The 191,522-nt window shown below is 64.4% G+C and carries 188 protein-coding genes, 3 tRNA genes, 2 pseudogenes and 3 riboswitches; of the genes and pseudogenes, 102 read left to right on the top strand and 91 right to left on the bottom strand.

The window, feature by feature from the left end:
* A partial coding sequence (locus tag QY049_RS00965) for a hypothetical protein (protein WP_301268618.1) occupies positions 1 to 2,457 on the top strand: 2,457 nt, incomplete at its 5' end.
* Positions 2,458 to 2,540: 83 nt separating this feature from the next.
* On the opposite strand, the gene QY049_RS00960 is transcribed toward QY049_RS00965, so the two are convergent.
* The 4 genes from QY049_RS00960 to QY049_RS00945 form a co-directional block, all read right to left on the bottom strand.
* Entirely contained in the window at positions 2,541 to 3,554 is a 1,014-nt protein-coding gene (locus tag QY049_RS00960) for a transglutaminase-like cysteine peptidase (RefSeq protein WP_301268617.1), read from the bottom strand.
* A 226-nt stretch (positions 3,555 to 3,780) separates the two neighbouring features.
* Positions 3,781 to 5,028: an HlyD family type I secretion periplasmic adaptor subunit gene (locus QY049_RS00955; protein WP_258766316.1), complete on the bottom strand. Its 1,248-nt coding sequence runs from the start codon at positions 5,026 to 5,028 to the stop codon at positions 3,781 to 3,783.
* On the bottom strand, positions 5,018 to 7,180 hold the full coding sequence (locus tag QY049_RS00950; protein ID WP_301268616.1) for a type I secretion system permease/ATPase: 2,163 nt from the start codon (positions 7,178 to 7,180) through the stop codon (positions 5,018 to 5,020). Before QY049_RS00950 ends, QY049_RS00955 begins: the two co-directional genes overlap by 11 nt.
* A gap of 335 nt (positions 7,181 to 7,515) precedes the next feature.
* Positions 7,516 to 9,219, bottom strand: coding sequence for a TolC family outer membrane protein (locus QY049_RS00945; RefSeq protein ID WP_194481896.1), 1,704 nt, complete (start codon positions 9,217 to 9,219; stop codon positions 7,516 to 7,518).
* Between the two features lie 694 nt (positions 9,220 to 9,913).
* Here QY049_RS00945 and QY049_RS00940 point away from each other — a divergent pair.
* A complete protein-coding gene (locus QY049_RS00940; RefSeq protein ID WP_194481897.1) occupies positions 9,914 to 10,090 on the top strand; it encodes a hypothetical protein in 177 nt (58 codons plus the stop codon).
* Between the two features lies 1 nt (position 10,091).
* On the opposite strand, the gene QY049_RS00935 is transcribed toward QY049_RS00940, so the two are convergent.
* The 3 genes from QY049_RS00935 to QY049_RS00925 form a co-directional block, all read right to left on the bottom strand.
* Positions 10,092 to 10,313: a hypothetical protein gene (locus tag QY049_RS00935; protein ID WP_246755801.1), complete on the bottom strand. Its 222-nt coding sequence runs from the start codon at positions 10,311 to 10,313 to the stop codon at positions 10,092 to 10,094.
* A 148-nt stretch (positions 10,314 to 10,461) separates the two neighbouring features.
* Positions 10,462 to 10,725, bottom strand: a complete 264-nt coding sequence (locus tag QY049_RS00930) for a hypothetical protein (RefSeq protein ID WP_194481899.1) — start codon at positions 10,723 to 10,725, stop codon at positions 10,462 to 10,464.
* A 29-nt stretch (positions 10,726 to 10,754) separates the two neighbouring features.
* On the bottom strand, positions 10,755 to 11,150 hold the full coding sequence (locus QY049_RS00925; protein ID WP_194481900.1) for a hypothetical protein: 396 nt from the start codon (positions 11,148 to 11,150) through the stop codon (positions 10,755 to 10,757).
* Between the two features lie 463 nt (positions 11,151 to 11,613).
* On the opposite strand from QY049_RS00925, the gene QY049_RS00920 reads away from it, so the two are divergent.
* Both QY049_RS00920 and QY049_RS00915 read left to right on the top strand, forming a co-directional pair.
* Complete coding sequence (locus QY049_RS00920; RefSeq protein ID WP_194481901.1) at positions 11,614 to 12,435, top strand: helix-turn-helix domain-containing protein; 822 nt, start codon at positions 11,614 to 11,616, stop codon at positions 12,433 to 12,435.
* Positions 12,436 to 12,513: 78 nt separating this feature from the next.
* A complete protein-coding gene (locus QY049_RS00915; protein ID WP_194481902.1) occupies positions 12,514 to 13,179 on the top strand; it encodes a DsbA family oxidoreductase in 666 nt (221 codons plus the stop codon).
* A 5-nt stretch (positions 13,180 to 13,184) separates the two neighbouring features.
* Here the strand turns inward: QY049_RS00915 and QY049_RS00910 are convergent, their stop codons facing one another.
* The 5 genes from QY049_RS00910 to QY049_RS00890 form a co-directional block, all read right to left on the bottom strand.
* Positions 13,185 to 14,348 carry a GNAT family N-acetyltransferase gene (locus QY049_RS00910; protein ID WP_194481903.1) on the bottom strand — a complete coding sequence of 388 codons (1,164 nt, stop codon included), beginning with the start codon at positions 14,346 to 14,348 and terminating at the stop codon, positions 13,185 to 13,187.
* 149 nt (positions 14,349 to 14,497) lie between these two features.
* Positions 14,498 to 15,937 (bottom strand): cytochrome c oxidase accessory protein CcoG, encoded by a 1,440-nt coding sequence (ccoG, locus tag QY049_RS00905; protein WP_301268615.1) that lies wholly within the window; start codon positions 15,935 to 15,937, stop codon positions 14,498 to 14,500.
* 38 nt (positions 15,938 to 15,975) lie between these two features.
* Positions 15,976 to 16,179 (bottom strand): DUF2892 domain-containing protein, encoded by a 204-nt coding sequence (locus QY049_RS00900; RefSeq protein ID WP_194481905.1) that lies wholly within the window; start codon positions 16,177 to 16,179, stop codon positions 15,976 to 15,978.
* 14 nt (positions 16,180 to 16,193) lie between these two features.
* Positions 16,194 to 16,637, bottom strand: coding sequence for a thioredoxin TrxC (gene trxC / locus QY049_RS00895; RefSeq protein ID WP_194481906.1), 444 nt, complete (start codon positions 16,635 to 16,637; stop codon positions 16,194 to 16,196).
* Positions 16,634 to 17,920: an NAD(P)/FAD-dependent oxidoreductase gene (locus QY049_RS00890; RefSeq protein WP_301268614.1), complete on the bottom strand. Its 1,287-nt coding sequence runs from the start codon at positions 17,918 to 17,920 to the stop codon at positions 16,634 to 16,636. The genes trxC and QY049_RS00890 overlap by 4 nt, the downstream gene beginning before the upstream one ends.
* A 116-nt stretch (positions 17,921 to 18,036) precedes the next feature.
* Here QY049_RS00890 and QY049_RS00885 point away from each other — a divergent pair, with 116 nt between their 5' ends.
* The 4 genes from QY049_RS00885 to QY049_RS00870 all read left to right on the top strand — a co-directional run bounded on the left by QY049_RS00885 (position 18,037) and on the right by QY049_RS00870 (position 23,053).
* Positions 18,037 to 18,336, top strand: coding sequence for a helix-turn-helix transcriptional regulator (locus QY049_RS00885; RefSeq protein ID WP_194481908.1), 300 nt, complete (start codon positions 18,037 to 18,039; stop codon positions 18,334 to 18,336).
* A gap of 169 nt (positions 18,337 to 18,505) precedes the next feature.
* On the top strand, positions 18,506 to 19,465 hold the full coding sequence (locus tag QY049_RS00880; RefSeq protein ID WP_194482678.1) for an efflux RND transporter periplasmic adaptor subunit: 960 nt from the start codon (positions 18,506 to 18,508) through the stop codon (positions 19,463 to 19,465).
* The gene (locus tag QY049_RS00875) at positions 19,462 to 22,686 is read left to right on the top strand and encodes an efflux RND transporter permease subunit (RefSeq protein ID WP_194481909.1); all 3,225 of its coding nucleotides are present in this window, start codon (positions 19,462 to 19,464) and stop codon (positions 22,684 to 22,686) included. The genes QY049_RS00880 and QY049_RS00875 overlap by 4 nt, the downstream gene beginning before the upstream one ends.
* A gap of 10 nt (positions 22,687 to 22,696) precedes the next feature.
* Entirely contained in the window at positions 22,697 to 23,053 is a 357-nt protein-coding gene (locus QY049_RS00870; RefSeq protein WP_194481910.1) for a carboxymuconolactone decarboxylase family protein, read from the top strand.
* A gap of 55 nt (positions 23,054 to 23,108) precedes the next feature.
* On the opposite strand, the gene QY049_RS00865 is transcribed toward QY049_RS00870, so the two are convergent.
* Both QY049_RS00865 and QY049_RS00860 read right to left on the bottom strand, forming a co-directional pair.
* On the bottom strand, positions 23,109 to 23,513 hold the full coding sequence (locus tag QY049_RS00865) for a hypothetical protein (protein WP_194481911.1): 405 nt from the start codon (positions 23,511 to 23,513) through the stop codon (positions 23,109 to 23,111).
* Positions 23,514 to 23,934: 421 nt separating this feature from the next.
* On the bottom strand, positions 23,935 to 24,177 hold the full coding sequence (locus QY049_RS00860; protein WP_194481912.1) for a PilZ domain-containing protein: 243 nt from the start codon (positions 24,175 to 24,177) through the stop codon (positions 23,935 to 23,937).
* A gap of 182 nt (positions 24,178 to 24,359) precedes the next feature.
* Between QY049_RS00860 and QY049_RS00855 the strand changes: the two genes are divergently transcribed.
* The gene (locus tag QY049_RS00855) at positions 24,360 to 24,653 is read left to right on the top strand and encodes an HdeA family protein (protein ID WP_194481913.1); all 294 of its coding nucleotides are present in this window, start codon (positions 24,360 to 24,362) and stop codon (positions 24,651 to 24,653) included.
* Positions 24,654 to 24,782: 129 nt separating this feature from the next.
* Here QY049_RS00855 and QY049_RS00850 read toward each other — a convergent pair whose 3' ends face one another.
* Complete coding sequence (locus tag QY049_RS00850; protein ID WP_194481914.1) at positions 24,783 to 25,247, bottom strand: PaaI family thioesterase; 465 nt, start codon at positions 25,245 to 25,247, stop codon at positions 24,783 to 24,785.
* Positions 25,248 to 25,595: 348 nt separating this feature from the next.
* Between QY049_RS00850 and QY049_RS00845 the strand changes: the two genes are divergently transcribed.
* Positions 25,596 to 25,892: a hypothetical protein gene (locus QY049_RS00845; RefSeq protein WP_194481915.1), complete on the top strand. Its 297-nt coding sequence runs from the start codon at positions 25,596 to 25,598 to the stop codon at positions 25,890 to 25,892.
* 98 nt (positions 25,893 to 25,990) lie between these two features.
* Entirely contained in the window at positions 25,991 to 26,245 is a 255-nt protein-coding gene (locus tag QY049_RS00840) for a hypothetical protein (RefSeq protein WP_194481916.1), read from the top strand.
* A gap of 23 nt (positions 26,246 to 26,268) precedes the next feature.
* On the opposite strand, the gene QY049_RS00835 is transcribed toward QY049_RS00840, so the two are convergent.
* Positions 26,269 to 26,457 (bottom strand): hypothetical protein, encoded by a 189-nt coding sequence (locus QY049_RS00835; RefSeq protein ID WP_194481917.1) that lies wholly within the window; start codon positions 26,455 to 26,457, stop codon positions 26,269 to 26,271.
* A 463-nt stretch (positions 26,458 to 26,920) separates the two neighbouring features.
* On the opposite strand from QY049_RS00835, the gene QY049_RS00830 reads away from it, so the two are divergent.
* On the top strand, positions 26,921 to 27,172 hold the full coding sequence (locus tag QY049_RS00830) for a hypothetical protein (protein ID WP_194481918.1): 252 nt from the start codon (positions 26,921 to 26,923) through the stop codon (positions 27,170 to 27,172).
* Between the two features lie 1,054 nt (positions 27,173 to 28,226).
* On the opposite strand, the gene QY049_RS00825 is transcribed toward QY049_RS00830, so the two are convergent.
* Positions 28,227 to 28,361, bottom strand: coding sequence for a hypothetical protein (locus QY049_RS00825; RefSeq protein WP_301268613.1), 135 nt, complete (start codon positions 28,359 to 28,361; stop codon positions 28,227 to 28,229).
* A gap of 560 nt (positions 28,362 to 28,921) precedes the next feature.
* Between QY049_RS00825 and QY049_RS00820 the strand changes: the two genes are divergently transcribed.
* The 3 genes from QY049_RS00820 to QY049_RS00810 all read left to right on the top strand — a co-directional run bounded on the left by QY049_RS00820 (position 28,922) and on the right by QY049_RS00810 (position 31,800).
* Positions 28,922 to 29,083, top strand: a complete 162-nt coding sequence (locus QY049_RS00820) for a hypothetical protein (RefSeq protein WP_194481920.1) — start codon at positions 28,922 to 28,924, stop codon at positions 29,081 to 29,083.
* A gap of 520 nt (positions 29,084 to 29,603) precedes the next feature.
* Entirely contained in the window at positions 29,604 to 30,692 is a 1,089-nt protein-coding gene (recA, locus tag QY049_RS00815) for a recombinase RecA (protein ID WP_194481921.1), read from the top strand.
* Positions 30,693 to 30,891: 199 nt separating this feature from the next.
* A complete protein-coding gene (locus QY049_RS00810; protein ID WP_246755803.1) occupies positions 30,892 to 31,800 on the top strand; it encodes a hypothetical protein in 909 nt (302 codons plus the stop codon).
* 128 nt (positions 31,801 to 31,928) lie between these two features.
* Here QY049_RS00810 and gcvP read toward each other — a convergent pair whose 3' ends face one another.
* The 3 genes from gcvP to gcvT form a co-directional block, all read right to left on the bottom strand.
* Positions 31,929 to 34,793, bottom strand: coding sequence for an aminomethyl-transferring glycine dehydrogenase (gcvP, locus tag QY049_RS00805; RefSeq protein WP_194482679.1), 2,865 nt, complete (start codon positions 34,791 to 34,793; stop codon positions 31,929 to 31,931).
* A 159-nt stretch (positions 34,794 to 34,952) separates the two neighbouring features.
* Positions 34,953 to 35,321, bottom strand: a complete 369-nt coding sequence (gcvH, locus tag QY049_RS00800; protein ID WP_194481922.1) for a glycine cleavage system protein GcvH — start codon at positions 35,319 to 35,321, stop codon at positions 34,953 to 34,955.
* Positions 35,322 to 35,330: 9 nt separating this feature from the next.
* A complete protein-coding gene (gcvT, locus tag QY049_RS00795; RefSeq protein ID WP_301268612.1) occupies positions 35,331 to 36,479 on the bottom strand; it encodes a glycine cleavage system aminomethyltransferase GcvT in 1,149 nt (382 codons plus the stop codon).
* 163 nt (positions 36,480 to 36,642) lie between these two features.
* Positions 36,643 to 36,731, bottom strand: a riboswitch (glycine riboswitch).
* 234 nt (positions 36,732 to 36,965) lie between these two features.
* Here gcvT and alaS point away from each other — a divergent pair.
* Both alaS and QY049_RS00785 read left to right on the top strand, forming a co-directional pair.
* On the top strand, positions 36,966 to 39,659 hold the full coding sequence (gene alaS, locus QY049_RS00790; RefSeq protein WP_301268611.1) for an alanine--tRNA ligase: 2,694 nt from the start codon (positions 36,966 to 36,968) through the stop codon (positions 39,657 to 39,659).
* Between the two features lie 6 nt (positions 39,660 to 39,665).
* Positions 39,666 to 40,892, top strand: a complete 1,227-nt coding sequence (locus QY049_RS00785) for a cyclic nucleotide-gated ion channel (protein WP_194481925.1) — start codon at positions 39,666 to 39,668, stop codon at positions 40,890 to 40,892.
* Between the two features lie 213 nt (positions 40,893 to 41,105).
* Here QY049_RS00785 and QY049_RS00780 read toward each other — a convergent pair whose 3' ends face one another.
* On the bottom strand, positions 41,106 to 42,320 hold the full coding sequence (locus tag QY049_RS00780; RefSeq protein WP_301268610.1) for an NADP-dependent isocitrate dehydrogenase: 1,215 nt from the start codon (positions 42,318 to 42,320) through the stop codon (positions 41,106 to 41,108).
* A gap of 340 nt (positions 42,321 to 42,660) precedes the next feature.
* Between QY049_RS00780 and QY049_RS00775 the strand changes: the two genes are divergently transcribed.
* On the top strand, positions 42,661 to 43,860 hold the full coding sequence (locus QY049_RS00775; protein ID WP_258766337.1) for a TrmJ/YjtD family RNA methyltransferase: 1,200 nt from the start codon (positions 42,661 to 42,663) through the stop codon (positions 43,858 to 43,860).
* 97 nt (positions 43,861 to 43,957) lie between these two features.
* Positions 43,958 to 44,440, top strand: coding sequence for a cyanase (cynS, locus tag QY049_RS00770; protein ID WP_301268609.1), 483 nt, complete (start codon positions 43,958 to 43,960; stop codon positions 44,438 to 44,440).
* Positions 44,441 to 44,510: 70 nt separating this feature from the next.
* On the opposite strand, the gene purB is transcribed toward cynS, so the two are convergent.
* Both purB and QY049_RS00760 read right to left on the bottom strand, forming a co-directional pair.
* Positions 44,511 to 45,941 carry an adenylosuccinate lyase gene (gene purB, locus QY049_RS00765; RefSeq protein WP_258766339.1) on the bottom strand — a complete coding sequence of 477 codons (1,431 nt, stop codon included), beginning with the start codon at positions 45,939 to 45,941 and terminating at the stop codon, positions 44,511 to 44,513.
* Between the two features lie 94 nt (positions 45,942 to 46,035).
* The gene (locus QY049_RS00760; RefSeq protein WP_194481929.1) at positions 46,036 to 46,359 is read right to left on the bottom strand and encodes a DUF1476 domain-containing protein; all 324 of its coding nucleotides are present in this window, start codon (positions 46,357 to 46,359) and stop codon (positions 46,036 to 46,038) included.
* Positions 46,360 to 46,679: 320 nt separating this feature from the next.
* Here QY049_RS00760 and purC point away from each other — a divergent pair, with 320 nt between their 5' ends.
* The 3 genes from purC to purQ are packed head-to-tail and all read left to right on the top strand — an operon-like array spanning position 46,680 to position 48,401.
* Positions 46,680 to 47,447: a phosphoribosylaminoimidazolesuccinocarboxamide synthase gene (gene purC, locus QY049_RS00755; RefSeq protein WP_172782948.1), complete on the top strand. Its 768-nt coding sequence runs from the start codon at positions 46,680 to 46,682 to the stop codon at positions 47,445 to 47,447.
* Between the two features lie 13 nt (positions 47,448 to 47,460).
* The gene (gene purS, locus QY049_RS00750; protein ID WP_301268607.1) at positions 47,461 to 47,700 is read left to right on the top strand and encodes a phosphoribosylformylglycinamidine synthase subunit PurS; all 240 of its coding nucleotides are present in this window, start codon (positions 47,461 to 47,463) and stop codon (positions 47,698 to 47,700) included.
* Positions 47,700 to 48,401, top strand: coding sequence for a phosphoribosylformylglycinamidine synthase subunit PurQ (gene purQ / locus QY049_RS00745; protein ID WP_194481930.1), 702 nt, complete (start codon positions 47,700 to 47,702; stop codon positions 48,399 to 48,401). Before purS ends, purQ begins: the two co-directional genes overlap by 1 nt.
* Here the strand turns inward: purQ and QY049_RS00740 are convergent.
* Both QY049_RS00740 and QY049_RS00735 read right to left on the bottom strand, forming a co-directional pair.
* Positions 48,373 to 49,359: a DMT family transporter gene (locus tag QY049_RS00740; RefSeq protein ID WP_301268606.1), complete on the bottom strand. Its 987-nt coding sequence runs from the start codon at positions 49,357 to 49,359 to the stop codon at positions 48,373 to 48,375. The two genes, purQ and QY049_RS00740, sit on opposite strands and share 29 nt — an antisense overlap.
* Before the next feature lie 75 nt (positions 49,360 to 49,434).
* Positions 49,435 to 49,914: a PaaI family thioesterase gene (locus QY049_RS00735; RefSeq protein ID WP_301268605.1), complete on the bottom strand. Its 480-nt coding sequence runs from the start codon at positions 49,912 to 49,914 to the stop codon at positions 49,435 to 49,437.
* Between the two features lie 185 nt (positions 49,915 to 50,099).
* Here QY049_RS00735 and purL point away from each other — a divergent pair, with 185 nt between their 5' ends.
* Complete coding sequence (purL, locus tag QY049_RS00730) at positions 50,100 to 52,310, top strand: phosphoribosylformylglycinamidine synthase subunit PurL (protein ID WP_301268604.1); 2,211 nt, start codon at positions 50,100 to 50,102, stop codon at positions 52,308 to 52,310.
* Between the two features lie 15 nt (positions 52,311 to 52,325).
* On the opposite strand, the gene QY049_RS00725 is transcribed toward purL, so the two are convergent.
* Complete coding sequence (locus tag QY049_RS00725) at positions 52,326 to 53,516, bottom strand: acyltransferase (RefSeq protein ID WP_301268603.1); 1,191 nt, start codon at positions 53,514 to 53,516, stop codon at positions 52,326 to 52,328.
* A gap of 189 nt (positions 53,517 to 53,705) precedes the next feature.
* Between QY049_RS00725 and QY049_RS00720 the strand changes: the two genes are divergently transcribed.
* The gene (locus QY049_RS00720) at positions 53,706 to 53,879 is read left to right on the top strand and encodes a DUF1328 domain-containing protein (protein ID WP_027525383.1); all 174 of its coding nucleotides are present in this window, start codon (positions 53,706 to 53,708) and stop codon (positions 53,877 to 53,879) included.
* Positions 53,880 to 53,893: 14 nt separating this feature from the next.
* On the opposite strand, the gene QY049_RS00715 is transcribed toward QY049_RS00720, so the two are convergent.
* Entirely contained in the window at positions 53,894 to 54,253 is a 360-nt protein-coding gene (locus QY049_RS00715) for a DUF427 domain-containing protein (RefSeq protein ID WP_194481935.1), read from the bottom strand.
* A gap of 194 nt (positions 54,254 to 54,447) precedes the next feature.
* Between QY049_RS00715 and QY049_RS00710 the strand changes: the two genes are divergently transcribed.
* Positions 54,448 to 54,684 (top strand): BolA family protein, encoded by a 237-nt coding sequence (locus QY049_RS00710; protein WP_092228036.1) that lies wholly within the window; start codon positions 54,448 to 54,450, stop codon positions 54,682 to 54,684.
* Between the two features lie 39 nt (positions 54,685 to 54,723).
* On the top strand, positions 54,724 to 55,917 hold the full coding sequence (locus QY049_RS00705) for a low temperature requirement protein A (protein ID WP_301268602.1): 1,194 nt from the start codon (positions 54,724 to 54,726) through the stop codon (positions 55,915 to 55,917).
* Positions 55,918 to 55,930: 13 nt separating this feature from the next.
* On the opposite strand, the gene egtD is transcribed toward QY049_RS00705, so the two are convergent.
* Together egtD and egtB are read right to left on the bottom strand one after the other, a co-directional pair.
* A complete protein-coding gene (egtD, locus tag QY049_RS00700; protein ID WP_301268601.1) occupies positions 55,931 to 56,902 on the bottom strand; it encodes an L-histidine N(alpha)-methyltransferase in 972 nt (323 codons plus the stop codon).
* Positions 56,903 to 56,962: 60 nt separating this feature from the next.
* Positions 56,963 to 58,261 carry an ergothioneine biosynthesis protein EgtB gene (gene egtB / locus QY049_RS00695; RefSeq protein WP_301268621.1) on the bottom strand — a complete coding sequence of 433 codons (1,299 nt, stop codon included), beginning with the start codon at positions 58,259 to 58,261 and terminating at the stop codon, positions 56,963 to 56,965.
* Between the two features lie 241 nt (positions 58,262 to 58,502).
* Here egtB and grxD point away from each other — a divergent pair, with 241 nt between their 5' ends.
* Genes grxD through QY049_RS00675 form a run of 4 tightly spaced genes read left to right on the top strand, consistent with a single transcriptional unit; the run spans position 58,503 to position 61,980 of the window.
* The gene (gene grxD, locus QY049_RS00690; RefSeq protein WP_128926634.1) at positions 58,503 to 58,829 is read left to right on the top strand and encodes a Grx4 family monothiol glutaredoxin; all 327 of its coding nucleotides are present in this window, start codon (positions 58,503 to 58,505) and stop codon (positions 58,827 to 58,829) included.
* 3 nt (positions 58,830 to 58,832) lie between these two features.
* A complete protein-coding gene (locus tag QY049_RS00685) occupies positions 58,833 to 59,384 on the top strand; it encodes an O-acetyl-ADP-ribose deacetylase (RefSeq protein WP_301268600.1) in 552 nt (183 codons plus the stop codon).
* 45 nt (positions 59,385 to 59,429) lie between these two features.
* Positions 59,430 to 60,716, top strand: coding sequence for a serine hydrolase (locus tag QY049_RS00680; protein ID WP_258766347.1), 1,287 nt, complete (start codon positions 59,430 to 59,432; stop codon positions 60,714 to 60,716).
* Position 60,717: 1 nt separating this feature from the next.
* Complete coding sequence (locus QY049_RS00675) at positions 60,718 to 61,980, top strand: serine hydrolase (RefSeq protein ID WP_301268599.1); 1,263 nt, start codon at positions 60,718 to 60,720, stop codon at positions 61,978 to 61,980.
* A gap of 20 nt (positions 61,981 to 62,000) precedes the next feature.
* Here QY049_RS00675 and QY049_RS00670 read toward each other — a convergent pair whose 3' ends face one another.
* The 5 genes from QY049_RS00670 to murI all read right to left on the bottom strand — a co-directional run bounded on the left by QY049_RS00670 (position 62,001) and on the right by murI (position 66,479).
* Entirely contained in the window at positions 62,001 to 63,068 is a 1,068-nt protein-coding gene (locus QY049_RS00670; protein ID WP_301268598.1) for a low specificity L-threonine aldolase, read from the bottom strand.
* A gap of 89 nt (positions 63,069 to 63,157) precedes the next feature.
* Positions 63,158 to 63,775, bottom strand: a complete 618-nt coding sequence (gene rpsD / locus QY049_RS00665) for a 30S ribosomal protein S4 (RefSeq protein ID WP_258766350.1) — start codon at positions 63,773 to 63,775, stop codon at positions 63,158 to 63,160.
* A gap of 199 nt (positions 63,776 to 63,974) precedes the next feature.
* Entirely contained in the window at positions 63,975 to 64,742 is a 768-nt protein-coding gene (locus QY049_RS00660; protein WP_301268597.1) for an acyltransferase, read from the bottom strand.
* 104 nt (positions 64,743 to 64,846) lie between these two features.
* On the bottom strand, positions 64,847 to 65,620 hold the full coding sequence (locus QY049_RS00655) for an HpcH/HpaI aldolase/citrate lyase family protein (RefSeq protein WP_301268596.1): 774 nt from the start codon (positions 65,618 to 65,620) through the stop codon (positions 64,847 to 64,849).
* Between the two features lie 61 nt (positions 65,621 to 65,681).
* Positions 65,682 to 66,479 carry a glutamate racemase gene (murI, locus tag QY049_RS00650; protein ID WP_301268595.1) on the bottom strand — a complete coding sequence of 266 codons (798 nt, stop codon included), beginning with the start codon at positions 66,477 to 66,479 and terminating at the stop codon, positions 65,682 to 65,684.
* 167 nt (positions 66,480 to 66,646) lie between these two features.
* Here murI and QY049_RS00645 point away from each other — a divergent pair, with 167 nt between their 5' ends.
* On the top strand, positions 66,647 to 67,198 hold the full coding sequence (locus tag QY049_RS00645; protein ID WP_301268594.1) for a cytochrome b: 552 nt from the start codon (positions 66,647 to 66,649) through the stop codon (positions 67,196 to 67,198).
* A gap of 89 nt (positions 67,199 to 67,287) precedes the next feature.
* On the top strand, positions 67,288 to 67,929 hold the full coding sequence (locus QY049_RS00640) for a glutathione S-transferase family protein (protein ID WP_301268593.1): 642 nt from the start codon (positions 67,288 to 67,290) through the stop codon (positions 67,927 to 67,929).
* Positions 67,930 to 67,936: 7 nt separating this feature from the next.
* Here the strand turns inward: QY049_RS00640 and QY049_RS00635 are convergent, their stop codons facing one another.
* Positions 67,937 to 68,743, bottom strand: coding sequence for a Crp/Fnr family transcriptional regulator (locus QY049_RS00635; RefSeq protein WP_194481948.1), 807 nt, complete (start codon positions 68,741 to 68,743; stop codon positions 67,937 to 67,939).
* Between the two features lie 257 nt (positions 68,744 to 69,000).
* Positions 69,001 to 70,107: a preprotein translocase subunit SecD gene (locus QY049_RS00630; protein WP_301268592.1), complete on the bottom strand. Its 1,107-nt coding sequence runs from the start codon at positions 70,105 to 70,107 to the stop codon at positions 69,001 to 69,003.
* Positions 70,108 to 70,354: 247 nt separating this feature from the next.
* Between QY049_RS00630 and QY049_RS00625 the strand changes: the two genes are divergently transcribed.
* Positions 70,355 to 72,262: an acyl-CoA synthetase gene (locus tag QY049_RS00625; protein WP_301268591.1), complete on the top strand. Its 1,908-nt coding sequence runs from the start codon at positions 70,355 to 70,357 to the stop codon at positions 72,260 to 72,262.
* 12 nt (positions 72,263 to 72,274) lie between these two features.
* Here QY049_RS00625 and QY049_RS00620 read toward each other — a convergent pair.
* Positions 72,275 to 73,214 (bottom strand): IS630 family transposase gene (locus QY049_RS00620; protein ID WP_194476605.1). Its coding sequence is split into 2 segments (ribosomal slippage): positions 72,275 to 72,869 and positions 72,868 to 73,214, totalling 942 coding nucleotides; the frame shifts between segments, so codons are not numbered across the junction.
* Positions 73,215 to 73,356: 142 nt separating this feature from the next.
* Positions 73,357 to 74,526: a M20 aminoacylase family protein gene (locus tag QY049_RS00615; RefSeq protein ID WP_301268590.1), complete on the bottom strand. Its 1,170-nt coding sequence runs from the start codon at positions 74,524 to 74,526 to the stop codon at positions 73,357 to 73,359.
* Positions 74,527 to 75,130: 604 nt separating this feature from the next.
* On the opposite strand from QY049_RS00615, the gene QY049_RS00610 reads away from it, so the two are divergent.
* Positions 75,131 to 75,715 (top strand): TetR family transcriptional regulator, encoded by a 585-nt coding sequence (locus QY049_RS00610; protein ID WP_194481952.1) that lies wholly within the window; start codon positions 75,131 to 75,133, stop codon positions 75,713 to 75,715.
* 61 nt (positions 75,716 to 75,776) lie between these two features.
* Here QY049_RS00610 and QY049_RS00605 read toward each other — a convergent pair whose 3' ends face one another.
* Positions 75,777 to 76,427, bottom strand: a complete 651-nt coding sequence (locus tag QY049_RS00605; RefSeq protein WP_194481953.1) for a response regulator transcription factor — start codon at positions 76,425 to 76,427, stop codon at positions 75,777 to 75,779.
* A gap of 7 nt (positions 76,428 to 76,434) precedes the next feature.
* On the bottom strand, positions 76,435 to 77,805 hold the full coding sequence (locus tag QY049_RS00600; protein WP_194481954.1) for a sensor histidine kinase: 1,371 nt from the start codon (positions 77,803 to 77,805) through the stop codon (positions 76,435 to 76,437).
* Between the two features lie 199 nt (positions 77,806 to 78,004).
* Here QY049_RS00600 and QY049_RS00595 point away from each other — a divergent pair, with 199 nt between their 5' ends.
* The 5 genes from QY049_RS00595 to QY049_RS00575 all read left to right on the top strand — a co-directional run bounded on the left by QY049_RS00595 (position 78,005) and on the right by QY049_RS00575 (position 82,363).
* Complete coding sequence (locus QY049_RS00595) at positions 78,005 to 78,790, top strand: MotA/TolQ/ExbB proton channel family protein (protein ID WP_194481955.1); 786 nt, start codon at positions 78,005 to 78,007, stop codon at positions 78,788 to 78,790.
* Positions 78,787 to 79,473 (top strand): hypothetical protein, encoded by a 687-nt coding sequence (locus QY049_RS00590; RefSeq protein WP_194481956.1) that lies wholly within the window; start codon positions 78,787 to 78,789, stop codon positions 79,471 to 79,473. The genes QY049_RS00595 and QY049_RS00590 overlap by 4 nt, the downstream gene beginning before the upstream one ends.
* Positions 79,466 to 80,071: a hypothetical protein gene (locus QY049_RS00585; protein WP_194481957.1), complete on the top strand. Its 606-nt coding sequence runs from the start codon at positions 79,466 to 79,468 to the stop codon at positions 80,069 to 80,071. Before QY049_RS00590 ends, QY049_RS00585 begins: the two co-directional genes overlap by 8 nt.
* Before the next feature lie 117 nt (positions 80,072 to 80,188).
* The gene (locus QY049_RS00580; protein ID WP_194481958.1) at positions 80,189 to 80,929 is read left to right on the top strand and encodes a metallophosphoesterase; all 741 of its coding nucleotides are present in this window, start codon (positions 80,189 to 80,191) and stop codon (positions 80,927 to 80,929) included.
* Positions 80,930 to 82,363, top strand: coding sequence for a bifunctional serine/threonine-protein kinase/universal stress protein (locus tag QY049_RS00575; RefSeq protein WP_301268589.1), 1,434 nt, complete (start codon positions 80,930 to 80,932; stop codon positions 82,361 to 82,363).
* A 6-nt stretch (positions 82,364 to 82,369) separates the two neighbouring features.
* Here QY049_RS00575 and QY049_RS00570 read toward each other — a convergent pair whose 3' ends face one another.
* From QY049_RS00570 to rpe, 4 genes are all read right to left on the bottom strand, one after another.
* Positions 82,370 to 82,561, bottom strand: coding sequence for a hypothetical protein (locus tag QY049_RS00570; protein WP_194481960.1), 192 nt, complete (start codon positions 82,559 to 82,561; stop codon positions 82,370 to 82,372).
* A gap of 24 nt (positions 82,562 to 82,585) precedes the next feature.
* Positions 82,586 to 82,765, bottom strand: a complete 180-nt coding sequence (locus QY049_RS00565; protein ID WP_194481961.1) for a hypothetical protein — start codon at positions 82,763 to 82,765, stop codon at positions 82,586 to 82,588.
* Between the two features lie 4 nt (positions 82,766 to 82,769).
* On the bottom strand, positions 82,770 to 82,910 hold the full coding sequence (locus QY049_RS00560) for a hypothetical protein (RefSeq protein ID WP_258766361.1): 141 nt from the start codon (positions 82,908 to 82,910) through the stop codon (positions 82,770 to 82,772).
* A gap of 159 nt (positions 82,911 to 83,069) precedes the next feature.
* A complete protein-coding gene (gene rpe / locus QY049_RS00555) occupies positions 83,070 to 83,771 on the bottom strand; it encodes a ribulose-phosphate 3-epimerase (protein ID WP_194481963.1) in 702 nt (233 codons plus the stop codon).
* Between the two features lie 253 nt (positions 83,772 to 84,024).
* On the opposite strand from rpe, the gene QY049_RS00550 reads away from it, so the two are divergent.
* Positions 84,025 to 84,834 carry an EF-hand domain-containing protein gene (locus tag QY049_RS00550; RefSeq protein WP_194481964.1) on the top strand — a complete coding sequence of 270 codons (810 nt, stop codon included), beginning with the start codon at positions 84,025 to 84,027 and terminating at the stop codon, positions 84,832 to 84,834.
* A gap of 14 nt (positions 84,835 to 84,848) precedes the next feature.
* Here the strand turns inward: QY049_RS00550 and QY049_RS00545 are convergent, their stop codons facing one another.
* Positions 84,849 to 85,844, bottom strand: coding sequence for a P1 family peptidase (locus tag QY049_RS00545; RefSeq protein ID WP_301268588.1), 996 nt, complete (start codon positions 85,842 to 85,844; stop codon positions 84,849 to 84,851).
* A gap of 55 nt (positions 85,845 to 85,899) precedes the next feature.
* The gene (locus QY049_RS00540; protein WP_194481966.1) at positions 85,900 to 88,704 is read right to left on the bottom strand and encodes a PAS domain S-box protein; all 2,805 of its coding nucleotides are present in this window, start codon (positions 88,702 to 88,704) and stop codon (positions 85,900 to 85,902) included.
* A 238-nt stretch (positions 88,705 to 88,942) separates the two neighbouring features.
* Between QY049_RS00540 and QY049_RS00535 the strand changes: the two genes are divergently transcribed.
* On the top strand, positions 88,943 to 89,329 hold the full coding sequence (locus QY049_RS00535; RefSeq protein ID WP_194482682.1) for a response regulator: 387 nt from the start codon (positions 88,943 to 88,945) through the stop codon (positions 89,327 to 89,329).
* Positions 89,330 to 89,408: 79 nt separating this feature from the next.
* Here the strand turns inward: QY049_RS00535 and QY049_RS00530 are convergent, their stop codons facing one another.
* From QY049_RS00530 to QY049_RS00510, 5 genes are all read right to left on the bottom strand, one after another.
* Positions 89,409 to 90,527 (bottom strand): branched-chain amino acid ABC transporter substrate-binding protein, encoded by a 1,119-nt coding sequence (locus tag QY049_RS00530; RefSeq protein ID WP_194481967.1) that lies wholly within the window; start codon positions 90,525 to 90,527, stop codon positions 89,409 to 89,411.
* A 150-nt stretch (positions 90,528 to 90,677) separates the two neighbouring features.
* Positions 90,678 to 91,421: an ABC transporter ATP-binding protein gene (locus QY049_RS00525; RefSeq protein ID WP_194481968.1), complete on the bottom strand. Its 744-nt coding sequence runs from the start codon at positions 91,419 to 91,421 to the stop codon at positions 90,678 to 90,680.
* The gene (locus QY049_RS00520; protein ID WP_194481969.1) at positions 91,418 to 92,248 is read right to left on the bottom strand and encodes an ABC transporter ATP-binding protein; all 831 of its coding nucleotides are present in this window, start codon (positions 92,246 to 92,248) and stop codon (positions 91,418 to 91,420) included. The genes QY049_RS00525 and QY049_RS00520 overlap by 4 nt, the downstream gene beginning before the upstream one ends.
* Positions 92,245 to 93,570, bottom strand: a complete 1,326-nt coding sequence (gene livM / locus QY049_RS00515) for a high-affinity branched-chain amino acid ABC transporter permease LivM (protein WP_194481970.1) — start codon at positions 93,568 to 93,570, stop codon at positions 92,245 to 92,247. The genes QY049_RS00520 and livM overlap by 4 nt, the downstream gene beginning before the upstream one ends.
* A gap of 12 nt (positions 93,571 to 93,582) precedes the next feature.
* Positions 93,583 to 94,500 (bottom strand): branched-chain amino acid ABC transporter permease LivH, encoded by a 918-nt coding sequence (locus QY049_RS00510; RefSeq protein ID WP_194481971.1) that lies wholly within the window; start codon positions 94,498 to 94,500, stop codon positions 93,583 to 93,585.
* Positions 94,501 to 94,790: 290 nt separating this feature from the next.
* Here QY049_RS00510 and QY049_RS00505 point away from each other — a divergent pair, with 290 nt between their 5' ends.
* Positions 94,791 to 94,982, top strand: coding sequence for a hypothetical protein (locus QY049_RS00505; protein WP_194481972.1), 192 nt, complete (start codon positions 94,791 to 94,793; stop codon positions 94,980 to 94,982).
* Between the two features lie 192 nt (positions 94,983 to 95,174).
* Positions 95,175 to 95,705: a hypothetical protein gene (locus QY049_RS00500; protein ID WP_194481973.1), complete on the top strand. Its 531-nt coding sequence runs from the start codon at positions 95,175 to 95,177 to the stop codon at positions 95,703 to 95,705.
* On the opposite strand, the gene QY049_RS00495 is transcribed toward QY049_RS00500, so the two are convergent.
* From QY049_RS00495 to QY049_RS00485, 3 genes are all read right to left on the bottom strand, one after another.
* Positions 95,667 to 96,059 (bottom strand): carboxymuconolactone decarboxylase family protein, encoded by a 393-nt coding sequence (locus QY049_RS00495; RefSeq protein ID WP_128950978.1) that lies wholly within the window; start codon positions 96,057 to 96,059, stop codon positions 95,667 to 95,669. The genes QY049_RS00500 and QY049_RS00495 overlap by 39 nt on opposite strands.
* A gap of 126 nt (positions 96,060 to 96,185) precedes the next feature.
* Positions 96,186 to 96,968: a 3-oxoadipate enol-lactonase gene (gene pcaD, locus QY049_RS00490; protein WP_194481974.1), complete on the bottom strand. Its 783-nt coding sequence runs from the start codon at positions 96,966 to 96,968 to the stop codon at positions 96,186 to 96,188.
* A 15-nt stretch (positions 96,969 to 96,983) separates the two neighbouring features.
* The gene (locus QY049_RS00485; RefSeq protein ID WP_194481975.1) at positions 96,984 to 98,339 is read right to left on the bottom strand and encodes a 3-carboxy-cis,cis-muconate cycloisomerase; all 1,356 of its coding nucleotides are present in this window, start codon (positions 98,337 to 98,339) and stop codon (positions 96,984 to 96,986) included.
* 184 nt (positions 98,340 to 98,523) lie between these two features.
* On the opposite strand from QY049_RS00485, the gene QY049_RS00480 reads away from it, so the two are divergent.
* From QY049_RS00480 to QY049_RS00440, 9 genes are all read left to right on the top strand, one after another.
* On the top strand, positions 98,524 to 98,970 hold the full coding sequence (locus tag QY049_RS00480; protein WP_194481976.1) for a carbon monoxide dehydrogenase subunit G: 447 nt from the start codon (positions 98,524 to 98,526) through the stop codon (positions 98,968 to 98,970).
* Positions 98,971 to 99,109: 139 nt separating this feature from the next.
* Positions 99,110 to 99,595, top strand: a complete 486-nt coding sequence (locus tag QY049_RS00475) for a (2Fe-2S)-binding protein (RefSeq protein WP_194481977.1) — start codon at positions 99,110 to 99,112, stop codon at positions 99,593 to 99,595.
* 30 nt (positions 99,596 to 99,625) lie between these two features.
* Positions 99,626 to 100,432, top strand: coding sequence for a xanthine dehydrogenase family protein subunit M (locus tag QY049_RS00470; RefSeq protein WP_194481978.1), 807 nt, complete (start codon positions 99,626 to 99,628; stop codon positions 100,430 to 100,432).
* Between the two features lie 64 nt (positions 100,433 to 100,496).
* Positions 100,497 to 101,405: a MoxR family ATPase gene (locus QY049_RS00465; RefSeq protein WP_188095444.1), complete on the top strand. Its 909-nt coding sequence runs from the start codon at positions 100,497 to 100,499 to the stop codon at positions 101,403 to 101,405.
* Positions 101,406 to 101,544: 139 nt separating this feature from the next.
* The gene (locus QY049_RS00460; RefSeq protein ID WP_194481979.1) at positions 101,545 to 102,747 is read left to right on the top strand and encodes a VWA domain-containing protein; all 1,203 of its coding nucleotides are present in this window, start codon (positions 101,545 to 101,547) and stop codon (positions 102,745 to 102,747) included.
* An 11-nt stretch (positions 102,748 to 102,758) separates the two neighbouring features.
* Positions 102,759 to 103,082, top strand: a complete 324-nt coding sequence (locus QY049_RS00455; RefSeq protein ID WP_008564652.1) for an XdhC family protein — start codon at positions 102,759 to 102,761, stop codon at positions 103,080 to 103,082.
* Between the two features lie 2 nt (positions 103,083 to 103,084).
* Entirely contained in the window at positions 103,085 to 103,786 is a 702-nt protein-coding gene (locus QY049_RS00450; protein WP_194481980.1) for an XdhC family protein, read from the top strand.
* Positions 103,783 to 105,387, top strand: a complete 1,605-nt coding sequence (locus tag QY049_RS00445) for an NTP transferase domain-containing protein (protein ID WP_194481981.1) — start codon at positions 103,783 to 103,785, stop codon at positions 105,385 to 105,387. The genes QY049_RS00450 and QY049_RS00445 overlap by 4 nt, the downstream gene beginning before the upstream one ends.
* Before the next feature lie 99 nt (positions 105,388 to 105,486).
* Positions 105,487 to 105,876, top strand: coding sequence for a DUF4189 domain-containing protein (locus tag QY049_RS00440; protein ID WP_194481982.1), 390 nt, complete (start codon positions 105,487 to 105,489; stop codon positions 105,874 to 105,876).
* Between the two features lie 7 nt (positions 105,877 to 105,883).
* Here QY049_RS00440 and QY049_RS00435 read toward each other — a convergent pair whose 3' ends face one another.
* Complete coding sequence (locus QY049_RS00435) at positions 105,884 to 107,707, bottom strand: CYTH and CHAD domain-containing protein (RefSeq protein ID WP_194481983.1); 1,824 nt, start codon at positions 107,705 to 107,707, stop codon at positions 105,884 to 105,886.
* A 198-nt stretch (positions 107,708 to 107,905) separates the two neighbouring features.
* Here QY049_RS00435 and QY049_RS00430 point away from each other — a divergent pair.
* Positions 107,906 to 108,312 (top strand): annotated as a pseudogene (locus QY049_RS00430) (DUF2000 family protein).
* Between the two features lie 66 nt (positions 108,313 to 108,378).
* On the opposite strand, the gene QY049_RS00425 reads toward QY049_RS00430, so the two are convergent.
* Genes QY049_RS00425 through QY049_RS00415 form a run of 3 tightly spaced genes read right to left on the bottom strand, consistent with a single transcriptional unit; the run spans position 108,379 to position 109,613 of the window.
* Positions 108,379 to 108,792, bottom strand: coding sequence for a GFA family protein (locus QY049_RS00425; RefSeq protein ID WP_194481985.1), 414 nt, complete (start codon positions 108,790 to 108,792; stop codon positions 108,379 to 108,381).
* Between the two features lie 12 nt (positions 108,793 to 108,804).
* Positions 108,805 to 109,281, bottom strand: a complete 477-nt coding sequence (locus tag QY049_RS00420) for an SRPBCC domain-containing protein (protein WP_194481986.1) — start codon at positions 109,279 to 109,281, stop codon at positions 108,805 to 108,807.
* On the bottom strand, positions 109,278 to 109,613 hold the full coding sequence (locus QY049_RS00415) for a helix-turn-helix transcriptional regulator (RefSeq protein WP_194481987.1): 336 nt from the start codon (positions 109,611 to 109,613) through the stop codon (positions 109,278 to 109,280). The genes QY049_RS00420 and QY049_RS00415 overlap by 4 nt, the downstream gene beginning before the upstream one ends.
* A gap of 105 nt (positions 109,614 to 109,718) precedes the next feature.
* Here QY049_RS00415 and QY049_RS00410 point away from each other — a divergent pair, with 105 nt between their 5' ends.
* From QY049_RS00410 to QY049_RS00370, 9 genes are all read left to right on the top strand, one after another.
* Positions 109,719 to 110,402, top strand: a complete 684-nt coding sequence (locus QY049_RS00410) for a TetR/AcrR family transcriptional regulator (RefSeq protein WP_194481988.1) — start codon at positions 109,719 to 109,721, stop codon at positions 110,400 to 110,402.
* Positions 110,399 to 111,202, top strand: a complete 804-nt coding sequence (locus QY049_RS00405) for an HlyD family secretion protein (RefSeq protein WP_194481989.1) — start codon at positions 110,399 to 110,401, stop codon at positions 111,200 to 111,202. The genes QY049_RS00410 and QY049_RS00405 overlap by 4 nt, the downstream gene beginning before the upstream one ends.
* On the top strand, positions 111,199 to 112,128 hold the full coding sequence (locus tag QY049_RS00400) for an ABC transporter ATP-binding protein (RefSeq protein WP_194481990.1): 930 nt from the start codon (positions 111,199 to 111,201) through the stop codon (positions 112,126 to 112,128). Before QY049_RS00405 ends, QY049_RS00400 begins: the two co-directional genes overlap by 4 nt.
* Positions 112,125 to 113,288, top strand: a complete 1,164-nt coding sequence (locus tag QY049_RS00395) for an ABC transporter permease (protein WP_194481991.1) — start codon at positions 112,125 to 112,127, stop codon at positions 113,286 to 113,288. The genes QY049_RS00400 and QY049_RS00395 overlap by 4 nt, the downstream gene beginning before the upstream one ends.
* 105 nt (positions 113,289 to 113,393) lie before the next feature.
* Positions 113,394 to 114,692 (top strand): adenylate/guanylate cyclase domain-containing protein, encoded by a 1,299-nt coding sequence (locus QY049_RS00390; RefSeq protein WP_301268620.1) that lies wholly within the window; start codon positions 113,394 to 113,396, stop codon positions 114,690 to 114,692.
* A 95-nt stretch (positions 114,693 to 114,787) separates the two neighbouring features.
* Entirely contained in the window at positions 114,788 to 115,519 is a 732-nt protein-coding gene (locus tag QY049_RS00385; RefSeq protein WP_301268587.1) for a GntR family transcriptional regulator, read from the top strand.
* Between the two features lie 49 nt (positions 115,520 to 115,568).
* Entirely contained in the window at positions 115,569 to 116,813 is a 1,245-nt protein-coding gene (locus QY049_RS00380) for an MFS transporter (protein ID WP_301268586.1), read from the top strand.
* Between the two features lie 22 nt (positions 116,814 to 116,835).
* Positions 116,836 to 117,729: an amidohydrolase gene (locus tag QY049_RS00375; protein ID WP_301268585.1), complete on the top strand. Its 894-nt coding sequence runs from the start codon at positions 116,836 to 116,838 to the stop codon at positions 117,727 to 117,729.
* Positions 117,730 to 117,849: 120 nt separating this feature from the next.
* Positions 117,850 to 118,764, top strand: coding sequence for a PhzF family phenazine biosynthesis protein (locus QY049_RS00370; RefSeq protein WP_301268584.1), 915 nt, complete (start codon positions 117,850 to 117,852; stop codon positions 118,762 to 118,764).
* A gap of 129 nt (positions 118,765 to 118,893) precedes the next feature.
* On the opposite strand, the gene QY049_RS00365 is transcribed toward QY049_RS00370, so the two are convergent.
* Together QY049_RS00365 and QY049_RS00360 are read right to left on the bottom strand one after the other, a co-directional pair.
* Positions 118,894 to 119,370: a DUF488 family protein gene (locus QY049_RS00365; RefSeq protein WP_301268583.1), complete on the bottom strand. Its 477-nt coding sequence runs from the start codon at positions 119,368 to 119,370 to the stop codon at positions 118,894 to 118,896.
* A 9-nt stretch (positions 119,371 to 119,379) separates the two neighbouring features.
* The gene (locus QY049_RS00360; protein ID WP_301268582.1) at positions 119,380 to 120,216 is read right to left on the bottom strand and encodes a DUF72 domain-containing protein; all 837 of its coding nucleotides are present in this window, start codon (positions 120,214 to 120,216) and stop codon (positions 119,380 to 119,382) included.
* A gap of 104 nt (positions 120,217 to 120,320) precedes the next feature.
* Between QY049_RS00360 and QY049_RS00355 the strand changes: the two genes are divergently transcribed.
* From QY049_RS00355 to QY049_RS00340, 4 genes are all read left to right on the top strand, one after another.
* Positions 120,321 to 120,701 carry a hypothetical protein gene (locus QY049_RS00355; RefSeq protein WP_301268581.1) on the top strand — a complete coding sequence of 127 codons (381 nt, stop codon included), beginning with the start codon at positions 120,321 to 120,323 and terminating at the stop codon, positions 120,699 to 120,701.
* An 88-nt stretch (positions 120,702 to 120,789) separates the two neighbouring features.
* Positions 120,790 to 120,996: a hypothetical protein gene (locus tag QY049_RS00350; RefSeq protein WP_258766390.1), complete on the top strand. Its 207-nt coding sequence runs from the start codon at positions 120,790 to 120,792 to the stop codon at positions 120,994 to 120,996.
* Positions 120,997 to 121,256: 260 nt separating this feature from the next.
* Complete coding sequence (locus QY049_RS00345) at positions 121,257 to 122,384, top strand: glycosyltransferase family 2 protein (RefSeq protein ID WP_194481999.1); 1,128 nt, start codon at positions 121,257 to 121,259, stop codon at positions 122,382 to 122,384.
* An 18-nt stretch (positions 122,385 to 122,402) separates the two neighbouring features.
* On the top strand, positions 122,403 to 123,908 hold the full coding sequence (locus QY049_RS00340; protein ID WP_301268580.1) for a glycosyltransferase family 39 protein: 1,506 nt from the start codon (positions 122,403 to 122,405) through the stop codon (positions 123,906 to 123,908).
* A gap of 90 nt (positions 123,909 to 123,998) precedes the next feature.
* On the opposite strand, the pseudogene QY049_RS00335 reads toward QY049_RS00340, so the two are convergent.
* Positions 123,999 to 125,225: pseudogene (locus tag QY049_RS00335) on the bottom strand (CHASE2 domain-containing protein); the annotation flags it as partial.
* Positions 125,226 to 125,901: 676 nt separating this feature from the next.
* On the opposite strand from QY049_RS00335, the gene QY049_RS00330 reads away from it, so the two are divergent.
* The gene (locus QY049_RS00330; RefSeq protein WP_301268579.1) at positions 125,902 to 126,990 is read left to right on the top strand and encodes a DUF2778 domain-containing protein; all 1,089 of its coding nucleotides are present in this window, start codon (positions 125,902 to 125,904) and stop codon (positions 126,988 to 126,990) included.
* 75 nt (positions 126,991 to 127,065) lie between these two features.
* On the opposite strand, the gene QY049_RS00325 is transcribed toward QY049_RS00330, so the two are convergent.
* The 3 genes from QY049_RS00325 to QY049_RS00315 form a co-directional block, all read right to left on the bottom strand.
* Positions 127,066 to 127,890, bottom strand: a complete 825-nt coding sequence (locus QY049_RS00325) for an SDR family NAD(P)-dependent oxidoreductase (RefSeq protein WP_301268578.1) — start codon at positions 127,888 to 127,890, stop codon at positions 127,066 to 127,068.
* A 72-nt stretch (positions 127,891 to 127,962) separates the two neighbouring features.
* Complete coding sequence (locus tag QY049_RS00320) at positions 127,963 to 128,601, bottom strand: glutathione S-transferase N-terminal domain-containing protein (protein WP_301268577.1); 639 nt, start codon at positions 128,599 to 128,601, stop codon at positions 127,963 to 127,965.
* Positions 128,602 to 128,613: 12 nt separating this feature from the next.
* A complete protein-coding gene (locus QY049_RS00315; RefSeq protein ID WP_301268576.1) occupies positions 128,614 to 129,207 on the bottom strand; it encodes a cysteine hydrolase family protein in 594 nt (197 codons plus the stop codon).
* A 129-nt stretch (positions 129,208 to 129,336) separates the two neighbouring features.
* On the opposite strand from QY049_RS00315, the gene QY049_RS00310 reads away from it, so the two are divergent.
* From QY049_RS00310 to lepB, 5 genes are all read left to right on the top strand, one after another.
* A complete protein-coding gene (locus QY049_RS00310) occupies positions 129,337 to 130,167 on the top strand; it encodes a LysR family transcriptional regulator (protein ID WP_301268575.1) in 831 nt (276 codons plus the stop codon).
* Positions 130,168 to 130,362: 195 nt separating this feature from the next.
* Positions 130,363 to 130,435, top strand: a tRNA-Phe gene (locus QY049_RS00305).
* Between the two features lie 4 nt (positions 130,436 to 130,439).
* Positions 130,440 to 130,507 (top strand) — tRNA-Gln (locus QY049_RS00300).
* 333 nt (positions 130,508 to 130,840) lie between these two features.
* The gene (locus QY049_RS00295) at positions 130,841 to 131,992 is read left to right on the top strand and encodes a slipin family protein (protein WP_301268574.1); all 1,152 of its coding nucleotides are present in this window, start codon (positions 130,841 to 130,843) and stop codon (positions 131,990 to 131,992) included.
* 164 nt (positions 131,993 to 132,156) lie between these two features.
* Positions 132,157 to 132,903: a signal peptidase I gene (lepB, locus tag QY049_RS00290; protein ID WP_301268573.1), complete on the top strand. Its 747-nt coding sequence runs from the start codon at positions 132,157 to 132,159 to the stop codon at positions 132,901 to 132,903.
* Positions 132,904 to 132,978: 75 nt separating this feature from the next.
* On the opposite strand, the gene groL is transcribed toward lepB, so the two are convergent.
* Together groL and groES are read right to left on the bottom strand one after the other, a co-directional pair.
* A complete protein-coding gene (groL, locus tag QY049_RS00285; protein ID WP_060736470.1) occupies positions 132,979 to 134,619 on the bottom strand; it encodes a chaperonin GroEL in 1,641 nt (546 codons plus the stop codon).
* Positions 134,620 to 134,664: 45 nt separating this feature from the next.
* Positions 134,665 to 134,979: a co-chaperone GroES gene (gene groES, locus QY049_RS00280; protein WP_128951016.1), complete on the bottom strand. Its 315-nt coding sequence runs from the start codon at positions 134,977 to 134,979 to the stop codon at positions 134,665 to 134,667.
* Positions 134,980 to 135,382: 403 nt separating this feature from the next.
* Here groES and QY049_RS00275 point away from each other — a divergent pair, with 403 nt between their 5' ends.
* Both QY049_RS00275 and QY049_RS00270 read left to right on the top strand, forming a co-directional pair.
* The gene (locus QY049_RS00275; RefSeq protein WP_194482008.1) at positions 135,383 to 135,670 is read left to right on the top strand and encodes an usg protein; all 288 of its coding nucleotides are present in this window, start codon (positions 135,383 to 135,385) and stop codon (positions 135,668 to 135,670) included.
* 136 nt (positions 135,671 to 135,806) lie between these two features.
* The gene (locus QY049_RS00270; protein WP_258766397.1) at positions 135,807 to 136,346 is read left to right on the top strand and encodes a cupin domain-containing protein; all 540 of its coding nucleotides are present in this window, start codon (positions 135,807 to 135,809) and stop codon (positions 136,344 to 136,346) included.
* 73 nt (positions 136,347 to 136,419) lie between these two features.
* Here QY049_RS00270 and QY049_RS00265 read toward each other — a convergent pair whose 3' ends face one another.
* Positions 136,420 to 137,670 carry a NupC/NupG family nucleoside CNT transporter gene (locus QY049_RS00265; protein WP_301268572.1) on the bottom strand — a complete coding sequence of 417 codons (1,251 nt, stop codon included), beginning with the start codon at positions 137,668 to 137,670 and terminating at the stop codon, positions 136,420 to 136,422.
* A 161-nt stretch (positions 137,671 to 137,831) separates the two neighbouring features.
* On the opposite strand from QY049_RS00265, the gene QY049_RS00260 reads away from it, so the two are divergent.
* The 7 genes from QY049_RS00260 (at position 137,832) to QY049_RS00230 (ending at position 146,072) form a co-directional block, all read left to right on the top strand.
* Positions 137,832 to 139,070: an MFS transporter gene (locus QY049_RS00260; RefSeq protein WP_258766399.1), complete on the top strand. Its 1,239-nt coding sequence runs from the start codon at positions 137,832 to 137,834 to the stop codon at positions 139,068 to 139,070.
* Between the two features lie 200 nt (positions 139,071 to 139,270).
* Positions 139,271 to 140,155 (top strand): AraC family transcriptional regulator, encoded by an 885-nt coding sequence (locus QY049_RS00255; protein WP_194482012.1) that lies wholly within the window; start codon positions 139,271 to 139,273, stop codon positions 140,153 to 140,155.
* A gap of 217 nt (positions 140,156 to 140,372) precedes the next feature.
* Complete coding sequence (locus QY049_RS00250; RefSeq protein ID WP_194482013.1) at positions 140,373 to 141,446, top strand: sugar ABC transporter substrate-binding protein; 1,074 nt, start codon at positions 140,373 to 140,375, stop codon at positions 141,444 to 141,446.
* A gap of 62 nt (positions 141,447 to 141,508) precedes the next feature.
* Entirely contained in the window at positions 141,509 to 142,333 is an 825-nt protein-coding gene (locus tag QY049_RS00245) for an ATP-binding cassette domain-containing protein (RefSeq protein WP_301268571.1), read from the top strand.
* The gene (locus tag QY049_RS00240) at positions 142,330 to 143,586 is read left to right on the top strand and encodes a sugar ABC transporter permease (protein WP_301268570.1); all 1,257 of its coding nucleotides are present in this window, start codon (positions 142,330 to 142,332) and stop codon (positions 143,584 to 143,586) included. The genes QY049_RS00245 and QY049_RS00240 overlap by 4 nt, the downstream gene beginning before the upstream one ends.
* 121 nt (positions 143,587 to 143,707) lie before the next feature.
* Complete coding sequence (locus QY049_RS00235; protein ID WP_194482016.1) at positions 143,708 to 144,436, top strand: SDR family oxidoreductase; 729 nt, start codon at positions 143,708 to 143,710, stop codon at positions 144,434 to 144,436.
* A 25-nt stretch (positions 144,437 to 144,461) separates the two neighbouring features.
* Positions 144,462 to 146,072, top strand: coding sequence for an FGGY-family carbohydrate kinase (locus QY049_RS00230; RefSeq protein ID WP_301268569.1), 1,611 nt, complete (start codon positions 144,462 to 144,464; stop codon positions 146,070 to 146,072).
* Between the two features lie 108 nt (positions 146,073 to 146,180).
* Here QY049_RS00230 and QY049_RS00225 read toward each other — a convergent pair whose 3' ends face one another.
* The 5 genes from QY049_RS00225 to QY049_RS00205 all read right to left on the bottom strand — a co-directional run bounded on the left by QY049_RS00225 (position 146,181) and on the right by QY049_RS00205 (position 151,086).
* Complete coding sequence (locus QY049_RS00225; protein WP_194482018.1) at positions 146,181 to 146,939, bottom strand: SDR family oxidoreductase; 759 nt, start codon at positions 146,937 to 146,939, stop codon at positions 146,181 to 146,183.
* A gap of 24 nt (positions 146,940 to 146,963) precedes the next feature.
* Positions 146,964 to 147,722 (bottom strand): proteasome-type protease, encoded by a 759-nt coding sequence (locus tag QY049_RS00220; RefSeq protein WP_194482019.1) that lies wholly within the window; start codon positions 147,720 to 147,722, stop codon positions 146,964 to 146,966.
* 87 nt (positions 147,723 to 147,809) lie between these two features.
* Positions 147,810 to 148,658 carry a transglutaminase family protein gene (locus QY049_RS00215; RefSeq protein ID WP_301268568.1) on the bottom strand — a complete coding sequence of 283 codons (849 nt, stop codon included), beginning with the start codon at positions 148,656 to 148,658 and terminating at the stop codon, positions 147,810 to 147,812.
* 60 nt (positions 148,659 to 148,718) lie between these two features.
* The gene (locus tag QY049_RS00210) at positions 148,719 to 149,663 is read right to left on the bottom strand and encodes an alpha-E domain-containing protein (protein ID WP_128951022.1); all 945 of its coding nucleotides are present in this window, start codon (positions 149,661 to 149,663) and stop codon (positions 148,719 to 148,721) included.
* A gap of 4 nt (positions 149,664 to 149,667) precedes the next feature.
* A complete protein-coding gene (locus QY049_RS00205) occupies positions 149,668 to 151,086 on the bottom strand; it encodes a circularly permuted type 2 ATP-grasp protein (protein WP_301268567.1) in 1,419 nt (472 codons plus the stop codon).
* Between the two features lie 280 nt (positions 151,087 to 151,366).
* Here QY049_RS00205 and QY049_RS00200 point away from each other — a divergent pair, with 280 nt between their 5' ends.
* The 3 genes from QY049_RS00200 to QY049_RS00190 are packed head-to-tail and all read left to right on the top strand — an operon-like array spanning position 151,367 to position 153,319.
* A complete protein-coding gene (locus QY049_RS00200) occupies positions 151,367 to 152,104 on the top strand; it encodes a molybdopterin-binding protein (protein ID WP_194482022.1) in 738 nt (245 codons plus the stop codon).
* 36 nt (positions 152,105 to 152,140) lie between these two features.
* Positions 152,141 to 152,668, top strand: coding sequence for a xanthine phosphoribosyltransferase (gpt, locus tag QY049_RS00195; RefSeq protein ID WP_194482023.1), 528 nt, complete (start codon positions 152,141 to 152,143; stop codon positions 152,666 to 152,668).
* A 39-nt stretch (positions 152,669 to 152,707) separates the two neighbouring features.
* The gene (locus tag QY049_RS00190) at positions 152,708 to 153,319 is read left to right on the top strand and encodes a hypothetical protein (protein ID WP_301268566.1); all 612 of its coding nucleotides are present in this window, start codon (positions 152,708 to 152,710) and stop codon (positions 153,317 to 153,319) included.
* Positions 153,320 to 153,341: 22 nt separating this feature from the next.
* On the opposite strand, the gene QY049_RS00185 is transcribed toward QY049_RS00190, so the two are convergent.
* The gene (locus QY049_RS00185; RefSeq protein ID WP_194482025.1) at positions 153,342 to 154,364 is read right to left on the bottom strand and encodes a methionine synthase; all 1,023 of its coding nucleotides are present in this window, start codon (positions 154,362 to 154,364) and stop codon (positions 153,342 to 153,344) included.
* Between the two features lie 109 nt (positions 154,365 to 154,473).
* Here QY049_RS00185 and QY049_RS00180 point away from each other — a divergent pair, with 109 nt between their 5' ends.
* The 3 genes from QY049_RS00180 (at position 154,474) to QY049_RS00170 (ending at position 156,905) form a co-directional block, all read left to right on the top strand.
* Complete coding sequence (locus tag QY049_RS00180; protein WP_301268565.1) at positions 154,474 to 155,175, top strand: glutathione S-transferase N-terminal domain-containing protein; 702 nt, start codon at positions 154,474 to 154,476, stop codon at positions 155,173 to 155,175.
* A 144-nt stretch (positions 155,176 to 155,319) separates the two neighbouring features.
* The gene (locus tag QY049_RS00175; RefSeq protein WP_258766411.1) at positions 155,320 to 155,928 is read left to right on the top strand and encodes a 2-hydroxychromene-2-carboxylate isomerase; all 609 of its coding nucleotides are present in this window, start codon (positions 155,320 to 155,322) and stop codon (positions 155,926 to 155,928) included.
* Positions 155,928 to 156,905 carry an NADPH:quinone oxidoreductase family protein gene (locus QY049_RS00170; protein ID WP_301268564.1) on the top strand — a complete coding sequence of 326 codons (978 nt, stop codon included), beginning with the start codon at positions 155,928 to 155,930 and terminating at the stop codon, positions 156,903 to 156,905. The genes QY049_RS00175 and QY049_RS00170 overlap by 1 nt, the downstream gene beginning before the upstream one ends.
* Before the next feature lie 97 nt (positions 156,906 to 157,002).
* On the opposite strand, the gene QY049_RS00165 is transcribed toward QY049_RS00170, so the two are convergent.
* From QY049_RS00165 to QY049_RS00125, 9 genes are all read right to left on the bottom strand, one after another.
* Positions 157,003 to 157,893 carry a crotonase/enoyl-CoA hydratase family protein gene (locus QY049_RS00165; protein WP_194482029.1) on the bottom strand — a complete coding sequence of 297 codons (891 nt, stop codon included), beginning with the start codon at positions 157,891 to 157,893 and terminating at the stop codon, positions 157,003 to 157,005.
* 160 nt (positions 157,894 to 158,053) lie between these two features.
* Positions 158,054 to 159,475: an amidase gene (locus QY049_RS00160; RefSeq protein ID WP_301268563.1), complete on the bottom strand. Its 1,422-nt coding sequence runs from the start codon at positions 159,473 to 159,475 to the stop codon at positions 158,054 to 158,056.
* Positions 159,476 to 159,477: 2 nt separating this feature from the next.
* Positions 159,478 to 160,641, bottom strand: coding sequence for a M20 aminoacylase family protein (locus tag QY049_RS00155; protein WP_301268562.1), 1,164 nt, complete (start codon positions 160,639 to 160,641; stop codon positions 159,478 to 159,480).
* A gap of 14 nt (positions 160,642 to 160,655) precedes the next feature.
* Positions 160,656 to 162,161, bottom strand: coding sequence for a M81 family metallopeptidase (locus tag QY049_RS00150; RefSeq protein ID WP_301268561.1), 1,506 nt, complete (start codon positions 162,159 to 162,161; stop codon positions 160,656 to 160,658).
* Positions 162,162 to 162,292: 131 nt separating this feature from the next.
* Complete coding sequence (locus QY049_RS00145) at positions 162,293 to 163,945, bottom strand: ABC transporter ATP-binding protein (protein ID WP_301268619.1); 1,653 nt, start codon at positions 163,943 to 163,945, stop codon at positions 162,293 to 162,295.
* A 14-nt stretch (positions 163,946 to 163,959) separates the two neighbouring features.
* Positions 163,960 to 164,847 (bottom strand): ABC transporter permease, encoded by an 888-nt coding sequence (locus QY049_RS00140; RefSeq protein WP_194482033.1) that lies wholly within the window; start codon positions 164,845 to 164,847, stop codon positions 163,960 to 163,962.
* Between the two features lie 19 nt (positions 164,848 to 164,866).
* A complete protein-coding gene (locus QY049_RS00135) occupies positions 164,867 to 165,808 on the bottom strand; it encodes an ABC transporter permease (protein WP_194482034.1) in 942 nt (313 codons plus the stop codon).
* Positions 165,809 to 165,988: 180 nt separating this feature from the next.
* The gene (locus QY049_RS00130) at positions 165,989 to 167,290 is read right to left on the bottom strand and encodes a D-amino acid dehydrogenase (RefSeq protein WP_301268560.1); all 1,302 of its coding nucleotides are present in this window, start codon (positions 167,288 to 167,290) and stop codon (positions 165,989 to 165,991) included.
* Positions 167,291 to 167,358: 68 nt separating this feature from the next.
* Positions 167,359 to 167,471: riboswitch (glycine riboswitch) on the bottom strand.
* 3 nt (positions 167,472 to 167,474) lie between these two features.
* Positions 167,475 to 167,578, bottom strand: a riboswitch (glycine riboswitch).
* Positions 167,579 to 167,741: 163 nt separating this feature from the next.
* Positions 167,742 to 168,872, bottom strand: coding sequence for a M20/M25/M40 family metallo-hydrolase (locus QY049_RS00125; RefSeq protein ID WP_301268559.1), 1,131 nt, complete (start codon positions 168,870 to 168,872; stop codon positions 167,742 to 167,744).
* A 267-nt stretch (positions 168,873 to 169,139) separates the two neighbouring features.
* Between QY049_RS00125 and QY049_RS00120 the strand changes: the two genes are divergently transcribed.
* Entirely contained in the window at positions 169,140 to 170,750 is a 1,611-nt protein-coding gene (locus tag QY049_RS00120) for an ABC transporter substrate-binding protein (protein WP_194482037.1), read from the top strand.
* A gap of 119 nt (positions 170,751 to 170,869) precedes the next feature.
* On the opposite strand, the gene QY049_RS00115 is transcribed toward QY049_RS00120, so the two are convergent.
* From QY049_RS00115 to QY049_RS00105, 3 genes are all read right to left on the bottom strand, one after another.
* Positions 170,870 to 171,010, bottom strand: a complete 141-nt coding sequence (locus QY049_RS00115; RefSeq protein ID WP_301268558.1) for a hypothetical protein — start codon at positions 171,008 to 171,010, stop codon at positions 170,870 to 170,872.
* Positions 171,011 to 171,064: 54 nt separating this feature from the next.
* Positions 171,065 to 172,315 carry a multidrug effflux MFS transporter gene (locus QY049_RS00110; RefSeq protein WP_258766420.1) on the bottom strand — a complete coding sequence of 417 codons (1,251 nt, stop codon included), beginning with the start codon at positions 172,313 to 172,315 and terminating at the stop codon, positions 171,065 to 171,067.
* A gap of 685 nt (positions 172,316 to 173,000) precedes the next feature.
* A tRNA-Leu gene (locus tag QY049_RS00105) sits at positions 173,001 to 173,089 on the bottom strand.
* A gap of 172 nt (positions 173,090 to 173,261) precedes the next feature.
* On the opposite strand from QY049_RS00105, the gene QY049_RS00100 reads away from it, so the two are divergent.
* Positions 173,262 to 173,672, top strand: a complete 411-nt coding sequence (locus QY049_RS00100) for a twin-arginine translocation pathway signal (RefSeq protein WP_301268557.1) — start codon at positions 173,262 to 173,264, stop codon at positions 173,670 to 173,672.
* On the opposite strand, the gene QY049_RS00095 is transcribed toward QY049_RS00100, so the two are convergent.
* On the bottom strand, positions 173,669 to 174,871 hold the full coding sequence (locus QY049_RS00095) for an FAD-dependent monooxygenase (RefSeq protein WP_301268556.1): 1,203 nt from the start codon (positions 174,869 to 174,871) through the stop codon (positions 173,669 to 173,671). The two genes, QY049_RS00100 and QY049_RS00095, sit on opposite strands and share 4 nt — an antisense overlap.
* Before the next feature lie 19 nt (positions 174,872 to 174,890).
* Complete coding sequence (locus QY049_RS00090) at positions 174,891 to 175,136, bottom strand: zinc-finger domain-containing protein (protein WP_007602543.1); 246 nt, start codon at positions 175,134 to 175,136, stop codon at positions 174,891 to 174,893.
* Positions 175,137 to 175,455: 319 nt separating this feature from the next.
* Here QY049_RS00090 and QY049_RS00085 point away from each other — a divergent pair, with 319 nt between their 5' ends.
* Positions 175,456 to 176,592, top strand: a complete 1,137-nt coding sequence (locus tag QY049_RS00085) for a hypothetical protein (protein WP_301268555.1) — start codon at positions 175,456 to 175,458, stop codon at positions 176,590 to 176,592.
* Positions 176,593 to 176,627: 35 nt separating this feature from the next.
* The gene (locus QY049_RS00080; protein WP_194482043.1) at positions 176,628 to 177,383 is read left to right on the top strand and encodes an alpha/beta fold hydrolase; all 756 of its coding nucleotides are present in this window, start codon (positions 176,628 to 176,630) and stop codon (positions 177,381 to 177,383) included.
* Here the strand turns inward: QY049_RS00080 and QY049_RS00075 are convergent.
* Positions 177,369 to 178,745 carry a hypothetical protein gene (locus QY049_RS00075; RefSeq protein ID WP_301268554.1) on the bottom strand — a complete coding sequence of 459 codons (1,377 nt, stop codon included), beginning with the start codon at positions 178,743 to 178,745 and terminating at the stop codon, positions 177,369 to 177,371. The two genes, QY049_RS00080 and QY049_RS00075, sit on opposite strands and share 15 nt — an antisense overlap.
* Positions 178,746 to 179,021: 276 nt before the next feature.
* On the opposite strand from QY049_RS00075, the gene cysE reads away from it, so the two are divergent.
* Both cysE and QY049_RS00065 read left to right on the top strand, forming a co-directional pair.
* Positions 179,022 to 179,846, top strand: a complete 825-nt coding sequence (gene cysE, locus QY049_RS00070) for a serine O-acetyltransferase (protein ID WP_092293945.1) — start codon at positions 179,022 to 179,024, stop codon at positions 179,844 to 179,846.
* A 123-nt stretch (positions 179,847 to 179,969) separates the two neighbouring features.
* The gene (locus QY049_RS00065; protein WP_007602550.1) at positions 179,970 to 180,188 is read left to right on the top strand and encodes a DUF3126 family protein; all 219 of its coding nucleotides are present in this window, start codon (positions 179,970 to 179,972) and stop codon (positions 180,186 to 180,188) included.
* Between the two features lie 102 nt (positions 180,189 to 180,290).
* Here QY049_RS00065 and QY049_RS00060 read toward each other — a convergent pair whose 3' ends face one another.
* Positions 180,291 to 181,199, bottom strand: coding sequence for a LysR family transcriptional regulator (locus QY049_RS00060; protein WP_194482045.1), 909 nt, complete (start codon positions 181,197 to 181,199; stop codon positions 180,291 to 180,293).
* A 192-nt stretch (positions 181,200 to 181,391) separates the two neighbouring features.
* On the opposite strand from QY049_RS00060, the gene QY049_RS00055 reads away from it, so the two are divergent.
* From QY049_RS00055 to QY049_RS00030, 6 genes are all read left to right on the top strand, one after another.
* Positions 181,392 to 182,420 carry a transporter substrate-binding domain-containing protein gene (locus QY049_RS00055; protein ID WP_301268553.1) on the top strand — a complete coding sequence of 343 codons (1,029 nt, stop codon included), beginning with the start codon at positions 181,392 to 181,394 and terminating at the stop codon, positions 182,418 to 182,420.
* A 53-nt stretch (positions 182,421 to 182,473) separates the two neighbouring features.
* Complete coding sequence (locus QY049_RS00050; RefSeq protein WP_301268552.1) at positions 182,474 to 183,667, top strand: ABC transporter permease subunit; 1,194 nt, start codon at positions 182,474 to 182,476, stop codon at positions 183,665 to 183,667.
* Positions 183,664 to 184,797 carry an amino acid ABC transporter permease gene (locus QY049_RS00045; protein ID WP_301268551.1) on the top strand — a complete coding sequence of 378 codons (1,134 nt, stop codon included), beginning with the start codon at positions 183,664 to 183,666 and terminating at the stop codon, positions 184,795 to 184,797. Before QY049_RS00050 ends, QY049_RS00045 begins: the two co-directional genes overlap by 4 nt.
* Positions 184,794 to 185,588: an amino acid ABC transporter ATP-binding protein gene (locus QY049_RS00040; RefSeq protein ID WP_301268550.1), complete on the top strand. Its 795-nt coding sequence runs from the start codon at positions 184,794 to 184,796 to the stop codon at positions 185,586 to 185,588. Before QY049_RS00045 ends, QY049_RS00040 begins: the two co-directional genes overlap by 4 nt.
* 64 nt (positions 185,589 to 185,652) lie before the next feature.
* The gene (gene glyA / locus QY049_RS00035; protein WP_301268549.1) at positions 185,653 to 186,951 is read left to right on the top strand and encodes a serine hydroxymethyltransferase; all 1,299 of its coding nucleotides are present in this window, start codon (positions 185,653 to 185,655) and stop codon (positions 186,949 to 186,951) included.
* 39 nt (positions 186,952 to 186,990) lie between these two features.
* Positions 186,991 to 188,154 carry an aminotransferase class V-fold PLP-dependent enzyme gene (locus tag QY049_RS00030; RefSeq protein ID WP_194482050.1) on the top strand — a complete coding sequence of 388 codons (1,164 nt, stop codon included), beginning with the start codon at positions 186,991 to 186,993 and terminating at the stop codon, positions 188,152 to 188,154.
* 106 nt (positions 188,155 to 188,260) lie between these two features.
* Here the strand turns inward: QY049_RS00030 and QY049_RS00025 are convergent, their stop codons facing one another.
* A complete protein-coding gene (locus QY049_RS00025) occupies positions 188,261 to 188,968 on the bottom strand; it encodes a hypothetical protein (protein WP_258766432.1) in 708 nt (235 codons plus the stop codon).
* 223 nt (positions 188,969 to 189,191) lie between these two features.
* On the opposite strand from QY049_RS00025, the gene QY049_RS00020 reads away from it, so the two are divergent.
* The 3 genes from QY049_RS00020 (at position 189,192) to QY049_RS00010 (ending at position 190,611) form a co-directional block, all read left to right on the top strand.
* Positions 189,192 to 189,521, top strand: coding sequence for a hypothetical protein (locus QY049_RS00020; RefSeq protein WP_194482052.1), 330 nt, complete (start codon positions 189,192 to 189,194; stop codon positions 189,519 to 189,521).
* 81 nt (positions 189,522 to 189,602) lie between these two features.
* On the top strand, positions 189,603 to 190,133 hold the full coding sequence (locus QY049_RS00015; protein WP_194482053.1) for a gamma carbonic anhydrase family protein: 531 nt from the start codon (positions 189,603 to 189,605) through the stop codon (positions 190,131 to 190,133).
* Between the two features lie 115 nt (positions 190,134 to 190,248).
* Positions 190,249 to 190,611 (top strand): hypothetical protein, encoded by a 363-nt coding sequence (locus QY049_RS00010; protein ID WP_258766433.1) that lies wholly within the window; start codon positions 190,249 to 190,251, stop codon positions 190,609 to 190,611.
* Positions 190,612 to 190,828: 217 nt separating this feature from the next.
* Here the strand turns inward: QY049_RS00010 and QY049_RS00005 are convergent, their stop codons facing one another.
* On the bottom strand, positions 190,829 to 191,320 hold the full coding sequence (locus QY049_RS00005) for a hypothetical protein (RefSeq protein WP_194482055.1): 492 nt from the start codon (positions 191,318 to 191,320) through the stop codon (positions 190,829 to 190,831).
* Between the last annotated feature and the right edge of the window lie 202 nt (positions 191,321 to 191,522).

The raw sequence follows: 191,522 nt of genomic DNA, 5'->3' as shown, positions 1-191,522 counted from the left end.
AACCTGGTGACGCTGACGGCGACGATCACGGACGCGGACGGCGACCATCAGGCGGCGACGATCGACCTCGGCAAGCAGCTGAGCATCCAGGACGACGGCCCGAGCCTGAAAGCTGGTACGGTGACGGGATCGGTCGATGAAGGAGGGCTTTTGATCGATGTCGTCGGAACGGTCGGAAACGATCCCGGTCAGCCGACGTCTGCATCAGGCGCTGCAGGCTCCCTGACTGCTCTGGTGAATTTCGGTGCCGATGGCGCCGGGCAGGGCGCGGACGGCACCTCAACGGCGGCCTTCCAGTTTGCTCTGTCCAACGGCGCGTCGCTGGCGGGACTTGGGATGTCGACCCACACGTCTTCGGGCACCGTTGTGGCGGTCAACTATGCGGCGATCTCCGGCAACGTGCTGACCGCATACGCTGGTGGCGCCAACGGTATCGCCGTGTTCACGCTCACGATCCATGCTGATGGTTCGTGGCAGTTCCAGGATCTTGCTCCGATCCAGCACACGCCGACCGGCGACAATATCGACACGTCGAACACCTTCGACCTGTCGGGACTTGTCAAGGCGGTCGACGCCGATGGCGATAGCGTCCCGCTTTCGAGCGACTTCAAGATCACAATCATCGACGACGTGCCACTGATCGGTGCGATCCAGAATGCGATCATGCCCAGCGTCAATGGCACCGATGCTCATGGCACCTGGCAGCCGTCCTTCGGGGCGGACGGGCCGAGCGCCACGGCGGCGATCGGCATCGCGATGGGAACAGCCCCGAGCGGCGAAACCTATGTGATTACCGATACGGGCACGCATAATCCTGCAAACGAGGAGGTCTTCTCGGTCAAGGTCACCAGCGGTTCGACGTCGTATACGTTCTACGAATACACCCACTACGACACGACCACGCATTCTGCCGAGATGTTTGCTTACGTTACCCAGGCGGATGCCCAGGCCGGACTTGGAAACAACGAGTTTTTCACGCTGACGATGGCGGCGAACGGCACGTATGATTTCCACCTCGTCTCGAACTCCTTGCAGACGTTCCTGCCATTCAACTTCACGACGCTGCCCCCAGGAAATTCAGACTACGCGACGATCACGAACGGTGTGTTCACAGGCCAAAGTGGCACGGACAGCATCGCGGGTCGCAGCATCCTGATCGATGGCTATTCCACCTCCAATACCGACCCGAACAGCGGCAACAAGGTCTTCATCAACAATGGTGGTGGTGGCGGTCTCGGCGTCAACAACGGCAACCTCGATACCAACGAGACCGTATTCTTCCAGTTCAACAATATCGCCGGAGACTCCGCTCGGGTCGGCGATCAGAGTTCGGTGACGATCGGCATCGGCAAGTCGAACGGCACGTTGGAAGCATTCCTGATTACCATCAGGGATGACAGCGGCACCATTCTTGGCCAAGAGCTTATTCAGCAGGCGGATGGAACGGCAATCGTGGTGGACGCCGCACACTGGGGCGTCGCCAACGGTGCTCTCGACAGCACCGGCAGCTTCTCCGCGTTCGGCCGGATCGACGTCGAAAACGTCGGTGGCGGAAGCTTGACCTTCAATGGTCATAGCTACAATTTCACCAGCAATTCCTACGACGACAAGCTTCTGGTGACATCGATCAGCGGCGCGGAGTCCGTTGGCAACACTACGTTGACCTTCGCGCCGACGATCACGGACTTCGATGGCGATACTGCCAGCGCATCGACCAATCTCGCGGTCTCGTTGGGTGGTACGACCAATGGTTCCGGCGGATACAATCTGACTGGCACCAATTCCGCCGCCGAAGATGTGGTTGCCAGCTCTCACGCCGACGTCCTTGCAGGAGGCACCGGTACCGGCGACACGGTTGACTACAGCAACTCGACGGCCGGTGTGAGCGTGAACTTGGCTACCAATGTCGTCAGCGGCGGCTACGCTGCCGGTGACACGATCAGTGGCTTCGAAAATGCAGTCGGCTCTTCCTTTGCCGACACACTCACTGCTGCCAGCACTGGAAGTGTCCTTGATGGCGGCGCGAACAGCACCGGCGGCACGGATGTGCTGAACGGCGGGGCGGGCGACGACATCCTGATTGCCAGCCGCGCCGGGACCGATACCCTAACCGGCAATGGCGGCAACGATACCTTCGTGCTTCAAGGCAATGGCGGTGCGAATGTCACGATCGCCGACTTCAATGCCGGTGATAGCATCGTCGTTGACGTGGCCGATCATTTCCTCACGATCAGCAATGCCTCGGCGATCAATGGCGCCACTCAATTCAATTCAGGCGCCGGAGCTCCGACGTCGGGTGGTGCGGCTTGGGCGGAGAGTACGGCGACCGATAAGTTCTACTTTGATGCGACGAACCATAACCTTTGGTTCTCGGCCAACGGAACGGGATCGGACCAGGTTCAACTGGCGCATCTCTCTACCGGCGTCCCTGCAGCCGCGAACGTACACGTCGCTTGATGACGAAGTGAGCTGATGAAGAAGCCCGCGCGAGCGTTGCTCGCGCGGGCTTTTGATTTCCCGATGCGCGATCGGGCCACCGTTCACAGAAGCAGTGGCAGCGAACCCAGCGCCCCACCGCCGCCCGCATCCACCGGCTCCGAACCTGCCCATTCCGATCCCGCGGCCGCGGGCGCGGCTTCTGCCGCGAGCGGCGTAGCCTTCGCATAGGGCTTGGCGAACAGATTGACGCCGTCGTGATTGATCGCGAACAGCGGCGCGAAGTTGAGCTCGCCATTGTCCTCCCGCAGGCCAGCCCAGCGGTTGTCCAGGATCAGCCAGTGGCCGTCGAGCCGGGCCGCGAGCACGGCGTGGTCCTGTCGGACCGTGCGGTCACGGACGAGGAGCAGGCGCATGTCGGCATCGGGGATACCCGCTTCGCGCAATGCGGCGTATTTGGCGATCGCGTAATCTTCGCAATCGCCCTTGCCCGTCGCAAAGCTCGCCAGCGGCGAACTCCAGCGGTCGAGCTCATGATGCTGGACCAGGTCGCTGACATAGCGGATCGCCGTGTTGACCCCCAGATTGACTTCCTCGAGCCGGGCGCGTCCGGACTTGGCCTTGACGGCGCCGACGAGCCTGAGGAACTGGGCAGCGTAAGAGGGGCAGCTTCCGGCGTCGGACCGGCAGCGCTCGAGCACGGCCTGGTCCTTGCCCATCTCGACTTCAACCGCGCGCCATTTGCGCCAGATGTCGCTGTCGGGTGCGCGGAACGTAAAGAGGCCGAAGGGTTCATCGCCGAGCGTTGCGGCCGCCGGAGAGGCGGCCTCAGGCATGGCATCCGTGGCCGTGGAGGAGGGGGGCGCGAGCGCCGCCAGGCGAATGGCATTCGGGCCGCGGCCATGTTCGCGGTCAAGCTTTGCGAGCACCGCGTTGATCGTGAAGAATGTCGCGGGCCCCTGGATCGCATCAGCACCGGATGGCGCGATTTCAGTCGGATCAACCGGCCCGGCGTCAGCCGCAAAAGCGACCGGCGTCGCAGCCACGCCAAGCGCAACCAGTACGGCCGCCGCGAGCGCCACAACGCCCTGCTGCCGCAGTCCCAAACGCGACTTCATTGACCGTCCCCATATTTCGGGACGTCGCCGGCGTCTTTGCGCGCCTGATCGTCATCCCGACCTGTTTATCGGGAGTGAGCGTGCGCGCGGGCGCGCTTAAGTCGGGTTAAAACCGGGGAAGCGCAGCCGGGAATGAGCCGGCGCGATGAATGGCGCCCCTCCAGCAATGCTAAAGCTTGGCATCGCGCGTTAGGGACGCATTAAGCAAGGCGGATCGCGGGGGGCCCTAGTGCTCGCGCAGAGCTTCATCCCGCAGCGTGCGGGCCGGCTTCATGATGTAATCCAGAACGCTCTTCTTGCCGGTCAATATCTCGACCGTCGTGATCATGCCCGGAATGATCGGAAGCGGGTTTTCCTCGGTGCCGAGATGGTTCTTGTCGGTTCGAACCATCACGCGATAGTAGGTTTCCGGTCGCTGCGCCGACTCGCCCTTGTCGTCGAGGATCGTGTCGGCGCTGATCCGCTCGACCTTGCCGGCCAGATGGCCGTACACCGAGGAGTCGTAGGCGGATATCTTGACGACGGCATCCTGGCCCGGGCGGATGAAGGCGATATCCTGCGGCCTGATCTTGCCCTCGACCAGCAAGGTGTCGTCGAGCGGGACGATGTCCATGAGGTTCGCGCCGGGCTGAACGACCGCGCCGATCGTGGTGACGTTCAGCTTGTTGACGATGCCGCGAACCGGCGAACGCAGATCCGTCCGACGTACCCTATCCTGCGCAGACTTGATGTTCTCGTCCAGGACGGCGAGGTCGGCGCGCGTCTTGGCCAGATCTTCGTCCGCCTGGGCTCGGAAGGTCGAGATCGTGGTCGCAATCTTTGCCTTGGCCTCCGCAATCTGACCTTTCGCCTCTGCCGATTGGCGCTCCAGTCGAAGCATTTCGATTTCGGGAACGACCTTCTGATCGTAGAGCTTGCGCGTCAGCGTGAGCTCGCGATCGAGCAGGCCCGATGTCTGGGTCAGCCTCGCGATCTGTTGATTGAGTACGTCGACGTCCTGCGCCACTTTCAGCGCGCGGGTCTTGAACACGCTCCGTTCTGTCGTCACGGCGGCGGGGACGACGCCCTCGATCTGGTCGGGAAAAACAACCTCGCTGCGGCCGTTCGCTTCAGCCTCGAGGCGCGCGAAACGGGCGGCCATCGAGGCGCGCCTTTCCCGTATCTCGCCGAACTCCGAAGCAAACTTGGTATCGTCGATGCGCATCAGGGATTGCCCCTGCTGAACCACTGCTCCCTCCTGGACGAGGATGTCGCCGACGATCCCGCCTTCCAGCGACTGGACGACCTGCATCTGCCGCGACGGGACGACCTTGCCGTTGCCGCGCTTGACCTCTTCAAGCACGGCAAAATGAGCCCAGACCAGGAATGTGGCGAACAGGGCCAAGAAGGCCCACAGCAACATGCGCGACGTTCTCGGCGTCTTCAGCTTGACGGCCGCGCGGATGTCGTTGGCGTAACTGAAATCAGCTGACATTGGATTTCTGCGCAGCCTGGACGGGTTGAACAACTCTGGGCGGTGCGGCAGGCTCGGCGGATTGGGCCTTGCCTTGCAGCAGGCTCAGGACCTGGTCGCGCGGTCCGTCGGCGACCAGGCGGCCGTTGTCGAACAGCAGCAGGCGGTCGACCATGCTCAGGAGCGAAAGACGGTGAGTGGAGATGATGATGGTCATCTTCGCATCGTCGAGATTTTTCAGCCGCTCGAGGAATTCACTCTCGCTGCGCACGTCGAAATGGGCGGTTGGCTCGTCCAGAAACAGGATCCTCGGTTTTCGGATCAAGACGCGCGCGAGGCCGATGGCCTGCTTCTGCCCTCCCGAGAGGCTGCGTCCGCCCTCTGCAATGGGCATGTCATAGCCCATGGGATGACCGGCAATGAAGCTTTCGACGCCGGACAGGCGCGCTGCGGCGAGCACTTCCTCGTCCGTTGCAGCGGGATAACCCAGCGTGATGTTGTCGCGCAGCTTGCCGAAAAATAGGTCGGTATCCTGCATCGCAAAGCCGATGCCGGCGCGCAGGTCAGCGGGATCGTATTGGCGCGAGTCCACGCCATCGACCAGAATGCGACCGTCCTGCGCCTCGTAGAAGGAGAGCAACAGGCGCCCGACGGTGGTCTTACCTGAACCAACTCGCCCGATGATTCCAACGCGCTCGCCGCTCTGAATCTTGAACGTGACCTTGTCGAGCGCCTTTCCGGGAGCGTTAGGGTAGGTGAACGACACATTGTCGAAACTGATCGTGCCTTGCTCGATCTTTCTGGCGACATAGGTTCGTTCAGGTGAACGCTCCCGTTCCAGCGTCATGATGCGATCGATGGATTTGAGCGACGAGAAAGTCTGAGTGCCGCGCGTAATCACCGATGCGATGCCCGCAATCGGAGAAAGCACCCGTCCGGCCAGCATGTTGGCCGCGACCAGCGCACCGACCGTCAGGGTGCCGTTCTGAATCAGAAAGACGCCGATGACGATCAGGAGCAGGCTGGTCAACATCTGCGCCGAGTTGGCTGCGGTCAATGCCAGGGAGGACCAGAAGTGCACGGCCTCACCGGATCTGGCCGTCGCGGCGACCGAGCGCTCCCAGGCCGTCTGCATCCGTGCCTCGCCACCCGACGCGCGCACGGTCTCGAGCCCTGCAAGCGACTCGACGAGGACCCCGTGGCGGGCCGCCGATTCCGCCTGCAAGCGCTTCATCGCCCGATTGAGAGGACGTTGCAGCACGAGGCCAATTCCGATCATTACCGGCAGCATCAGCAGCGGGACCCAGGCCAAGGGTCCGGCAACGACGAACAGAACGGCGACGAACAGGATGGCAAACAGCAAATCGGTTGCCGAGACCACGCTGCCGGACGTGAAGAATTCGCGAACGGAATCGAAATCCCGGAGCTGGTTGGCAATAATGCCGACCGAGGTCGGCCGTTGCGACATCTTCACAGCCATAACATGCTCGAAGATGTTGGCCGCAAGGACGACATCGATGGTCTTGCCGGTGACGTCGATCATCTTGCTCCTGACCATGCGCAGGACGAGATCGAAGGCGATTGCCAGACCCATGCCGATGGAAAGAGCTATCAGCGAAGGGATAGCCCCGTTCGGGATGACCCGGTCATAGACGCTCATCGTGAAGAGCGGCATCGCCAGGGCCAGAATGTTGATGAGCAGCGCTGCCAGCGCGATGTGTCCGTAGTTGCGCCAATGCGCCCTTACGACGGACCAGAACCAGTGCTGACGGGGAAGGCTGCCGGCAGCAACAGCTCGCGCGTCCGACTCTGCGGCGGCGCGAACGAGAAACGCGTAACCCGTATAGTCGGCAATGATGGTATCCAGTGCCAACATCCGTGGGACATGCGGTCGTTCGCTTGGATCGATCACCCTGGCGAGACGCTTGTCCTCGTCGACGCTCAGCAGGATCAGCGTCGTTCCATTCTTCATGATCAGGACGACGGGTAGGACGAGGGACGGAATGTCCGTCAATCTGCGCTTGGTGGCCTCAGTCTCCAGGCCGGCGCGCCGCGCCGCCCGGTCGTAGAGAGACACCGTCAGGCGCCCGTCCGGGATCGGCAAGCCGCCGAGCAAACCCTCCCGGGTTACAGCTCTGCCGTGATGTCCAGCGAGAAAGATGAGCGAGTCCACCAACGGATCGCGGTCTTTCGCTCCAATCCTCTCGTCCTCTCCTGATGCCGTATGCTCCTCGCCGCTCTTGGTCGGCCGTGCATCCTGGACCAAAGACTTCTTTGCTCGATGGAACAACAAGCTGATACGCCTTAAATGAAAACGATGAAAGCAAGCTCGGTAAAGTCGCTGAAGGATACGATAAATCGCTAGTTAATTCATTTACTTATTTGAATGGTCGAGATTAAGGATTAACGGTCGCGGCTTTGCAAGGCTATCCGTACGTTATCGGGGCGAACCAAAACAAAAAGCCCGCACGGTCGTGCGGGCTTTTGCAAGTCGGTCGTTCGACTGGATTACTTCGAAGTTGGCGAAAATGCCGTCAGCAGCCAATGGGGCTTTTCGGTCGGAGCGTACGAGCTGCGCTGGCTGGTCGAACTTTCGAGGACGATCGGTCCGGCTGAGCTTTCCCGCTGCGCGAACCAGGCCGACACGCCTGGAACCTTGGCTGACGCCTCCGTCTTGGCAGGTTCGCCCGAGAACCGTGCACCGAAAGCCGACGTGGCGGGTTCACTCGCAGCGTAGGACAGGCGAACGGGCGCGGCGGTCGGCGCCGGGACCGCAACCCGCAGCGGCTCGGAACCGCTCTGGGGAAGTGTCCAGCGGAACGTCGGCGGCTTGTAGTCGGGAAGGCCGAACAGGTTCAGATCGGTCGGGGCTGCGTCGACGGGAGGAGCGGCCTTCAGATATTCGATCAAGGTCCCGGTCGCCGCGAGCAACTGGTAGTCGGCAAACACCACGACCGCGCGTGCCGACGTCAGCGAAACCTGGGCGTTGAAGAACTGATTCTGGGCGTTCAGAAGATCGATGAGGGAGCGTTGGCCGAGCTCATATTCCTTCTGGAAGGCGGCAATGGTCTTCCGATCCGCCTCCAGCTGGCCGGTCAATGCGGAAATGCGCGTCTGAGTCACGGTGCGGGCGTTCCAGGCCTTGTCGATCGACTCATAGGCATCCCGCTGCAAGCGGGCGTGCCGGGCGGTCGCCTCGGTAAACCGTTCAGCCTTTTCCGAGCGATTCCAGGCGTCCTGTCCGCCGCGGAAGATGTCCCAGGACATCACGACCTTGCCGCTATAATCCTCATGCGTGACGGCGGGCGAGCCGGCGGCTGCAACGTAAGGGAAGGAGTTGTCGTAGTGCGTTGCCCGACCTTCGAGATAGAACTTCGGGGAAAACAGGCCGTCCGTGGACTTGAAGGCGTGCTTGGCGGCATCGACGTCGGACTGGGCCGCGTTGATCGTGGAGTTGAACCGCAGCGTCACCGCGAGCGCTTCGTCGCGGGTGGCCGGAAGCCCCCGCAACGGGCCCGGGAAGCGCAAATTGTAGGGCTCTATGCCGACGACCTTGCGGTATTTCGCCCGCGCATCCTCGAGGCTGCGGCGAAATTCGGCCAAGGCGGCCCGAGCATTCTCAACGCGCTCCCTCGACTGCTCGAGATCACCTTCACCGGCCCGCCCGCCCGAAAAGCGGGAGTTCACGTTCGAGAAGATCTTGTCATGATTGGCGACGTTCTGCTCGGCGAGGCCGACCAGGCGCATGTAGCGCACGACGTCGACGTAAGCCTCGGCGGCATCGAGGGCGATCAGTTCGGTTCGTTCCTTGACACGCGCCGCGGCGGCGTTCACCCGCGCGTTTTGGCGCCATACCTCGTGGATGGAGGTGAAACCATCAAAAAGCAGCTGTCGGACGACGACCGACTCCTGGCTCCCGTTCCGCCATGGTCCGGATCCGGTCGTTGGAACCGCGATGCTTGGCGCTACGAAGCCAGGCGACTGGTCGAACTTTTCCGGACCGTAGCTCGCATCGATACGCACCTGCGGCAAGAGCGTGCTCTGGGTCTGGCGGAGCTCGCTCTCGGTTGCCCGGCGGTTCGCTGACGCCTCGCCCACCGCGGGGTTGGTCTGCATCGCCTGGCGCAAGGCATCGTTGATTGAGAACTGCTCGGCTTGCGCGGGGGCGGCCGCCAGGATGATCGTTGCGAAGGCTAAATGCGCCGGCTTCATGGACCCCACCATAAAAGACTTTTAACAAATATTATTGCTCGGGAAGAATTAGCAAAATGCTACGGCTCAACCTATGACATTTCAGTCACAGCTTGCAGCAATCGACCGGGCTTCAATTGGCGCGAACTGAACGCGCCGGCCCCGACCCCCTAATATGTTACCTCCTGCATGCCTTCCCAGCGGCTGCTGCAACGCACAATGTGCGCGTGTAAATTGCAGCCGACGGTTTGATCTTTCACACGAAATTGCGTTATTGCCGCGCGGCAACCTCTTCGGGTTGGCGGATCGCCCGGGGATAAAACCTACCGGGTGCGGGGCTGGCAACCCGCGAGGTTTTACCGCAGGCCTCGATGCTTTCCCGCGCTTCCCGAGTTGTGGATCCCATCCCTGGTGCTCGCCGCCTTCATAGAATCGCGGATCAGGCCGCGGCGAGGGCATTTGGCTTGGACCGGTGACAGCCCGGGCCGAGGCAGATTGAGCGGGAGGGCATCGGCGGCTCGACGATGCTTTCAGACCTAAATACCGTCTGAGTCCCAGTTCAGGGAATGTCCGTTTGGAGAGGCCGTCAGGTGAGGGGCGCCGCGCGACGCTCCAACTTCAAGCTTCGTTTAAGCTCTCGGTCCCATAGTTCAGCCATTTCAGCATTAGGATTGAAGCTATGGATTTGGATCTTCGAACCGAGCTCGAAAGCATCATGGAGGACATCCAGAAGCGCCAGCGGCACATTGAAGACCGGGTGTTTCTGATCGATGTTCTCGAACGCGAGGGCCACATCACGTTGGACGAGCAGGCCGCGCTCAAATTCGAGCGTCAACTGCTGGCCCTTCAAATCGAGCAGCAGACACGGCTGCTGTTGAAGGCGCGGATTTAGTTCAGCGCCAGTCGTTCTCCGGCAGCGTTCCAGGCGGCGGCTTCAGTTGCTCGAGCCCGTCGTCGATCGCGTGGATGTCTTCCTCGACCTGCTCGATGGCGCGGGTCGGATCAATGCCGGACACCGTCCGTAGCTGCTCGAGCAACCGACGCCGGTGCTCTCGCAACTCTTCCAGCGCCCGGCGGTTCTTCAACTCAACATGAGAAGCGACGATCAATTCCATGGAGGAGGACAAGGCAAATACCTATCGATGAAAGTTTACATTTCAAAACGTTTATGCCGATCGCATGAATTTGCAGTATCACAGTACGACAACCTGCATGTCCCGGAGCGGAGAGCGTTCAATCGCGTCACAGGCATCTGCCAAGCAGCTAGTTCAGAGTCGGCTTGCCCAACACCAGTTCCGCTTCCGCGGACACGATGGCGATGTGTGCCGTCCTGTGCCTTGCGGCGAGTTCGAGAGCGATCGGTTGATCCCGATTCCATCCAGACTCGCCGCGCGCACGCCGCTCCCGATAATCGATCAGCCAGCTGGTTTCCTCGAAGGTGAGGCCGACGAACACTTCACGCCTTTCGGAATCTGTCGCTATTTCGCTGAGATAGGTAACGTGTGTACGCAGCTTCTCGGGCGTCATGGCTGTTTCCCCTGGCGAATTGCGGGCGATCAGCGCGGTCTTCGCATGGGGATGACCTGCCCCGAGCCCATCGGTGTCGGCGTCGGGGGGGACGTCGAGTCGGTCTTTCTTCTCGGCTTTAGCTTGGTCCAGCGAAGCGTCGGCGGGTAGCCGTAGAGCAAGTTGAGCCAGGATTCAGACATGGTTGCACTGGCGAAGGGCAACTCGGGTATGTCCCAATTTGCGTCATTCTCCGGACCGGGGGTCATGGGCACGGCGACCGCCGACCCCGGCCACATGAGACCTCCCGCGGGCAACTTGACGTATTCACAGCGATCTCCCTCCGTCCAATCATTCACCGAATTGGCAAGTTGTTCGGGTTGATCGACGAAGAAGAATCCGACGATTTGGCGACTATCAATCAAGCGGACAAGATAAGCGGGCATGGCAAAATCCGAAAATTGAATGTTGCCAAATTTTCCCGGTCTTGCCAAGGCCTCAGGGACGCCCGCGAGGGCACATTCCTCGCATCCTGCCCGAGAACGCTATCGGAATTTTGCAGATTATTCGCCGCGCGGGGATCGCTCCCCTCAAATCCCGGGAGCGGGACGCTTCCTGTTTTTCCCGCGGGCTCAACCAAATGACCGGTGTTTTCCGCGCTGCGGTATTGCGATTCACCAAAAAGACGGTTTTGGTTTGACCGCCGTCAGCGAAACCGCAGACTGGGAGAACCGGGAATTTGCATCACCCCTTCCCGGGGCTGGAGCAGCGCCGTCCGCCGACGCATTTCAAGGCGGACGGCGTTGTTGGAAAGGCCCTATGGGCAAGAGACATTCGAACAATACGTGCCAATACCCATTACCTCTGGGGTAATGGATGGGGTGAAATGCGCATGGTAGGTTTTTGGCCATGAACGCATATGCATCCACCGCGCAAGCCGAACGTAGCCAACCTGTCCGTGTCGGCGACCATTTGCGCGAATGGCGTCAGCGCCGCCGCATGAGCCAGCTCGATCTTGCGGGCGAGGCGGAGATTTCGGCGCGACATTTGAGCTTCGTCGAGACCGGGCGCGCTGCGCCCTCGCGTGAGATGGTACTTCGGCTCGCCGAGCGCCTCGACGTGCCGTTGCGCGAACGCAACGTGCTGCTGGTTGCGGCCGGCTACGCGCCGGCCTTTCCGCAGCGCCCGTTGGAGGATCCCGCCTTGAAGTCAGCCCGTCAGGCGATCGACCTCGTCCTTAGGGCTCACGAGCCCAATCCGGCGCTGGCCTATGACCGGCACTGGAACCTGGTCTCTGCCAACCGCATGGTGGCGCCGCTGCTTGCCGGCGTCCCGGAGCGTCTGCTCGGCCAGCCCTTCAATGTGTTGCGGCTCGCGTTTCACCCCGACGGGCTGGCGCCGCGCACGGTCAATCTCGCGGAGTGGTGCGCGCATCTGCTCGAGCGGTTGCACCGGCAATGCGAGGCGACGGCCGACCCCGAATTGATCAAGCTCTACCACGACCTCAGAAGCTATCCGATCCCGGCGCGTGCGGGGCCTCTATCGAGCGACAACGTCGCCATCCCCTTCAAGCTGCGCCAGAACGGGGAGGTGCTCAGTTTCTTCTCCACCACCATGGTGTTCGGCACGCCCGTCGACATCACTCTCTCCGAGCTGGCGCTAGAGACGTTCTTTCCAGCCGACGAGCGCACCGCGGAGCGGCTCAGGCAAATGGCCGCAGCCATGACGTAGCACCCTTCTCGCACCCTTGCCTCGTCGCGGGTTCGGCTTATCTTGGGGCAAACCCGCTTCGCCCGAAGGAGGCGCTCCATGAGCACCCTCAAACCGCTCCAGATCGATGTCGTCTCCGACGTGGTGTGCCCCTGGTGCTACATCGGCAAGCACCGGATCGAGAGTGCGCTGGCGCTCGTGCCCGACGTGCCTGTGAAGCTGAATTTCCGTCCCTTTTTCCTCAATCCCTGGGTGCCGCGCGAGGGCATCAGCCGCGAGGACTACCTCACCACCAAGTTCGGCTCGGTCGAGGCCTATAAGGGCATTGCCGGCCGTGTTGTCGCCGCAGCTGGCGAAGAGGGCCTCGTCTACAAGCCCGAGCTGGTCGCGCGCCAGCCCAACACGACGGACTGCCACCGCCTGATCCTGTGGGCCGAGGCGATCGGCAAGGCGCCGGAGATGAAGCAGCGCCTGATGGAACTGTATTTCCGCGACGGCGGCGATCTCACAGATGTGAACGTGCTGGTGCGGGCGGCCGCCGATGTCGGCCTCGATGCCGATGATGTGCGCAGGCGCCTCGCCACCGACGAGGACGTCGCGCGCGTTTCGGCGGATGCACAGGAAGCCGCGGAGAAAGGCATCTCCGGCGTACCGACCTACGTGTTCGCGCAGAAATACGCCGTTTCCGGCGCGCAGGATCCGAACCTGCTCGCCCGAGCCATCCGCCAGGTCTCGGCTGAGATCAACGCGCAGGCGGCGGAGTAGCGCGCCTATCTGCGGAGGAGACGGATCGCGCGCCGCGCTGTTTCGCGCGCATGGCCGCGCGCGATCAGCGCCGCGTGAATCATCGCCACCATTGGATCGTGCCGCCGAAGCGGGATCAGCACGTCTCCGATCGCAAAACGGCCGCGCCAGATCGGATTGATCATCGGATGATCAGCGCTCGCGGTGGAATCCGCGCTGGCGATGGTGGGATCGGCGCAGAGATGACGCGTCAGATCGAGCGTGAGCTGCACGCCCGGCGAATGTTTCGCGAAGCGTTCGTCGATGCCGAGCTTGAAGAAGAAGGCGCGGTCCTGGTGGCGCAGCACGATGCCGGCAGCAACTGGCGTCGCGCCGGCGCGCAAGCTGACGATTTCGCATTGCGCGGTCTCGGCGAGCGCCGGGACGGCGCGGCGGATGAAAGTCGCATCGCCGGCGTCCTGAACAAGCGCGGTACCGCGCTTGCCCTTCCAGCCGCTGGCTTCGAGTTGCAGGAACGTTTCGAGTGCAGGCTCGATCTCGTCCGCCTTGCGCGCAACGTCGAAGCTGATCGCACCATGCTCCGCCAGACGATGGCGCTGCCGGCGCAGTTCCTTGAGCTTCTTCGCGCCGAGAGCCTCGTGCAGCAATCCGTCGCCATCCTGTGCCGCGTCGAGGCTGGCACGGACGTACGAGCCGAGCACGCGCGGCTTCAGGCCGGCCTGGCCGAGCGCTTGCCCGAGCGACGCCATTGCCGCGCCATCGAGCGCAACGTCGCGCAGGACCAGCGCATGTGCACCCGCCTCGCGTGCGCGTTGCAGCAAGCGCGTTGCCGCCTCGACCGAAGCGTCGCGGTCGATCAGCGGGCTGCAGAGCGTGCCATAGGGATGTGCGCTCACCAGCGCGGGCAGGGGGATCTTCCAGGCCTTCCAAAGGGAGACCACCGGCATCAAGCCGATCAGCCGCGTCGAGGAGGTGCTGCAAACGGACAGGGCCGAGGCGCCGATACGGTCGCGCGCGGTTGCGCTGACGGCCAGCTCCCATGCAGGCAGATAATAGCCGTTCGGCTCGATCGCCCGCCGCGCGAGCGCGCGCCATCGCCCGGGCTCGATAGCCGTGAGCGGGACGAGCGCAGGCGTTGCATCCTTGGCCGATGCCGGATTGATCGCAGCCTGGTGCGCGATGTCGACCACGTCCCGTCGTCCCCGTTCACGCCGGCCGAGAGCCGACGTTGTCAGGTCGATGCTTACCGCAAAGATTGGAAAATCCCGTTGGGACCACGCTTCAATTCAAGCGGTATTGTTAACGTCTCATTGAGGACGAGGCCGGTCCTCCGGCGCTGTCACTGGTCTGCCGGGACGAAGTGATCGCGGGCACTAGCGTGTCCGCCGCCGGTCGTGTCGATGATCGCGATGTCGATATCACGCGATGCCTGCGGCAGATGGGCAGGATCGACCTGCACCGACAGGCGAACCTCGCGGGTCTGGTCCTGCCCGACCTCGACGACCGGTGTGCCGTCGGAGGCCGCCTCGACGCCGGCAACGCGGATGGTCGCGCCCGGAAGGCCGGAGACCTGGAGCGCGAACGATCGCGCTGCGCCCTTGTTGAGGATGCGCACGGTGTAGTCGTTGCGCACGCCGCCGTCGGAGAGCTGAACGAACAGCGGATTGCGCTCGTGCAGCACGTTGACGTCCATGGTCGCGCGCGTGGCAAGCGCATAGAGCATGATGCTCCCGACGACGGCAATAGCTGCGGCATAGATCAGCGTGCGCGCACGGATCAGGCGATAGACCGGCGCCTTGCCGTCGCGGCGGCGCTGCATGTTGATGTCGGTGTCGTAGCCGATCAGGCCGGCGGGCCGACCGATCTCGCGCATGACGTTGTCGCAGGCGTCGATGCACAGGCCGCACTGGATGCAGCCAAGCTGGATGCCGTGACGAATGTCGACGCCGGTCGGGCAGACATTGATGCACTGATGGCAGTCGACACAGTCACCGGCGGGATCGCCATGGGCGCGAGCGGCTTCCGCCTTCTTCACCGACATGCGCGGCTCGCCGCGGTCGCGGCGATAGGTGACGTTGAGGGCCCACTCGTCGGTCAGCGCCGCCTGGATGCGTGGCCACGGGCACATGTAGATGCAGACCTGTTCGCGGGCGTGGCCGGCGAACAGGTAGGTCGTGGCGGTCAGGATGCCGATCCAGAGATAGGCGACGACGGGAGCCTGGAAGGTCGCGAGATCCTTCACCAGCGTCGGTGCGTCGGCAAAATAGAGAACCCACGCTCCGCCGGTCCACCAGGCGATCATGATCCAGAGAAAGTGCTTCAGCGCGACCTTCCGGATGTGATCGAACGTCCAATAGCGCTTGTCGCCCTGCATGCGTTCGCGCCGGTCGCCCTCGACCCAGCGCTCCACCGCGTAGAACAAGTCCGTCCACACCGTCTGCGGACACATGTAGCCGCACCAGAGTCGGCCGGCGACCGCGTTCATCAGGAACAGGGTCATCGCCGCGATGATGAGCAAGCCCGTGAAATAATAGACCTCCTGCGGCCACAACTCGATGAAGAAGAAATAGAACCGGCGATGCGGCAGGTCGATCAGCACGGCCTGGTCGGGCAGGCCGGGCCCGCGATTCCAGCGCACGAACGGCAACAGATAGTAGGTTCCGAGCGTAATGCAGAGGATCGCCCATTTGATGCGGCGGAATGGGCCGTGTACCGACTGTGGATAGACCTTCCTTCGCTTCTCGTAGAGAGGCCCCTCGATGAAGGTGTCGTCGGTCATGGCAAATTCCCCCGCATCACAGGCTGCATCGGCGCGTCTTACGAGAAAGCGCAACCGCCGCGCAGGCCGAGCTTCTTGAAGACCATCGCGGCCGGGCAGAAGCCGGTGAACGAGGCCTGAACCATGTTGAGACCGGCGAAGGCGGTCAGCAGGTACCAGTACGCATTCACGTAGGTTCCCAGTGCGAGTCCGAGCAGGACGACGCATCCTGCGAAGGCAAGAACGGCTTTATCGACATTCATGGCATGCTCCTTTTTTACGAACGGGTCAGATTGGCTTCAGTCCACGCGACGATGCCGCGTGCGTCCATCGCTCCGGAATGGCGGGCGATCTCGCGGCCACCACGCATCAGCAGCAACGTCGGAATGCCACTGATGTTGAGCCGCGACGACAGCGCCGGCGCGCTGTCCGAATTCAGCTTCAGCAGCCGGACAGCGGGCTCGAGCTGTTGCGCTGCGCGCTCGAACATCGGCGCCATGGCGCGGCACGGTCCGCACCACGGCGCCCAGACGTCGACCAACACGGGAATGTCGCTGCCTGCGACATGGCGGCCAAAGGCCTCTTCATTCACCTCGATCGGGTGACCGGTGAAGATCGGCTGATGACAGGCGCCGCAACGTGCTCCTTCCGGCGCGCGCTCGTCAGGCAGGCGGTTGATGCGGCCGCAATGTCCACAGACGACCTGGCGTGTCGTGCTCATGTGCCTGTTCGAACCTCCTTGATCTTGGCGATGTTCAGCCTGTCGAGCAGGAAGCGCTCGTAGAACGGCTCGCTCTCGCCGCGCCGCATCTTGCGGAGGAAGTATTTCTCGAAGGCGACCTTGGCGTAGTGCACCCACTCGCCCTTTGACGACCAATTGACGTTGCGCGGCGGAATTTGCGGCTGCGCGAGGAAGGCGACGCCGGAATCGCCGAAGTCGGCGAGGCAGATCGCATTCCAGGTGGGTTGCGCGGTCGGCGGCTTGCCGCGGAGCAGGGCGCCGATGTTCATCGCTGTCGCCGTCACCATGGACTCGATCATGAAACCAGTCTTGGGGACGCCGACCGGCACCGGCGTCGCGCCGACGGGGGCAATCGCGACGCAGACGCCGACCGCGAAAATATTGGTAAAGGTCGGGTTCTGCTGATGCTTGTCGACGATGACGAAGCCGCGCGGGTTGGTCAGCTTTTCGATGCCGCGAACCGCCTCGACGCCGCGGAAGGCCGGCAGCATCATCGAATAGGCGAAAGGCAGATCGTGCGCTTTGTGCGTTGTGCCGTTGTCTGCCAGTTCCTCCACCGACATCGTGCCGGGACCGACGCTGTCGATGCGGGCGTTCGTGATCCACTTGATGTGCTTCTCGCGCATCTCGCTTTCGAGAAGACCTTTGGTATCGCCGACGCCGTCGAGACCGAGATGGCCGATGTAGGGCTCCGAGGTGACGAACGTCATCGGAACCCGGTCCCGCAGCTTTCGCCGGCGCAGCTCGGTTTCGAGGATGAACAGGAATTCGTAGGCCGGCCCGAAACAGGATGCCCCCTGGACCGCGCCGATTACGACAGGGCCGGGGTTGGCGGCGAGGATTTCGAACGCTTCCTTAGCACGCGCCGCATGATCGACATGGCAGATGGATTGCGTGTAGCCCTGAGGTCCGAGCCCCGGGATTTCGTCGAAGGCGAGTTCGGGGCCGGTTGCGACGACCAGATAGTCGTAGTCGATGGACGTTCCGTCGCCGAGCTCGACTCGGTTTTCCGCGGGGTGGACGCGCTTGGCGCCTTGCGTCAGCAGACGGATGCCCTTGCGCTTCATGATCTCCGCGAGATCGATCTCGATCTCGTCGCGCTTGCGCCAGCCGATCGCAACCCAGGGGTTCGACGGCACGAAATGATAGGCCGCGCCCTGTGCGACCAGGGTCAGGCGATCACCGCTTTTCAGTTGGGGCAGTAATTCATAGGCCATCAATGTTCCGCTCAGGCCGGCTCCGACTACGACAACTTCCGCCATGGGTTTCTCCGTTGGGTTCAGGCTGCTCCACCGGTTGAAATCCGGCTGTCGTGCAGCGCTTGACTATATATTCGCAACATCGTATATACGCAAGTATGAAAATAGATAGCGAGATCATGGAGCGTGCCGCCGACCAGGCGAGCGACTTGCTGAAGGCACTCTCCAACCGTCACCGTCTTCTGATCATCTGCCAACTGATCGACGGCGAACGATCGGTCGGCGAGCTGGCAGAGTTTCTGAACTTGCGGGACTCCACGGTCTCCCAGCATCTTGCGCTCCTTCGCAAGGATGGCCTGGTGTCCTCGAGGCGGGATGCGCAGACAATCTTCTATTCGATCGCCAGCGAGCCGGCGCGCGAGATCCTGAAGACGCTCTACCAAGTGTTCTGCGCACCGAAGTCCGCAAGGACGAGGTGAAATCTACAGAACGGCGGACGGGCGCGCCTTGCGCGAGATCAACACGCCAACCTTCAATGTCGATGAAATGAGAGGGCGCCGCGAGGCGGCGCGAGCAACTCCGATGACGACAGGGATCAGTCCCGTGCAATATTCGGCGCGATGTCTTGGGCTTCTGGTTGCGTTGGCGATGATCGGCGCACCGGTCAGATGCGCTGTGGCCGCAGAAGCGCTTACCGTGACGCAGCAACCGGTCACCGACGAGAAGGCGGTGTTTGCCACCGTCGAGAGCATCAGTGTGGTCCCCGCGCGCGGCCGCATCGGCGGAACCGTTGCGCAGCTCAAGGTGAGGGAAGGCGACCGTGTTGCGGCCGGACAGGCCATTGCGACCATTGGCGACGAAAAGCTCGTCCTCCAGATGAAATCGCTCGATGCGCAGATCGAGGCGCTCCAGGCGCAGGCGAACCAGGCGCAACTTGACTTCACCCGGACGGAGGGGTTGGTCGAGCGCGGCATCCTGCCGCGCGTCAAGCTCGACGAGCAGCGCACGGCGCTCAACGTCGCCGACAATGGCCTGCGCGCAAAGACCGCAGAACGTGCCGTCATCAACGAACAGCTCAACCAGGGCCAGGTGCTCGCGCCGGCGGATGGACGCGTGCTGAAGCGGTTGATCACCGTGGGGTCGGTCGTGCTCGCCGGCGATCCGATCGTGACCGTGGCCCAGCAGAACTTCAAGCTGCGGCTGCGCGTGCCGGAGCGACACGCGCGCTTCCTGAAGGCCGGCGACAAGGTGCGGGTCGACGGTGCCGAGCTCGCTGGCGAGGCCTCGAAATGGGGCGTGATCGACCTCGTTTATCCGCAGATCGAGGAGGGGCGCGTCATCGCGGACGCGACCGTCGAGGGGCTGGGCGAATATTTCGTCGGCGACCGCCTGCGGGTCTGGATTTCCGGAGGCACGCGGCCGGCTTTCATCGTTCCCTCGAGTTATGTGACGACCCGGTTCGGCATCGACTACGTTCGGCTGCGGAAAGGTGACGCCACCATCGACGTGCCGGTACAGCGCGGCCGCGACATGCCGACGCCGGCGCTTCCCGATGGGCTCGAAATTCTGTCCGGCATTCAGGCCGGCGACCAGTTGGTGCAGCCGTGAATCTCGGACTTTCAGGACGGTTGACCAGGTCGACGATCGCATCGCCGCTGACGCCCTTGTTTCTGCTCGCCTCACTCGTCGTGGGGCTGATCGCCGTCGTGGTGATCCCGCGCGAGGAGGAACCGCAGATCAGCGTTCCCATGGTGGATATCCGCATCAACGCCGACGGCTTGCGTGGACCGGATGCAGTGGAACTGGTGACAAAACCGCTGGAATCGATCGTCAAGGGCATCGATGGCGTCGAGCACGTCTACAGCCAGACCGAGGACGACCGCGTGATGGTCACAGCGCGCTTCCTGGTCGGCACCAAGTTCGAGGACGCCATCCTGCGGGTGCACGAGAAGATCCGTGCCAATCTCGATCGGATTCCCGTCGGCATTTCCGAACCGCTGATCGTCGGCAGGGGCATCAATGACGTCGCCGTGACGGTACTGACGCTGTCTCCCAAGCCGGAAGCGGCCAGTCGCTGGACCGAGAAGGATCTCTATGAGCTCGCCGACAAGCTGCGCGCGGAGCTGATGAAGGTCGACGATATCGGTTTGACCTACATCTCCGGCGGCGCGGCGCAACAGATCCGGGTCGAACCCGATCCCGAGAAGCTGTCGCTGTTCGGCATCACGCTGCAGCAGCTCGTGGCCAAGGTGAAGGACGCCAACCGCTCTTTCCTGGCGGGGCAGGTCAGAGATGTCGGCCTGGTGCGGAGCGTCGCGGCCGGCCAGACACTGTCCGGCGTCCCCGACATTGGATTGCTGCTCATCACGACCCGCGACGGCCGGCCGGTCTACGTCAAGGACGTTGCCTCCGTTGTCGTCGGTCCGAGCACCATCGAGCATCGCGTCTGGACGGATACGCGCGGGGCCGGCGGGCAGTGGGCGCGGACGCCTGCGGTCAGTCTGGCGCTGGCCAAGCGCGCCGGTGCCAATGCGGTCGTCGTGTCCGAAAACATCGCCAAGCGCCTCGACGGACTAAAGTCTCGCCTGATCCCCGACGACGTCCAGGTGACGGTGACGCGCGACTATGGCGAGACGGCGAACGAGAAGGCCAATGAGCTGTTGTTCCATCTGGGGCTCGCGACGCTCTCGATCGTCTTTCTGATCGCGGTCGCGATCGGCTGGCGCGAGGCTCTGGTGACCTTCGTCGTCATTCCCACGACGATCCTGCTCACGATGTTCGCCGCCAACCTGATGGGCTACACCATCAACCGCGTCAGCCTGTTCGCGCTGATTTTTTCGATCGGCATTCTCGTCGACGACGCCATCGTCGTGGTCGAGAACATCGCGCGGCATTGGGGCATGCGAGACGGCCGGCCGCGTTTGCAGGCGACCATCGAGGCGGTGGCGGAAGTCGGCAACCCAACCATCGTCGCCACGTTGACGGTGGTCGCCGCGCTCTTGCCGATGCTGTTCGTGTCAGGTCTGATGGGCCCCTACATGGCGCCGATCCCGGCCAATGCGTCGGCAGCCATGCTATTCTCGTTCTTCGTCGCGATGGTGGTGGCTCCGTGGCTGATGCTCAAGCTCGCGCCGAAAGGCGAGGTTGCGCCGGCCCATGCGGCGCACGATGAGGGCCGGCTTGGCCGGATCTATCGACGCTTCGCCACGCCAATCGTGCGGAGCAAGCGATCGGCCTGGATATTCCTGCTCGGTGTCGGGATTGCGACACTGTTGTCGATGACCCTGTTCGCGACGAAGTCCGTGACGGTCAAGCTTCTGCCGTTCGACAACAAATCCGAGATCGCGGTGGTTGTCGACCTGCCGGAAGGGGCGAGCCTGGAGGCGACCGAGCGCACGCTGTTCGGCGCGGCCGAGATCGCGCGGCAACTGCCGGAGGTCACCTCGCTGCAATCCTACGCCGGAACGCCGGCTCCCTTCAATTTCAACGGTCTGGTAAGGCACTACTATTTGCGGGAGAGGCCCGAGCTCGGCGAAGTGCAGGTCAACCTGACTGCGCGCGGTGAGCGCAAGCGCCCTAGCCACGAGATCGCACTCGATTTGCGCGAGAAGCTGAAGGCGCTCGATCCGCCCAAAGGCACCAGCATCAAGGTGGTCGAAGTGCCGCCCGGACCGCCGGTGCTTTCGACGCTGCTTGCGGAGGTCTACGGTCCCGATGCCGCCACGCGCCGTGCGGTCACTGGCGAGCTCAAGAAGATCTTCGCGGAGGTGCCCTTCATCGTCGACATCGACGATTCCATCGGCGAAAAGCGGCCGCGGCTGCGACTTTCGATCGACCAGGACCGGCTCGAATTCTTCGGCGTCGAGCAGCGCGACGTATACGACACCATCCAGGCGCTGTTCGGCGGCATCTCGATCGGCTACTCGCATCGTGGCGAGGATCGCAACCCGATCGAGATCGCCGTGCATCTCGGAAAGCGCAACCTGGTCTGGGACGAGGCGCTGGCCTCGACGCCCGTGCCGGCCAACACGTTGCCCGGCAGCAAGACGGTGGTCGAACTCGGACAGGTCGTGAAGGCGACCGTGGAAGAAGGCTCTCCGACGATCTTCCGCCGTGACGGCCGGTTCACCGATATGGTGATGGCCGAGCTTGCCGGGCGCTTTGAGGCGCCACTCTACGGCATGCTCGCGATCGCCGATCGGGTGGACGCCCATGACTGGGGCAAGTTGCCGAAACCCGCGATCAGCCTGCACGGCCAGCCGTCGGACGAGTCGCATCCCACGCTGCTGTGGGACGGCGAATGGGAAATCACCTGGGTGACCTTCCGCGACATGGGGGCAGCGTTCGGCGCAGCGATCCTCGGCATCTATGTGCTGGTCGTCGCGCAATTCAGGAGCTTTCGTCTTCCACTGGTGATCCTGACGCCGATCCCGCTGACGCTGATCGGCATCCTGATCGGGCACTGGCTGCTGGGCGCGCCTTTTACCGCAACCTCGATGATCGGTTTCATCGCGCTGGCCGGCATCATCGTGCGCAACTCGATCCTGCTGGTCGACTTCATCAGGCACAGCGGTGGAGACGGCAAGTCGCTGCGCGAGGTGGTGCTGGAGGCTGGCGCGGTCCGCTTCAAGCCGATCCTGCTCACTGCGCTTGCGGCCATGATCGGCGCCGCGACGATCCTGCTGGATCCGATCTTTCAGGGATTGGCGATCTCGCTCCTGTTCGGACTTGCATCGTCAACATTGCTCACCGTTCTGGTGATTCCAGCCATCTATGTCGCCCTGCGCGCGCCGCGCGAGGCGATTCCGAACACAGCCAATCTCAGCTAGCGAGGCTCCGATGGACAAGAACTACGTCGACATTACCAAAAGCATCTCAGCCAACCTGAGGAAGCTGCGCAACGACATTCCTGACACGATGAAGGGATTTTCCGCACTTGCTCAGGCCGCCACGCGCGACGGTGCGCTCGACAAGAAGACCAAGGAACTGATTGCGCTCGCGCTCGGCGTCGCCGCGCATTGCGACGGCTGTATCGGCTTTCACGCCGAAGCGCTCGTCAAGCTCGCTGCGACGCGCGAAGAGGTCGAGGAAGCTCTTGGCATGGCGGTCTACATGGGTGGCGGCCCATCGCTGATGTATGCGGCAGATGCGATCGCGGCCTACGAGCAGTTCCAGCAGAACATGGTCGCCGCCTGACGCCGCGCAGTCGTGATCGATGCGAAATCGGATCGTGGTGCGGCGCGATGCTTCGCTAGATCGGCTCGTAGGCTTCGGAGCCGCAGATGTCGTCAGCTTCCGCGCGTCGCCGGTCGGTGATCTTTCCACTGTCGATCGTCACGATGTAGGTCTGGGTGCCCAGCGCCGAGCCGGTGGCGGAGGTGAGCTGGGCGCGGACGCAAGCCGTCCAGCCAGATCCGCGGACCTCGTGATGGGGCAAGGCCACTTGCACCTCGCGCGGATAGGAGGTGTTGAGGAAGACCACATCGATCTGCTCGCGGACCACGCGCTTGACGTCGGGCGGCGGTTCAGGAGGTTGTTGCTCTCCCTCCTTGATGCGCATGAAGTCGGGCACCGGTGCACGGCTGTCGGCAAAGCCGCACGCGCCGAGCGCGAGCGTGCATGCAAGCAGCGCCACCTGAGCAACAATCCGCAACATTCGTGAAGGTCCCCCGCAGGCCGACAGATATGCGCGAATTCGGCGGGACGAAGCCCTGCCCGATCAACAATTGCTGAAGCGGTGGAACCGCTGCATTTGCCAGTACGGGATGGCAGGCTGGTTTGGACCCAAGTGAAGGGATGGCGGACAACAAGCCCAAGACGAGAGAGCCTACGAGGCTGCGCTCGAGCGCATTCCGGACCCAACCCCTGGAGCGGCGCGCGTCCCACGGAGCCGGCTATGGGAAACCGAAATAGAGCGAGGCAGATGGTGATGGACCGGCTCCAATATCCGGTCGGCTTCCTGCTGCTGGTCGTGCGGCCCTGCAGCGTCTGAGAGACCCGCGGCGGCGATCCCATCGTATCACGCGATCATAGTCATGTTGTGGATGCGATGCGAATGGACATTCACATCACGCGCGCTAGTGCACGAAAGCCAGGCCGATGCGCCTTTCGCTGCGCCAAACTGCGCGGCAATTCCGCACGAAATTGTCGCACGCGATCGAAAGTGTGAACGATTGCGGCAATGTGACCAATGTGTCGAGGTCTATCGCCGCGCCGCTTTCCGACATGTTTCGTACGGTGCACGCGATTCCGCTATTTTCAAAGGTGATCGTGCCGCCCTTGAAAACCCGATGACGCTGCGCCGTTCGCTTCTCGATCATCCGCGTTAATCCACAATGATGATTGTGAAATAGTGCATAGAAATTGCGTTGATCTAAACTCAATACTGGCGCTCCTTGCACAGCGCTTCATACTTCGTTTACGACGTTGAGGCGGCAAGTCACTGCGCCGAGTTTTACCCCAAGCCTTTCCTTTGTGGCGTTACGCGCCGATGGAGATTCCGATGAAGACCACGCTCTCGATCCTGTTCGCCGCAGCGTTCTCGCTGTCGTCGATGCCCGCCCACGCCGTCAAGTGGGACCTCTCGACCATGTCCTGCAAGCAGTTCCTCGATAGCGGCGAGGACAACATCGCGGTCGTGCTGACCTGGATGGACGGCTGGTACAAGGGCGACGAGGACAACGCGATCATCGACACCGAAGTGTTCATCGAGAACGCCAAGAAGTTCGGTGCTTATTGCGGAAAGAATCCGACCGTCAGCGTCGTCACCGCGGCCGACGAAATTCTCGGCAAGTAGTCTTTTCGACAAGTCATCTCGAAGCGGCCGGATGAAGCGCGATTGCAGCCGCGCTTCGTTCGATGCGAACGTGATCGAGAGCCGCGGTGCGCTTTGCGCTCCCGCGGCTCTCCTCGTTTCGGATCATGTTCAGCCCGGCAGCATGGCGAACGCGCTCGACACCATCGCAATCTGCTTGTTGTCGGCGGCCGAGAGCAGGGTGACGCGGCCAAAACTCATGGTGCGTCCGAGCCGCACCACGCGTGCATCCGCCAGCACGTCCGACGCGGAGACCGCGCGCATGAAATGCGTGGTCTGGTCCACCGTCGTCATCGGACGATAGCCTCTGTTGGCGGCGAGATTCGCGATCACCATTGCGGTGTCGGCCAGCGCCATCAGCGCCTGACCGCAGACCACGCCGCCGTTGCGGCACAGCCGCTCCGAGAACGGCATGCGGAGCAGCGCGCCCGGCTGCCAGTCCGGCGTCTCGGGAGGAGGGATGTGCTCGATGCGCTCGACGGAGAGGTTGAGATCCTCGATCCAGGGCGCGAAGACCTCGCCGAGTATCCGTCTGGCCTCAGTGATTCCGAACTCGGCGTCTGGCTGCGATGGCATTGCCGTCGTTTCCTCCTCTTGTTGCCGGATGTTTCGCTCATTCTGCCCGCTTGGGCGCGGCAAAGTCACGGGGGCCGTTGGCTTGAAAATGCCCGACTTCGCCCGATATGATGCCGGGCCTGGGGGCGGGTGGACGATGTTGCGTCGATGTGTCCTGTTATTTTGCCTGGCCGCGCTCGGTCTGGCGCTGAACGGCTGCACCAAGTGCGGGCCGATCTGGGACGACTGGCTCCATGGGCCGAAATCGTGCAGATCGGATCGGCTCTAGCGGATTGAGGCGCCTCGCGCTGAAAAGGACCAACAGGGCGCGGTGTCCGCCCTCTCTATTGATGCTCAAGGAGTGAAGTAATGAAGGTTTTCCGTATGGCGGCGGTGCTGGTGCTGGTGGCTGGACCAGCCTTCGCGCAGGATTCGCCCCATATCAATCTGATGGCGGATGGTCCGGCGAAGACCGAAGACGAAAAGGCCGCCGACGCCGCACGTGACAAGGCCTACAAGGAGACGCTGAAGAAGATTCCGGACGCCAAGGCGTCCAGCGATCCCTGGGGAGGCATGCGCGCCGAGCCGCCGAAGCAGCCGGCGCCGAAGGCCGCTGCTGCCACCAGCACGCACAAGAAGCCCAAGGCCGGCACGGCCTCCAATTGACCGCGCTCCCGGCAGGCGAATGAGGCTTCGGCGGGACTCCCCTTCGCCGGGACCCGATCCTACATTCCTTCATGGTGTTGCGTTGTGGAGGGCAGGACATGGCGGATCGCCCGCGGGACCTCGCCGAGCGGATGGCGCGCCGGCGCAAGCGGGCCGTCGCGGCGGACAGCAAGGCCAGTGATGGCTATCTGCGCGAGAGCTTCACCCTGCCGCGCGCCGCGGCACGGGCACGAGCGCAGGCTTTCTTCGCGCGCTATCCCAAGGCCGGCTATATGAGCGAAGTCGAGACCTGGCGCGAGCTGCCGGGCGGCGACATCGAATTCACAATGCGCCGGCTGCCCAGCGCCGACTAGCCCGCTCGCTAGGCCCTGATCGCTCAGGCCGTCCTGCGACCGATGGCCTTCAGCTCCCGATCGATGCGCAGCTGCACGCGACGGATCGCCAGCAGGTCGATCTTCGTCTCGGTCTTGCCTGTCTTGGTCTTGTCGCCGATCCGGAACTGCCACTGCCAGACACCCGGGATCGCCGTCTTTGCAACCGTGAACTCCACGCCCCTGTGATTCATGGTCACCTCCACGATTCACCTTGCCATGTCGGGTAACATGGGCATCGTAATATTCCGACGACAAGGAAAAATTGCCGTTAAGTCGAGGATAATTCATCGGAATTGAGCAAGCGCGCGCAGTTCGAAACAAGCGAAATCGGATTCCGAAAGATGGGGCCGATGGATGGGTCTTTCGCGTGAATGGAACCTGTGAGGCGGTGGCTGGCGATTAGGTCAGGAACTCTGTTCTTGGCCGGAGAACCACGGAGTTCCCTGCCGACACCAACGGCGATTCCATCGCGATTGCTGTCGCGGGCTTCATGATTGTGCGGAACCATCGTCGTGAGAGATGTCGACCGCGCGACCATTCGCAGCAAATGAGCACGTGCATTGCTTTTCCACTTTTGCGTGCGCCTCGACTGTGATCTGGTGAGGGGTGACGAAGGCGGGGTTGGTCATCGCGCAAGAGGACCAAGAGGACGACGTGAACTGGCTCAGACATCTCGCGCAGCGATGGAGCACACGACGTTTCCCGCTGGTCTGTCCGCAATGCGGGCGGCCAGCGTCTTCTCTTCTCTACAGGCGCGGACGCTTCATGCTGGGTGACGAGAAGCTCGTCTGCGAGCAGTGCGGCACGACCAGCGTCGTCACCTTCTGGCGCTTCGAAGGCCTGGCGTGTCACGGCGAGCGCGGCGATTCCGGCAAGCCCGAGCGCTTGGCGGATTCACGGCACTGACGCCTGCGATCCACGCGTTCTCGCGCCGCCTGGCGGCAATGCCGTCGCAAGAAAAAAGCCCCGCCAGGGGAGAGCCGGGCGGGGCAGAAGGTTATTGGAGGCTGAGGTGCTGGGCTGCAACACCATAGCTCCATGACCGTAGCCCGCTCAGCTTACGAGAGCCTGACAGAGCGGATCGGAGGTGGATCCGCCCCCCGCATCGATTCCGGGAGTCGGCAGCAACAAGCCGATCTGGCCGCCGGGAACAGAAGACCCCGCTCGGGGTCGAGCGAGGTCGACTGGGTATGGAGACCCGGTGTTGGTCCACCGGGCAAGCCGAGGCTAGAGCATTCGGCTGACGGGCGCCTTACGCAGGCTCATGCGTGGCTCGCGGACGCGTTGAGGGCCGCTGTGACGTCCCAATTCAGACATCCGGCTGCACAACTTCAGACACATCCGTTGGCGACACTTTGCGGGCACGGCGAAGCCATGGGGGATACGTGGCGCGCCGACAGCGGGGTGGCATCATGGACAAGGTAGAGCGGTCATTCGCCGCCGCGACGGCGGCTGGCTTCGTGGTGTTGGTGATCGGCATCGTGCTGCTGGCGCTGATGTAGCGAGGCTCAGGCGGCCCGCGCCGCCAAAGCCGACGAAAACAACCCCATGCACAGTAGCCGGCAGCCTGTTTCGGCTGGCGTTTCCCCTGGCGCACCTTGATCTCGTCCGGCGGCAGGCGGAGATCGGCGGCGCGCTCGGCGCGGTCCCTCTTGCGGAACTCGCTTTCCCTGCGCTCGAACTTCACCGTCTCCTCGAGCGCCGCCTCGATCAGGAACTGCGCCTGACGGCATCGTGCAGCGTGTCTTCCGTCATGATCCGATTCCCCATTGCGGCGCCCCCGTTCCCCCAGGGAATTAGGACGCTCTGCATTGAGCTAGATCAGTGGCGCTTCATCGATCGCGCGATAGTTTTCCAAGCCCGGGGCTGGTTATGCGATTTCAGTATTGCTTATTGCAACCCGGGAGGGCCTCGGCCGTCTCATCGCGGCCGGGGCCTTTCGCCGCCAACTGCGGCGGCCCTACCATCCGAATGAATAGCGGATGTGGCGCAGCATCCCAAAGGCTGCGTCGGTGTAGGCGCCATATGCATAGTGCCGGTCCGCCGCGACGAGGCTGCCGAGTGCAATCACGATGGCGAAAAAGACCTTAGGCACAATGCCGAAGAGCATCCGACCGTTTGGTTGCGAAATTCTAAATAGGACACTCCGAATTTCTTCTTAGGACACCAAGGGTGGAATACGGACGGTACCCAAATTCTGGTGCTCTCCCACAGTTTCAAGTTAGGACACTGGAACGAATGCTCGCCTTGCGAGTTTGCTGCCGGTGGTCTCCCTCATCGGGGTCACATGAACCAGCGCAAGGCCCCAATCTCGCCAGCCCCGGATTGGGGCCTTTTGGTTACAGAAAGCAAAAACGCCGCCCGCTTAAAACCAGCGCAGGCGGCGGCCTTTCCAGCCCCGGGAGGGAGATTGTAAAATCCCGATCCTGTGTGTCTGTGCAGGGCGCCCAAAGGTTCAACGCGACACCCGCAGAGGCGGATTAGGACGCTCCAAAAGTCACACAAAAAGCCCGCCTAGGGGCGGGCTTCATTCCGAGGTGGCCTTATCTGAGTACGAGCGCCCCAAGGAACATTCCGGTCCACACTCCGCCACCGCAGATGCCTGCTACCAGCGGCCGACAAAGCGTTGTGATTAGCTGGGTGGGAGAGAAGGGCGTGAGCGAATCTTCGATTGCGATAAAGGATGATCGTCTAGAGCTAGCTGCGCTCCTGTACGATCAAGCTGGCGTGCAAAAGGTGATTGATCGCCTAGCGGCAATGAAGTCGCTTCTCCCGGAGAAAGCGCCAGAGCCTAAAAAGGAAGAGGCCGCCAACTGAGGCGGCCCTAGTGCATGAAGATAGCAATGGCAGACAGGATCACCGGCACAGAACCGGCCGTGATCACAAACGCCTTGTACCAAAGATCATTGCCCATAAGGACAGTATCTTCCGGTAGCGGGCTGCCGTCTATGCAACTTGTGCCAGTTTATGGGCCCCAACTGAGGCGCCCTTACCGGATCATGAGCATGGCGGTGCTGGCAATAAGAGTGCCGAGGCCCACTACCGTGATCGCGAGGGCCAACATACCCAATCTGTCCAATTTGTTTGCCGCCACCCTCAGTTACCTTTCGCATGTGGAGACGGCTTAAGTATCAAAGTGAACACTTGTTCCTAATTGGCGAACTAGGACCTGCAAAATTCAACTTAGGACACTTGGGGTCAAATACGGACAGCACCCGCCTACCGCAAAGAACATATTGCGAACAAAGAACAGATGGTGTACATTGGTTTTATCGACGAGCCGCCCGCCCAACCGTTTGTCCCACACGCGAATCCTCGCCATAAGGAGCACGACCCAATGTCCGCCACTGCCCTGCGTATCGTCGAAGGATCTTCCATGGACAAGAGTAAAGCTCTGGCTGCCGCGCTCTCCCAGATCGAGCGCCAGTTCGGCAAGGGCTCGGTGATGAAGCTCGGCAAGAACGACCGTTCGATGGACATCGAGGCGGTCTCGTCGGGCTCGCTGGGGCTGGACATCGCGCTCGGCATCGGCGGCCTGCCCAAGGGGCGTATCGTCGAGATCTACGGGCCGGAATCGTCGGGCAAGACCACCCTGGCGCTGCATACCGTGGCGGAAGCCCAGAAGAAGGGCGGCATTTGCGCCTTCATCGACGCCGAGCACGCGCTCGACCCGGTCTATGCCCGCAAGCTCGGGGTCAACATCGACGAGCTCCTGATCTCGCAACCCGACACCGGCGAGCAGGCGCTGGAAATCTGCGACACGCTGGTGCGCTCGGGTGCGGTGGATGTGCTGGTGGTCGATTCGGTCGCGGCGCTGGTGCCGAAGGCCGAGCTCGAAGGCGAGATGGGCGATGCACTGCCGGGTCTTCAAGCGCGGTTGATGAGCCAGGCGCTGCGCAAGCTGACCGCCTCGATCAACAAGTCCAACACCATGGTGATCTTCATCAACCAGATCCGCATGAAGATCGGTGTGATGTACGGATCGCCCGAAACCACGACCGGCGGCAACGCGCTGAAGTTCTATGCCTCCGTCCGCCTCGACATCCGCCGTATCGGCGCGATCAAGGAGCGCGACGAAGTGGTCGGCAACACGACGCGTGTGAAGGTGGTGAAGAACAAGCTGGCACCGCCCTTCAAGCAGGTCGAGTTCGACATCATGTACGGCGAGGGCGTCTCCAAGATGGGCGAGATCCTCGATCTCGGCGTCAAGGCCGGCATCGTCGAGAAATCAGGCGCCTGGTTCTCCTATGACAGCCAGCGCCTCGGCCAGGGCCGCGAGAACTCGAAAGCGTTTTTGAAGTCCAACCCCGACATTACCGCCAAGATCGAGACCGCGATCCGCCAGAACTCCGGCCTGATCTCCGAGCAGATTTTGGCCGGCACGCCCGAGAGCGACGCCGACGGCGACGAGCCCGCGGACGAGTAAGCCTCGAGTACAAGTTTTCGCGAGAAGCGGGCGCTGAGGACGTTGAGTTGCCGACGTCGTCAGTGCCCGTTTCTTTTGTGTTGGAGTGATCGGGGGGTGATGAAGCGTCTGATCTTGACCGGTGTGGCCGGCGCCGATCTCGCCAAATCGAAACTGGCCGAGATCGTCGTTCTCTTCTTTTTCCGGTTCATGTGGGCCGTTGCCTTCGCCGGAGTATTTCGCAGCCTATTTCGGGGCGCAGGGGACGCTCAAGCCGGGCGATCACTGGTCGGATTGGGGTCCAAAATGGCCCTCCAAGTTCAAGGAACTTAGGAAGTTACCGTTCGCCGATTTTTGCGAGCGCCATGACGAGATTGAGCTTTGGTTCGACCCGAGTCCAGACGATCAACTGCAGCTGATCTGGCTGCTCGACCATCTCGCCTGTTACCCTGAGCTGCTTAAAAAACTCGGACTGCGCTTGGTCGCATTCGATCTGTTCGATGTGCGAGAGAAAGTCTCCGAAGCGTCCGCATCGCACATTCGTATGGTGGATGTTCAGGCCCGAGAACTCCAGACCGCTGGAATGGCTTGGCAAGCGTATCGCGCGCCGACGCCTGAAGCCTGTGCGAATGTACTTCACAGCGATCTAAGCGCCCTGTTGATGCTGCGATCGGCATGGCAACGGCTGTTGGGAGAGCTACCGTCGCCCCTGAGCGGTCTTGGTGCGAGCGAGATGCGATTTCTGGAGATGCTTGCCCGAGGGTACGCGAACACGAACGCCCTGTTTCATCTGCGTTCACTGCGGGGCACGTACGTGTTTGGCGAATTCGAACTGGGGTCGCTGCTGGAGGGGCTCGCACTCGGCCCCAAGCCGGCAGTGGCCGGTCTGGGCGACGAACTGCGTACGATCGACCCCGAGGATTTGGGAGCTCGGCACGACGATGCGATCCGTCACGCACGGTACAAGCAATCCCGCATGTCGCTCACTGATCTCGGGAAGGCGGTGCTGGCGGGAGACCAGGATTTCCTCCAGCACAACCCGATCCACCGCTGGAGGGGCGGCACGCTTCTGACCAATGAACGGCTCTGGAGGTGGGATCGCGAGAGCCGATTGTTGGTCGCGCCCTAGAGGCGCAGTCGGTGCCGTAGCTATAGAGAGGGCAAAGGCGCGCGAGCGCCGTGCCCACGATCTTTCACGTCATCCGGAGGTGGTGGGCGCGCGTCGCTATGCCCACCCTACGAGACCTCCGTCGTGGCTTACTCCGCGGCTTCCGCGTAATTGCTCACCGGCGGGCAGGAGCACACCAGGTTGCGATCGCCATAGACGTTGTCGACGCGCCCGACCGGGCACCAGTATTTGTCGGTGCGAGAGACGCCATCGGGGAAGTAGCCCTCGCTGCGGGCGTAGGCGCGCTTCCAATCGTCGTCCGCAATGTCGTGCACGGTGTGCGGGGCGTGGCGCAGCGGCGAGGCTTCGATCTTGAAGCGGCCGGCCTCGACCTCGGCGATCTCTTTCCGGATCGCGATCATGGCATCGCAGAAGCGATCCAGCTCCGCCTTGGATTCCGACTCGGTCGGTTCGATCATCAGCGTGCCGGGCACCGGGAAGCTCATGGTCGGGGCATGGAAGCCGTAATCGATCAGGCGTTTCGCGATGTCGTCGACGGTGACGCCAGATGTCGTCTTCAGCGGGCGGGGATCGACGATGCATTCATGCGCGACGCGGCCCTTCCCGTTCTTGTAGAGCACCGGAAAGTGCGGATCGAGCCTTGCTGCGATGTAATTGGCGTTGAGGATCGCGATCTCGGTCGCGCGCTTCAGGCCTTCGCCGCCCATCATCAGGATGTAGATGTAGGAGATAGTCAGGATCGAGGCCGAACCGAACGGCGCGGCCGAGACCGGGCCGACCCGCGCGTCGCCGTTGGTCGCGGGATGACCGGGGAGGAACGGCGCGAGATGCGCCTTGACGCCGATCGGGCCCATGCCGGGGCCGCCGCCGCCATGCGGGATGCAGAAGGTCTTGTGCAGGTTGAGATGGCTGACATCGGCGCCGTAATCGCCGGGCCTGCTGAGGCCGACCTGCGCGTTGAGATTGGCGCCGTCGAGATAGACCTGGCCACCATGGCCATGGACGATATCGCAGATCTCGCGGATGTGCTCCTCGAACACGCCGTGGGTCGAGGGATAGGTGATCATCACAGCGGCGAGATCGTTCGAATGCTTTTCCGCCTTGGCGCGGAGATCGTTGACGTCGACGTCGCCGTTCTTCTCGCAAGACACAACCACCACGTCCATGCCGACCATGGCGGCCGAGGCCGGGTTGGTGCCGTGGGCCGAGGAGGGGATCAGGCAGATCTTGCGGTGGCTTTCTCCACGCGCGGCGTGATAGCCGCGGATCGCGAGCAGGCCGGCATATTCGCCTTGCGCGCCCGAGTTCGGCTGCAGCGAGATCGCGTCATAGCCGGTGATGTCGCACAGCCATTTTTCGAGCCGCGCGAACAGCGCGTGATAGCCGGCGGCCTGCTCGCGCGGGGCGAACGGATGCAGGGAGCCGAATTCCGGCCAGGTCAGCGGCATCATCTCTGTCGTCGCGTTCAGCTTCATGGTGCAGGAGCCGAGCGGGATCATTGCACGGTCGAGCGCGAGGTCGCGGTCGCTGAGCTTGCGCATGTAGCGCAGCATCTCGGTTTCCGAGCGATGCGCGTGGAATACGGGATGGGTGAGGTACGCGGTGGTGCGCTTCAGCGCCTCCGGCAGCGCCTCGCGCGTGGTCGCGTCGATCTCGGCGTAGGAGAGCTGGCCGCCGAACGCACGCCAGACGGCTTCGACCGTTGCAGGTGTCGTGGTCTCGTCGAACGCGATGCGCAAGCTCGCTTCGCCGACACCGAGATTGATCTTCTCGGCGGCAGCGCGCGCGACGATCTCGGCGCGCTTGGCGCCGGCATCGACGCTGATCGTGTCGAAGAAAGTCTCCGACTGCGGCGCGAAGCCGAGCTTGCGCAGGCCCGCGGCGAGCACGGCGGTGCGGCGATGCACGGTGCGCGCGATCTGCGCCAGCCCCTCGGGGCCATGATAGGTCGCATACATCGCGGCGATCACGGCAAGCAGTACCTGCGCGGTGCAGATGTTGGAAGTCGCCTTCTCGCGGCGGATGTGCTGCTCGCGGGTCTGCAGCGCGAGGCGATAGGCCGGGGCGCCGCGCGAGTCGACGCTGAGGCCGACGATGCGGCCGGGCAGCGAGCGCTTCAGCGCATCGCGCACCGCCATATAGGCGGCGTGCGGTCCGCCATAGCCCATCGGCACGCCGAAGCGCTGCGCCGATCCGATCGCGATGTCGGCACCGAGCTCGCCGGGCGAGGCGAGCACGGTCAGCGCCAGCAGATCGGCAGCGACGATCGCGAGTGCGCCCTTGGCCTTCAGCGCCGCGATTGCAGGCCGGAGGTCGCGCACCGCGCCTGAAGAGCCGGGATATTGCAGCAACGCGCCGAGCACGTCCGTCTTGTCGAGATCGGTGAGGGGATCGCCGACGACCAGAGTCCAGCCGAGCGGCTCGGCGCGGGTGCGCATCACAGCCAGCGTCTGTGGATGCACGTCCTTGTCGACGAAGAAGGCTTGCGCCTTCACCTGCGAGTGCCGTTCGGCGAGCGCCATGGCTTCGGCCGCGGCGGTCGCCTCATCGAGCAGCGAGGCGTTGGCCACGTCGAGCCCGGTGAGATCGCAGATCATGGTCTGGAAGTTGAACAGCGCTTCCAGCCGGCCCTGGCTGATCTCGGGCTGATAGGGCGTATAGGCCGTGTACCAGGCCGGGTTCTCCAGGATGTTGCGCTGGATCACCGCCGGCAGGATCGTGCCGGAATAGCCTTGGCCGATCAGCGAGGTGAAGACCTGGTTCTGCCGCGCGAGCTCGGCCATGTGCGCGATCGCCTCGGTCTCGCTCAGCGGCTTGCCGAGATCGAGCGGTGCTGCCTGCCGGATCGAGGCGGGCAGGGTTTCCGCCATCAATGCGTCGACGCTCTTGGCGCCGACAGTCTCCAGCATGGCGGTGACATCGCGCGCCGAGGGGCCGATGTGGCGGCGAACGAAGGCGGTGGTGTCGCCATTGGATTTGCGGTGCGCGGTCATCATGGGTCCTCGCTTTAGGAGTTGCTGTCATGCCCCGCGAAGGCGGGGCATCCAGTACACGCAGCCGCTTCGGCTAGGGCCGATGGGCCGCGGCGTACTGGATCGCCCGCCTTCGCGGGCGATGACAGTGAGTATGTTGAGACGGTGCGGCTCATATCTTCATGCCGTGTGCGCCTTGTAGGCGGCTTCATCCATCAGGCCGCCAAGCTCGCTCTTGTCGGCAATCCTGATCTTGAAGAACCAGGCCGCGGCTTGCGCGTCCGAGTTCACCAGCGCGGGCTCGGCGGCGAGCGCATCGTTGGTCTCGAGCACTTCGCCCGAGATCGGTGCGTAGACGTCGGAGGCGGCCTTGACCGATTCCACGACGGCGGCAGCTTCGGCCTTCTTCAGGGTGCGGCCGACCTTGGGCAGCTCGACGAACACGACGTCGCCGAGCTGCGACTGCGCGTAATCGGTGATCCCGACGGTGGCGACTTCGCCGTCGATCGCCAGCCATTCGTGGTCGGAAGTGTACAGCGTCGTGGTCATTGTCGATCCTCAGCGTTTGTAGGTGTTTTTCACGAAGGGCATGGCGGCGACGGCGAGCGGCAGACGTTGGCCGCGCACCTCCGCAAAGAGTTTTGTGTCGAGTGCGCTCAGGCTCGTCGGCACGTAGCCCATCGCCACAGGCGCGTTCAGGCTCGGGCCGAAGCCGCCGGAGGTGACCTTTCCGATCGGCTCGCCGCCTGCGCCATCTGCAAACAGCACCGCGCCCTCGCGCACCGGGGCGCGGCCCTGGGCGAGCAGGCCGACGCGGCGGCGGGACGCGCCGTTGTCGAAATGGGCAAGGATTTTTTCGGCGCCGGGAAAGCCGCCGGCGCGGGCGCCACCGGTGCGGCGGCTCTTCTGCACCGACCATTCCAGCGCAGCCTCGACCGGCGTGGTCTCAGCGTCGATGTCGTGGCCGTAGAGGCAGAGCCCGGCTTCCAGTCGCAGGCTGTCACGGGCCCCAAGGCCGATCGGCATCACATCGGGGTTTTCCAGCAGCGTCTTGGCGAGACGCTCGGCGTCGCTGGCTGGCACCGAAATCTCGAATCCATCCTCGCCGGTGTAGCCCGAGCGCGAGACGAAACAGGCGAGGCCGGCAACATTGCGCGGGCCGGCATCCATGAACTTCATGGACGGTGCCTCTGCACACAATTTCGCCAGCGCGGCTTCCGCCTTCGGGCCCTGCAACGCGATCAGCGCGCGGTCCGCGAGCGAATCGATGATGCAGGCATCGGAGAGATTGGCGCGCAGATGCGCCTCGTCCGCGGCCTTGCAGGCGGCGTTGACCACCAGGAACAGATGATCGCCGAAATTGGCGACCATGAGATCGTCGAGAATGCCGCCATCGGCGTTGGTGAACTGGGCGTAGCGCTGCCGTCCCGGCGCGATCGCCACGATGTCCTGCGGGACCAGTCGCTCCAGTGCGCGGGCGGCGTCCTCGACCTTGCCGGATTTCGGCCGGAGCGCGATCTGGCCCATATGGGAGACGTCGAACAGGCCGGCCGAGCTGCGGGTTTGGAGGTGCTCTTTGAGGACCCCGGCGGGGTACTGCACGGGCATGTCATAGCCGGCGAACGGCACCATCTTGCCGCCGAGCGACAAATGAAGGTCGTGAAGGGGGGTACGTTTCAGGGAGTCTTCGTCGTCGCGCGCAAGCATCACGGGGCCCTCGGCGGTTCCCCAGGGACGATTCCCCGGAGGCAACCAGTCGAAGCCCCATCTGTCGCTGTGCCTGAGAGTATTATCCCGTCGGCGGACGCTGGTCCGGGCCAACCCTTCTCAAAAGGTCTTTGCCCGTCGGCGCCTCTTTCCAGATGTCGTCAAAGCCACGCGGTCCTTTTGCCTGAGAGTTTCCGGGGCGGTTGCTCCTTCGGCGCCGGCAATGAAGCCGGTCTCTCCCGTCGTGGCCGTACGATACAGATGGGTACAGACCACAGCCCGGCCAAGCCTGTCAACGCGCGGATTGCGGCTTTCCAAAGGGATTGCGACGGGATTACGCTGATGCGGCAACCCTCTGATCTGCTTGCACAGTTTCTGGACAGCGAAGCTGGCCTTGTCTAAAAGCGCTTTGGCCCGCAGATATCAGCCCAAATCACCGGTTTGGATGGCGGATGAGCGGGTCCAAGCACACCCGATTGGATGAACATGAGCGGCGTCAACGAGATCAGGTCGACCTTTTTGAACTTCTTTGCCGAGAACGGCCACGAGATCGTGTCGTCCTCGCCATTGGTGCCGCGCAACGATCCGACGTTGATGTTCACCAATGCCGGCATGGTGCAGTTCAAGAACGTCTTCACCGGCGTCGAGAAGCGGCCCTACCAGCGCGCCACCACGTCGCAGAAATGCGTGCGTGCCGGCGGCAAGCACAACGACCTCGACAATGTCGGCTACACCGCGCGCCATCTCACCTTCTTCGAGATGCTCGGCAACTTCTCGTTCGGCGACTATTTCAAGGAGCGCGCGATCGAGCTGGCCTGGAAGCTCATCACCAAGGATTTCGGGCTGAAGAAGGACAAGCTGCTCGTCACCGTCTACCATACCGACGACGAGGCGCACGGGCTCTGGAAGAAGATCGCCGGCTTCACCGACGACCGCATCATCCGCATCCCGACGTCGGACAATTTCTGGGCGATGGGTGACACCGGCCCGTGCGGCCCGTGCTCGGAGATCTTCATCGACCGCGGCGACCATATCTGGGGCGGCCCTCCCGGCTCGCCGGAAGAGGACGGCGACCGCTTCCTCGAATTCTGGAATCTCGTGTTCATGCAATATGAGCAGGTGACGAAGGAGGAACGCGTCGACCTGCCGCGTCCCTCGATCGACACCGGCATGGGCCTCGAGCGCATGGCCTGCATCATGCAGGGCGTCGACAGCGTGTTCGAGACCGACCTGTTCCGTCATCTGATCGACGCGACGTCGTCCGCGCTCGGCAGCGGGCCGAACGAGCAGACTGTGGCCTCTTTCCGCGTCATCGCCGATCATCTGCGCTCCTCCGCCTTCCTCGTTGCGGACGGCGTGCTGCCCTCGAACGAGGGCCGCGGCTATGTGCTGCGCCGGATCATGCGCCGCGCGATGCGCCATGCGCAGCTGCTGGGCGCCAAGGAGCCGCTGATGCACCGGCTGGTCTGGGCGCTGGTCCGCGAGATGGGCCAGGCCTATCCCGACTTGATGCGCGCGGAGAATTTGATCGAGGAAACGCTGCGGCTGGAAGAGACCCGCTTCCGCAAGACTCTGTCGCGCGGCTTGGCGATCCTGGATGAGAAGAGCGCTTCCTTGAAGAAGGGCGACATGTTCGACGGCGACGTCGCCTTCACGCTGTACGACACGTATGGTTTTCCGCTGGACCTGACGCAGGACGCGCTGAAGTCGCGCGGCATCGGTGTCGACCAGGCTGCGTTCACCGACGCGATGGAGCGGCAGAAGGCCAAGGCGCGCGAGTCCTGGAAGGGCTCGGGCGAGGCGGCTTCCGAGGCGATCTGGTTCCCGCTGCGCGAGAAGCTCGGGGCCACCGAATTTCTGGGCTACGAGACCGAGAGCGCCGAAGGCGTGGTCTCGGCGCTGGTGAAGGATGGTGCGGAAGTGGCCGGCCTCAAGGCCGGCGACACCGGCGCGCTTCTGCTGAACCAGACGCCGTTCTATGCGGAATCAGGCGGCCAGGTCGGTGACACCGGCGTGTTGACGGGCGAGGGCGGCATCAGGTTCCGCGTCACCGACACGCAGAAGAAGCTCGGCGATTTCTTCGTGCATGTCGGCACCGTCGAGAGCGGCGAGCTGAAGGTCGGAACCGCGCTGCAGCTCGAGGTCGATCATTCCAGGCGCTCGTCGATCCGCGCGCATCACTCGGCGACGCATCTCATCCACGAGGCGCTGCGCCAGGTGCTCGGCGACCACATCGCCCAGCGCGGCTCGATGGTGGCGCCGGACCGGCTGCGCTTCGACTTCGTGCATCCGAAGCCGATCACGGCGGAGGAACTCGCCCGCGTCGAGGACATCGCCAACGACGTGGTGCTGGAGAACGACGAGGTCACGACCCGCGTCATGGGCGTTGACGAGGCCCGCGAGGCGGGCGCGCGTGCGCTTTTCGGTGAGAAGTATGGCGACGAGGTTCGCGTCGTCTCGATGGGCAAGACCGCGCGCGAGCGCGGCGCCAACGCGCTCGGCTGGTCGGTCGAACTCTGCGGCGGCACCCATGTGCGGCGCACCGGCGATATCGGCCTGATCACGCTGACCGGCGAGAGCGCGGTCGCCTCCGGCGTCCGCCGCATCGAGGCGCTCACTGGAAATTACGCGCGCAAGCACGCCAACGACACCATGGCGCTGGCGAAAACCGCGGCGAGCGAGCTTCGCACCTCGCTGGACGACGTCCCGGCGCGCATCACGGCGCTGATGGAGGAGCGCAAGAAGCTCGAGCGCGAGCTCTCCGACGCCCGCAAGAAGCTCGCGATGGGCGGCGGTGCGTCCGCCGGGAACAGCGCAGCCTCCGGCGTGCGCGAGGTCGGCGGCGTCAAGCTGATGGCGCGCGCGGTCCAGGGCATCGAGATGAAGGATCTCAAGAGCCTCGCCGACGAGGCCAAGAAGCAGATCGGCTCCGGCGTGGTCGCGATCGTCGGCGTCACCGAGGACGGCAAGGCCGGAATCGTGGTCGGCGTCACCGCCGATCTCACCGCGCGCTTCAACGCCGTGAATTTGGTGCGCGTCGCCTCCGAAGCGCTCGGCGGCAAGGGCGGCGGTGGCCGTCCCGACATGGCGCAGGCCGGCGGCCCCGACGGCGCCAAGGCGACGGACGCGCTGGCGGCGATCGAAAAAGCCGTCCTCGAACAAAAAGCGGCAGGCGCGTAAATCGCCATGCGCCTCGTTCCGCGAGGAATTGGGCTTCGCGATCCCGACTTGAGGGATCGCCTCTACGAATTGCTGGAGCACGATCCGCTGGCCTACTCGGTCGGATCGCGCTTCATTCGGATCATCATTGGCGTCATCGTGCTCGACGTTGCCGCGATGATCCTCGCGTCGGTGCCGCAACTCGATGCGCAATTCGACGCGCTGTTCTCCGGCATCACCATCCTCTGCGTCATCGTGTTCGCGCTGGAATATGCCGCGCGGCTCTGGACCGTGGCGGGCCACACGCCGCGCAACGGCTCGCCGCTCGCCGACCGGCTCGGCTATGCGTTCTCGGCGCTCGGCATCATCGACCTCATGGCGTTCCTGCCCGCCGCGATCGTCCTGATGATGGGCCGGCACGCGACGCTGGCCGCGCTCGGCGTGCTGCCGTTCTTCAAGCTGATCCGCTACTCGCCGGCGATGCGCTCGCTGCTCGCCGCCGTGCACGCCGAGCGGAGGGCGCTGATCGGCTGCGTCGTCATCCTGATCGGCGCGGTGCTCACCTTCGCCTCGCTGCTCTACGCCATCGAGCGCGACGTGCAGCCGGACAAGCTCGGCACCATCCCGCAGGCGATGTGGTGGGCGATCGTGACGCTCGGCACCGTCGGCTATGGCGACGTCGTGCCGGTGACGCCGCTCGGCAAGTTCGTCTCGGTGTTCGCGATCATCAGCGGTTTCGCCATGATCGCGCTGCCGGTGGCGATCATCTCGAGCGCCTTTGCCGAAGAGGTGAGGCGGCGGGATTTCGTCGTCACCTGGGGCATGCTGGCGCGGGTGCCGCTGTTCTCGCATCTGTCGGCGGGCGAAATCGCCGACATCATGCGGCTGCTGCGCGCGCGCACGATCGAGCAGGGCGAGATCCTCGTGCGCCGGGGCGATGCGGCCTCGTCGATGTATTTCATCACCGCCGGCGAGGTCGAGATCGCGCTGCCGAGCCAGCATGTGCGGCTCGGTGACGGTACCTTCTTCGGCGAGATCGCACTGCTGCACAAGACCAAGCGCAGCGGCACGGTGACCGCGACGCGCAAGACGCGGCTGCTGCTGCTCGACGCCCAGGACTTTCACGCCCTGATCGCGCGCATGCCGATGCTCGCCGCGCACGTTCAGGAGACGGCGCGCGCACGGCTGGAAGAGACCGGCGATCTCGCGGCGGCAGAGCTGGCGCAGGCCGAGCGCGAGGGCACCGACCGCTGAGCGCTCAGCCTTTCTTCAGGACGACATACTCGGCCGAGTAGGGCGCGCTCTTGAACTCGCCCGCCTGCTTCAGCCAGGGGATGTCGGCAGCCGTTGCGCCCGGTGCACGACATGGTCGCATCTGTCCGCAACGGCTCTCAAAAGCAACGGGCCGCGCTTCGGCGCGGCCCGTGATGATGTCTGGCCCAGTCGGGCGAAAATGCAGATGGCAGCTTAAGCTGCCATCGCCTTCACGAGGTTGTCAGCGACCTTGTCGAGGAAGCCGGTGGTCGACAGCCAGCGCTGGTCGGCGCCGACCAGGAGCGCGAGGTCCTTGGTCATGTAGCCTTCCTCGACCGTGTCGACGCAGACCTTCTCCAGCGTCGAGGCGAACTTCGCCAGCTCGGCGTTGTTGTCGAGCTTGGCGCGGTGGGCGAGGCCACGGGTCCAGGCGAAGATCGACGCGATCGAGTTGGTCGAGGTCTCCTTGCCCTTCTGGTGCTCGCGGTAGTGACGGGTCACCGTGCCGTGGGCAGCTTCCGCTTCGACGGTCTTGCCGTCGGGCGTGAGCAGGACCGAGGTCATCAGGCCGAGCGAGCCGTAGCCCTGCGCGACCGTGTCCGACTGCACGTCTCCATCGTAGTTCTTGCAGGCCCAGACATAGCCGCCCGACCATTTCAGCGCCGAGGCGACCATGTCGTCGATCAGACGGTGCTCGTAGGTCAGGCCCTTGGCGTCGAACTCCTTCTTGAACTCGGCGTCGAAGATCTCCTGGAAGATGTCCTTGAAGCGGCCGTCATAGACCTTGAGGATCGTGTTCTTGGTCGAGAGATAGACCGGATAGTTGCGCAGCAGGCCGTAGTTGAAGGAAGCGCGGGCGAAGTCGATGATGGAATCGTCGAGATTGTACATCTCCATGGCGACGCCGGCGCCCGGAGCCTTGAACACTTCCTTCTCGATGACGGTGCCGTCCTCGCCGACGAACTTCAGCGAGAGGGTGCCCTTGCCCGGGAACTTGATGTCGGTGGCGCGGTACTGGTCGCCATAGGCGTGGCGGCCGATGATGATCGGCTTGGTCCAGCCGGGAACCAGGCGCGGCACGTTCTTGCAGATGATGGGCTCGCGGAAGATGCAGCCGCCGAGGATGTTGCGGATGGTGCCGTTCGGCGACTTCCACATCTGCTTGAGGTTGAACTCCTTCACCCGGGCCTCGTCGGGGGTGATGGTGGCGCACTTGACGCCGACGCCGACCTTCTTGATCGCCTCGGCGGCGTCGATGGTCACCTGATCGTTGGTGTGGTCGCGGTACTCCATGCCCAGGTCGAAATACTGCAGCTCGACATCCAGGAACGGGTTGATCAGCTTGTCCTTGATGTACTGCCAGATGATCCGGGTCATCTCGTCGCCATCGAGTTCGACGACGGGATTGGATACCTTGATTTTTGCCATGATCGGTGCAGCCCTCTTGGGATCGGCGCTAGAGGCGCCAAGTTGAATATCCGCCGCCTCTTAGCACCGGACCGTGGCGGGCGAAAGCCAAGTGATTATGCACTTTTAGCTCACCCAGCTTCCACAGATGGGGGGCGCTGCCGGCTACCGTGGCAGGGACCGGGTTCAGGTTTCGGGCGAGATTCAAAAGCTGAATCCAAGTCGTTATTTCCCTTGAGAATTTCGTCAGGACAGGCAAACGACTGGCGGACACGGCAGCCCGGTCGGCGGCCGGCCTTGAATCAATTCCTGAAGAGTGCCCCGCCAAGGCCTTGGACGACCAGAGTGAAAGCGAAACGAGATGTCGGGGACTGACAAGAGCAAGGCAGGCCTGTCGCTGGACGGTCCCATCGTGATCCTGGTCGAGCCGCAGCTCGGGGAAAACATCGGCATGGCCGCGCGCGCCATGGGCAATTTTGCGCTTGGCGCCCTGCGCATCGTCAATCCGCGCGACGGCTGGCCGAACATTGCCGCCCAGCGGGCGGCGGCCGGCGCCGACCACATTCTGGAAAAGGTCGAGCTGTTCGACACGGTGGCGCAGGCGGTCGCCGACCTCGACCTGCTGTTCGCCACCACCGCGCGGCCCCACGACCAGGCCAAGCCCGTGGTCGGGCCGGAGGCGGCAGCAGCCGAGATCTCGGGGCACGTTGCGACCGGCGGCAAGGCCGGCATCCTGTTCGGCCGCGAGCGCTGGGGCCTGACCAACGAGGAGGTCGGGCTTTCCAACCGTATCATCACCTTCCCGGTCAATCCGGGCTTTGCCTCGCTCAACCTCGCCCAGGCGGTGCTGCTGGTCGGCTACGAATGGTTCAAGCATGCAACCTCGGGCGAGCTGCCGCACGGCATGCCTGAGCGATCCGAGCGGGCCTCGCAGCACCAGATGCAGGCCTTCTTCGACAATCTCGTGCGCGAGCTCGACCGGGTCGAATTCCTGCGCCCGGCGGAGAAGCGCGACACCATGCTGGTGAACCTGCGCAACATCTTCAGCCGGATGGAGCCGACCAAGCAGGACATGCACACGCTCCACGGCGTGGTGATGGCGATCGCGGAAGGGCGCAAGGGACCGGCCAAAGGCGGTGTGCTCGACGGCGAGCAGGCCACGCGCCTGCGCGCGCTCTTGGCCGAGCATGGGCAGGCCGGCGGCGCGCCGGACAGCGGCTCGACCGTGCGCGGCCTCGCGCGCCTGCTCCGCCGCAATCCGACCGATGCCGAACGCCTGCTCTGGCAGGCGCTGACCCGCGACCGTCGCTTCGCAGGTGGGTTCAAGCGTCAGACCCCGGTCGGCCGCCACATCCCCGATTTCGTCTCGTTCCCGCACCGGATCGCGATCGAGCTGGTCAATCCGGGCGAAGGCGACACCATCGCCGCTGATCGCGCGTCGCGGCGAGCGTGGCTCGAGGCGCGCGACTATCGCGTGCTGGAGATCCGTGCGGCGGATGTGGAGCGGGATCTGGAGGCGGAGCTGGTGCGGCTGCAGGGGATGGTGGAGCAGGGCGCGTAGGTCGTCCCGCACGAGGCCGTAAGCCTCATTTATTGGCACGTTTCGTGCCTCCCAAAGCGGCAGGCCCGTCACATGCCTGACCAAGGGAGACCCTGACATGAAACGCGAAGACCTCACCGAAAAGCTGCTCGATATCAAACGCGAGAAGGGCTGGAGCTGGAAACACGTCTGCGAAAAAATCGGCGGCTATTCCGAGGTGCTGATCGTCGGGGCGATCCTCGGCCAGATGAAGCTGACGAAGCCGCAAGCGGCCAACGCCGCTGAGCTGTTCGGCCTTTCGAAGGCCGAGACCGCGATGCTGAACGAGACGCCGATGCGCGGCATGCCGATGCCGCCGACCGATCCTTTGATCTACCGGTTCTACGAACTGGTGATGGTCAATGGTCCGGCCTGGAAGGCGCTGATCGAGGAAGAGTACGGCGACGGTATCATGTCGGCGATCGATTTCGACATGGTGATGGAGCGCCTGCCGAATCCGAAGGGCGACCGCGTCAAGATCACGATGTCAGGCAAATTCCTGCCGTACAAATATTACGGCGCCAGCGGCAACGTCCCGGAGTACGGCTTCAAGGAAGAGTGAGGCGAACGGCGAATTGCGAGTAGCGGATGGGAAAGTTTGCATTCGCTACTCGCTACCCACCGTTGACTAGCTAGAGAATGGCGCCCGGCGTGTACTTGGCCGCTTCAGGCTTTGCCTTCGCCAGCGCGTCGACCTGCTCGGCGAAGTAATCGACCTGCGCGCCGGCATCGCCGGAATTGGCGCGGCCGTGCTCGAGCACTTGGCTCAGCTCGGCTTCGCTGAGACCGAGACGCTGATCGGCGGCGAGACGCTTCAGCAAGTCGTTCTGCACGATCTTGCCGGTGCGGAGGTCCCTGATGGCAGCGACCGCATGCTCCTTGATCGCCTCATGCGCGCCTTCGCGGCCCGCGCCCTTCTTCACCGCCTCCATCATCACCGTGGTGGTGAGCAGGAAGGGCAAATAGCGGTTGAGTTCGGTTGCGACGACGGCGTCGAAGATTTCCATCTGGTCGAGCACGGACAGCAGGGTTTCGAGCAGGCCGTCCATGGCGAGGAAGGCATCGGGCAGCATGACGCGGCGAACGACCGAACAGGAGACGTCGCCCTCGTTCCACTGGTCGCCGGCGAGCCCTGCGGCCATCGCGAGATAGCCCTTCAACACGACATGCAGGCCGTTGATGCGCTCGCACGAGCGGCTGTTCATCTTGTGCGGCATCGCGGACGAGCCGACCTGGCCCTTGGCAAAACCTTCGCTGGCAAGCTCATGGCCCGCCATCAGGCGCAGCGTCTTGGCGAAATTGCCGGGACCGCTGGCAAGCTCGGTCAGCACGCTGACCGCGCGGAAGTCGAGGCTGCGCGGATAGACCTGGCCGACCGCATCGAAGCTCTTGGGCAGGCCGAGGTGGACGAGAATGCGCTGTTCGAGCGCGCGGGCCTTGCCGGCATCGCCGTTGAACAAGGTGATCTGGTCGAGCCTCGTGCCGACCGCGCCCTTCAGGCCGCGCGCGGGATAGGTGTCGAGCACGTTGACCAGGCTTTGGTGCGACACCAGCATCTCCTCGCCGAACATGGCGATGCGCTTGCCGAGCGTCGTGACCTGCGCGGCGACGTTGTGCGTGCGCGCCGTGAACGGCATGTCGCGGAGCTGCTTGGCGTGCCTGGCAAAGCGAATGAGCGCGGCGATGCTCTTGGTCTCGATGAGTTGGAGCCCGCGGTAGACCTGCAATTGCTCCACGTTCTCGGTGAGGTCGCGGCTGGTCATGCCCTTGTGCAGGTGCTCGTGACCGGCGAGATCGCAAAACTCCTCGATCCGCGCCTTGACGTCGTGACGGGTGATGCGCTCGCGCCGCATGATGGAGTCGAGGTCGACCTGGTCTTTCACGCGCTCATAAGCCTCGATCACGCCATCGGGCACGGGAATGCCGAGATCGCGCTGGCCCTTCAGCACGGCGATCCAGTAGTCGCGTTCGAGGCGGACCTTGCCTTCGCCGCTCCAGATGGCGCGCATGGCGGGCGAGGCGTAGCGTTGGGCGAGGACGTTGGAGATGTGATCCTGAGACATGCCGCCCATTTGGCACTGCGCGGGGCCGGCTGCAAGTCCGACAGGGCGGGCAGCGGGTCTGCCTTCCACGGCCGCCCGCCGCCCGTCGTCAAGCCTATTTTCCGGCCTTCACCTCGGCGGCCGCGACCGCGATCAGCTCGCTCATCTTGGCCCGAATCGCCTGTTCGGTGATGGCGATGTTTTTGGCGATGAGATCGGCCATGACCTTGCGCAGGACATCGCCGTCGCCGGCCTCCTCGAAGTCGGCCGCGACCACCTCCTTGGCGTAGGCCGTGGCGGCATCGCCCGACATCCCGAGCTTCTCGGCCGCCCACAGCCCCAGCAGGCGGTTGCGACGGGCTTCCGCCCTGAATTTCTGCTCCTCGTCGAGGGCAAACTTCTTTTCAAACCCTTCTTCGCGCTTGTTGAATTCGCTCATGCGTCTTCCGATTCCTTGAGGTCTCTGGACGTGGCGGTCCTCGTTGCGAAGACCCCCGCGCATGCCTAGATAAGGGGCATGATCGGCCGAACAACGAGCCGTAAAGCCGCAGGCAAGGTGGTATAAGTCAGCGTCGGATGGGCCGGATCGATTGTGCTGGGACAGCCAATCGGATAGGTTGCCTGAAGGCTTGGTTCCCGTTCTGTTTCCTTGCGTTCCAGACGGGGTCCGAGCCGTTCACGGCAGCTCCGCTGTGGGTCGTAACCTGGTAACCGGAGCACACCAAATACATGGATTTCAACAAAACACGGTACATCCCAATGAGCCGTCGGCGTCGCATTTATGAAGGCAAGGCAAAGGTTCTCTACGAAGGTCCGGAGCCCGGTACCCTGATCCAGCACTTCAAGGATGACGCCACCGCGTTCAATGCCAAAAAGCATCAGGTTATCGAGGGCAAGGGTGTCCTCAACAACCGGATCTCGGAGTACCTGTTTCAGCACCTCAACGACATCGGGGTGCCGACCCACTTCATCCGCCGCCTCAACATGCGCGAGCAGTTGATTCGCGAGGTCGAGATCGTGCCGCTCGAGGTGGTCGTGCGGAACGTCGCCGCCGGCTCGCTGTCGCAGCGCCTCGGTATCGAGGAGGGCACGCAGCTGCCCCGTTCGATCATCGAGTTCTACTACAAGAACGACCAGCTCAACGACCCCATGGTGTCGGAAGAGCACATCACCGCGTTCGGCTGGGCCACGCCCCAGGAGATCGACGACATCATGGCGCTCGCCATCCGCGTCAACGACTTCCTGACCGGCCTCTTCCTCGGCATCGGTATCCGCCTCGTCGACTTCAAGATGGAGTGCGGCCGGCTGTTCGAGAACGAGATGATGCGGATCATCGTCGCCGACGAGATCTCGCCGGACAGCTGCCGTCTGTGGGACATCAAGTCGAACGAGAAGCTCGACAAGGATCGTTTCCGCCGGGATCTCGGCGGCCTGCTCGAGGCCTACACGGAAGTCGCCAAGCGCCTCGGCATCCTCATGGAGAACGAGCGTCCGCAGGGCACGGGTCCCGTGCTGGTGAAAAGCTGAAGAGGAAGATGACGTGAAGGCACGTGTCACCGTTACCCTGAAGACCGGCATCCTCGATCCGCAGGGCAAGGCCATCGAAGGCGCGCTGAAATCGCTCGGCGTCGACGGCGTGGCCAGCGTGCGGCAGGGCAAGGTGTTCGACATCGAGCTCGCCGGCGCCGACAAGACCAAGGCCGAAGCCGCGCTGAAGGACGCCGCCGACAAGCTGCTCGCCAATACCGTGATCGAGAACTATCGGGTCGAGCTGCTCTGATGAAAGCCGCCATCCTCGTCTTCCCCGGCATCAACCGCGAACGCGACATGGCGCGTGCGCTCAGGCTCATCTCGGGCCATGAACCCGCTATGGTGTGGCATGCCGAGACGTCGCTGCCTGCCGGCACCGATCTCGTCGTCGTACCCGGCGGCTTCTCCTACGGCGATTACCTGCGCTGTGGTGCGATTGCGGCGCGGGCGCCGGTGATGGATGCGGTGCGCGACTATGCGGCCAAGGGCGGCCTCGTGCTCGGCGTCTGCAACGGCTTCCAGATCCTCTGCGAGTCCGGCCTGCTGCCGGGCGTGCTGATGCGCAACGCGCGGCTGAAGTTCATCTGCAAGGACGTGCATCTGCGCGTCGAGCGTTCCGACACGCCGTTCACCCGCGGCTACAATGCCGGCCAGGTGATCCGCGTGCCGGTCGCGCATGGCGAGGGCAATTACGAGGCGGATGAAGAAACCATCAAGCGGCTCGAAGGCGAGGGGCGGGTGCTCTACCGCTACTGCTCGGCCGAGGGCGTGGTCGACGAGGCCAACAACATCAACGGCGCGGCGCATTCCATTGCCGGCATCGTCAACGACAAGGGCAACGTGCTCGGCATGATGCCGCATCCGGAAAACCACGTCGAAGACATCATGGGCTGCACCGACGGCCGCGGCCTGTTCGCGGGCCTCACCGCGCATCTCGACCGGGCAGCGTAAGCCGCTTCAGCCGCTCTGCCGGCACCGTCATGGCGGCAACGCCCGCCATGACCAGCAGCAGGCCCAGCGCCAGGTTCGACGGCACGCTTTCGCCGAGCAGCAGCACCGACAGCGCGACGCCGATCGGGATGCGCAAGTACCCTTGCGCATTCGTGGTCAGCGTGCCGAGCCGGCCGAGGCACATGTAGAACAGCATCAGACCGAGCGCGCTGGAGACGATGCCCATCACGACGGTGGCAACGATCGCCTGAAACGTCGGATGCAGCGTCCAGGGCTGGTCGATGATCAGCGAGGGCGGCAGCAACACGAGACCGCCGAACAGCAGCGAGCCGGCCGCGACCACCATCGGGTCGTAATCGGAGAGCCTGAGGCCGAAGATCGTAGCGCAGGCAAAGGAGATGGTGGCGAGCAGGATCGCGATCTCCGCGATGATGTCGCTGCCGAAGCCGTGCAGCGCATCCAGGCCGATGATGGCGATGGTGCCGGCAAGACCGAGGATCGCGCCTATGAGCTTCAAGAACGTTGCCGGCTCATGCCGCGTGATCAGCGAGGTGATCAGGAAAGCGAAGATCGGCGTGGTCGAGGCCAACACCACGGTGTTGGACGCCGGCACGTATTGCTGCGACCAGGTGATGACCAGAAACGGAAATGTCGAGTTGATGAGCTGCTGGGTCGCGAACAGCTTCCAGGCTTTCGCGTCGGTCGGGACCTTGACGTCGCGCATCCAGAGGATCGCGAACAGGAAGGCGGCCGCGATCAGCGAGCGCACCGAGATGAAGGTGATGGGCGGTATCGTGGGAAGCGCGAGCTTGGCCAGCGGGTAGGTCGAGCTCCAGCAGCAGGCGAGCGCCACCAGCAGCGCGTAGTCGCGCCAGTTGCGCGCGCCGGTGGCGGTGTTGGCTGCTGGTGACGACGATCCGGCGGCCACTGCGTGGCTTGACGATGTGCTCTGCGGCACCTTGTTGTTACTCCCCGGCGCGAACGCGCTTCGCGCAAGTCTGGGCGAGGGGGCGTGAAAAAGGAAGGTGCCGAGCTATGCGTTTGCCTGCAGTGCCGGCTTCCGCTTCACCCGCTTGATCGTCCCGGAGAACGTGAACAGCGGCCGGCCGGCCGAGGTGAGCTTGCCGCGCAGGAAGATCAGCGAGCCTCCGGCGCGCGAGACGTCGCCGGTGCATTCGACCAGTTCGCCCGCACGTGCCGCGTCGAGGAAATCGCAGGCGAAATTGGTGGTCACGGCCGGGCCGTCCAACTCGTGGGTAGCGATCGCGAACAGGCAATAATCGGCGAAGGCCATGAAGCAGCCGCCATGGACGTTTTTGGCGCCGTTGAGGTGCTTTTTCTCGACCCGGAAGGCGCAGCGGACGCTGCCGTCGTCCTCGATCTTGTGCCAGAACGGGCCGATATGGCTCTCAAAGCTGTCGCGAATCCAGGTCCGCCAGCCCGTGAACTCGCCCTCGGTGGCGACATGCAGGTCGGGGCGGCGGGTGGAGGGGACTTTGGTCAATTCGTGCAAGGAAATGGGCCTTCAATTACGGGTCTTTAGCCCTTAAATCCGATCCGTCAGCGCCTTGCAATTCCCGTTCCCGCCGCCCCACCTTGCAAAACGTGGGACAGCGGGAAAATGCGCCATAAAGGGCTTTTCGTGAGCCCTCGATCTTCCTAAGAACGGCCAAACGCCCGCCGAAAGCCCCTGAAGCCATGAAGAACGAACCCAAGATCACCCCCGAACTGGTTGCCGCCCACGGGCTCAAGCCCGACGAATACGAGCGCATCCTGAAGCTGATCGGGCGGGAGCCGACCTTCACCGAGCTCGGCATCTTCTCGGCAATGTGGAACGAGCACTGCTCGTACAAATCCTCGCGCATCCATCTGAAGGGCTTGCCGACCAAGGCGCCCTGGGTGATCCAGGGCCCCGGCGAGAATGCCGGCGTGATCGACATCGGCGGCGGCCAGGCCGTGGTCTTCAAGATGGAGAGCCACAACCACCCGAGCTATATCGAGCCCTACCAGGGCGCGACGACAGGCGTCGGCGGCATCCTGCGCGACGTCTTCACCATGGGCGCGCGCCCCATTGCCTGCCTCAACGCCCTGAGCTTCGGCGCGCCCGAGCATGCCAAAACGAGACATCTCGTCTCCGGCGTCGTCGCGGGCGTCGGCGGCTACGGCAACTCCTTCGGCGTGCCGACGGTCGGCGGCCAGGTGCGCTTCCATACCCGCTATGACGGCAACATCCTCGTCAACGCGATGGCGGTGGGCCTCGCCGATGCCGACAAGATCTTCTATGCGGCCGCCTCGGGCGTGAACATGCCGATCGTTTACCTCGGCTCCAAGACCGGTCGCGACGGCATCCACGGCGCCTCGATGGCGTCGGCCGAGTTCGACGACAAGTCCGAGGAGAAGCGCCCGACCGTGCAGGTCGGCGATCCCTTCGCCGAGAAGCTGCTGCTCGAGGCCTGCCTCGAGATCATGGAGAAGGGCTGCGTCATCGCGATCCAGGACATGGGGGCGGCGGGGCTCACGTGTTCGGCGGTCGAGATGGGCGCCAAGGGCGATCTCGGCGTCGACCTCGATCTCGACGCCGTGCCGACCCGCGAGATGGGCATGAGCGCCTATGAGATGATGCTCTCGGAAAGCCAGGAGCGCATGCTCATGGTGCTCAAGCCCGAGAAGGAACAGGAAGCCGAGGCGATCTTCAGGAAGTGGGGCCTCGACTTTGCGGTCGTCGGCCACACCACGCCGAGCAAGCGGTTCGTGGTCAAGCATGGCGGCGACGTCATGGCCGATCTGCCGATCAAGGAACTCGGCGACGAGGCGCCGCTCTATGACCGCCCGCATGTTCCCTCCGCCGCGCTGCCGATCGTGCATGCGCGCGAGGTGCCGGCGCCGATGGCGCTGGGTGCCGCGCTGGAGAGGCTGATCGGCACGCCCGACATGTGCTCCAAGCGCTGGGTCTGGGAGCAGTACGACCACGTCATCCTCGGCAACACCATGCAGCGCCCCGGCGGCGATGCCGCCGTCGTGCGCGTGCAGGACGGGCCGAAGGGACTGGCGCTCACCGTCGACGTGACGCCGCGCTATTGCGAGGCCGATCCGTTCGAAGGCGGCAAGCAGGCCGTGGCGGAAGCCTGGCGTAACATCACCGCGGTCGGCGGCAAGCCGCTCGCGATCACCGACAATCTCAACTTCGGCAATCCTGAGCGGCCCGAGATCATGGGCCAGTTCGTCGGCTGCCTGAAGGGTATTTCGGAAGCCTGCCGCACGCTCGACTTCCCGGTCGTCTCCGGCAACGTCTCGCTCTACAACGAGACCAATGGCCGCGCGATCCTTCCCACGCCCTCGATCGGCGGTGTCGGGCTGCTCGACGATTTCACCAAGTCCGCCTCGCTCGCCTTCAAGGCGGAGGGCGAAGCGATCCTCTTGGTCGGCGAAACGCATGGCTGGCTCGGCCAGTCCGTCTATCTTCGCGACATCTGCGGTCGCGAGGAGGGCGCGCCGCCGCCGGTCGATCTCGCCGCCGAGAAGCGCAACGGCGATTGCGTGCGCGGCATGATTCATGCGGGCACTGCGACCGCGGTGCACGACCTCTCGGACGGTGGCCTCCTGATCGCGCTTGCCGAGATGGCGATGGCGAGCGGCATCGGCGCGAGGCTGCTCGCGGCGCCGACATCGCTGGTCTCGCAGGCCTATTGGTTCGGCGAGGACCAAGCGCGCTATCTCGTCACCGTGCCGGAAGCCGAAGCCGGACGCGTGCTCGCCAAGATGCGCGGCTGCGAGGTGCCATGCGTGCGGATCGGTACCACCGGCGGCGATGCGATCGTGATCGCGGGCGAGGCGCCCGTGTCGATCGATGCTCTGCGGAGCTCGCACGAGCGCTGGCTGCCGGAGTATATGGGCGGGAAGGCGGCGTAAGCCGCCTTCACAAACTCACAGTATCTTCGTTGCCCCGGGGATCTGGCGCAGAGCGCGCGTCAGCGCCCAGCTGAACGCGACTGTCAGCAGGAATCCAATCGTCACCTTGACGAGCGCTGGCAGCTCATAGTCGAACAGCCAGTATTGCAGCCAAAGCGCGATCGGGTAGTGCACCAGAAACATGCCATAGGCGTCCGCCTGCATCGGATCGAGCAGCCTGGCCGAGCCCGATTGCTTGAACCGCTGGAAGAAGGCCAGGATCAGAAACATGATGGCCACGCTGAAGACAGCGAAGCAGACGGCATAGAGCCCCTCATACCAGTTCGGCAGCGGCGACGGGTTTCCCAGTATCTCGCGCTTGATGAAGATCAGCACCCAGAGCAGGCAATACGGAACGATCGTCAGGACCATCCAGTCCCAGCTGACCCTCGCCATGCGGCCGTCAGCCGCGAGCAGTCCGCGGTCGATATTCGCGACGCCGATGCCGGCTCCGAAAAAGAAGTAGCTCGCATAGAGCATCACGCGCCCGTGCTGCACCGAGAACGGCCCGAACTCGAACCAGTTGCTTGGCCCGAAATACATCAGCCCGGGAACATAGAACGCTGCGGTGACGGCAAGCATGACCGCGAAGAACTCCGCGGGCCGGCGGCGACCGTGCAGCGAGAGGCGATTGATCGGATCGAGCAGGTTGGGCGACAGCCGGTGCAGGATGCAGGCAATCACGTCGAAGACGAGCAGGACCCAGAGAAACCAGATCGGCCCGCTCGGCCACGGGCCCTTCGTGACCATATTCCACCAGTATTCCGAGAAGCCGATCTCGGGGTTTTGCCGGAGCGAGATGGCGTAATAGGCGAGGGGAATGATCGTGAATGCGCAGATCACGAACGGCAGTCCAAGCCGCAGCAGGCGATCGACCAAATAGCTCCGCGCTCCCTTGCGGGCGATGCCTGACCACGCAAACAAGCCCGACAGGAAGAAGAACATCGCCATGAAGAAGCTGTCGGTGGCGAGCACGATCATGTCGAAGCCGAAGAAGGACTTCGGGTCGGTGTGACCGAAATAGGTATAGGGGATGACGGCATGGTGCAGCAGTACCACCAGCGTCAGGAAGGTCCGGGCGCGATCGAGCGACATGTTGCGCGTCTTGCTTTTCGGCGCAGCATGCGCTTCGGCGCCAATCGTCGCTGATTGTGAGATCGTGCTCATGGTTGCCCCGATTGCGTCTCTGTCGCTGCACGACTCTGCCGCCGGGAACCGGATTCAGCAAGGGCCGTTTCGGCCATTCGTCGCTGCCGACCGGTATCCTCAGGAACCAGTTCCGTGCGGCGAAGTTAGCGTTCACGAACTGGTTGAGGACCGCCCGCCAAAGGCGGCACTGATGCGTCGGAGCTGGCGATGACTATCCTGAAATGGGCGCTGATCTTCCTGTTGATCTCGATCGTGGCCGGTGTGCTCGGCTTCACCGGCATCTCGGCCGCCTCCGCCGATGTCGCCCGCTTCCTGTTCTACGTCTTCGTCGTGATCTTCCTGGTGCTGCTCGTTCTCGGGCTCACGATATTCAGGGCCTAGCCAGGCGCCGGGGACTATCCCACTTCCTCGATCTTCACCTTGTCCGGGTAGAAGGCGAGATGACCTGATATCTCCGTCATCGCGGGGAAGGGCGTCTCGTAGGTCCAGATGGCGTTGTCGAGCGTCTTGCCGTCGGCCTTGATGCTGTAATAGCTGGCGTCGCCCTTGTAAGGGCAGTGGGTGGTGCGCGCGGTGCGCTCCAGCAGCGCCATATTCGCGTCCTCCCGCGGCAGATATTGCACCGCCGGATATCTGGCCTCTTTCAGCGTCAGCGCCTTGGTGCTCTCGGCAATCACGATATCGCCCGCCGTCACGCGGACGCGGCGGGGATTTTGGGTGATGGTGATGGGATGGTCGGGGCCCGGAAGCTTCATGGTTTCACGCCTTTTCGATCAAACTGCCGCGCGCGGCACTTTGTCGTGCCTTTGTCCTGATGGGATCAGGGATATAGTGCCTGAAGGCGTGACGTAGAAGGCCGTTCACGCTAAGTTTGGCCTCGCCGGCAAGGGGACCCCCGGCAAGCGATTCGAGGCCGAGGCCGAAAGCCGACACAAGGAGCAAGACCCGAATGCCCATGGACGCCCACGATATCGAGGCGATGATCAAGGCAGCGATCCCCGATGCCGAGGTGACCATCCGTGACCTCGCCGGCGATGGCGACCACTATGCTGCGACCGTGATCTCGGAATCCTTCCGCGGCAAATCCCGCGTCCAGCAGCACCAGATCGTCTATCGGTCCCTCCAGGGCCAGATGGGCGGCGTGCTGCATGCGCTGGCGCTGCAAACCGGCGTACCAAGTCCTTGAACAGGTTGCACCTGACCTGATCGCGCGCAGGGGACGCTGATGGCTGCGGACAATCCGCGCGGCGCGATGTTTCGCGTCATCGTGCCGAACCAGCCCAGCCGCGTCACCAATGCCGAGCTGTTCTTCGACCTCGTCTTCGTCTTCGCCGTCACCCAGATCTCGCACACGCTGCTGCACCACTTCACGCCGCTCGGGGCGGTCGAAGTCACGCTGCTGTTCCTGGCGGTGTGGTGGGTGTGGGTCTACACCGCCTGGGTCACCAACTGGCTCAATCCCGAGCTGACGCCGGTCCGCATCCTGATCTTCCTGATGATGCTGGGCGGCCTCGTGCTGTCGACCACGATCCCTGCTGCCTTCGACGGCCGCGGCCTGTGGTTTGCGATCGCCTATGCGGCCATGCAGGTCGGACGCACCGCGTTCTGGCTGTTCGCGACCCCGCACCATCGCACCGCCGTGAGGCACAACGCGATCCGCATCCTGGTCTGGCTCTGCGGCTCCGCGATCTTCTGGATCCTCGGCGGTCTCGCCCATGGCGAGGAGAGGCTGTGGTTCTGGATCGTCGCCCTCGCGATCGAATATGTCTCGCCCGCGGTGCGCTTCTGGGTGCCGAAGCTGGGTTTTTCGTCGGTCGAGGCCTGGGCCGTCGAGGGCGGCCACATGGCCGAACGCTGCGCCGGCTTCATCATCATTGCGCTGGGCGAGGCCGTCGTCGTCAACGGCGCGACCTTTGCCGAACTGGACTGGACCGCGGACAACATCCTGGCGTTCGTCGCGGCCCTGGTCGGCAGTATCGCGATGTGGTGGGTCTATTTCCACAAGGGCGCCGAGGCCGGCTCCGAGCGGATCTCGAAATCGGCTGAATCCGGCCGTCTGGCGCGGCTCGCCTATACCTATCTGCACATGCCGATCGTCGCCGGCATCATCCTGACCGCGGTCTCGGACGAGCTGGTGCTGAAGCACCCCTCGGGACATTCCGACGTCCGCACCATCGTCAGCACGATCGGCGGTCCCATGGTGTTCCTGGTCGGCACCATCCTGTTCAAGCACTCGATCCGCGGCTTCCTCCAGCTTTCCCACGGCATCGGAATCATCCTGCTGCTGGCGCTGTGGTGGTTCGCCGCCGATCTCTCGCCACTCTGGCTGTCGGTCGCCACGAGCGTGATCATGATCGTCGTCGCGGTGTGGGAATCGGTGTCGCTGGGATCGAAGCGGCAGGAGGCCGCGGAGCGTTGAGGCGCCGGAGCGATTACTCCGCCGCCTCCAGCGCGTGCACCGAGAACATCTTGGCTGCGTCCGTCCAGCTCTCGCGCACGCGCCAGCCGGCGCCTTGCGCCAGCGCGGCGAAGCGCTCGAGGCTGTATTTGTAGCTGTTCTCGGTGTGGATGCTCTCGCCGGGCCGGAACGAGAAGCTGGTGCCGAGCAGGCGCACGGTCTGGCTCTTCCGGCTGATCAGGTGCATCTCGATTCGGTGACGGTCGTGATTGTAGATCGCGCCATGGGTGAAGGCGGAGAGATCGAAATTGCCGCCGAGCTCGCGGTTGATCCGCACCAGCACATTGAGGTTGAACCGTGCGGTGACGCCGGCCGCGTCATTGTAGGCGGCATGGAGCAGGCGCTCCTCTTTCTCGAGGTCGGCGCCGACGATCATCTGCGCGCCGTTGCCCAGAATCTGGCGGGCACTCTTGAGGAAGGCCTGTGCCTCGTGCGGCTCGAAATTGCCGATGGTCGAGCCCGGGAAGAAGCCGACCTTGGGCATCGATGCGACCGCTTTCGGCAGCTCGAACGGCGTGGTGAAGTCGGCGGCCACCGGATAGATGCCGAGCGACGGGAAATCGCGTTTCAGGCCATTGGCCTGCGCTTGCAGGAAGTCACCGGAGATGTCGACCGGGACATAGGCCGCGAACTTTGACTGGTTCAGCAGCAGGCGGACCTTCGTGGTCGCGCCGGCGCCGAACTCGACCAGTGCGGCGTTCTCGGGAATGATTTGTGCGATCTCGCTGCCGCGCTCCCTCAGGATCGCGAGCTCGGTGCGCGTCGGATAGTATTCCGGAAGGCGCGTGATCGCTTCGAACAATTCCGATCCGGTCGCGTCATAGAAATATTTCGGCGACAGTTTTTTCGGCTGCTGCGAGAGGTCCTCGATCGCCTCGCGGGCGAAGGCTGTGGTCTGCTCGTCGGGGAGATGGGCTTCGGCCAAAGCGCTGGCGTGCACATTCATGATACTCTCCTGAACGCGCTGTCCGGCGCGTATTTGTCGTCGGATGAGACTTCAAGGACTTCAGAGGTAGTCAGCCAGCCGCAACCCGGTGAATTGCCAGCGGTGGTGCGGATAGAAGAAGTTGCGATATGTGACGCGGCTGTGACCCTCAGGCGTCGCCAGCGAGGAGCCGCGCAGCACCAGCTGGTTGACCATGAACTTGCCATTGTACTCGCCGAGCGCGCCTTCGACGGCGCGGTAGCCGGGGTAGGGGGAATACGACGACCGCGTCCACTGCCAGACGATGCCGAAGGCGTCGTTGAGCTGCTTGGTGCGGGCCGCGACTTCCCATTCCATTTCGGTCGGCAGATGCTTTCCGGACCAGCGCGCGAATGCATCGGCCTCGTAATAGCTGACGTGACAGACCGGCGCGTCCGGATCGACCGGCTCGAGGCCGGCCAGCGTCATCACCTGCCATCCGCCATCGACCTCGCGCCAATGCCCCGGCGCCTGCCAGTCTTCCTTGCTGGCCGCGGCGAAGCCGTCCATCAGCCACAGCGTCGCACGCCGGTAGCCGCCGTCGCGCATGAAGGCGAGCCATTCGCCATTGGTGACGAGATTGCGCGCGACCTTCACGGGGCCGACGAGCGCGCGGTGTGCCGGCTTCTCGTTGTCGAAATGAAAGGTGTCGTCGACATGACCGACGGTGTGGATGCCTTCGTTGAGCGTCAGCCAGTCATCGCCCGTGCGCGTGGCGGGTGGAAAGCGCCAGTCCGCATCGTAAGCGGGATAGACCGGGCTCTGCGCGAAGGCGTGCAGGATGTCGGTGAACATCAATTCCTGATGCTGCTGCTCGTGGTTCAGCCCGACCTCGACGAGTGGCGCCACCTCACGGAGCTTGTCCTCGCCGGCCTCGCGAAAGAATTTGACGACCGCCGCATCGACATAGTTGCGATAGGCGCCGACCTCGTCGGCGCTGGGCCGGGTGATGTCACCGCGATGATTGCGGGCATGGCGGGGGCCTGCGCTGACGTAATAGGAATTGAACAGGAAGGCGAAGTCGGGGTGGAAAGGCCGGTAGCCTCGCACGTGCTCGCCGAGCAGAAACTGTTCCCAGAACCAGGTGGTATGGGCCCGGTGCCATTTCGCCGGGCTCGCGTCCGGCATGGACTGGATCTGCTGGTCCTCGGGAGAGAGCGGCGCGGCCCGGCGCTCGGTCTCGGTGCGGACGGCGAGAAAACTGCTCTCCAGCCCCTGCGCGAGACCGCCTGGGGCGGCCGATAGTGACGAAAGCGGCGGACTGGCCGTAGCGGAGGCTTGTTTCGTCACGTTTTTCTCCAGACAGGACAAGAGAACGCTGTTGGCGTGCCCCGGTTCCAAAACCAAGGTTCGTCCTAGATAGGGGCTCCGTTACGGTATGAAAGTCCTCCCCGGCGATGATATTCGTGCCATCATGTAATGGTGACGAGGCCGCCCAGGCCCGATGTCTAGGGGCCGTTCGCCGCCATTTTACTTTGGATGCACAACGGTTTGGGCTACATATATAGGTAGGTATCGGGTTAGATCGGCTGAGCCGGCCCGAGGAAAATGTTGAGGGCTCGAGCCCCAGAAGGACACGGATATGAGCATCGCGGAATTCATCGACAACGAAGTGAAGTCGAACGACGTGGTTCTGTTCATGAAGGGTACGCCGCAATTTCCGCAGTGCGGTTTCTCCGGCCAGGTCGTCCAGATCCTCGACCACGTCGGCGTCGGCTACAAGGGCCTCAACGTGCTCGAATCCGCCGAACTGCGCAACGGCATCAAGGAATATTCGAACTGGCCGACCATCCCCCAGCTCTACGTGAAGGGTGAGTTCATCGGCGGCTGCGACATCGTCCGCGAGATGTTCCAGGCCGGCGAATTGCAGCAGCTCTTCTCCGAGAAGGGCGTCGTCGTCGCGGCCTGATCCGTGGCGGTGCTGACGCGCCGGATCGGCGGCGCGGAGCTCGACGTCATCGTTGCTGACATCACCACGCTGAGCGTTGATGCCATCGTCAACGCCGCCAATTCATCGCTTCTTGGTGGAGGCGGCGTCGATGGTGCGATCCACGACGCTGCCGGTCCCGAGCTGCTTGCCGAATGTCGGACGCTCGGTGGATGCCCGACCGGTGATGCCAGGATCACCAAGGGTTACCGTTTGCCCGCGCGCCATGTGATCCACGCTGTTGGCCCCGTCTGGCATGGCGGCGGCCGTGGTGAGGCCGAGGCGCTCGGTTCCTGCTATCGCCGCGCGCTCGAGCTCTCCCAGGCCAATCAGCTGACCTCGCTGGCATTCTCCGCGATCCCGACTGGCGTGTATCGCTTCCCGGCGGATCAGGCCGCCAGGGTTGCGGTCCATACGACCATCGAGGCCCTGCCGACGGCTCCCTCGGTCAACCGTGTCATATTTTGCTGTTTCTCGGAGGCGAGCGCCGCCCTTCACACCGACGTTTTGGCGCGATACGGCGGCCCTTGTGCCTGACAGCGCGCTCATTACACTCCGCCAGCCATGTTCCGGGGAGGGGATATGATTTTAAATATTGGACTACGAGCGTTGGTTTGCGGTGCCCTTGTCTCGTTTGGCGCGATGTCGATCGCGCACGCGGAGGGCACCTACGAGATTCCGGCCGGGGCGCATTTCAATCAGGAGAAGCTCGGCAAGATCAGCGAGTTCTTCAAGAACGAGGTTGCGACCGGCAAGATCGCCGGCGCGACCGTGCTGATCAAGCAGCACGGCAAGCCGGTCTATCACGAGGCCTTCGGCGTGCAGGACGTGGTCAGCAAGGCTCCCATCACCGACAAGACGATCTTCCGCCTGTTCTCGATGAGCAAGGCGATCACCTCGGTGGTCGCGATGAAAATGCTCGAGGACGGCAAGTTCAAGTTGGATGATCCCGTCTCCAAGTACATCCCGTCCTTCGCCAATGTGAAGGTCGGCGTCGAGAAGAAGGCCGAAGACGGCACCAAGACGCTCGAGCTGGTGCCGCCGAACCGGCCGATGACGGTGAAGGATCTGATGACCCACACCTCGGGCATCACCTACGGCTTCTATGGCGACAGCCTGGTTCGCCAGGCCTATCGCGCCGCCAACATCTATGCCGGCGATTTCGACCTTGCCGAGTTCGCCGAGCGCATCGCAAAGCTGCCGCTGCACAATCAGCCGGGGGCGCTCTGGCAATACGGCCATTCCACCGACATCCTGGCCCGCGTGATGGAAGTCGCGGGAGGCAAGTCGCTGCTCGATATCGAGCGGGACTTGCTGCTCGGGCCGCTCGGCATGGTCGATACCGGCTTCCTGGTCACAGACCCCGCGAAGCAGAAGCTGCTGGCCCAGCCGGTGCCGAACGACAGTGATTTCCGGGTTGGCCGTATCAACGATCCGACGGTCGTCAAGAAGATCCAGTTCGCAAGCGGCGGCATGGTGACGACCATGGCCGATTACGAGCGCTTCGCGCAGATGCTGCTCAACGGCGGCTCTTTCGACGGCAAGACCATTCTCAAGCCCGAGACGTTCAAGCTGATGACGACCGACCAGATCGGCCCGGGCTCCGGCGTTGAACGCGACTATTTCTACTTCCCCGGCGACGGCTTCGGTTTCGGCCTTGGCCTCGCGATCCGCACCGATCCCGGCAACGCAAAGCCGCCGCCGCCCGGCGATCTCGGGGAATTGAAGTGGGACGGTGCATCCGGCTGCTATTTCGTGATCGATCCCAAGCAGGACATGTTCTTTGTGCTGCTGGAGCAGACTCCGAGCGAGCGGCAGCGCATCCAGCGGACACTGAAGCAACTGGTCTATGAAGCCATGGAGAACTGATATGCGCGAGCGCCGCGGGCTGGTCGCGGCGCTCGTCCTTTTGTTCGGCGTCGTTGGTGCACAAGCGGGCTCCGAGGGCCGCGCGCACAGTTTCACGCCGGAGGGCCTCGCCAAAGTCTCCGACTACGTCAGGAACGAGATCGCGACCGGCAAGATTCCGGGTGCGATCCTCTTGCTCCAGCAGCACGGCAACCCGGTCTATAACGAGAATTTCGGCGTCCGCGACGTCGCGACAGAGATATCGATGAGCGCCGACACGATCTTCCGGCTCTATTCGATGTCGAAGCCGGTCACTTCTGTTCTGGCGATGATGCTGGTCGAGGAGGGCAAGCTCGCGATCAGCGATCCCGTCTCGAAGTACATCCCGGCCTTTGCCGACATGAAGGTTGGCGTCGAGAAGAGGGCCGAGGACAACAGGATCTCGCTGGAGCTGGAGCCGCTCAAACGTCCGGTGACGATCGAGGATCTGATGCGCCAGACCGCCGGACTCCCCTACGGCTACTATGGCGGGGACCTGGTGAACAAGCTCTATGCCGACGCCGGTCTGTTCGACAACAAGGCTTTGACCAATGCCGAGCTGGTCGCGAAGATCACAACGCTGCCGCTCGCCGAGCAGCCCGGCACGATCTGGGACTACGGCCTCTCTTTCGACGTGCTCGGTCGAATCATCGAGGTGATATCGGGGAAATCGCTGTTCGAGTTCGCGAAGGAGCGGCTGTTCGATCCACTCGGGATGAAGGACACGGCGTTCTACGTCGCCGATCCCGCCAAGTGGCCGCGCATCGCCGAGCCGATGCCGGAGGATCGCGTGCTCAGCCCGATGGCGAAGGTTCGCGATATCAGGAAACCGCTGCGATGGGAGTCCGGCGGCGGCGGCCTGGTCGGCACCGTCGGCGACTATGCGCACTTCTCGCAGATGCTGCTCAACGGCGGCAGTTACGAAGGCCGACGCTACCTCAAGCCGGAAACCATCGCCTTGATGGCGTCGGATCACGTCGGTCCCGAAACCCACGTCGAGCGCGACAAGAACTTTTATCCGGGCGAGACCAGCGGCTACGGCCTCGGCTTTGCCGTGCGCACGTCGGTGCGGCCGGGCACGTCGCGGCCGCTTGGCGAATATCGCTGGGACGGCGTCGGCGGCACCTTTTTCTTCATCGATCCCGAAGACGATCTGTTCGGAATCTTCATGGTGCAGACACCGTCGCAGCGCGGCCGGATTCAACTCGGGCTGAAGACGCTGATCTATCAGGCGATGGCGCGGTAGACTCTCGTTTCGACGCGTTTTTACGCCCCGCGCACGATCTCTCTGACATATCCGATCGTTTCCTCGACCTGGTTCGCATTGACGTCGAGATGGGTGCAGGCGCGGATGCGGCCGTCCATCATCGCGAGCGTCACGCCGCGCTGGCGGAGTGCTGCGACCATCTTGTCGCCGGCGATGCCGGCGCCATCGGGTTTGAAGAACACGAGGTTGGTCTCGGGCTCCTGCACCTCGATGCCTGCGATCTGCGACAGGCCGCGCGCGAGCGCGCGCGCGTTGGCGTGGTCGTCGGCAAGGCGCTCGACGTGATGGTCGAGCGCATAGATGCAGGCGGCCGCGCAGATGCCGGCCTGCCGCATCGAGCCGCCGAGGCGCTGCTTCCACTGCCAGACCGCGTCGATGAAGGCGCGCGTGCCGGCAAGCACGCCGCCGATCGGCGCGCCCAGGCCCTTGGAGAAGTCGATCCAGGCCGAATCCCATCCCGCCGTCATGTCGCGCGGGGAAATGCCGCTTGCCACAGTGGCGTTCAGCAGGCGTGCGCCGTCCATGTGGGTGACGAGGCCGTGTTGTTTGGCGATCGCGACGATCTCGTCGAGCGCGGCCTTCTTCCAGATCGTGCCGCCGCCGATATTGGCGGTCTGCTCGACGCTGACGACCGTCTGCGGCGGCTGGTAGCGCGTGCGCGGATGCAGAGCTTTCCGGAACGTCTCCGGCGTGAACTGGCCGTCGGGGCCCTCGAGCTGCGTGACCTGGAAGCCGCCGATCGCAGCATGCGCGCCGCCTTCGCGGGCGATGATGTGCGCGGTCTCGTGCGCGAGGATCTCGTCGCCGGGGCGGCAATGCACCAGCGTCGCGGTGACGTTGCACATCGTGCCCGAAGGCATGTAGACCGCGGCTTCCTTGCCCATCAGCTCGGCGACGCGTTCGCACAGCGCATTCACGGTCGGATCGTCGCCGACCTGCTCGTCACCCACTTCGGCCCGCGCCATCGCCTCGCGCATCGCAGGCGTCGGCTTGGTCTGCGTGTCCGAGAGCAGATTGATGCGCACCGGCGGCGCCTTGGGGTCAACGGGGGGAGGGGTGTAGAGCATTCGTCGGCTCCTCAAAGCAGTGCGGCCACTGAATTGTGGCTCTTAAACAAAAAGGCCCCGGCGAACCGGGGCCTTTCGATATTCAGATCTTAGCGCGAATAGAATTCGACGACCAGATGGGGCTCCATCTGCACCGGGAACGGCACGTCGGAGAGGCCGGGGATGCGCACATATTTTGCGGTCATCTTGCCATGGTCGACTTCGAGATAGTCGGGGGTGTCGCGCTCGGGAAGCTGGCTGGCTTCGAGAACGTGGGCGAGCTGCCTGGAGGCTTCCTTGACCTCGACGACGTCGCCGACCTTGACCTGGTAGCTCGAGATGTTGACCTTGCGGCCGTTCACCTTGATGTGGCCGTGGTTGATGAACTGGCGGGCGGCGAAGATCGTCGAGACGAACTTGGCGCGGTACACGACCGCGTCGAGACGACGCTCGAGGAGGCCGATCAGGTTCTCGCCGGTGTCACCCTTGAGGCGGCTCGCCTCGACGTAGATGCCGTGGAACTGACGCTCGCTGATATTGGCGTAGTAGCCCTTCAGCTTCTGCTTGGCGCGCAGCTGCACGCCGAAGTCCGAGAGCTTGCCCTTGCGGCGCTGGCCGTGCTGGCCGGGGCCGTATTCGCGGCGGTTCACGGGGCTCTTCGGGCGGCCCCAGATGTTCTGGCCCATACGGCGATCGATCTTGTACTTCGCCTCACTGCGCTTGGTCATCGCGTCCTCGTCGGTTGCATGGTTTGAGGAAACGCGCCCTCCTGTGTGACGGGATGATCCCGGCACCGACAGGTCCGATCCCCAAAGCTTAAGGGAGTGGACCACGGGTCGCGAAACGCTTCGCGGGCCGAAATCGGCCCGCGAGCAAGCGGCTTTTAGGGGAGTTTGGGGTTCGCTGTCAATGCGAATGGCCTCGGAATCAGCTTCCGACCGCCCGGATCGGCTTGGAGCTGGCAGCGCGCAATTCGGCAGCAATTTCAGTGTTCAGGACCTGTTCCAGCCGGGTCAGGACCCGGGCGATGGGGGCCGCGTCCGTGACCCGGTGGTCCCAGCGGATCACGACATGGATGGTCTGGTCGCCCTCGACCACCCCATAGCTGACGATGAACGGACCTGGCGTAATGGGATGGAGCTCACCGCCGCCGTAGGCGGCCACCGAGCTCACCGCGAAGCTGCCGAACCAGTTGCCGCGCTGCCGGCCGAAATTCAGCCCTACGGCCCAGGACAGGCGCCGCAGCGCCAGCGGCAGGCGGGTCACCCGCATGATCTTGCGGAACATCGGGACGTCGTCGATCGGCGCCGTCTTGGCGCGGCGGATTTCGCTGTCGACCGCGGACAGCGCCATGGCCTCGGGGGCCGCGATTCGCTGCGGCATCACGCATTCCTCACCGTCCTCGACCCGGGCAATGGCGACCGACGCGACGCTATGGGGGAGTTCGTAGAGCATCGGCCAGGGCCATTTGGCGTAGACGGTGCGCAGGACCGGCTCTTCCCGGGCTACCAGGGCAAAGGCCTTGACGAACATCGCCGCCCAGCCGGCCGGTGCCATCACACCTGCACGAACCTCCAGCAGGGGGCGGATATTGAGCGAACGGGACAACGAAACGAACGGAACGTCCATCGACGCACGCATCAGGTCGCAAATCAGGCGGCGAGGCATCGAAATGGTCTTTGGCGTCCCGCGCATCGCTCTTTCGGTTCCAGCAGATGAAAATATGTGCAGCGAACGGCCTCCCGCTCGCCGCTTCCTCTAGCACGAACCAACCCGGTTGGCCGCGGCAATCGGTCCGTTCAGCGCTTGATCCCGTCGAACGCCGCCATGAGGCCGCGCTGGAACAGCGACCAGTCGAAGCCGAGCGCGATCGCGCGGTAGCCGCGGTCGATCAGCTGGTTGGCCTGGTCGGCGGTTCGTGCGACGCCGCCGATCGGCACGCCGCTTCTGAGGATGCCGGCCTCGGCGCGCGCGATCAGCTCCTGCAATTCCGGATCGTCCATCTGGCCGCGCTTGTTGATGGAGGTGGCGAGATCGCCGGGACCGATGACGGCAACGTCGATGCCCGGCGTCGCCATGATCTCGTCGATGCGGTTGACGGCGTCGACATGCTCGATGGTGACCATGCAGATCATCTCGTCGTCGGCCGACGCCATGTAGTCCGGCATCGACTGGCCCCAGCGGAACGGGGCGTGGAAGGGGCCCCAGAGCCGGTCGCCGCGCGGCGGATAGCGCACGCTGCGCACCGCCTTCTCGGCCTCGTTGCGATTGGTGATCATCGGGAAGTTGATGCCGAAGGCGCCGATATCCATCGGTGCCTTGGCAAGCCACGGCTCGTTCGCCGCGATCCGCACCAGGGGCGTGCACGGCGTTCCTGTCGTCGCCGCGATCATCGCATGGGCTTCGGTGAGCCCGATCGGCCCGTGCTCGAGATCGACGATGATCCAGTCGAGCGAGCGCGCCATGATCTGCACCATCTGCACGCTCGGGATCGTTGCGATCGCACCGAAGGCGGGACGGCCCTCGCTCCACACCTGGCGGAGACGATTGAGCGGCTTTGCGGAGACCGGCATGAGAACGAACCTGCGAAGATGGCGACGGCGGAGCCTAGCAGCGCGCCGCCGGGGCGCAAGATCAGGCGACTGCGCGCCCGCCGAAGAACGGCGTCAGCGTGGCGTTGAGGCCATGCACGCGTTTCGATGTGAAAATCATCTCGGCGCCGGACTGCGTGATGCCGCTGACGCCCGGGCCGAGCAGATCGGAGACGCGACGGGCGATCGCTGGTGCCGGATCAATCCATTCGACGGGCCAGGGCGCGAGCTTTTCCATCCGGTCCAGCAAGAGCGGATAATGTGTGCAGGCAAGCACCACCGTGTCGGTGCGCGCGCCCGCGTCTTCGGCGTCGCCGACGAAGCAGGGGGCGAGCTCGGCGAGGATGTCGCCATCGCTGATTGGATGGCCACTGAGCTCGCGCTCGGCAAGCGCGGCCAGCTCGGGCGAGCCGACCAGCGTGACCTCGCATCCCAGCGCGAAATCGCGGATCAGCGCCTTGGTGTATTCGCGCTTCACCGTGCCCTTGGTGCCGAGCACGGAGACGCGGCGTGTCTTCGAGCGGGCGCAGGCCGGCTTGATCGCCGGCACCGTGCCGACGAAGGGCACGGAATAAGCGGCACGCAAATGCGATAGGACCAGGGTGGACGCCGTATTGCAGGCGATGACGACGAGATCAGGATCATGGGTGCCGATCAGCTCCCCCATCAGCGGCACGACGCGGGCGATGATCTCGTCCTCGCTGTGATGGCCATAGGGGAAGAAGGCGTCGTCGGCGACGTAGGTATAATGCGCGTCGGGGCGCGCGGCCACGACCTCACGCAGCACGGTGAGGCCGCCAAGGCCGGAATCAAATACCAGGATCGTCGGGGAATTGCTCACGTCGCTACCCTAGCCCGTCATGGTTACCATTCGGTTTTTGGGGCGGTTTTGCGGCCGAGGCGGCCTGAGCCCGGTTTGGAACGATTCAATTTCGTGTTTGCCCCCCGTTCCCGCTATCAGCCGTGCTGCGCTGCGGTTGGGACATCCGCAAATTTTCGGGAGCTGACATGATCAGAAACACGACGGCCGGTTGGGGGAGCATCGCGCGGTGGTTTCACTGGGGCCTGGCGCTGGCGATCATCGGCATGATCGGCTTCGGCTGGTGGATGAATCATATCCCGGCGCGTGCCGACAGGTTCTTCTACCGCTCGATCCACGCCGACATCGGCTATGTGATCCTGCTGCTTACGGTGCTGCGCCTGGCCTGGCGCGCCATCAACCCGACGCCGGCGCCGCCGGCCGAGTCCCTGCGCTGGCAGAAGATCGCGGCACGCGTCAGCCACGGCGCGCTCTACCTCGTGGTGATCCTGGTCGCGATGATGGGCTGGGCGCATTCGGGCGCGCGTGCGACCAGCTACTCGGACTTCTTCGGCCTGTTTCACGTGCCGCAATTCACCTCTCCGGACAAGGCGGCGGCGGACGCCTTTGAGGACCGCCACATCTTCCTCGCCTATGTGCTGCTGGCGTTGATTGCGGTCCACGTCGTCGCGGCCCTCTGGCACCACTTCATCCGCCGCGACCGCGTCGTGGCGCGGATGGTGACGGACGAGGTGGGGTAGGCAGTCCGGATTGCTTCGCTGCGTTCGCAATGACAGCGTATGATGCGGCGTCGCGGCTCATCCAATTTGCGGCCGCAAGGGAGACGCCCATGCTCACCGTGCACCATCTCGGCAAATCGCAATCCGAACGCATCGTCTGGCTGTGCGAGGAGCTCGGGATCCCTTACGAGCTGAAGCGCTATGCGCGCGATTCCGTCACCATGCTGGCGCCGCCCGACTACAAGGCGCTGCATCCGATCGGAGCTGCGCCCGTCATCACCGACGGCGATCTCCTGCTCGCCGAATCCGGCGCCATCGTCGACTACATCATCGCCAAATACGGCGATGGCCGCCTCGCGCTCCGCGTCGATGATCCCGACTTCGCGCAATTCCTGTACTGGTTTCACTTCGCCAACGGCACCCTGCAGGCCGGCATGGGCCGCTTGATGCTGCTGAACCGGCTCAAGCTCACCGAGGACAATCCGATGCTGGTCGCGACCAAAGCGCGGATCGACCGCGCATTCGATCTCGTCGATGCGCGCGTGCGCGACGCCGAATATCTGGCGGGCAGCAGCTTCACCACGGCCGACATCATGACCGTCTTCACGCTCACCACGATGCGCTACTTCCAGCCCTACGATCTTTCGCGCTGCCCGAACGTGGTCAGATATCTCGGCCGCGTCAGTGCGCGTCCGGCCTACCGGCGTGCGATGGAGAAGGGCGATCCTGAAATGACGCTGCTGCTCAGCTGAGCCGCGATCAGGCGATCTTGTTCGTGGTCGCGGCCCGCGCCGCGGCCAGCTGCTTCTGCAGGCGATCGATGTTCTGCAGGAGGCGCTGGCTGGTCAGCACCAGGAAATAATAGCCGAACTGCGGATCCTGGAAGTAGATCTCGAGCAGGCGGTCATAGGTGATCGTCAGCACCTGGCCGTCTTCGACGCATTCGATCGTTCCGGTGCGCCGGTTGTCCGGCGTGAGGAAGCCGAGCTCGCCCATCAGCGCGCCGGGCCCGATCTCGACGCCGATCTCCTTGACCAGGAACTTGCCGGTCACCGTGAGCAGCATCTCCTTGGCCGGATCGCCGAGCTTGAACAGCGTGTCACCGTGGCGATATTTGCGCTCGGTCATGAACGGCTTCAGCCATTCGATCGACATGTCGCCTTCGGCCGCATGCCGCGCTTTCTTGACCAGCTTGAGCATCTGCCGCAGGCGCAGTGCGTTGATCGGAAGCATCAGCAGATAGAGCAGGAACGTCGAGACGTTGGCGGAGAGTGCTCCGAAGATGGCGAAGAATGCGCAGCCGATCATGTTGGCGACGCGCAGGGGCACCATTGTCCGCATCAGGAGGGTGGCGACGAAGAAGCCGGCGCCGATCGTGGCGAACAAATTGGCCAGCGTGATGTTGTGGACGAAGATCTCGAGCAGCCGGTTGAAGATTGCGTCCCAGGTGACGTTGTTGGGATCGAGGCCCATCTGGACCAGGACTTTCGCGATCCTGAGATTATCCGTGGCCGCATCGAGAATGCGGTCGAGGATCGAGGAAATGTCTGCGCTGCCGGACGGCATGGTACGAACCTCGCGTAAGGCCTTCAGTGCTGGTCGGTATCCGCGGCACGTATAGCCGAAATCGAATGACGACCGCTTGAAATGAAGCCTTCGGTCGCCCTGCCGCAAGGGACAAATTTTAGCCTGATCGGCCGTTTCGGCAATTGCCCGTTGGTTGCGTGCATGATCCCGGCGCGCCCGTGATTCGGGCCGGCGCCGCTAGGCCGAGCCCGGCGTCAGGGGCGGGCGGTCGGCACTAACAGGCGGCCCGGCAAGCCCTAAGGCTTGGCGCCGGGCTGGACGACCTGCTGCTCGACGAGTGTCAGGTGCCCGGGCAGGGCGCCTGCGCGCAGCAGCATGGCCACGCTGTTGGCCTCCTCGAGGGTAAAGTTGCCTGATATCTGCACCGAGCCGGCGGTGATGGGCTCGCGGATCACGGGCGCGGAGATCACTTTGTCGTCGAGCACGATGGCCAGGGCTTGGCCGACATTTTCTTCGGTGAGGTGGGCGAAGCGCCGCGCACCGCGCCCGTTGAAGCGGAACTGGGCGACTGGATCCTTGGTGCCGCTAGCAAAGCCGGGCGCCGCATAGCTGATGTCGTTGCCGTCGAGCGCGCTGTCCTTAGAACTCTCCTTGGCGACCAGATAGGGCCGCTTGTCCTTGAAGCCGAGCAGCACTTCAGAGCCCTCCGGCGGCGTGCCGGATTGCGCCTGCTCTGCGGACATCGAGGCATCGATTTGGCGGAAGCTGACCTTGACCTTCCGGGCGAAGATCGCGGTGATACGTTCGGGGTCGGTCACTCCCGGCAGGAAGATGCGGATACGGTCAGTCCCGTCAGGGACGACGCTGACGAGCTTGATGCCGGCATCCTTGAGGCGCTGTTCGATCATCGCGATGGAATCTTCGACCAGTTCGTTCAGCCGCGCCCTGGAAGCGGCATCGGTCGGCGCGAGCCGGACCGCACCGTCACCGCCGTCGGTCACGGCAACTGCATGCGACGGCAATCCCTCCGCGGCAGAGGCGAGCTTGCGCGCCAGCTGGTCGCGTCCCTTGGCGTCCGCGATCTTCACATCGACGCCGCCATCGCGGATCGCAAGATTGGAGAACGCGATATGGCCGTCGTGCAAGGTCTTGTAGACGTCGTCGCGCAGATCCGTGACGACGCTCTCGCGCAAGGCGTCGCCGTCCACCTTGTAGATGATGCGCGAGCCGCCCAGCTTTTCCATCTTGTCGCCGACAAAGGCCGCGATCTTGGCGCGCATCTTGTCGAACTGGTCCTCTGCGCGCGCGGCGTGTGGCAAGACGACCGTCGCTGCCGAGATCACCGATGTCATGGCGAAGGCGAGGATCAGCCGTGTGGCGCGGTCCCGCAGGGGCGTGGTCATGATCACCTCAAGTCTTGCGGCAGGACGCTGGCAGACGAGTCCAATGCCTGTTCTTGGTCCCCGGATCGGGCGGGGAGGTTCAAAAGCTCTCAGGCGAGGTTTATCGCCGCAGCAGGCAGACAATGGACGAACGCCAAATCATCCATCATTGTGCTCCCGCTCGATCGGCCATTCGGTCGAGACCCCGCCGAACCAAATGTCAAAAGACAGGCGGCGAGGGACTGGATCTGAGGGAGGACGGAATTCCATGGCGGGCATCCACGCGCTCGATCGGTTCATCGGCAACGACTATCCGGAGCTTTTGACGGACGAGGAAGTCCGGGCCTTCGAGCAGGTCCCCTATGCTGAAAGGGTTGCGGCCGAGAGTACCTATGATGCCATCAGGCTCGGCGCCGCGCGAAATCCCGACGGCGCGGCGATCCAGTTTCTGCAAAACGCCGATCCCTCTGACACGCCGCTTGTCGTCACCTACCGCGACTTCGTCGCGCGCGTCACGCAGGCCGCCAATATGTTTCACGCGCTGGGCGCGGAGAAGGGCGACGTCATCTCCTTTATGTTGCCGCTGCTGCCCGATGCCTTCGTGACGCTGTTCGGCGCCGAGGCGGCCGGCATCGCCAATCCCGTCAACCCGCTGCTGGAGCCGCACCAGATCGCGGAAATCCTGGAAGCGGCGAACACGAAGATCCTGGTGGCGCTTGGGCCGATGCCGGGGACCGATATCTGGCAGAAGGTCGAGCAGATCCGCCCCTCACTCAAGCACCTCAAGGCAATCGTGCAGGTGGCCGGTGGCGGCGATCCTGCCAACGGAATTTTCGCGTTCAACGATCTGATCAATCAGCAACCGGCTGACCGGCTTGTCAGCGGGCGCAAGATTCTCGGCAGCGACATCGCTGCCTATTTCCATACCGGCGGCACCACCGGCACGCCAAAGCTGGTGCGGCACACCCATGCCAACCAAGTCTATCAGGCCTGGGCGCTCAACCTGCTGCTGAAGGCGAAGCCCGGCGCGAACATGCTGTTCGGCATGCCGCTGTTTCACGTCGGCGGCTCGCTGACGCAAGTGCTGCTGACGCTGTCTGCCGGCGGCTCGCTGGTCGTGCTGTCGCCGAGCGGCTGGCGCAATCCGAACGCCGTGAAGAACATCTGGGGCCTGGTCGAACGCTTCAAGGTCGAGGCGCTGTCGAGCGTGCCGACGGTGCTCGCCGCAGCGCTCGCGGTGCCGCCGGGAAATGCCGACATCTCCAGCCTGAAATATGCCGCCGGCGGCGGTTCGGCCATTCCCGTTGCCGTGGGATCCGCGATCCAGGAGAAGCTCAAGCTGCCGGTGGTCGAGGTCTACGGCATGACCGAGACGTCGAGCGTCCACACGCTCGCCTATCCGTCGCGACCGATCCGGCTCGGCTCGGTGGGGCTGCCCATGCCTTACGCGCGCGTGCGCATCGTGCAACTCGACGCCGATGGCAATCTCATCCGCGACTGCAAGCCCGACGAGATCGGCGTCGTCATCATGGCCGGCCCCGGCGTGTTCGGCGGCTATCTCAACGAAGCCCACAACAAGGGCGCCTTCGTCGATAAGGTGTGGGTCAATTCCGGCGACCTCGGCCGGTTGGACGCCGACGGTTATCTCTGGATCACCGGCCGCGCCAAGGATCTCGTGATCCGCGGCGGTCACAACATCGATCCGGCACCGATCGAGGAGATCATGTTCCGCCATCCCGCCGTCGGCTTTGCCGCGGTGGTGGGCCAGCCCGATGCTTACGCCGGCGAATTGCCGGTGGGTTACGTGCAGCTCAAGCCCGGCGCGACGGTCGAGCCCGGCGAGCTCGAGACGTGGGTGCGTGAGCGTACGCCGGAGCGTGCGGCGGTGCCGGTGCAGGTCATTCCGATCGACCCGATGCCGGTCACCGGCGTCGGCAAGGTGTTCAAGCCGCAGCTGCGCTGGGACGCGGCGCAGCGCGTGTTCACCAAGGTGCTGACGCCGCTCAGCGAGCGCGGCATCGACTGCAAGGTGAAGGTCGGTGCCCACGGCAGCCACGGTTCGATCGCGACCGTCACGCTGGCTGGGCTGCCGCCGGACCAGCGTGAGCCCGTTGCCAACGAGGTGCACACGCTGCTCGCGCCGTTCGTGATGCGGCACGAGGTGGTCCAGGCCTAAAGCGTGATGGTATTAAGTTCGATAGCCTGAGTTTTTCAGGTAGTTGGCGCATTCCTCGGATGTGAAGGCATCGAGTGCGTGGCCGATTGCGGCGCAGACGGTGTCGACGGTTCGCGCGGCAGCTTTGCGGACGAGGTGCTTGAGCTTGGCGAAGACCTGTTCGATCGGGTTCAGGTCGGGCGAGTATTTTGGCAGGAAGAAGAGCTTGGCGCCGACCGAACGGATGAGCTGGCGCACTGCTTTGCTCCTGTGGCTGCCGAGGTTATCCAGGATGACGATATCGCCGGGTCGCAGAACGGGCAGAAGAACCTTCTCGACATAGGTGCGAAAGCTCACGCCATCGATCGGCCCCTCGATGAACCATGGCGCATCAATCCGGTCATGGCGCAGGGCCGCCAGGAAAGTCATGGTCTTCCAGCGGCCGTGGGGAACCTTGGCGTGAAGTCTGTGTCCGCGCGGCGCCCAGCCCCGCAAGGGCGCCATATCGGTCCTGGTCCAGGTCTCGTCGATGAAGACCAGCCGCTCAGCTTCGACGCGACCTTGATACTTTGCCCACTGGGCTCGCCGCCGTGCGACCTCCGGTCGATCGCGTTCGCCAGCCGCCACGCTTTTTTTTGAAGCTGAGCTTCTCGGCATGCACGAAATCCCACACCGAGTGGTAGTCGACCTTCAGGCCGCGTCCGCCAAGCTCGGCGACGAGACCCCGTATGGTGAAATCGCCGTCCTTGATCCGCTGCGACAGCCAGATCGCGTGCTCGCCCGAAATTGCCTTCGGCTTGTAGCCACCGATCTGGCCAGGCTCGACACTGCCGGTCTTATCGACCCGCTTCATCCAGCCGATGGCCGTGCTGATCGCCACCCCAAACTGCTTGGCGGCTCGATTGCGGGACATCCCGCCCTCGATTGCCGCCACCACGCGCTTGCGAAGATCCAGAGAATAAGGCTTGCCCATCCATGCTGGCCTCCTATCCAGCCAGCATGGTGAATCAGAAACACACTGATTTGGGAATCCCAAATCGATTCAACCTAACCTCATCCCGCTTTAGCGTCGCAGGGTGGGTTACGCCCCAGAGCCAACCCACCCAATGATCGTTTTAGGCCGGCATCGCCGTCTCGATCAGGCGCACCCAGAACGAGGCGCCGTGGCCGAGGATGTTGTCGTTGAAGACGTAGGCCGGGTGGTGACATGCTGGACTGTCGCCCATGCCGACCAGCACCATCGCGCCGGGGCGCGCCTCCAGCATGAACGAGAAATCCTCCGCGCCCATCATCGGGATGATGCGGTCGTTGACGCGCTCGGAACCGACGATGTCGCGGGCAACGTCGGCGGCGACGCCGGCTTCGCGCGCGTGATTCAGGGTCACCGGATACATCCGCGAATATTTCGTCTCTGCCGAGCCGCCATAGGCACGGGCGACGCTGTCGGCGACCTCGCCGATGCGGCGCTCGACGAGATCGCGCACGTCGGGATCGAGCGTGCGCACGGTGCCGCTGAGCTCGGCGGTCTCCGGAATGATGTTGAAGGCGGTGCCGGCGTGGAATTGCGTGATCGAGATCACCGCCGATTTCAGCGGATCGATATTGCGCGCGACGATCGATTGCAGCGCGTTGACGATCTGCGAGCCGATCAGCACGCTGTCGATGGCTTGATGCGGAGTGGCGCCGGCATGGCCGCCCTTGTCGCGGACGGTGATGCGGATGTTGTCGGAGGAGGCGAGCAGCGGGCCTGGAGTCGTGGCGAAATGCCCCTCGGGCAGGCCCGGCATGTTGTGCATGCCGTAGACCTGCTCGATGTTCCAGCGTGTCATGAGGCCGTCCTCGACCATGGCCTTGCCGCCTCCGCCACCTTCCTCGGCGGGTTGGAAGATCACGACCGCGGTGCCGTCGAAATTACGCGTCTCGGCGAGGTACTTTGCAGCGCCCAGCAGCATCGCGGTGTGGCCGTCATGGCCGCAGGCGTGCATCTTGCCCGGGATCTTCGAGGCATAGGGCACGTCGGCGGTTTCCATGATGGGCAGCGCGTCCATGTCGGCGCGCAGGCCGATCGCCTTGCCGGAGGACGATTTGCGGCCGCGGATCACGCCGACGACGCCGGTGCGGCCGATGCCCGTCACCACCTCGTCGCAGCCGAACTCGCGCAGCTTGTCGGCGACGATGCCGGCGGTGCGATGGACTTCGTAGAGCAGCTCCGGATTTTCGTGGAAGTCATGGCGCCAGGCGGCCATTTCATCGGAGAGGGCGGCGATGCGGTTGACGATGGGCATGGGGCTGGTCCGTTCTTCTTCTTAGGGCGGGTTAGCGTAGCGCGGCCCAAGGGTGCGACGCCGGTCATGATGCTTTCTACGCCGTCATTTGGCAGAGGGGGAGGGCGAAACAAACGGCGCAGCAAGGTGGCGGGGGATGATCGAGTGAATGGTATCATTGTCCGCTGGGCTCGGCGAGTGACGGGGCTTCGCCAGAGCTGGCAGCGCTAGGAGTAAAAATTAACTGTCAGTCACGGGTCATTGATTAACAGATATTGAAATCTGTCAGCGAGACGTGTATATCCGTTCCCGGACGCTCCGATTGGGCGTCCCGTGGTCATTCCTCCTTGGGGAGCCCGAGATCCGAAACAAGCGTGGATCGAGGGACGTGTTTTGGAGGCGGGGACCGCGGACGAATGGAGACCTAAGAAAATGACGACCGAAATCATCAACTTCACCGGCACGATTGGGCATTGGCTCAATTTGCTGGTCGCGCGCCAGATCGCGGCGCAGGCTGCAAAACTGCCTCATTGAGGCGAGACGCTTTCCGAACCGACCGGTATGGGCGCTTCGCTAAGCATCCATCGCCGGAAAACTGGACCCTGAACGGGAACATGGTGCTGGCATGAACGAAGCCGTTGTCTTGACGCCGGAGCGGATCCTCGAAGTCACCGAGGACGTGTTGCGGCGCTACGGACTTGCCAAGGCCACAGTGGTCGACGTTGCCCGCGCGCTCGATGTGAGCCACGGCAGCGTCTATCGCCATTTCCCGAGCAAGGCTTCGCTGCGCGAGGCCGTCGCCAAACGCTGGCTCGACCGCATCGATGCGCCGCTCCTGGCGATCACCAAGGAGCAGGGACCTGCGCCCGACAGGCTCGACCGCTGGCTGCGCACGCTGTTCGCCGCCAAGCGCTCGCGCGTGCTCGACGACCCCGAAATGTTCGAGACCTATCTGACGCTGGCGCGCGAGGCCTGCGCAGCCGTCAAGTGCCACAAGGACACCATGATCGACCAGATCGCCGTGATCCTGGCCGACGGCGTCAAGCAGGGCGCGTTCGCGGCGATCGACGTCAAGGCGACGGCGCGCGCGCTGTTCGATGCCACCTGCCGCTTCCACCATCCTGCCCATGCCGATGAATGGAAAGATGCTGAGCTGCCCGCGCGCGTCGACGCGACGCTCGCGCTGTTGCTGCGCGGGTTGAAGGCTTAGCGCTCTTTTCCCTCGCCCCTTGTGGGAGAAGGAAGAAGGCGCGCTTCACTACCGCCCGAATCTAGATCTTGGTCAGCCCGCAAGTCGCGGCCAACCGCACGAGTTGCGCGTCCGTGCGCGCGCCGGTCTTGGTCTTGATCAGATAGTGATAATTCTGCACCGTCTTGACGCTGAGATTGAGATGCGTCGCGATCTGCTCGGTCGTCGCGCCCCCGGCGAACTGACGCAAAATCTCGATTTCGCGCTCGCCCAATTGATCCAGCGCCGAGCCTGCCGACAAACTGTCCTCCGCCAGCACATGCGCGATGTCATCGCTCATGGCACGTTCGCCACGCGCGACGCCGCGGATTGCGTCGACGACGGCGGTGGGCGCGTTGCTCTTGGTGACGAAGCCGGAGGCACCGGCATTGAAGGCAGCTTTCACCAGCACGGCCTCGTTATGCATGGTGAACACAAGGATGCGCGCCCGCGGATTGCGCGCACGGATGTTGCGGATCGCCTCGAGCCCGCTGGCGCCGGGCATCGAGATGTCCATGACGATAACGTCGGGGTCGTGCGCCTTGAAAGCGGAGTACGCATCCGCGGCGTTGTCGGCTTCCGCGACGACGTGGAGATCGCCCTGGCTTTCCAGCACGCGGCGGTAGCCCTGGCGGACGATCGGGTGGTCGTCGACCAGCAGCACCGAGATGCCTGTTGCTGCGACCTCGTTCACGACGGCCTCACGCAGCGAGCGGGATCGTCGCGGCGACGCTGAGGCCGCGGCTTGCGGGCAGGATCGACAGCGAGCCGCCGGCCGCCGTCACGCGCTCGCGGATGCCGGTGAGGCCGAAGCCGGCCGACCGTTCCACGCGGGCCGCATCGCCGCCGCCATCGTCCTCGACGCGAATCAGCAGTGCATCGTCCTCGCCGGCGCGGCGCTCCACGTGCAACGAGATCTCGCGCGCCGCGCCGTGGCGCAGCGCGTTGGTCAGGCATTCCTGGGCGACGCGATAGGCGGTCGTCGCGGCCGGACCGTTGATGTCGGTGAGATCCCCCTTGAGGTCGAGCTGGATCGTCGGCTGCGTCGCGTTCTGCGAGCGCCAGTTGTCGACGAGGTTGACGAGGCTCGCTTCCAGGCCGAGCTCCTCGGGCAGGGGATTGCGCAGTCGCTTCAGTGTGTCGCGGAGCGAGGCCATCAGATGGTGCGTGGCCTGCGAAATCATCCGCGCATCCTGCGCGATGCCTTTGTCCTTGTTTTGCTGCGTGCTCGCCCTCTCGATCGTGTTGGCGAAAGCGAGGATCGCCGAGAGATTTTGGCCGAATTCGTCATGCAGCTCGCGGGCGAGCGCGCGTCGCTCGTCGTCGCGGATCTCGATCAGGCGCCGCGTCAGAGTGGCGCGCTGTTCGGTGGCCTCTTCGAGCCGGCCGCCGAGCGCATCGACGGCGCCGCCGATCATGGCAAGCTCCATGGAGCGGAAGCGCGGCAGCCTTGTGCGGTACTGGCCGCGCGCCATGCGTTGCAGCGAGAGAACAATGGCGCGTGCCGGTGCCAGCGTGTGCGCGATCGCAAGCGAGGCGAGCAGTGCGATCGCTGCCGCCATCAGCAGCGCGACGTCGATCACGTTGAGGATGTACTCCCAGGCGAGCGAGATGGAGGCCGCTTGATCCGGCGTCGCAACCACTGTTCCGGCGGCTGCCGCGCGAGGGCTGACGGGCCGCACCACTTCGGCATGGCTGCCAAGGAAGGTCGGAACGATCGTCGCGAACCAGCCTGGCGGCGTCCGGCCGATCCCCTGGCTTTGACCGCAGAGCGGTCTTTCGAATGCAGTTGCCGGCTGGAACTCGACGCAGATACCGGGCGAGATGAGCTTCATCGTCTCCAGCGTGCGCCACTCCGGAACCGGAACGAGATGCTCGCGCATTCTGCTGCTGCGCAGCAACAACTCGTGCCAATACAGGCCCTGAAGCGCCAGCGCGACCCGCTGCGCGGAGGCCGCCGTCGCCCGGTCAACGCTGCGATAGGCATCGAACGTGGCCCACACGGTTGCCGCGCCGAGGCACAGCGCAACGATGAGAAGCAGACGGGCGACAAGCTGAAGCACGAGGCGCATGCGATCACCCCAAAGTTTGGTAAGCTCAGCCTAACAACGCCGTCGCGCCTTGCCAATCGCAGGGAATGGCAGGGATTGCAGCTCGGGCAAATTTCCCAAGCCGGATTGGGCATGGGTCTTTGGACCTGAAGCGGCGGCTTTGATCTAATCGGGATGGAATCGTTGCAGGCCAGTCCCTGCCAGTCAGGAGCAGCGCAGCATGAGTTCGATGACGATTGGACCGATCGCGAGCACTGCGACCGACCCATCCGAGCGCAGCGCGTTGCTGTTCTGGATGATTTTCACCGGGCTGTCGATCTTCGCCGTCGTGCTGCTGTGGCGGTTCGGCCTGATCCATCTGATGCTGACCTCGGACCGCACCTACATTTCGAGCGTGATCGCGGTGCTTTATCTCGTCACCTGCGGCCACTGCTTCCTGCGGACGCGGTCGATCGCCCGCGAAGGAGCCGCGGCGCGACGCTGCCGCGCGGTGCTGGCGGCGCCCGAGGGAAGCAAGGTGCTCGATGCGAGCGCGCCTGCGCTGCCGCGCGGGCTGGTGCGGGACCACATCGAGAGCCTCGTGACGAAAGCCGCAGCGCAGGACTACCGCCCGGTCGACCAGACGCTGCTGTTGCGGACGCTCGCCGACCGCCTGCGCGGCTCCAACGGGTTCGGCGCCTTCGTCTCCGACACGTTGATGAAGCTCGGCCTGCTCGGCACCATCATCGGCTTCATCATCATGCTGGCGCCGATCGCCGGACTGGACGCCGCCGACAAGGTTGCGATGCGCTCCTCGATGGGGCTGATGAGCGACGGAATGGCGGTCGCGATGTACACCACGTTGGCCGGCCTCGTCGGCTCCATCCTGGTCCGCATCCAGTACTACATGCTCGATGCCGCGACCCAACGGGTATTCTCCGATGCCGTGGTCCTGACCGAGACCTATGTGACGCCGGTTCTCGAACGCAAGGGCGCTGGAAATGAGGGCGCTGGAACGTCGTCATGATGGATGATTTCGGCCTCTATCCGCGCGAGGAGCCGTTCGATCCGCTGGGCGTGATGCTGTTCAAGGCGCTCCAGGTGGTCGCCTTCCTGTTCTTCCTCGCGCTGCTCGCGGTCTCGCCCGATGCCAAGGACGGCAAGATCGACTCCAAGGCGGAGTTCATGATCACGCTCGACTGGCCGGACAATCATCCTGATGATCTCGATCTGTTCGTGCAGGACCCCGCCGGCAACATCGCCTGGTATCGCCACCGCGAGGCCGGCTTCCTCACGCTCGACCGCGACGATCGCGGCGGGGCCAACGATTTCATCATGGTCAACGGCAAGAAGATCGCTTCACCGATCCGCGAGGAGATCGTCACGCTGCGCGGCATCGTCCCCGGCGAATACACCGTCAACGTCTCGCATTTCGTCGCCACGACCGGCGAGCCGGTGACCGCCAATGTGAAGGTGCAAAAGCTCAATCCGACCGCGCAGGTGATCTTCGACGACAAGTTCACGCTCGACCACACCGGCGACGAGAAGACCGCGGTGCGGTTCCGGCTCGATGCCGAGGGGAAGGTCATCGATGTGAGCCAGCGGCCGAAATCGCTGATGGAGACGTTTCGTAGCACCTGGCGCAATGGGGCCGATCTCGACCCGAGGACCGGCGTGAGCAGGAACGCGACGAGGATCCGTCGTGATTAATTTGCAGACGGTCATTCTATCGCTGTCGGTCGCCTACGCCGTGATCGGCGCACTCCTGTTGGTCGTGCTGGTCTATGCGCGGCTGCATTGGTCGCTGAAAGCGGTGGCGGTGGTCGTGACCAGCGCCTTCTATGTCGTCAGCTTCACCGAGATGCGTGGGCTGCTCGGCTGGGCCAGCAGCGACCGGCTGCCTGCGACCTTCAAGCTGCTCAAGGCGCGGATCGTGGAGCCGCATTCACTGGAGGGTGATCCCGGCTCGATCTATCTGTGGGTCGAGGAGCTCGACGAAGATCATCGCCCGAGCGGCGTTCCGCGGGCCTTCCGCGTACCCTACAACGACACCCTGGCCGACAAGACGCATGCAGCGGAGAACGAGATCGCAGCTGGCCATCCGCAAGGCGGGCGCGCGGCCGACTTTGGCGGCGGCGAGGGCAGCCTGATCGACATGGTCAGGGAATATGTGACGCCCAAGGCCATCCTCGAGACCAGCGGCGGCGATTCCTCGACCGGGGAGTTCAATGCCCCGCCGGCAGGCGCGCAAGGTACGGTATTCACTCCACTGCCGCCACCCCGGATGCCGCCCAAGGACGAGCAATAGGCCCTTCACCATTGCAGCAGTGCGGCGCTGGTCAACCGGCCCGCGCTGGCGCATCCTGTTGACCTCCCTCAAATTGGCTTTATCGGCTTTCAATAAGAATGTGAGGGTGGAGGGTGCGTGCTTCTCGCTGTTTTCTCGGATATCCACGGCAACCGGCAGGCGTTCGAGGCGTGCCTGAAGGTGGCGCGCGCGAAAGGCGCGGAGCGGTTCATCCTGCTCGGCGATTTCGTCGGCTATGGCGCCGACCCGGAATGGGTCGTGGATACCGCCATGGATCTGGTCGCCCACGGCGCCGTTGCCGTGCGCGGCAACCATGACGAAGCCGTCAACACGACCACCGAGAGCATGAACAGCGAGGCCCAAATCGCGATCGAGTGGACGCGCAGACGGCTCGACGCGGCACAGCGGCGGTTCCTGTCCGAGCTGCCGATGCTTGTGGAGGACAGCGATCGCCTGTTCGTGCATTCGGAGGCCTCGAGCCCGAAGCGCTGGCACTACGTCCGCTCGACCGCGGATGCGGCCAAGAGCCTGATCGCGACGCCTGCTCATGTCACCTTTTGCGGCCACATTCATCGCCCCGCGCTCTATTCGATGTCGGTCACCGCGAAGATGACGAGCTTCGTGCCAAAGACCGACGTTCCGGTGCAGCTCCTGCGCGGGCGGCAGTGGCTCGCGGTGCTCGGCTCGGTGGGCCAGCCCCGCGACGGCGATCCGTCGGCATCGTTCGGGCTGTTCGACACGGTCTCGTGCCAGATCACCTATTGCCGCGTGCCCTATGACATCGCGAGCGCGGCGAACAAGATCCGCGAGAACGGCCTGCCGCCCTGGCTCGCCGATCGACTGTCGCAGGGACGCTAGATGCCCAAATCCCTGGTCAAATCTGGCGCCGAGATCGACGGCTACACGATCGGCGAATGCGTCCATGCCGGCGGCATGGCGACGCTGTGGACCGTCACCCATCCCGGCATCGATGTGCCGCTTTTGATGAAGGTGCCGCGGGTATCGGAAGGCGAAGATCCCGCCGCAATCGTCTCGTTCGAGATGGAGATGATGATCCTGCCGCGGCTCGCAGGTCCGCACGTGCCGCACTGCTACGGCACCGGCGATTTCGCCCGTCAGGCCTATGCCGTGATCGAGCGCATTCCCGGTACCACGCTCTACAAGCGGCTGCCTGATCTGCCACTGCCTTACGAGGAGGCGGGCCTGCTGGTCGCGAAGATTGCAGCCGCGCTCGCCGATCTGCACCGGCAGAGCGTGATCCATCACGACATCAAGCCCAGCAGCGTCATGTTCCGTGAGAGCGGCGAGGCCGTGCTGATCGACTACGGCCTGTCCCATCACGACCATCTGCCTGATCTGCTGCAGGAGGAATTCCGCCTGCCCTACGGCACCGCGCCCTATATGGCGCCGGAGCGGCTGTTAGGGGCGCGCGACGATCCGCGCAGCGATTTGTTCTCTCTCGGCGTGCTGCTCTATTTCTTCACCACCGGCGAACGTCCCTTCGGCGAGGGCGAGACGCTGCGCGCGATGCGGCGGCGGCTGTGGCGCGATCCATATCCGCCGCGAAGCCTGCGCGCCGACTATCCGCCCTGGCTCCAGGAGGTGGTGTTGCGGTGCCTGGAGATCGAGCCGGTCTGGCGCTATCCGACCGCGGCCCAGCTCGCCTTCGATCTCGCCCATCCGAACCAGGTCAAGCTGACGGCGCGTTCGGAGCGGATGAAACGCGATCCCCTCAGTGTGGCCTGGCGGCGCCGCTTCAACCAGGATGTCAAGCCGCCGCGGGCGAAATCGGATGTCGCGGAGCAGATCGCTTCGAGCCCGATCCTCGCGGTTGCGCTCGACACGGAGGAAGGTGCGGCCGAGCTGAACGAGGCGCTGCGCGTGACGACGGAGCGCATTCTTGCCACGCTGCCGTCGGCGCGGCTGGCTTGCGTCAACGTGCTGAAGCTGAACCGCATCGCGATCGACAAGACACTGGACGAGCAGGGCTCCAACAAGCACATCGATCGTCTCGTTGCGCTCCGGCATTGGGCGACGCCCTTGAAGCTGGACGAGAGCCGGCTGTCGGTTCATGTGCTCGAGGCGGTCGATTCCGCTGCTGCGCTGCTGGAATTCGCCGAGGTCAACCAGGTCGACCATGTCATCATCGGCGCGCGGCAGAGCTCTTTCAGGCGCACGCTGCTCGGCAGCGTCTCGGCCAAGGTGGCGGCGGAGGCGAGCTGCACCGTGACCGTGGTGCGGCCGCCGCGGATGGCTACGGCGAAACCAGACGCCGGCGTGGTGTGGGGTTAGGCGAGATCAGACCGCGTGGGCGGTGTGGATGGCGCCCTTGCGGCGGATCGGCCAGGTGAAGTGCGGGCCGGCTTCGCCGTGATCCGCGCTGCCGCCGAAGTACTGAATGATCTCGCGGCAGGGTTCGCAGTTGAAGAGGTTACGCGACGCCGACGCTTTGGTCATTTCCTTCAGGCAGTTCGGGCAGTGCGGTTTCATCGGTCTCGAGTCCAAGTGAGGATTTCAATGCCGGCGCGGTGACCGGAGCGGACGCTCCAGCTCGGCCGTTTCGGCGCCCGGATCGTCGCACATCTCGCCTTCGGAGCGTTCGAGCCGGCCGAAGAAATAGTCGAGGTTCGGATGCGGACGGCGCGGGATACGGCATCTGCGTTTCGGCTGACGCTTCACGAGTGCGATCTGCATGGCATCAATCCGGATAGCGATCGCGACCGATCATGCGGGTGGAACGCGCCGGGACCTTCACCGGTCCGGCCGTTGGGCCGAACACAACGAACCCACAAAAACCAATCCACAACGCCACGCCAGTCCAAACCAGGGTCGTCGTCATGATGTGCTCCTGTCAAATCAGGCAGGAATCACTAACGGTGATTTGCACGAATCAGGGAAGCCCGGAGGAGTACGGGTCGCGGTTGTATTTTTGGGCATTGCGCGTCGCAACACCCGCAAGAGCCGCAGATTTGCGGGGGCTCTTGCCGCGCCCGGAGCGTCAGATCGCTTCGCCGCGGGCCCCGAGCGCCGCGTTGCGGATCGCTGCAATATTGTTCTTGTAGGCTTCCTGCGTGCCGCCCTTGAACACCGAGGTGCCGGCGACGAAGGCATTCGCGCCGGCCGCGGCAAGCGCGCCGGCGACTTCGGGGCCGACGCCGCCGTCGACCTCGATGTCGATGGGGCGTCCCGCCGTCATCGCGCGGATGTCGCGGATCTTGCCGATCGCCGAGGGAATGAAGGCCTGGCCGCCGAAGCCGGGATTGACCGACATCACCAGCACGAGGTCGACCAGGTCGAGCACGTATTCCAGCACGCTGATCGGCGTGCCCGGATTGAGCGAGACGCCGGCCTTCCTGCCGAGCGCGCGGATCGCCTGGAGCGAGCGGTGCAGATGCGGACCTGCCTCGGCATGCACCGTGATGTGGTCGCAGCCGGCCTTGGCGAAGGCCTCGAGATAGGGGTCGCAGGGCGAGATCATCAGATGGGCGTCGAAGATCTTCTTGGTGTGCGGACGCATCGCCTTGATGACGTCGGGGCCGTAGGAGATGTTGGGCACGAAGTGACCGTCCATCACGTCGAGATGGATCCAGTCGGCGCCGGCGGCATCCACCGCGCGAACCTCTTCGCCGAGCTTGGAGAAATCCGAGGCCAGGATCGAGGGCGCGATTGCCAGGGGGCGGGGGGCGAAGGCTTGGGTCATGGCGCGGTTTCCCGGGGCGGCACAAGAGCGAATGGCCTCGCCTAACATGGGCCTCCCGGCCGGGCAATGCAGGGAGGATCAGCTTCCTGTGGGCGGAAAATTCTGCCGCCAGCGGCATGAATTGCCGATGGTCCCACGCCTCGCAACGCACGATGGATGCGGATTTCATTGAGCTTTTCGCGCTGGCACGTCGCTTGCTGGCCTCACGCCCGGAACATTGGCCGCGGCGTGCCGCATGGGTTGGAGTTGTGCAATGTTGTTTGCGCTTGGCGCCGTCTCGACTGCGCTCGATGTCATTCAATCGCTGACGAGCTCGAAATCGTCCTCGACGCAGCAGTCGGGCTCGTCGCAAGGCGCGAACAATCCATTTGCGATCGACAGCAGCAGCAGCACCACGACGAGCAATGCGGCCGCGTCGGTGAATGCGGGGTACTATCCGCAGATCTCGCCGGAGACGATGAATGCCCTGTTCGCAGCGCAAAGCCAGTCGGCGGACTCGACCAGCAGCAGCTCCACTTCGTCGAGCTCGACATCCTCGACGTCGACCAGCCGGGACAATGCGCTGAAAGATCTGTTCTCGCAGATCGACGCCGACGGCGACGGCCAGATCACTCAATCGGAATTCGAGAACGCGCTGGGCGCCGGCGGCACCAACCTCGCGCAGGCCGACGACGTGTTCTCCAAGCTCGACAGCAATTCGGACGGCAGCGTCAGCCTCGACGAGATGTCGAAGGCGCTGAAGGGCAGCGGCCATCACGGCGGCCACCACCACGCGCAGGCTGCGAGCGGCTCGGCCGATGCATCCGGCAGTGACCCTTCTTCGTCATCGTCGAGCGGCGGTTCGACCTCGACCACGACGACCGGTGCCGACGGCTCGACCACCACCACGGTCACCTATGCCGACGGCTTCAAGATGACGACGACGGTACCTGGCGCCTCCAGCTCTTCGAATGGCTCGGGCGCCGGCAATTCGCCCTATGACTGGTTTGCGCAGATGATGCAGCGCCAGGGGCAGGGATCGTCCGCTGCCGCGGCCTCTTCATCGATGTCGATGAGCGTGTAAGCGCGCACTGAGGCCTAGCCGAACCGATCCTTCCATGCGGGCTGCGCGCCCGGAAATGGCAGCGCAGTCGCGCTGTAGACGCCGCGGGCGATGGCGCGGGCGACCACGTTGGCGGCGACCATGCCGAGCTCGGTCATGCCGACGATCGGATCGATCGGCTGCGCGCAGGTGGCCGCGGCGAACAGCACGTCACCATCGGTCGGCGCATGCACCGGATAGATCGCTCGCGCAAAGCCGGTGTGCGCGATCATCGCCAGCCGCTTGGCTTGTGACTTGGTCAACACCGCGTCGGTGACGACGATACCGATCGTGGTGTTCTCGCGCTCGGTTGCGGCAGGGCCGCCCTTGATGCGCATCTTGAGCATGTCGTCGCTGAATTTGTCGGGCAATCCGCGACCGCCGAACTCGCCGCCGACTTCGAACGGCGCTGCCCAGAACCACGGGCCTTCGCCGACGGTGGCGCTGCCGACCGCGTTGACGGCGATGAGCGCCGCGACCTTGACGCCGCTGCTGGTGACAGCGGACGCCGAGCCCAGTCCGCCCTTGAACGTCGCGGTGGTGGCTCCAAAGCCGGCGCCGACGCTGCCGAGCTCGAATTCCGTCCCGGCGGCGACCGCGGCAGCATAGCCGAGATCGCGATAAGGCGCGAAGCGGCCCCATGCCTTGTCGCCGCCGTTGAGCAGGTCGAACAGGATCGCGCCCGGCACGATCGGGATCAGCGCCTCGCGCACGCGGAAGCCGCGGCCCTGCTCGGCGAGCCAGGCCTGGATGCCGCCGCCGGCCTCGATCCCGAAGGCGGAGCCGCCTGACAGCGCAATCGCGTCAATGCGTTCGACCGTGTTGGCTGGATCGAGCAGCGCGTCCTCGCGCGTACCGGGGCCGCCGCCGCGGATGTCGATCGCTGCAACCGCCGGCTGGTCGAACACGATCGCCGTCACGCCCGAGGCAAGCTTTGCGTCATGGGCATGGCCGACGCGGACGCCGGCGATATCGGTGAGGAGGTTCTTCAAGGACGACACTCCAAGCGCTGCACGGCATCAGCGATAGCGCACGCGAGCGCCGCGCTCAACTCGCCAGCGCCGTCCTGAGCATCTTGGCGAGCTCCGACTTGCGGTAGGGCTTGGCGAGCAGCAGCACACCGGAATCGAGCCGGCCATGATGGACGATGGCGTTTTCGGTGTAGCCCGAGGTGAACAGAGTCTTCAGCTCCGGTCGTCGCCGTGCCGCCTCGTCGGCGAGCTGGCGGCCGTTCATGCTGCCGGGCATGATGACGTCGGTGAAGAGCAGGTCGATGTCCTTGTCGGCATCGATGATGACGAGGGCTTCGGCGGCGTTGGCCGCCTCGAGCGCGGCATAGCCGAGGCTCTTGACCTGTGTCACGACATACTGCCGCACCAGCGCGTCGTCCTCGACGATCAAAATCTTCTCGTCGCCGCCGGCGATGGGCACGTTCTGGAGCTGTTCGTAGTCGGTCTCCTGCACGCCGGTGGACCGCGGCAGGTAGATCTTCACGCTCGTGCCGTGGCCTTCCTCGCTGTAGATCTTGATGTGTCCGCCCGACTGCTTGACGAAGCCGAACACCATGCTGAGGCCGAGGCCCGTACCCTTGCCGACCTCCTTGGTCGTGAAGAAGGGATCGAACACCCGCTCGAGCAGGTCCGCCGGAATGCCCGAGCCGGTGTCGCTGACTGCGATCATCACGTAATTGCCGGCGACGACATCAGGATTCATGCTGGCATAGCCGTCGTCGAGGAAGACGTTGCGGGTCTCCAGCACCAAGGTACCGCCGTCGGGCATGGCATCGCGCGCATTCAGCGCGAGATTGAGGATGGCGGTGGAGAGCTGGCCCGGATCGACCATCGCGGGCCAGGCATCCTCGGTGAGCTGCGGCATGATCGTGATCTGCTCGCCGAGCGTCGGGTGCAATAGCTTGCCGGCCTCGAGCACCAGGGCATTGACGTCGATCTCGCGCGGCTGAAGCGGCTGCTTGCGGGCGAAGGCGAGCAGGTGCTTGGTCAACTGCGCGCCGCGCTCGGCGGCGTCGTCGATCAGCTTGGTGATGGCGGCAAGTTCCGGCCGGTCGGCGACCGCGTCCGCCAAGATACCGATCGTGCCGGTGATGACGGTGAGCACGTTGTTGAAATCGTGGGCGACGCCGCCGGTCAACTGGCCGATGGAATCCATCTTCTGCGCCTGCCGGAACTGGGCTTCGGCAGCCTGCTTCTCGGTGAGGTCGCGACCGATGAAGAAATGGCGCTTCACCGGCTCCGACCAGTTCCCCACCCAGTTCAAGGTCACCTCGTGACCGTCGTAGTGGTAGTAGCGCGCTTCGAAGCTGCGTTTGGTACGGCCGCGTCGGGCCGTGCGCATCTCGCTCCGCGTTTTTTCGAGGTCGTCGGGGTGGATGAACTCCGTCGCGCTGTGGCCGATGAAATCTTCCGGGCTGAAGCCGAGGATGTCCTTCACGCTCGGGCTGACCTGGACGAAATTGCCGTAACCGTCGGTGACCAGGATCAGATCCTGCGAGGTCTCGAAGATGCGCTCGCGTTCCTCGATCTCGCGGCGCAGCTTCTCGCGCGATTGCTTTTCCTCGGTGATGTCATGGGCGATCTTGGATGCGCCGATGATCTCGCCATTGTCCGATCGCAGCGGCGAGACGTTCAGCATGACGTCGATCTGCCGGCCGTCCTTGCGGATGCGGACCGTCTCGTGCTGGGCGATCGACTCGTTGGTGCTGACACGGTTGAGAAGGCCCCTGGCTTCGGCCTTCCGGTCTTCAGGGACGACGAGGTAGATCGACTGGCCGACCGCCTCGGCGGCGGAATAGCCGAACAGGCGCTCTGCAGCCCGGTTCCAGCCGGTGATGAGGCCGTCGAGCGACTCCGTGATGATGGCATCGTTGGAGGACTCGACCACGGCGCCGTAGAGCGCGAGGCGTTTGCCGTAATAGTCGCGGTCGAATGCCGATTGCTCGCGCAGCCGGCCGAGGAGGCCCATCGTGCTCGCCTGGAGGCGGACGTTCTCGATCAACAGCACGGCGAGGACGAAGCTCGCGGCGCAAAGCCCGTAGAGACGGCCAACGTAGAAGCCGAGATCGTAGCGGGCGACGTTGACGATCGCCGACAGCGCAATGTCGAACAGCCAGGCGCACATCGTGACCATCAGCCAGACGTCGATCACCGTATGCGGCTTGCGAAACCACAGCGTGATCAGAGCCGCGAAGCTCAAGGACCAGACGAAGGACACCACGCCGATCATGGTGGTCGTGTAGCGACCGTCCTTCAGCAGGACCGGCAGCAGATCGTGCTGCGCGGTGACGAACCAGGCGATGGCGATCATCGCGACGATCACGCCGAGGACGGCGAGCACGATCGCGCGCGCGGTCGGTCCCTCGACCTTGTCGCCGCCGTTGCCGTCCTTCAGCCATCCGTAGGCCAGCACGAACAGCGGGAACCCGCCGTGCCAGATCATATAGAGCCAGACCGTGGTCTGGGTGCTGGCGCCGAGCAGCCCGCTCGGCGCGAAAAGGCCGGGGAAGGTGAGGGCGTGGGTCAGCGCCGCCGCCGCCGTGAACAGATAGCCGGTCGACAGCAACAGCAGCGCGCGGCTGCGCAGCACGGCAAATTGCGACAGCAGGAGAACCGCGGTGATGATGTCGCTGACGGCGAGCGCCGACTGGTAACTGGCCACGAAGGCCGGCACCTGCACCAGCGGGGTTCCCGCGAACGGGACAGCCAGCGCGAACAGGACCGCTGAGATCCCGACTATCGCCAATGCTGCAGTGCGATCGCCCTGCATGGCCGGCAAGGTCGAAAGGAATGTGCTTCGGTCGTTCCTGGCGTGCACGTTGACCTCTCGCTGGGTCGGCATGGGTAGTCCACGTGACTTCATTATCGGGTGCCCTGGCCTCCATGGTAGCCGGCTCTGGGCGCGTGTCCTGAGGGGATGTGTCTGCGACTCAACCGAGGGTTACAGCTTACTTAACTCGGACAGGATATCGGAATAGGGAATCGGTAAGGTTGGCTTTACTGGACCGATCCATACTGCCTTGGCGCACGCCGCCGTTCGGATTGACCCAATTGATGATACGAATCCGGGAGTTGTTCCCATGCCCCGTGTCCTTGTTATCGACGACCAGAAGGACGTCCGCGCCATGGTCTCGATCGTGCTCCGGGTCAACCGTTATGACGTCGTTGAAGCGGAGAGCGGTGCGGCCGGCCTGACAGCCTTCGGCGAAGACGTTTTCGACGCGGCGATTGTCGACATTTTCCTGACTGACGCCAGCGGTATCGAGGTCATGGCCGCGATTCGTGATCGGGTTCCCGGATTTCCGATCGTGGCAGTGTCAGGCATGACGGCGCTGGATTTCATGGGCGAGGCGCCGGGCCTCGACGGCGTCGTCTGTCTGCAAAAGCCGTTTCGGCCGAACGACCTGTTGCAAGCGATCCGGAAGGCGCAGCAAGCGGCGGGCGGCGAACTGTCCGCAGCCGTCTGACGGTGCCCCCGAAGGAAAAAACGCCCCGGCGAACCGGGGCGTTGACGTCGATAATGGGCGAAAGGTCGGGTGCCCAGTCTCAGGTGCCGTTGGCGTTGAGCTCGGCGTAGCCGCCCTTGGCATCCCACTTGTAGACGACATAGTCGATCTGCTTGATGTCGCCCTTGGCGTCATATTCGAGCGGACCAAGCACCGTATCCCACTTGCCGGCCTTGATCGTCGTCATGACCTTCTTGGCATCGGTGGTGCCGGCCTTCTTGACCGCCTGCGACCAGACCTGCATCGCGGCATAGGTGTAGAGCGTATAGCCTTCCGGATCGATGCCCTTGGCCTTGAAGGCCTCGACGATCTTCTTCGCGGTCGGCTTGTTGCGCGGATCTGGACCGAAGGTGAACAGCGTGCCTTCGCCGGCCGGGCCCGTGATCGATGCGTATTCCTTGTCGGCCAAGGCGTCGCCCGACATCAGGATCGTCTTCATGCCCTGGTCGCGCATCTGGCGCAGGATCAGGCCGGCTTCCTGATGATAGCCGCCGACATAGACGAGATCGATATTTTCCTTCTTCAGGCGCGAGACGATCGCGTTGAAGTCCTTGTCGCCCTTGTTGTAGGACTCGTTGAGCTTCTCGGTGACGCCGGCCTTGTTGAGCGCCTTCTTGGTCTCATCCGCCAGACCCTTGCCGTAGGTGGTCTTGTCGTTGAGAATCGCGATGTTCTTGCCCTTGAAGTTCTTGGCGATGTACTGCGCCGCAATCAGGCCCTGCTGATCGTCCCGGCCGCAGACGCGCGCCACGTTCCACAGCTTGCGCTCGGTGAACAGCGGGTTGGTCGAGGCGGGCGTGATCTGGAGGACGTTACCGTCGGCGTAAGCTTCCGAAGCCGGGATCGACGACGACGAGCAGAAATGGCCGGCGACGAACGGGATCTTCGCGCCCGCGATCTTTTCGGCGACCGAGCGGGCCTGCTTGGGATCGCAGGCGTCGTCCTCGGCATCGAGCACCAGCTTCTTGCCGGCAACGCCGCCGGCTGCATTGATGTCGGCCACCGCCAGGTCGGCGCCGTTTTTCATCTGGCGGCCGAAGGCGGATTCGGTGCCGGTCATTGGGCCCGCGACTGCGATGGTGAGGTCGTCTGCGAACGCCGCCGTTGACAGCGCAACCGACGCGCCGAATGCCAGACCGATGAGTTTAAGTGATTTCATGAGATACCTCGCGGGTGATCGCCTGTGGGAGCTGCCGGGCAAGCCCGGTTCAAACCGGCGCCATTCTTCAATGAATTTTTCGAGAAGTCACCGGCAAAATACGGGCAGTTGCAAAGATATCTCGCCGTGTTCGTCCGCACGCGAGGGCCGTCAGGCGTGCCGGCCGCCTTCGAGATAGGCGGCGCGAATCTCGGGGCGCTGCAACAACTCGGCGCCTGTTCCGGCCAGCGTGATCAGGCCATTGACCATGACGTAGCCGCGGTGGGCGAGCTTCAGTGCATGATTGGCGTTCTGCTCGACGATCAGCACGGTCAGGCCGTCCTGGCGGTTCAGGGTGCGGATCGCATCGAAGATCTGCCGGGCGATGAGGGGGGCGAGCCCCAACGAGGGTTCATCGAGCAGCAACAGGCGCGGCCGGCTCATCAGCGCGCGGCCGATCGCCAGCATCTGCTGCTCGCCACCCGACAGGGTCCCGCCGCGCTGCATGACGCGTTCCTTCAGCCGTGGGAACAGCGCGAACACGCGCTGGAGGGTGCTGTCCCGTTCCGCCTCGGTGCAGCCGGTGGCGTCGGCGCCCATCTGAAGGTTTTCCGCGACGCTCATCCGCGGGAAGACGCGGCGGCCCTCCGGCGACTGGGCGATGCGCAATTGCGCGATCTGATGGGTGGGGACCGAGGTGATGTCCTTGCCTTCGTACAGGATCTGGCCGGCGCGGGCGCGCGGCTTGCCGAAGATCGTCATCATCAGCGTCGACTTGCCGGCACCGTTGGCGCCGATCAGCGCGACGATCTCGCCCGAATTGATCTCGACGTCGACGCCCTTCAGCGCCTCGATCTTGCCGTAGGCGGCGCGCAAGCCGCGGATCGCGAGCAGGGGAGTGGAAGCCGCGGTCACGACTCGCTCTCCATCACCGCAGCGGCCTCTTCCTCGTCGGTGCCGAGATAGGCGGCAATCACCCTGGGGTCATCGCGCACCTCGCGTGGCGAGCCTTGCGCGATCTTCACGCCGTGATCCATCACGACGATGTGGTCGGAGATCTCCATCACGACCGACATGTCGTGCTCGATCAGCAGGATCGAGGTGCCCTCGGCGCGGATCGAGAGCAGCAGCTCGCTCAAGGCGGCGCTCTCGCGCGCGTTCAGGCCGGCGGCAGGCTCGTCGAGGCAGAGAAGCGCAGGGCCGGTGCACATCGCGCGGGCGATCTCGAGCCGGCGCTGATCGCCATAGGAGAGGTTGCCCGCGGCATCGTCGGCGCGGTCCAGGAGGCCGACCCGTTTCAGCCAGCGGGTCGCAAGCGCGATGGCGTCCTGTTCGGCGCTGCGATAGGAGGGCACGCCGATCAGGCCGAGGAATGTGAAGCCCGAGGCCCGCATGAGCGTGTTATGCTGCGCCACCATCAGATTTTCCAGGGGCGTCATGCCCGGAAACAGGCGGATGTTCTGGAAGGTGCGCGCGATCTTCGCCTGCTTGGAGATGCGAAAATCCTTCAGCCGCTCGATTGCAAATTGGCTGCCATTCGCATGCGTCAGGCTGATGGAGCCGGCGGTCGGCTTGTAGAAGCCGGTGATGCAGTTGAACACCGTCGTCTTGCCGGCGCCGTTCGGTCCGATCAGCGCGGTGATCTTGCCGCGTTCCGCCGTGAAGGACAGCTCCTGGACGGCGACGATGCCGCCGAAGCGCATGGTGAGCTGATCGACGCTCAGAATCCGGTCGGTGCTCATCCGTGCCCCTCCTTGACGAGATCGGAGGAGATGGCTTGTGCCTTGGTCAGATACACGGTCGGCGCGCGATGGCCGATCAGGCCGCGCGGCCGCCAGATCATGATCAGGACCATCGCCATGCCGAACACCAGCATGCGGTAGGTCTCGAGGCCGCGGAACAGCTCGAAGCCGCCGATCATGGTGAGCGCGGCGAGTGCGACGCCGAGCTGCGAGCCCATGCCGCCGAGCACGACGATGGCGAGCACCAGCGCCGATTCCTGGAAGGTGAAGGATTCCGGGCTGATGAAGCCTTGCCTTGTTGCGAAGAACGCGCCGGCGAAGCCGCCGAACAACGCGCCGGTTGCGAAAGCGGTCAGCTTTGTGGTGGTGATGTTGATGCCGAGCGCGCGGCATGCGACCTCGTCCTCGCGCAACGCCTCCCAGGCGCGACCGATCGGCAGGCGCCGCAGGCGGATCGTCACCCAGTTGGTGAGCAGCGCCAGCGCAAGGATCAGATAGAACAGGAAGACGATGCGGTGGGTCGGCGAGTAGTCGATGCCGAGCTTTGCCGCCAGCCCGTCGTCGCTGTTGTCAAGCGGGATGCCGAACAAAGTGGGGCGGGGAATATCCGAGACGCCGTTCGGCCCGCCGGTCAGATCCTGCCAGTTGATGATGACGAGCCGGATGATCTCGCCGAAGGCGAGGGTTACGATGGCGAGATAGTCGCCGCGCAGCCGCAGCACCGGAAAGCCGAGCATCACGCCCCAGAGCGCGGCCAGCATACCGGCGAGCGGCAGGCAGACCCAGAACGACCAGCCGAAATTGGTCGCGAGCAGGGCGTAGGAATAGGCCCCCACCGCATAGAAGGCGACGTAGCCGAGATCGAGGAGCCCCGCGAGCCCGACCACCACGTTCAGTCCCCAGCCCAGCATCACATAGGTGAGGACGAGGATCGCGAGGTCGAGAATGTAGCGCTGATTGTAGAAGATCACCGGCACCAACAGGGCGAAGACGAGAAGCGCAGGCGCGAGGAACCTGCCGAGATATGACATGCCGCGCTGCACCACCGGCGGCACCAGCTTCTCCGCGCCGGCCGGCCCGATCCACTGCCGCAGCAATTCAAGGACGATGGAGCCACCGAAGACGAGGCCGACGATGGAGGCGAGATCGCCCAAGCGCGTCCAGTAGATCAGCTGCCCCTCGGGGCCGGCCTCGGTGCGGATGCCGATCATCAGCGAGAACAGCACCAGCGCGACGAACGCACTGAGGAAGGCTTTTTTCAGGATGAACGGGATGTCCGTTGTGCGGCTGACATGCGTGGTTTCGGTTGAAGGGGCTGTCACGCGCTGGGCCTGTCAGACTTTTTCGACTTCGGGACGGCCGAGCAGGCCGGTCGGCATGAAGATCAGGACGATGATCAGGATCGAGAAGGCGGCGACGTCCTTGTACTCCACGGAGAAATAAGCCGACCAGAAGGTTTCGATCAGGCCGATCGCAAGACCGCCCAGTACCGCGCCGGGCAGCGACCCGATGCCGCCCAGCACGGCCGCGGTGAAGGCCTTGATGCCGGCGACGAAACCCATGTTGAAATCGACCTGGCCGTAATAGAGCAGGTACATCATGCCGGCGACCGCGGCGAGCGCCGCACCGATCACGAAGGTCATCGAGATGGTGCGATCGACGTCGACGCCGAGCAGCGCCGCCATGGTCTGGTCCTGCTCGCAGGCGCGCATGTCGCGCCCGAGCCGCGTGCGCGAGACGAGCCAGGTGAAGATCAACAGGAGCACGATCGTGGTGACCACCACCACGATCTGCATGTTGGAGAGCCGCACCACAAAACCGTCGGCACCTTCATGCAGCGTGTAGCCGCCGGTGATGATCGGGGGAACCGGCTTGACGCGGGCGCCTTGGGCGACCTGCGAATAGTTCGACAGCACGAAGGACATGCCGATCGCCGACAGCATCGGCGCAAGACGGAAGGAGTGCCGCAGCGGCCGGTAGGCGATGCGCTCGACTGTCCAGCCATAGAGTGCGGTGACCGCCATCGCGACCAGCAGAACGACCAGCAGGATCAGTGGGATCGCGGTCAGACCGAGCGAGACCAGAATGAGGAAAGAGATCAGTGCGATGAAGCCGCCGACCATGAAGATGTCGCCATGAGCGAAGTTGATCATGCCGACGATGCCGTAGACCATCGTGTAGCCGATCGCGATCAGGCCGTAGATGGAGCCGAGCACGAGGCCGTTGATGAGCTGCTGGGCGAAATAATCCATGCGCTGCCGTTACCCAAACCTGACGCGATTGAAAGGGAGGAGTTCGAGAGAGTGTGTACGTTTCTTCTCGGGCCCCGGCAGCCCTTGAGCGTTCTTCCTATTTTGTAACAGGAGGGAACTGGCGGCTGCAACTGGCCATGTCTTGTCAAAAAGGCTTGTACAGAGGTCATTTTGGTGACTGACGTCAGCTTCCGGTTCCCGCAACCGCGAGGAACCGGGATCCGCAGGGCAACCAAATCAGCCGCCGGCTGTTGTCTCGCTACTTGCGTCCAACAAGGGAGTTTCCCCCAATGACGAAGCAGCAAAACCAGAATCCGGGCCAGCAGAACCAGGGTGCCGGCCAGCAGCGCCCAAGCCAGCAACCGGGGCAGCAGCAGGGTGGCGGCCAGAAGCCCGGACAGCAGCAGCAGCACGACCCAATGCGCCAGGGCGACAAGCCCGGCCAGCAGCAGGGCGGGCGGCAGGACAACAGATTGGATTGAACGCCCAAGCGTAACGTGGACAGGCGTAACGTCGAGTGGGCCCCGCCAAGAGGCGGGGCCTTTTTCTTTGGATGAACCGCCCAGCCGGGCGATTAAGGTAAACGAAGGGTTTAAATTGCCGCCACAGTCCGATGCGAGTTAGCTCCCGGCAACGCCTTCTGTCGAAGGCGCGTAGACGAAGCGGGAAGCGGCATGTTCAGGAATTGGCGGATCGGCTCGATCAACGGCGCGGTGCTGGCGGCCTATTTCATTCCGGCCTGGACGCTGGTCGCCTTCAGCATCTTTGTGGCGCCGGTGCATGGCCTCTATGAACGGCCGAGCGTCGCGGTTGCGCTGTTCCTCAGCGATCACCTCCAGATGTCCGGCATGAGCACGGTGCGTGCCGCCTGGCTGCTGGCGCTCGGACGGCTGACCGTCGTGGCGTTCTTCGCGATCTATCTCGCGCTGCTCGCCATTCCGCGCACCCGCAAGAGCGGGGCCAGCGATGAGGCGCTCGGCATTGCGCTGGCGATCGGCAGCCTGATCTCGTTCGCGAGCATGGTGATGGCTTCGAAGGTCGGGGAGATGGCCGCACTTCGCCTGCACGCCACCGAGCTGTTGCTCCTGCTCAGCGCCGCCATCGTCTTGGTGATCGAACGGCCGGCGCCCGCGCCGAAGACCGTGGACGCTACGGAAACCGTGCCGCTAGCCTTTGACGAGGCCGAGCTCCTGCACAATCGCTGAGGCTTCCTTGACGGCGTGGTTCGCCGCGGGAACGCCGCAATAGATTGCCTGCTGCAACAGGATTTCCTTGATGTCGTCGGGGGTGAAGCCGCCCTCGGCCAGCGCCGCGCGCACATGCAGGCGGAATTCATCCCATTGTCCGAGTGCGACCATGGTGCCGATCACCAGCACCCGCCGCGTGCGCTCGTCGAAATGCGGCCGCGTCCAGATCTCGCCCCAGGCGTAGCGCGTGATCATGTCCTGGAAGTCGGTGTTGAAGGCATTGCGGTTGGCGATCGACTTGTCGACCCAGGCATTGCCCAGCACCTTGCGGCGTACGGTCATGCCGGCATCGCGGCGTTTCTGGTCGTCCATTCTATCCTCCAGTGAGTCATTCCGGGGTGCCTCGAGGAGGCGAGCCCGGAATCTCGAAGTGGCGAACTGCGGATCGAGATTCCGGGTTCTATGCTTCGCATCGCTCCGGAATGACGATGTGCGTCGTCAGCGCTGCGTCAAAAATCCCACCACCGCGTCCGTGAACGCGTGCGGCTGCTCGACGTTGGAAATGTGGGCGGCGTCGATGATGGTCATGCTGGCGCCGGGAATGTTGGAGCGGATCAATTCGCCCGCCGAGATCGGCGTCGCCACGTCGTGGCGGCCGGCGATCACCAAAGTCGGGCTCTTGATGTCAGGAAGCAGCGCGCGCTGGTCGAGCGTCGACAGCGCCTCGCAACAGGCGAGGTAACCCTCGACGGGGGTGGCGAGCAGCATCGCCTTCATCCTTGCAGTGATATCTGGCTCGCGCTCGCGGAAATCCTGGGTCAGCCAGCCGGCGATCACGCCGTCAGCGACCGCGGCGATGCCGCCTTTCTTCACGGCATCGATGCGCTCCAGCCATTTGGTCGGCTCGGCATAGTAGCAGGAGGTGTTGGCGAGGATGAGCTTGCCGAATCGTTCAGGCGCGTTGGCGCCCAGCCATTGCCCCACCATGCCGCCCATCGACAGTCCGCACCAGTGCACCTTCTCGATGTTGAGATCGTCGAGGATCGCAAGCACATCGCGGCCGAAGCGCTCCATCGTATAGGGGGCGGGCGGGACATTGGACTTGCCGTGGCCGCGGCGGTCGTAGCGAATGACGCGGAACACCTGCGTCAGCGCCTTCATCTGCGGCTCCCACATCTGAAGCGTGCAGCCGAGCGAGTTGGAGAGCATCAGGGTCGGCCCGCCGTCGCGGCCCTCGACGGAGACGTTGATCAGGCAACCGTCGGCATCGATCATGGGCATGCGGCGTCTCCGTATCTATTCGCGATCGAGGCTGCCGAGCAGCCGGTCGATCAGAGCTTGAGAGGCCCCTTGATAGGCCATCGGCTCGAACAATGCCGCAATTTTCTCCGGCGCGAGATGCGTGGTGACCTGCGAATCGGCCGAGAGCACCTCGCGCAGGTGTTTCTTCTCGGCGACCGCGCGCTTGCTCGCCGCCTCGATCAGATGATGCGCGTCGCTCTTGCCGATCTTGTCGGCGAGCGCAAAGGTGACGGCCTCCGCCATGATCAGCCCATGCGTCGCATCGAGATTGCTGCGCATGCGCGCGGCATCGACATCGAGCCCTTCGGCGATGTCGACGATGGCGGCGAGCGCGCCCGAAGTGACCAGCATCAATTGCGGCAACGTCGGCCATTCCGCGTGCCAGGGACCTGCGCTGCGCTCGTGGTCCTGCACCTGCGCAGCGAATATCGTTGCGGCAAGCTGGGGCGCCATGGTCGCGCAGCCGAGCGCGCTTGCGGCGGCGACCGGGTTGCGCTTGTGCGGCATGGTCGAGGAGCCCCCGCGGCCTTCGCCGGCGGGCTCGAACGCTTCGCCGACGTCGGTCTGCATCATCAGCGAGACGTCGCGCGCGATCTTGCCGCAGCTTCCGGCGAGGATCGCAAAGCTAGACGCGGCTTCGGCAATTCGATCGCGATGGGTGTGCCAGGGCGCCTCCGGGAGCGGCAAGTTCAGTTCCTGAGCCAGCCGTTCGGCGACCGCGAGCCCCTTGTCGCCGAGCGCTGCGAGCGTGCCGGCGGCGCCGCCGAATTGCAGCGCCAGGCCCTCGCGACGGAGCCGCCGCAGGCGGCAGCGGGCGCGGGCGAGGCCCGAGGCGTATTCAGCGGCCTTCAATCCGAACGGCATCGGCAGGGCGTGCTGCAGCCAGGTCCGGGCCACCATCGCGGTGTTGCGATGGCGCCGGGCCAGCGCAGCAAAGCCATTGATGGCGCGGCTGAGGTCGGCGTCCAGCGCATCGATTGCTGCGCGCAGGGTCAGCATGGTCGCGGTGTCGATGACGTCCTGGCTGGTCGCGCCCCAATGCACGTAGCGCGCGGCCTCGCCGTCGGCCTTGCCGACTTTGGCGGTCAGCGTCTTGACCAGGGGAATTGCGAGATTGCCAGACCGGGTCGCGGCTTCCGCCAGCGCGGCCATGTCGATGGTTTCGGCCTTGCAGGCCGCTTCGATCGGGCCCACCGCTGACGCGGGAATCACACCGGTGGCAGCCTCGGCCCGGGCCAGGGCTGCCTCGAAATCGAGCATGTTCTGCAGGATGGAGCGGTCGTCGCAGACGGCTCGCATGGCCGTACTCGACAGCATCGGCGCAAGCAGGGGGGAGAGGGCTGTGCTCATGTTGCGCGGGACCTAATCACCATGCTCCGGCTCTGCCAATCCCTGACGGGCCACACAAGACTTTTTGCAGGTGCGAATATGCATTGCACGTGACCGGGGGCTGCCCTTTCCTTTGCGGGCTCCGTGCGTTACTTGAGCAATATTATTCCTGTGTGATCCAAGTCTGACATCCCGGAGGCATCCCATGGCCATGACAATGAATGGCGAAGTCCAGCTTGCGGCGCCGCGCGAGGCCGTGTGGGAAAAACTCAACGACCCCGCGGTGCTGAAGGCCTGCATCCCCGGCTGCGAGGAATTGGAGAAGACCGACGACGGTGGTTTTCGCGCGACGGCGAAAATGAAGGTCGGCCCGGTCTCGGCGCGCTTCAAGGGTAAGGTGATGCTCAGCGATCTAGACCCACCGAACGGCTACAAGATCTCGGGCGAAGGCGAGGGCGGCGTGGCCGGCTTTGCCAAGGGCGGCGCAGCCGTGAGGCTTGCCGAGAAGGATGGCGGCACGCTGCTCTCCTACGACGTCGAGGCGCAGATCGGCGGCAAGTTGGCGCAGCTTGGACAGCGCCTGATCAACGGCACCGCCAAGAAGCTGGCCGACGAGTTTTTCGCGAATTTCGCCAAGGCGGTACAGGGCTAGAGGGTATCGCCTATTGTCATGGCGGCTTGCGTCCCGGGCAATGTTGCCCCAGCGGACAATGGCCCATATGATGGGTTGGAATAATTATAAAAAAGAACCGCTTCGACGGGACCCGTCGGGGCGCTGATAGAGAGTGCTTATGGCAAAAATCTCCCTCATCGTGAACGGCAATCCTGTTACCGGCAATGTCGACCCGCGTACGCTTCTGGTGCAGTTCCTGCGCGAGAATCTGCGGCTGACCGGCACCCATGTCGGCTGCGACACCTCGCAGTGCGGCGCCTGCGTCGTGCATCTCGACGGCAAGGCCGTGAAGTCCTGCACCACGCTGGCCGTGATGGCCGACGGCCACGAGGTCAGGACCATCGAGGGACTGGCGGCCGACGGCGCGCCGCTGCATCCGATGCAGGAAGCCTTCCGTGAGCACCATGGTCTTCAGTGCGGCTTCTGCACGCCGGGCATGATCATGACCGCGATCGACATCGTCCATCGCAAGGGCCACGAGCTCGACGACCATACGATCCGGGAAGAACTAGAAGGCAATCTCTGCCGCTGCACCGGCTACCAGAACATCGTCGCCTCGATCGCCGCCGGCGCGAAGGCGATGGCGAAATCCGATCTCGCGTAACCGCGCGCCCTCCGCGATCAGGACACCCTCATGTACGAATTCAAATACCACCGCCCCGGGACCGTGCGGCAGGCTGCCAATCTCCTGGTAAAGAACGAAGACGCCAAGGTGATTGCGGGCGGCCACACGCTGATTCCCGTCATGAAGCAGCGGCTCGCGAGCCCGCCGCATCTGGTCGACCTCTCCCATATCGAGGGATTGAACGCGATCGAGATGAAGGGCCGTTCGCTGGTGATCGGCGCCACCGCCAAGCATGCCGAGGTCGCGACCTCCGCCATCGTCGGCGAGGCTATCCCAGCGCTTGCCAATCTCGCCAGCCAGATCGGTGATCCCGCGGTGCGCCACAAGGGCACGATCGGCGGCTCGCTCGCCAACAACGATCCGACTGCGGATTATCCGGCCGCCGTGCTTGCGCTTGGCGCGACCATCGTCACCAACAAGCGGCGTCTCAAGGCGGAAGAGTTTTTCCAGGGCCTGTTCTCCACCGCGCTGGAAGCCGACGAGATCATCACCAAGGTGATGTTCCCGCTGCCGAAGAAGGCCGCCTACATCAAGTTCCGCAACCAGGCTTCGCGTTACGCGCTGGTTGGCGTCTTCGTGGCGCGGCGTCCCTCGGACGTGCGGGTCGCTGTCACCGGCGCCGGCTCGGACGGCGTGTTCCGCGTCGAGGCCTATGAGGAGGCGCTGAAGAAGCGGTTCTCGTCCAAGGTGCTCGACGGCATCGAGGTGCCGGCGGAAGGGCTGAACAGCGACATCCATGGCAGCGCCGAATACCGCGCCCATCTCATCGGCGTGCTGACGCGGCGCGCCCTCGACGCCGCCAACGCCAAGGAGTAAGTCCTCCTCACGCTCTGGCCGAATACTTGCCCGTTGTGAGGGCGTAGCGAGACTGGCTCTTTACATGACCTCAGCGACCCTGCCGGCATCGGTCGATGCGATGCTCGAACTCCTGACTTCGCGCGGCTATCTCGCCGAGCGGTCGCTGGCGACGGTGACGTATCTGTCGCTGCGCATGGGCCGGCCGCTGTTTCTCGAAGGCGAGGCCGGCGTCGGCAAGACCGAGATCGCAAAGGTGCTGTCGGCGGCGCTGGGACGGAAGCTGATCCGTCTCCAGTGCTACGAAGGCCTCGACGTCTCTTCGGCGGTCTATGAGTGGAACAGCGCGGCGCAGATGATCGCGATCCGGATGGCGGAAGCCGCCGGCGACACCGATCGCGAGCAGCTATCGAGCGACATCTTCGCCGACCGCTACATGATCAAGCGGCCGCTGCTCCAGGCGCTGGAGCCTGACGTTGCCGGTCCGCCGGTGCTGCTGATCGACGAGCTCGACCGCGCCGACGAGGCGTTCGAGGCGTACCTCCTGGAAATCCTCAGCGACTTCCAGGTGACGATCCCCGAATTCGGCACCGTGAAGGCGCCGCATCCGCCGATCGTCATCATCACCTCCAACCGCACCCGCGAAATTCACGACGCGCTGAAGCGGCGCTGTCTGTATCACTGGGTCGACTATCCCGCCGCCGAGCGCGAGCTCGCGATCGTCAAGACCCGCGTGCCCGGCATCTCCGCCAAGCTGTCGCAGCAGGTCGTCCGCTTCGTGCAGGCGCTGCGCAACCAGGACTTCTACAAATCGCCTGGCGTCGCCGAGACCATCGACTGGGCCACCGCGCTGTCCGAGCTCGACGCCCGCTCGCTGACCCCGCAAGTGGTCGGCGACACGCTGGGCGCGCTGCTCAAATACCAGGACGACATCACGCGGATGCAGGGCGACACCCTGCAGAAGGTGCTGAAGGAAGCGACGAGCGAGAATTGACGCGCGTGCGTCATAACGAACTCGTCATCCCGGGGCGTGCGTAGCGCGAGCCCGGAATCCATACTCCCGATCGTGGTTATGGATTCCGGGCTCGCCGCTTGCGCGGCGCCCCGGAATGACGGGAAGATGGGAAACCACCATGGCCATCAACCACCTCGCGCCTGACAAGACGGAGCAATTCGCCGACAACATCGTCGGCTTTGCCCGCGCGCTGCGCGCGACCGGCATGCCGGTCGGCCCGGGTGCGGTGATCGATGCCATGAACGCGCTGCAGGTAATCGACATCGGCAGCCGTGCCGACGTCTTCACCACGCTGGAGGCGATCTTCGTCAAGCGTCATGAGCATGCGCTGATCTTCAAGCAGGCCTTCAACCTGTTCTTCCGCGCCTCCGAAGAGTGGAAGCACATGCTGGATTCGGTGCCGTTGCCCGATGGCGCCAAGAAGAAGCCGCCAGCCGCCGCGCGCCGCGTGCAGGAGGCGATGTCGCAGCCGCGCATGACGGAGACGCCGCAGCACCAGGAGCAGGATCTGCGCCTGTCGGTCTCCGACAAGGAGATCCTTCAGAAGAAGGATTTCGCGCAGATGAGCGCCGCCGAAATCGCCGAGGCGCTGCGTGCCATCCAGATGATGCGGCTGCCGCAGGCGGAGCTCCTGACCCGCCGGCACCAGCCCGATCCGCGCGGCCTGCGGCTCGACATGCGCCGCACGCTGCGGGCGTCGTTGCGCACCGGCGGCGACATCATCGACATCCATCGCCTCGGGCGGATCGAGAAGCCGGCCCCGATCGTGGCGCTGCTCGACATCTCCGGCTCGATGAGCGAGTACACCCGCCTGTTCCTGCATTTCCTTCATGCCATTGGCGATGCGCGCAAGCGCGTTTCGGTGTTCCTGTTCGGCACGCGGCTGACCAATGTGACGCGCGCGTTACGCCAGCGCGATCCCGACGAGGCACTGGCGAGCTGCTCGGCGGCGGTCGAGGACTGGGCCGGCGGCACCCGCATCGCGACCTCGCTGCACAACTTCAACAAATTGTGGGCGCGCCGCGTCCTGAGCCAGGGCGCCATCGTGCTGCTGATCTCCGACGGGCTGGAGCGGGAGGCCGATTCCAAGCTCGCCTTCGAGATGGACCGGCTGCATCGCTCCTGCCGGCGGCTGATCTGGCTGAACCCGCTGCTGCGGTTCGGCGGCTTCGAGGCCAAGGCCCAGGGCATCAAAATGATGCTTCCGCACGTTGACGAATTCCGCCCCGTGCATAATTTGAGTTCGATCCAGGAGCTGATCACCACGCTCTCCCGGCCGCTGCCGCCGCATCACCGCAGCCTGATCCGCTCCGCAGCCTGAGAGGCCAAGCCATGCTCGATCGCGACGAGGACATTCTGAAGGCGGCGGAGGACTGGCAGAAGGCCGGCCGTGGCGTCGCACTGGCGACCGTCGTCGAGACCTGGGGTTCGGCCCCGCGCCCGGCGGGCTCGAGCCTGGTCATCAACGACGAGGGCACGTTTCTGGGGTCTGTCTCCGGCGGCTGCGTCGAGGGCGCCGTGGTCACCGAGGCCATGGACGTGATCGAGAGCGGCAAGCCGAAGATGCTCGAGTTCGGCGTCGCCGACGAGACCGCCTGGAATGTCGGACTGTCCTGCGGCGGGACCATCCGTGTCTTCGTCGAGAAGGTCGGCTAGCCGTGAAGCTCGCAATCCTCCACGAACTCAACGCCGAGCGTGCCGCGCGGCGGCCGGTGATTTTGGTGACGGACACCGAGAGCGGCGAGCAGCGCCTGGTAAAGGCGGCTGACTTCGCCAAGGACCCGCTGCGCGCCGAGCTGGACAAGCAGCTTCGCATGGGCAAGAGCGCCAATGTCGAGGCCGGCGGCAAGAAGCTGTTTTTCAACGTCTACGCGCCGACGGCAAAGCTCGTCATCGTCGGCGCGGTCCATATCAGCCAGGCCCTCGCGCCGCTCGCGCGCTCGCTCGGCTATGACGTCACTGTCGTCGATCCGCGCACAGCCTTTGCGAGCCCCGAGCGCTTCCCCGACATTCCGTTGGTCGCGGAGTGGCCTGATACCGCGTTGCCGCCGCTCAATGTCGACGCCTATACGGCGTTCGTCGCCGTGACGCACGATCCCAAGATCGACGATCCGGCGCTGCTGCATGCCTTCGAGCGCAACTGCTTCTATATCGGCGCGCTCGGCTCGCGAAAGACGCATGCCAAGCGCGGCGACCGGCTCCGGGCGCAGGGCGCAAAGGACTCTGACATCGCGCGCATCCACGCGCCCATCGGCCTTGCGATCGGCGCGGTCTCGCCGTCCGAGATCGCGGTGTCGATCATGGCCGAGATCACGGCGGTGCTTCGCCTGCCACCCAAAGAAAAAGAAGAAGCGGCATGAAGTTCGGCCCGGCGAGCCCGAGGGATGCGATCGGCGGGGTGACCGTCCACACCCTGCGCCAGGGGCCGCTGGTGCTGAAGAAAGGCACGACGATCGGGCCTGCCGAGGTCGAGGCGCTGGACCGTGCCGGCATCAAGGACATCGTCGTGGTGCGCATGGAGGCGGGCGACGTCTCCGAGGACGTCGCGGCCGCCAGCATTGCGCTCGCCATCGGCGGCGAGGGCATTCATGTCGAGCGCGCCTTCACCGGCCGCGCCAATCTGTTTGCCGCGCGCCCGGGCCTGCTGGTGATCGACCGCGCTGCCGTAGACCGCGTCAACAATGTCGACGAGGCCATCACCTTCGCCACCCTCTCCGCCTACAAGCCGGTGGTCGAAGGCGAGATGGTCGGCACGGTCAAGATCATCCCGTTCGGCGTTGAAGGAAATTTGCGCGATGCCGCGGTGAAGGCCGCCGGCAAGGACGTGCTGAAAATCGCGCCTTACGTGATCAAGCGCGTCGGCGTGGTCTCGACGCTGTTGCCGGGGCTTTCCTCGAAGGTGATCGACAAGACGCTGCGCGTCACTGCCGAGCGGCTCGCGCCGGCCGGCGCTACCATCATCGCCGAACGGCGGGTGCAGCACGACGAGCGCGCGCTCTCGGCTGCGATCAAGGAGCTGCTCGCACTCGGCGCCGAGCTCGTGATCGTGTTTGGCGCCTCTGCAATTGCCGACCGCCGCGATGTGATTCCGGCTGCGGTGACCGAGATCGGCGGTGAGATCGAGCATTTCGGCATGCCGGTCGATCCCGGCAATCTGTTGCTGATCGCGCGCGCCGGCAGCGTGCCGGTGCTGGGTGCGCCCGGCTGCGCGCGCTCGCCGGTCGAGAACGGGTTCGACTGGGTGCTGATGCGGCTGCTCGCCGGCATCAAGGTGACGCGCTCCGAATTGATGGGCATGGGCGTCGGCGGCCTGCTGATGGAGATCGTGACGCGGCCGCAGCCGCGAGCCAAGCCCGAGACCGAGGGTAACAGCCAGGTCGCGGCGATCGTGCTCGCGGCGGGCCGCTCGACCCGCATGGGCGGGCCGAACAAGCTGCTTGCCGAACTCGACGGCAAGAAGCTGGTGCGCATCGCGACCGAGCAGGCGCTGGCTTCGAAAGCCTCCGAGGTGATCGTCGTCACCGGTCATCAGACCGAGCTCGTCGAGCAGGCGTTGCAAGGCTTGAACGTACGCTTCGTCAAGAACCCGGATTTCGCGGGCGGCATCGCGAGCTCGGTGAAAGCAGGGATCGCGGCCGTGTCCGAAGCGTGCGACGGCGCCGTGGTTTGCCTCGGCGACATGCCGCTGATCGATGCCGGCCTGATCGACCGCCTCATCGACGGCTTTGCGCCTGATCGCGGCAACCTCATCGTCGTGCCCGTGAGCGAAGGCCGCCGCGGCAATCCCGTGCTATGGTCGCGGCGCTTCTTCAAGGAGTTGATGACCCTCGACGGCGATGTCGGCGCGCGGCACCTGATCGCCAGGCATACGGAAGCCGTCGCCGAAGTGCCCGTCGACGGCGAAGGCGCCTTCCTCGACATCGACACGCCGCAGGCGCTGGAAGCCGCACGGCGCGGATAGCACCTCGCAATCGTACCAATTTCAACCCCCCGTTCACCATCTGGAAACGACCGCCGCTTAGAGTCCTCGCCACCTGCCTTGGGGGGAGGGGTTTTTTCCATGGCTTCGAGTGTCGTCGCGCGCCGTTGCGCGATGTTTTTCTTTGGGTTGTCGGTTTGTGTCGCCGGCGCCCGTCACATCACCGCAGCGCATGCGGCCGGCGCGTTTGCCGTCGGCAAATGCGGCGCCTACGGCCAGGCCTATGATTACGGTGCCGAGCACGAAGCGCGTGCCGCTGCTCGAAAGCAGTGCAAGGGCGAATGCACGACGGTGACGATGAAGCATGCCTGCGCGGCGATGTCGGTCGACATGGCCAACCCCTGCGGCGCCTATGGCTACGCCGTGAAGCCGAAGATCTCGGCCACGCTCAATGCCGCCACGCGCGAATGCTACAAATATGGCGGCAAGGAATGCGTGATCCGCGCCTGGGCCTGCGACGCCAAAGGCTGATCAACGATTAGCGCAGCCATCCTGCGCTGGGTTGCACCAGTTTTTCCGGTTGCTCCGCCGCGTCCACCGACCAGGGCACCTTGGCCCCGGTGAATCCCGACCAGGCCTCGCGCAGGCGCGCTTCGACACCGACCATCGCGTGGGCCTGCCAGCCGGCAATGGCCGCCGCGGCCACGCTGCCGCCGGTCGCTTCCGCGCCGACATCCGCAAGCAATGACGTCGTCGTCGCGATGTCGTTGTAGATGCCAAGCTCCTGCTGGAGGTCGGCAAGCCTGCGCGAGAAGCGCTTCGCGGATTTGCGCTGCCCGCAAAGCGGAAGCAGGAAGTCGGCGACGTAGCGCAACTTCTTCGCGGCGAGGCGGACGCGGTGCCGCTCCTCCGTCGACAGCGATTTGAATCTGCGGCCGCGCTTGAGCACCTTCGCATGCTGTGCCGAGAGGATACTTCGTGCGAAGTTGATTGCGGGCTCCGCCAGTTGCGCCAGGCCGTCGGGCGCGACCTCGCTGCGCCAGCCGCGTGCTTCGATCCAGCCGCCGAGCCCGATCACGAAATACTGGCAGCGCCGGTCGGCGAGGGCGAGGCGGGCCGCGTCGTAGCAGGCCGTGCGACGTTCGTCGGCGAGCGCGCCCAATGCGTCGAAGCCGGCGACCGACGGACAGCCATCCGCGACCGTCCGCAACGTCTCCTGCCGAAACACGTCCCAGTCACGTGCGCCGGAGAGACAGCCCGCGAGCCACTTCGCCTCGGCGCGCATCAGGTTGAGCTTGTCCAGCGATACCACGGACCGCATCAGGTCGAGCGCGGACCGCAGACGCCGCAGCGCGACGCGAAGCTGATGCATCCCTTCGGGGTCGCGTCCATCCTCGGCGACGGGCAGCGACTGGAGCAGATGCAGAAGACAGGACCGCAGTATCCCGGAGAAGACTTCATCGAGCGATGTCGTGGGATCGAGACGAAGCTTTGGCGGCTTCGGTGCCTGGGGTGGCGTATCGGCCGCGAGATCGAATCCGCGCGCCGACTTGGTCCGGATCGACGGCTTCACCGGGCCATGCTCGGCGAGCCGCCGCGCCAGCTCCCAGATTGCGGACGGGCTGCCGCTCTTGAGCTCCAGCTCGATCTCGCTGACCGGCAGCGAGCGATCACCTGAAATCAGATGCCCCCGATCGAAGGCGACCTCGACCGTGCCCGAGGGCAGCTCGACGAGGCGCTGATGCCGGTGGATGTCGCTGCTGAAGACGGCTTCGACGGAGTGACGTTCGAGATCGGCACGCAATTTCTCCGGAACAAGCGTCATCGCGAGCGCGAGGTCCGGCGTCATCGACGGGACGCTCGCCTCCCACTCGCCACGGCGCAGCGGATCGTTGCCGGATTCGGCCTTCACCGTCTGCGTGAACCGCGTGCCGCTCTGGCGAACCCTGAAGCTGAAACCTTCGCGCCGGAGCGTGCGCTTGGGCGTATCGTAATACACGGCCTTGAGGTGCTTGCGCGTGCCCTTGTTGCGCGCATTCGCCGCAATGATCGGCGCATCGTTGAAATCGGCCAGACGATCTGCAGGAACGATCAGCTTGAGCTCGATCTCGATTGCGTGCGGCGCGGCTTGGCGGGAAGGTGCGGTTTCCGGTGCACGAGCTTCATCGGCGAAGAGGCTCGCCCGAACGGGATCATGGCGCGAAGACTCGATGTCAGTGTGCGCGGAGCCGTGCGTTTCAGCAGCGGCGGGAACAACGAAACTGCTGGATTTCTTTCCGTCCTCGGCGACTGGATGGCCGTTGGCCTTTGCAAGCCGCTGTACGGGGTCGAGGGCTTGCTTGATGGCGCCAGTTTCGGACATGCACGAATATGACAGTTAAGTGACGGAGCGCCGACATATACCCGACTTGGCCATCGGGGAGAAGCGCAGCCGGTCGCACCTCCATTGAAATTTCCGCGCTGTGATCGATGTGTCAATCCGGGTTACGTTTGCGTCTGCCGTCGGCGCGCTGGGAATCTCCTTTCTTTCCCGACGCTTGAATGTCTGCTGGGAGAATTCATGCAGTTCGATACCAAGATCGCCGTTGTCATTCGCAACGATCTTCAGGTGTGGCAGAAACTCAATGTCGCATCGTTCCTGACCAGCGGCGTCGCTGCAGCCTTTCCGGAATGCGTCGGAGAGGCCTATGAGGACGCTTCACGAAATATCTTGCACTGATCGGCCAGCCGATCCTGATCTATGGTGCCGACGGTCCGGCGCTGTCGCGCGCTCTCGATCGCGCACTTGCACGCAACGTCACGCCGGCGGTCTATTCCGAGGACATGTTTGCGACAACGCATGATGCCGCCAATCGCGCGGCGGTGAAGGCGGTTGCGCGCGCCGATCTCAATCTCGTCGGTATCGCGATGCGGGCCGAGCGCAAGGTGATCGACAAGATCGTCGACGGATTGAAGTTCCACAGCTGAAAGAGCCAAGGTGCTCGTTGCTCACCTCTCCCGCCTGCAAGCGGGAGAGGTGGCATACCAAACGTCTCAGCCAGACGGCATCGTCTGGAATGTCGTCAGGCTGGAATCGAGGGGATCCCAGTCATACGCGCGCACGGCGTAAGTGATCGCTTGCGGTCTGTAGCGGGCGGGCTCGTCGAGGCTCGCGGCGCGGATGGTGAAGATGTCGGGCATGGCCTTGAAGGTCATGTAGACGGCGACGCCGCACTCCGGGCAGAAGGCGCGCGTCTTCACGTTGCCGCTGTCGCCGGTCATGTCCCATGTTCTGGCGTCGCCCGTCACCGTGACGCCGGCACGCGGAAAGGTGGCGTAAGAGCCATGGCCGGTGCCGCTCTCGCGCTGGCAGTCCCGGCACTGGCAGTGGTTGGCGAACAGGGGCTCGCCGGCGATCGAATAGCGGATCGCGCCGCAGGCGCAGCCGCCGGTATAGGGCTTGTTCATCGTGATGCCTCCTCAACTGTCTCGTTGCTTTTGTTCGCCGCTGATCTCGTCGAGCTGCCGCACGACCTTCTTCCAGCCGCCGCTCATGACGGAGTAGGCACTCTCGTTCCTGGGCAGCACGAAGCCCGCATGGACCAGCTGGATTCGCGTGCCGGCTTCGACCGGGGTGAGGGACCAGGTCACGACGGTGTCGAGCGGCGCGCCGTAGCCGGTGTTGCGTTCGTCGCCGCCCTTCCACGCGTAGACCAGGCGCCGGTTCGGGACGACCTCCAGGACGCGGCAATGGATCACGCCATCCCAATGGCCACCCGGCTTGGTCTGGTAGGTAAAAGTGTTGCCTTCGACGGCCTCGAAACCGGTCGCCGGCATCAGCCAGCGCGCGATCAACTGGGCGCTGGTCAGCGCCTTCCAGATCGTCTCGGGCGCGTGAGGGAAGACGTCGTCCAGAACGATGTCTTTGGTCTCGGCATTCAACGCGGCTGCACTCACTGGTCGATCTCCTTCAAGAGGTCACGCAGGTTCTGGAAGCGCTCGCGCCAGAAGACACCGTAATGATCCATCCAGGTCACCAGCGGTTCGAGGCCTTGCGGCGCGGCGCGGTAGTAAACGTTACGGCCCTCGGCGCGTTCGGCGACGAGGCCCGCCTGCTTCAACGATTTCAGGTGCTGCGAGATCGCACCCTGCGTCACGCCGCTGCCGCGCGTCAGCTCGGCGACGCTGATCTCCTTGCTGTCGAACACGCGCTCGAACACCGCGCGGCGGGTCGGATCGGCGAGGGCGCGCATCACGGCGGTGACGGGATTGGGGGCAGCTTCGATCATGTCGATAAATTAGCAATTACTAATGCATTAGTCAATACTAATTCATTCATGCGCGGCTGCCCAATCCCGATTGACTATGACTGACTAGTCAGTCATAAATGCAAAATGACAAGGAAGCCTCCCAAGGCCGCTGCGGCCAAGGCAGCAAGCGCAAGGCCGAAAGCCGGCGAGGAAGTCGCGCCGATATCGAACCGCGCTACGCGCGCGGCGGAGCGGCGCGACGCGATCGTCGCGGCGGCGATGGAGGAGTTCATCACGCGCGGCTTTGCCGCGACACGGCTCGACGACATCGCCAAGCGTGCCGGTGTCGCGAAGGGCACGATCTACCTGCACTTCAAGGACAAGGAATCGATGTTCGAGGAGCTGGTGCGCACCGTGATCGTGCCAGTGGTGGTGAAGCTGGATGCGCTGCCGCCGCCGACGGGCTCGGTGCGCGACCTCATCGAAACTTTTGCCGGCAACTTTCTCAAAGAGGTGATCGGCACGAGGCGCGGCGATCTCGTGCGGCTGATCGTGGCGGAGGGCCCGCGCTTTCCGGCGGTCGCCGATTTCTACTATCGCGAGGTGGTCTCGCGCGGCATCGCCGGCATGCGCGCGCTGATCGAACTGGGCATTGCCCGCGGCGAGATCCACCAGAAGAATCTCGCGCGCTATCCGCAGATCCTGATCGCGCCCGCGATGATTGCGGTGATCTGGCAGAGCCTGTTTGCGCGGCATGCGCCGCTCGACGCGCAGGACATGCTGCGCGTCCATCTCGATTTGATTTTTGGCGAACGGAGGACGACATGAGGTCGTCGCAACGGATTTTTGCAATTACATTGGTCGCCGTCGTTGCAACCGCTCTTGCCGGCTGCAAGGAGAAGCGCGATCCCGGCTTCCAGGGTTGGGTCGAGGCCGACATGATCTATGTCAGCCCGGACGAGGCCGGCCGGGTCACCAAGCTGGACATTCGTGAAGGCGATGTGGTGAAGGTCGGCGAAGCCCTGTATTCCATCGACGACGATCTCCAGCTTGCCGATCTCAACCAGACCAAGGCGACGCTGGCCAATGCCCAGCAGGTGTTCGACCGCGCAGAGTCCCTGCGCAAGACCGGCTCGGGCACCCAAGCCGCGCTCGATTCCGCCGTCTCGGATCTGCGGGTCGCGCAGGCGCGGGTGGTGACCTCGGAGACCCGGCTGGCGCGGCGCAAGGGTTTTGCGCCTGTAGCCGGCACCATCCAGCAGATCTATTTCCGTGAAGGCGAGATGGTCGCGGCACAGCGGCCGGTGCTCTCGATCATGCCGCCCGGCAACATGAAGCTGCGCTTCTTCGTGCCGGAAACGGAGCTGCCGAAACTGGCGATCGGCGACGACGTGCGGGTCGCCTGCGACAATTGCGCGGCAGATCTGACGGCAAAGATCTATTTCATCGCAACGTCGGCCGAATACACCCCGCCGGTGATCTATAGCCTCGAGGAGCGCAGCAAGCTCGTCTATCTCATCCAGGCGCGGCCGTCGCGGCCAGATGCCTTGCGGGTCGGCCAGCCGATCGACGTCTATCTCACCCCCAAGAATCCCGATTTCAAGACTCCGGTGGCGGACAAGCGATGAACGCCGGCAACGACATCGCGATCGACGTCAGGGGCCTGACCAAATCGTTCGGCAGCCGCGAGGTCGTGCATGATCTGTCGATGCAGGTGAAGCGCGGCTCGATCTACGGCTTCCTCGGGCCGAACGGCTCGGGCAAGACCACGACCATCCGCATCCTCTGCGGCCTGCTTACGCCTGACAGCGGCGAGGGCACCTGCCTCGGCTACGACATCCTCAAGGATGCGGAAAAGATCAAGCGCCAGGTCGGCTACATGACCCAGCGCTTCAGCCTGTATCAGGATCTGTCGGTGCGCGAGAATCTCGAATTCGTCGCGCGGCTCTATGGCCTCACAGATGCGCGCGGGGCCGCGCGCGACATGATCAAGCGGCTCGGGCTCTCGGGCCGCGAGGAGCAGCTCGCCGGCGAGCTCTCCGGCGGCTGGAAGCAACGCCTTGCGCTCGGGGCTTGCACGCTGCCCAGTCCAAAGCTGTTGCTGCTCGACGAGCCGACCGCCGGCGTCGATCCCAAGGCACGACGCGATTTCTGGAACGAGATCCATGCGCTCGCCGCCGAAGGGCTCACCGTGCTGGTCTCGACCCATTACATGGACGAAGCCGAGCGCTGCCACGAGATTGCGTATATCGCCTACGGCCATCTCCTGGCGCACGGCACTGTCGACGAGGTGATCGCGAAGTCCGCGCTCACGACCTACACCGTCACCGGCGGGTTGAATGGCCTCGCGGCCCAGCTGGCCGGCAAGCCCGGGATCGACATGGTGGCGCCGTTCGGCACCTCGCTGCACGTCTCGGGCCGCGACGTCGTGGCCCTCGAAGCCAGCATCGCGCCATGGCGCGATAAGGATGACCTGCACTGGCAGAAGTCGGCGCCGTCGCTGGAAGACGTCTTCATCGAGCTGATGGGTCGTTCCAAGGACAATTTCCAATGAGCACCATCCGGACAACCGACCCCGTAGGGGAGATCCGCGACCGCTTCGGCTTCTGGCGCCGCTCCTATGCCATGATGGCGAAGGAGTTCATTCAGCTTCGGCGGGATCGCGTCTCGTTCGCGATGATCGTGGCGATCCCGGTAATGCAGCTTCTCCTGTTCGGCTATGCCATCAACACCACGCCGCACCATTTGCCGAGCGCGGTGCTTCTGCAGGAGGACTCGGACCTTGCCCGCTCGGTACTGAAGGCGTTGGAGAATACGGCCTATTTCCGCTTCGTCTACGAAGTGCACGACGTCGACGAGTTCGACAATCTGCTGAAGTCGGGCAAGGTGCTGTTCGGCGTCGAGATCCCGCGCGGCTTCGAACGCGCAGTACGGCGCGGCGACAAGCCGGCGCTGCTGGTTGCGGCCGACGCGACCGATCCGGTGGCAGCAAGCGCCGCCCTCGGCTCGCTCGGCATGATCGTTCAGACCGCACTCGCGCACGATCTCTATATCGGCGATCCCCCGGCACTGCCGTTCGAGATCCGCGCGCATGCGCGCTACAATCCGGCGGCGGAATCTCGGCTCAACATCGTGCCGGGACTTGTCGGCACCATTCTTACCATGACGATGCTGATCTTCACGGCGCTGTCGGTGACGCGCGAGATTGAGCGCGGCACCATGGAGAGCCTCCTGTCGATGCCGATCAAGCCGGTCGAGGTGATGATCGGCAAGATCGTTCCCTACATCCTGGTCGGCTTCATCCAGGCCTTCCTGATCGTCAATATCGGAGTGTTCCTGTTCGGCGTGCCGGTGCTCGGCAGTTTGCTCCTGCTCGCGGTACTCTCGACCCTTTTCATCGCGGCAAATCTTGCGATCGGCTACACGTTCTCCACCATCGCGCAGAATCAACTGCAGGCGATACAGATGTCGTTCATGTTCTTCCTGCCAAGCATCTTGCTGTCCGGCTTCATGTTCCCGTTTGCGGGGATGCCGGCCTGGGCGCAATATCTCGGTGAATGCCTGCCGCTGACGCATTACATCCGCATCGTCCGCGCCATCATGCTGAAGGGCGCCACCATGCCGAACCTGCGGTTCGATACGCTGGCGCTGGCCGCGCTGATGCTGGTCGCCATGACCATCGCCGTGACGCGCTTCCGCCGCACGCTGGATTGAGGCACAATAGCTGAAGTCATTTCGGGGCACGCGAAGCGTGAACCCGGAATCTCGAGATTCCGGGTTCGATGATGTCCCATCGCCCCGGAATGACCTGGGGGAATGATGGTCAGCTTTTTGAAAGCCCGGCGCAAAGCCGTCTTGTCGGAGGAGTTCGAGCGCGAACTGACCCGCGAAGTGCTGCGCACCGAATTGCTGCGGGTGAAGGCGCTGATCACCACCGGCTGCGTCATGACGGTCTTCCTTACCGCGATGTACCTGATCGATCCCGCCGTGGTAAACCGAGTCTGGCGCGGCACGGAGGGGCTTTCCGAGGTCTACGGCCTGCTCGTCGGCTTCATCCTGTTCGAGGTCTGGGTCCACACCCAGATCAGGAAGAACCTCAAGCTCGATCGCGATCTGCCGGTTGTCAGGCGCTATATCGGCGCGCTGATCGAGACGTCGGTGCCTACGGTGATCCTGATTCTCCAGATTCGGACCATGGGCTCGAGCCAGGCGCTCGGCTTTGCCGTGCCGCTGATCTATTTCATCTTCGTCATCCTCTCGACGCTGCGCCTCGATTTCTACCTGTCCACCTTCACCGGCTTCGTCGCAGCCGCCGAGTTGTTCGTGGTCGCGTCGATCTATGATTCCTCGGGCTTCGGCGAGCCGCAGAACTATTTCCACGCAGTGCGCAGCACGATCATCCTGATATGCGGTGTGCTCGCGGGCTCCGTCGGCGCGCAGCTCCGCCGCCAGTTTTCCGCGAGCATCGCGGCCGCCACCGCACGCGACCGCGTGACCAACCTGTTCGGCCAGCATGTGTCGCCGCAGGTCGTCGAACGGCTGATGGCGGAGGGCACGAGTGTGGCCGGCGACATCCGCCGCGTCGCGGTGATGTTCGCCGATTTCCGTGGCTTCACCGCCGTCGCGCAGTCTCGCACGCCGCAGGAGGTGGTCGACCGGCTCGACGGCGCTTTCGCGGTGCTGGTCGATATTCTCGATCGCCACGGCGGCATCGTGAACAAGTTTCTCGGCGACGGTTTTCTCGCGCTGTTCGGCGCGCCGCTGGAAGCCTCCGATGCTGCGCAGCGCGCGGTCGCCGCGGGCCGCGAGATGCTGACGGCGATGGACCGCATCAACGCAGGGACGAGCTGGCCGCTGCGGATCGGCATCGGCATTCATTTCGGCGAGGTCGTGGCGGGCAATATCGGCTCGCCCCGGCGCAAGGAATATACGGTCATCGGCGACACCGTGAATTTTGCCTCGCGGCTCGAGGCGCTCAACAAGGAGTTCGGCTCGCAGTTCCTGATCTCCGCGACCGTGCGCGAGGCGCTCGGCGACGACGGCGAGGATGCCGTGGCGCTCGGCGAGGTGGCCGTGCGCGGTTACGAGCAAAAGGTCGCGGTGTTTCAACTGGGGTGAGGGGGCTGCTCGCGTTTGTCTGAAGACGCGTGCTGACGACTGCGGTATTTCAGTAGCGCTTGACTTCTCTCTCATATAGTCATCTACATGACTATATGAATTCAATCCCGCGCGACGACCGCCTGCCACGCTACCAGCGCCTGCGCGACGACCTCGCCGCGCGGATCAACCGCAATGAATGGCGGCCGGGCGAGCCGATCCCGTCGGAAGCCGAGCTTGGCGCGCATTACGGCGTCGCCATCGGCACCGTGCGCAAGGCGATCGATCAACTCGTGGCGGATGCCGTGCTCGAGCGCCAGCAGGGCCGCGGCACCTTCGTGCGCCGCGCGCGCTTCAACTCCTCGCTGTTCCGTTTCTTTCGTTTCCGGTCCGAGAGCGGCGAGCGGCGCGTGCCGCAGAGCCGCATCCTCAGGCGCAAGAGCATGCCGGCGACGTCTGCCGTCGCATCGGCATTGCGTATTCCCACAGGCGAGCGCGTGATCAGCCTGTCGCGCCTGCGGCTGATCGACGACGTGCCGCTGCTGGCCGAAGAGATCTGGCTCCAGCAATCGCGCTTCGCCGAGATTCTCGAGATCGACACCGCCGAGTTCGGCGACCTCTTGTATCCGCTCTACGAGGAGCGTTGCGGGGAGGTCGTGGTCTCCGCCGAAGAAATCCTGACGGTCGAGACCGCCAACGAGATGCAGGCGCGGCTGTTGCGGCTCGAGGCTCACGCGCCGCTGATCGTGATCGAGCGCCTCGCGCTCGATCTGGAGCGACGGCCGATCGAGTGGCGCCGCTCGCGCGGGCCGGCGGACCGCTTCCGCTACCACGCCGAGATCCGGTGACGGCAGCTTTCAACGACATCAAACAACAACGCGTACAGGGGTAGGAAACATGTCGAACTGGTACAGTGAGAGCTCGCCGCTGGAGCGGCGCACGTTCTGGGCGAGCTTTGGCGGCTGGGCGCTGGATGCGCTCGACGTCCAGATGTTCGGCCTCGCCATCCCCGCTTTGATAGCGGCTTACCACATCAGCAAGGCCGATGCGGGCCTGCTCGGCTCGGTCACGCTGTTCTTCGGCGCGTTCGGTGGTTGGCTCGGCGGTGCGCTCGGCGATCGCTTTGGTCGAGTCAAGGCGCTGCAGATCACGGTCGCGACCTTCGCGCTCGCGACCTTCGCCAGTGCCTTTGCGATGAGCTACACTCAGCTCCTGGTGCTCAAGGCTGTTCAAGGTCTCGGCTTCGGCGCCGAATGGGCCTGCGGCGCGGTGCTGATGGCCGAGATCATCCGCCCCGAGCATCGCGGCAAGGCGCTCGGCACGGTGCAGAGCGCCTGGGCGGTCGGCTGGGGCGCAGCGGTGCTGCTGTCCGCGCTGGTTTTCACCTATGCTCCGGCTGATATCGCCTGGCGGATCCTGTTTGCGATCGGCCTGTTGCCGGCCCTGCTCATCATCTTCATCCGTCGCGGGCTGAAGGAGCCGCCGCGTGCGATTACGAAGGACGCAGAGGCGCCGTTCTTTGCTACGCTCGCCGGCATCTTCCATCGCGACGTGCTGCGCTCGACTTTGGTCGGCGGCCTGTTCGGCATCGGCGCCCATGGCGGCTATGCCGCACTGACGACGTTCCTGCCGACATTCTTGCGCGAAGTGCGGCATTTGTCGGTGCTGGGCTCCAGCTTTTACCTTGCCGTGATCATCGTCGCCTTCTTCTGCGGCTGTGTCGCGAGCGGGATCATTAGCGACCGCATCGGCCGGCGGGCCAATGTCGCCATGTTTGCCAGCGCCTGCATCGCGACCGTGCTGGTCTATATTTTTGCGCCGCTGACCAATGGCCAGATGCTGGTGCTGGGCTTTCCACTCGGCTTCTTTTCGGCCGGCATTCCCGCCAGCATGGCCGCGCTGTTCAGCGAGCTCTACCCGACCGGCGTGCGCGGCACCGGCGTCGGCTTCTGCTACAATTTCGGCCGCGTCGTCTCGGCGGCGTTTCCCTTCCTGGTCGGCTTGCTAGGCGATCGCATCGGCCTCGGGCCCGCGATCGGCATCGATGCGGCGTTTGCCTATTCGCTGGTGCTGATCGCGGTGCTGCTGCTGCCCGAAACCCGCGGCAAGGTGTTCGAGCAGGCCGCGGCCACGCACGCCTGACTGGCGATGAGGAGCAGCCACCATGACGTTGCTCCAGCGCGGCCTGACGCGCCGCCAGTTTGGTGCGGCTGTCGCATCGCTCACGACGGTGGTCGCGACCACAGCCAGCAGTGAGGCGGCCTTGCCTGTGATCGACACCCATGCCCATGTCTTTCATCGCGCGCTCGAGCTCGCGCCGGGCCGGCGTTACTCGCCGGATTACGACGCGCCGCTGTCGCTCTATCTCGAGCAGCTCGACCGCAACGGCATCACCAACGGCGTGCTGGTGCAGCCGAGCTTTCTCGGCACCGACAATTCCTACCTGGTCGACTGCCTGAATCGGACCAATGGTCGTCTGCGTGGCATCGCGGTCGTCGATCCCGGCGTCTCCGCCGACGAGCTGCGCGCACTCGACAGGGGCGGCATCGTCGGCATTCGCCTCAATCTCGTCGGCCAGCCCTTGCCCGATCTCGCCTTGGCCGAATGGAAGGGGTTCCTCGCAAACGTGAAGGCGATGGGCTGGCAGCTGGAGATCCAGCGCAACGCGCCCGATCTCGCCGTGCTCGTGCCGCAGCTGCTCGACCACGGCATCACGATCGTGCTCGATCACTACGCGCTGCCGGATCCGAGACTCGGCGTTACCGATCGCGGCTTTCAGTCGGTGCTGAAGGTAGGCGCAACACGGAACGTGTGGGTCAAGATCTCGGCGCCATATCGCAACGGTCCGGCCGGCGAGCGCTTTGCAAAGGAAGCCTATCCGTTGCTGCGCAGCGCTTACGGGCTCGATCGTCTGCTCTGGGGCAGCGACTGGCCGCACACGCAGTTCGAGGCAACGCAGACCTACGCCAAGAACCGGCAGTTCCTTGATACGCTCATCGTCGACGAGCGCGATCGCGCGCAAGTGCTGGCATCGCCACTGCGTCTCTTCCGCTTCTGATACGCCGTGCTGATTGCTCCGATTGCACTCAATTTTGGGGCATGACGGGCTATGTTTTGGGCTTGTAGAGTGCCGCGCGAGGCGGCCGGCTTGCGGCCGCCATTTGCGTGAGGACACACCATGCAGCGCCGCTATGTCACCGTCGACGTGTTCACCGACCGCGCCTTCGGCGGCAACCAGCTCGCCGTGGTGCTGGATGCCGGCGGGCTCTCGACGCAGCAGATGCAGGCGATCGCGACCGAGTTCAACTATTCCGAGACGACCTTCGTGCTGCCGCCGCGCGACGAGGCCAACGACGCCGAGGTGCGCATCTTCACGCCGGTCAGGGAGATGCCGTTCGCGGGGCATCCCAATATCGGCACCTCCTTCGTGCTGGCGAGCCTCGCGAAGGAACCGAAGCCGCGTTTGCTGTTCGAGGAGATTGCTGGGTTGGTCCCGGTCGATATCGTGCGGGAGCAGGGAAGAGTGACCAGCACCGAGCTCACCGCGCCGCAGGCGCTGTCGCGACTGGCGGAAGTCTCGGCCGCAGACGTTGCGGCCTGCATCTCGTTGACGGCCGATGACGTCAGGACCGACCATCATGCACCGCAAGTTGTCGGAGTCGGAACGCCGTTCTTGGTGGCGGAGGTGCGTTCGCGCGACGCGCTCGCGCGAGCAAGGCCGGACGTGGCCGCCTTCGGCAGGGTCTTGCCGCGCGACGACGCCCGCTCGGTGTGGTTTTACACCCGCGACGTGCCAGCGTCGGAGGCACCCGGCGAGCGGCAGGCGCGCATGTTCATGCGCGGCGCAGGCGGTCTCGCCGAGGACCCCGCAACCGGCAGCGCCACTGTCGCCGCCGCCGCGCTGTTCGCCGATCTCGATCCCATCAGGGACGGCGAACTGAAGCTTACCGTTGGCCAGGGCTTTGACATGGGCCGGCCGAGCATCCTGCAGACGCGCGTCGTGAAGCAGGCCGGCAAGATCGTCTCCGCCCATGTCGGCGGCAGCTGTGTGCGGATGATGGAGGGGACGTTCAAGCTGGCGGGAGAGGGGTAGTCACGTCACCGAGTGCTCTCTCCGTTCGTCATTCCGGGCAGCGCAAAGCGCTGAGCCCGAAATCCATCGGGCAGCAGGGACAGTGGATGAATGGATTCTCAGGTGCGCAATTGCGTACCATAGCTCGCGCTACGCGCGCCCCGGATTGACAATCAAAGGAGCCAAATTCTTCACCGCCACGCCATCGCGCTCCTCGATGATCTCCGCGATCATCTGGCGGTGGCAATGGGTGTGGTCGCGCTCGTAGCAGAGCAGGCAGACGGGACCTGCCTTCTTCACCAGAGCGGCGAGTTCGTCCATCTGTTCCCGGGCATCTGGCGTCTTCAGGTGCTTGGAGAAGATCTTCTCCAGCACGTCGTACTTGCCGCTGCGCGCGGCGAGGCGGCCTTCCTTTGGCGTGCCGAGCGCGGCGAGATGGAGATAGGCGATGCCGCGCTCATCGAGGCTTGCGGCCAGCTGCTTTTTGGAAAAGCCCGGTCGCCGCGACGACGTGACTGCGCGCACGTCGACGACCAGCTTGACGCCGGCCTGCTCCAACTCGTCCAACACGGCCTTGGGCGGCGTCTGCTTATAGCCGATTGTGAAGAGCTTCTTCGCCTTGGCCATCGCTTCCCCTCAACTCACCCGCGCGATCAGTTCCATCGCGCCATGCGGCGCGCGCACCTTGCCTTCATGGATCACGTAAGCGAACACGTCGCGCGGTTCCTTCTTCGGCTTTATCTTGTCGACTTTCGGCAGGTCGTCAGGTTCACCGCCCGCCGCCCACGCCTGGAAGCGCCCGGCCCAGGCGTCGAGCTGCTTCGGCGGATAGCAGGTCTTGATCTCGTCATTGCCCTTCTGCAAGCGCGCATAGACGAAATCGCCGGCGACGTCGGCGATGGCAGGATATTTGCCGTGCTCGGCAAACACGACCGGCGTTTCGAATTCGCGGATCAGCGCGATGAAATCGGGCGTGCAGAAACTGTCATGCCGCACCTCCACCACGTGGCGCAGCGCGCGGCCTTCGAGCTTGCGCGGCAACAGCTCGAGGAACTTGCCGAAATCGGCGCCATCGAATTTCTTGGTCGGCGCGAACTGCCAGAGCACGGGGCCGAGATGGTCGCCGAGTTCCAGCACGCCGGAATCATAGAACCGCTTGACGGAATCGCCGGCCTCGGCCAGCACGCGCCTGTTGGTGGCGAAGCGCGGTCCCTTCACCGAGAACACAAAGCCCTCAGGCACTTCGCTCGCCCATTTGCGAAAGCTCTCCGGCTTCTGCGAGCCGTAGTAAGTGCCGTTGATCTCGATCGAGGTCAGCTTGGAAGCCGCGTAGGACAGCTCCTTCGCCTGCGTCAACTTCTCCGGATAGAATACGCCGCGCCAGGGCTCGAAGGTCCAGCCGCCGATGCCGATGTAGATGTTGCCGGATTTTTTCGTCGCGGTTTTTGCTTTGGCCACGGGAGGATCTCGCATCGTCGGGAAGGGGAGGGCTGCATCCTATTCAAACCAGAAGTGATTGGCCAGTTGTCGCATCCCGTCTAAGCTTCGCCCCGCGATCTGCGAAAAAGGAGAACAAGATGCGGATGCTGACGCTGGGAGCGGCGCTCGTGATGATGACATCTGCTGCCATGACCTGTTCTGCGAAAGCAGACGACGACAACGCGAAAGGCGCGCAGAAGCTCGCGATGCAGGGCCGCGACGACTACTGGCATTGCCTGGCGCGGGAATATTCGCGCGACTCCAATCAGGGCCTGTCGGAGCAGGAGTTCGGCCGCTCGGTTGCCGGCGCCTGTCCGTCGGAGCGGCAATATTACCGGGTGGCGCTGCTCGACTATCTCACCACGCACTATCCCAACATCGATTCCGGTGCCCATCTCGCGACCGCGAACAGGGCGGTGGAGTCGGCGCAGAAGGACATCGTGACCGCCTACCTCAAGCACCGGCCGCCGCAGAAATAGGGCCGTGAGCGGTTGCGGTCCGGCAGCCCTTCCGGCCGCGCGTTCATCCGTGGTATGAATCGATCATCTGGAACGGGAACGGGCTGGCATGGCGTCTGAGTCGGTGGGGGGGATTTTTGGTGCGATCGTCGCGGCGATCGTGCTTGCGGTCGCCGTCGTCTTCGGTCCGATCGGACAATACGGCAAGCCTCCCAAGCCGCCCAAGGTCGAGCCGGCTCCCGCCGCCATGGCGCCCGCAGTCCCTGCGGCGCCGGCCCCACGGGGCCCAGTGATCCGGGAAGTCCCGAATCAATAATAATGGCCCGAAACAGCCGTTTGCCCCTTGCAAAGCGGCTTCCTCGTTCCCATTTAGCTGGTAACGGCGACGTTGAGCCAAAAAGCTCCGGCGCTGGGACGACCTTGGAATAGCTTGGGCTTGCGCCGGATGTACGCGCGGTCCGCCGTTCCGGGGTCGTTGGCATTTTAGGGCCGCTTTTGGGCCGCTCCCCACAGAAAACCCGGCTTGTCAGCTCAAGAACTTGGCATCGCAGGATGCGGCGGATATACGCTGCCGTCATGAATGAAGCGATCAGACCGGACATCGACAACCAGGCTCAAGAGGGGCCGGAACTGTCGGTCATCGTCCCGACCTTCAACGAGCGCGACAACGTCACCGTGCTGTACCGGCGGCTGGAGGCGACGCTTCCCAACGTCGCCTGGGAGGTCGTGTTCGTCGACGACAATTCCCCTGACGGCACTTGGGACGTCGTGCGCGGACTGGCGCAGAAGGACAGCCGCGTGCGCTGCATTCGCCGCATCGGCCGCCGCGGCCTGTCGGGCGCCTGCATCGAGGGCATCCTGGCCTCGAGCGCGCCCTATGCCGCCGTGATCGACGCCGACCTCCAGCATGACGAGACCCAGCTGCCGAAGATGCTGCTGCTGCTCGCAAGCGATCAGGCCGACCTCGTCGTCGGCAGCCGCTACATCGAGGGCTACAAGAGCGAAGGCTTCAACAAGCAGCGCGCCGGCGCCAGCGCGCTGGCAACCGAGGTCGCGAAGAAGATGCTCCGGGTCGAGATCGCCGATCCCATGAGCGGCTTCTTCATGGTTCGCCGCGACCGTTTCGAGCAATTGGCGCCGAAACTGTCGGTGCACGGGTTCAAGATCCTGCTCGATCTCGTCGCCACGGCGCATGGCGATTTGCGCGCGGTCGAAATTCCCTACACGTTCGGTGCCCGCCAGCACGGCGAGAGCAAGCTCGATTCCATGGTCGCGCTCGACTTCCTCGGCCTCGTGCTGGCAAAGCTGACCAACGACATCGTCTCGCTGCGCTTCATCCTGTTCGCGATGGTGGGCGGCATGGGCCTCGTTGTGCATCTCACCACGCTGTTCATCGCGCTTCAGCTGATCAAGGTGCCGTTCGCGGAGGCGCAGGCCGCCGGCGCCGTCGTCGCGATGACCACGAACTTCATCATGAACAACTTCCTCACCTATCGCGACCAGCGGCTGAAGGGCTTTGCGATCCTGCGCGGCCTGATCATGTTCTACATCGTGTGCAGCGTCGGCCTGCTCGCCAATGTCGGCGTTGCCTTCTCGGTCTACGATCAGGAGCCGATCTGGTGGCTGGCCGGCATGGCCGGCGCGATGATGGGCGTGGTGTGGAATTACGCGATGTCCGGGCTGTTCGTCTGGCGCAAGAAATAGCGCGTCAAGGATCCAGGTATGGGCGGGGCTGACGCGCGGATCGTCCGCAATACGGCGCTGGTGATCCTTGCGCTGGTCGCCTTGCGGCTGGTCGCGGCGGCCTTCACGCCAATTACCTTCGACGAAGCCTATTACTGGATGTGGTCGAAGAGCCTCGCCGGCGGCTATTACGACCACCCGCCGATGGTGGCTTACGTCATCCGTGCCGGGACCATGATCGCCGGCGACACCGAGCTCGGTGTCCGGCTGGTCTCGATCCTGCTCGCGCTGCCGATGAGTTACGCGATCTATCGCACGGCCGCGATCCTGTTTGGCGGCGCGCGGGTGGCGGCGACCAGCGCCATCCTGCTCAACGTCACCATGATGGCCTCGGTCGGCACGCTGATCGTGACGCCGGATGCGCCGCTGCTGGTGGCTTCCAGCTTCGTGCTGTTCTTCCTCGCAAAAGTGCTGGAGACCGGCCGCGGTGCCTGGTGGCTGGCCGTCGGCGCAGCCGTCGGCGCGGCACTGCTGTCAAAGTACACGGCGATGTTCTTTGGCGCCGCGATCCTGATCTGGCTCGCGGCTGTGCCGAAGCTGCGGCGCTGGTTCCTCTCGCCCTGGCCCTATCTCGGCGGTCTTGTCGCGCTGGCACTGTTCTCGCCGGTGATCCTCTGGAATGCCGATCATCATTGGGTTTCGTTCGTCAAGCAGCTCGGGCGCGCCAGGATCGAGGATTTTCGCCCGGTCTTCATCGCCGAGTTGGTCCCGACGCAGATCGCATTCGCAACGCCGCTGGTCTTCATCCTCGGCGCGATGGGCCTGCACGCACTGACCTGGCGCCGCGCCGGCGCACTGGCCTCGCGCCTGCTGATCGAAACGATGTTCTGGACCATCGTCGTCTATTTCGTCTGGCATTCGCTGCATGCCCGCGTCGAGGCGAACTGGTTCGCACCGGTCTATCCGCCCTTCGTCGTCGCGGCAGCAGCGGCCGCCAACCTCGTGCAGTGGAAACCGCGGGCGCGGCGGCTGGTCGATTTTTGCCTGCGTTGGGCTGCGCCCACCGGCATCGTGATGTTTGTCGCGCTGATCGTCCAGGCCAACACGGGCTGGCTCTCCGGCTATCGCCGCGATGCGACGGTGCGCAGTGTCGGCGTCGGCTGGCGCGAGCTTGCCGCCGGCATCGAGGCGGAACGCGTTCGCAACGGTGCGAGCTGTGTGCTCACGCCGGATTACGGCACGACGGGCTGGCTTGCCTTCTATCTGCCGCGCGGCACCTGCGTGGTGCAGCAGAACCAGCGCATCCGCTGGGTCAACATGCCCGAGCCCGATCCAAAACTGCTCGCGGGCAAGCTGCTCTACGTCGACGAACTGCGCCCCGACGGCCATCCGTTCCTGAACAACCTCTTCGCGCAGGTAACGCGTCTCGGCGAGTTGCAGCGCAAGCGCGGGCCGCTCGTGGTCGAGACTTACGGCATCGACCTGCTTGAAGGCGCCAGGGGCGACGTGCTGGACCGCTCGCCGCCACCCGAGCTGCAGCCCTAGTCCGGCAATCCAGTCGCTTCACCGGCGAGGGATATCGCCGCTGAGGCGCAAGGGCGGATAGAAGGAAAAGCTAACGACCCGCGCCAGTCATTCCTGCACGGCTGGCGCCTGCGTTTGCGCCGGCGATCGGCTCTCGGCGGCGAGATATTGCGTACGACGGCCCGCCCACAGCTGCACGCCGACGAAGACCGCAACCGGCGGCACTGTGGCTGCGAGCGTGGTCGCGGCGTTGAGCCAGACGCCGTGCATGAACACGAACAAATTGAGCCCGGCCCAGGCGATCATCACCGCGGCAGCCCCAACGTAGCCGAGCGCGCTGTGTCGCCAGGCGAGCAGGCCCACCAGCATCATCGGCAGCAGGATCGCGGCCAGCGCATCTGCAATGTGAACCCTGCGGTCGCGCACGATGCTGTCGCCGGCGACCAAATGCGTGATCGCGGTCGAGACCACTTCGACGCCGGGCATCAGGGAATCGAACGGCGTTGCGAAGTTGTCACCGCCGCCTGCAACGGCAGCGCCGATCACCACGATCCGGTTCTCGATGGCCTTGCGGTCGAGCGTGCCGTCAAAAATGCTCTGCGCGCTCACGGTGCGGATGGTTCGGCGCGGGCCGTAATAGGTGATGGGCAGAGAAAAGTCGGTGTTGGTCGGCACCGCGTGATCGCCGAGCCCGAGATAGTCGGTTCGGATCGTCGGCGGCTGGTCGAGCGCGCGGCTTGCGACCAGCAGCGGAAACGACAGCTCGACCGTGTCGCCGGTCCGGAACAGCATCGGTACCGAGAGCGGCGAGCCGGATTGCCCGGTCGCGACATTGGCGATGCCGATATCGGCGTGCTCGGCGAAAACAGGCAACGGCAGCAGGAGGCGTTCGGCCTGGGGCAGGGTGGCGAACGGTCTGGCGCTGGCGGACGCCGCGGTCTTGCTCGGGAGAATCGCCGTGGCCGCCAGCACCATGGGACCGGTGGCGAGAGTGTGGGCCAGCGTGGCATCGCCGATCGCGGCGCTGCGATCGGCCAGCGGCAGGTCGATCGCGACGACCTTCGGCTTGAACTGCACGATTGTGTCGACGACGCGCGCGAGATCGGCGCGCGGCAGCGGATAGCTGCCGCCGCGCTTCACCACGGTGTCGTCGATCGCGACGATGGTGACGAGATCCGGCGGCCGCTGCACGCCGCGCGCGAGCGTGCGCAGGTTGGTCAGCGTCGCCTCGAACTGGTCGAGAAATTGCAGATGGCCGTTGGCGTGGGCGGTAAAGGTGCCGGCTCCCCACAAGGCAGCGAAGGCGAGGGCCGTCACGATCTGGGCGCGTCTATTCATAATCTCTGACTGCAAACTGCTCTTGGTCCGCATCTTGTTGTGCGGCTCTCATTTGACGACTGCGGACTTGGTGATCCAGCCATGATGGTCGGGCTCGGTTGACCCAACCTCGCCATCAGCGCGTCGGCACGCGTCATAAGGCTGAGGTCGTAGCTATTTTCTGGGCCCGGCCAATTCCAGATTGGCGCGATCAACTTTCGGTCAGGGCGGACCATCCACTCTCCGCCGCGCACGCGGAGCGAAGCGGAGGTCGAGCCTGAACCCGCCAGCCTCGCGCAACGCTTTCCCGCTATCTTCCGGGTATCGAAGACCACGAAAATGACTTGGTTGATGCGTCTACAGATCCGGCCGCAGACGTTCATCGAGCATGCTGAAACGGCCGAGAATTATGGTTAACAGTGCCGCCTAAGTCCGTACTTCTGCGGGCTTTTTTCTCGAAATGGCACAGCATTAACGACTTGCCCTACAACCGCCCGAACTTAATCCGCATTTAACTAAAAGTCGCCTTAATGACGCTCCGACCCTCTGCGAGATGCTGGTTCCGGAACGTGACCAGCGGCACTTCGAAGGGGGACTGAGTGACACCGTCCTGGACGCAAGGCGAATGAGTACGAGTATCGCTGCGCAGAGTTACGCGGCACGGAAGCCGAAAAATTCTCGGAAGTCTTCCCGGAAAATGACCACCCAAAACGTGCTTGGCGCCGCCGTGGCCGGCTGCGTCTTGCTGGCCGGCTGGACCGTCTACAACAACATCTTCGCCGCCAGCGTCTATCCGACCGTCGGCACCGCCGGCTACGACGAGCCCGTGGTCAAGCGCGCCCCCAAGGTCGCGCTGCGCGAGGCAGGCGAGGCGATCAGGGAAACCTTTGCGCTGCTGCCCGACCGGCTCCAGGTTGCTGCACCGATCTCGCGCGAGATGTTCAACGAGCGCTTTGCCGCGGCAGCGACGCAGGGCGTCGAGTCGAACGCTGCGAGCGCCGCGCCTGCGACTCAGGTCGCTGAGGCCAAGGATACCGCCAAGGAAGCGCCGAAGCCGACCGTCGTCGCCAGGGTCGCGGAAGTGCTGAAGAGCCCGGTCAAGGCCGTCGAGAAGATCGCGGACGCCGCGAAGACCAAGCGCACGGAGGTGCCGGTGCAGCTCGCGTCGGCCGATCCGGCCCAGATCGTGCCGGCGCATGAAGCCAAGCCGAAGTCCTTTGCCGATCGCGCCAAGGCCGCGGTGATGTCGATCACCGGTCCGCGCCAGTCGATGGTGGAGAAGCTATGGGGCAGGCGTGAGCCCTCCGGCGGCCTGCTCGCCTACGCCTCAGCCGACGCCAGCGTGACCTCGGCGATCGCGCCCAGGGAGCAGAACCCGATGTTCGGCGGCGCGCCGCCCTATGAGCGCGACACTGCGGTGTATGACATCACCGCCAAGACGGTTTACCTCCCCGATGGCACCAAGCTGGAGGCGCATTCGGGCCTTGGCTCCAATCTCGACGATCCGCGCTCGCAGCGCGTTCGCATGCGCGGCGTGACCCCGCCACACATCTACACGCTGAAGCCGCGCGAGGCACTGTTCCACGGTGTGCCGGCGCTGCGCCTGACCCCGATCGGCGGCGAGAACGCGATCTACGGCCGCGACGGCCTGCTCGCCCACACCTTCATGCTCGGGCCGAACGGCGATTCCAACGGCTGCGTGTCGTTCAAGGATTACTACGCGTTCCTCGACGCCTATCGCAACAAGGGCATCCGCAAGCTCGCGGTGCTGGCGCGGGTCGACTGAGCGCCGCCAATTCCCGATCATGAAAAAGGGCCGATCGCTGCGGCCCTTTTTTCTTTCTTGTTTCGCGTGGGGCGTTCAGCCCGGCCAGCACTGCCCGCCGCCGTCGATGCGCAGCACCTGGCCCGAGACGAACGCGCCCATCGGACCTGCGAAAAACTCGACGACGCGCGCGACCTCGTCGACGGTCGCGATGCGGTCGAGCGTGCCGTTCTCGACCATTCGGTTCGGATCCACTGCGCGAGTGCCGATGAAGCGGCCAGTACGGGTGTCACCGGGTGCGATGCAATTGACCGCGATGTCGTACTCGCGGAGCTGGTCGGCGAGGCATCGCGTGTAGTGGGTCACGCCGGCCTTGGACACGGCGTAGATCGAGCCCTGGGTGCGCCCCTTGAAGGCGGCGACCGAGCCGAGCGTGACGATGCGCCCGCGCCGCCGCGCCATCATGCCCTTGGCGACCGCCTGGCAGGTCAGGATGGTCGAGAGCAGGTTGCGCTCCAGCACCGCGCGTACGTCGGCTTCCCCAATGTTCACCGCATCGTTCGGATCGGGCTTGCCGCCGGCAGCCGCGATGTCGCCGCCGGCATTGTGCACGAGGATGTCGATCGGGCCGAGAGCACCTTCCGCCTCGGCAATCACGCGCGAAATGTCGTCGCCCTTGGTGAGATCGCCGAGCGCGCGATGGCTGCGGACGCCGAATTGCTGGCCGATCTCGGCAGCCACCGCGGTCAGCGTGGTGCCCTCGCCATACTCCGCCGGCCCGTGCTCGCGCATACCGTGGACGGCGACGTCGGCGCCGAGTGCGGCAAGCTTTTCAGCAAAGGCGCGGCCGAGCCCGCGCCCCGCGCCTGTGACCAGCGCCACCTTGCCTGCCAATATCTTCCCAGCGTCATGCGATGTCATGATCTTGTTCCCGTTTTTGAAATGTCGGTCGCAAGATCTAGCCCAATCGCCGTCACCTCCACCAGTGACCTGTCACGCAGGGCTCACCGGCATGGTCTTGCGCAGCGCCATCTCGGTCGCGATCGCTTCCCGCACGATGGGTCGCGCCTGCATGCGTTCGAGATAGGCTGCCAGCGACGGCCATTGTGCGATGTCGACGCCCGCGGGACGAAGCAGCAGCAGGGCCCAGGCGAGATGGGCATCCGCGACGGTGAAGCGACGACCAACGAGGAATTCGCGGTCCGTCAGATGTGCGGACGGTACCGACAACGTCTGCATGATCCGCGCGCGCGGCTTGGCGAGCGAGCCGTCATCCTTGTACCAGAAGGTCGGAAACAGGAACGCCTTGTGGATCTCGGTGCCGATGAAGCTCAGCCATTCCTGCAGGCGGTAGCGATCGACATCGCCAGGGGGCGGTGCAAGGCCGCGCTCGGGCTTCGCGTCGGCGATGTATTGCAACACCGCCGCGCTCTCCGTGAGGCACTCGCCGTTCTCCAGCACCAGGACCGGCACCGCGCCCTTCGGCGAGATGCCGCGAAAATCGCTATCGTCGTCCACGAGCGTCTTCGTCCAGAGAGACACCGGATGATAGTGCGCATCCAGGCCTGCCTCCATCAGCGCGATTCGGCTCGCAAGCGAGCAGGCCATCGGTGAGAAATAGAGTTGCAGCATCGCTTTGCTCCGTTATCTCAGCGCATCGCCGCGCGCGATGATCGCGAAGCGGTCGGACAGCTCGGCGAGCGCGACCTCATGAATGGTCCGCGCATCCAGCGTGCCGCCGCGGCCGTCGGGCAGGTCGCGCGTGGCGCAGGAATCGGCATCAACAGTGGTGCGAAAGCCGAGGTCGAGCGCGGCCCGCGCCGTGGAACTGATGCACATATGCGTCATGAACCCGGCCAGCACGATGTTCTTCCTCCCGGTCGCGTCGAGACGCGCCTTGAGATCGGTGCCGGCAAAGGCGTTGGGCAGCTCCTTCTCGATCACGAGCTCGCCGGCACGGGGCGAGAGCTCGGCGACGATGGCGCCGCGGTCGGCGCTGCGATCAAACAGGCTGCCCGCCTTGCCGCGATGGGCGATATGGATGATCGGGGCGCCAACCTCGCGCGCCGTTGCCAGCAGCGCGGCCGCCCGCGCAATCGCGGGCCTGGCGTCGGGCAGGGCGAGGGGGCCCGCGAGATATTCGTTCTGGATGTCGATCAGCACCAGCGCGGCGTCGGCAAGACGCGGCGGGTTGAGGTCGGCGCCGGCGAGCTGGAGCAGGGTCTTTGCGGCGGTCATGGTCTTGGTAATCCTTGAGGACGAATGGCCGGGCCAGCATAGCGCCGGGGCTGCCTGCCGATATGCAGGGATATTGCAGCGGGTGGCTGCGATATTGCAGGGTTATGGCAAGCGATGTAGCCTCGCCCCATGAACTGGGACGACCTCCGCATCATCGCCGCCGTCAGGGACGAGGGCACCTATGCCGGTGCCAGTGCGCGGCTGCGCATCGACGAGACCACGGTCGGGCGTCGGCTGTCGCGCATCGAGCGCGCCCTCGGCCTTCGCTTGTTCGAGGCCGCCGATGGCGTCCGCAGGCCGACACGCCAATGCGAAGCGGTGCTGGCGCATGTCGAGGCGATGGCGGCGCATGCCGCCGAGATCGGCCGCCTCAGTGAGAGCCTGGAAGGTCCGATGGGACGCCTGCGCATCGCCTCCACCAACACGGTCGCCGAGGCGGTGCTGTCGCCGCGCGCGAGCGACTTCCTGCGCGCCAATCCCGGCCTGACGCTGCAATTTCTCACCTCGAGCGAGAACGTGAAGTTCTCGCGCTGGGAGGCCGATCTCGCCATTCGCCTGCGCAAGCCCGACAAGGGCGACTTTGCGATCTCGAAGCTGGGTGACATCGAGCTCTATTATTTCGAGCCTGTTGCGACCGAGGGCGAGCCGATGCTCTGTGCCTATCCGGACGAGCTGGGTGCCATTCCCGAGATGCAATTCCTGCGCACCAGGAAAGCCCGCGCGCGCTGCGTCACCGACAACGTTCGTGTCATCCGCAATTTGATCCGCACCCATCGGGCCGCCGGCGTGTTGCCGGAGTATGTCTGCGCTGATCTGCTCGGCGATCGCCGCCTGCGCGCCACGCTGCTGCCGAGGCGCCGCGATGCCTGGCTGCTCGTGCAAAATCACCTCAAGCGCGACGCCGCAACGCGCGTGACGATCGACTGGGTGAGGGCGTGTTTCCAGGAGATGGCGCGGTAGTGACGCGATGTCTTGGTGTGCTCAGCGCATCACAGCGCGTGGCATGCGACAAAAAAATTCGAACGATGCTCTTGCCAACGTTCCGCGCATACCTTATTAGCGCGCTCCTTCGCTAGGCCATGGGTCCGGGCTCGTTGAGATCCCGGCTGGCGCGAGCCGGTCTCCGGTTTCGTGTTCCGCCGAATGAAGACGAAAGCAGGATGTAGCTCATGGAGAGCGTCGGGCTGAACACCCGAAGGCATCGGTTCGATTCCGGTCTCTTGTCCCACAAAGGATAGCTCAGTTGGGTAGAGCAGGTGACGTTGAAATCATCGTGTCGCGGGTTCGATTCCCGCTCCAAGCGCTCCGTTTCAGGCTGAACAGCTGATACCTCTGACGAGGACCGGACGCGCGCTTCAGTCGCAGTCCGGCCGTTTTGCCGCAAGGCTTTCCGTCCGAACTTTGACACTGTGAGACCGGCTTCGCGCTGCGGTGGATACCGCTTGCGCTGATGCCGGGTGGCTCCGCATGGCCGCGCGACAGATGTCGCGCGATCGCGCGCGTGCGCCCGTCATCGTGCAAGCTCAAGCCACGGCCCGCCGATTTCCCGGGAAGCGTCGTCCGCGTCCTCAATTCCTTTGCATACGAAAACTGCCGTCCGGCATCCCGCCGGGCGCAACGAAGGAGGCGTGCCATGACCTGGCATTTGCTGATGTTGAACGTGACGGTGAAGGATGGCGAGCGCGCGTTGCTGACGCGCAACGGGCAGCTCGTGCGCGTTCTCGCGCCCGGTCGGCATCGCCTGTTCGATCCCCTGCACGAGCTGAAGGCCGAAGTGCTCGATGTGGTCCGCACCGAGTTCTCCGCGGATCGCTACGCGGTGCTGAAGGCCGCGCGGCCCGATCTGGCCGCCGAGCTGTTCGAGGCGGTCGAGACCCGCGCTGACGAGGTCGCCATCGTCAGCCTCGACGGCCGGCCCGTGCATCTGATGACGCCCTGGCAGGTGCGCGTCTACTGGAGGGTCGCAACCCGCATCGATGTCGAGCGCATCGATGTATCGAGCGATCCCCGCGTCAACGCGCGGCATCTGACCATGATCGAGCGTAACCGCTCGACCGTGACGTCAGAGACGGTGGTCGAGAACCACGAGGCGGGTCTGCTCTACGTCGAGGGCCGGCTCGTCGAGCGGCTCGCGCCTGGCCGGCACGCCTTCTGGACCGTCGGTCGCAAGATCGAGGTGAAGCGCCTCGACCTGCGGCCCCAGGCGGTTGAAATCACCGCGCAGGAGATGCTGACCAAGGATCGCATCGCGCTGCGGGTGACGCTGACGGCGTTCCGTCGGGTCGTCGATCCCGAGCGTACGGTCGCGACCGTGCCCGACGTGGATGCGTGGCTGTACCGGTTGGTGCAGTTCGCGATCCGCGAGGCGGTCGCGGGCCGGACGCTGGACGAGGTGCTGTCTGCGAAGGCGGCGCTGGATGCGGAGCTGCGCGACTATGTGCGTGCACGCGTCGCGGTATCTGGTGTCGAGGTCACCGAGCTCGGCGTCAAGGACGTGATCCTGCCCGGCGAAATCCGGGAGCTGGTGAACAAGGTGGTGGAGGCGGAGCGGGTCGCGAAGGCGAACCTGATCCGCCGGCAGGAGGAGACCGCGGCGACGCGTTCTCTTCTGAACACCGCCCGGCTGATGGAGGAGAACCCCTTGCTGCTTCGGCTCAAGGAGCTGGAGTCGCTGGAGCGGCTGGTCGAGAAGGTCGGCCGCATCGATCTCCACGCCGGCAGCGGCGAGGGCCTCGATGCTCTCCTGACCCGGCTCGTGCGCCTGAAGGCGCCCGAGAGCGCATAAGCAGAAGGGCCGCCCACGGGCGGCCCTTCATCCATCTTCACAATTGTCGTCGTCTTGAACGCAGCTGCGCGCTGGCGCGACCCAAGATCATCAGACGCAACCGGATTGCGCACGCCATCGCCTGCGCCAATCTCGGCGCACAACCATGTCGGACAGGGCAGGCGATGTCTACTCTTGAGACCACCATCCGTCCGAAGGCCCAATCCGGCGAGTGGAAGGCGATCGTCATCCTGATCCTGCTCGTGCCCGTGCTGTGGTCACCGCTGATCCTGTTTCGTTTCGTGCTGTTTCAACCGTTCAATATTCCGTCCAGTTCGATGGCCCCGACGCTGGTCGTCGGTGACTACGTCTTCGCCGCCAAATATGCCTATGGCTACGGCCGCTATTCGATTCCCTTCGCACCGTCGTTCATCTCCGGCCGTTTCCGTGCCGCCGATCCCGCCTATGGTGACATCGTCGTCTTCACGACGCCGAAGGACACCACGGTCGACTATATCAAGCGCGTCGTCGGGCTTCCCGGCGACCGCATCCAGATGCGGCAGGGGCAGCTTGTCCTCAACGAGATCCCGGTGGCGCGCGTCGCGCTGAAGGTGGCGTTCGCCGGCTCCGCCTGCGGCGGCGAGGTCGGTGCCAAGGTCAAGCGCTGGCGCGAGACGCTGCCGAACGGAGTGAGCTACGTCACCTACGACTGCATCGACGGCGGATTTCTCGACGACACGCCGGTCTACACCGTGCCCCCTGGCCACTTCTTCGCGCTCGGCGACAACAGGGACAACTCGACCGACAGCCGCATGATGTCGGCGATGGGCTTCATCCCGATGGACAATCTCGTCGGCAAGGTGACGCGAATCTTCTGGTCGCTCGATTCCGAAGGCGAGCTCCGCGCGGAGCGTCTGGGGAAGGCGGGATGAGAGTGTGCCCCCAAGCAAAAACCCCGGCATCGCTGCCGGGGTTTCGCATTTCGTATCTTGCCTGAATGGCCGGACTTAGAAGTCCATGCCGCCCATGCCGCCGCCCGGGGGCATCGCGGGACCGGCGCCGCCCTTCTTGGGCAGCTCGGCGACCATGGCTTCCGTGGTGATCAGCAGGGCCGCAACCGAAGCTGCGTTCTGGATCGCGGTACGGACCACCTTGGTCGGGTCGATGATGCCCTTCTTGACGAGGTCGGCATATTCGCCGGTCTGGGAGTCGAAGCCGTAATTGTAGGCCTTGTTCTCCAGGATCTTGCCGACGATCACCGAGCCGTCTTCACCGGCGTTGATCGCGATCTGGCGAGCGGGGGCCGACAGCGCCTTGCGCACGATCTCGACGCCGGTCTTCTGGTCGTCGTTCTTGGTGCGCAGGCCCTTGAGCTGCTCGGAGGCACGGAGCAGGGCGACGCCGCCGCCCGGGACGATGCCTTCCTCGACGGCCGCGCGGGTCGCATGCATCGCGTCATCAACGCGATCCTTGCGCTCCTTCACCTCGACCTCGGTCGCGCCGCCGACGCGGATCACCGCGACGCCGCCAGCGAGCTTGGCCAGACGCTCCTGGAGCTTCTCGCGGTCGTAGTCCGAGGTGGTCTCCTCGATCTGCGCCTTGATCTGGGCCACGCGCGCCTCGATGTCGGCCTTCTTGCCGGCGCCGTTGACGATCGTGGTGTTCTCCTTGTCGATCATCACCTTCTTGGCGCGACCGAGCATGTTGAGCGTGACGTTCTCGAGCTTGATGCCGAGATCTTCCGAGATCGCCTGGCCGCCGGTCAGGATCGCGATGTCCTGCAGCATGGCCTTGCGGCGATCGCCGAAGCCCGGAGCCTTGACGGCCGCGACCTTCAGGCCGCCGCGCAGACGGTTCACGACCAGGGTCGCGAGCGCCTCGCCTTCGACGTCCTCGGCGACGATGACCAGCGGCTTGCCGGTCTGCACCACGGCCTCGAGCAGCGGGAGCAGCTCGTTCAGCGAGGAGAGCTTCTTCTCGTTGATGAGGATGTAGGCGTCGTCCATCTCAACGCGCATCTTGTCGGCGTTGGTGACGAAGTAGGGCGAGATGTAGCCGCGGTCGAACTGCATGCCCTCGACGACGTCGAGTTCGGTCTCGAGCGACTTGGCTTCCTCGACGGTGATGACACCCTCGTTGCCGACCTTCTTCATGGCGTCGGAGAGGAACTTGCCGATCTCCTGGTCGCCGTTCGCCGAGATGGTGCCGACCTGGGCGATCTCGTCGTTCGAGGTGACCTTCTTGGAGTTCTTCTGCAGGTCCGCAACCACGGCCTCGACCGCGAGGTCGATACCGCGCTTGAGGTCCATCGGGTTCATGCCGGCGGCAACCGACTTGGCGCCTTCCTTCACGATCGCCTGGGCGAGCACGGTCGCGGTGGTGGTGCCGTCGCCGGCCGCGTCGGCGGACTTCGAGGCGACTTCGCGCACCATCTGCGCGCCCATGTTCTCGAACTTGTCGTCGAGCTCGATCTCCTTTGCGACGGTGACGCCGTCCTTGGTGATTCGGGGAGCGCCGAACGACTTGTCGAGCACGACGTTGCGGCCCTTCGGACCGAGCGTGACCTTCACCGCGTTGGCGAGAACGTCGACGCCGCGCAGCATCTTGTCGCGCGCTTCAACCGAGAATTTGACTTCTTTGGCTGCCATCTGGATTTTTCCTTGAGGTGTATGACTGGAGGGAGAGAGGGGCTGTTAGGCCGCCTTCTTCTTGGAAGCGGGGACGTCGAGGACGCCCATGATGTCGCTTTCCTTCATGATCAGCAGGTCTTCGCCGTCGATCTTGACTTCGGTGCCCGACCACTTGCCGAACAGCACGCGGTCGCCAACCTTCAGGTCGATCGGAACCAGCTTGCCGGCTTCGTCGCGGCCACCCGGGCCAACGGCGACGACTTCACCCTGGGAGGGCTTTTCCTTGGCAGTGTCGGGGATGATGATGCCGCCGGCGGTCTTCTCTTCTGCGTCGATGCGCTTGACCACGACGCGGTCGTGAAGCGGACGGAATTTCATGCAGCTCTCCTAAGCATTTGCACGAGTTGATGATTTCAACGTGTTAGCAATCTGCGCCAGCGAGTGCTAGCGCAGGCGGAGCTGAAATAGGACAGGAAATTTGCGGGGGCAAGGGCTTCTAGCAGAAAAATTGGCGCTCTGAAGGCCCGCCTGCCAGAATCTCTTTACCATCGTTAACCGAATGCCGGAGGCCTCTCCGAGGCCCCCTCGGGGCCGTATTAGCACGGTGCGCGCTCTGCTGCTAAAGCATTGAATTTCAACAACTTGTTAAACTTTTAGGCTTGAGATGAATTGTCAGTTTGCGTCACATTTCTCTCATGTGAGCGCATCTCCGCCGGGTGGCTCGTAAGCTGCGTACCGGATCAAGCCACCCCAGAAATGCGCTCCTGCAAAGGAGGTTGGCATGGGACTGCGGGTTGGGGGCGTTTCCGAAGACTTCCGGAAACAGATGTTGGGCTACGGGCTGACGACGGCGCAGATACTCTACCGGATGCCGGATCATCCCTCGCTGCTTCAGACCTACGTCTGGCAGAACTACGACATGTTTCCGAAATTCCCCGCGCTGAGCGACTTCCTCGCGTTCTGGCAGGAGAAGCTCGACGGTCCGCTGCATTCGGTGACCGTCGCGCATTCCAAGCTGATCAAGCCGGCCGAGCTGCGCGCCGTGGACGGAGTGTTCCGGCTGCATTGACGGCGAGATGCCGTAGGGCGCAGTTGCGAAGCGCATCCGCCGCTGTCTGAAGGGCGGCGGGGTACGCCTGCGGCCAACCGCCCTACGGCTTCCGTTTCTGTGCTAGCCTCCCCCCATAACAACAGGGAGGCGGCCCATGGCCAAGAAAACAAAATCGCGTAGCGCAGCGGTAACCGCGGTGAAGAAGCGTAGCGGCACCAAGCCCGCGGCCCGATCATCAGCGCGCAAGACGGTTAAGTCGAAAGCGCGCGCGACGACAGCCAGGGTCGCGACGAAGAAGCCCGCACGCCGCAAGCAGCGCATCGCCATCAGCCATCACCGCGAGGAGGATTTCAAAGCCGACGGCCTGCGCGCCTACGCCAAGTACCGCGACCTCGGTATCGCCGCCGCGAGCCATGGCTTGGCGCAAGCTCATGTCATCCGCTTGCAAGGTCCCTGCGATCCGGCTGAAGTCTCAAAACTGCACTTCCACGACGTCGACTTCCAGATGGTCTATGTTCTGAAGGGCTGGGTGAAGACCTACATGGACGGGCAGGGCGAGACGATGATGCTGGAAGGCAGCGCCTGGACCCAGCCGCCGAAGATCAAGCACATGATCCTGGATTATTCCGACGACGTCGAACTGCTGGAAGTGATCCTGCCGGCGGAGTTCAGGACGGTCGAGTTGAAGGCGTAGAGCGCAAGTCTCTCCGCCCGTCATTCCGGGTTCACGACTTCGTCGCGCTCCGGAATGACGGTCGGAGAGATACCTACGTCAACACCCCCACGATAGCCCCCATCAGACACGTCGTCAGCGTCCCCGACACGATCGACTTCAGACCCAGCGCGTTGATCTCGTCGCGCCGCTCCGGCGCCATCACGCCGAGCCCGCCGATCATGATGCCGAGGCTGGCGAAATTGGCGAAGCCGCACATGGCGTACAGCATGATCAGGCGCGAGCGCGGATCGAGGGTGCCAGGCGGCAGCTTCGAGAAGTCGACATAGGCGACGAGCTCGTTGAGCACGGTCTTGGTGCCCATCAGGCTGCCGGCGGTGACGGCCTGGTCCCAGGGCAGTCCCATCAGCCAGCACACCGGCGCCATGATCAGTCCCAGCACGCGCTGCAGCGAGATCGCGGCGCCGCCAATATCAGGCAACAGTCCGAGCACCGCATTGGCGAGATAGACCAGCGCCACCAGCACCAGGAGCATCGCGACGATGTTGATCAGCAGCTCGATCCCGGCGCCCGTGCCTTTCACGATCGCGTCCATGGTGCCGGAGACCGCCATTTCGGGGTCCTCCAGCGCCCCGCCGGTGCGCTTGTCGGAGGTCTCGGGGATCATGATCAGGCTGACGAGGATCGCGGCCGGCGCGCCCAGCACCGAGGCGATGACGAAATGCGCGGCCGCATCGGGAATAAGAGGAGCAAGGAGCGTCGCGTAGAGCACCAGCACGGTGCCGGCGATGCCGGCCATGCCGCCGGTCATCACCAGAAACAATTCGCTGCGCGACATCTGCGTCAGATAGGGCCGCACGAACAGCGGCGCCTCGACCATGCCCAGGAAGATGTTCGCGGCGGTCGAGAGCCCGACTGCGCCGCCGACCCCGAGCGTGCGCTCCAGCAGCCAGGCCATGCCGCGCACGACAGGCGGCAGCACGCGCCAATAGAACAGCAGCGTCGTCAGCACGCTCATGACCAGCACGATCGGCAGCGCCTGGAACGCCAGGATGAAATCGGCGCCCGGCACCTTCAGGTCGAAGGGCAGGGGGCCGCCGCCGACATAGCCGAACACGAAGGAGGAGCCGGCGCGCGAGGCCGCCGAGATGGCGCCGACCGCGTCGTTGATGGCGCCGAAGGCATGCGCCACGAACGGCACCTTCAACAGCACGATCGCGGTGGCGAAGGTGACGACGAAACCGACCAGCGCCTGGCGCAACGAGACCGCGCGGCGATTCTCCGCGAGCGCAAACGCGATCAGCAGCAATGCGAAAACGCCGAGTGTCGATTGCAGCCGCAGCATGATGTCCCCAAACCCCCAATGATTATGGCCGCGCGTGCGTTGCAAAGGCAATGCCGGGAATGTTGCTCGCCGTCCCGCTGTTGACATCCAGGTCCGTGTCGGCCACCCGGGGAGCATTACCGACGTCAGGGGCGGACCATCCGAGCGTGACCGAACAGGCGATGTCTGAGCAGCCAGTATCCGTCAGTCCGCCGGTCAGCGCCGGTGAGCTTCTCCGCCATCGCGCCTTCCTGTTCTTCCTGCTCTCGCGCAGCCTGTCACGCTTTTCCAGCCAGATCGCGGCGGTGGCGATCGGCTGGCAGATCTACGACCTCACCGGCTCGGCCTTCGACCTCGGCATGGTCGGGCTCGTGCAGTTCGCGCCGACGGCACTGCTCGTCTTCGTCGCCGGGCATGCCGCGGATCGTTTCGAGCGCAAGCGTGTGGTCCAGCTCTGCCAGCTCGTGGAAGCGGCGACCGCGCTTTATCTTGCCGCGATCACCTATCTCGGCGCGGTCAGCGAAGTCCAGATCTTCATCGCGACCTTCGTGCTCGGCATTGCCGGCGCCTTCGAGAGCCCGACCACCGCGGCGCTGCTGCCGCTGATCGCACCGCAAGGATCGCTCCAGCGCGCGACGGCGGTGGCCAGCGGGGCCGGTCAGGTCGCGACCATCACCGGGCCCGCACTCGGCGGCTTTGCTTACGCGATCGCGCCGCATCTGGCCTATGCCCTGATGTTGGTGTTCTGGATTGTCGGGATGATCCTGACCGGGTTCATCCAGCCGCGCCCGCAGGCGGTCGCCAAGGAGGGGACGGACGAGGACAACATCTTCGCCGGCGTCCGCTTCATCCGCCAGAGCCCGGCGATACTCGGCACCATCTCGCTCGATCTGTTCGCGGTGCTGTTCGGCGGCGTCACCGCGCTGCTGCCGATCTATGCCCGCGACATCCTCCAGACCGGCCCGGTCGGGCTCGGCGTGCTCCGCGCCGCACCGGCGGTTGGTGCGCTCTTGATGACCACGATCCTGGCGCGCCATTCGATTACACGGCACGTTGGCCTGCGCATGTTCCAGGCGGTGATCGTGTTCGGCATCGCCACCATCGTGTTCGCGCTGTCGTCCTGGATGTGGCTGTCGGTGCTGTCGCTCGCCGTCTTGGGCGCCGCAGACACGATCAGCGTCGTGATCCGCTTTTCGCTGGTGCAGCTCGCCACCCCCGACGAGATGCGCGGCCGCGTCGGCGCGGTCAACTTCCTCTTCATCAACGCCTCGAACCAGCTCGGCCAGTTCGAGAGCGGCGTGACGGCAGCCCTGTTCGGCGCCATGCCGGCGGCCGTGCTCGGCGGCGTCTGCACGGTCGCGGTGGCGCTGCTCTGGATGAAGCTGTTTCCCAGCCTGCGCCGGGTGGAGAGCCTGGAGTAGGGAGCCAGGCTTCGACATGGCCGATATTGCGGCGCCCGGCCAACGAATGTCAAAAGAGTATCGGTTCGGCATCTGAATCGTGGTGGCGGCAGCGTCTGCCACCCGATACGGTTTCGACCAATAGCTAGAGCTGAGCAAAATTCAGCCATCGGGGACAAGCCCAGACGTTCATAAACGGGCCGGCCCAGGAGGGAACGGATATGGAACCAGACCTGGAAGTCGTCCAGATTCGGCGCGGCGAGTCGTTCAAGGCTTGGTCGCACGGCTATCCCTTCCACACGGTCAGGTGGCACTTTCATCCGGAATACGAAATTCATCAGGTCGTGGCGACGAGCGGCCGTTATTTCGTCGGCGATTTCATCGGCCAGTTCGAGCCGGGCAATCTCGTGCTCACTGGGCCCAACTTGCCGCACAATTGGGTGAGCGACGTGCCGGCGGAAATGACGATCCCGCTGCGCGGACGCATCATCCAGTTCAGCGAAGAATTCATCGGCGACACGATGAGGTTGATGCCCGAGCTGTCGGGTCTCGCCGCGCTGCTGGAATCCTCCCGACGCGGCGTCCTCTTTGCCGGCAGCACGAGCAAGGAGCTTGTCCCGCTGATGGAGGAGATCGTGTCAGCGAAGGGCGTGCGCCGGATCGAGCTGTTCATGATGATTCTGGGGACGCTCTGCCGCGCCCGAGGCGCGCTGCCGCTCTCCAGCCCGAACTATCTGCCAGATCCGTCCGGCTACATGTCGGCGGGCATGAACAAGGCGCTCGCCTTCATCCGCGAGAACCTGACGCAGCCGTTCAGCGAAGCCGATCTCGCCGCGATCGCCGGCCAGTCGCAAAGCGCGTTTTCGCGCTCGTTCCGCCGGCACACGGGGATGTCCCTGGTGCAATACGTCAAGCGGCTCCGCATCAATCTCGCCTGCCAGATCCTGATGAGCGACGAGCATGCGTCCATCACCGACATCTGCTTCCAGGTCGGATTCAACAATCTCTCCAATTTCAACCGCCAGTTCCTGGCCGAGAAGGGCATGCCGCCTTCGCGCTTCAGGCGGTTGCTGGCGGACAACATCAACGCGGCACGCGCCGCCTAACCGGGAGGAGCAAGGGAGGAGGACGATTACGGGAAGAATGACGCGGGCGCGCCGATGGCGGCCTGCGAAGGAGATCGTCTGTCCGGAAATTCCGCGTGGCTTCGGAGGGTATCGGCGCTGAGCGCCGTCGTCATCCGGCTGCGGAAGCAGGGATGACGCGTCTCGAAGAGATCCACGAGCAGCACTTTAACACCCAGTTTCCGAAAGGGAAGTCCGAATGACAAAGCCCTCGCTCAAGACCATTTGCTCTGCCGCTCTCGCCCTGTCGCTACTCGGCGCAACGGCCATGTCCTCGCGTGCCGCGGAGGTGAAGGATGCGACCGTCGCCTTCCTGATGCCCGACCAGGCCTCGACCCGCTACGAACAGCACGACTATCCAGGCTTTGCCGCCGAGATGAAGAAACTCTGCGGCAGCTGCAAGGTCGTCTATCAGAATGCCAGTGCGGACGCCGCGCGCCAGCAGCAGCAATTCAACTCGGTGATCTCGCAGGGCGCCAAGGTGATCGTGCTCGATCCGGTCGACTCGGCCGCGGCCGCTTCACTGGTGAAGATGGCACAGTCCCAGGGCATCAAGGTGATCGCCTATGATCGCCCGATCCCGGACGCCAAGGCCGACTTCTACGTCTCCTTCGACAATGAAGGCATCGGCAAGGCCATCTCGGAATCGCTGGTCAAGCATCTGAAGGACGCCAAGGTCACGCCGAAGGAGGGTGAAGGGGTGCTCCAGATCAATGGATCGCCGACCGATGCCGCTGCGGGACTCATCAAGAAGGGTATCCACGCCGGCCTCGACAAGAGCGGCTATCCGATCCTCGCCGAATATGACACGCCGGACTGGGCGCCGCCCAAGGCGCAGCAATGGGCGAGCGGCCAGGTCACCCGCTTCGGCAAGAAGATCCTCGGCGTCGTCGCCGCCAATGACGGTACGGGCGGTGGCGCAATTGCCGCTCTCAAGGCCGCCGGTGTCGATCCGGTGCCTCCGGTGACCGGCAACGATGCGACGATCGCCGCGCTTCAGCTCATCATCGCCGGTGATCAGTACAATACGATCTCCAAGCCCAGCGAGATCGTTGCAGCCGCCGCGGCCCAGGCGGCGGTGGAATTCCTCTCGGGCGGTGCGCCCAAGGCGGAAACCACGCTGTATAATACGCCCTCGAAGCTGTTCATTCCGGCTGTCGTGACCGCGCAGAACCTGAAGGCGGAGATCATCGACAAGAAGATCCAGACCGCCGATCAGCTCTGCACGGGCAGATACGCCGCCGGATGCAAGAAACTCGGCATCACGCAGTAAGCGAAGCAGCATCCCGGCCGCTCAATGCGGCCGGGATGAACGAAGGGAAGGCGGACGCGGCCATGTCCACGATCTCGGATGTCGATCACCCGCAGGGGGGGCCAGGCGAACTGGTCCTGAGGCTGCGCGGCATTTCCAAGAATTTCGGTGCCGTGTCCGCCCTTGCCGACGTCGACCTCGACGTGCATGCCGGCGAGGTGGTGGCGCTCGTCGGTGACAACGGCGCCGGAAAATCCACACTGGTGAAGATTCTGGCCGGCGTGCACCAGCCCACCTCCGGGACGATCGCCTTCGACGGCGAACATGTCGTCCTGTCCGATCCGGCCACGGCGCTTGGTCTCGGCATAGCCACCGTTTTCCAGGATCTGGCACTCTGCGAGAACCTCGATGTGGTCGCCAATATCTTCCTCGGCCGCGAGCTCAATCCCGTGAGGCTCGACGAAGTGTCGATGGAAATCCGGGCCTGGACATTGCTCAACGAATTGTCGGCCCGCATTCCCAGCGTGCGCGAACCCGTTGCGTCGCTGTCGGGCGGACAGCGTCAGACCGTGGCGATCGCACGTTCGCTGCTGACCGAACCGAAGCTCATCCTGCTCGACGAGCCTACCGCAGCGCTCGGCGTCGCGCAGACCGCGGAGGTGCTCGACCTGATCGAGCGCGTGCGTGCCCGCGGCCTCGGCGTCATCGTGATCAGTCACAACATGGAGGACGTGCGCGCCGTCGCCGATCGGATCGTGGTGCTGCGCCTCGGCCGCAACAACGGCGAGTTCGGACCTGACGTCTCCAACCAGGATCTCGTCACCGCCATCACGGGGGCCGACGAGAACTCGGTCTCCCGGCGCGCGAGCCGACGCGGCGCGCAGCCATCGCGGGAGGTGCCGATATGACCGACGATACGCAACAGGTTTCGACGGCGCGGTTGCTGGACCGTCGCGACGAGCGCGTCGCGCATGCGGACACGCTCGGCGGCACGGTCGGCGCCTTCGTCGACCGCGTGCGGTCGGGCGACCTCGGCTCTCTGCCGGTGGTGGTCGGCCTGCTGATCATCTGCACCGCATTCCAGAGCCTCAACCCGGTCTTCCTGGCGCCGGACAATCTCGTCAATCTACTGTTCGATTGCTCGACCGTGGGCGTCATCTCGCTCGGCATCGTTTGTATCCTGATGGTCGGCGAGATCGACCTCTCGGTCGGCTCGGTGAGCGGGTTCTCTTCGGCGCTGGTCGGCGTGCTCTGGGTCAATCAGGATTGGCCCGTAGCGTTGGCTATCGTCACGGCGCTGGTGCTGGGCGCCGCGATCGGCGCCCTCTATGCCTTTTTGTTCAATCGCCTCGGCATGCCCAGCTTCGTCTCGACGTTGTCAGGCCTGCTGGCGTGGCTCGGCCTGCAACTCTATCTGCTCGGCTCGACCGGCTCGATCAACCTTCCTTACGGATCGCCGCTGGTCAATTTCGGCCAGATGCTGGTCATGCCGCCGATCGTGTCCTATGCGCTCGCGGCGCTCGCCGGCGTGGTCGTATTCGCGACGGGCTACCGCATGGCCGCGCGCAGGCGAGCGGCGGGACTGTCTGCAAGTTCGCTCGGTCGCCTTCTGCTGAAGGGTGCGCTTGCTGTCATCGTGCTCGAATTCGTCGTCTACTATCTCAATCTCGCGCGGGGCGTTCCGTGGATGTTCGGCCTGTTCGTCGGCTTGTGCGCGGTCATGAACTACGCGCTGAAGCGGACCAAATGGGGCCGCTCGATGAGCGCGGTCGGCGGCAATCGCGAGGCCGCCCGTCGTGCCGGCATCAACGTTCGCCGCATCCATGCGAGCGCCTTCATGCTGTGCTCCACGCTGGCAGCCGCCGGCGGTATCCTTGCCGCCGCGCGGCTCGCATCGTCCAGCCAGCAGGCCGGGACGGGAGACGTGAACCTCAACGCCATCGCAGCGGCGGTCATCGGCGGCACCAGCCTGTTTGGTGGCCGCGGCAGCGCCTATTCCGCGCTGCTCGGCATCATCGTCATCCAGTCGATCGCCAGCGGCCTCACGCTGCTCGATCTCTCTTCGTCGCTTCGGTACATGATCACGGGCGCCGTGCTTGCCGTTGCGGTCATCGTCGACTCGCTGGCGCGACGCTCGCGTGTCTCCCATGGCCGCGCCTAGAGCGTTTTCAAGCGAAGTGGATACCGGTTCGCGTCAAGAAAACGCGTCAAAACAAGAATCCAGAGCCCCGTTTCCATCGAAACGGAAAGGGCTCTAGACAACACCAACAAGAGGACCGACCGTGGGCCAGGAACTTGCAGGAAAAGTTGCCGCGATCACCGGCGCCGCCTCGGGCATCGGTCTCGAATGCGCCAGGACGATGATCGGAGCCGGCGCGCGCGTCGTGCTGGTCGACCGGGCGGAGGATGCTCTGAAAAGCGTCTGTTCCGATCTTGGCGACAACGCGATCCCGCTGCGTATCGACCTGACTGACGCTGCTGATATCGCCGGTATGATGCCGAAGGTGCTGGAACGGGCAGGGCGGCTCGACATCTTCCATGCCAATGCCGGAACCTATGTCGGCGGCGAGGTGCTTGGCGGCGATCCCGACGCCTGGGACCGCATGCTCAACCTCAACGTCAACGCGCTGTTCCGCTCCATCCACGCGGTGCTGCCCCACATGGTCGAGCGCAAGAGCGGTGACATCATCGTCACCAGCTCGATCGCCGGTCTCGTCCCCGTCGTCTGGGAGCCGATCTACACCGCCTCGAAACATGCCGTGCAGGCTTTTGTCCATACCGTGCGGCGGCAGGTCGCCAAATACGGCCTGCGCGTCGGCGCCGTGGCGCCCGGCCCGGTCGTGACCGCGCTCATCAGCGACTGGCCGAAGGAGAAGCTCGAGGCGGAAATGGCGGCAGGTGGACTGATCCAGCCGACCGAAGTCGCACAGGCGGTGCTCTTCATGTTGACCCGTCCGCGAAACGTCACGATCCGCGACCTCGTGATCCTGCCGCAGAGCAACGATCTGTAACGCTTCATCGTGAAGGGATCCGCGGGTGGTCAGTCATTTTCTCGGCATCGACGTCGGCACGGGCAGCGCAAGAGCCGGCGTCTTCGATCGCTCCGGCAGGCTTGTCGCCACCGACAAGGCCGACATCACGCTTTGGCGCGAAGCCGGCGACATCGTCGAGCAGTCGAGCGAGGACATCTGGCGTGCCGTATGCCGCAGCGTGCGCGGCGCGGTCGGAAAGGCCGGCATCGCGCCTGACAGCATTGCCGGCATCGGCTTTGATGCCACCTGCTCCCTGGTGGTGCTGGGCAGCGGCGGCTCGCCGCTTGCCGTCGGTCCGTCCGGTGATCCCTCCCGCAATATCATCGTATGGATGGACCACCGCGCCGTCGATCAGGCCCGTCGGATCAACCGCACCGGCGCGAGAGTTCTCGACTATGTCGGCGGAACGATCTCGCCCGAGATGGAGACGCCGAAACTGCTGTGGCTTGCCGAAAACATGCCGCGCAGCTTTGCGGACGCCTGGCAGTTCATGGACCTGACCGATTTCCTCACCTGGCGCGCCACGGGGAGCCTTGCTCGCTCCGCCTGCACCGTCACGTGCAAGTGGACCTATCTGGGCCACGAAGATCGCTGGGATGCCGGCTTCTTTCGCTCGGTCGGTCTCGGCACGCTGGCCGACGAGCAGTTTCGCCGGATCGGCACCGAGATCGTGCCCGGCGGCACACGCCTGGCTGCCGGCCTGACGGCGGAGGCCGCGACCGACCTTGGCCTGAAGTCGGGCACGCCGGTTGCGGCTGGCCTCATCGACGCGCATGCCGGCGGTGTCGGCACGGTCGGCGCGCGCGGAACTGCCGGGACGGCGCTCACGCGCATGGCCTATGTGTTCGGAACGTCTGCCTGCACCATGTCGACAACGACGGAGCCGACGTTCGTTTCCGGCGTTTGGGGGCCTTATTTCTCGGCCATGGTGCCGGGGCTTTGGCTCAACGAGGGCGGACAGTCAGTCGCTGGTGCAGCCATCGACCATCTCATACAGATGCATCCCCATTCCGCACAGGCGACACAGGCGGCACGCCTGGATCAGCGGACGCTCGCCGACTGGCTCGCCTCCCAGGTGGACGCGCGCGGCGGTGCGGAGATGATCAGGGAACTGGTCGGCGAGCTTCATGTCGTGCCCGAATTCCTCGGCAACCGCGCGCCCTTCGCCGATCCCGATGCGCGTGCGCTGATCGCCGGGCTGGATATGCGCGCGGACCTGGAGAGCTTGCTCGCCCTCTATCTCGCCGGCCTGTGCGGCCTTGGCTACGGCGCGCGGCAGATCGTGCGCGCCCAGCAGGACAAAGGCATCGCCATCGACACGATCGTCGTCAGCGGTGGCGCGGCCCAGAGCCGCCTGGTGCGGCAGGTGCTCGCCGATACGACCGGCTTGACGGTTGCGGCCTCGGTATCTCCGGAGCCGGTGTTGCTCGGCTCGGCGATGCTTGGATCGGTGGCTTCCGGCGATCATGCCAATGTCGGCCAGGCGATGGAGGCGATGTCGGTGCTGGGAGAAATACATCCACCCCGCACGGCCCTGGCAACCTGGAACGACAAGCGCTTTGCGGCCTTCGAGGCCCTGCAGCAGGTCGGCCGATCAATCCGAAGCCAGCCTTAGCGATTGTAGAAGCAGAACAGGGGTCTGGTCGACGTCACCCCGGTTGCCGAAGACAGATTACAACCCCACGCATTCTACTGTGCATGGGGTTGTTTTCACAATTTTCGGTCAGCCGCGTCCGACGAACGGCATCTTGCTGGCCATGACAGTCATGGTCAGCACGTTGGCATCGAGCGGCAGGCCGGCCATGTAGGCGACGGCATCGCCGACCGCCTTCGCGTCCATGCGCGGCTCGTGCTTGGTGGTGCCGTCGGGCTGCAGCACGCCGGGGCCGTTGACCATGCGGTCGGTCATCGGGGTCGCGGCATTGCCGATGTCGACCTGGCCGACCGCGATGTCGTACATGCGCCCGTCGAGATTGCTCGCCTTGGTGAGGCCGGTGATGGCGTGCTTGGTCGAGGTGTAGGCCGCCGAGAACGGCCGCGGCGCATGCGCCGAGATCGAGCCGTTGTTGATGATGCGCCCGCCGCGCGGGCTCTGGTCCTTCATGATGCGGAAGGCGTGCTGCGTGCACAGGAACGGGCCGGTGAGGTTGGTGTTCACCACCGCCTGCCACTGCTCGAGGCTGAGGTCCTCGAAGTTGACGGCGGGTGCGCCCATGCCGGCATTGTTGAAGAGCACGTCGAGGCGGCCGTAGGTCGCCTTCACCTTGTCGAACAGCGCGGCGATGGAGTCCGGCTTGGTCATGTCGGCGGTGACGCACAGGCTCTTGCCCGCGGGGCCGAGCTTCGCGGTCTCCTCGAGCATGTCGAGGCGGCGGCCGACCAGCACAACGGTGAAGCCGATGTTCATCAGCGCCAGCGACGCGGCGCGCCCGACACCGGTGCCGGCGCCCGTCACCAATGCGATCTTTTTTGCTTCACTCATCGTTTCCTGCCTTTTCTTCGGTTGTCAGGTTTTGGGTTCTTTTTCGTTCTTGTAGGGCGGCCGCGGAATGTTCTGGTGCGCGGCGCGGAGCGCCGCCGACCAGCGCGAACGCAGATCGTGGAAATAGGGCTCGCCCGCCTCGATGCGGTGATTGAGATCGGCCTCGCACGCATCGCTCCGCACCACCAGCACGTCGATCGGCAGGCCGACGCCGAGATTCGAGCGCATCGTCGAGTCCATCGAGATCAGGCCGGTCTTCAGCGCCTCGTACAACTCGACGTCGTAGTGCATGGCGCGGTCGAGCACCGGCTTGCCGTATTTGTGCTCGCCGATCTGAAGGTACGGCGTGTCCGTGGTGCACTCGATGAAATTGCCAGCGGTGTAGACCATGAACAGGCGCATGCGCGCGCCCTTGATCTGGCCGCCGAACAGGAAGGAGACGTCGAAGGACACGTCCTCGGACTTCAGCGCGGGGCCTTCGGTCGCATGCACCGCCCGGATCGCACGGCCGATGCGCTGGGCGGCCTGGAACATGGTCGGCGCATTCATCAGCGTCTCGATCTCGCCCGTGTTGGGGTCCTCCAGCCCCTCGGTCAGGGTGGAGAGCACCGACTGGCTGATGGCGAGGTTGCCGGCACTGGCGATCGCCATGATGCGGTCGCCGGGCTTGGAGAAGATATGCAGCTTGCGGAAGGTCGAGACGTTGTCGAGGCCGGCATTGGTGCGGGTGTCGGCGATCATCACCAGACCGTCCCGAACCAGGATTCCGCAGCAATAGGTCATTTCCAGTCCCCGAACGCGTTTGCGCGAAATTACTAGCCAATTTCGGGGAGGCATGAAACCCCCGATTCCTCGGGGGAGGTCGGACGATTAGCTCTGTCGCTGCGACTGCGATTGCGACTGACCGCCGCGCCCGGCCTGCTCGACCTTGACCGCGACCGTCAGCGTTTCCGCGCCACCGCCGTAGCGGGTGCCGCGCACCGGTGCCGCACCGAGATAGTCGAGCCCGATCGCGACGCGAACATGGGCGTCGGTGGTGCAGATGCTGTTGGCGGGATCGAAGCCGACCCAGCCGAGATCGGGGACGTAGGCCTCCACCCAGGCGTGCCCGGCATCCTGGTGCACGGTGCCGTCGGAGCGCAGGAAGTGACCGGAGACGAAGCGTGCCGGCACGCCGCCGGTGCGGGCGCAAGCGATGAAGATATGCGCGTAGTCCTGACAGACGCCGCGCTTGAGCGTGAACGCCTCCGCCGCCGAGGTGCCGCTGTTGGTCGGGTCCTCGTCAAAGGTCATGTGATCGCCGATTTGCGACATCAGCGTGTGCAGGAAGCCGAGCATGTCGCTCTCAGCCTCACTGCGCAACTGGCGCGCGACCGCCATCATGGCGGGATTGACAGTCGTGAGGTCGGTCGTGCGCAGGAACATGTCGGCAGGAAAGCGCTCGTCGGCGCCGCGCAGCACGCCGCCGGTGTCATGGGTCTCGATCAGGCCTTCGGCCGTGATCTTGATGTCGCTGACGGGTCCGCAGGACAGCACATGGGTGACGTTGCCGAACGCGTCCTCGTGCATGTCGAGCTTGGTGTCGGTCGAGACGTCGATCTGCCATTCCGCCACATATTGCCCGTCATGGCTGCACGGCGTCATGCGCAGGATCTGGATCACGCTCGTCGCCGCCGGCTCGTAGCGATAGCTCGTGGTGTGCTGGATTCGCAGGCGCATGGTGCTTTGATTCCGTCAGTCCGGGTTCGCGCGGCGCGCGACCCGGAGTGACTGCGTGTATCAGATCAAATACTGCTTCGTGATGATTTCGCCCAGCCTGGAATTGTCTGCGATGAATTCCTGAATGAATTCATGCACGCCGTGCTGGAAAATGTCGTTCATGTTGCTGTGTTCCAGCCGGTTGCGGATGCCGCGGGCGTGGCGCTGGGCCGGGCCCTGGCGGCCGTAGGCGACGCCGATCTGGTCGAGGTTGCGCACGAGATTGTCGTAGCAGCTTGCGAGCGAGCGCGGCAGCGTGCCGTTGAGGATCAGCAGGTCCGCGACCAGCCACGGCTTCAGCGTCTCGCGATAGACCCAGTGATAGGCCGTCAGCGCCGACACCGAGCGCAGGATCGAGCTCCACTGATAGAAGTCTAGCGGACCGCCGACATGCTCCTCTTCGGGCAGCAGCACGTGATACTTCACGTCAAGAATGCGTGCGGTATTGTCGGCGCGCTCCAGATGCAGGCCGAGGCGGGAGAACCAATAGGCGTCGTTGCGCAGCATGGTCCGGTAGGCCGAACCGTCGAAACGCAGGGAGGTTTCCTGCACGAACCGCAGGAATTTTGCGAGGTCCTCGCGCGTCGAGGTGCCCTTGCTCCAGACCTCCTGCAGCTCGATCCAGGCCGAGTTGATGGTGTCCCACATCTCGCTGGTCAGCGCCGTGCGCACCGAGCGCGAGTTCAGCCGCGCCGCCTCGATGCAGTTCCTGATCGAGGACGGGTTGTCGGCCGAGAACGAGAGGTAGTCGACGACGTTGTGCTCGTTGGCTTCCTCGTGGGTCTGATAGAAGCTTTCCGCGACGCCGGCGGTGAGCAGCGCGGAGTCCCATTCGTTGGTCTTGCCGATATAGGCGGCGGGAAGCGCGGTGACGCGCAAGGTCGCATCGATGGTGCGTGCGAGATACTCGGCCCGTTCGACGTAGCGGGCGAGCCAGTAGAGGTTTTCGGCGGTACGCGACAGCATCTGACTACTCGTCCAAAATCCAGGTGTCTTTGGTGCCACCGCCCTGGCTCGAATTCACCACGAGCGAACCTTCCTTCAGCGCCACGCGCGTCAGCCCGCCCGGCACGATCGTCGTGCTCTTGCTGCCGGTCAGCACGAAGGGGCGAAGATCGACGTGGCGCGGCGCAAGGCCGGACGCCGTGCAGGTCGGGCAGGTCGAGAGCGCCAGCGTCGGCTGGGCGATGAAGCCTTCCGGCTCGCGCTTGAGCTTCTCGCGGAAGGCTTCGATGGTCGCCTTCGTTGCGGCTGGGCCGATCAGCATGCCGTAGCCGCCGGAGCCGTGCACTTCCTTCACGACGAGCTCGCCGAGATTGTCCAGCACGTAAGCCAGATCCTTCGGCTCGCGACAACGCCAGGTCGGCACGTTCTTCAGGATCGGCTCCTCGCCGAGATAGAACTTCACGATGTCGGGCATGTAGGAGTAGATCGCCTTGTCGTCGGCGATGCCGGTGCCGACCGCGTTGGCGAGCGTGATGTTGCCGGCCGCATAGGCCGACATCAGTCCGGGCACGCCGAGCACGGAGTCGGGTCGGAAGGTGAGGGGATCGATGAAATCGTCGTCGACGCGGCGATAGATCACGTCGACCCGCTTCAGGCCTTCCGTCGTCCGCATGAACACTTCGTTGTTCTTGACGACGAGGTCGCGGCCTTCGACGAGCTCGACGCCGAGCTTGTCGGCGAGGAAGGAGTGCTCGTAATAGGCCGAGTTGTAGACGCCGGGCGTGAGCAGGGCGACCGTCGGCTCGCCCGAGGCGCTATGCGGTGCGACCGAGCGGAGCGCGGCGAGCAGCTCGTCCGGATAGCGCTCGACCGGCGCCACCCTGTGGCGGGCGAACAGATCCGGAAACAACCGCATCATGATCTCGCGGTTTTCCAGCATGTAGGACACGCCGGACGGTGTCCGCGCATTGTCCTCCAGCACGATGAAGTCTTCGGCATCGACACGGACGATGTCGATGCCGGCGATATGCACGTAGACGTCGTGCGGCACCTGCTGGCCGTTCATCTCGGGCCGGAACACCGGATTCTGGAAGATCAGATCGTCGGGCACGATTTCGGCGCGGAGGATTTCTCGGCCATGATAGATGTCGCGCAGGAACATGTTCAGCGCCTTCACGCGCTGTTTCAGTCCCTTTTCAAGCAACGTCCATTCCTTGCCGGACATGATCCGCGGGATCACGTCGAACGGGATCAGGCGCTCGGTGGATTCGGAGTCGCCATAGACTGCGAAGGTGATGCCGATGCGGCGGAATAGGAGCTCGGCCTCCTGGCGGCGATACTCGAGCGCCTCGGGAGGCGTCTCCTTGAGCCAGCGTGCCAGCTCCTGATAGGCGGGGCGAAGGTCCCCCCCTGGAATATTCATTTCATCAAACGCGACTGCCATAGATCCCGACTTTGTCTCCGCTCGGCGTTGCGCCAATGGTCAGGTCGGTGAGGTCAGGTGCAGACCGCAACGTCCTGAGGCCATGCGGCAAGAGTGCATGACTTTGAGGAGGTAGCAAGGGCCGGGCCAGCGCGATAAGCAGGGAGAGAGGGCATTTGCCTGATATGGTCGGCAACGTGCCTGAAAAAATGGCTGAGGACTGCTTATTTCGGCAGCAAAACCGCGTGACTTCAACGCGTTACCTCGGCAAAGTCGGGACCAGAGGTGAGGGACTTAAGGCATGAGCGAGATCGTCACGGCGGGCATTCTGGTCATCGGGGATGAAATCCTGTCCGGCCGGACCAAGGACAAGAATATCGGCTTCATCGCCGAATACCTGACCAATATCGGTATCGATTTGAAGGAAGTCCGGGTCGTCTCCGACGACGAGCCCGACATCATCGCCGCGTTGGATGCACTGCGGCATCGCTACACCTATGTTTTCACAACCGGCGGCATCGGGCCGACCCATGACGACATCACCGCCGACAGCGTCGCCAAGGCGTTCGGCGTCGGCATCGATCACCATCCGGAGGTGGTCGCCCGTTTCAGGGAACGTTGGAGCGAGCAGGACCTCAACGAGGCGCGTTTGCGCATGGCCCGCATCCCCGATGGTGCCGAGCTGATCCAGAGCGCGACCATCCTCGCGCCCGGCTTCAAGATCGGCAATGTCATCGTCATGGCCGGCGTGCCCTCGATCATGCAGGCGATGATGGACATCGTCTCGCCCAAGCTCAAATCGGGCGTGCGCATGCTCTCCGAATCGGTCCGCGCCAATGCGCGGGAGGGCGATATCGGTAGCCCCTTGCGGGCGATCGCCGCTGCCCACCCCGACACCATCATCGGCAGCTACCCCTTCATGGACGAGGAGCAGAAGCCGAACACCAACCTCGTGGTGCGCTCGCGCGATGCGGTTAAGCTCGCATCCGCGATGGCGGCGGTGAAGGAAATGCTGGCGGGATTGAACATCACCCGCTAGCAACCTAGCTGCCGGCAGACGAAGCAGGAGACGACGATGGCTGGAGAAGCACCGGAATTGAGCGCGCAGGAGCGGGCTGGCAGGCCCTTTCCGGTGTCGTGGGATCAGTTCCACCGGGACTGCCGGGCGCTGACCTGGCGGCTCAACGAGGTCGGCCCGTTCCACGCGGTGATCGCGATCACCCGCGGCGGCCTGGTGCCGGCCGCGATCGTCGCGCGTGAGCTCGGCGTGCGCGTGATCGACACGGTCTGCATCGCCAGCTACGACCACGACAAGCAGGGCGAGCTGCAGGTTCTGAAGGGTATTTCCGAACAGGCAATGAAGCTCGGCGGCGGCACCGGCAAGGGGCTGTTGATCGTCGACGATCTCGTCGACACCGGCAAGACCGGCAAGCTGGTGCGCGAAATGCTGCCCGATGCGCATTTCGCCACCGTCTACGCCAAGCCGAAGGGCCGTCCGCTGGTCGACACGTTCATCACCGAGGTCTCGCAGGACACCTGGATCTTCTTTCCCTGGGACACCGCGCTGTCCTACCACCCGCCGCTGCGCGACGGCGCGGCGTAACTATCGTCGCTTCGCTAGCAATGAGCGGTGGAGGCGGCCATGCCCCTGCAAAACCGCGTTACCCCGACCGGCGAGATCATCTCGACGCCACATCGCGGAATGTTCACCGGCAATCGCGGCATCATCCACGATCCCGCGACGAAAACGCTGTTGAGGAAGCGCTGGTCGTCGCCGGCCTGGCTCACCTGCACCTGCGAATTCCGCGGCCGCCGCCGCGAGGTGATGGCGCAGCAAAGCTGGACCGAGCTGTTCTTTTTGGATGAGGCCACGGCCCTCGCCGCCGGCCATCGCCCCTGCTTCTACTGTCGCCGCGACGATGCCAATCGCTTCCGCGCCGCCTGGGAGAAGGGCAACCGCGTGCAGGACGTCCGCATGCACGACATCGACACGGTGCTGCACCACGAACGACTCGACCGCGGCAAGAAACGCCTGCACGCGCTGCTGGTGCCGCTCGACCAGTTGCCCGACGGCGCGATGGTTCAACAGGGCGAGGCGAGCTACCTCGTCACACTGGGCAGGGTGCTGCTGTGGTCGCCGGCGGGGTATATTGCGGCGGAGCAGCTCCCCGGCGCCGCAACTTTGCTCACGCCGCCGTCGACACTCCGCGCACTGCATGCCGGCTATCAAGCCGTACTGCATCCGTCCGCATAGCCCTAGAGTCGAAGCCCCGCCGTCACCCCAGCTTCTCGCGCGCAAGCGCCGCGCCTGCGCCGAGTGCCATCAGCTTGGCTTCGGCGATCTCGCGCCGCATCGGCGCCATGCCGCAATTGGTGGTGGCGATGATGTTGCTCTTGGGCACGAATTTCGAGACAGCATCGATCACCTTGACGACGTCCTCGGCGGTCTCGACCGTGTCGCTGGCGACGTCGATGACGCCGGCCTGCACGATCTTGTTCTTCAAGAGCGCGAGCAGATCGAGCGGCACCTTCGAATTGCGGCACTCGATCGCGACCTGCTGGATCGGGCTGGCGTCGATCGCCGGGAAAATCTGTTCGTACTGCCGCCATTGCGCGCCGAGCGTCTCCTTCCAGTCGGTGTTGGCCTTGATGCCGTAACCGTAGCAGATGTGCACGGCGGTGGTGCAGGTGAGGCCTTGCGCCGCGCGCTCCAGCGCCCTGATGCCCCAGTCGTTGACCTCGTCCATGTAGACGTTGAAGGCGGGTTCGTCGAACTGCACGAGATCGACACCGTCGGCCTGAAGCGCCTTGGCTTCTTCATTGAGCAGCTCGGCAAAGGCGAAGGCCATCTTGACGCGGTCTCCATAGTAACGATCCGCGATGGTGTCGATGATGGTCATCGGGCCGGGCAGAGTGAATTTCAGCTTCTTCTTGGTGTGCGTGCGCGCCACGCGCGCCTCAAAGTCGTGAACGCGCCCCTTGAGCCGGAGCGGCGCGACCACCTGCGGCACCATCGCCTTGTAGCGATCCTTGCGGATGCCCATCTCGACCTTGTGGGCGAAATCGATGCCTTCGATCTTCTCCAGAAAACCGTGAACGAAATGCTGGCGGGCCTGCTCGCCCTCGGTGACGATGTCGATGCCGGCGTCTTCCTGGATCTTCAGCCAGATCAGCGTCGCATCGCGCTTGGCGCGTAGCAGTTCGTCACCTCCAGACTTCCAGGGCGCCCAGAGCATGTTGGGCTCGGCCAGCCATTCCGGCTTGGGCAAGGAGCCGGCGATCGTCGTTGGAAACAGCATGGGTCCCTCCCGGCGGGTTGTCGTTGCGCCACTGTCTGCCATGTCTTAACGTCGAGGTACAGAACAACAAAAGTCGCTCGCTATTCCAGCGGCGATGACAGGGAAGGTGATGATCGATCTCCACTACGCGCCGACGCCGAACGGCTGGAAAATCTCGATCATGCTGGAGGAACTCGGGCTTCCCTATCAGGTGAAGCCCGTCAACATCCGCGCCGGCGAGCAGTTCAACCCCGAATTCCTGGCGATCTCGCCCAACAACCGCATTCCGGCGATCGTCGATCACGAGCCTGCCGATGGCGGCGCACCGTTCCCGGTGTTCGAGACTGGTGCGATCCTGATCTATCTGGCGGAAAAGGCCGGCCGCTTCCTCCCAAGCGATCTGCGTGGCCGCTCCACCACCATCCAGTGGGTGATGTGGCAGATGGCGGGACTCGGGCCGATGCTCGGCCAGCACGGCCATTTCGCGCTCTACGCGGCTGAGAAAATTCCCTACGCGATCGAGCGCTACCGCGACGAGGCGGCGCGGCTCTATGGCGTGCTCGACCGGCAGCTCGCCAGGACCGGCGCCTATGTCGCCGGCGACTATTCCATCGCGGACATCGCCTGCTTCCCCTGGACCATGACCCACAAGGCGCAGGGCTTTACTCTCGACGACTATCCCAACGTGAAGCGCTGGTACGCCGAGGTGCGTGCGAGGCCGCAGGTGCAGGCGGGACTCGCGATCGGAAGATTCGTGAAAGAGCCGTTCGACGAGGAATCACGCAAGATCATGTTCGGCCAGCGTGCGAAGGAGTTGTTGGAAAAGAAGTGACGGCCACCGCTCTCTCCTCGTCATTGCGAGGAGCCGTTGCGACGAAGCAATGCAGAATCCTTCCGCGGCGGCAGTCTGGATTGCTTCGCTTCGGTCGCAACGACAGTGGACAGACCGTACCGAATACATGCAAAGGAAAGCACCATGATCGAATTCTTCTTCGACTGTTCCAGTCCCTGGACCTATCTCGCCTTCCACAACATCCAGCCGCTGGCGAAGGAACTCGGAGCGGAGATCGTCTGGCGGCCGATCCTGGTCGGCGGCATTTTCAACACGGTCAATCCGAGCGTCTATGCGCAGCGGGAGAAACCAGTGCCGCTGAAGGCACGCTACATGAAAAAGGATCTGCAGGATTGGGCACGCTCGGCGGGCCTGTCGATCAAGATGCCGCCGACGGTGTTCCCGGTGAACAGCGTCAAGGCGATGCGCGGCTGCATCTGGCTCGGCAAAGACATGGTGCCGTTCGCGACATCGGTATTCGAGGCCTATTGGGGCGACGACAAGGACATTTCGCAGGATGTGGTGCTGGCCGAGATCTGCAAGAAGGTCGGCATCGACGAGCAAAAATTGTTCGCCGGCATCTCGGAGCAGCCGATCAAGGATCAGCTCAAGGCCAACACGGAAGAGGTCGTCGCGCGCGGCGGGTTCGGCTCGCCGACGATCTTCGTGAACAAGACCGATATGTATTTCGGCAATGACCGCCTGCCGCTGATCCGCGAGGCGCTGCTGCGCAGCAAGGCGAGCGCGGCCTGATGGTGCGCGCCGTCGTCTGTCGTGCGCTCGGCGCACCCGAAGGCTTGCGGCTGGAAGAATTTCCCTCGCGCGCCCTGAGGCCGGACGAGGTACGGGTTGCGATCCGCGCCGCCGGCCTCAACTTCCCTGACGTGCTGATGGCCGCGGGCGAATATCAGCTCAAGCCCGAATTGCCGTTCACGCCTGGCATGGAAGCTGCCGGCGACGTCACGGAAGTCGGTGCAGAGGCAAGGGGCGTTTCCATCGGCGACAAAGTCATCGTCAAGATGCGCCACGGCGCCTTCACCGACGAAGCTGTGGTGACGCCGTCGCAGCTCACGCCGATGCCGTCGACATTCGACTATGCGGAGGCCGCGACTTATCTCGCCGGGCACGGTACCGCCTATCACGCGCTGATCGATCGCGGCCGGGTCGAGCCCGGCGAGGTGCTGCTGGTGCATGGCGCCGGTGGCGGTGTCGGGTTGGCCGCTGTCGAGATCGGCAAGATGCTCGGTGCGACCGTGATCGCGACGGCGTCGAGCGACGAAAAGCTGGCGATCGCCAAAGCGCGCGGTGCCGACCATCTCGTGCGCTACGACCGGGAGCCGTTTCGCGATGCCGTCAAGCGCATCACCGACGGCCGCGGCGCCGACGTGGTGTTCGATCCCGTCGGCGGCGAGGTGTTCGAGAATTCGATGCGCTGCATCGCCTGGGGCGCGCGGCTGCTGGTGATCGGCTTTACCGGCGGCATCGGCTCGGCCAGGACCAATCTGTTGCTGATCAAGGGCGCCAGCGTGCTCGGCGTGCGCGCAGGCGAAGCGGTGCGGAAAAACCCCAAGCTCGGCGCGATCAGGCTGAAAGCGCTGCTGCAATGGGCAGAGGAGGGCAAGCTGCGGCCCAGCATCTCGCACCGCCTGCCGCTGGAGGATTACGCGAAGGCGATGCGGCTGCTGCTCGACCGCAAGGCGATCGGGCGCGTGGCGCTGGTGATGGATTGACTTCTATCGTCGTCATTCCGGGGCGCCCGTAGGGCGAACCCGGAATCTCGAGATCCCGGGTTCGATGCTTCGCACCGCCCCGGGATGACGCTTGGCGTCACTTGTACTCCCGCTCCGTCCACCACGGGAAATAGTCCGGCATGTCGCTGGACACCTTGTTCTTGAACTGCGCCGGCCGCTTCTCCAGGAACGACACCACGCCTTCCTTCACATCCTCGGAGCGGCCGCGGGCGTAGATGCCGCGGCTGTCGACCTTGTGGGCTTCCATGGGATCGTCGGCACCCATCATGCGCCACATCATCTGGCGGATCAGCGCAACCGACACCGGCGCGGTCTTGGCCGCGAACTCCTTGGCGAGGGCGCGCGCGGTCGGTAGCAGGTCATCAGGCGCCACGACCTTGCTGACGAGGCGGCCGGCGAGTGCTTCCTGGGCCGGGAAGACGCGGCCGGAATAGCACCATTCCAGCGCCTGCGAGATGCCGACGATGCGCGGCAGGAACCAGCTCGAGGCCGCCTCCGGCACGATGCCGCGCTGGGAGAACACGAAGCCGAAGCGAGCGGCATCCGAAGCAATGCGAATGTCCATCGCGAGCTGCATGGTGACGCCGATGCCGACGGCCGGGCCGTTCACCGCAGCGATGACCGGCTTCAGACATTTGAAGATGCGCAAGGTCACCTGACCGCCGCCATCGCGTACCTGCGGATCGCTGTAATCGACCTTGCCGTCGGCGAAGCGTTTGACGGGCCCGCGCCGTGCGTCGCGATCAAAGGTGTCGGCACCCGAGGAGAGATCGGCACCCGCGCAAAAACCGCGGCCGGCGCCGGTGACGATGATGGCGCGGACGTTGTCGTCCTTGTCGGCGGCGTCGAACGCGTCGATCAGCTCGGCCTGCATCTGCGCGTTGAAGGCGTTGAGCTTGTCGGGCCGGTTCAGCGTGATGGTGAGGATCTGCTCGGCGACCTCGTATTTGATCGTCTCATACGCCATGGTGGTTTCCTTCCTTCTTGAGCGCAGTCTCGTAAGACGTCATGCATGCGCGTCGACGTCCGTCTTGCGCGGACTGGGCATGTCTTCCTCTCCTGAGTAAGCAAACGACAATGGCCGGAGCAAGCCCCGGCCACGTCGCGGTCTGACGGTATTGAAGGCGTCAGTGAGCCGGAGGCTTCGGCCAGGGGTTCTGTGCGCCGCGCAGGCCCTCGAAGGCCTTGGCCATGCCGAGCACGCCGATATCGTCGAAGCGGCGGCCGACGATCTGGACGCCGATCGGAAAACCCGTGGCGTCGAAGCCGCCATTAATGGATACGGCAGGGTTCTCCGACATATTCCACGGCACGGTATAGCAGATGTGCTCGAACGGCCTCATCGGATCGTTGGTGGGCGAGGCCCAGTCTGCGGCGTAGTTCACGTTCGGCGCGGTCGGAGAGATCACATAGTCGAGTTCGCAGAACAGCTTTGACGCAGCCGCGCGGATCGCCATGGTCTGGTTGAAGCCGCGGATGACGTCGACGCCCGACAGCTTTGCGCCGGATGCACCCCATTTGAAGATATAGGGCAGCACCTTTGCCTGTTCGGCCGGCGTCAGCTTCGACAGATCGTCCCACATCCGCGCCCGCCAGAAATTGTCGAGGCCGTCGAGCATCTCGCGCGTCAGGATGCCGTCGACCTCGGTGACGACGCTGCCTGCGGATTCGAATGCCTTCGCGGCCTTCACCGCGACCTCGCGGACCGGTTTTTCCGCCGGCAGTCCGACGCCGGCATCGAGCATCAGGCCGATCCGCAATTTGCGCGGGGACTTGTCCAATCCCTTCCAGTTCAGCGGCTCGGCGGGCAGGCTCATGCCGTCGCGGCGGTCGGGCTTTGCGATCACGCTCATCATCAGCGCGCAATCATCGACCGTGCGGGTCATGGGACCCGCGACGCGGCCGACATAAGTGGGATCGATCGGTACGCGGCCGAAGCTCGGCTTCAGGCCGACGAGGCCACACCAGCCCGCGGGCAGGCGCACCGAGCCACCGATATCGGTGCCGAGATGCAGCGGACCGTAACCGGCCGCCGCCGCAGCTCCCGCACCGGCGCTGGAGCCGCCGGGGTTCTTGGAGAGGTCCCAGGGATTGCGCGCGAGCGCGTGGAACGATGAGAGCCCCGAGGACAGCATGCCGTAATCGGGCATGGTCGTCTTGGCGAAGATGATGCTGCCTGCCTCACGCAGCCGCGCGGCTGGTGGCGCGTCCTTCTCGGCGGGTACGAGCTTGACGCTCGCAGCCCCCAGCGGCACGGGCACGCCCTTGGTCGCGATGTTGTCCTTCACCGTCACGGGCACGCCGTCGAGCGGGCCGCAAGGCTCGCCGCCGGACCAGCGCGCGGTCGAGGCCTTTGCGGCCTCGCGCGCGCTTTGGGGATCGAACGCATAGAGCGCCTTCACATGCGGTTCCCACGCTGCGACATGCGCGAGCAAATCGTCCAGCACCTCGCTCGGCGAGAACTGTTTTGCCCGATAGCCCGCGATCAGATCGACCGCGGACAGATCGTGCAGCGAGGTGACCGCCTCCTCGACGCCCTTCCTCTGCATTGCTAGCCCACCGGCATACGCGTTTCGATGATCCGGGCGAACATGCTGGCGCCGATCGGCAGGATCTTGTCGTCGAGCACGAAGCCGGGATTGTGGACGGGCACCGAGCCGTCATGGCCGACCCAGAAATAGGCGCCGGGAATGGTCTCCAGCATGTCGGCGAAATCCTCGCTGCCCATCTTCGGCTGGGTGCGGGTGATCACCTTGGCGGGATCGACGATCGTGCGGGCGACGTCCTCGACCACCTTGGACTGCTCGACCTGGTTGACCAGCACGTTGAAGGTGTCGCGGATGTCGACGTCGATCACGCACTGGTAGGCGCTTGCGATGCCGGCGCAGATGGTGCGGATGCGTTCGCTGACCAGGGTGCGGACTTCCTTGGAGAAGGTGCGGATGGTGCCGCACAGATGCGCGTCGCCGGGAATGACGTTGTAGGCGGAGCCCGCATGGATCTGGGTGATCGACACGACGGCGGCCTGGAGCGGCTCGACATTGCGGCTGACGATGGTCTGGATCGCTTGCGCCAGCGTGGTTGCGATGATCACCGCGTCCTTGGAGCGCTCGGGCATCGCGCCATGGGCACCATAGCCGGTGATGCGGAGGTCGAAGAAATCGGCGCTGGCCATGGCCGGGCCGGGCAGGATCGCGATTTCGCCGTGGTTGAGGTCGGGCGCGTTATGCAGGCCGTAGAGCTCGTCGCACGGAAACTTCTCGAACAGGCCGTCCTTGATCATCGCACGTGCGCCGCCGAGGCCTTCCTCGGCCGGCTGGAAGATCAGGTGCACGGTGCCGTCGAAATTCCTGGTCTCGGCGAGGTAGCGTGCGGTGCCGAGCAGCATGGTGGTGTGGCCGTCATGGCCGCAGCCGTGGAAGCGGCCGGGGATTTTCGAGCTCCATTTCAGATTGGTGTTCTCTTCCATCGGCAGCGCGTCCATGTCGGCGCGCAGGCCGATACGCTTGCCGCCCGAACCCTTGCCCTTGATGACGCCGATCACGCCGGTGCCGCCGAGGCCGCGATGCACCTCGATGCCCCAGCTCGCCAGCTTGTCGGCGACGATGCCTGACGTGCGCACCTCCTCGAAGCCGATCTCGGGATGGGCGTGGAGGTCGCGGCGGATGGCGGTGAGTTCGTCGGCGAAGCCGTCGATGCGATCGATGGTGGGCATGTGTTCCTGTCCGGTTAACGTGAAGGGGGCGTGAAAACGGGGCCGTTCGGCTTGATGCGGATTCCCGGACGCAGGCGCGTCCAGGGCAGCGAGGCGGTGTCGGCCGGCATCGCGCCCGGTGCGGCGCAGATCATCAGCTGTTCCGCGATCGGCTCGAAATCGGCGCGGAAGTGCACCGAGCTCTTGTTGACCAGGATCTTCTCCTTGGTCGGCTCGATGCCGACATAGCGATACATCGCCTGGTCGGCGAGCTGCGCCTTGTGCGAGGAAACGACGACGCGGACGTCGCCGATGCGCAAGGCTGCGGAGGGGCCCATCTCCATCTCGCGGCCGCCGTAATAGGGGCCGGGCGCGACGAAGCGGCCGTCGGAGAGGCTTTCGACGACGAAGGTCTCGGTATAGGGCTCGTCGCCGGCGATCCCTGATTTGCCGCCGAGCGAGAGCGTCACGGTGGCGCCGACGCCGGCCGCATGTGCCGCTTTGGCTGACTCCGGATCGTAGATCACACCGGTCGCGGCGCTTGCCTTGTTGCGTACCAGCGCGCGCAGCATGCCCGTCGTGTCGGAATCGCCGCCGGCTCCGGGATTGTCCTGGGTATCGGCGATGATGATCGGCTTGCTCGCGCTCCTGGAGAGTTCCATGGCGTGGCGCACGCCGTCATCGGGTGACCAGATCTTGCCGTCGAAATCGTCCTCGTGGCTTTCGATCAGCTTGACGATCGCATCCGCTGCGTGGTCGGCGTCTTCCTGCGTCTTGCCATAGGCGAACACGCTCGGACCGCAATCGCGGAAATCGGCGGCGGGGAAACCCGGCGCGAACGAGAGGGTCGGAACCGCATCGCTCTCCAATGCGGCGAGCCTTTCGTAGATGCCCTTGGTCGGAAAGTCGTTGGTGCATTGCCAGCTGATCGCGATCAGGAACGGTATCTGGCGGAACGACTTTGCAAAGCGCTGCTTCGTCTTCAGAAGCAGAGCGAGGTGCTCTGCCGAGGCCCGGCCGGTCTCGGCCATGTCGACATGAGGATAGGTGCGGTAGGCGATCAGCGCGTCCGCATGTTCCATCATTGCTGATGTGACGTTGGCGTGCAGGTCGAGGCTCGCGACCAACGGAACATCCTTGCCGATGACGCGGCGCACGCGCGCCAGAATCTCGCCTTCGCCGTCGTCGAGATGCTCGGTGACCATGGCGCCGTGCAGGTCGAGATAGACAGCGTCAATCGGGCCCGCGGCTCTGATGCCGTCGACCATCACCTCCACGATGCGCTCGAAAGCGTCCTTGGTCACGTGTGCCGAGGGGCTCGCACCGCAGGCAATCGTCGGGATGAGTTCCCAGCCATTGGCTTCGGCGCTGTCGACAAAGCCGGCGAGGCCGACATTGATGCGCCGCATCACCTTGAGCACGTCGGGCCCTACGGTCATCGCCGGCCAGCCGCCACCATGCTGGAAGTCCGCAAACGTCGCCTTCGTCGGAGCGAAGGTGTTGGTCTCGTGCAGGAAGCCGCCGACGGCGATGCGTGTCATCAACTCAAGTCCCGGGCAAATGATGTGCGAGACGTTACCCGGCTTTGCAGCAAGAGCAAGCAAGGCAGACAGTCGCGCTGCGCATGGCCTCAAGCTGTTTTGGGAATACTCGCAGTGACGGGTAGACAGACCTAGGCGCTGGCCCCCACACCCTCCGACACCGGCCGGAAATTCGCAAAGTCCCAGTTGCGTCCGGGCGCCGCATCCAGCAGCGCCCTGGTGTAGGCCTCCTGCGGATGCGTCAGCACTTCGGCCGCCGGGCCCTGCTCGACGACGCGGCCGTGCTGCATCACCACGACCTCGTCGCAGATTTGCGCGGCGACGCGTAGGTCGTGAGTGATGAACAGAATGGCGATGCCGAGCCGCTTCTGGATCTCGTCGAGCAGCTCCAGCACCTGCGCCTGCACCGAGACGTCGAGCGCAGAGACCGCTTCGTCCGCGACCAGCACGTCCGGATCGAGCGCGAGCGCGCGCGCGATGGCGATGCGCTGGCGCTGGCCGCCGGAAAACTGGTGCGGATAACGCGACACCGCGTCGGCCGGCAGGCCGACCAGCTCGAGCAGCTCGCGGGCACGCTTCATCGCGCTCGCATGCGGGACGCCGTAATTGATCGGGCCTTCCGCGATGCTCTCGCCGACGGTGATGCGCGGGTTCAGCGAACGGTAGGGATCCTGGAACACGATCTGGATCTTCTGCCGGTGCGGTTGCAGCAGGCGGCGCGAGATGTCGGAGATCTCGCGGCCGGCGAGGCGGACGCAGCCGGAGGTCGGATCGATCAGGCGCACGATGCAGCGCGCCACCGTCGACTTGCCCGAGCCGCTCTCGCCGACGATGCCGAGCGTGCGTCCCTTGCGCAGCGTCAGCGTCACCTTGTCGGCGGCGACGACCTCGCGTCCCTTGCCGAAGAACGCGCGCTCCTTGTAGACCTTGCTGAGGTCGTTGGCCTCGAGCACGACGGGCTCGTGGCTCTCCTCGCGCGGCGGCCGCGGCACCAGGCTCGGCACGGAGGCGAGCAGGTTGCGGGTGTACTCCATCGTGGGATTGCGCAGCACGGTCTCGAGCGGGCCGGTCTCCACAAGTCTGCCCTGCCGCATCACCGCGACGCGGTCGGCGATCTCGGCCACGACACCCATGTCGTGGGTGATGAACAGCACGGCGGTGCCGTGATCGCGCTGGAGCTCGCGGATCAGCGACAGGATCTGCTTCTGCGTGGTGACGTCGAGCGCGGTGGTCGGCTCGTCCGCAATCAGCAGCTTCGGCTCCAGCACGAGGGCCATCGCGATCATGATGCGCTGGCGCTGGCCGCCGGACAGGCGATGCGGGTAGGAAGCGAAGATGCGCTCGACCTGGGGCAGGTGAACCTGCTCCATCATGTCGAGGATGCGCTTCCTGCGGGCCTTGCTGTCGAGATCGGTGTGGGCGCGCAGGACTTCGTCAATCTGGCGGCCGACCGGCACCACCGGATTGAGCGCGGTCATCGGCTCCTGAAAGATCATCGCCATCCTGGTCGCGCGCAGCTGGCGCAGGCGGCGATCGGTCGCGGTGAGGATCTCCTCGCCGACGAGCTTGACGCTGCCGCCTGATGGCACCAGCGTGCCCTTCGGCAGCAGGCCCATCGTGGTGAGCGAGGTCACCGACTTGCCGGAGCCGCTTTCGCCGACGAGGCACAGCGTCTCGCCCTCGCGCACCTGGATCGAGATGCCGTCGATGATCTTCGCTCCGTTCGGCTTCTTGCCGACGGAGACGACGAGGTTGTTGATGTCGAGAACGATGTCTTTGGTCATAACGTGATCGCTCATCACTTGCCCTCGCGCTGCTTCATGCGGGGATCGAGGGCGTCGCGGGCGGCGTCGCCGATCAGGTTGATGCTGAGGATGGCGATCGAGAGCAGCAGGCCCGGCCAGAAGATCAGCGTCGGCTTGAGCTGGAAGTACTGGCGGCCCTCGGCCATGATGTTGCCCCAGGTCGGCGTCTCCGGCGAGATGCCGGCGCCGAGGAAGGAGAGGATGGCCTCGGTGAGGATCGCGGACGCGCAGACATAGGTGCCCTGGACGATCAGCGGCGCGATCGTGTTCGGCATCAGATGCCGCCACATGATCTTCGGCAGCGACGATCCGACCGAGATAGCGGCTTCCACATAGGGTTCTTCGCGCGCGGACAGCACGACCGAGCGCACCAGCCGCGCAACGCGCGGGATTTCAGGAATGGTGATCGCGACCATGACGGTCCAGATGCTGGCGCCTGACAGCGACACCACGGCGATCGCGAGCAGAATGCTCGGCATCGCCATCAGGCCGTCCATGACGCGCATCAGCACGGAATCGACCAGCTTGAAGAAGCCGGAGACGAGGCCGATGGCGAGGCCGATGGCGATCGACAGGATCGCCGAGCCGATGCCGATCAGCAGCGAGATGCGCCCGCCATAGATGACGCGCGACAACAGGTCACGGCCATAGGCGTCGGTGCCGAGCAGAAATTGTGCCGACGCCGGCTTCAGCCGCTGCGATGGCGCGAGCTGGATCGGATCATGCGGCGCGATCAGCGGCGCCAGGATCGAGACCGCCACGATCAGCGCCAGCAGGATGGTGGCGACCGCGATGATCGGCGTCGAGGTGAGGAATCCGAGCTTCGGCCGCAGCGGCGAGGTGATCGGAATGGAGGACTGGGGAAGGCTGTCGACGGTCATTGTTGTTCGTGTCCTTGCCTCAGTACCGGATTCGCGGATCGAGCAGCGTGTAGGCGACGTCGATCAGGAGATTGACGACGACGTAGATCAGCGAGGTCAGCAGGATCATCGCCTGGATCACCGGATAGTCGCGCGCCAGCACCGCGTCCACGGTGAGGCGGCCGATGCCGGGGATGTTGAACACGCTCTCGGTGACGACGACGCCGGAGATCAGCAGCGCAAAGCCGGTGCCGATCACGGTGATCACGGGCACGGCGGCGTTGCGCAGCGCGTGCCGCATCATCACCGCGACCTCGTTGATGCCCTTGGCGCGCGCGGTCCGCACGTAGTCTTCGCCGAGCACGTCGAGCATCGCCGCGCGGGTCATGCGCGCGATCAGCGCGATGTAGATGAAGGAGAGCGCGCAGGTCGGCAGGATGATGCGCTCGAAGAAGGGGCCGAAGCCGGCCGAGATGCTCTTGAAGCCCTGCACCGGCACCCAGCGCAGGTCGATGGCGAAGACCTGGATCAGGACGTAGCCGACCACGAACACCGGCACGGAGAAGCCGAGCACGGAGAGTCCCATCACGAAGCGGTCGATCCAGGTGCCATGCTTCCAGGCCGCGATGACGCCGAGCGGCACGGCGACGATGACGGCGAGGATGATGGTCGACAGCGCGATCGAGATCGACGGCTCGACGCGCTGGCCGATCATCTTCATGACCGGGAGATTGGAGATCAGCGAGGTCCCGAGGTCGCCGTGCAGCAGCTTGTTCACCCAGGTGATGAACTGCACGATCAACGGCTCGTTGAGGCCGAGCGAGGTGCGGATGCGCTCCAGACGCTCCGGCGTCGCGTTGTCGCCGGCGAGGATCGCGGCGGGATCGCCAGGTGTCAGCCGCAGCAGCAGGAACACGAACAGCGCGACGACGCCCATCACGGGCACCGCGGCCAGAACGCGGCGAATGAGATAACCTAGCATGCACCTATCTCCGGCTGCGGAATTGAGGGGGCCGAGAGGCGCCCGTGGATTCGGTCGTGTCTATCATGCGCGCCTGTCACTCGGGCTGGAAGAGACGGCCGGAGAGCCGTTCTCTCGGGGCAAATTGTGTGCCAAGGGCAGGGCGGTCGCAAGGGCCGCCCCGCAGTGATTTGCGACCACTCAGGATGCACGACGCAGCTCTTGCTCAACCGCAAGTGAGGGGGCCGATCGCGGTGCGTTGAGCCCGCGCCAGCCGTCGATGGTTCCCGCAATCATCTGCGCGGTTGCGGCCGACAGGGTCCAGCCGAGATGGCCGTGGCCGGTGTTGAAGAACACGCCCGGCATCCGGCCTGCACGCACCACTGGCATCATGTTCGGCATCATCGGTCGCAAGCCAGCCCAGGGCACGACGCGCGAGGTCTCGACATCGGGGAAATTGCTGCGCACCCAGTCGATCAGCGGCTGCACGCGATCGGCGCGGATGTCGCGGTTGAAGTCGTTGAACTCGGCGGTGCCGGCGACACGAAAGCGATCGGCGCCGAGCCGGCTGGTGACGATCTTGGCGGCTTCGTCGAGCAGGCTGACCGTCGGCGTCGCGTCGCGGCTTTCGGCGGAGTCGAGCTGCACCGTGATCGAATAGCCCTTCACCGGATAGACGTTGACGCGCTCGTCGAGCATCGCCGCAAAGTGACGGCTGGCAACGCCGGCACAGACCACGACGCCGTCCGCCTTCAGCATGCCGCGCGCAGAAGCGGCAGCGTCGCTTGCCGAGAGATCAGCCCAACCGATGACAAAGCCGCCGCCGGCTTGCGCGATGGAATCGATGTTGGCTTCGTGGATGAAGGTCGCGCCGCGACGCTTGCAAGCCTCCGCAAGGCCGCGCGTGAATTTGTGGATATCGCCGGTCGCGTCCGACGGCGTGTAGAAACCGCCGTAATACTCCTTGCGCAGGGTCGGCTCGATCGTGCGAATTTCTTCCGTTGTCACAGGGCGGCGATCGAGGCCGCCCTCCTGCAGCAGCGCGTTGACTTGCAGGCCGGATTCAAAGTCCTTCTTGTCGTGATAGATGTGGAGGATGCCGCGGCGCTCGAGATCGAAGTCGATGCCTTCGCGCGTCGCGATCTCGAACAGGTGCTTGCGGGCTTCGATGGCGAGCCGCGTGGTCAGAATCGTGTTCGCACGGTAGTTGCCGATTGCGGCGACGAACTCGCTCATCCACGAATATTTGTGCCAGTTCGGCCGCGGGTTCATCAGCAGCGGCGCATCGCGCCGGAACATCCAGCGCAGGCCCTTGAGGATCGTCGCGGTGCTGTTCCACACTTCGGCATTGCTGGCAGAGAGCTGTCCGCCGTTCGCGAACGAGGTCTCCATCGCGGCATAACGGTGCTTGTCGAGCACCGTCACCTCAAAGCCGCGTTCGAGCAGGGCATAGGCGGTCGTTACGCCGGTGATGCCGGCGCCGATGATGGCGATATGAGTCATGATGAGTTAGGGGCTCCCGTGAGTTAGAGATGGCTGACCGCCGGCCCGAAAGCCGTTGGCGGCGCCCCATCTGTCACGGTTACCTGAGAGCTTGATCCGATGCGGACCTCGGAAGGTCGACCTCGGACTATCCCCTTCGGTGGACGCCACGATAGTCAAATCGTGCCGCCTCTCTCCAGATCGTCCTGACGATACAGTCCTTTTGCCTGAGAGTTTCCGGGGCGGTTGCTCCGTCGGCGCCGCAACGAAAGCTGATGCCTTCGTTGCGATCTCTCCCGCATCGTCGCGTGGACCATCGAGCAGTACGATGCGCCTCATTTTTAGACAAGGCTAAATTTCATCCGCGACTGCAAACGCATTGTGCAGTGCGAGGTTGATGGATCGAGTCATTCCGGGGGCGCGCGGCGCAACCCGGAATCTCGAGACGGACCATCCCGGCATGACCGACTTGCTACTCAAGCGTCGCCAGCAGCCCCGCCATCAGGCGACCGCGCTCGACCAGGCTGTCGACCTCGATGAATTCCTCGAGCGTGTGGCCATTGCCGCCGCGCACGCCGAGGCCGTCGAGCGTCGGGATGCCCATCGCGCCGGTGAAGTTGCCGTCGGAGCCGCCGCCCGAGCTTGCATGCGGTAATTCCGCGCCGAGAGATTTGGCGATGCCGCGTGCCTTTTCATACAGCGCCATGGTGCCGGCATCCGGCTCCCAAACCGGCCGCGTCACGCCGCGCGTCACCTTGAAGATGACGTCGTTGGTGGTGCCCGAGAGTGCCAGCATGCGTTCGACGCCGCGGTCGAGATCGGCCTGGCGCTTGGCCATCGAGAGCGCTTCGCCGGTCGCGGTCGTCGCGACACAGTTGACCCACTGCCCGCCATGCACGACGCCGACCGAGAAGGTGCAATCCTCCGTCGTCATCGCGTCGATCGCGAGAATTTGCCGCGCCATCTCGCGGATCGCCGAGCGTCCCGCCGACAACGTCGCGCCGGCGTGACTCGGTCGTCCCGTCGCTTCAAGATTGAAGCGCGCGATGGCGTAACGTCCGGTGGTGACGCCGTTGTCGGCACGGCCGGGCTCGGGCACCAGCACATATTTGTTGCGGGCAGCTTCTGCTTCGATGATGTCGCGTGTCGAGGGCGTGCCGACTTCCTCGTCGGGCGTGAACAGGATGGTAATCGGCAGCGGCGTGGTGAAGGAGGCGCGCGCAAGCTGCCGGATCGCTTCCAGCGAGAGATAGTTGCCGCCCTTCATGTCGTAGACGCCGGGGCCGTAGCATTTGTTGCCCTCACGGCGCCATTTCAGCTTCTCGATAGTGCCGGTCGGGTGGACGGTATCCATGTGCCCGGCGATCAGGATGCCCGGTTCGCCCTGCTTGGGATGCGGGAAACGCGCGCGGATGACGCCGCCAAAGCCCTGACGGCCGGCGATGCGTTCGATCGTCGCACCCATGATGGCCATATCGCGCGCCGCAATATCGAGCATGCGGTTGACGGCACCGGCGTCCCAGGTCGGGCTTTCGCATTCCACCCAGGTGCGCAAGCCCTCGAGCATCGCCTCGGAATCGAAGGGAAGATTGGCTGGATTCATCTCAATGTCTCTCGAGCTTGGAAGGTGGAACGCGCATTGCATTGGCGCGGGACGGGACAAGCGGAGAATGTTGTAGAGCCAAACCGATCTTTGTGGAGCCCGTGGATGCGATGCCATGGGCTGCACCGAAACCGGATTGACGCGCTCAAGACTGTCTGCAAGTCTCGAAAGATAAAGGCATTGCATGAGGTTAGTTCGCCCAAGAAACGAACCTGATGCTCAACCAAGAACCTGCCTTTGAACAGTTTCACGTCAGGAGAAACTTATATGTCCAAGATTTCGCGCCGCAAGCTTCTCAAGATTGCGGGTGTCGCGCCGACGGCGCTTGCGTTTGCGTCCGTGTTGCCGCCGAACGCGTCGGCCGCCAGCGGCAAGACCATCACGGCTGTGATGCATTCGGACCTGCGCATCATCGATCCGGGCTTCACCACCGCCTACATCACGCGCGACCACGGCTACATGGTCTACGACACCCTGCTTTCGACCGATTCGACGTTCAAGGTTCAGCCGCAGATGGCGGACTGGAAGGTCTCCGACGACAAGCTGACCTACACCTTCACGCTGCGCGACGGACTGAAGTGGCATGACGGCGCGCCGGTGACCGGCGAGGATTGCGTCGCATCGCTGAAGCGCTGGGGCAAGAACGACGGCATGGGCCAGAAGCTCATGGACTTCACCGCCAGCATCGAGGCGCCAGACGCCAAGACGATCGTGCTGAAGCTGAAGGAGCCCTATGGGCTGGTGCTTGAATCGATCGGCAAACCGTCCTCGCTGGTACCGTTCATGATGCCGAAGCGGCTCGCCGAAACGCCGGCGGGCAAGCAGATGGCCGAGCAGATCGGCTCCGGTCCCTTCAAGTTCGTGCAGAGTGAATTCCAGCCAGGCGTGAAGTCGGTCTATGCCAAGAACACCGATTACGTGCCGCGCAAGGAACCGGCGAGCTGGACCGCCGGCGGCAAGGTCGTCAAGGTCGACCGTGTCGAATGGATCACCATGCCGGACGCGCAGACGGCGGTCAACGCGCTGCAGTCGGGCGACATCGACTTCATGGAAAACCCGCCGTGGGATCTGCTTCCGGTGCTGGAAGGGAACAGCGACCTCAAGGTCGAGGTCCTGAACAAGTTCGGCTTCCAGACGCTCGGCCGCATGAACTTCCTGCTGCCGCCGTTCGACAATCCGAAGATTCGCCGCGCTGCGCTCCTGGCGATGAACCAGAAGGACGTGCTCGACGCGCTCGTCGGCAATCCCAAGTACTACAAGCTCTGCGGCGCCTATTTCGTTTGCGATACGCCCTTTGCGAGCGATGCAGGTGGCGAGACTCTGGTGAAGGGCGGCGGCATGGCAGAGGCCAAGAAGCTGCTCGCCGAGTCCGGCTACGACGGAACGCCGATCGCGATCATGGCGCCCGGCGATGTCACCACCTTGAAGGCCCAGCCGGTCGTCGCGGCGCAATTGCTCCGTGAGGCTGGCTTCAAGGTCGACCTTCAGGCGACCGACTGGCAGACCGTCGTGAGCCGGCGTGCCGGCCAGAAGCCGGTGAAGGAGGGCGGTTGGAACATGTTCTTCACCAACTGGGTTGCCGCCGACGTGATGAACCCGGTCGCCAACGTATCGATCGGCGGACGGGGCAAGAACGGCGGCTGGTTCGGCTGGGCGGAAGATGCCAAGATCGAGAAGCTCAAGGACGAGTTCGTCCGCGCGGCCTCGCTCGACGATCAGAAGAAGATCGCCTCCGAGATCCAGAAGGAAGCCTATGACCAGGTGATTTACATCCCGCTCGGCCAGTATCTGGCGCCGAGCGCCTGGCGGAAGTCGCTCACCGGCGTGCTCGACGGTCCGGCGACTCCGATCTTCTGGAACGTCGACAAGTCAGAGTAAGACGGAACAAGGGAAGGGGGCTTCCGGCACCCTTCGCCATGACATCACGCGGCGCCGCTGTCATCAGCGGCGCCGTTGTCGTTCGGTATTCCTGTTTCGGTGAAGGCGGGAGCGGCGCCTCAGCAGTGGCTGTCGCGAACCTGCTCGAGCCCTTCGCTTGCAAAAGGCGGATTGACGGCGGCGTGCTCGGCTGAAGACGCCGATCGCTCAGCCTGCTGACGGTCCGGCTTGCGCGCTTCGTTGCGGTGCTGTGGTTCCATTGAGTCCATCTCTCGAATTGCTGCAAGACAACATGAAGAGGGCTTTGAAGTTCCTCACACGATCGGGCGATGATGCGGCTTGAACAGCCGCCCCTTCTCCACGACCAGCACGATCGCGAGCGCCGCAAGCGTCGACAGGAAGAAGCCGACCGAGAACGGCAGCAGCGTGCCATCGAAGCTCTGGCCGATCGCCGTGCCGACGACGATGCCGATCAGAGTCGTGATCGAGCCGTAGAGCGAGGAGGCGGTGCCGGCGATGTGGCCCTGCGGCTCCATCGCGAGCGCGGTGAAATTGGCGACCATCATCCCGAACGAGAACATCATCAGCGCCGACAGCACCATGAACAGGGGCAGCGGCAGCACGCCGAGAATCTCGGTCAGCAGCATCACGCCGGCCACCGCGGCATAGAGCGTCAGCGCGCCGTGCGAGATCACGCGCATGCCGAGCCGCCCCACCAGTTTCGCGTTGAGGAAGCCGGCGACGGCGGTGCCGGCCGCGATTGCGGCGAAGGCGAGGGGGAAATAATGGCCGAGATGATAGATGCCGGTGAACACCTGCTGCGCGGAGAACACATAGGAAAATAGCGCGCCCATCACGCTGCCCGCGGCGGTCGCATAGCCGATGGTCTGGCGGTTGGTGACGGTCTGGCGGAAGGCCGAGAGCACGTCGGCAGGCGCGAGCGACCTGCGCTCCGTCTCGGGCAGCGTCTCCGGAAGCCGCCACACGCTCCAGGCCAGCGCGATGATGCCGTAGAACATCAGCACGACGAAGATGCCGCGCCAATGCGTGACCAGTAGCACCGCCTGTCCGAACGAGGGCGCGATCACGGGCACCGCGATGAAAATCATCATGGCAAGCGACATCACGCTCGCCATGCGGCGGCCGGCATAGCAGTCGCGCACGATCGAGGTTGCGATCACGCGCGTCGCCGAGGTGCCGAGACCTTGCAGCGCGCGGGCGAGCAGCAGCGTCTCGAACGAGGGCGCGGCGACCGCGAGCACGCTCGCCACGGCATAGACCGCCATGCCGCCGAGCAGCACCGGCCGGCGTCCGAACCGGTCGGACAACGGGCCCATGATGAACTGCCCTGCGCCGAAGCCGATCAGGAAGGTCGACAGCACGAGCTGGAGATGGTTGGCGTTGGGAATGCCGAAGGCCGCCCCGATGTTGGGCAGTGCCGGCAGCATCATGTCCATCGCGAGCGGATTCAGCGCCATGATGGACGCGATCACGACAACGAATTCGGGAAAACCCATGGGGCGGTGTCCGGAGGACACCCAGTCGTCGGCATTGACGTCGGACAAGCAGCTCACCTCTGATTTCAGAGGCTAAATCTAAGGCCCATGCTGCATTGCACAACCCATGTTTCGGGATGGCTGTCCGGCGGGGCCGGGGACGGACAACAAATGGTGAAGACGTCACGAGCCGAAAAGCCTGAGATCGGCTCGCACGACCGGCCTGCTCGACCGGGTCGAGCGCCGATGATCATGTGTTTTGCATTGTCCGCTATCGGCAATCGCCATAAGTGCGCGGCTGGCCGCTGCTTCCGCCGGTAACGGTCCGCGATTTTCCAGCGCCACATTGGACACGCATCCTTTTCGCGCTGGTGGTCTTCGCGGCATTGATTGCGCTCGGAGCGGCTGCCGTCGTCAAGGACCCTGCGTCCTTCGCGCTTGTCGCAATCGTTTGGAATGAAATCAAAGCGGTCCTCGTCTTACTGCTTCGGTTCTTTGAAGCAGTGCGCTCATAACTCGGCTCGCACTGCCGTAAGGCAGAATCGCAGCTTCTCCGTTGTCACGACGACAAGGCCTTCTCCTTCACGATGTCTCTGCTCCCAATCTCGAGCTCGCCTTCCGCCTCGCAGTGCGCTCAATTCAGTCGGGTGCGGCCAACATCGTGCGGGCGTAGCTAAATCGACAAGGCATGACCTCGACGGCGTGGTCCGGCATCTTGCCGCGCAGGCCCTCTCAGCTCCGGGGCGTCATGCGTTGGTGCGGGCAGCCGGGGTCGAACCGGCACAGCTCTTGCGAGCCGAGGGATTTTAAGTCCCTTGCGTCTACCAATTTCGCCATGCCCGCTTGATCCAACGGGATCAAACACTTAAGTCCCGTCCGGCCGTCTGGAATTGGCGCTTTCGCACCGGACAGGGGGTTCTTCCTTAAGCGAGCCGGCGGCACAAGGCAAAGCCTCAATCCCGACATCTGGCCCTGCTTTAGGCATTCTCAATTCACGGGGACTATTTTTCCGCCCATGCCTGCTTCGCTCTCCTCTTCCGTCCGCGCCTGTTGTGCGGTTGCCGCGCTGGTTGCGGCCGGCTTCGCGCTGTCCGGCTGCGCCGGCGTGAGCGAGACGATCGCCCCCGCTTTTGCCGATCCCGCCAAATACGAATTGTACGACTGCAAGCAGCTCGAGGGCGAGCGCAAGGCGCTCGCGGCGCGCACCACGGAATTGCAGAAGCTGATGGACAAGGCGGAGACCGGGACCGGCGGTGCCGTCGTGTCCGAACTTGCCTATCGCAACGACTACGTCGCGGTCCGAGGCTCGGCGCAGATGGCGGAAGACGCGTGGCGCCGCAACAGGTGCCGGGAAACGCCGCCTGACGCGACGCCGGCGTCTTCGACGCCGCAGCGGCCGGACATCAAGCCGGCTCCGAAGCGCTAAGCGCGCCAGCCGTAGATCCAGTCCTGTCGCGCCAGCATGCGCTCCGGCCCGAGCGCACGTATCGCAAGATCGCGCGCGATCGCGAACGGGCCGCCGAGATGATAGATGCGACCCTGCTGCCGCGCGGTCCGCTGTACCTTCCTGACACGGGCCTGACGCAGCAGGCCGTATTGCTTGAGCGCCGCGGCGACGCCGCTTGCGTCCTCGGCGGCCTCGAGGCTCAGGTGCCGGGCCAGCACGGCGGCATCCTCGATCGCCATGCCGGCGCCTTGCGCGGCGAACGGCAGCATCGCGTGCACGGCATCGCCGAGCAGCGCGATCGGGCCCTTGCTCCACGGGCAGCCTTCGGGCACGCCGAACAGCGCCCATTTGCGCCAGCTGTCGACGGCGGCCAGCATCATCCGCGCCGTCGCCGGCCAGCCCGGCGCGGCGAAGGCCTCCATCACCTCGGAAGGATCGCCCGGCGTGCTCCAGCCCGGCCTGTTCCAGGTGCCCGGCAGCACCGCCACGACGTTGAGCTGCCGGCCGCCTGCGATCGGATAGGCGACGAGATGGGCGTTCGGGCCCATCCAGAGCTGCACCCGCCGCGCGGTCAGATCCTTCGGCAGCTGCGTCGCATCGAGCGTGCCGCGCCAGGCGATCAGGCCGGAGAAGCGCGGCTGCACCTCGGGGAACAGATGCTGGCGGACCGTCGACCAGATGCCGTCGGCGCCGATCAGGGCGCTGGCGAGATCGCTGCGGCGGATCGTCCCGCTGCGATGGACCACGGTCAGTCCCTTGGCATGGGCGGCGACATCCTCGAAGGTCGCGCCCAGCTTCAGGTCGATATCGGGATGGTCGGCGACCGCGCCCGATAGCGCCGATTGCAGGTCGGCACGATGCACCACCCAATAGGGGGCGCCGGCGCGCGCGGACGCAGCTTCGCCGAGCGGCATCCGCAACAGCTCGCCGCCGGCGCGCGCGCTCATGATCGAGACCGCGTCCGGGACGACGGCGCGCAGCCTGAGCCGCTCGGTAAGGCCAAGCTCGACCAGCACGCGGCTGGCGTTGGGGGAAAGTTGCAGGCCGGCGCCGACTTCCTCGAGACGCTCGGCCTTCTCCAGCACGACGATGCGAAAACCGCGCCGCGCGAGCGCAAGCGCAGCCGTCAGTCCTCCGATTCCGGCACCGGCTATGACGATCGTTCGCGGGAGGGCCACCCCTGACCCAAGGAAGCGGTCAGGCCACCTTGTCCTTCAGCACGCATTCGGGGGGGCGGGCTTCGCCAGCTTTCAGGTCGGCGGCAAAGCGGTACAGCGTCGAGCAGTACGGGCAGATGATCTCGTTGTCGTTGCCGAGGTCCAGGAACACGTGCGGATGGTCGAACGGAGGATTGGCGCCCACGCACATGAACTCTTGCGAGCCGATCTCGATGACGGGGACACCGGCATCGTTATGGAAGTGCGGGACGACATGGTCGGACATCGTAGTTCATCCTGGAGTGGCAATGGCGGCAGACACAATCAGCAGTGACGCGGCATATTATCGACGCGGCGGACCATACTGATGGGTGCAGTTGATTGCTAGCCCGGTGGAACCGAAAGGATCGCAATTGCCCCATGCTCATTTGCTCATGCAAATTCGACACAATCTTGTCGCCTCAGAGAAGCCCTTCTTTCGTCGGGGACGTTGTGTCGCAATTTTGGCATACTATGTCTGTGGACACGCGGAATTGCGACGAAAGACCAACCATCGGGCGCGAACGGCCGACGCAAAAGATTTCGCGAATGTCCAGGCTTTCAGCATGAAGTGGCTGCGAATCAGCTCAGCTTTGGCAGGAATTGCTGCATGCAGCGTTGTGCTCGCGCAGGTAGTGCCGCATGCCCGGCAGGCCGGCGCTGTCCTCGCCGCGAAGGACGATCCGGCGGCGCTGTCCGAGCTCGAGCTCGACGCGGCCCTCGCGAACAACGACCGCCTGGTCCAGGACAATATCGAGGCCGCGCTTGGTGCCGGTGACGCCGATCTCGCCGACAGCTTCGTCACGCTCGCGCGTGATCGCAACATCGCGCTGCCCGACGACCTCCTCAGCCGGGTCGGCGATGCCGTCAAAGCGGAACATTCCACCTCGCACTTCGCCAGGCGCTTTGCCACCGGTCTCGTCACCGGCAATGCCGACGATGTCGCGAGCCTGTCGGGCACGGTCGCCGGCGATCTCTTCGTGATCGGCGACGTCAGGGACGTCGTGCGCGAGGGCAAGCATCTCGCCATGGGCGAGGATACCGATCGCCTCGTGCTCGGTCTCGCCACCGCGGGCCTCGCGGTGACGGCGGTGACCTACGTGTCCGCCGGCGGTGCCGCGCCTGTACGCGCCGGGCTGACGCTGGTGAAGGATGCCCGCAAGGTCGGACGGCTCGGCGAAGGTCTCGCCGAATGGGCCGGCCGGTCCGCGCGCGAGGTGGTGGACACGCCGATGCTGCAGAACGCGGTCGCCTCGGGCTCGGTGCTGCGGCCGGGCGCGACCGTGAATGCGATCAAGGCCGCGTTCCGCGTCGAGAAAGCGGGCGCGCTGGTGCGGCTCGGCAAGGACGTCATGCGCGTGGCCGGGAAATCAGGCACGCGCGGCGCCATGGACACGCTGCGCATCGCCGAAGGGCCCAAGGACGTCGCGCGCGCGGCGCGGCTTGCGGAAGCGCAAGGGAGCAAGACGCGCGCGATCCTGAAGCTGTTCGGCCGTGGCGCGCTGCTGCTGGTCGGCGGCGCGTTCGACCTTGCGCTGTGGCTGCTCGGTGCGGCGTTGACGCTGTTCGGCCTGCTGGCCTCGATCAAGGCGACCACCGAGCGCCTGACGCAAGGCTGGTGCGATCGCAGGCGGGCCCGGCGGCTCCGCCGGGCGCAGCTCGCGGCCGAAGCCGCTCTGGCGAATTCGACCGCCACGGCCTAAGATCAATCGTCCCCACAACATTCCCGGAACTGCTGATGCCGAGCTTTCACAACGGCGCCGTTGAAATTGCCTATCTCGACGAAGGCGAGGGCGACCCGATCATCCTGGTGCACGGCTTCGCCTCGAGCAAGAACGTGAACTGGGTCTATCCGACCTGGGTCTCGGAGCTGCGCAAGAACGGCCGCCGCGTCATTGCGCTGGACAATCGCGGCCATGGCGACAGCGCAAAGCTCTACGAGGCCGCGCAGTACTCGATCCCCACCATGGCCGGCGACGTGCTCGCGCTGATGGACCATCTCGCCATCCCGCAGGCCGACATCATGGGCTATTCGATGGGCGGGCGGATGGCCGCGTGGCTCGGCCTGAACGAGCCGCAGCGCCTGCGCTCGGCGATCCTCGGCGGCATCGGCATCGGCGGCCTGATCGAGGGCACCGGGCCCGGCGAGAACGTCGCCGAGGCGCTGGAGGCGCCCTCGCTCGACGACGTCACCGATCCTGTCGGGCGCACCTTTCGCGCCTTCGCCGATCAGACCCGTTCCGACCGCCGAGCGCTCGCCGCCTGCCTGCGCGGCACGCGCGATCTCATGACCGAGCAGGAAGCCGCGCGCATCGACGTGCCGGTGCTGATCGCGGTCGGCTCGACCGACGACGTCGCGGGCTCCGCCAGTGCGCTCGGCGCGATCATTCCCGGATCGGAAGTGCTGGATATTCCAGGCCGCGATCACATGCGCGCGGTCGGCGACAAGGTCTACAAATCGGGCGTGCTCGACTTCCTCTCACGCCGCGGCTGAGGTCTCGTCCGCGGCTTCTTCGTCTCCGACCGAGCGAAACAGCGCCATCAGCACCACGAAGGTCGCGACCCACACCATGCGCGCGCCGTAACGGTCGTGCGGCCCGGAGATCACGCCGCAGATGAAGGCGTTGCCGAGCAGGGCCAGCGTCACGGTCGCGGCCAGCAACGTCAGATCGTCGAGCCGGCGATGGGCGAGGGCGTGTCCGAGCAGCACGAGCAGCCCCAGCATCGAGAGCAGCGCCACCGGCACGTGCAGCCAGTTGACGTAGTCGAAATTGAGACCCCAATGCTGCTGGCGCGCTGCGCGCATCGGCGCGACCTGCGCCGGGATGTAGCGCTCGATGATGCCGTAGGTGTGCGGGATCCAGACGCTGGCGCCTTCGCCGGTCGCCACGTGCAGCAATTGCTGGCCCATCGCCCGCAGCGCCGCGCCGGCCTGCCAGGCCGGATAGTCGGCGAGCGACCGCTCGACGATGGTGCCCATCTCGTCGTTCAGTCCGTGGAAGCGGCCGAGCTCGTTGAACACGCTCTTGCCCCAGAGGAATTCGTCGGCGGTCGCGGGCAATTCGTTGCGATAGGGACAGAGCTTGAAGTTTTCGTGCGGGCAATGATCGTTGAGAAAACGTGCGACGATGCCGTCCTGCATCATGCGGCCGAAGGCAACGCCGGTGCCGCCGGGTGTCCAGGCCCATTCGCCCGACAGCGCGTGGTTGGCCGACACCAGCATCAAGCTGCCGGCGACGATCGTCAGGCTCGCCTGGGTCAATCCGGCAATCGGCAGGCGAGGCCCAAGCAATGGCCGCATCATCCAGCCGGCGGCGCAGAGCCCGAACAGCACGCCGAGCGTGGCGCTGTGGGTCGCGGCGGCAAAGGCGGTGAAGACGAACAGCGCGCCCTTCTCGAGCCCGGAGAGGCGATCGCCACCGACGATCAGCAGGAACAGCGACAGCACCGACAGTCCGGCAAAGATGTCGGTCAGCAGCATGCTGGCGAGCCACGGCAACGCCGTCGACAGGATCAGCAGCAGGCTGATGGCGACGAAGCGGAATGTCTGCATCATCGAGAGCACGCGCAGCGTCAGCTGCAACAGCCACAGCGTCGCCAGCGACTGGACCGCGAGGTTGGTCCAGAAGCCGAAACCTTCGCCATAGTGCAGATAGAGGCCGAACACGGTGGAGCGGCTGGGGACGAGATAGCCTTCGTACCAGCGCGCCAGATAGCCGCCGGTATCCCATTGCAACAGCGGATAGCCGTTCCAGAACGCGGGCGCGATCATGAGGAGGGGCAGGGTCACCGCCGCCAGCCGCAGCCAAAAGGTACCCGCGGCGCGCGCGCGCAATTGATCGGTGGTGATGCTCAAAGCTGTTCCCGTCCTCTGCCGGACCATGCCCGCAATACTGGTCGGGACGAAATTCACCAATAGTTTGACGCCGCCCGGCTTGAATTTGGCGGAACTCTGACCATTTCAAGCCGACCTTGCCGCCTGGGGACGCCGGAAGAACCCGTTGTGTTTCAACGCGTTGGCATGCTTTCGCGGGCAAGGCGCTGTTCACTCTCAGGCAAGCCCGTCAGGACTTTGTCGTCTACACTGTGCTATAGAGCCAACAAAACCAGCCCATTCGAAAGAGCAGATTCCATGGCAGTGCATCAGGTCAATCCGGGAGGAAAGCTCGCAACGCTCGATCCGATCTGGGACCGGATCCGCGGCGAAGCCGAGGACATCGTCCACCGCGAGCCCGAGCTTGCGACCTTCATCTATTCGACGGTGCTGCATCACAGCCGCCTCGAGGATTCGGTGATCCACCGCGTCGCCGACCGGCTCGATCATTCTGCGCTCTCGGGCGACCTGGTGCGCCAGACCTATGACGAAGCGCTGCGCGACGATCCTGATTTGGGCAATGCCTTCCGCGCCGATCTCGTCGCCGTCTACGACCGCGATCCCGCGACCTCGCGCTTCATCGATCCCTTGCTCTACTTCAAGGGCTTTCATGCGATTCAGACCCATCGCCTCGCGCACTGGCTCTATCTGAAGGGCCGCAAGGACTTTGCATATTACCTGCAGAGCCGCGCCTCCGCGGTATTCCAGACCGACATCAATCCCGCCGCGCGCATCGGCCGCGGCATCTTCCTCGACCATGCCACCGGCTTCGTCTGCGGCGAGACCGCCGTCATCGAGGACGACGTCTCGATCCTGCACGGCGTCACGCTCGGCGGCACCGGCAAGGAGAACGAAGATCGTCATCCCAAAATCCGCCACGGCGTGCTGATCGGTGCCGGTGCGAAGATCCTCGGCAACATCGAGATCGGCCATTGCGCGCGCATCGCGGCCGGCTCGGTCGTGGTCAAGCCCGTGCCGCACAACGTCACGGTCGCCGGCGTGCCGGCGAAGATCGTCGGCGAGGCCGGTTGCGCCGAGCCGTCGCGCACCATGGACCAGATGATCAACGCGATGGGTCTTTGAGCGTGTGAGTAAGGGCCGGATTCTCCGGCCCTTTTCGTCCCCAAATTCTTTGGCAATTCATGCTGGCGGTTCGCCGCATCTCGTCCTAAAACGCGGCCAGCCAATTTCGATCGGAGACTTGCCGTGGACGTCAAAGAAGTCAGAAAGCTAGATGCGTATCTGAAGCGCGTGTTCGGCAATCCCAAGATCCGCGTCGTGCCGCGGCCGAAGAAGGACGATTCCGCCGAGGTCTATATCGGCGAGGAATTCATCGGCGTGCTGTTCGTCGACGACGAGGACGATGATCGCTCGTTCCAGTTCCAGATGGCGATCCTCGAGGACGATCTGGTCGATCAGGAATAATTCTCGACGCCACCGTCGCGCGCGAAGCGGAGTCTTCGCCGTGCGCGGCGTCCTATCGAGTCCCGGACGCACTGCGTTGCGTTCGCAATGACAGCCAGCACGTCACCGCCGCGCCGTCATCGATGTCGCCAACGTTTGAAGCTCGCCGACGAAGGCGGCGATCGCCGGATTGCGCCTCTCACCGGTGCGAAACGCGGCGAAGATCCGCCGTGTGATGATCGGCTTGATTTCCTTGAGGCGCAGGTTGCCGATATGATCGCGTCCGCGAAGCCCCGGATTGATCGAGACCGAGCAGCCGGCCTCGACCATGGCCCGGACCACCTCGAAACTGTGGCAGCGGGCATTGACGATGGGATCGAAGCCGGCATTGCGGCAGGCGCCGACGATCACGTCCGCGTAGGTGGCTGACGTCGTGTCGAGAACCCATCGCTCTGTCGCGAGCTCGGGCAGGGTGAGGTGAGGCCGCTCGGCCAGGGGATGGTCGTGCGGCAGCAGGACATGAAGGTGGTCGTCCAGAAGATGCAGCATCTCGACCTGCGTCTCCGACAGGCTCGCCGACGTGGTGAGGTCGTCGACGACAGCGACGTCCGTCTGCCAGGCGCGCAGGGCAGCGAGGCTGTCGTCGGGCTCCAGCTCCTCGAAGATCGTCGCGAGATCGGGGAAGCGCGCCGACATCGCGCGGATCGTCGGCGGAATGAGAGATGCAGCGACCGAGGGAAATGCCGAGACGCGCAGCTCGCCGGCGATCGTCTTCTTCAGCTCCGCAAGGTCGGTCTTCGCTTCCGCCAGGACGCCAATGACGCGTCCGGCATGATCAGCCAGCCGCTGTCCCGCCGGCGTCAGCCTGACGCCGCGGCCCCTGCGTTCGACCAGTTCGACGCCGGTCTCGTCCTCGAGCTGCGCGATTTGCTGCGAAACGGCCGACGGAGAGATCAGCAAGGCCTCCGCCACCGCTGCCATTGTTTTTCGCAGCGAAAGCTCACGAAGCGTGCGGAGTCGGGCGAAATCCATTCGTCAGCTCCCATAAGTGCTCAGAACTCAATCATGCATTTCTTCTAATGTATATCGCAAAATTAATTAAGTAGACCAGAATTGTTTTGCGGCAGTAGCCTCATCTCCCAGAGCAGTTCGGGTCCTCACAAGAGGAGCAAATCCCAGGCCCGACTGAGATGCGTTGGACGACAACAGGAGAGGGGTTCTCGGATGGCTCATTCAAAATTTCTGGTCGCTGCGCTTGCCGCAGCATCGCTGTGGGCGAGCGGTGCATCCGCCTCCGTCCTCGACAACGTCAAGCAGCGCGGCACGCTGAACTGCGGCACCGACAACACGGCGCCGGGCTTCGGCTACCTCAACACCAAGACCGGCAAGATCGAAGGCCTGGATGCCGATTTCTGCCGCGCCATGGCCGCGGCCGTTCTCGGCGATGCCAGCAAGGTCAACTTCGTCATCGTCACCGACAAGAGCCGCTTCAACGCCCTGCAGACCGGGCAGGCCGACGTCGTCTTTGCCCACACGACCATCAAGCCGGTTCGCGAATCCGCGATCGGCGTCGATTTCCTGCCGATCAATTTCTACGACGGCACCGGCATGATGGTGAAGTCGGCGTCCGGCGTGAAATCCGTCGCGGAGCTCGACGGGGCGACGATCTGCACGACGCAGGGCTCCGGCACCGAAGCCACGCTCGCCGCCTTCGTTCGCCAGCGCGGCTTCAAGACCACCAAGGTGCTCACCTTCGAGAACCTCGAGAAGCTGTTTGGTGCGCTCCAGAGCGATCGCTGCAACGCGATGTCGACGGACAAATCCGCGCTCGCGGCCTGGCGCGGCAACTCTGGCAAGCCGGACGATTACACGATCCTGCCGGAGACCCTGAACAAATCGCCGTTCGCAGGCTTCGTGATCGCCAACGATTCCAAATGGCGCAATGCCCTGCGATGGGCGACCTTCGCGCTGTTCCAGGCGGAAGAGTGGGGCATCACGACAGCCAATCTGTCCGACAGGATGAAGGACGAGAGCGCCTTCGTGCAGAAATTCCTTGGCGTGAAGGACGGCTTCGGCAAGGATTTCGGCGTCGCCGACGATTTCGTCGCCAGCATGATCAAGTCCGTCGGCAATTACGGCGAGATCTACGATCGCAATCTCGGACCCAGGACGCCGTATTTCATCGATCGTGCCGGCACGCCCAACGCGATGTGGACCAAGGGTGGTGCAGAATATTCGCCTCCGTGGAACTGAGCCACATGATCATCGGCGAGCCGGCAGGCTCGCCTCGATCTCGGGAGGGCAGCGTGAGCACAGAGATCGCCGAATATCACAGCATCCCGCCGGCGCGTCGTGGCCTGCTGATTGCGTCCAAATGGCTGGTGCAGGCGGCGATCGTCATCGTGGTGGCCGGGCTGGTCATCTGGCTCGGTCTCGCCGTTCGCGAGGCGCTCGCTCGCAAGGGCATCCAGTTCTCGTTCGGCTATCTCGGCCATGGCGCGAACTTCTCGCTCAGCGAAGGCGTCGTCCCGTCGTTCGTGGGCGGCTGGCCGGTGCTGGAGTCCTTCTCGCCATCGCATAGCAATCTGCAAGCGCTGTTTGCCGGTCTTTGGAATTCGCTCAAGGTCGCACTCTCGGCGATCGTTCTCTGCACGATGTTCGGCACGCTGGTCGGCATTGGCCGCCTGTCGACGAACTGGCTGGTGCGCAACCTCTGCTTTGGGCTGGTCGAAGCCGTCCGCAACACGCCGCTGCTGATTCAGATCGTGTTCTGGTACTTCGCGGTGGTCCTGAGGTTTCCCCCCGCGAATGCCGCCTCGAACTGGTTCGGCGGCCTGCTGGCCAGTCGGTCGGGCGTGTTCCTTCCCGGCGTTGCGATCTCCGAGCGCGCCGGCGCTGCGTCCTGGGGATTGCTCGCGGCTGCCTTTGCCCTGCTTGTCGCCTGCGTGGTTCTGCGCGGATCGCGTCCGCGGTTGATCCTGCTGGCGGCAGCGATCTCGGCCCTGATTGCAGCCGCCTTGGTCGGCTTTCCCCTCGGCCTCGACCTTCCGGTCGCGACGCGCTTTGGCGCGCGCGGAGGCTTCTCCATTTCGCCCGAGATGACGGCGCTCCTCGTTGCGATCGTCGTCAACAGTTCGGCCTATGTCGCCGAGATCGTCCGTGGCGCGATCGAGGCGCTGCCGAAGGGGCAGTGGGAAGCCTCTGCCTCGCTCGGCCTGTCGCGTTCCCACACGCTGCGCGACATCATCCTTCCGCAGGTGTTTCGCATCGTGCTCCCGTCGCTCGCCAACCGCTACATCAGCCTGACCAAGGACACCTCGCTCGGGATCGCAATCGGCTTCCCTGACCTGTTCAACGTCTACGGCACCGTCTCGAACCAGACCGGGCGAAACCTCGAAGGCGTCGTGATCGTGATGCTGACCTATCTCGCGCTGAGCTGGATCATCAGCGCCTGTGTCAACGGCATCAACGCGCGCGTCAACGGACGGAGGACGCGATGAGCACGCTGGCGCTGCGGTGGGTTCACCGCAATCTCTTCGCAAAACCGTTCGATGCCGCGCTCTCGCTGGTCATCATCCCGCTGCTGGCCTGGGCGGTTTATGCCTTCGCTCATTGGGCACTGATCGACGCGCATTGGCAGGTCGTCGGCGGCAGCTTCAAGGTGCTGATGACCGGCATCTATCCCGCCGATCAGCTGTGGCGGGCATGGGTCTCGGTCGCGATCCTCTGCGCGATGTTCGGCGCTGGCCTCGGCCTTTCACTCCGCCCGGGGCGCACTGCGCTCGCATCGGTTGGCTTGGTCGGGATCCTGATCGCGGCGGCGGTGGCAGCCGCAATCGACCTGCATTCCGGCATGCTGACGGCCGCCAGCGCTGTGATCGGTATCGCGGCATGGATCGGCGCCTATCGTCCGGCTGCGAACCAGCGCATCGTGATGTCGGGGCTTCTCGCCGGCGTCGTCGCGATCTTCGTCGTGCTCTCGCCGCCGGGCTTCGAGGTCTGGGGTGGCCTGCTGCTCAGCGTCGTCCTGACGATAGCAGTCTCGATCCTGACCTTGCCGTTCGGAATCCTGCTCGCGCTCGGCCGGCAAAGCCGCATCGCGAGCCTGCGCGTGATCTCGACCGCCTATATCGAGACGATGCGCTCGGTGCCGCTGATCCTCGTGGTCTACTGGATCTGGATCATCGTGCCGCTGCTGGCACCGGACACGTCCGTTCCGGGGCTGCTGCGCGGCATGGCCGGTTTCGCGCTCTTCTTCGCGGCCTATGTCGCCGAATACGTTCGCAGCGGACTTCAGGCCGTTCCCAGGGGGCAGATCGAGGCGGCGCGCTCGCTCGCCATGAGCAGCTGGACGCTCAACGTCGACATCGTCCTGCCGCAGGCGCTGCGCGTCGTCGTTCCTTCGCTGGTCGGACAGATCCTCGACATCTTCAACGGCGCGACGCTGGTCTTCATCATCGGCCTGACCGACTTCCTGCGCGCCGGCCAGATGATCCTCGCCGATCCGCAGAACAGCAGCCGGACCTACGAGATCTACGTCTTCCTGTTCGCCGTCTATCTCGCCATCGGCGGGGCGATCACCTACGCCTCGCGCCGCTTAGAGGCCCATCTCGCAAGGGGATCACGATGAACGCCATCCAGATTCCGGAAACCGCCGCGTCGCGCGAAGTCATCGTGAGCATCGGCCGCCTCAACAAATCGTTCGGCGCGTTCCATGTCCTGAAGGATGTCGATCTCGACGTCGGGCGCGGCGAAGTCGTGGTCATCATCGGTGCCAGCGGCTCCGGCAAGTCGACATTGATCCGCTGCGTCAACGGTCTGGAGATGTACCAGAGCGGTCGGCTGACGGTCGACGGTTTCAGCATGCCGACGGAAGCCGATCGCGCGATCGGCGGCGAGAAGGAGCTGGCGAGGATCCGCAAGGGCGTCGGCATGGTGTTCCAGCAATTCAATCTGTTCCCGCATATGAGCGCGCTGGACAACGTCGCGATAGCGCCGATCCGCGTGCGCGGCCGCAAGCCTGACGAGGCGAGGACGCACGCGTTGCGTCTGCTCGAGCGGGTCGGCTTGCGCGACCACGCCCACAAGCTTCCGGCCCAGCTCTCCGGCGGCCAGCAGCAGCGGGTCGCAATTGCGCGGTCGCTGGCGATGGAGCCGCATATCATGCTGTTCGACGAGCCGACTTCGGCGCTCGACCCCGAGATGGTCGGCGAGGTGCTCGACGTCATGCGCGAGCTCGCACGCGAGGGCATGACCATGATGATCGTGACCCACGAGATGGGTTTCGCGCGCGAGGTCGCCGACCGCGTCGTCTACATCGATCACGGCCGCATCCTGGAGATCGGCACGCCGGCCGAGATCTTCGACCGGCCGACACATGAACGAACCAAAACCTTTCTGTCGCGCGTGCTCCGTCACTGACGTAGCGCCCGCCCGAGCACGCGCGGACCACGCGCATTCCGATCACGTGGAAAGAGGATCACCCATGTCACCTTCGACGGCCGCTCAAGCCCATTCAAACGACGCCAACTGGCCCCATCTCTTCGGCGCGGATGCCCATCAGATCGGTGCCGACGTCGTCGCGCTGATCGACCAGGATCGGAAGAGGGAAACGTCGTCCCTCAACATGATCGCGTCGGCGTCCTACGCGCCGCTCGGCCTGCGACAGATCGAGGGGACGCATCTCGTCAACCGGGCGCCGATGGGCCTGCCGGGCCGTCGCAGCGTCGCCAATTGCGAAGAGCTCGACGCGATCGAGAACCTCGCCATCGACAGGGCGAAGGCGATCTTCGGCGCCGAATACGTCAACGTGCAGGCGTTGTCCTCGACCATCGCCAATGTCGCGGTGCTGCGCGCGATCCTGCCGGCCGAAGGCGCGCGGCTGCTGACCTTCGACGAGCTTGCCGGTGGCCATGTCAGTCACGGCGCCATGCGTCATATTACTGGCGCGAACCGCTCGGTGGCCTCGTTCGGCGTCACCGGCACCGGCGCAATCGACCTGGATCAGGCCCGTGAACTCGCACGCAGGACGCGGCCGCATGTACTGCTCGCCGGCCCGTCTTCGTATCCGCGCGAGATCGACTTCGCGGGATTGAAGACCATTGCCGACGAGGTCGATGCGCTGCTCTTCACCGACATTGCCCATGTCGCGGGGCTGATCGCCGCTGGCCTCCATGCCAATCCCGTTCCGTTCTCCGACGTGTCCACGACCTCGACGCAGAAGACGCTCTGCGGACCGCGTAACGGCGCCTTCGTCTTCGCCAGAGAGCGTTTCGGCGCCGCCATCGACGCGGCCGTCTATCCTGGTCTGCAGGGCCCGGCCGCCTCGAACATGATCGCGGCGCGGGCGGTGCAGATGGAGATGATCACCCGACCGGCATTCGCACAGCTCATGCGCGATGTCGTCGCGAATGCAAAGGCGTTCGGTGCGGGCCTGCAGGAAGGCGGCATCGAGCTCTACACCGGCGGCACGGACTCGCACATGATCATGGCTTACACCGGCGAGAGCTGGACGCAGCCGGAGCTGGTCGCGGGGCTCGGCGCCCACGGGATCGTCGGCAACGCGATGCGTGCGCCGGGGCCATCAGGCGAACCGCGCACCGCTTTCCGGTTTGGCAGCATCGCGCTGACGATCCGCGGTTTCGATACGGCCGAGGCCATGAGACTTGGCCGCGAGGTCGCAGAGATCCTGCGCGCCGGCCCGGAGGCTCCGGTCAATTCGGCGCGGCTTCACAGGCTCAAGGAGCTGGCTGCGGCCCATCCCGTTCCGTCTTTTGTCGATTGACGCGAGCGCATTCGACGAGAACGCCAGGAGCCATTCATCATGCACTACGACGTTGCCGCAATCCGCCGCCAGTTTCCCGTGACGGAGCGCATGCTCTATCTCGATTCCGCCCATCAGACGCCGCTTGCCACCAGCGTTCGCGAAGCGCTGCTTGGGTTCTATCGCGAAGGACTCGAGACGGCGGGGCCAAAGCCCGTCTGGCTCGACCGGATCGAGCAGGTCCGTGCCCGAGTGGCGAAGCTCTTCAACGCAGCGCCGGCCGAGATCGCCTTCACCAAGAACACCTCCGAGGGCATGAACATTGCCGCGAATGCGTTGCCGCTGACGGCGGGCGACAATGTGCTCCTCGTCGAGGGTGATCACCCCAACAACGCCTATGCGTTCCTCAATCTGCGTCGCAAGGGCGTGGAGGTGCGTTTCGTGCCGATGAATGGCGAAACGGCACGCGCCGAGATGTTCGCGCCCTACATCGATGCCCGCACGCGCGCGATCTCGCTCTCGCATGTCACCTTCCACGCAGGACATCGTTTCGACATCGACGGTATCGGCGCGCTCTGCGCCGAGCGGCGGCTCTATTTCGTCATCGACGCGATGCAGTCGACCGGTGTCATCCCGCTCGATGCCGGAGCGAGCGGAGCAAGTCTGATCGGTTCGGGTTGCCACAAGGGCCTCCTGGTGCCGCAGGGTCTCGGCATCCTCTATTGCCGGCAGGGTCTGGACGAACTGCAGCCGGCCTATCTCGCGATGTCGAGCCTGGCGCATCCGCCGGGTGACTACATCGCGCGCGCCGACAACATGATGCCGAAGGCGGGGGCCGGTCGGTTCGAGATCGGCAACCTCAATCTGCCCGATATCCATGCGCTGGACGCTTCGCTGACGCTCATCGAGAGCGTCGGATTGTCAGCCATCGAGGCGCACCTCTACGATCTCGGCGACCGCCTGATCGAGCGCATCGACGATCTCGGTGTCCGTCTCGTCGGACCGCGCAACCGCGCCGATCGCTCGCCGCACATCTACGTGCTGGACTTGCCGGCGGACGCGTGGGCGGAATATCTGGCAAGCCGGCAGGTGCGCGTGTCGCCGGAGCGCGACGGAATCCGCATTTCGTTTGGCCTGTTCAACACGGCCGAGGACGTCGACCGGTTCGCTGGAATCCTCGCCGAGAGCGGCAATTTGCCGGCACGCGCTGGCGCGGCCGCCTGAGCGTCGAGCGGCGTCGCAAAAACACGAATTTCTAAGATTACGACGTCATGACAGGCCCATGGCTACTGTGCATGGGGTTGTTTTCGACTTTTCGTCGCGGCCGGTCTCAGCTGTGGGGCCCGCGCAGCTGCGCGGTCAGTTTGTCCATCGCATCCGCAACGCCGCGCCATTGCGACAGCCAGCTGCGCGGAAAGCGGTAGGTGAGGTCGGCGCCGCCGACGCGGCGCTCGGACAGGCACATGCCGGGCGTGGCTGCATCGCGCGTGCAGCGCGCCGTCAGCGCCGGCGAGCTTGCGGAATACAGATCCTCGCTGCCGTAGGGCGTGTCGCTGCGGAACGGGCGCATCGTCAATCCGTCGTCCGGCGTCGTTGCGGCTTGGTCGATGTAGCGCGGATAGATCGTCGCGGTGCGCTGCTCCGGCGAGAGCGCATCGTGATGTGCGGCGATCGAGAGAAAGATGCGGTCGATCGGCTGCATCGCGGTGTCCACGGTTTCGGCGGTCACATGCGTCGGCCCGTTCGGTGCTTGCAGCGAGGGATAGAGGAAATCGAGATCGATGCGCTCCTGCGGACCGGAGTGCCGCTGGATCTTCATCCGGATTGCCTGAAGCGGCAGGTTGAACAGCGTGCCGCCGACGCTCACGGGCAGCTTGTCCGGTATATCCGATCCGCCGGCGGTCCAGGTCGGCCACAGCAGATAGGCAACCAGCGCGACCGCGCTCGCCGCGAACACGCCGGTGAGCGCGATCGGGACGAGATGTGTCCGGATACGCGTTCTGGAAGGACGAGGGGAGGTTGCCGAAAACACCGTCATGACGTCGCGCACATGGACCCGGGGTCGGCCGGTGGCCGACGAATCACCGGCGAATATGCCATGCGGCGGCGAATTCGCGGAGGGTTCCCGGCTGCCGGGAACGGCAGGGAGCCCTGCGCGGGCCGGGCGGCGCCGTTAACCTTCGCTTAAGGATAATGTAGCGTTAACCGGCGCTATTTGTCACAGGAAGGGTCCTTGCGTTGCGTATGGGCGGACCGTTCCGATGACACCTGAAGCTCTCAATACCTTCTTCTCGATCTGCATCGGCTTCGCGCTCGCAGGCGCGCTCGCGAACGGATACCAGGCGCTGTCGCAACGGCCCGCAGGTTTCGGGCTGCTGCAGGAGGGCGTCGCACCGCGCACATTTGCAGCGGTTCCGTTCCTGGTGTTCGCAGCGCCCTTCATCATCATGCGCAACACGCTGCGCGGCATGCGGCTGGAGAGCCGCCGCTTCGAATTCGTCATGATGGCGACCGTCATCGCCGGCTTCTGGAGCATGATGAGCGGCACCTTCTTCCTGATGACGCTGCGCGCGGCGGGCGTGCTGACCTGACGCCTTGCAGGGCTGCGTGGCAGCCCTTTGCCAGCTCGCTCCCGTTTCGCTATGCCACTCCCAGCGTGACAGGAGACCTCGATGGCGATCTACGAGCTCGACGGGCAGGGGCCCGATCTTCCGGCGGACGGCAATTACTTCATCGCGGAAACCGCGACCGTGATCGGCCGCGTGCGCCTGAAGCCGGGCGCGAGCGTCTGGTTCGGGGCGGTGCTGCGCGGCGACAACGAGTGGATCGAGATCGGCGAGGGCGCTAACGTGCAGGACGGATCGACCTGCCACACCGACCTCGGCTTCCCGCTGGTGATCGGGAAGAACTGCACCGTCGGCCACAACGTCATCCTGCACGGCTGCACCGTCGAGGAGGGCGCGCTGATCGGCATGGGCTCGATCGTGATGAACGGCGCGAAGATCGGCCGCAACAGCATCGTCGGGGCCGGCTCCGTCATCACCGAGGGCAAGGAGTTTCCCGAGCGCTCGCTGATCATCGGCTCGCCCGCGCGCGTGATCCGCACCCTCGACGACGCGCAAGTCCAGAAGATGGGAAGCGCGGCGCGGTTCTACGTCGCCAACGGCCCGCGCTTCAAGAAGGGCCTGAAGCGGATCGGCTGACCTCGACCCGCGCGCTCGCGCGGAAGTGAGCCGCCGCGCCTGTCATCGATGATCGGGTGACATTAGCTTTGCCGTGTTTTGAAGCGTGGAGCGTTTCCGCGCGGAGGGTGAGTTGATGCTACGCAAGATGATCATGGCCGCACTGGCCATCGCGGCGGTGAGCCTGTTGGCGCCGCAGGCGGCCGAGGCGAGGGGCGGCCATATGGGCGGCGGCTGGAGCCATGGCGGTGGTGGCTGGGGTCACGGCGGCTGGGGCCATGGTTGGCATGGCGGCGGGTTCTGGCCGGGTGTCGCCATCGGCGCCGGTATCGCGGGCGCCGGCTATTACGGCGCGTATGGCTACGGCTACCCGTACTATGGCGACCCCTATTATTACGGCGTCGGCTACGAGGACTATGGCGCGCAGTGCTACCCGGTGCGGCAACGGGTCATGACGCGGTGGGGCTGGCGCGTCCGTCGCGTTCAGGTCTGCGAGTAGGGCTGCGAGAAGTGCGGGGGCCTCACCAAGGCATCCAGATACCGGGGCATTAAAAAACAAGGCCGTTGACGCAGTATACCGTCAACGACCTTGCCAGCCCCGGATATTGAAATCGGCTCACGCCATCCGGTATGCGCAAGCATGGCGCGGAATCATACGGGCAAATGTGATCCATTTCACAAGTGGTGAAAATAAAGGGCGGCGGCCCCGGATCCAATTAGCTGCGTGGGCGTTTGCGGGCGCTGGCGTGCCGGTGGCGCGCCGGTTTCCTCGGGGTGACTGAGGACGTATCGGCCTCGTTGGCGCGGGCGCTGGCGAAGGATTGCCGCAACCCGTCGATGGATTCGTTCAGACCAGCGACCTGTTCCGACAGGCGCTTGGTGTCGGCCTGCTGCGAGGCGAGCAGCCGCTTCATGGTCAAAAGCTGGTCTTGCACGACCTGGAGCTGGTCGATCGATTCCTGCTGGGTCGCCTCCAGCCCCTTGGTCTTCTCGACGAGTTGCTCGGAGGCTTGCGCCGCGCGGACCTGAAGCTGCCGCGACGCGACCACCCTGTCGGTCTCCGGCGCAGCACCGGTATAGGCCCGCCAGATTGCGATCGACGTGACGCCGACGATCAGCAGCAGCAGCGCGACGGCGGTCAGTGCGATCGGCTGGGCACCGAGACGCAGGAGGGAATTGGACGGTGCATCCTCTGCGAGATCGATCATCGCTGACAAAACCCAATTGAAACTTGGTGCATGGCGAAGAGCGGCAGCACGAAGCGGCCGCGGGGCATCCCGAAAGTGTTACTGTTCGGCAACAATTGGGACAAAAAGGTGGCCGCCGGCGGAAAAAGCGCAATTGACCCTGGCTGCGTGAAAACGACGAGTCAGATAGAGATCGTCTCGGGGTTTCGGAGACGACCGATGC

The organism is Bradyrhizobium sp. WYCCWR 13022 (genome assembly GCF_030435535.1).
Taxonomy (GTDB): domain Bacteria; phylum Pseudomonadota; class Alphaproteobacteria; order Rhizobiales; family Xanthobacteraceae; genus Bradyrhizobium.
This window is presented reverse-complemented; position numbering and strand designations above follow the sequence as displayed.

What these genes read in the sequence shown, in the direction of transcription:
- QY049_RS00960 (WP_301268617.1), bottom strand. Translation starts at nt 3,554, where the DNA reads ATGAAGTCGCGTTTGGGACTGCGGCAGCAGGGCGTTGTGGCGCTCGCG.
- QY049_RS00955 (WP_258766316.1), bottom strand. Translation starts at nt 5,028, where the DNA reads ATGTCAGCTGATTTCAGTTACGCCAACGACATCCGCGCGGCCGTCAAG.
- QY049_RS00945 (WP_194481896.1), bottom strand. Translation starts at nt 9,219, where the DNA reads ATGAAGCCGGCGCATTTAGCCTTCGCAACGATCATCCTGGCGGCCGCC.
- QY049_RS00940 (WP_194481897.1), top strand. Translation starts at nt 9,914, where the DNA reads ATGGAGGACATCCAGAAGCGCCAGCGGCACATTGAAGACCGGGTGTTT.
- QY049_RS00935 (WP_246755801.1), bottom strand. Translation starts at nt 10,313, where the DNA reads ATGGAATTGATCGTCGCTTCTCATGTTGAGTTGAAGAACCGCCGGGCG.
- QY049_RS00930 (WP_194481899.1), bottom strand. Translation starts at nt 10,725, where the DNA reads ATGACGCCCGAGAAGCTGCGTACACACGTTACCTATCTCAGCGAAATA.
- QY049_RS00925 (WP_194481900.1), bottom strand. Translation starts at nt 11,150, where the DNA reads ATGCCCGCTTATCTTGTCCGCTTGATTGATAGTCGCCAAATCGTCGGA.
- QY049_RS00920 (WP_194481901.1), top strand. Translation starts at nt 11,614, where the DNA reads ATGAACGCATATGCATCCACCGCGCAAGCCGAACGTAGCCAACCTGTC.
- QY049_RS00915 (WP_194481902.1), top strand. Translation starts at nt 12,514, where the DNA reads ATGAGCACCCTCAAACCGCTCCAGATCGATGTCGTCTCCGACGTGGTG.
- ccoG (WP_301268615.1), bottom strand. Translation starts at nt 15,937, where the DNA reads ATGACCGACGACACCTTCATCGAGGGGCCTCTCTACGAGAAGCGAAGG.
- QY049_RS00900 (WP_194481905.1), bottom strand. Translation starts at nt 16,179, where the DNA reads ATGAATGTCGATAAAGCCGTTCTTGCCTTCGCAGGATGCGTCGTCCTG.
- trxC (WP_194481906.1), bottom strand. Translation starts at nt 16,637, where the DNA reads ATGAGCACGACACGCCAGGTCGTCTGTGGACATTGCGGCCGCATCAAC.
- QY049_RS00890 (WP_301268614.1), bottom strand. Translation starts at nt 17,920, where the DNA reads ATGGCGGAAGTTGTCGTAGTCGGAGCCGGCCTGAGCGGAACATTGATG.
- QY049_RS00885 (WP_194481908.1), top strand. Translation starts at nt 18,037, where the DNA reads ATGGAGCGTGCCGCCGACCAGGCGAGCGACTTGCTGAAGGCACTCTCC.
- QY049_RS00880 (WP_194482678.1), top strand. Translation starts at nt 18,506, where the DNA reads ATGATCGGCGCACCGGTCAGATGCGCTGTGGCCGCAGAAGCGCTTACC.
- QY049_RS00870 (WP_194481910.1), top strand. Translation starts at nt 22,697, where the DNA reads ATGGACAAGAACTACGTCGACATTACCAAAAGCATCTCAGCCAACCTG.
- QY049_RS00865 (WP_194481911.1), bottom strand. Translation starts at nt 23,513, where the DNA reads ATGTTGCGGATTGTTGCTCAGGTGGCGCTGCTTGCATGCACGCTCGCG.
- QY049_RS00860 (WP_194481912.1), bottom strand. Translation starts at nt 24,177, where the DNA reads ATGATCGAGAAGCGAACGGCGCAGCGTCATCGGGTTTTCAAGGGCGGC.
- QY049_RS00855 (WP_194481913.1), top strand. Translation starts at nt 24,360, where the DNA reads ATGAAGACCACGCTCTCGATCCTGTTCGCCGCAGCGTTCTCGCTGTCG.
- QY049_RS00850 (WP_194481914.1), bottom strand. Translation starts at nt 25,247, where the DNA reads ATGCCATCGCAGCCAGACGCCGAGTTCGGAATCACTGAGGCCAGACGG.
- QY049_RS00845 (WP_194481915.1), top strand. Translation starts at nt 25,596, where the DNA reads ATGAAGGTTTTCCGTATGGCGGCGGTGCTGGTGCTGGTGGCTGGACCA.
- QY049_RS00840 (WP_194481916.1), top strand. Translation starts at nt 25,991, where the DNA reads ATGGCGGATCGCCCGCGGGACCTCGCCGAGCGGATGGCGCGCCGGCGC.
- QY049_RS00835 (WP_194481917.1), bottom strand. Translation starts at nt 26,457, where the DNA reads ATGAATCACAGGGGCGTGGAGTTCACGGTTGCAAAGACGGCGATCCCG.
- recA (WP_194481921.1), top strand. Translation starts at nt 29,604, where the DNA reads ATGTCCGCCACTGCCCTGCGTATCGTCGAAGGATCTTCCATGGACAAG.
- gcvP (WP_194482679.1), bottom strand. Translation starts at nt 34,793, where the DNA reads ATGACCGCGCACCGCAAATCCAATGGCGACACCACCGCCTTCGTTCGC.
- gcvH (WP_194481922.1), bottom strand. Translation starts at nt 35,321, where the DNA reads ATGACCACGACGCTGTACACTTCCGACCACGAATGGCTGGCGATCGAC.
- gcvT (WP_301268612.1), bottom strand. Translation starts at nt 36,479, where the DNA reads ATGCTTGCGCGCGACGACGAAGACTCCCTGAAACGTACCCCCCTTCAC.
- alaS (WP_301268611.1), top strand. Translation starts at nt 36,966, where the DNA reads ATGAGCGGCGTCAACGAGATCAGGTCGACCTTTTTGAACTTCTTTGCC.
- QY049_RS00785 (WP_194481925.1), top strand. Translation starts at nt 39,666, where the DNA reads ATGCGCCTCGTTCCGCGAGGAATTGGGCTTCGCGATCCCGACTTGAGG.
- QY049_RS00780 (WP_301268610.1), bottom strand. Translation starts at nt 42,320, where the DNA reads ATGGCAAAAATCAAGGTATCCAATCCCGTCGTCGAACTCGATGGCGAC.
- QY049_RS00775 (WP_258766337.1), top strand. Translation starts at nt 42,661, where the DNA reads ATGTCGGGGACTGACAAGAGCAAGGCAGGCCTGTCGCTGGACGGTCCC.
- cynS (WP_301268609.1), top strand. Translation starts at nt 43,958, where the DNA reads ATGAAACGCGAAGACCTCACCGAAAAGCTGCTCGATATCAAACGCGAG.
- purB (WP_258766339.1), bottom strand. Translation starts at nt 45,941, where the DNA reads ATGTCTCAGGATCACATCTCCAACGTCCTCGCCCAACGCTACGCCTCG.
- QY049_RS00760 (WP_194481929.1), bottom strand. Translation starts at nt 46,359, where the DNA reads ATGAGCGAATTCAACAAGCGCGAAGAAGGGTTTGAAAAGAAGTTTGCC.
- purC (WP_172782948.1), top strand. Translation starts at nt 46,680, where the DNA reads ATGAGCCGTCGGCGTCGCATTTATGAAGGCAAGGCAAAGGTTCTCTAC.
- purQ (WP_194481930.1), top strand. Translation starts at nt 47,700, where the DNA reads ATGAAAGCCGCCATCCTCGTCTTCCCCGGCATCAACCGCGAACGCGAC.
- purL (WP_301268604.1), top strand. Translation starts at nt 50,100, where the DNA reads ATGAAGAACGAACCCAAGATCACCCCCGAACTGGTTGCCGCCCACGGG.
- QY049_RS00725 (WP_301268603.1), bottom strand. Translation starts at nt 53,516, where the DNA reads ATGAGCACGATCTCACAATCAGCGACGATTGGCGCCGAAGCGCATGCT.
- QY049_RS00720 (WP_027525383.1), top strand. Translation starts at nt 53,706, where the DNA reads ATGACTATCCTGAAATGGGCGCTGATCTTCCTGTTGATCTCGATCGTG.
- QY049_RS00715 (WP_194481935.1), bottom strand. Translation starts at nt 54,253, where the DNA reads ATGAAGCTTCCGGGCCCCGACCATCCCATCACCATCACCCAAAATCCC.
- QY049_RS00710 (WP_092228036.1), top strand. Translation starts at nt 54,448, where the DNA reads ATGCCCATGGACGCCCACGATATCGAGGCGATGATCAAGGCAGCGATC.
- QY049_RS00705 (WP_301268602.1), top strand. Translation starts at nt 54,724, where the DNA reads ATGGCTGCGGACAATCCGCGCGGCGCGATGTTTCGCGTCATCGTGCCG.
- egtD (WP_301268601.1), bottom strand. Translation starts at nt 56,902, where the DNA reads ATGAATGTGCACGCCAGCGCTTTGGCCGAAGCCCATCTCCCCGACGAG.
- grxD (WP_128926634.1), top strand. Translation starts at nt 58,503, where the DNA reads ATGAGCATCGCGGAATTCATCGACAACGAAGTGAAGTCGAACGACGTG.
- QY049_RS00680 (WP_258766347.1), top strand. Translation starts at nt 59,430, where the DNA reads ATGATTTTAAATATTGGACTACGAGCGTTGGTTTGCGGTGCCCTTGTC.
- QY049_RS00675 (WP_301268599.1), top strand. Translation starts at nt 60,718, where the DNA reads ATGCGCGAGCGCCGCGGGCTGGTCGCGGCGCTCGTCCTTTTGTTCGGC.
- QY049_RS00670 (WP_301268598.1), bottom strand. Translation starts at nt 63,068, where the DNA reads ATGCTCTACACCCCTCCCCCCGTTGACCCCAAGGCGCCGCCGGTGCGC.
- rpsD (WP_258766350.1), bottom strand. Translation starts at nt 63,775, where the DNA reads ATGACCAAGCGCAGTGAGGCGAAGTACAAGATCGATCGCCGTATGGGC.
- QY049_RS00660 (WP_301268597.1), bottom strand. Translation starts at nt 64,742, where the DNA reads ATGCGCGGGACGCCAAAGACCATTTCGATGCCTCGCCGCCTGATTTGC.
- QY049_RS00655 (WP_301268596.1), bottom strand. Translation starts at nt 65,620, where the DNA reads ATGCCGGTCTCCGCAAAGCCGCTCAATCGTCTCCGCCAGGTGTGGAGC.
- QY049_RS00645 (WP_301268594.1), top strand. Translation starts at nt 66,647, where the DNA reads ATGATCAGAAACACGACGGCCGGTTGGGGGAGCATCGCGCGGTGGTTT.
- QY049_RS00640 (WP_301268593.1), top strand. Translation starts at nt 67,288, where the DNA reads ATGCTCACCGTGCACCATCTCGGCAAATCGCAATCCGAACGCATCGTC.
- QY049_RS00635 (WP_194481948.1), bottom strand. Translation starts at nt 68,743, where the DNA reads ATGCCGTCCGGCAGCGCAGACATTTCCTCGATCCTCGACCGCATTCTC.
- QY049_RS00630 (WP_301268592.1), bottom strand. Translation starts at nt 70,107, where the DNA reads ATGACCACGCCCCTGCGGGACCGCGCCACACGGCTGATCCTCGCCTTC.
- QY049_RS00625 (WP_301268591.1), top strand. Translation starts at nt 70,355, where the DNA reads ATGGCGGGCATCCACGCGCTCGATCGGTTCATCGGCAACGACTATCCG.
- QY049_RS00615 (WP_301268590.1), bottom strand. Translation starts at nt 74,526, where the DNA reads ATGCCCATCGTCAACCGCATCGCCGCCCTCTCCGATGAAATGGCCGCC.
- QY049_RS00610 (WP_194481952.1), top strand. Translation starts at nt 75,131, where the DNA reads ATGAACGAAGCCGTTGTCTTGACGCCGGAGCGGATCCTCGAAGTCACC.
- QY049_RS00600 (WP_194481954.1), bottom strand. Translation starts at nt 77,805, where the DNA reads ATGCGCCTCGTGCTTCAGCTTGTCGCCCGTCTGCTTCTCATCGTTGCG.
- QY049_RS00595 (WP_194481955.1), top strand. Translation starts at nt 78,005, where the DNA reads ATGAGTTCGATGACGATTGGACCGATCGCGAGCACTGCGACCGACCCA.
- QY049_RS00590 (WP_194481956.1), top strand. Translation starts at nt 78,787, where the DNA reads ATGATGGATGATTTCGGCCTCTATCCGCGCGAGGAGCCGTTCGATCCG.
- QY049_RS00575 (WP_301268589.1), top strand. Translation starts at nt 80,930, where the DNA reads ATGCCCAAATCCCTGGTCAAATCTGGCGCCGAGATCGACGGCTACACG.
- QY049_RS00570 (WP_194481960.1), bottom strand. Translation starts at nt 82,561, where the DNA reads ATGAAACCGCACTGCCCGAACTGCCTGAAGGAAATGACCAAAGCGTCG.
- QY049_RS00565 (WP_194481961.1), bottom strand. Translation starts at nt 82,765, where the DNA reads ATGCAGATCGCACTCGTGAAGCGTCAGCCGAAACGCAGATGCCGTATC.
- QY049_RS00560 (WP_258766361.1), bottom strand. Translation starts at nt 82,910, where the DNA reads ATGACGACGACCCTGGTTTGGACTGGCGTGGCGTTGTGGATTGGTTTT.
- rpe (WP_194481963.1), bottom strand. Translation starts at nt 83,771, where the DNA reads ATGACCCAAGCCTTCGCCCCCCGCCCCCTGGCAATCGCGCCCTCGATC.
- QY049_RS00550 (WP_194481964.1), top strand. Translation starts at nt 84,025, where the DNA reads ATGTTGTTTGCGCTTGGCGCCGTCTCGACTGCGCTCGATGTCATTCAA.
- QY049_RS00540 (WP_194481966.1), bottom strand. Translation starts at nt 88,704, where the DNA reads ATGCCGACCCAGCGAGAGGTCAACGTGCACGCCAGGAACGACCGAAGC.
- QY049_RS00535 (WP_194482682.1), top strand. Translation starts at nt 88,943, where the DNA reads ATGCCCCGTGTCCTTGTTATCGACGACCAGAAGGACGTCCGCGCCATG.
- QY049_RS00530 (WP_194481967.1), bottom strand. Translation starts at nt 90,527, where the DNA reads ATGAAATCACTTAAACTCATCGGTCTGGCATTCGGCGCGTCGGTTGCG.
- QY049_RS00520 (WP_194481969.1), bottom strand. Translation starts at nt 92,248, where the DNA reads ATGAGCACCGACCGGATTCTGAGCGTCGATCAGCTCACCATGCGCTTC.
- QY049_RS00510 (WP_194481971.1), bottom strand. Translation starts at nt 94,500, where the DNA reads ATGGATTATTTCGCCCAGCAGCTCATCAACGGCCTCGTGCTCGGCTCC.
- QY049_RS00505 (WP_194481972.1), top strand. Translation starts at nt 94,791, where the DNA reads ATGACGAAGCAGCAAAACCAGAATCCGGGCCAGCAGAACCAGGGTGCC.
- QY049_RS00500 (WP_194481973.1), top strand. Translation starts at nt 95,175, where the DNA reads ATGTTCAGGAATTGGCGGATCGGCTCGATCAACGGCGCGGTGCTGGCG.
- QY049_RS00495 (WP_128950978.1), bottom strand. Translation starts at nt 96,059, where the DNA reads ATGGACGACCAGAAACGCCGCGATGCCGGCATGACCGTACGCCGCAAG.
- pcaD (WP_194481974.1), bottom strand. Translation starts at nt 96,968, where the DNA reads ATGCCCATGATCGATGCCGACGGTTGCCTGATCAACGTCTCCGTCGAG.
- QY049_RS00485 (WP_194481975.1), bottom strand. Translation starts at nt 98,339, where the DNA reads ATGAGCACAGCCCTCTCCCCCCTGCTTGCGCCGATGCTGTCGAGTACG.
- QY049_RS00480 (WP_194481976.1), top strand. Translation starts at nt 98,524, where the DNA reads ATGGCCATGACAATGAATGGCGAAGTCCAGCTTGCGGCGCCGCGCGAG.
- QY049_RS00475 (WP_194481977.1), top strand. Translation starts at nt 99,110, where the DNA reads ATGGCAAAAATCTCCCTCATCGTGAACGGCAATCCTGTTACCGGCAAT.
- QY049_RS00470 (WP_194481978.1), top strand. Translation starts at nt 99,626, where the DNA reads ATGTACGAATTCAAATACCACCGCCCCGGGACCGTGCGGCAGGCTGCC.
- QY049_RS00465 (WP_188095444.1), top strand. Translation starts at nt 100,497, where the DNA reads ATGACCTCAGCGACCCTGCCGGCATCGGTCGATGCGATGCTCGAACTC.
- QY049_RS00460 (WP_194481979.1), top strand. Translation starts at nt 101,545, where the DNA reads ATGGCCATCAACCACCTCGCGCCTGACAAGACGGAGCAATTCGCCGAC.
- QY049_RS00455 (WP_008564652.1), top strand. Translation starts at nt 102,759, where the DNA reads ATGCTCGATCGCGACGAGGACATTCTGAAGGCGGCGGAGGACTGGCAG.
- QY049_RS00445 (WP_194481981.1), top strand. Translation starts at nt 103,783, where the DNA reads ATGAAGTTCGGCCCGGCGAGCCCGAGGGATGCGATCGGCGGGGTGACC.
- QY049_RS00440 (WP_194481982.1), top strand. Translation starts at nt 105,487, where the DNA reads ATGGCTTCGAGTGTCGTCGCGCGCCGTTGCGCGATGTTTTTCTTTGGG.
- QY049_RS00435 (WP_194481983.1), bottom strand. Translation starts at nt 107,707, where the DNA reads ATGTCCGAAACTGGCGCCATCAAGCAAGCCCTCGACCCCGTACAGCGG.
- QY049_RS00425 (WP_194481985.1), bottom strand. Translation starts at nt 108,792, where the DNA reads ATGAACAAGCCCTATACCGGCGGCTGCGCCTGCGGCGCGATCCGCTAT.
- QY049_RS00415 (WP_194481987.1), bottom strand. Translation starts at nt 109,613, where the DNA reads ATGATCGAAGCTGCCCCCAATCCCGTCACCGCCGTGATGCGCGCCCTC.
- QY049_RS00410 (WP_194481988.1), top strand. Translation starts at nt 109,719, where the DNA reads ATGACAAGGAAGCCTCCCAAGGCCGCTGCGGCCAAGGCAGCAAGCGCA.
- QY049_RS00405 (WP_194481989.1), top strand. Translation starts at nt 110,399, where the DNA reads ATGAGGTCGTCGCAACGGATTTTTGCAATTACATTGGTCGCCGTCGTT.
- QY049_RS00400 (WP_194481990.1), top strand. Translation starts at nt 111,199, where the DNA reads ATGAACGCCGGCAACGACATCGCGATCGACGTCAGGGGCCTGACCAAA.
- QY049_RS00395 (WP_194481991.1), top strand. Translation starts at nt 112,125, where the DNA reads ATGAGCACCATCCGGACAACCGACCCCGTAGGGGAGATCCGCGACCGC.
- QY049_RS00390 (WP_301268620.1), top strand. Translation starts at nt 113,394, where the DNA reads ATGGTCAGCTTTTTGAAAGCCCGGCGCAAAGCCGTCTTGTCGGAGGAG.
- QY049_RS00385 (WP_301268587.1), top strand. Translation starts at nt 114,788, where the DNA reads ATGAATTCAATCCCGCGCGACGACCGCCTGCCACGCTACCAGCGCCTG.
- QY049_RS00380 (WP_301268586.1), top strand. Translation starts at nt 115,569, where the DNA reads ATGTCGAACTGGTACAGTGAGAGCTCGCCGCTGGAGCGGCGCACGTTC.
- QY049_RS00375 (WP_301268585.1), top strand. Translation starts at nt 116,836, where the DNA reads ATGACGTTGCTCCAGCGCGGCCTGACGCGCCGCCAGTTTGGTGCGGCT.
- QY049_RS00370 (WP_301268584.1), top strand. Translation starts at nt 117,850, where the DNA reads ATGCAGCGCCGCTATGTCACCGTCGACGTGTTCACCGACCGCGCCTTC.
- QY049_RS00365 (WP_301268583.1), bottom strand. Translation starts at nt 119,370, where the DNA reads ATGGCCAAGGCGAAGAAGCTCTTCACAATCGGCTATAAGCAGACGCCG.
- QY049_RS00360 (WP_301268582.1), bottom strand. Translation starts at nt 120,216, where the DNA reads ATGCGAGATCCTCCCGTGGCCAAAGCAAAAACCGCGACGAAAAAATCC.
- QY049_RS00355 (WP_301268581.1), top strand. Translation starts at nt 120,321, where the DNA reads ATGCGGATGCTGACGCTGGGAGCGGCGCTCGTGATGATGACATCTGCT.
- QY049_RS00350 (WP_258766390.1), top strand. Translation starts at nt 120,790, where the DNA reads ATGGCGTCTGAGTCGGTGGGGGGGATTTTTGGTGCGATCGTCGCGGCG.
- QY049_RS00345 (WP_194481999.1), top strand. Translation starts at nt 121,257, where the DNA reads ATGAATGAAGCGATCAGACCGGACATCGACAACCAGGCTCAAGAGGGG.
- QY049_RS00340 (WP_301268580.1), top strand. Translation starts at nt 122,403, where the DNA reads ATGGGCGGGGCTGACGCGCGGATCGTCCGCAATACGGCGCTGGTGATC.
- QY049_RS00330 (WP_301268579.1), top strand. Translation starts at nt 125,902, where the DNA reads ATGACCACCCAAAACGTGCTTGGCGCCGCCGTGGCCGGCTGCGTCTTG.
- QY049_RS00325 (WP_301268578.1), bottom strand. Translation starts at nt 127,890, where the DNA reads ATGACATCGCATGACGCTGGGAAGATATTGGCAGGCAAGGTGGCGCTG.
- QY049_RS00320 (WP_301268577.1), bottom strand. Translation starts at nt 128,601, where the DNA reads ATGCTGCAACTCTATTTCTCACCGATGGCCTGCTCGCTTGCGAGCCGA.
- QY049_RS00315 (WP_301268576.1), bottom strand. Translation starts at nt 129,207, where the DNA reads ATGACCGCCGCAAAGACCCTGCTCCAGCTCGCCGGCGCCGACCTCAAC.
- QY049_RS00310 (WP_301268575.1), top strand. Translation starts at nt 129,337, where the DNA reads ATGAACTGGGACGACCTCCGCATCATCGCCGCCGTCAGGGACGAGGGC.
- QY049_RS00295 (WP_301268574.1), top strand. Translation starts at nt 130,841, where the DNA reads ATGACCTGGCATTTGCTGATGTTGAACGTGACGGTGAAGGATGGCGAG.
- lepB (WP_301268573.1), top strand. Translation starts at nt 132,157, where the DNA reads ATGTCTACTCTTGAGACCACCATCCGTCCGAAGGCCCAATCCGGCGAG.
- groL (WP_060736470.1), bottom strand. Translation starts at nt 134,619, where the DNA reads ATGGCAGCCAAAGAAGTCAAATTCTCGGTTGAAGCGCGCGACAAGATG.
- groES (WP_128951016.1), bottom strand. Translation starts at nt 134,979, where the DNA reads ATGAAATTCCGTCCGCTTCACGACCGCGTCGTGGTCAAGCGCATCGAC.
- QY049_RS00275 (WP_194482008.1), top strand. Translation starts at nt 135,383, where the DNA reads ATGGGACTGCGGGTTGGGGGCGTTTCCGAAGACTTCCGGAAACAGATG.
- QY049_RS00270 (WP_258766397.1), top strand. Translation starts at nt 135,807, where the DNA reads ATGGCCAAGAAAACAAAATCGCGTAGCGCAGCGGTAACCGCGGTGAAG.
- QY049_RS00265 (WP_301268572.1), bottom strand. Translation starts at nt 137,670, where the DNA reads ATGCTGCGGCTGCAATCGACACTCGGCGTTTTCGCATTGCTGCTGATC.
- QY049_RS00260 (WP_258766399.1), top strand. Translation starts at nt 137,832, where the DNA reads ATGTCTGAGCAGCCAGTATCCGTCAGTCCGCCGGTCAGCGCCGGTGAG.
- QY049_RS00255 (WP_194482012.1), top strand. Translation starts at nt 139,271, where the DNA reads ATGGAACCAGACCTGGAAGTCGTCCAGATTCGGCGCGGCGAGTCGTTC.
- QY049_RS00250 (WP_194482013.1), top strand. Translation starts at nt 140,373, where the DNA reads ATGACAAAGCCCTCGCTCAAGACCATTTGCTCTGCCGCTCTCGCCCTG.
- QY049_RS00245 (WP_301268571.1), top strand. Translation starts at nt 141,509, where the DNA reads ATGTCCACGATCTCGGATGTCGATCACCCGCAGGGGGGGCCAGGCGAA.
- QY049_RS00240 (WP_301268570.1), top strand. Translation starts at nt 142,330, where the DNA reads ATGACCGACGATACGCAACAGGTTTCGACGGCGCGGTTGCTGGACCGT.
- QY049_RS00225 (WP_194482018.1), bottom strand. Translation starts at nt 146,939, where the DNA reads ATGAGTGAAGCAAAAAAGATCGCATTGGTGACGGGCGCCGGCACCGGT.
- QY049_RS00220 (WP_194482019.1), bottom strand. Translation starts at nt 147,722, where the DNA reads ATGACCTATTGCTGCGGAATCCTGGTTCGGGACGGTCTGGTGATGATC.
- QY049_RS00215 (WP_301268568.1), bottom strand. Translation starts at nt 148,658, where the DNA reads ATGCGCCTGCGAATCCAGCACACCACGAGCTATCGCTACGAGCCGGCG.
- QY049_RS00210 (WP_128951022.1), bottom strand. Translation starts at nt 149,663, where the DNA reads ATGCTGTCGCGTACCGCCGAAAACCTCTACTGGCTCGCCCGCTACGTC.
- QY049_RS00205 (WP_301268567.1), bottom strand. Translation starts at nt 151,086, where the DNA reads ATGGCAGTCGCGTTTGATGAAATGAATATTCCAGGGGGGGACCTTCGC.
- QY049_RS00200 (WP_194482022.1), top strand. Translation starts at nt 151,367, where the DNA reads ATGAGCGAGATCGTCACGGCGGGCATTCTGGTCATCGGGGATGAAATC.
- gpt (WP_194482023.1), top strand. Translation starts at nt 152,141, where the DNA reads ATGGCTGGAGAAGCACCGGAATTGAGCGCGCAGGAGCGGGCTGGCAGG.
- QY049_RS00190 (WP_301268566.1), top strand. Translation starts at nt 152,708, where the DNA reads ATGCCCCTGCAAAACCGCGTTACCCCGACCGGCGAGATCATCTCGACG.
- QY049_RS00185 (WP_194482025.1), bottom strand. Translation starts at nt 154,364, where the DNA reads ATGCTGTTTCCAACGACGATCGCCGGCTCCTTGCCCAAGCCGGAATGG.
- QY049_RS00180 (WP_301268565.1), top strand. Translation starts at nt 154,474, where the DNA reads ATGATCGATCTCCACTACGCGCCGACGCCGAACGGCTGGAAAATCTCG.
- QY049_RS00175 (WP_258766411.1), top strand. Translation starts at nt 155,320, where the DNA reads ATGATCGAATTCTTCTTCGACTGTTCCAGTCCCTGGACCTATCTCGCC.
- QY049_RS00170 (WP_301268564.1), top strand. Translation starts at nt 155,928, where the DNA reads ATGGTGCGCGCCGTCGTCTGTCGTGCGCTCGGCGCACCCGAAGGCTTG.
- QY049_RS00165 (WP_194482029.1), bottom strand. Translation starts at nt 157,893, where the DNA reads ATGGCGTATGAGACGATCAAATACGAGGTCGCCGAGCAGATCCTCACC.
- QY049_RS00160 (WP_301268563.1), bottom strand. Translation starts at nt 159,475, where the DNA reads ATGCAGAGGAAGGGCGTCGAGGAGGCGGTCACCTCGCTGCACGATCTG.
- QY049_RS00155 (WP_301268562.1), bottom strand. Translation starts at nt 160,641, where the DNA reads ATGCCCACCATCGATCGCATCGACGGCTTCGCCGACGAACTCACCGCC.
- QY049_RS00150 (WP_301268561.1), bottom strand. Translation starts at nt 162,161, where the DNA reads ATGACACGCATCGCCGTCGGCGGCTTCCTGCACGAGACCAACACCTTC.
- QY049_RS00145 (WP_301268619.1), bottom strand. Translation starts at nt 163,945, where the DNA reads ATGACCAAAGACATCGTTCTCGACATCAACAACCTCGTCGTCTCCGTC.
- QY049_RS00140 (WP_194482033.1), bottom strand. Translation starts at nt 164,847, where the DNA reads ATGACCGTCGACAGCCTTCCCCAGTCCTCCATTCCGATCACCTCGCCG.
- QY049_RS00135 (WP_194482034.1), bottom strand. Translation starts at nt 165,808, where the DNA reads ATGCTAGGTTATCTCATTCGCCGCGTTCTGGCCGCGGTGCCCGTGATG.
- QY049_RS00130 (WP_301268560.1), bottom strand. Translation starts at nt 167,290, where the DNA reads ATGACTCATATCGCCATCATCGGCGCCGGCATCACCGGCGTAACGACC.
- QY049_RS00125 (WP_301268559.1), bottom strand. Translation starts at nt 168,872, where the DNA reads ATGAATCCAGCCAATCTTCCCTTCGATTCCGAGGCGATGCTCGAGGGC.
- QY049_RS00120 (WP_194482037.1), top strand. Translation starts at nt 169,140, where the DNA reads ATGTCCAAGATTTCGCGCCGCAAGCTTCTCAAGATTGCGGGTGTCGCG.
- QY049_RS00115 (WP_301268558.1), bottom strand. Translation starts at nt 171,010, where the DNA reads ATGGAACCACAGCACCGCAACGAAGCGCGCAAGCCGGACCGTCAGCAG.
- QY049_RS00100 (WP_301268557.1), top strand. Translation starts at nt 173,262, where the DNA reads ATGCCTGCTTCGCTCTCCTCTTCCGTCCGCGCCTGTTGTGCGGTTGCC.
- QY049_RS00090 (WP_007602543.1), bottom strand. Translation starts at nt 175,136, where the DNA reads ATGTCCGACCATGTCGTCCCGCACTTCCATAACGATGCCGGTGTCCCC.
- QY049_RS00085 (WP_301268555.1), top strand. Translation starts at nt 175,456, where the DNA reads ATGAAGTGGCTGCGAATCAGCTCAGCTTTGGCAGGAATTGCTGCATGC.
- QY049_RS00080 (WP_194482043.1), top strand. Translation starts at nt 176,628, where the DNA reads ATGCCGAGCTTTCACAACGGCGCCGTTGAAATTGCCTATCTCGACGAA.
- cysE (WP_092293945.1), top strand. Translation starts at nt 179,022, where the DNA reads ATGGCAGTGCATCAGGTCAATCCGGGAGGAAAGCTCGCAACGCTCGAT.
- QY049_RS00060 (WP_194482045.1), bottom strand. Translation starts at nt 181,199, where the DNA reads ATGGATTTCGCCCGACTCCGCACGCTTCGTGAGCTTTCGCTGCGAAAA.
- QY049_RS00055 (WP_301268553.1), top strand. Translation starts at nt 181,392, where the DNA reads ATGGCTCATTCAAAATTTCTGGTCGCTGCGCTTGCCGCAGCATCGCTG.
- QY049_RS00045 (WP_301268551.1), top strand. Translation starts at nt 183,664, where the DNA reads ATGAGCACGCTGGCGCTGCGGTGGGTTCACCGCAATCTCTTCGCAAAA.
- QY049_RS00040 (WP_301268550.1), top strand. Translation starts at nt 184,794, where the DNA reads ATGAACGCCATCCAGATTCCGGAAACCGCCGCGTCGCGCGAAGTCATC.
- glyA (WP_301268549.1), top strand. Translation starts at nt 185,653, where the DNA reads ATGTCACCTTCGACGGCCGCTCAAGCCCATTCAAACGACGCCAACTGG.
- QY049_RS00030 (WP_194482050.1), top strand. Translation starts at nt 186,991, where the DNA reads ATGCACTACGACGTTGCCGCAATCCGCCGCCAGTTTCCCGTGACGGAG.
- QY049_RS00025 (WP_258766432.1), bottom strand. Translation starts at nt 188,968, where the DNA reads ATGACGGTGTTTTCGGCAACCTCCCCTCGTCCTTCCAGAACGCGTATC.
- QY049_RS00020 (WP_194482052.1), top strand. Translation starts at nt 189,192, where the DNA reads ATGACACCTGAAGCTCTCAATACCTTCTTCTCGATCTGCATCGGCTTC.
- QY049_RS00015 (WP_194482053.1), top strand. Translation starts at nt 189,603, where the DNA reads ATGGCGATCTACGAGCTCGACGGGCAGGGGCCCGATCTTCCGGCGGAC.
- QY049_RS00010 (WP_258766433.1), top strand. Translation starts at nt 190,249, where the DNA reads ATGCTACGCAAGATGATCATGGCCGCACTGGCCATCGCGGCGGTGAGC.
- QY049_RS00005 (WP_194482055.1), bottom strand. Translation starts at nt 191,320, where the DNA reads ATGATCGATCTCGCAGAGGATGCACCGTCCAATTCCCTCCTGCGTCTC.